Annotated in this window: 192 protein-coding genes and 2 tRNA genes; 65 read left to right on the forward strand and 129 right to left on the reverse strand. The window is 69.8% G+C overall.

Annotated features, from left to right (window positions below; all coding sequences use genetic code 11):
• Positions 1-73: 73 nt before the first annotated feature.
• Positions 74-1,381, reverse strand: a complete 1,308-nt coding sequence (locus AC3RXY_RS11980) for a D-arabinono-1,4-lactone oxidase (RefSeq protein ID WP_491511161.1) — start codon at positions 1,379-1,381, stop codon at positions 74-76.
• Positions 1,378-2,616 (reverse strand): alanine racemase, encoded by a 1,239-nt coding sequence (locus tag AC3RXY_RS11985; RefSeq protein WP_491511162.1) that lies wholly within the window; start codon positions 2,614-2,616, stop codon positions 1,378-1,380. Before AC3RXY_RS11985 ends, AC3RXY_RS11980 begins: the two co-directional genes overlap by 4 nt.
• 75 nt (positions 2,617-2,691) lie before the next feature.
• Here AC3RXY_RS11985 and AC3RXY_RS11990 point away from each other — a divergent pair.
• Positions 2,692-2,767, forward strand: a tRNA-Leu gene (locus AC3RXY_RS11990).
• A gap of 69 nt (positions 2,768-2,836) precedes the next feature.
• Positions 2,837-3,391, forward strand: coding sequence for a GNAT family N-acetyltransferase (locus tag AC3RXY_RS11995; protein WP_491511163.1), 555 nt, complete (start codon positions 2,837-2,839; stop codon positions 3,389-3,391).
• A gap of 22 nt (positions 3,392-3,413) precedes the next feature.
• Here the strand turns inward: AC3RXY_RS11995 and AC3RXY_RS12000 are convergent, their stop codons facing one another.
• Together AC3RXY_RS12000 and AC3RXY_RS12005 are read right to left on the reverse strand one after the other, a co-directional pair.
• Positions 3,414-4,283, reverse strand: coding sequence for a 3-hydroxyacyl-CoA dehydrogenase (locus AC3RXY_RS12000; RefSeq protein ID WP_491511164.1), 870 nt, complete (start codon positions 4,281-4,283; stop codon positions 3,414-3,416).
• On the reverse strand, positions 4,280-5,050 hold the full coding sequence (locus AC3RXY_RS12005; protein WP_491511165.1) for a TetR/AcrR family transcriptional regulator: 771 nt from the start codon (positions 5,048-5,050) through the stop codon (positions 4,280-4,282). Before AC3RXY_RS12005 ends, AC3RXY_RS12000 begins: the two co-directional genes overlap by 4 nt.
• Positions 5,051-5,195: 145 nt before the next feature.
• Here AC3RXY_RS12005 and AC3RXY_RS12010 point away from each other — a divergent pair, with 145 nt between their 5' ends.
• Positions 5,196-6,503, forward strand: coding sequence for a hypothetical protein (locus AC3RXY_RS12010; protein ID WP_491511166.1), 1,308 nt, complete (start codon positions 5,196-5,198; stop codon positions 6,501-6,503).
• Here the strand turns inward: AC3RXY_RS12010 and AC3RXY_RS12015 are convergent.
• The 11 genes from AC3RXY_RS12015 to AC3RXY_RS12065 form a co-directional block, all read right to left on the reverse strand.
• Positions 6,481-7,017: a hypothetical protein gene (locus AC3RXY_RS12015; protein ID WP_491511167.1), complete on the reverse strand. Its 537-nt coding sequence runs from the start codon at positions 7,015-7,017 to the stop codon at positions 6,481-6,483. The genes AC3RXY_RS12010 and AC3RXY_RS12015 overlap by 23 nt on opposite strands.
• On the reverse strand, positions 7,017-7,616 hold the full coding sequence (locus AC3RXY_RS12020) for a hypothetical protein (RefSeq protein ID WP_491511168.1): 600 nt from the start codon (positions 7,614-7,616) through the stop codon (positions 7,017-7,019). The genes AC3RXY_RS12015 and AC3RXY_RS12020 overlap by 1 nt, the downstream gene beginning before the upstream one ends.
• Complete coding sequence (locus AC3RXY_RS12025; protein ID WP_491511169.1) at positions 7,613-8,266, reverse strand: hypothetical protein; 654 nt, start codon at positions 8,264-8,266, stop codon at positions 7,613-7,615. Before AC3RXY_RS12025 ends, AC3RXY_RS12020 begins: the two co-directional genes overlap by 4 nt.
• Positions 8,267-8,502: 236 nt before the next feature.
• Positions 8,503-9,903, reverse strand: coding sequence for an NAD(P)/FAD-dependent oxidoreductase (locus AC3RXY_RS12030; RefSeq protein ID WP_491511170.1), 1,401 nt, complete (start codon positions 9,901-9,903; stop codon positions 8,503-8,505).
• Between the two features lie 13 nt (positions 9,904-9,916).
• Complete coding sequence (locus AC3RXY_RS12035; protein WP_491511171.1) at positions 9,917-11,239, reverse strand: S8 family serine peptidase; 1,323 nt, start codon at positions 11,237-11,239, stop codon at positions 9,917-9,919.
• A gap of 3 nt (positions 11,240-11,242) precedes the next feature.
• Positions 11,243-11,791, reverse strand: a complete 549-nt coding sequence (locus AC3RXY_RS12040; protein ID WP_491511172.1) for a DUF501 domain-containing protein — start codon at positions 11,789-11,791, stop codon at positions 11,243-11,245.
• A 216-nt stretch (positions 11,792-12,007) separates the two neighbouring features.
• Entirely contained in the window at positions 12,008-12,466 is a 459-nt protein-coding gene (locus AC3RXY_RS12045; RefSeq protein ID WP_491511173.1) for an FtsB family cell division protein, read from the reverse strand.
• A gap of 63 nt (positions 12,467-12,529) precedes the next feature.
• Entirely contained in the window at positions 12,530-13,810 is a 1,281-nt protein-coding gene (eno, locus tag AC3RXY_RS12050; protein ID WP_491511174.1) for a phosphopyruvate hydratase, read from the reverse strand.
• A gap of 120 nt (positions 13,811-13,930) precedes the next feature.
• The gene (locus tag AC3RXY_RS12055) at positions 13,931-14,920 is read right to left on the reverse strand and encodes a CPBP family intramembrane glutamic endopeptidase (protein ID WP_491511175.1); all 990 of its coding nucleotides are present in this window, start codon (positions 14,918-14,920) and stop codon (positions 13,931-13,933) included.
• 3 nt (positions 14,921-14,923) lie between these two features.
• On the reverse strand, positions 14,924-15,985 hold the full coding sequence (locus AC3RXY_RS12060; protein WP_491511176.1) for a DUF1648 domain-containing protein: 1,062 nt from the start codon (positions 15,983-15,985) through the stop codon (positions 14,924-14,926).
• Positions 15,982-16,347, reverse strand: a complete 366-nt coding sequence (locus AC3RXY_RS12065) for a GntR family transcriptional regulator (protein ID WP_491511177.1) — start codon at positions 16,345-16,347, stop codon at positions 15,982-15,984. The genes AC3RXY_RS12060 and AC3RXY_RS12065 overlap by 4 nt, the downstream gene beginning before the upstream one ends.
• Before the next feature lie 134 nt (positions 16,348-16,481).
• Between AC3RXY_RS12065 and AC3RXY_RS12070 the strand changes: the two genes are divergently transcribed.
• Entirely contained in the window at positions 16,482-16,955 is a 474-nt protein-coding gene (locus tag AC3RXY_RS12070; RefSeq protein ID WP_491511178.1) for a DUF4442 domain-containing protein, read from the forward strand.
• Positions 16,956-17,102: 147 nt separating this feature from the next.
• On the opposite strand, the gene hisS is transcribed toward AC3RXY_RS12070, so the two are convergent.
• Entirely contained in the window at positions 17,103-18,365 is a 1,263-nt protein-coding gene (hisS, locus tag AC3RXY_RS12075; RefSeq protein WP_491511339.1) for a histidine--tRNA ligase, read from the reverse strand.
• A gap of 106 nt (positions 18,366-18,471) precedes the next feature.
• On the reverse strand, positions 18,472-19,176 hold the full coding sequence (locus AC3RXY_RS12080; protein ID WP_491511179.1) for a nucleoside triphosphate pyrophosphohydrolase: 705 nt from the start codon (positions 19,174-19,176) through the stop codon (positions 18,472-18,474).
• 289 nt (positions 19,177-19,465) lie between these two features.
• Between AC3RXY_RS12080 and gdhA the strand changes: the two genes are divergently transcribed.
• Positions 19,466-20,848: an NADP-specific glutamate dehydrogenase gene (gene gdhA, locus AC3RXY_RS12085; RefSeq protein WP_491511180.1), complete on the forward strand. Its 1,383-nt coding sequence runs from the start codon at positions 19,466-19,468 to the stop codon at positions 20,846-20,848.
• A 63-nt stretch (positions 20,849-20,911) separates the two neighbouring features.
• Here gdhA and AC3RXY_RS12090 read toward each other — a convergent pair whose 3' ends face one another.
• Positions 20,912-22,261 (reverse strand): APC family permease, encoded by a 1,350-nt coding sequence (locus tag AC3RXY_RS12090; RefSeq protein ID WP_491511340.1) that lies wholly within the window; start codon positions 22,259-22,261, stop codon positions 20,912-20,914.
• A gap of 335 nt (positions 22,262-22,596) precedes the next feature.
• Complete coding sequence (locus tag AC3RXY_RS12095) at positions 22,597-23,199, reverse strand: gamma carbonic anhydrase family protein (RefSeq protein ID WP_491511181.1); 603 nt, start codon at positions 23,197-23,199, stop codon at positions 22,597-22,599.
• A 145-nt stretch (positions 23,200-23,344) separates the two neighbouring features.
• Between AC3RXY_RS12095 and AC3RXY_RS12100 the strand changes: the two genes are divergently transcribed.
• The gene (locus AC3RXY_RS12100) at positions 23,345-23,899 is read left to right on the forward strand and encodes a TetR/AcrR family transcriptional regulator (protein WP_491511182.1); all 555 of its coding nucleotides are present in this window, start codon (positions 23,345-23,347) and stop codon (positions 23,897-23,899) included.
• 21 nt (positions 23,900-23,920) lie between these two features.
• On the opposite strand, the gene mfd is transcribed toward AC3RXY_RS12100, so the two are convergent.
• Entirely contained in the window at positions 23,921-27,445 is a 3,525-nt protein-coding gene (gene mfd, locus AC3RXY_RS12105) for a transcription-repair coupling factor (protein WP_491511341.1), read from the reverse strand.
• 146 nt (positions 27,446-27,591) lie between these two features.
• Between mfd and AC3RXY_RS12110 the strand changes: the two genes are divergently transcribed.
• The gene (locus AC3RXY_RS12110; protein WP_491511183.1) at positions 27,592-28,374 is read left to right on the forward strand and encodes a hypothetical protein; all 783 of its coding nucleotides are present in this window, start codon (positions 27,592-27,594) and stop codon (positions 28,372-28,374) included.
• Positions 28,375-28,482: 108 nt separating this feature from the next.
• Here the strand turns inward: AC3RXY_RS12110 and pth are convergent, their stop codons facing one another.
• Entirely contained in the window at positions 28,483-29,064 is a 582-nt protein-coding gene (pth, locus tag AC3RXY_RS12115; protein ID WP_491511184.1) for an aminoacyl-tRNA hydrolase, read from the reverse strand.
• Between the two features lie 8 nt (positions 29,065-29,072).
• Positions 29,073-29,663, reverse strand: coding sequence for a 50S ribosomal protein L25/general stress protein Ctc (locus AC3RXY_RS12120; RefSeq protein ID WP_491511185.1), 591 nt, complete (start codon positions 29,661-29,663; stop codon positions 29,073-29,075).
• Between the two features lie 235 nt (positions 29,664-29,898).
• Between AC3RXY_RS12120 and AC3RXY_RS12125 the strand changes: the two genes are divergently transcribed.
• From AC3RXY_RS12125 to AC3RXY_RS12140, 4 genes are all read left to right on the forward strand, one after another.
• Positions 29,899-30,024: a hypothetical protein gene (locus AC3RXY_RS12125; RefSeq protein WP_491511186.1), complete on the forward strand. Its 126-nt coding sequence runs from the start codon at positions 29,899-29,901 to the stop codon at positions 30,022-30,024.
• A 191-nt stretch (positions 30,025-30,215) separates the two neighbouring features.
• On the forward strand, positions 30,216-31,664 hold the full coding sequence (gnd, locus tag AC3RXY_RS12130) for an NADP-dependent phosphogluconate dehydrogenase (protein WP_491511187.1): 1,449 nt from the start codon (positions 30,216-30,218) through the stop codon (positions 31,662-31,664).
• A 134-nt stretch (positions 31,665-31,798) separates the two neighbouring features.
• A complete protein-coding gene (locus AC3RXY_RS12135) occupies positions 31,799-32,524 on the forward strand; it encodes a response regulator transcription factor (RefSeq protein WP_491511188.1) in 726 nt (241 codons plus the stop codon).
• Between the two features lie 16 nt (positions 32,525-32,540).
• Positions 32,541-34,094 (forward strand): sensor histidine kinase, encoded by a 1,554-nt coding sequence (locus AC3RXY_RS12140; RefSeq protein WP_491511189.1) that lies wholly within the window; start codon positions 32,541-32,543, stop codon positions 34,092-34,094.
• A 59-nt stretch (positions 34,095-34,153) separates the two neighbouring features.
• Here AC3RXY_RS12140 and AC3RXY_RS12145 read toward each other — a convergent pair whose 3' ends face one another.
• The 3 genes from AC3RXY_RS12145 to AC3RXY_RS12155 form a co-directional block, all read right to left on the reverse strand.
• Positions 34,154-35,716 (reverse strand): FAD-dependent oxidoreductase, encoded by a 1,563-nt coding sequence (locus AC3RXY_RS12145; protein ID WP_491511190.1) that lies wholly within the window; start codon positions 35,714-35,716, stop codon positions 34,154-34,156.
• 66 nt (positions 35,717-35,782) lie between these two features.
• The gene (locus tag AC3RXY_RS12150) at positions 35,783-36,667 is read right to left on the reverse strand and encodes an FAD:protein FMN transferase (protein WP_491511191.1); all 885 of its coding nucleotides are present in this window, start codon (positions 36,665-36,667) and stop codon (positions 35,783-35,785) included.
• A gap of 5 nt (positions 36,668-36,672) precedes the next feature.
• Positions 36,673-37,170, reverse strand: coding sequence for an FMN-binding protein (locus AC3RXY_RS12155; protein ID WP_491511192.1), 498 nt, complete (start codon positions 37,168-37,170; stop codon positions 36,673-36,675).
• Between the two features lie 142 nt (positions 37,171-37,312).
• Between AC3RXY_RS12155 and AC3RXY_RS12160 the strand changes: the two genes are divergently transcribed.
• Entirely contained in the window at positions 37,313-37,819 is a 507-nt protein-coding gene (locus AC3RXY_RS12160) for a DUF2087 domain-containing protein (RefSeq protein WP_491511193.1), read from the forward strand.
• Positions 37,820-37,935: 116 nt separating this feature from the next.
• Here the strand turns inward: AC3RXY_RS12160 and AC3RXY_RS12165 are convergent, their stop codons facing one another.
• The 3 genes from AC3RXY_RS12165 to AC3RXY_RS12175 all read right to left on the reverse strand — a co-directional run bounded on the left by AC3RXY_RS12165 (position 37,936) and on the right by AC3RXY_RS12175 (position 40,548).
• Positions 37,936-38,964, reverse strand: coding sequence for a ribose-phosphate diphosphokinase (locus AC3RXY_RS12165; RefSeq protein ID WP_491511194.1), 1,029 nt, complete (start codon positions 38,962-38,964; stop codon positions 37,936-37,938).
• 80 nt (positions 38,965-39,044) lie between these two features.
• Positions 39,045-40,475: a bifunctional UDP-N-acetylglucosamine diphosphorylase/glucosamine-1-phosphate N-acetyltransferase GlmU gene (gene glmU / locus AC3RXY_RS12170; protein WP_491511342.1), complete on the reverse strand. Its 1,431-nt coding sequence runs from the start codon at positions 40,473-40,475 to the stop codon at positions 39,045-39,047.
• Between the two features lies 1 nt (position 40,476).
• Positions 40,477-40,548 (reverse strand) — tRNA-Gln (locus AC3RXY_RS12175).
• 89 nt (positions 40,549-40,637) lie between these two features.
• Between AC3RXY_RS12175 and AC3RXY_RS12180 the strand changes: the two genes are divergently transcribed.
• From AC3RXY_RS12180 to AC3RXY_RS12205, 6 genes are all read left to right on the forward strand, one after another.
• Positions 40,638-41,168 carry a MarR family winged helix-turn-helix transcriptional regulator gene (locus AC3RXY_RS12180; RefSeq protein ID WP_491511195.1) on the forward strand — a complete coding sequence of 177 codons (531 nt, stop codon included), beginning with the start codon at positions 40,638-40,640 and terminating at the stop codon, positions 41,166-41,168.
• A 60-nt stretch (positions 41,169-41,228) separates the two neighbouring features.
• A complete protein-coding gene (locus AC3RXY_RS12185) occupies positions 41,229-42,182 on the forward strand; it encodes a pseudouridine synthase (RefSeq protein WP_491511196.1) in 954 nt (317 codons plus the stop codon).
• A gap of 238 nt (positions 42,183-42,420) precedes the next feature.
• Positions 42,421-42,777 (forward strand): hypothetical protein, encoded by a 357-nt coding sequence (locus AC3RXY_RS12190; protein ID WP_491511197.1) that lies wholly within the window; start codon positions 42,421-42,423, stop codon positions 42,775-42,777.
• A 255-nt stretch (positions 42,778-43,032) separates the two neighbouring features.
• A complete protein-coding gene (locus AC3RXY_RS12195; RefSeq protein WP_491511198.1) occupies positions 43,033-43,545 on the forward strand; it encodes a hypothetical protein in 513 nt (170 codons plus the stop codon).
• On the forward strand, positions 43,539-45,236 hold the full coding sequence (locus AC3RXY_RS12200) for a cholesterol oxidase substrate-binding domain-containing protein (protein WP_491511199.1): 1,698 nt from the start codon (positions 43,539-43,541) through the stop codon (positions 45,234-45,236). The genes AC3RXY_RS12195 and AC3RXY_RS12200 overlap by 7 nt, the downstream gene beginning before the upstream one ends.
• Positions 45,237-45,383: 147 nt before the next feature.
• A complete protein-coding gene (locus AC3RXY_RS12205) occupies positions 45,384-46,187 on the forward strand; it encodes a siderophore-interacting protein (protein ID WP_491511200.1) in 804 nt (267 codons plus the stop codon).
• 118 nt (positions 46,188-46,305) lie between these two features.
• Here AC3RXY_RS12205 and AC3RXY_RS12210 read toward each other — a convergent pair whose 3' ends face one another.
• On the reverse strand, positions 46,306-47,973 hold the full coding sequence (locus AC3RXY_RS12210; protein ID WP_491511201.1) for a formate--tetrahydrofolate ligase: 1,668 nt from the start codon (positions 47,971-47,973) through the stop codon (positions 46,306-46,308).
• 176 nt (positions 47,974-48,149) lie between these two features.
• Here AC3RXY_RS12210 and AC3RXY_RS12215 point away from each other — a divergent pair, with 176 nt between their 5' ends.
• Together AC3RXY_RS12215 and AC3RXY_RS12220 are read left to right on the forward strand one after the other, a co-directional pair.
• Positions 48,150-49,913 (forward strand): MFS transporter, encoded by a 1,764-nt coding sequence (locus tag AC3RXY_RS12215; RefSeq protein ID WP_491511202.1) that lies wholly within the window; start codon positions 48,150-48,152, stop codon positions 49,911-49,913.
• Entirely contained in the window at positions 49,906-50,469 is a 564-nt protein-coding gene (locus AC3RXY_RS12220) for a MarR family winged helix-turn-helix transcriptional regulator (RefSeq protein ID WP_491511203.1), read from the forward strand. The genes AC3RXY_RS12215 and AC3RXY_RS12220 overlap by 8 nt, the downstream gene beginning before the upstream one ends.
• Here the strand turns inward: AC3RXY_RS12220 and ykgO are convergent.
• The gene (gene ykgO, locus AC3RXY_RS12225) at positions 50,450-50,572 is read right to left on the reverse strand and encodes a type B 50S ribosomal protein L36 (protein WP_023951906.1); all 123 of its coding nucleotides are present in this window, start codon (positions 50,570-50,572) and stop codon (positions 50,450-50,452) included. The two genes, AC3RXY_RS12220 and ykgO, sit on opposite strands and share 20 nt — an antisense overlap.
• 269 nt (positions 50,573-50,841) lie before the next feature.
• Here ykgO and AC3RXY_RS12230 point away from each other — a divergent pair, with 269 nt between their 5' ends.
• On the forward strand, positions 50,842-52,506 hold the full coding sequence (locus tag AC3RXY_RS12230) for an ATP-binding cassette domain-containing protein (RefSeq protein WP_491511204.1): 1,665 nt from the start codon (positions 50,842-50,844) through the stop codon (positions 52,504-52,506).
• Positions 52,503-54,245: an amino acid ABC transporter ATP-binding/permease protein gene (locus tag AC3RXY_RS12235; RefSeq protein WP_491511205.1), complete on the forward strand. Its 1,743-nt coding sequence runs from the start codon at positions 52,503-52,505 to the stop codon at positions 54,243-54,245. The genes AC3RXY_RS12230 and AC3RXY_RS12235 overlap by 4 nt, the downstream gene beginning before the upstream one ends.
• Before the next feature lie 27 nt (positions 54,246-54,272).
• Here AC3RXY_RS12235 and AC3RXY_RS12240 read toward each other — a convergent pair whose 3' ends face one another.
• Entirely contained in the window at positions 54,273-55,700 is a 1,428-nt protein-coding gene (locus AC3RXY_RS12240; RefSeq protein ID WP_491511206.1) for a carboxylesterase/lipase family protein, read from the reverse strand.
• A 115-nt stretch (positions 55,701-55,815) separates the two neighbouring features.
• Between AC3RXY_RS12240 and AC3RXY_RS12245 the strand changes: the two genes are divergently transcribed.
• Positions 55,816-56,544 carry a TetR/AcrR family transcriptional regulator gene (locus AC3RXY_RS12245; RefSeq protein WP_491511207.1) on the forward strand — a complete coding sequence of 243 codons (729 nt, stop codon included), beginning with the start codon at positions 55,816-55,818 and terminating at the stop codon, positions 56,542-56,544.
• Here the strand turns inward: AC3RXY_RS12245 and AC3RXY_RS12250 are convergent.
• Positions 56,486-57,241 (reverse strand): AraC family transcriptional regulator, encoded by a 756-nt coding sequence (locus tag AC3RXY_RS12250; RefSeq protein WP_491511208.1) that lies wholly within the window; start codon positions 57,239-57,241, stop codon positions 56,486-56,488. The genes AC3RXY_RS12245 and AC3RXY_RS12250 overlap by 59 nt on opposite strands.
• Positions 57,242-57,388: 147 nt before the next feature.
• On the opposite strand from AC3RXY_RS12250, the gene AC3RXY_RS12255 reads away from it, so the two are divergent.
• From AC3RXY_RS12255 to AC3RXY_RS12280, 6 genes are all read left to right on the forward strand, one after another.
• Positions 57,389-58,711 carry a CynX/NimT family MFS transporter gene (locus AC3RXY_RS12255; RefSeq protein WP_491511209.1) on the forward strand — a complete coding sequence of 441 codons (1,323 nt, stop codon included), beginning with the start codon at positions 57,389-57,391 and terminating at the stop codon, positions 58,709-58,711.
• Between the two features lie 215 nt (positions 58,712-58,926).
• On the forward strand, positions 58,927-60,282 hold the full coding sequence (locus AC3RXY_RS12260) for an MFS transporter (protein WP_491511210.1): 1,356 nt from the start codon (positions 58,927-58,929) through the stop codon (positions 60,280-60,282).
• Between the two features lie 124 nt (positions 60,283-60,406).
• Positions 60,407-61,177 carry an IclR family transcriptional regulator gene (locus AC3RXY_RS12265; protein WP_491511211.1) on the forward strand — a complete coding sequence of 257 codons (771 nt, stop codon included), beginning with the start codon at positions 60,407-60,409 and terminating at the stop codon, positions 61,175-61,177.
• 105 nt (positions 61,178-61,282) lie between these two features.
• The gene (locus AC3RXY_RS12270; RefSeq protein ID WP_491511212.1) at positions 61,283-62,101 is read left to right on the forward strand and encodes a fumarylacetoacetate hydrolase family protein; all 819 of its coding nucleotides are present in this window, start codon (positions 61,283-61,285) and stop codon (positions 62,099-62,101) included.
• 98 nt (positions 62,102-62,199) lie between these two features.
• Positions 62,200-62,634 carry a cupin domain-containing protein gene (locus tag AC3RXY_RS12275; RefSeq protein WP_491511213.1) on the forward strand — a complete coding sequence of 145 codons (435 nt, stop codon included), beginning with the start codon at positions 62,200-62,202 and terminating at the stop codon, positions 62,632-62,634.
• Between the two features lie 77 nt (positions 62,635-62,711).
• Positions 62,712-63,089: an NIPSNAP family protein gene (locus AC3RXY_RS12280; protein ID WP_491511214.1), complete on the forward strand. Its 378-nt coding sequence runs from the start codon at positions 62,712-62,714 to the stop codon at positions 63,087-63,089.
• 29 nt (positions 63,090-63,118) lie between these two features.
• Here the strand turns inward: AC3RXY_RS12280 and AC3RXY_RS12285 are convergent, their stop codons facing one another.
• The 7 genes from AC3RXY_RS12285 to fgd form a co-directional block, all read right to left on the reverse strand.
• Positions 63,119-64,912, reverse strand: coding sequence for an ABC-F family ATP-binding cassette domain-containing protein (locus AC3RXY_RS12285; RefSeq protein WP_491511215.1), 1,794 nt, complete (start codon positions 64,910-64,912; stop codon positions 63,119-63,121).
• A 116-nt stretch (positions 64,913-65,028) separates the two neighbouring features.
• Entirely contained in the window at positions 65,029-66,141 is a 1,113-nt protein-coding gene (locus AC3RXY_RS12290) for a substrate-binding domain-containing protein (RefSeq protein WP_491511216.1), read from the reverse strand.
• A 98-nt stretch (positions 66,142-66,239) separates the two neighbouring features.
• Positions 66,240-67,571 (reverse strand): multiple monosaccharide ABC transporter permease, encoded by a 1,332-nt coding sequence (mmsB, locus tag AC3RXY_RS12295; protein ID WP_491511217.1) that lies wholly within the window; start codon positions 67,569-67,571, stop codon positions 66,240-66,242.
• Positions 67,568-69,088 carry a multiple monosaccharide ABC transporter ATP-binding protein gene (gene mmsA, locus AC3RXY_RS12300; RefSeq protein WP_491511343.1) on the reverse strand — a complete coding sequence of 507 codons (1,521 nt, stop codon included), beginning with the start codon at positions 69,086-69,088 and terminating at the stop codon, positions 67,568-67,570. The genes mmsB and mmsA overlap by 4 nt, the downstream gene beginning before the upstream one ends.
• Before the next feature lie 151 nt (positions 69,089-69,239).
• Positions 69,240-70,256: a LacI family DNA-binding transcriptional regulator gene (locus tag AC3RXY_RS12305; RefSeq protein WP_491511218.1), complete on the reverse strand. Its 1,017-nt coding sequence runs from the start codon at positions 70,254-70,256 to the stop codon at positions 69,240-69,242.
• 164 nt (positions 70,257-70,420) lie between these two features.
• On the reverse strand, positions 70,421-71,785 hold the full coding sequence (locus AC3RXY_RS12310; RefSeq protein WP_491511219.1) for an ABC transporter substrate-binding protein: 1,365 nt from the start codon (positions 71,783-71,785) through the stop codon (positions 70,421-70,423).
• A gap of 208 nt (positions 71,786-71,993) precedes the next feature.
• Positions 71,994-73,010 carry a glucose-6-phosphate dehydrogenase (coenzyme-F420) gene (gene fgd, locus AC3RXY_RS12315; protein WP_491511220.1) on the reverse strand — a complete coding sequence of 339 codons (1,017 nt, stop codon included), beginning with the start codon at positions 73,008-73,010 and terminating at the stop codon, positions 71,994-71,996.
• A gap of 246 nt (positions 73,011-73,256) precedes the next feature.
• On the opposite strand from fgd, the gene AC3RXY_RS12320 reads away from it, so the two are divergent.
• The 3 genes from AC3RXY_RS12320 (at position 73,257) to AC3RXY_RS12330 (ending at position 76,230) form a co-directional block, all read left to right on the forward strand.
• Positions 73,257-74,255 carry a putative F420-0 ABC transporter substrate-binding protein gene (locus AC3RXY_RS12320; RefSeq protein WP_491511221.1) on the forward strand — a complete coding sequence of 333 codons (999 nt, stop codon included), beginning with the start codon at positions 73,257-73,259 and terminating at the stop codon, positions 74,253-74,255.
• Complete coding sequence (locus tag AC3RXY_RS12325) at positions 74,252-75,337, forward strand: putative F420-0 ABC transporter permease subunit (protein ID WP_491511222.1); 1,086 nt, start codon at positions 74,252-74,254, stop codon at positions 75,335-75,337. Before AC3RXY_RS12320 ends, AC3RXY_RS12325 begins: the two co-directional genes overlap by 4 nt.
• Positions 75,338-75,510: 173 nt before the next feature.
• On the forward strand, positions 75,511-76,230 hold the full coding sequence (locus AC3RXY_RS12330) for an ABC transporter ATP-binding protein (RefSeq protein WP_491511223.1): 720 nt from the start codon (positions 75,511-75,513) through the stop codon (positions 76,228-76,230).
• A gap of 30 nt (positions 76,231-76,260) precedes the next feature.
• Here AC3RXY_RS12330 and cofE read toward each other — a convergent pair whose 3' ends face one another.
• From cofE to groES, 4 genes are all read right to left on the reverse strand, one after another.
• Entirely contained in the window at positions 76,261-77,034 is a 774-nt protein-coding gene (gene cofE / locus AC3RXY_RS12335; protein WP_491511224.1) for a coenzyme F420-0:L-glutamate ligase, read from the reverse strand.
• Positions 77,031-78,068, reverse strand: coding sequence for an LLM class flavin-dependent oxidoreductase (locus AC3RXY_RS12340; RefSeq protein WP_491511225.1), 1,038 nt, complete (start codon positions 78,066-78,068; stop codon positions 77,031-77,033). Before AC3RXY_RS12340 ends, cofE begins: the two co-directional genes overlap by 4 nt.
• Positions 78,065-79,009, reverse strand: coding sequence for an EamA family transporter RarD (rarD, locus tag AC3RXY_RS12345; RefSeq protein ID WP_491511226.1), 945 nt, complete (start codon positions 79,007-79,009; stop codon positions 78,065-78,067). The genes AC3RXY_RS12340 and rarD overlap by 4 nt, the downstream gene beginning before the upstream one ends.
• Before the next feature lie 155 nt (positions 79,010-79,164).
• A complete protein-coding gene (gene groES, locus AC3RXY_RS12350) occupies positions 79,165-79,461 on the reverse strand; it encodes a co-chaperone GroES (protein ID WP_491511227.1) in 297 nt (98 codons plus the stop codon).
• Positions 79,462-79,627: 166 nt separating this feature from the next.
• On the opposite strand from groES, the gene AC3RXY_RS12355 reads away from it, so the two are divergent.
• Positions 79,628-80,824 carry a THUMP-like domain-containing protein gene (locus AC3RXY_RS12355; RefSeq protein ID WP_491511228.1) on the forward strand — a complete coding sequence of 399 codons (1,197 nt, stop codon included), beginning with the start codon at positions 79,628-79,630 and terminating at the stop codon, positions 80,822-80,824.
• Between the two features lie 58 nt (positions 80,825-80,882).
• Here the strand turns inward: AC3RXY_RS12355 and AC3RXY_RS12360 are convergent, their stop codons facing one another.
• From AC3RXY_RS12360 to coaA, 10 genes are all read right to left on the reverse strand, one after another.
• On the reverse strand, positions 80,883-81,944 hold the full coding sequence (locus AC3RXY_RS12360) for a hypothetical protein (RefSeq protein WP_491511229.1): 1,062 nt from the start codon (positions 81,942-81,944) through the stop codon (positions 80,883-80,885).
• A gap of 4 nt (positions 81,945-81,948) precedes the next feature.
• On the reverse strand, positions 81,949-82,488 hold the full coding sequence (locus AC3RXY_RS12365) for a hypothetical protein (RefSeq protein ID WP_491511230.1): 540 nt from the start codon (positions 82,486-82,488) through the stop codon (positions 81,949-81,951).
• On the reverse strand, positions 82,478-83,560 hold the full coding sequence (tsaD, locus tag AC3RXY_RS12370; RefSeq protein ID WP_491511231.1) for a tRNA (adenosine(37)-N6)-threonylcarbamoyltransferase complex transferase subunit TsaD: 1,083 nt from the start codon (positions 83,558-83,560) through the stop codon (positions 82,478-82,480). The genes AC3RXY_RS12365 and tsaD overlap by 11 nt, the downstream gene beginning before the upstream one ends.
• Complete coding sequence (rimI, locus tag AC3RXY_RS12375) at positions 83,557-84,051, reverse strand: ribosomal protein S18-alanine N-acetyltransferase (RefSeq protein ID WP_491511232.1); 495 nt, start codon at positions 84,049-84,051, stop codon at positions 83,557-83,559. The genes tsaD and rimI overlap by 4 nt, the downstream gene beginning before the upstream one ends.
• Complete coding sequence (gene tsaB / locus AC3RXY_RS12380; protein ID WP_491511233.1) at positions 84,048-84,662, reverse strand: tRNA (adenosine(37)-N6)-threonylcarbamoyltransferase complex dimerization subunit type 1 TsaB; 615 nt, start codon at positions 84,660-84,662, stop codon at positions 84,048-84,050. Before tsaB ends, rimI begins: the two co-directional genes overlap by 4 nt.
• Before the next feature lie 142 nt (positions 84,663-84,804).
• Positions 84,805-85,296 (reverse strand): tRNA (adenosine(37)-N6)-threonylcarbamoyltransferase complex ATPase subunit type 1 TsaE, encoded by a 492-nt coding sequence (tsaE, locus tag AC3RXY_RS12385; RefSeq protein WP_491511234.1) that lies wholly within the window; start codon positions 85,294-85,296, stop codon positions 84,805-84,807.
• Positions 85,293-86,450: an alanine racemase gene (alr, locus tag AC3RXY_RS12390; protein WP_491511235.1), complete on the reverse strand. Its 1,158-nt coding sequence runs from the start codon at positions 86,448-86,450 to the stop codon at positions 85,293-85,295. Before alr ends, tsaE begins: the two co-directional genes overlap by 4 nt.
• Entirely contained in the window at positions 86,447-86,860 is a 414-nt protein-coding gene (locus tag AC3RXY_RS12395) for a holo-ACP synthase (protein ID WP_491511236.1), read from the reverse strand. The genes alr and AC3RXY_RS12395 overlap by 4 nt, the downstream gene beginning before the upstream one ends.
• Positions 86,861-87,067: 207 nt before the next feature.
• Positions 87,068-88,912: a glutamine--fructose-6-phosphate transaminase (isomerizing) gene (gene glmS, locus AC3RXY_RS12400; RefSeq protein WP_491511237.1), complete on the reverse strand. Its 1,845-nt coding sequence runs from the start codon at positions 88,910-88,912 to the stop codon at positions 87,068-87,070.
• 92 nt (positions 88,913-89,004) lie between these two features.
• The gene (gene coaA, locus AC3RXY_RS12405; RefSeq protein WP_491511238.1) at positions 89,005-89,946 is read right to left on the reverse strand and encodes a type I pantothenate kinase; all 942 of its coding nucleotides are present in this window, start codon (positions 89,944-89,946) and stop codon (positions 89,005-89,007) included.
• Positions 89,947-90,070: 124 nt separating this feature from the next.
• Here coaA and AC3RXY_RS12410 point away from each other — a divergent pair, with 124 nt between their 5' ends.
• The 4 genes from AC3RXY_RS12410 to AC3RXY_RS12425 all read left to right on the forward strand — a co-directional run bounded on the left by AC3RXY_RS12410 (position 90,071) and on the right by AC3RXY_RS12425 (position 92,020).
• Entirely contained in the window at positions 90,071-90,217 is a 147-nt protein-coding gene (locus AC3RXY_RS12410; protein ID WP_491511239.1) for a hypothetical protein, read from the forward strand.
• Positions 90,218-90,354: 137 nt separating this feature from the next.
• Positions 90,355-90,507: a hypothetical protein gene (locus tag AC3RXY_RS12415; protein ID WP_491511240.1), complete on the forward strand. Its 153-nt coding sequence runs from the start codon at positions 90,355-90,357 to the stop codon at positions 90,505-90,507.
• Between the two features lie 72 nt (positions 90,508-90,579).
• Positions 90,580-91,569, forward strand: a complete 990-nt coding sequence (locus AC3RXY_RS12420) for a Ppx/GppA phosphatase family protein (RefSeq protein WP_491511241.1) — start codon at positions 90,580-90,582, stop codon at positions 91,567-91,569.
• 10 nt (positions 91,570-91,579) lie between these two features.
• Entirely contained in the window at positions 91,580-92,020 is a 441-nt protein-coding gene (locus AC3RXY_RS12425; protein ID WP_491511242.1) for a VanZ family protein, read from the forward strand.
• Between the two features lie 446 nt (positions 92,021-92,466).
• On the opposite strand, the gene AC3RXY_RS12430 is transcribed toward AC3RXY_RS12425, so the two are convergent.
• The 16 genes from AC3RXY_RS12430 to AC3RXY_RS12505 all read right to left on the reverse strand — a co-directional run bounded on the left by AC3RXY_RS12430 (position 92,467) and on the right by AC3RXY_RS12505 (position 106,449).
• Positions 92,467-93,018 (reverse strand): hypothetical protein, encoded by a 552-nt coding sequence (locus AC3RXY_RS12430; RefSeq protein ID WP_491511243.1) that lies wholly within the window; start codon positions 93,016-93,018, stop codon positions 92,467-92,469.
• Positions 93,019-93,388: 370 nt separating this feature from the next.
• A complete protein-coding gene (locus AC3RXY_RS12435; protein WP_491511244.1) occupies positions 93,389-93,829 on the reverse strand; it encodes a VanZ family protein in 441 nt (146 codons plus the stop codon).
• The gene (gene glmM / locus AC3RXY_RS12440; RefSeq protein ID WP_491511245.1) at positions 93,819-95,177 is read right to left on the reverse strand and encodes a phosphoglucosamine mutase; all 1,359 of its coding nucleotides are present in this window, start codon (positions 95,175-95,177) and stop codon (positions 93,819-93,821) included. Before glmM ends, AC3RXY_RS12435 begins: the two co-directional genes overlap by 11 nt.
• 6 nt (positions 95,178-95,183) lie before the next feature.
• Positions 95,184-95,660 (reverse strand): 30S ribosomal protein S9, encoded by a 477-nt coding sequence (gene rpsI / locus AC3RXY_RS12445; RefSeq protein ID WP_491511246.1) that lies wholly within the window; start codon positions 95,658-95,660, stop codon positions 95,184-95,186.
• Between the two features lie 26 nt (positions 95,661-95,686).
• Positions 95,687-96,133: a 50S ribosomal protein L13 gene (gene rplM / locus AC3RXY_RS12450; protein WP_491511247.1), complete on the reverse strand. Its 447-nt coding sequence runs from the start codon at positions 96,131-96,133 to the stop codon at positions 95,687-95,689.
• Positions 96,134-96,315: 182 nt separating this feature from the next.
• Positions 96,316-97,980 carry a GspE/PulE family protein gene (locus AC3RXY_RS12455; RefSeq protein ID WP_491511248.1) on the reverse strand — a complete coding sequence of 555 codons (1,665 nt, stop codon included), beginning with the start codon at positions 97,978-97,980 and terminating at the stop codon, positions 96,316-96,318.
• A 55-nt stretch (positions 97,981-98,035) separates the two neighbouring features.
• The gene (locus tag AC3RXY_RS12460; protein ID WP_491511249.1) at positions 98,036-99,271 is read right to left on the reverse strand and encodes a type II secretion system F family protein; all 1,236 of its coding nucleotides are present in this window, start codon (positions 99,269-99,271) and stop codon (positions 98,036-98,038) included.
• A gap of 3 nt (positions 99,272-99,274) precedes the next feature.
• Complete coding sequence (locus AC3RXY_RS12465; protein ID WP_491511250.1) at positions 99,275-100,447, reverse strand: type IV pilus twitching motility protein PilT; 1,173 nt, start codon at positions 100,445-100,447, stop codon at positions 99,275-99,277.
• A complete protein-coding gene (locus tag AC3RXY_RS12470) occupies positions 100,444-101,073 on the reverse strand; it encodes a hypothetical protein (RefSeq protein WP_491511251.1) in 630 nt (209 codons plus the stop codon). The genes AC3RXY_RS12465 and AC3RXY_RS12470 overlap by 4 nt, the downstream gene beginning before the upstream one ends.
• Positions 101,070-101,819, reverse strand: a complete 750-nt coding sequence (locus AC3RXY_RS12475; RefSeq protein WP_491511252.1) for a hypothetical protein — start codon at positions 101,817-101,819, stop codon at positions 101,070-101,072. The genes AC3RXY_RS12470 and AC3RXY_RS12475 overlap by 4 nt, the downstream gene beginning before the upstream one ends.
• The gene (gene pilM / locus AC3RXY_RS12480) at positions 101,816-102,832 is read right to left on the reverse strand and encodes a type IV pilus biogenesis protein PilM (protein ID WP_491511253.1); all 1,017 of its coding nucleotides are present in this window, start codon (positions 102,830-102,832) and stop codon (positions 101,816-101,818) included. The genes AC3RXY_RS12475 and pilM overlap by 4 nt, the downstream gene beginning before the upstream one ends.
• A 34-nt stretch (positions 102,833-102,866) precedes the next feature.
• Complete coding sequence (locus AC3RXY_RS12485; protein ID WP_491511254.1) at positions 102,867-103,685, reverse strand: prepilin peptidase; 819 nt, start codon at positions 103,683-103,685, stop codon at positions 102,867-102,869.
• 3 nt (positions 103,686-103,688) lie between these two features.
• Positions 103,689-105,083 carry a hypothetical protein gene (locus AC3RXY_RS12490; protein WP_491511255.1) on the reverse strand — a complete coding sequence of 465 codons (1,395 nt, stop codon included), beginning with the start codon at positions 105,081-105,083 and terminating at the stop codon, positions 103,689-103,691.
• Positions 105,074-105,619 (reverse strand): PulJ/GspJ family protein, encoded by a 546-nt coding sequence (locus tag AC3RXY_RS12495; protein WP_491511256.1) that lies wholly within the window; start codon positions 105,617-105,619, stop codon positions 105,074-105,076. The genes AC3RXY_RS12490 and AC3RXY_RS12495 overlap by 10 nt, the downstream gene beginning before the upstream one ends.
• A 24-nt stretch (positions 105,620-105,643) precedes the next feature.
• A complete protein-coding gene (locus AC3RXY_RS12500) occupies positions 105,644-106,033 on the reverse strand; it encodes a type IV pilus modification PilV family protein (RefSeq protein WP_491511257.1) in 390 nt (129 codons plus the stop codon).
• Between the two features lie 8 nt (positions 106,034-106,041).
• Entirely contained in the window at positions 106,042-106,449 is a 408-nt protein-coding gene (locus tag AC3RXY_RS12505; RefSeq protein WP_491511258.1) for a prepilin-type N-terminal cleavage/methylation domain-containing protein, read from the reverse strand.
• A gap of 493 nt (positions 106,450-106,942) precedes the next feature.
• Here AC3RXY_RS12505 and AC3RXY_RS12510 point away from each other — a divergent pair, with 493 nt between their 5' ends.
• Entirely contained in the window at positions 106,943-108,343 is a 1,401-nt protein-coding gene (locus AC3RXY_RS12510) for a tyrosine-protein kinase domain-containing protein (protein WP_491511259.1), read from the forward strand.
• Positions 108,344-108,418: 75 nt separating this feature from the next.
• Positions 108,419-109,015: an arsenate reductase/protein-tyrosine-phosphatase family protein gene (locus AC3RXY_RS12515; RefSeq protein WP_491511260.1), complete on the forward strand. Its 597-nt coding sequence runs from the start codon at positions 108,419-108,421 to the stop codon at positions 109,013-109,015.
• A gap of 48 nt (positions 109,016-109,063) precedes the next feature.
• On the opposite strand, the gene AC3RXY_RS12520 is transcribed toward AC3RXY_RS12515, so the two are convergent.
• Positions 109,064-110,584 carry a cellulase family glycosylhydrolase gene (locus AC3RXY_RS12520; RefSeq protein WP_491511261.1) on the reverse strand — a complete coding sequence of 507 codons (1,521 nt, stop codon included), beginning with the start codon at positions 110,582-110,584 and terminating at the stop codon, positions 109,064-109,066.
• A 168-nt stretch (positions 110,585-110,752) separates the two neighbouring features.
• Between AC3RXY_RS12520 and AC3RXY_RS12525 the strand changes: the two genes are divergently transcribed.
• Positions 110,753-111,751, forward strand: coding sequence for a GDP-mannose 4,6-dehydratase (locus tag AC3RXY_RS12525; RefSeq protein WP_491511262.1), 999 nt, complete (start codon positions 110,753-110,755; stop codon positions 111,749-111,751).
• Complete coding sequence (locus tag AC3RXY_RS12530) at positions 111,748-112,686, forward strand: NAD-dependent epimerase/dehydratase family protein (RefSeq protein ID WP_491511263.1); 939 nt, start codon at positions 111,748-111,750, stop codon at positions 112,684-112,686. The genes AC3RXY_RS12525 and AC3RXY_RS12530 overlap by 4 nt, the downstream gene beginning before the upstream one ends.
• Here the strand turns inward: AC3RXY_RS12530 and AC3RXY_RS12535 are convergent.
• Genes AC3RXY_RS12535 through AC3RXY_RS12555 form a run of 5 tightly spaced genes read right to left on the reverse strand, consistent with a single transcriptional unit; the run spans position 112,638 to position 118,857 of the window.
• Positions 112,638-113,981 carry an SGNH/GDSL hydrolase family protein gene (locus tag AC3RXY_RS12535; RefSeq protein ID WP_491511264.1) on the reverse strand — a complete coding sequence of 448 codons (1,344 nt, stop codon included), beginning with the start codon at positions 113,979-113,981 and terminating at the stop codon, positions 112,638-112,640. The genes AC3RXY_RS12530 and AC3RXY_RS12535 overlap by 49 nt on opposite strands.
• Positions 113,978-115,204 carry an acyltransferase family protein gene (locus tag AC3RXY_RS12540; protein WP_491511265.1) on the reverse strand — a complete coding sequence of 409 codons (1,227 nt, stop codon included), beginning with the start codon at positions 115,202-115,204 and terminating at the stop codon, positions 113,978-113,980. The genes AC3RXY_RS12535 and AC3RXY_RS12540 overlap by 4 nt, the downstream gene beginning before the upstream one ends.
• Entirely contained in the window at positions 115,201-116,619 is a 1,419-nt protein-coding gene (locus AC3RXY_RS12545; RefSeq protein ID WP_491511266.1) for an O-antigen ligase family protein, read from the reverse strand. The genes AC3RXY_RS12540 and AC3RXY_RS12545 overlap by 4 nt, the downstream gene beginning before the upstream one ends.
• Positions 116,616-117,707, reverse strand: coding sequence for a glycosyltransferase family 4 protein (locus tag AC3RXY_RS12550; RefSeq protein WP_491511267.1), 1,092 nt, complete (start codon positions 117,705-117,707; stop codon positions 116,616-116,618). The genes AC3RXY_RS12545 and AC3RXY_RS12550 overlap by 4 nt, the downstream gene beginning before the upstream one ends.
• Positions 117,694-118,857, reverse strand: coding sequence for an MATE family efflux transporter (locus AC3RXY_RS12555; protein ID WP_491511268.1), 1,164 nt, complete (start codon positions 118,855-118,857; stop codon positions 117,694-117,696). Before AC3RXY_RS12555 ends, AC3RXY_RS12550 begins: the two co-directional genes overlap by 14 nt.
• Positions 118,858-118,910: 53 nt before the next feature.
• On the opposite strand from AC3RXY_RS12555, the gene AC3RXY_RS12560 reads away from it, so the two are divergent.
• Positions 118,911-120,068, forward strand: a complete 1,158-nt coding sequence (locus AC3RXY_RS12560) for an acyltransferase family protein (protein WP_491511269.1) — start codon at positions 118,911-118,913, stop codon at positions 120,066-120,068.
• Here AC3RXY_RS12560 and AC3RXY_RS12565 read toward each other — a convergent pair.
• Genes AC3RXY_RS12565 through AC3RXY_RS12580 form a run of 4 tightly spaced genes read right to left on the reverse strand, consistent with a single transcriptional unit; the run spans position 120,004 to position 125,540 of the window.
• A complete protein-coding gene (locus AC3RXY_RS12565; protein WP_491511270.1) occupies positions 120,004-121,116 on the reverse strand; it encodes a glycosyltransferase family protein in 1,113 nt (370 codons plus the stop codon). The genes AC3RXY_RS12560 and AC3RXY_RS12565 overlap by 65 nt on opposite strands.
• Positions 121,116-121,652: an acyltransferase gene (locus AC3RXY_RS12570; protein WP_491511271.1), complete on the reverse strand. Its 537-nt coding sequence runs from the start codon at positions 121,650-121,652 to the stop codon at positions 121,116-121,118. The genes AC3RXY_RS12565 and AC3RXY_RS12570 overlap by 1 nt, the downstream gene beginning before the upstream one ends.
• Positions 121,652-123,295, reverse strand: a complete 1,644-nt coding sequence (locus AC3RXY_RS12575) for a tyrosine-protein kinase domain-containing protein (RefSeq protein ID WP_491511272.1) — start codon at positions 123,293-123,295, stop codon at positions 121,652-121,654. Before AC3RXY_RS12575 ends, AC3RXY_RS12570 begins: the two co-directional genes overlap by 1 nt.
• A gap of 49 nt (positions 123,296-123,344) precedes the next feature.
• Entirely contained in the window at positions 123,345-125,540 is a 2,196-nt protein-coding gene (locus AC3RXY_RS12580; protein ID WP_491511273.1) for an acyltransferase family protein, read from the reverse strand.
• Between the two features lie 241 nt (positions 125,541-125,781).
• Here AC3RXY_RS12580 and AC3RXY_RS12585 point away from each other — a divergent pair, with 241 nt between their 5' ends.
• Positions 125,782-126,870, forward strand: a complete 1,089-nt coding sequence (locus AC3RXY_RS12585) for a glycosyltransferase family 4 protein (RefSeq protein WP_491511274.1) — start codon at positions 125,782-125,784, stop codon at positions 126,868-126,870.
• An 8-nt stretch (positions 126,871-126,878) separates the two neighbouring features.
• Here AC3RXY_RS12585 and AC3RXY_RS12590 read toward each other — a convergent pair whose 3' ends face one another.
• From AC3RXY_RS12590 to rfbA, 4 genes are all read right to left on the reverse strand, one after another.
• Complete coding sequence (locus AC3RXY_RS12590; RefSeq protein WP_491511275.1) at positions 126,879-128,285, reverse strand: sugar nucleotide-binding protein; 1,407 nt, start codon at positions 128,283-128,285, stop codon at positions 126,879-126,881.
• A gap of 4 nt (positions 128,286-128,289) precedes the next feature.
• Positions 128,290-129,288, reverse strand: coding sequence for a dTDP-glucose 4,6-dehydratase (rfbB, locus tag AC3RXY_RS12595; protein WP_491511276.1), 999 nt, complete (start codon positions 129,286-129,288; stop codon positions 128,290-128,292).
• 98 nt (positions 129,289-129,386) lie between these two features.
• A complete protein-coding gene (locus tag AC3RXY_RS12600) occupies positions 129,387-130,337 on the reverse strand; it encodes a glycosyltransferase (protein WP_491511277.1) in 951 nt (316 codons plus the stop codon).
• Between the two features lie 7 nt (positions 130,338-130,344).
• Positions 130,345-131,214: a glucose-1-phosphate thymidylyltransferase RfbA gene (gene rfbA, locus AC3RXY_RS12605; RefSeq protein WP_491511278.1), complete on the reverse strand. Its 870-nt coding sequence runs from the start codon at positions 131,212-131,214 to the stop codon at positions 130,345-130,347.
• A 120-nt stretch (positions 131,215-131,334) separates the two neighbouring features.
• Here rfbA and AC3RXY_RS12610 point away from each other — a divergent pair, with 120 nt between their 5' ends.
• From AC3RXY_RS12610 to AC3RXY_RS12645, 8 genes are all read left to right on the forward strand, one after another.
• Positions 131,335-132,645: a UDP-glucose dehydrogenase family protein gene (locus AC3RXY_RS12610; protein ID WP_491511279.1), complete on the forward strand. Its 1,311-nt coding sequence runs from the start codon at positions 131,335-131,337 to the stop codon at positions 132,643-132,645.
• Between the two features lie 153 nt (positions 132,646-132,798).
• Positions 132,799-134,334 (forward strand): sugar transferase, encoded by a 1,536-nt coding sequence (locus tag AC3RXY_RS12615; protein WP_491511280.1) that lies wholly within the window; start codon positions 132,799-132,801, stop codon positions 134,332-134,334.
• A gap of 21 nt (positions 134,335-134,355) precedes the next feature.
• Positions 134,356-135,288 (forward strand): glycosyltransferase family 2 protein, encoded by a 933-nt coding sequence (locus tag AC3RXY_RS12620; protein ID WP_491511281.1) that lies wholly within the window; start codon positions 134,356-134,358, stop codon positions 135,286-135,288.
• Positions 135,285-137,102 (forward strand): WecB/TagA/CpsF family glycosyltransferase, encoded by a 1,818-nt coding sequence (locus AC3RXY_RS12625; protein ID WP_498224728.1) that lies wholly within the window; start codon positions 135,285-135,287, stop codon positions 137,100-137,102. The genes AC3RXY_RS12620 and AC3RXY_RS12625 overlap by 4 nt, the downstream gene beginning before the upstream one ends.
• Positions 137,099-138,391 (forward strand): O-antigen ligase family protein, encoded by a 1,293-nt coding sequence (locus AC3RXY_RS12630; protein WP_491511283.1) that lies wholly within the window; start codon positions 137,099-137,101, stop codon positions 138,389-138,391. The genes AC3RXY_RS12625 and AC3RXY_RS12630 overlap by 4 nt, the downstream gene beginning before the upstream one ends.
• On the forward strand, positions 138,388-139,809 hold the full coding sequence (locus AC3RXY_RS12635) for an oligosaccharide flippase family protein (protein ID WP_491511284.1): 1,422 nt from the start codon (positions 138,388-138,390) through the stop codon (positions 139,807-139,809). Before AC3RXY_RS12630 ends, AC3RXY_RS12635 begins: the two co-directional genes overlap by 4 nt.
• Before the next feature lie 46 nt (positions 139,810-139,855).
• Positions 139,856-140,833, forward strand: coding sequence for a glycosyltransferase (locus AC3RXY_RS12640; protein ID WP_491511285.1), 978 nt, complete (start codon positions 139,856-139,858; stop codon positions 140,831-140,833).
• Position 140,834: 1 nt separating this feature from the next.
• On the forward strand, positions 140,835-142,052 hold the full coding sequence (locus AC3RXY_RS12645) for a glycosyltransferase (protein ID WP_491511286.1): 1,218 nt from the start codon (positions 140,835-140,837) through the stop codon (positions 142,050-142,052).
• 132 nt (positions 142,053-142,184) lie between these two features.
• On the opposite strand, the gene AC3RXY_RS12650 is transcribed toward AC3RXY_RS12645, so the two are convergent.
• The 3 genes from AC3RXY_RS12650 to AC3RXY_RS12660 are packed head-to-tail and all read right to left on the reverse strand — an operon-like array spanning position 142,185 to position 145,982.
• Complete coding sequence (locus AC3RXY_RS12650; protein WP_491511287.1) at positions 142,185-143,363, reverse strand: nucleotidyltransferase family protein; 1,179 nt, start codon at positions 143,361-143,363, stop codon at positions 142,185-142,187.
• 2 nt (positions 143,364-143,365) lie between these two features.
• Entirely contained in the window at positions 143,366-144,454 is a 1,089-nt protein-coding gene (locus tag AC3RXY_RS12655; RefSeq protein ID WP_498224730.1) for a hypothetical protein, read from the reverse strand.
• A 7-nt stretch (positions 144,455-144,461) separates the two neighbouring features.
• Complete coding sequence (locus tag AC3RXY_RS12660; RefSeq protein WP_491511289.1) at positions 144,462-145,982, reverse strand: tyrosine-protein kinase domain-containing protein; 1,521 nt, start codon at positions 145,980-145,982, stop codon at positions 144,462-144,464.
• A 165-nt stretch (positions 145,983-146,147) separates the two neighbouring features.
• Here AC3RXY_RS12660 and AC3RXY_RS12665 point away from each other — a divergent pair, with 165 nt between their 5' ends.
• Positions 146,148-146,852 carry a hypothetical protein gene (locus tag AC3RXY_RS12665; RefSeq protein WP_491511290.1) on the forward strand — a complete coding sequence of 235 codons (705 nt, stop codon included), beginning with the start codon at positions 146,148-146,150 and terminating at the stop codon, positions 146,850-146,852.
• A 151-nt stretch (positions 146,853-147,003) separates the two neighbouring features.
• Here AC3RXY_RS12665 and AC3RXY_RS12670 read toward each other — a convergent pair whose 3' ends face one another.
• The 5 genes from AC3RXY_RS12670 to AC3RXY_RS12690 form a co-directional block, all read right to left on the reverse strand.
• The gene (locus AC3RXY_RS12670; protein WP_491511291.1) at positions 147,004-147,417 is read right to left on the reverse strand and encodes a hypothetical protein; all 414 of its coding nucleotides are present in this window, start codon (positions 147,415-147,417) and stop codon (positions 147,004-147,006) included.
• A 312-nt stretch (positions 147,418-147,729) separates the two neighbouring features.
• Positions 147,730-148,740 carry a MauE/DoxX family redox-associated membrane protein gene (locus AC3RXY_RS12675; RefSeq protein ID WP_491511292.1) on the reverse strand — a complete coding sequence of 337 codons (1,011 nt, stop codon included), beginning with the start codon at positions 148,738-148,740 and terminating at the stop codon, positions 147,730-147,732.
• A gap of 163 nt (positions 148,741-148,903) precedes the next feature.
• Positions 148,904-149,599, reverse strand: coding sequence for a hypothetical protein (locus AC3RXY_RS12680; RefSeq protein WP_491511293.1), 696 nt, complete (start codon positions 149,597-149,599; stop codon positions 148,904-148,906).
• A gap of 169 nt (positions 149,600-149,768) precedes the next feature.
• A complete protein-coding gene (locus AC3RXY_RS12685) occupies positions 149,769-150,713 on the reverse strand; it encodes a helix-turn-helix domain-containing protein (protein WP_491511294.1) in 945 nt (314 codons plus the stop codon).
• Between the two features lie 58 nt (positions 150,714-150,771).
• A complete protein-coding gene (locus tag AC3RXY_RS12690) occupies positions 150,772-151,836 on the reverse strand; it encodes an acyltransferase family protein (RefSeq protein WP_491511295.1) in 1,065 nt (354 codons plus the stop codon).
• Positions 151,837-151,886: 50 nt separating this feature from the next.
• On the opposite strand from AC3RXY_RS12690, the gene lepB reads away from it, so the two are divergent.
• Positions 151,887-152,591, forward strand: a complete 705-nt coding sequence (lepB, locus tag AC3RXY_RS12695; protein ID WP_491511296.1) for a signal peptidase I — start codon at positions 151,887-151,889, stop codon at positions 152,589-152,591.
• Positions 152,592-152,622: 31 nt separating this feature from the next.
• Here lepB and AC3RXY_RS12700 read toward each other — a convergent pair whose 3' ends face one another.
• The 4 genes from AC3RXY_RS12700 to AC3RXY_RS12715 all read right to left on the reverse strand — a co-directional run bounded on the left by AC3RXY_RS12700 (position 152,623) and on the right by AC3RXY_RS12715 (position 155,928).
• Positions 152,623-153,702, reverse strand: a complete 1,080-nt coding sequence (locus tag AC3RXY_RS12700) for an LCP family protein (protein ID WP_491511297.1) — start codon at positions 153,700-153,702, stop codon at positions 152,623-152,625.
• 90 nt (positions 153,703-153,792) lie between these two features.
• Complete coding sequence (locus AC3RXY_RS12705; protein ID WP_491511298.1) at positions 153,793-154,458, reverse strand: endonuclease/exonuclease/phosphatase family protein; 666 nt, start codon at positions 154,456-154,458, stop codon at positions 153,793-153,795.
• A gap of 63 nt (positions 154,459-154,521) precedes the next feature.
• Positions 154,522-155,367: a tRNA pseudouridine(38-40) synthase TruA gene (truA, locus tag AC3RXY_RS12710; protein ID WP_491511344.1), complete on the reverse strand. Its 846-nt coding sequence runs from the start codon at positions 155,365-155,367 to the stop codon at positions 154,522-154,524.
• Positions 155,368-155,493: 126 nt separating this feature from the next.
• Positions 155,494-155,928: a hypothetical protein gene (locus AC3RXY_RS12715; RefSeq protein ID WP_491511299.1), complete on the reverse strand. Its 435-nt coding sequence runs from the start codon at positions 155,926-155,928 to the stop codon at positions 155,494-155,496.
• A gap of 324 nt (positions 155,929-156,252) precedes the next feature.
• Between AC3RXY_RS12715 and AC3RXY_RS12720 the strand changes: the two genes are divergently transcribed.
• Positions 156,253-156,642 carry a hypothetical protein gene (locus AC3RXY_RS12720; RefSeq protein ID WP_491511300.1) on the forward strand — a complete coding sequence of 130 codons (390 nt, stop codon included), beginning with the start codon at positions 156,253-156,255 and terminating at the stop codon, positions 156,640-156,642.
• A gap of 103 nt (positions 156,643-156,745) precedes the next feature.
• Here the strand turns inward: AC3RXY_RS12720 and AC3RXY_RS12725 are convergent, their stop codons facing one another.
• On the reverse strand, positions 156,746-157,594 hold the full coding sequence (locus AC3RXY_RS12725; RefSeq protein WP_491511301.1) for a universal stress protein: 849 nt from the start codon (positions 157,592-157,594) through the stop codon (positions 156,746-156,748).
• Between the two features lie 256 nt (positions 157,595-157,850).
• On the opposite strand from AC3RXY_RS12725, the gene AC3RXY_RS12730 reads away from it, so the two are divergent.
• The 8 genes from AC3RXY_RS12730 to AC3RXY_RS12765 all read left to right on the forward strand — a co-directional run bounded on the left by AC3RXY_RS12730 (position 157,851) and on the right by AC3RXY_RS12765 (position 165,927).
• Positions 157,851-158,834, forward strand: a complete 984-nt coding sequence (locus AC3RXY_RS12730) for an AraC-like ligand-binding domain-containing protein (protein ID WP_491511302.1) — start codon at positions 157,851-157,853, stop codon at positions 158,832-158,834.
• Between the two features lie 155 nt (positions 158,835-158,989).
• Positions 158,990-159,418, forward strand: a complete 429-nt coding sequence (locus AC3RXY_RS12735) for a hypothetical protein (protein ID WP_491511347.1) — start codon at positions 158,990-158,992, stop codon at positions 159,416-159,418.
• A complete protein-coding gene (locus AC3RXY_RS12740; RefSeq protein ID WP_491511345.1) occupies positions 159,348-159,494 on the forward strand; it encodes a hypothetical protein in 147 nt (48 codons plus the stop codon). The genes AC3RXY_RS12735 and AC3RXY_RS12740 overlap by 71 nt, the downstream gene beginning before the upstream one ends.
• A gap of 38 nt (positions 159,495-159,532) precedes the next feature.
• A complete protein-coding gene (locus AC3RXY_RS12745; RefSeq protein WP_491511303.1) occupies positions 159,533-160,702 on the forward strand; it encodes an ABC transporter substrate-binding protein in 1,170 nt (389 codons plus the stop codon).
• 111 nt (positions 160,703-160,813) lie between these two features.
• On the forward strand, positions 160,814-161,689 hold the full coding sequence (locus AC3RXY_RS12750) for a branched-chain amino acid ABC transporter permease (RefSeq protein ID WP_491511304.1): 876 nt from the start codon (positions 160,814-160,816) through the stop codon (positions 161,687-161,689).
• Positions 161,676-163,433 (forward strand): branched-chain amino acid ABC transporter ATP-binding protein/permease, encoded by a 1,758-nt coding sequence (locus tag AC3RXY_RS12755; protein WP_491511305.1) that lies wholly within the window; start codon positions 161,676-161,678, stop codon positions 163,431-163,433. Before AC3RXY_RS12750 ends, AC3RXY_RS12755 begins: the two co-directional genes overlap by 14 nt.
• Entirely contained in the window at positions 163,430-164,125 is a 696-nt protein-coding gene (locus AC3RXY_RS12760) for an ABC transporter ATP-binding protein (RefSeq protein WP_491511306.1), read from the forward strand. The genes AC3RXY_RS12755 and AC3RXY_RS12760 overlap by 4 nt, the downstream gene beginning before the upstream one ends.
• Before the next feature lie 161 nt (positions 164,126-164,286).
• Positions 164,287-165,927 (forward strand): amidohydrolase, encoded by a 1,641-nt coding sequence (locus tag AC3RXY_RS12765; protein WP_491511307.1) that lies wholly within the window; start codon positions 164,287-164,289, stop codon positions 165,925-165,927.
• A 219-nt stretch (positions 165,928-166,146) separates the two neighbouring features.
• On the opposite strand, the gene AC3RXY_RS12770 is transcribed toward AC3RXY_RS12765, so the two are convergent.
• Positions 166,147-167,709, reverse strand: coding sequence for a GMC family oxidoreductase (locus tag AC3RXY_RS12770; protein ID WP_491511308.1), 1,563 nt, complete (start codon positions 167,707-167,709; stop codon positions 166,147-166,149).
• Positions 167,710-168,045: 336 nt separating this feature from the next.
• On the opposite strand from AC3RXY_RS12770, the gene AC3RXY_RS12775 reads away from it, so the two are divergent.
• A complete protein-coding gene (locus AC3RXY_RS12775; RefSeq protein ID WP_491511309.1) occupies positions 168,046-169,461 on the forward strand; it encodes an aldehyde dehydrogenase family protein in 1,416 nt (471 codons plus the stop codon).
• Positions 169,462-169,564: 103 nt separating this feature from the next.
• On the opposite strand, the gene rplQ is transcribed toward AC3RXY_RS12775, so the two are convergent.
• The 7 genes from rplQ to AC3RXY_RS12810 all read right to left on the reverse strand — a co-directional run bounded on the left by rplQ (position 169,565) and on the right by AC3RXY_RS12810 (position 173,527).
• The gene (gene rplQ / locus AC3RXY_RS12780; RefSeq protein ID WP_491511310.1) at positions 169,565-170,122 is read right to left on the reverse strand and encodes a 50S ribosomal protein L17; all 558 of its coding nucleotides are present in this window, start codon (positions 170,120-170,122) and stop codon (positions 169,565-169,567) included.
• Between the two features lie 32 nt (positions 170,123-170,154).
• A complete protein-coding gene (locus AC3RXY_RS12785) occupies positions 170,155-171,144 on the reverse strand; it encodes a DNA-directed RNA polymerase subunit alpha (protein WP_491511311.1) in 990 nt (329 codons plus the stop codon).
• A gap of 136 nt (positions 171,145-171,280) precedes the next feature.
• Positions 171,281-171,679 carry a 30S ribosomal protein S11 gene (gene rpsK / locus AC3RXY_RS12790; protein WP_491511312.1) on the reverse strand — a complete coding sequence of 133 codons (399 nt, stop codon included), beginning with the start codon at positions 171,677-171,679 and terminating at the stop codon, positions 171,281-171,283.
• 27 nt (positions 171,680-171,706) lie between these two features.
• On the reverse strand, positions 171,707-172,081 hold the full coding sequence (gene rpsM / locus AC3RXY_RS12795; protein WP_491511313.1) for a 30S ribosomal protein S13: 375 nt from the start codon (positions 172,079-172,081) through the stop codon (positions 171,707-171,709).
• A 172-nt stretch (positions 172,082-172,253) separates the two neighbouring features.
• Positions 172,254-172,370 carry a 50S ribosomal protein L36 gene (gene rpmJ / locus AC3RXY_RS12800; RefSeq protein ID WP_005050492.1) on the reverse strand — a complete coding sequence of 39 codons (117 nt, stop codon included), beginning with the start codon at positions 172,368-172,370 and terminating at the stop codon, positions 172,254-172,256.
• Positions 172,371-172,453: 83 nt separating this feature from the next.
• Positions 172,454-172,675, reverse strand: coding sequence for a translation initiation factor IF-1 (gene infA, locus AC3RXY_RS12805; protein ID WP_013583992.1), 222 nt, complete (start codon positions 172,673-172,675; stop codon positions 172,454-172,456).
• Between the two features lie 156 nt (positions 172,676-172,831).
• Positions 172,832-173,527: a DsbA family protein gene (locus AC3RXY_RS12810; RefSeq protein WP_491511314.1), complete on the reverse strand. Its 696-nt coding sequence runs from the start codon at positions 173,525-173,527 to the stop codon at positions 172,832-172,834.
• Positions 173,528-173,968: 441 nt separating this feature from the next.
• Here AC3RXY_RS12810 and AC3RXY_RS12815 point away from each other — a divergent pair, with 441 nt between their 5' ends.
• A complete protein-coding gene (locus AC3RXY_RS12815) occupies positions 173,969-174,982 on the forward strand; it encodes a hypothetical protein (protein ID WP_491511315.1) in 1,014 nt (337 codons plus the stop codon).
• 148 nt (positions 174,983-175,130) lie between these two features.
• On the opposite strand, the gene map is transcribed toward AC3RXY_RS12815, so the two are convergent.
• The 24 genes from map to AC3RXY_RS12935 form a co-directional block, all read right to left on the reverse strand.
• The gene (gene map, locus AC3RXY_RS12820) at positions 175,131-175,994 is read right to left on the reverse strand and encodes a type I methionyl aminopeptidase (protein WP_491511316.1); all 864 of its coding nucleotides are present in this window, start codon (positions 175,992-175,994) and stop codon (positions 175,131-175,133) included.
• Entirely contained in the window at positions 175,994-176,587 is a 594-nt protein-coding gene (locus tag AC3RXY_RS12825) for an adenylate kinase (protein ID WP_491511317.1), read from the reverse strand. The genes map and AC3RXY_RS12825 overlap by 1 nt, the downstream gene beginning before the upstream one ends.
• Positions 176,584-177,906: a preprotein translocase subunit SecY gene (gene secY / locus AC3RXY_RS12830; protein ID WP_491511318.1), complete on the reverse strand. Its 1,323-nt coding sequence runs from the start codon at positions 177,904-177,906 to the stop codon at positions 176,584-176,586. The genes AC3RXY_RS12825 and secY overlap by 4 nt, the downstream gene beginning before the upstream one ends.
• A gap of 120 nt (positions 177,907-178,026) precedes the next feature.
• Positions 178,027-178,500, reverse strand: coding sequence for a 50S ribosomal protein L15 (gene rplO, locus AC3RXY_RS12835; protein WP_491511319.1), 474 nt, complete (start codon positions 178,498-178,500; stop codon positions 178,027-178,029).
• Positions 178,500-178,685 (reverse strand): 50S ribosomal protein L30, encoded by a 186-nt coding sequence (gene rpmD, locus AC3RXY_RS12840; RefSeq protein ID WP_491511320.1) that lies wholly within the window; start codon positions 178,683-178,685, stop codon positions 178,500-178,502. The genes rplO and rpmD overlap by 1 nt, the downstream gene beginning before the upstream one ends.
• Positions 178,685-179,362, reverse strand: coding sequence for a 30S ribosomal protein S5 (rpsE, locus tag AC3RXY_RS12845; protein ID WP_491511321.1), 678 nt, complete (start codon positions 179,360-179,362; stop codon positions 178,685-178,687). Before rpsE ends, rpmD begins: the two co-directional genes overlap by 1 nt.
• Positions 179,359-179,718: a 50S ribosomal protein L18 gene (gene rplR, locus AC3RXY_RS12850; RefSeq protein WP_491511322.1), complete on the reverse strand. Its 360-nt coding sequence runs from the start codon at positions 179,716-179,718 to the stop codon at positions 179,359-179,361. The genes rpsE and rplR overlap by 4 nt, the downstream gene beginning before the upstream one ends.
• A gap of 2 nt (positions 179,719-179,720) precedes the next feature.
• A complete protein-coding gene (gene rplF / locus AC3RXY_RS12855) occupies positions 179,721-180,257 on the reverse strand; it encodes a 50S ribosomal protein L6 (protein ID WP_491511323.1) in 537 nt (178 codons plus the stop codon).
• A gap of 6 nt (positions 180,258-180,263) precedes the next feature.
• Positions 180,264-180,662 carry a 30S ribosomal protein S8 gene (gene rpsH / locus AC3RXY_RS12860; RefSeq protein ID WP_491511324.1) on the reverse strand — a complete coding sequence of 133 codons (399 nt, stop codon included), beginning with the start codon at positions 180,660-180,662 and terminating at the stop codon, positions 180,264-180,266.
• 209 nt (positions 180,663-180,871) lie between these two features.
• Positions 180,872-181,462 (reverse strand): 50S ribosomal protein L5, encoded by a 591-nt coding sequence (rplE, locus tag AC3RXY_RS12865; protein WP_491511325.1) that lies wholly within the window; start codon positions 181,460-181,462, stop codon positions 180,872-180,874.
• 2 nt (positions 181,463-181,464) lie between these two features.
• A complete protein-coding gene (gene rplX, locus AC3RXY_RS12870) occupies positions 181,465-181,824 on the reverse strand; it encodes a 50S ribosomal protein L24 (RefSeq protein ID WP_491511326.1) in 360 nt (119 codons plus the stop codon).
• Positions 181,825-181,826: 2 nt separating this feature from the next.
• Positions 181,827-182,195 carry a 50S ribosomal protein L14 gene (gene rplN, locus AC3RXY_RS12875; RefSeq protein WP_491511327.1) on the reverse strand — a complete coding sequence of 123 codons (369 nt, stop codon included), beginning with the start codon at positions 182,193-182,195 and terminating at the stop codon, positions 181,827-181,829.
• 3 nt (positions 182,196-182,198) lie between these two features.
• Positions 182,199-182,501, reverse strand: a complete 303-nt coding sequence (rpsQ, locus tag AC3RXY_RS12880; protein WP_491511328.1) for a 30S ribosomal protein S17 — start codon at positions 182,499-182,501, stop codon at positions 182,199-182,201.
• On the reverse strand, positions 182,501-182,806 hold the full coding sequence (gene rpmC, locus AC3RXY_RS12885) for a 50S ribosomal protein L29 (RefSeq protein WP_491511329.1): 306 nt from the start codon (positions 182,804-182,806) through the stop codon (positions 182,501-182,503). Before rpmC ends, rpsQ begins: the two co-directional genes overlap by 1 nt.
• Positions 182,806-183,225: a 50S ribosomal protein L16 gene (rplP, locus tag AC3RXY_RS12890; RefSeq protein WP_067354305.1), complete on the reverse strand. Its 420-nt coding sequence runs from the start codon at positions 183,223-183,225 to the stop codon at positions 182,806-182,808. The genes rpmC and rplP overlap by 1 nt, the downstream gene beginning before the upstream one ends.
• Entirely contained in the window at positions 183,225-183,971 is a 747-nt protein-coding gene (gene rpsC / locus AC3RXY_RS12895; protein WP_491511330.1) for a 30S ribosomal protein S3, read from the reverse strand. Before rpsC ends, rplP begins: the two co-directional genes overlap by 1 nt.
• On the reverse strand, positions 183,971-184,366 hold the full coding sequence (gene rplV, locus AC3RXY_RS12900; RefSeq protein WP_491511331.1) for a 50S ribosomal protein L22: 396 nt from the start codon (positions 184,364-184,366) through the stop codon (positions 183,971-183,973). The genes rpsC and rplV overlap by 1 nt, the downstream gene beginning before the upstream one ends.
• A 23-nt stretch (positions 184,367-184,389) precedes the next feature.
• Positions 184,390-184,671 (reverse strand): 30S ribosomal protein S19, encoded by a 282-nt coding sequence (gene rpsS, locus AC3RXY_RS12905; protein ID WP_491511332.1) that lies wholly within the window; start codon positions 184,669-184,671, stop codon positions 184,390-184,392.
• Positions 184,672-184,683: 12 nt separating this feature from the next.
• Complete coding sequence (gene rplB, locus AC3RXY_RS12910; protein ID WP_491511333.1) at positions 184,684-185,523, reverse strand: 50S ribosomal protein L2; 840 nt, start codon at positions 185,521-185,523, stop codon at positions 184,684-184,686.
• A gap of 20 nt (positions 185,524-185,543) precedes the next feature.
• The gene (gene rplW / locus AC3RXY_RS12915; protein WP_491511334.1) at positions 185,544-185,867 is read right to left on the reverse strand and encodes a 50S ribosomal protein L23; all 324 of its coding nucleotides are present in this window, start codon (positions 185,865-185,867) and stop codon (positions 185,544-185,546) included.
• Positions 185,864-186,526 carry a 50S ribosomal protein L4 gene (gene rplD, locus AC3RXY_RS12920; protein WP_491511335.1) on the reverse strand — a complete coding sequence of 221 codons (663 nt, stop codon included), beginning with the start codon at positions 186,524-186,526 and terminating at the stop codon, positions 185,864-185,866. The genes rplW and rplD overlap by 4 nt, the downstream gene beginning before the upstream one ends.
• Before the next feature lie 5 nt (positions 186,527-186,531).
• Complete coding sequence (rplC, locus tag AC3RXY_RS12925) at positions 186,532-187,191, reverse strand: 50S ribosomal protein L3 (protein ID WP_491511336.1); 660 nt, start codon at positions 187,189-187,191, stop codon at positions 186,532-186,534.
• A gap of 11 nt (positions 187,192-187,202) precedes the next feature.
• Entirely contained in the window at positions 187,203-187,511 is a 309-nt protein-coding gene (gene rpsJ, locus AC3RXY_RS12930) for a 30S ribosomal protein S10 (RefSeq protein WP_017201594.1), read from the reverse strand.
• 306 nt (positions 187,512-187,817) lie between these two features.
• Entirely contained in the window at positions 187,818-188,459 is a 642-nt protein-coding gene (locus tag AC3RXY_RS12935; protein ID WP_491511346.1) for a TetR/AcrR family transcriptional regulator, read from the reverse strand.
• Positions 188,460-188,544: 85 nt separating this feature from the next.
• Between AC3RXY_RS12935 and AC3RXY_RS12940 the strand changes: the two genes are divergently transcribed.
• The gene (locus tag AC3RXY_RS12940; RefSeq protein ID WP_491511337.1) at positions 188,545-189,333 is read left to right on the forward strand and encodes an alpha/beta fold hydrolase; all 789 of its coding nucleotides are present in this window, start codon (positions 188,545-188,547) and stop codon (positions 189,331-189,333) included.
• Positions 189,334-189,469: 136 nt separating this feature from the next.
• Here the strand turns inward: AC3RXY_RS12940 and AC3RXY_RS12945 are convergent, their stop codons facing one another.
• On the reverse strand, positions 189,470-189,694 hold the full coding sequence (locus AC3RXY_RS12945; protein ID WP_491511338.1) for a hypothetical protein: 225 nt from the start codon (positions 189,692-189,694) through the stop codon (positions 189,470-189,472).
• Between the last annotated feature and the right edge of the window lie 179 nt (positions 189,695-189,873).

Consider the following 189,873-nt stretch of genomic DNA (forward strand, 5'->3'; position numbering starts at 1 on the left):
CGTTCAAGACCCCAAGTCAGTCAGGCGCAGAGTCAGGACGACCGCTGCGGGACTCCCACCACCATCATCACTGTCAGCCGCCGAGCACGCGGCTGAGGTAGGCGTTTCCGAAGCGGCGTTCCGGGTCGAGCCGGTCGCGCGCTGCGACGAAGTCCGCGAACCGGGGATAGCGTTCCGAGAGCGTCCCGGCGGTGAGTCCGTGCAGCTTGCCCCAGTGGGGGCGTCCTCCGTGTTCGAGGCAGATCCGTTCGACGTCGGCGAAGTACTCCTTCGGACTGTGACGCCAATAGCGGTGCACCGCGATGTACCCGGTGGCGCGGCCGTGCGCGGGAGACAGCCAGATGTCATCGGCGGCGGCGAAGCGCACCTCCACGGGGAACTCGATGCGCCAGCCGCGTCGCTCGATCAGCGCGCGCACCGCCCGGAACGCCGGCACGACGTTCTCGACAGGCAGCGCGTACTCCATCTCTCGGAACCGCACGGTGCGGCGCTGCGTGAGCACGCGGTGCGAGACGTCGGTGTACTCGCGGTCCCCGGTGAGCCGCACGGCGAGCCGGTTGAACGGCGGCGTGACGGCGGGCGCAAGCACGCTCGTGGCGCAGACTGCCCGGTAGATCCCGTTCGAGAGCAGGGTCTCGTCGACCCACCGACCCACCGGAGGCAGCGGGTCGCGCCGGGTGGACTCCGGCACCCTGGTCTGCCTCTTCGTGAGGGCGATCTCGGTGTGGGGGAACCAGAAGAACTCGAAGTGGTCCTGCGCTGCGGCGCGCTCGCCGAGCGTCGCGAGCACGTCGCCGAGCGGCGCGGGCTCGTCGACCGCGTGGATCCGGAACGCCGGCACGCACTGGAGGGTGACGTCGACGATGATGCCGAGCGCACCCAGCCCGATCGCCGCGGCTCCCCAGAGCTCGTCGTCGGCGTCGATGGCGCGGAACTCCCCGTCGGCGGTGATGATCGTCATCGCGACCATCTGAGCGGCGAGCCCGCGGAACCGCGCACCGGTGCCGTGCGTGCCGGTCGAGATCGCGCCCGAGATCGACTGGCGGTCGATGTCGCCCAGGTTCTCCATCGCGAGCCCGAAGGGCGCGAGCAGCCCGGGGATGCGGTGCAGACGCGTTCCGGCGAGGAGCGTCACCTGAGCGGTCGTCTCGTCGACGGCCACCAGGCCCTGCAGGTCGTCGAGTTCGAGGAGCACGCCCGGCGCCGCAGCGATGTCGGTGAAGCTGTGCCCTGCTCCGACGGCCTTGATCGTGAGCCCCTGCTGCGCTGCCGCCCGCACGGCGCGCTGGACGGCCTCGGCGCTGCGGGGTCGTTCGACGCGGGCGGGCCGGACCCGCACCGCTCCGGACCAGTTCTGCCAGGTGCCGCCGAGCCGGGTCATAGGAACGCCTTTCCCTCGCCGCGGTAGGTGGGAGCCGCCCCGAGCACCTCATCGCCGGAGACCAGGTGGACCTCGTTCAGGCGCTCGGCGAGCTCGCCGCTCTTGGCGTGGCGGAACCAGACCCGCTCGCCGATGCGCATCTCGCGGGCGGCAGAGCCCCGTAGCGGCGTCTGCACCTCGCCCGCGCCCTCGCGGGTCAGCATGCGCAGGCCCTCTGGCCACACCGCGCGCGGCAGGCGGGAGTCCGAGGCGGGCCCCGATGCGATCCATCCGCCCCCGAGCACCGTGACGGTGTCGTCGGTCGGGCGTCGCACGACGTCGAGCGCGAACGCCGCCGCCGGCGCCGGCTGGAAGCGGCGGTAGCCGTCGAAGAGGTGCCCGGCGAGCAGGCCGCTGCCCGCCGTGACCTCGGTGAGCGCCTCGTCCGCGCCGCTGAACTCGAGCGACCCTGTGCCGCCCCCGGTGATGAACGCGAGCGGCATCCGGTCGAGCACGCCGTCGGCGACCGCACGCCGGCGCGCGAGCAGCTCCTCGGCCGAGCGCTGCTGCACGCCGCGGACCACGATGTCTCCGGCTCCGGCGGCGTCGCCCTGACCGGCGATCTGCGCCTCATACATCTGCACGCCCACGACGCGGAAGCCCGGGCGGGCCGCGATGCGCTCGGCGAGAGCGACCACGTCCCCCGGCTGGAAGAGCGGCGAGCGCCGCACGCCGATGTGGCCGAGACCCGGCGCGCGCCAGGAGGCGTCGACGTCGATCGCGACGCGCAGTTCCGGTCGACGCGCGGGGGCCACGACGTCGTCGATGAGATCGAGCTGGGCCTCGTCGTCGACCATGAGGGTGATGCGGGCGGCGCGGTGCTCGTCTGCGGCGAGCGCCGCAAGGGACCGGCGATCCGTCGTCGGGTACGCGACGACGATGTCGTCATGATCGCCGGCGAGCCAGAGCGCTTCCGCCAGGGTGAACGCGAGGATGCCGCGGTAGCCCGGCAGGCGCAGCACGGCATCGATGACCTCGCGAATACGCACCGATTTGGTCGCCACGCGGATGGGCACGCCCCCGGCGCGGACAAGCATGTCGAGCGCGTTGTAACGGAGGGCGTCGAGATCGACCACCCCCACCGGCGCGGGCAGGTGCGCGGTGGCCGCGCTCAGCCGCGCCCACGGCGCGGGGGCTCTCCCGCCCTCGTCGGAATGGTGCGGCGGGCCACCGGGGTCCGCGGTGAGATCGATCACGGGCCCAGCCTATGCGCTCACTCGCATCGCCTGGCCGCGCGGCCGCGGCCGCTGCCCCGGCTAGGCTGGCGGCACGCTCCCGTAGCCCAAGGGCAGAGGCAGGCGGCTTAAACCCGCTTCAGTCTGGGTTCGAATCCCAGCGGGAGCACCATGATCGCACCGCACGAGCGCAGCCCGGCCCGGGAGCGCGCGGGCGGGCACACGCTGGAAGAATGGCGCCATGACCGAACTTCGCCCCGCACAGCCCACCGATGCCGAGGCGATGGCTGCGGTGCAGAACGCGATCCATCGTGCGGGACTCCGCGCCACCCCCGTCGACGTCGCTCTGAGCCGCGAGCGTTACCTCGACGAGGAGCACACGGTCGCCTGCACCGTCGCGGTGGAGGCGGGTCGCGTCGTCGGCTTCCAGTCCCTCAAGCGCGCGTGGCCGGGCAACCCGTACGACGTGGCCGAGGGGTGGGGGATCATCGGCACGCACATTCACCCGGACGCCGGCCGGAGCGGTCTGGGGCGCCGCCTCTTCGCCGTCTCCCTGGCCGCGGCGACGGAGGCGGGCCTGGAGCACATCGATGCCACCATCGGTGTCGGCAACGCGCCGGCACTGGCCTACTACGCCGCCATCGGCTTCACGCCGTACCGCACCGGCGACGGCGTCGTCCCGCATCGCTACGACCTGGAGAACGCCGCTTCCCTCGCCCCGCGTTCCGCCGATCACCACCGCGCGCCGGCCGGCGGAGTCGATCGCCCGGGCGGACGCCTCGGGGTCACCGGATGACCGGCGGCCCCGAGGCACCAGCTCACTTCTCGTCTGTGTCGTACCGGTAGAAGCCCTCGCCGGTGGCGACACCGAGCTTGCCCTTGTCGATGTACTCCTCCTTGAGCCAGGCAGCGATCTTCTGGTGATGCTCGTCACCGTTGCGGGCGATGTTGTAGGGCGTGGTCAGCCCCACGATGTCGAGGATCTGGAACGGGCCCTTCGGCGCTCCGGTGCCGATGCGCCACACCGCGTCGATGTCCTTCGGCTCCGCATAGCCGCCGAACGCGAGGTTCTCCGCCGCTTCCAGCAGCGGCACGAGCAGCGAGTTCAGCAGCCAGCCGGGCTTCTCCTTGTGGATCGGGATCGGCACCATGCCGATCGCCGAGGCGAACGCGACGAGCGTGTCGAACACCGCAGGGTCGGTGTCGGTGGTGCCCATGACCTCGGCGGTGTTGAACTTCCAGATCTGGTTGGCGAAGTGCAGGCCGATGAACTGTGCGGGGCGGCCGGTGAAGTCCTTCATCGCGCTCAGCGGCAGGGTCGACGAGTTGGACGCGAAGATCGTCTTCTCCGGGGCGACCTCGGCGAGCTTCTCGTAGGTCTCCTGCTTGAGGGCGAGCACCTCCGGGATCGCCTCGATCACCAGGTCGGCGTCCTGCACGGCTTCCGCGAGATCGGAGGAGTACCGGATCCGGCCCAGAGCCGCCGCTGCCCCGCCCTCGTCGGCTCCCGCCACACCGGCCTTGCGGTAGACGGCGGCGAGCTCCTCGAAGCGTGTCTTCGCCTTCGCGAGTGCCTCGTCGTTGATGTCGTAGGCGGTCACATCGAACCCGTGGACCGCGGTCTGGTACGCGATCTGCGACCCGAGCACACCGGTTCCCAGCACCGTCACCTTGGCGATGGCAGTCATAGCTGTTTCTCTCCTTCTCTGCTGTCTTCGGCTCTTCTGTCTCCGGGCCGGTCTCGTCCCGGACGTCCGTGGCTGGCCGCGCGCTGTCTCCGCGCTCGCTCCGGCGTCTGCGCCGCTGTTCCCGGCGCGCGATCGCCGTCCAGCAGCGCGAAGGTGCCCGTGACGATCTGGGCGACCTGGAGGCGCAGGTCGTCGAGCGTGTCAGCCCCCTGGTGGGCGCCGGTCGACAACCGCGCGATCGCGAGGTGCACCGCGGAGAAGATCGACGAGCTGGCGACGCGGATGCTCCCGTCGTCGACGGCCACGGTCTGGGGGTGCGCTGCCGCGGAGATGACCCGCGCGATCGACTCCTCGAGGCGTTCGACCAGCGCGAGGCCTTCGGCACGGTAGCGCTCTCCAGCCGGCCCGAACAACAGCTCGCGCTGGTAGGCCGCGCTGTTCTCACCGTGCGCACGGGCACGGAGCACCGTCGGCTCGATGAGCGCCAACGTCGCCGTCAGGGCTTCACCACCGCCCGCAGCATGCTTTTCCCCGTCGTCGAGCGCGGCACGGAACTCCTCGTTGTAGACCATGAGCAGCAGCTCGCTCTTCGACGCGGCGTAGCGGAACAGTGTTCCGGCGGCGACATCCGCGCGATCAGAGATCTCCTGGGTGGTGACCGCTCCGAAGCCTCGTTCGGCGAACAGCGCGGACGCGGCGCGGAAGATCCGCTCTCGCTTGTCGCGCATGTTGCGCTCGCGTCTGCTCGCTGCGGCGGCCGTGGGCATGACCCCAACCTTTCTGAGTTCGCTCAAAACTGAGTGTAGTCCGTAATACGCTGCAGGAACAGGGCACCACGGCCCCGTCCCCCGGTGCCCGCCGCTCACCGGGAACGACGAGCGCGAGAAGCGGCGCTGACGCTAGCGTGGTGAGGTGCTGTCGCTCCTGTCCTCGACCGGCCGTGTTCTCCTCGGACACTGGCCAGCGCTGGGCGCATGGTTCCTCGGCGGGACGCTCGCGCACTACGTGCTCGTGGAGATCGCGGCCGCCATCGGCGCGCACAACGCGACCGCCGGGGTCCTGATCCTCCCCCTCGCGGTTCTGGCGCGGCTGATCAGCCTGGTGGGGATGCTGCTGGTGATGCGGGACGGCCTGCGCACGCTGCAGGGCATCGCGCCCCTGCCCGCAGACCCGGCCGAGCGGCGCCGCACCTTCACCGCAGCGCTGCTGGCCGGCATCCTCCCCTTCTTCGCCGTCTACTGGGCGCAGGGGCTGCTCAGCGAGGACGTGCGGTCGTACGCCCTGCGCGCACTCGAACATGCGCAGGGCATCAGCGCCGTCGCCCTGCTGGACGGCCTGGACTACTCGGCGGACGGCCGCGTGCTCGATGTCTCCCTCACCCCGCTCACGGCCGGGGTCATCATCGTGGCGTTCACCGCCCGCTGGGCCTGGGGGCGCTGGTCGGCCCGGCTCCCCCGCACCGCCGCGCTCGCGGCGGTGTACGTCGAGGTGGTGTGGGTGTTCTTCTTCCTGCTGGTCGTGCAGAGCGTCACGAGCGACGTCAGCACGTGGATCGATCAGCGTGTCGCCATGACCTGGCTCGACGCCGCCCAGGCCTGGGTCGCAGAGCGTATCGCCGTGGTGAGCGTGCTCGGCGACGTGATCACGTGGACGCTCGGCCAGATCGGGCCGGTGCTGATCGCGCCGCTGGCATGGCTCACCATCGCGGGGGTGGTCTATGGTCAGGCGATCGCTGCCGAGGCGCCGCGAATGCCCGAACGCGTGCAGCAGCACCCGCTGGTGGCACGCCTGCGCACCCGCGCACCCCAGACGCCCCCGGTGTCCGCGCGCGTGCGCAAGCGGCTGCGCGACATCGGCACAGAACCCATCCAGCGGTTCCGGCCGATCGGGCGCGCGATCGCCCTGATGTGGCGTGCCGGCCCGCTGGTCATCGCCTCATACGCGCTGCTGTACGCACTCGTGATCGCCGCGGAGGCCTTTCTGCGCTTCTGGCTCACGCGCCTCGTGGGACCCCACGACTTCAACGACTTCTGGTACGTCTTCGGGCCGGTGATCCTGCTGGTCCCGCCGCTCGTCGTCGAGCCGGTGCGCCTGGCACTCATCGCCGCGGCCTATGACACCACCCTCGGGACACTGCGCGAGAACCCGTCGTCCGAGCAGAGCACCGATGCCGGCGTTCCGACGGCACCGGCCGGGCTCACGGAGCGATCGGGAACCTGAGGAAGCTGTCCCCGACCCCGACCGGCTGAAGGTCGAGCCAGAACGGCCCTGCGGCATCGTCGGGGATGACGAAGGGCAGCACCAGCTGATAGGGGTCCGCCCCCATCCCGGCACAGCTCTCCGGCTCATCGGCGTTGAACAGCACGCCGAGTTCGAGCCGCATCGTGTTCCACTGCCGCCCGGTGGCCTGCTCGATGAGACGGGGCTGGTCGCACGAGGCCTCTGGGCTGCCGGGCTCGACGGGAAGGAGCACCAGCAGCACGCGCGCGCCACGGGGCACATCCATGCCCGCCGTGTCGTCGACAAACCCCGCCGTCACCGGCCCCCAGCGCGCGTCGCCGCGCTCGATGCTCGCCCCCTCAGCGACCTCGACGGGGAACACCGGCCGCAACGATCCGAGGAAGGCCGTGCGCCACTCCCATGCGGCGATCCCTCCGAAGGTCAGCGGCAGCAGCACGGCGAGCGCCACGAGCGCTGTGCGCTGACGCACCCACCAGGAGGTCCGCTGCGCCATCAGTCCGCCCACCCGTTCTGGCGGAGCGCGACCTCTGCGCGCACGGGAAGCGCGTCCAGGTCGATCTCCAGTTCGATGACCCCGTCGGCATCCGGGGAGATCGTGGGCGCCAGGCGCAGCAGCGCCACGCCGTGGCGGCCGCCCTCCGGAAGCTCGAAAGCGAGGCTCCCGGACCGCGCCACCCCGACGTCGAGGGGGTGTCCCGCGAGAGAGGCCGTGCGTTCGGTGGGATGGAAGATCAGGCCGTCCACGGACAGCGTCACCTGATGCAGGGCCGCCCCCTCCTGCTCGACCACGGCCTCCGCCTCGAGGTCGACGACCACCCACGTTCCCGCCGCACGCCAGTCGCGCGCGCCGGAGACCGCGTCCGCGGCGGTCACGCCGAGCACGGTGACCGCGAGATTGCGTGCCTCGGCGCGATGGCCGATCTCCGCGACCGTCACGAAGCTCTCGTAGATCGCGTCGTCGGGCGGCGTGACCTGCTTCACACCCCACGCGCCGGCCACGAGCGCCACGGCGAGAAGCCACGGCAGCCCGGTCCGGAGCGCACCGCGCCGCTGGCCCCGCGCCGCACCGACGCTCCGGTCCACCGGGGTCACGGGATCACCCCGGCGGCTCCGATGTCGTCCACCCGCGCTGAGGCGTACGCACCGACCCGGATGTCGGTCCAGCTCGTGCCGCGCATGACGAAGCTCCCCTCCCGAGCCGTCGCGTCGGGAAGGGCGATGCGCACCTCCGCACCGCCCGCGACCGCTCCGGCCTCGACGGGCCACGCCAGGAGAACCCGCACCGGCACCCGCGGCGGCAAAGAGGGACTCACCGTGCCGTCGTCGACTCTGCTGATGATCGCCCTGCCGTCAACGGGCAGCCCCTCGACCACCACGTTCGCCAGTGCGCCGTCCGTGTCGGCCAGGCGGGCCGCGCTGAACGCATTCTCCACCGTCATGACGATGGCCAGGACCCGCTGCCCGTCGGCGGGAAAGACCGCACTGTCGGGGATGTCGTCGGCGATCACCACGCGTTCGACCGTCATGTCCAGCTGGGCGCCGACGAAGCTCTCGCCCGCCGAGACCTGCGCCGGTTCCGGCTCGGGAACCGGCTCGAGACCGCCGAACGCCGCCGTCGCGGCGAGGAGGACGGCGCCTCCGGCGCTGAGGAGCCAGGCGGTGGGCACGCGATCGACGAACGCCGCCCAGCGGGCAGGCCGCGCCTCCTCCGCGGCGGAGGCGGCATCGTCTTCTGCGGTCATCCCTCCGACGCTATCGTGCTCCCGCGACCCGGAGAAAGACGCCGAGCGCGAGCCGGCAGCGCTCCGGGCCCACCAGGCATGGCGGCAGCCCGCCGCTGGACCCCGGAACGCAGGATGGCTGCCGCCCGCAGCACCCGGCCCGGACACATCCCGGACCAGCACAGCGAGCAGCAGCCATCACCGCCACGATACGGAGCTGCCACGATACGGAGCCGCAGCGGCCCCGCTCGGCAGAGCTACTTCTTCGCGACGGGCGTCGAGCCCGTGACAACAGCGACCGGCTCCGTGACGACGCGCGGCCGTGCCGCGAACTCCTCGAACACATAGCGCGGGTGCTGCACGGTCTGCAGGCTCACCAGGTCGCGGCCCAGCCAGAGGTTGTTCCACCAGCCCCACAGCACACGCCACTTGCGCTCCCACGTCGGCATCGCCAGACCGTGGTAACCGCGGTGCGCGAGCCAGGCGATGAAGCCCTTGAGCGACAGCTTGCCCGACTGGAAGACGCCGTTGTAGAGCCCCAGGCCGGCCACCGCACCCAGGTTCTTGTGCACGTAGTCGCGGGGCTCCTCGCCGCGGAGCACCGCGACCAGGTTCTTCGCAAGAAGCTTGGCCTGGCGCACGGCGTGCTGGGCGTTGGGGACGCAGTAGCCGCCCACGCCGCCGCCGGAGAGGTCAGGAACCGCGGAGATGTCACCGGCCGCCCACGCGCCCTCGACGATCTCGTCCTCCGAGCCCACGCGCAGGTCGGCGCGGGTGAGGATGCGCCCGCGCTCCTCGACGGGCAGATCGCCGCCACGCACGACCGTGGGGTTGGCCATCACCCCGGCGGCCCACACGATCAGGTCGCTGGGGAGCTTCTCTCCGGTGGACAGCTCGACGACGCCGTCGACGGCTCCGACCACCTGCGTGTCGAGATGAACGTTGGCGCCGCGCTTGGCGAGATCCTTGAGCACCCACTCGCTGGTCTGGAGCGAGACCTCGGGCATGATGCGCCCCATCGCCTCGATCAGGTGGAAGTGAGTGTCGTCGAAGCTGATCTGCGGATACTTCGCCACCAGGGCCGACGCGAGCGAGCGCAGCTCCGCGAACACCTCGATGCCGGCGAAGCCGCCGCCGACCACGACGACCGTGAGCAGTCGATCGCGCTCCGGCCCGGGCGGGTAGGTGGCAGCGAGGTCGAAGTTCGACAGCAGCCGGTCGCGGATCGCGACGGCCTCCTCGATCGTCTTCAGGCCGATCGCGTTGTCGGCGATGCCCGGGATCGGGAAGGTACGCGACACCGCACCGGCCGTCACGACGATGTGGTCGTAAGCGAACTCGTAGGGGTCCCCGACCGGCGGCGTGATCGTCGCGACCTTGCGGGCGTGGTCGATGCCGGTCACCTTGCCGGTGATGATGTCGGTGCGCTTGAGGTGACGGCGATGCGAGACCACCGAATGACGCGCTTCGATCGACCCCGCCGCGACTTCCGGCAGGAAGGGCTGGTAGGTCATGTAGGGCAGCGGATCGACGAGGGTGACCTCGGCCTCACCCTTGCGGAGATACTTCTCGAGCTTCCATGCGGTGTAGAAGCCGGCGTATCCGCCACCGACGACAAGAATCCGGGGCGCTGCATTCGCAGGCGTGCGCGTAGGCAAAGGGGGTAACTCCTCAGTCAGCCGTGTGACGCGCGGTGTGTGTGCGCGCCGAGTGAATTCGCCGGGTCGCTGCGGTGACGCCTAGCCCCACAAGGATAGCAGGGAGGGTGACCGCGATCAGCGGAAGCGTGCCGAACAGCAGCGTCTCCTGGTCGGGCAGGAACGGCGAGCTCGCGGCGGTCGGCGGCTCTGCCGGAGGCAGCGGCGGAATGCTGGGCAGCTCCACCTCGGGCTCCGGCTGCGGCTCGCTGGCCGCACGGCGGTTGAGGCGCACCCATTCGGACAGCGCTTCGTAGGGCGTCTCGGTGACCGCTGGGACATCTGCCGTGACCGCAGCGTAGGCGTCGAGCAGGCCATGACCATAGAGCGGATCCGGCGCCGGGCCCGCGCCCGGAGCGGGCGCCGCCGTGCTCGTGATCCGATTGACGACGTTCGCCGCGTCCATGTCGGGGTAGGCGGAGCGGATCAGAGCCGCCACCCCCGCCACGATGGGGGCCGCGCCGCTCGTGCCGTTCCAGAGCATGAGGGTGCCGTCTGCGGAGACGCCCAGGAGTCTCTCGCTAGGCGCGGCGATGTCGATCGTGATGCCCTGCGTGGCTGCCGCCGCGCTGGCCACGCCGTTCTGGTCGACCCCGTTGACGACCAGGACACCGGGAATCGTTGCGGGCGCGCCGACCACGTTCGTTCCGCTGCCGCGGTTGCCCGCCGCGGCGATCACCACGACGTCGTGCTCGAAGGCGTAGAGGAAGGCGTCGTCCCAGAGCGGGTCCCAGTCGAACGTGTTGGTGGTGAAGGAGAGATTGATGATGTCGGCGCCGTGATCGACCGCCCAGACGATCGCGTCGGCGATCTGCTGCGGCAGCGGCACCGCGGCGCCCGCACGGATGTCTGCGGAGATCGCCAGGATCTCCGCCTCGGGTGCGACACCGATCATTCCGCTCCCGTCGGGGTTGCCGCGCGCGGCGACGAGGGACGCCACCCGCGAGCCGTGATCGGGGTCGAGCGTGCCGATCGGGGCGCGTCCGTCCTGCGCCCCGATGCCCGAGACATCTGTCCCGTCGGACACCATCGCGTCGAGGGTCGCATTGCGTCCCACCCCGGTGTCGATCACGGCGACCGTCACACCGGCGCCACGCGAGACCGCCCAGGCATCCTGGATGCGCGACCCCGCCAGCCAGTACTCCGACGCGCGCACCGGATCCACCGTGGGAGACGGGCTCGGCGACGGTGTCGTCGCGCCGACGAGGAGCAGCGATGCGCACCCCGCGAGCGTCAGGGAGGCGAGAGCACGAGACAGCCGGCGGCGGGGGCTCATCGCGCGGGACTCATCCGGCATCGCTCATCCGCGGTCCTGGGTGGTCTCTGCCGTCCCGCGCAGCGCCGCGCCGGGGTCGTCGCAGCGGCACAGCTCCGGCGACCACGCGCCGCGGCGGAGGGCTTCATCGCCGATCGGGTTGACCCCGGCCCCCGCGGCCAGCGCGTGGCCGGCCAGCGCATGCAGGCACTTCACCCGGGTGGGCATGCCGCCGGCCGAGACGCCGGCGATCTCGGGCACGTCGCCGAACAGCGCGCGGTCCTGCTGATAGGCGGCGTGAGCGTCACGGTAGGCCTGCGCGGTCTCCTCGTCGTCGAGGAGGGCGGCCAGCTCCGGCATCACCTGCGTCGCCTCGAGGGCCGACATCGCCGCGGTCGCAGCCGGATGGGTCAGGTAATAGAACGTGGGGAACGGGGTGCCGTCCGGAAGCCGGGGACGCGTGGCCACGACCGTGGGGTTGCCGCACGCGCAGCGCGCCGCGATACCCACCACGCCGCGGGCCGGGCGGCCGAGCTGGGCGGAGACGACGGCGATCTCGGCCGGCGTGGGCGGGTCGAAGGGAGGCGTGGTCACCCCTCCAGGGTATGCGTTCCTGGGCACAGACTCCGAGATTCCCCGTCGACGCACCGCTTCTGAGCGGAAGCCGGCGACGCATGCGGCGGGATCCGGCCCCGTCCCGTACCCGGAGGACCGACCTGCGCACCCGCGATCACGCCGGGCGGATCCGCTCTCCTGACGCATCGCACGCCCCGTCGCGTCGTCGGCGACGCATGCCGCCCGCCACGACGCTCAGCCCGCGACGGCGTTCTGCGCGAGCCCCGCAGCACTGACGGTGCGCAGGAGCTGCGACATCCAGTCCGACGGGCGCTCCTCGAGATCGGCGCTGACCGCCGGGCGCTCCTGGGGCGCCGCGGCGGGGTCGACGTCGTCATCGACGATGAACACCACCTCGCCGGGCTTGACGTAGTACAGCCGCTCCCTGGCCTGGGTGGTGATGTAGGCGGGGTCCGCCCACCGCTCACGCTCCCGCTCGAGCTCGTCGATGCGGTCCTGGGTCACCTGGATCGAGTGCTCGACGGCGGCGATCCGCTGCCGCTGCTCGACATACGTGCCGATCGTGGGGACCAGCACCCAGGCACCCAGGATGACGAGCGAGAGCATGATCACCGAGAAGGCCGACAGCCGGATGCCGCCGACCCACTCGCGCAGGTCCAGGCGCGCGGAAGGGGGAGCCTGACGTCCGGTCATGACTCCCCCTTCCGCGTGCTCCGCGCGCACCGAGCGGCGCGCCTCACGGAGATGTTACGCGGCTCAGCCCTCGAAGCGGCGGAACGCCGAGCGCCCGGCGTAGACCGCGGCCTCGCCGAGCTCCTCCTCGATGCGCAGCAGCTGGTTGTACTTGGCCACGCGCTCGCTGCGTGCCGGGGCACCCGCCTTGATCTGGCCGGCGTTGGTCGCCACGGCGAGATCGGCGATGGTGGTGTCCTCCGTCTCGCCGGAACGGTGCGAGAGCATGGTGGTGTACCCCGCACGGTGAGCGAGATCGATCGCGTCGAGCGTCTCCGACAGCGTGCCGATCTGGTTGACCTTCACCAGGAGCGAGTTGCCGACGCCGCGCTCGATGCCCTGGAGCAGACGGACCGGGTTGGTGACGAACAGGTCGTCACCCACCAGCTGCACCTTCTCGCCGAGGACCTCGGTGAGCGCCTTCCAGGCGTCCCAGTCGTCCTCCGCGAGGGCGTCCTCGATCGTGACGATCGGATAGTCGTTGACCAGGCTCACGTAGTAGTCGGTGAGGGCAGCGGCGTCCCAGTCCTTGTTCTCCAGGCGGTAGACGCCGTCGGAGAAGAACTCGGTCGCTGCGACGTCCAGGCCCAGGGCGATGTCCGTGCCCGGGGTGAAACCGGCCTTCTCGATGGCCTTGACGAGGAAGTCCAACCCCTCGCGGTTGCTGGGCAGGTCGGGGGCAAAGCCGCCCTCGTCGCCGAGGCCGGTGGCGAAGCCCGCGGCCTTCAGCTCGCCCTTGAGCACGTGGTAGGTCTCGGCGCCCCAGCGCAGCGCCTCGGTGAAGGTCGGCGCGCCGATGGGGGCCAGGAAGAACTCCTGCATGTCGATGCCGTTGTCGGCGTGCTCACCGCCGTTGATGACGTTGAAGAGCGGCACAGGCAGCACGCGCGCGTTGGGCCCGCCCAGGTAGCGGAACAGGGGAAGGTCTGCGCTGTCGGCGGCGGCCTTCGCGACCGCGAGGCTGACGCCCAGCGTGGCGTTGGCGCCCACGCGGCTCTTGTTCTCGGTGCCGTCGACCTCGATGAGGATGCCGTCGACGATGCGCTGCTCACTCGCCTCGATGCCCTCGATCGCCGGGCCGAGCTCGTCGACCACGGCCTCGACGGCCTGCAGGACGCCCTTGCCGCCGTAGCGGCTCTTGTCGCCGTCGCGCAGCTCATAGGCCTCGAAAGCCCCGGTGGATGCGCCGGAGGGAACGGCAGCGCGCTGGACGATCCCGTCGTCGAGGAGCACCTCCACCTCGACGGTCGGATTACCGCGGGAATCCAGGATCTCGCGTGCGTTTACGGCCTCGATCAGTGCCACGTCGTACTCCTCGCAGGACAGGGAAGGGTGGGTCGATGCGCGCTCAGTCTAGCTGCGCGGGGTGTCGCGTCCCGGGGTTGTTGCGCTCCTCGTCTGCACGAATGCGCGGTGCCCGCGCGCTCAGCGGCGCGGGGCGAGTCCGGGCTGGCGGCGGAACTGCCCGGTCACGGCCAGCACGACGATGACGATGGCGGCCACGATCCAGGCGGCGACCCCGAGAATGCCCACCAGGGCGGGATCGTAGCCCGTCCCGGCCAGGAACAGCAGTGCCGCGACACCGCCCACCGCGTTGATCGCACCGTGCGCGAAGACCGCCGGCCACACCGAGCCGGAGCGCAGGCGCAGCCAGCCGAGCAGGACGCCCCAGGCCACGCACCCCGCTGTCATCAGCAGCACACCCGTGAGATCTGTGCGACCGAAGTTGTAGCCGAGCAGGATCACCGGGCTGTGCCAGAGACCCCAGATCGCGCCCGAGATCAGCAGCGCCGGCCCGGTGCCGATCCGGCGCAGCGCCGGGACCAGGAAACCACGCCATCCCAGTTCTTCGCCGAACGCGAGCGCGGCGTTGATCGTCGCGGCCGCGATCGGTGCGGAGAGCAGCTGGACCGCGACCAGCACGCCGACGGGCGGCAGCTCGGTCCCCGCCGGAACGCTCGCAGCGAGCACCTCGGCGTACCCGGAGAAGCCGGTCAGATCGAGGGTGATCCACCCCAGCGCCGCGGCGAGCGCGACGATGACGACGGAGAGCACGATCGGGCCGAACAGCCCCAGCACGCTCAGACCGATCACCCGCCGCGCCGGCCGCAGCGGCCAGACCCCCAGGAATCGCAGTCTCTCCCCCGCGCGCACGGGGCGGATCGTGAGCATCACCACGATCGCGGCGATCGCCGGGGTCAGCATCATCATCGGGAGCACCGCCGGCGCAAGCGGAGAGGCGAGTCCGTCGCCCAGCCACAGCGGCAGCGCAACGAGCCAGGCCAGGCCGCACGCCAGCACGACGAAGGTGATGATGGCCGGCCACGCCCGCTCGAAAGCAGGCAGCGGGCTCGAGAACAGGCTGTTCTCACCACCACCTGCCTGTCCTGGTGTCTTTTGCCTGTTGTCGTGCATGGTCTAGACCTCCGGTTGGGTTCGATAAGCCTCCAGAACGGATGCGGCCTCGGCGGCGCCGTCGACCGTGACGACGAACACCCGTCCGTCCCGGCGGGTCACCTGCACCGCATCGCCCCGACGCATCACCACGCCGCGCCGGCCGTCCAGCCCGATCCGCCAGCCCCAGCCGCCGAACTCGGCGAACGGGTCGATGCGCGCCACCTCGACCCGCGCGATGTCGGCCACCGGGATGCGGGTGTTCGGCCAACCGGCCAACGAGCGCACCTGGAGACCGCGCGCGTCGACGCGCACACGGAACACCAGCGTGGTCCCCACGAGCACGATCAGCAGCGCACACGTACCGACCATGATCCAGCGCGCCGTCGGATCGGAGCCGAGGGCGAGCGTCACGACGGTCATCACCACCAGCAGCGCGAGGCTGGCCCCGAGGACGATCCGGCCACCGCGCGCCAGGGTGACCGTGCCGAACCAGGCGGCCCGCTCGCCGGGCGCGAGGGTCACGGCATCCGCGGCAACCGAGCGCGGCGGTGCGGCCTCGACCCCCGGCTGGAGGAACCAGCCCAGCACGCCGACGGCGATCATCAGACCGATCCCGCCGATCGCCCAGAGCCCGATGTCCGGCGCGTCCGCGGCGTCGGCGAGCCCCCGCTGCACACCGGTGGTAACCACGCTCAGCAGAGCCATGAGGACCCCGAGACCCAGGTTCGCGGCTCCCAGGAAACGGGCGGTCGCCGACCAGCGCGCGCCGCCCTCCCCCGCCTCGTACAGGGCGCCGCCGCGGTGGAACTCCGCCGGAACGCGGTGCACGAACAGTGTCATCCCCACCAGCAGCAGGATGAGCCCCGCGCCGATCATCGGCATGACCAGGGCGCTCCAGCGCGGCCCGAACCCGTCCACGCCGTCCGTCCCCCAGTGGATCGCGATCGGATCCGGCAGCTCCGGCAGCCACAGCAGCACCGCCAGCATGGACAGCGCGATGAGGCCCAGCGGCACGATCACTCCCACCCAACGGAACGCGGCTCGCGCCCGGCGGATGTCCTGGGCTGTTGCCTCGACGGTCATGGGCGTCCTCCTCGTGGTTCCGACTCCTGGATGAGCGCGGCGAGCGCGGCGGGCGCGAGCCCGAGCGCGTCCGCGCGGTCGATGAGATCACGGATGTCATCGCGAAGCTCCACGAGGCGCCCGGCAGCTGCACCGACCACTGCTCCGCGTCCGCGCCGCAGATCGACGAGACCTTCATCGCGCAGCTGCTGATAGGCGCGCAGCACGGTGTGCACGTTGATCCCGAGCGCGTCGCCCACCTCGCGTGCGGCGGGCAGCCGGTCGCCCGCGACGACCCGTCCGGAGAGGATGCCGGCGCGCACCGATGCGGCGACCTGCTCGAAGAGCGGCCGCGTGCTCTCGCTGTCGATCCGGACGAGCATGCCCCCCCTCCTTTCGCCGGCGTGCGGCTCCGCGATCGCGTCACACCTTTGCCATAATTCTATCTCAAGTAGAACTATTGTGGCCGTCCTCACATCGGCTCGGCCCTGCGCCCTTCCCCCGGCAGACTGTGCGGATGCGCATCACACCGCGCCGACTCGCGATCGGCATGAGCCTGTGGATCCCCAACCTCTTCTCCGGCGTCCGGGTGCGCCGGATCTCCGACGACTGGACGGTCGCCGAGGTCGATCTGCACGTGAACCTGTTCACGCGGAACTACGTCGGCGTCGCGTTCGGCGGAGCGATGCTGTCGATGACCGATCCGTACTTCTTCATGCTCGTGATGCACCAGCTCGGCAGCGACTATGTGGTGTGGGACACCCGCGCGGAGGCGGAGTTCGTCCGGCCAGGCCGCGGGGTGCTCCGGGCGCGCTTCGAGGTTTCCCCTGAGCGCGTCGCCGAGCTGCGCGAACGCGCGAAGGGCGGCGCCAAGGTGCTCGAGTGGTTCGAGACCGAGATCGTCGACCGCGACGGCGCCGTGGTGGCGCGCGTGCGGCGCGAGGTGTACGTGCGCGAGAAGCGTCGCGTCACCGCGGCGCAGCAGAGCTGATCCGCATCACCGTTCGTCCGATCCGCCCCGCCCCATGCCGCCGCCCCCCGACGCGGGCTGCCGAACTCAGGCACTTTTCCGCCCCAAACCCCGAAAACACCGCTGGCCGGCGCCAACCCGCAGATTTTCCTGAGTTCGGCGCCGAGCTCAGCCCAGGGGACGCACCGCGCTCGGCGCTTCGCCGGCGCGCACGGTCGCGAAACCGGCGTAGCCGTCCGCCTGGGCGCGCTCCAGCAGGGCCTTGAGGTTCTTGGTGCGACGCTCCAGGCGCACCCGGCCGCCCCCGGCGATGATCGCCGCCTTGTGCGCGAGCAGTTCTGCGACCGGCACATCAGCGTCGTGCACCAGCACCACCGCCGCGGCGGCATCCTCGTCGCGGTCCGCGACGAGATCGACGATCCGCTCGAACCCGATCGAGAACCCGACCGCCGGAACCTGCTGGCCCAGGAAACGGCCGATCATGCCGTCGTAGCGGCCGCCGCCCCCGAGGGAGTAGCCGACCGACGGGTGGGCCAGCTCGAAGATGGTGCCGGTGTAGTAGCCCATGCCGCGCACCAGGAACGGGTCGAAGCGGAGCGGCACCGGGTCGATCCCGGCCGCCGGCGGGCGGGCCGCCGCCACGGCCACGCCGATGCCCTCGAGGTGCTCGACGATCTCGGCTGGCGCGCCGTCCGGCAGGCCCCGCAGGATCTGCTGCCGCCCGTATGGCACGTAGTCGGCTGTCTGCGGCCGACGCAGGAACGCCTCGAACGCATCGACAGCGGACGCTGTCACGCCGCGCTCGCGCAGCTCCGCGGCCACGCCGTCCGGCCCGATCTTGTCGAGCTTGTCGATCGTGATGAGCACCCCGGGGCGCTCTTCCGGCGAGAAGCCGAACGAGCCGAGCATCCAGTCGAGGGCGCGACGGTCGTTGATCCGCACCATCCCGCCCTCCAGCCCGAGTGCGTCGATCGTGTCGAGCGACGCGGCGATCAGCTCGGCCTCCGCGCGGGCGGAGTCGTCGCCGATGATGTCGATGTCGCACTGCACGAACTGGCGGTAGCGCCCCTTCTGGGGGCGCTCGGCACGCCAGACCGGGCCGATCTGGATCGCACGGAAGACGGCGGGCAGCTGGCCTCGGTTGCTGGCGTAGAAACGGGCCAGCGGCACCGTGAGGTCGTAGCGCAGACCGAGGTCGGACAGCGCAGCGGGGTCGTCGGCGGCGGCGCGGACGCCGTCGGCGTCCAGGCCGCGGCGCAGGATCGCGAAGGACAGCTTCTCGTTGTCGCCGCCGATGCCGGCGTGCAGCCGGTCGTACTCCTCCAGAACCGGCGTCTCGATCTCGTCGAAGCCGTGCGCGCGGTAGCGCTCCCGGATGACGGAGAGCACGCTCTCGCGACGCGCCTTGTCTGCGGGGAGGAAGTCGCGCATCCCGCGCGGAGGGTTCACCGTTGCCACGCCCCCATCCTTTCAGGTCGTGCGGGTCTTTCCGGTCGCGCCGGGGCCATTGCGCAGCCCACGCGGCCGCGCGTACGGCTCAGGCCGGCGGAGCCTTCTTCGGCGCGCAGAGGCCGTCGCTCGCCGGATCGCCCTCGTGCGCGCGCACCGCGGACTCGAGCGCGCGCAGCCGTTCGCGCAGGGCACGTTCGGCATCCCATCCTTCTGCGCTGGCACGCCGGACGAGCGCGAGGAGCGCGTCACCCAGCTCCTCTTCGCTCGCCACGGCCGCGTCGGACGCCGCCGGGAGCACGCCCGGCACCGGCTCGGCCCGACCGGCGAGCTTCTGCGCGAGCGCGAGCGCCGGCATGCTCCGCGGCACACCGTCGAGCACGCTGCGACGCTCCCGCTTCTCCGCGGCCTTCGCGGCGTTCCAGTGCACGAGCACCTCGGCGGGCGTGGCCGCGACGGCATCTCCGAAGACGTGCGGATGGCGATGCCGCATCTTGGCGGCGAGCGCTCCGGCCACCTCATCGACGTCGAAGGGGTCTTCCGCGTCGTCCGCCGCGACCGCGGCGTGGAAGAGCACCTGCCACAGCACATCGCCGAGTTCCTCTCTCATCTCGGCCCGGTCGCCCCGTTCGATCGCATCGACCAGCTCATGCGATTCCTCGATGAGGTACGGCACGAGCTCGCGGTGCGTCATCTGCTGCGACCAGGGACAGTCCGCGCGCACCGCGCGCATCACGTCCGCGGCGTCTCGAAGCCCCGCTCCGGGGCCGTCCTCTCCGGCATGCACGTTCATCCCATCCCTTCCGCGTTCTGCGTCGCGGGTTCTCCCTCGTGGGTCTGCCTCCATGATCGCGCCATGTCGACCAGAAAGATCATCCCGCGCCCGCCGGACGACCGGAAAAATTCCTGTGAAGGAGCGCGCCGCCCCGCGATGGTCGGGTCGTGATGCGGAGAATCCGCGGTCTCCGCGGGGCCGCACCGGTCAGGGACACGCCGGTCGTGCCGCTAAAGTGAGACCACGCCTGCCGCTGAGTCGCCAGCGGCGCTGTGGGCCCGCCGGACTTTGCCCCCTGCCAGAAAGCATGCGTGTGACCGAATCGACTCCGTTCTCTCCCGAGTTCCACCCCCTCGCGCCCGAGGTCCAGCCCGTCTTCGAGGCGGTGCAGCGCCGGAGCCCCCACGAACCGGAGTTCCACCAGGCCGTCCACGAGGTCCTCGACTCGATCGCCCCGGTGCTCAACCAGCACCCGGAGTTCATCGAGCAGGGCGTGCTGGAGCGCATCGTCGAGCCGGAGCGGCAGGTGATGTTCCGCGTGGCCTGGGTCGATGACGCCGGCCGCCAGCAGGTCAACCGCGGCTATCGCATCCAGTTCTCCTCCGTGCTCGGCCCCTACAAGGGCGGCCTGCGCTTCCACCCCTCGGTGAACCTCTCGATCATCAAGTTCCTCGGGTTCGAGCAGATCTTCAAGAACGCCCTCACCGGCCAGGGCATCGGCGGCGCCAAGGGCGGCAGCGACTTCGACCCGCACGGTCGCAGCGACGCCGAGGTACGGCGTTTCTGCCAGTCGTTCATGACGGAGCTCTACCGGCACATCGGCGAGCAGACCGATGTCCCGGCGGGCGACATCGGCGTGGGCGGGCGCGAGATCGGCTACCTGTTCGGCATGTACCGGCGGATCACCAACCGTTTCGAGGCCGGCATCCTCACCGGCAAGGGCATCGGCTGGGGCGGTGCCCAGGTGCGCACTGAGGCCACCGGCTACGGAGCGGTGTTCTTCGTGCAGGAGATGCTCGCCGTGCACAGCGAGTCGCTCGAAGGTCGCCGTGTTGCGGTGTCCGGGTCCGGCAACGTCGCGATCTACGCGATCGAGAAGGCCGCTCAGCTGGGTGCACGACCGGTGACCGCCTCGGACTCCGGCGGCTACGTCGTCGACGACGCCGGCATCGACCTGGCCCTGCTGCGCCAGATCAAGGAGGTCGAGCGCGGCCGGATCTCCGAGTACGCCGCTCGCCGCCCGAGCGCCCGCTACGTCGCCGGAGGCAACGTGTGGGAGGTTCCGGTCGACATCGCCGTGCCCGCGGCGACGCAGAACGAGCTCAACGAAACCTCTGCCCGCATGCTGATCGCCAACGGCGTGCGTGCCGTCGCCGAGGGCGCCAACATGCCCTGCACCCCCGAGGCCGTCGCCGCTTTCCAGGCCGCCGGCGTGCTGTTCGCCCCCGGCAAGGCGGCCAACGCGGGTGGCGTGGCGACGTCCGCTCTGGAGATGAGCCAGAACGCCGCCCGGCAGCACTGGGGATTCGCCGACAGCGAGCAGCGCCTGCGCGAGATCATGGCCGACGTGCACGACGCGTCGTTCCGCGCCGCGGAGCGTTTCGGCACCCCGGGTGACTATGTGGTCGGCGCGAACTGCGCGGGCTTCGAGCGCGTGGCGACGGCGATGATCGCCCAGGGCGTGTTCTGACCCTCCCGCGCCCACGTATCGCGTCGGCCCCGCCCCGTCACGGGGCGGGGCCGACGCGATTTCTCACTCCACGATCTTGTTGAACCCGGTCACCGGCTGGTTCTCGTCGAACGCGACGACCTTCCGCCGGAATCCGCGGGTCAGCACGAGCAGGTAGATGAAGCCCAGCACGGTCCAGGTGATGCCGCCGATCAGCGCGTCGGAGTGCAGGTTGGCCCACAGTAGCCCGGTGAGCAGCATGCCGATCCCTGGCATCACGATGTAGTTGATGATGTCCTTCGGCGTGTGGCGGCGGTTGTGGCGGATCGCGAACCACGCGATCACCGAGATGTTCACGAACGTGAACGCGATCAGCGCGCCGTAGTTGATCCATGCCGCGATGAGTTCGAGCGAGAAGAACGCCGCCAGCAGGCTCACCGCGCCGACCAGCACGATGTTGAAGGTCGGGGTGTGGGTGCGCGGGTTGATGTACCCGAACACCCGGCGCGGCATGACGTTGTTGCGCCCCATCACCATGAGCATGCGCGACACCGAGGCGTGCGAGGCGAGCCCGGAGGCGAGCGTCGCGCAGAAGCCGGCGGCCGTCAGCACGGCCATCAGCACGTCTCCTCCGACGCCCTGCCCGATGAGCGGCAGCGTGGAGTCCTCGACGAACTGCATGTCGCCTCCGGGGGCGAACTCGTTCCAGTCCGGAAAGCGCAGCTGCGTGAAGTAGCCAGCGACCAGGAAGATCGCTCCACCCAGCACGACCGTCAGCAGGATGGCCTTCGGCATGATGCTGGGGTGCCTGGCCTCCTCGGCGTACATCGTGACCGCGTCGAAGCCGATGAACGAGAAGCACACGATGGTCGCTCCCATGAGCAGGGCCGACATCGTCACGCCATCGTGGATGAACGGCGCGGCCGATGCGAGGGTCGCTGCGCCCTCGCCGCGCGCGAGCTGGGCGATGACCATCACCACGAACACCACCATGACGATGATCGAGAACACCAGCAGGATCATGTTGACGTTCGAGGTGCCCCGCATGGTCATGTAGATGATCGCCGTCACGAGGATGCAGTACAGCACGACCCAGATCCATCCGGGGATGTCGGGGAACAGCGCCTCCAGATAGCTGCGGATGATGAGGCAGTTCACCATCGGCAGCAGGATGTAGTCGATCAGCGAGGTCCAGCCGACCATGAACCCGACGTTGGGGTGGATCGACTCGCGTGCATAGGTGTATGCCGACCCGGCGCTCGGGATGGCGCCGGCGATCTTGCCGTAGCTGATCGCCGTGAAGATCATCACGATCAACGCGACGGCGTATGCCGCCGGCACGACGTTGTCGGTGTCGCGCGCGACCATGCCGAACGTGTCGAAGACCACTGTGGGGGTCATGTACCCGAGGCCGAGACCGACGATGGCCCACAGACCGAGATTGCGTTTCAGGCTGCCGCCGCCCTGGGCGAGCGGCTTGATCTTCGTCGAACTCTTCTCAGCCAAGCGCTCACTCCTTCATGTGCACGCGGAACCGGGTGAGACCCGTCACCACGAAAAACGCGGTAGCTCACTATGCATCACGACGAATCCAATGCACAAGAATAAGTTCTCGACTGATTTCGTGGATGTTACGAAGGTCGGGGAAGGAATCCGCAGCCCGATTCGCACCCGGGGCGCTCTCCGCGGAGGGATTCCGGAGAGCTCACCGCGGATCCGGCACCGGTGCGAGCGGGACACACGCGCCCGCACGTCCCGGCACCGCGCGGTCAGTCCGCGATGAGGCGGTCGGCGGCGTGGCGGGCGAGCGACATGCCGTAGCGCTCCGTGAGCTGCACCATCAGATCGGGGGTCTGCCGGTCGACCCCGAAGACGTAGCCGGGGAAGTCGAGCTCGGGCTGGGCGGCCCCGATCTCCTCGTGGCGATCCGGTGCGTACAGCTGCACCGGGTCGCCCGCGGCGATCCAGCCGATCGGCACCACCGTCGCCTCCGGCAGCACGGCGCGCCGATGCACGATCGCGTTGACACGCACCTCGCAGCGCGGCCCCACGACGGCGCCGTTGAAGACGCGCGCACCCGAGGCCAGAAAGACCTCAGCACCGATGTCCGCTCCGGCCACGCTGGCGAGCGTGCCGACAAGGCTGTGCGCACCGATGCGCACCGCATCCGCCGCGGTCGCGCGGATGAGCGCGTTCTCCATCACGATCACATGCGAACCCAGCGCGATCGGACCGCCCTCCGCGGTGATCACCGCGCCGTGCAGCACCTGACAGCCCGGCCCGATCTCGACGTCGCCGGAGACCACGGCAGACGGCGCGACGACGGCGGTGTCGTGGATGCGGGGGCGAGCCCCGAGGTGCTCGTACAGCATGCGCTCAGCGTAGCGGTTCCGCCGGGCGAACCGGGGTGGAAATGCTCCGGGGCTCAGCCATCCGCTCACGCGGAAACACGCGAGCCCGGCCGAGGACGAGGATGCGACAATGGGGGCATTCGAAGACCCGACGGAGGATCTCCCCATGGCACGACCCAGCGCCAGGAACTCGATGCTCGAGGCCGCGCTGCGCGTGGTCGAGGAGCGCGGGGTTCCCGCCATCACCCTCGACGCCGTCGCGGATGAGGCGGGAGTCACCAAGCGCGGCCTGATCTACCATTTCCCCTCGAAGAAATCGCTGCTCACCGCGATCCATGTCCACCTCGCCGGCCAGTGGGACGCCCAGTTGCGCTCCGCCGCCGGCAAGGCCCCGGAGCACTGCACCGATGCGGAGAAAGCGCGCGCCTGCGTGGCCACCGCGCTGGGGCTGTCATCGCGCGCCCATCTGCGTCTGCTCGCCGAGGCGACCAACGACCCGGAGTGGCGCGGCGCGTGGCGCCATGTCTCCGAGCGGTGGATGCCGATGCCGGCGGTGTCCGAAGACGGCCACTTCGACGAGACCGCGCTGCAGGACTTCATGGTCAGCCTGGCCGCCGACGGGATGTGGTACTACGAGCTCTTCCTCGGCGGACCGCTCCCCGACACCCTGCGCGCGGCGATCGCCGACCGCCTCACCGGCTACGTCAGAGAGGCCGACTGAGCCGCTGACGCCCGCGCGAGCTCAGCCTGTGCTCGCCCGCTCCGGCTCCGCCGGCTGCTCGACGGAGGCCGGGAACAGCGCGGTGAGCAGCTGCCCGGTCCAGGCGAGCAGGTCGACGTCGTCCGGCATCGGCACGACGAGCGCGTCTCCCCCGCCGATGAGCTTCGCTTTCGGGTACAGCCGCTGCACACGGATCTTCATGGAGTCCTCCAGGTGCGCCGGCGCGACCCGGAGGTTCGACCCCATCGCCACGACATCGGTGAGCCCGGCGCGCGCCGCGCGCCGCCGCAGCCGGGCGATCGCGATCAGGCCGGACATCTCCTCCGGCAGCGTGCCGTATCGGTCGGTGAGTTCCTCCACCACGAGGTCGATGGCCTCCGGCGCCGCCGTCGCCGTGGCCGCGCTGGACAGCTTCTGGTAGGCCTCCAGGCGCAGACGCTCGCTGTCGATGTAGTCCTCGGGGATGCGCGCGTCGATCGGCAGTTCGAGCCGCAGTTCCGCCCCGGTCTCGGTGTCCTCGCCGCGGAACGTCGCCACGGCCTCGCCGATCATGCGGAGGTACAGGTCGAAGCCGACGCCCGCGATGTGTCCGGCCTGCTCTGCGCCGAGCAGATTGCCGGCACCGCGCAGCTCCAGATCTTTCATCGCGACCTGCATGCCGGAGCCCAGGTCGTTGTTGACCGCGATCGTCTGCAGCCGGTCGGCCGCGGTCTCGGTCAGCGGCTTGTTCTCGTCGTAGAGGAAGTAGGCGTAGGCGCGCTCACGACCGCGACCCACCCGGCCGCGGAGCTGGTGCAGCTGCGAGAGTCCGTACCGGTCGGCCCGGTCGATGATCATCGTGTTCGCGTTCGAGATGTCCAGCCCTGTCTCGATGATGGTGGTCGACACGAGCACGTCGAATTTGCGCTCCCAGAAGTCGTCGACCACCTGTTCGAGCTGATGCTCGCCCATCTGACCGTGCGCGACGGCCACCCGCGCCTCCGGCACGAGCTCGGCGATCTGTGCGGCCACGCGCTGGATCGACTGCACTCGGTTGTGCACGTAGAAGACCTGACCCTCGCGCAGGATCTCGCGGCGGATCGCGGCGGCGACCTGCTTGTCGGTGCGCGGTCCGACGTACGACAGGATCGGGTGACGATCCTCGGGCGGGGTCTGCAGCGTCGACATCTCCCGGATGCCGGTGACCGCCATCTCGAGCGTGCGCGGGATCGGGGTGGCGCTCATCGCCAGGATGTCCACGTTGGTCTTGAGCTTCTTGAGGGCGTCCTTGTGCTCGACGCCGAAGCGCTGCTCCTCGTCGACGATGAGCAGCCCCAGGTCCTTGAACATCACCTGGTCTGTGAGGATGCGGTGCGTGCCGATGACCATGTCGACCTCGCCGCGGAGCAGCCCGTCGAGGGTGAGCCTGGCCTCCTTGTCGGTTTGGAAGCGCGAGAGGGGGCGCACCTTCACCGGGAACCCGGCGAACCGCTGCGTGAACGTCTCCAGGTGCTGCTTCACCAGCAGCGTGGTCGGCACGAGCATCGCCACCTGCTTGCCGTCCTGAATGGCTTTGAAAGCGGCCCGCACCGCGACCTCGGTCTTGCCGAACCCGACGTCGCCGCTCAGGAGGCGGTCCATCGGGATGGGCCGCTCCATGTCGCGCTTGATCTCCTCGATCGTCTGCAGCTGGTCCGGGGTCTCCGCGAACGGGAAGGCCTCTTCCAGCTCCCGCTGCCAGGGCGTGTCCTGGCCGAAGGCGTGGCCGCGTGCGGCCATCCGCGCCGAGTAGAGCTTGACCAGCTCGACCGCGATGTCGCGCACCGCCCGGCGCGCCCGGCCCTTGGCCGCCGCCCAGTCGCTGCCGCCCATCTTCGACAGCGCCGGCGCCTCGCCCCCGACGTACTTCGAGAGCAGGTCGAGCTGATCGGTGGGGACGTACAGCTTGTCGCCCGGGTATCCGCGCTTGGACGGCGCGTATTCGAGCACGAGGTAGTCGCGCGTGGTCTTCTGCGCGTTGCGCCCGCCGGTGGAGACCTCGCGCTGGGTCATCTCGACGAACTTCGCGATGCCGTGCGTGGCGTGCACCACGAAGTCGCCCGGTTTGAGGGCCATCGGATCGACGACGTTGCGGCGGCGGGATGCGAGCTTCTTCACCACGCGCTGATCGCCGCCGATCGTGCGGCCGTAGAACTCGCTCTCGGTGAGAACCGCGATCTTCGCGTTGGGGTCGCGGAAGCCCGCCTCGATCGTCGCGATCACGAGCGTCGCGACGCCCGGCTCCGGGGCGTCGGCGAGATCGTCGACGAGCCGCGCCGCGACGCCCCGATCGGCGAGCACGTCGCGGGCGCGCTCGACCAGACCGGCGCCGGAGGCGGCCACGACCACCGCCCAGCCATCGGCCACGAGCGTCTCGACGAACGCGATCGCGCCGTCCACATTGCCCTGGAACGACGGGATTCCCGTGACCGGCGCCGCATCGTCTGCCGGCACGTCGGCACCGGCGTCGAATGCGCTGAGGGTCCACCACACCATGCGGCTCTCGTGCGCAGCATCGCGGAAGGCCGGCACCGAGAGGAAGTCGCCGCCGTCGACCCCGGCACCCCGCAGCGCCGAGATGTCGACGGGCGCGGAAGCACCCGCGGTCGCCGCGCTCCACGCCGCCTCGAGGAACTCTCGATCGGTGTCGGCGAGGTTCGTCGCACGCGCGATCGTCCGTTCCGGGTCGACCACGGCCACGGCCCCGCCCGCGGGCAGACACGCGGTGAGCGGGACGAGGGGGCCGGCCACCACCGGCAGAAGCGACTCCATTCCCTCCACGGGGATGCCCTCGGCCATCCGCTCGAGCATCCCGGAGAGACCGGGCAGCGTGCCGAGCAGATCACGGGCGCGGGCACGCACCGCCGGTGTGAGCAGCAGCTCCCGGCTCGGGGGCAGCACGACCTCGGAGATCTCGCCGGGGAGCGAGCGCTGATCCGCCACGGAGAACAACCGGATCTGGTCGATCTCGTCGCCGAAGAACTCCGCGCGGCTGGGGTGCTCTGCCGTCGGCGGGAAGACGTCGAGGATGCCGCCGCGCACGGCGAACTCGCCCCGGCGCGAGACCATGTCGACGCGGGAGTAGGCGTGCTCGACGAGCTGGGCCACCACATCCTCGAGCTCGAGGCCGCGTCCGCCCACGGTCAGCACGAGGGGCTCGGCTGCGCCCAGGCCCGGTGCGAGCGGCTGCAGGGCGGCCCGCACCGATGCCACCACGATGAGCGGATGCTCGCCGGTCCAGCGCGCGATGCGGTGAAGCACCTCGATACGGCGCCCGACGGTGTCGGCGCTGGGGCTCAGCCGCTCGTGCGGCAAGGTCTCCCAGGCCGGGAAGACCAGCACCTCGGCGCCGGGCACATAGGCCTCGAGGGCCTGAGCCAGCGACTCCGCGCGCCGCGACGTGGGTGCCACGGCGAGGAGGCTCGCGGGGGCGCCAGACCGCGCTCGATGTTCGAGGAGGCCGGCGAGCACCGGGGCGTCGAGGCCGTCGACCATCGACAGCTCTGCGTCGGTCCGGGCCCAGCCCATCGTGTCGCGGAAGGAGGGGGCCGCGTCGAGGGCGCGAAGAATGCCGTGCACGTTCACCGGAAGAGTCTACGGGCCCCCTCGGACACCGGCCGCGCCGATGCCGTGCGACCCTGCGCAGCAGACCACCCGCCGCTTAGGATGAGGGCGTGAGCGATCCGCAGCAGCCCTCCCGCCAGCCCGAGTCCGCCCCGGCCTTCCCGGAGGCGCCGCCGGCCGCTCCCCCGCTGCCGACCGGCGCACCCGAGCCGGTGTCGCCCCCGTCGGCGCCGCAGCCGGACTCGACGCCGCAGCCGCCGAGCGCACCGGCGTATCCGGGCAGCGCGCCGCTCCCGGGCGAGCCAGCGGCGCCGGACGTCCCGGCATATGCCGGCGCACCGGCCTTCCCCAGCGTTCCGCCGGCATACCCGGCTGCGCCCGGCGGCCAGAACGCCGTCTACCCCGCTCCGCCCGCGTACCCGAGCATCGCGCCGGAGCAGCCCGGAGTCGGCCTGCCGACTCCGACGGGCGCGTACACGGCCCCGGTCGGCGGCTACGGCACGGCAGCCGCGCCCGCTGCGGCCGCCGGGTCGAAGCGCCTCGGCCTCGTCGCCATCGTCCTCGCCCTCATCGCGCTCGTCACGATGATCCCCGCGGGCGTCGCGGGCAGCGCCATCGGCGCCGCGGTCGGGCCGTTCGACTTCTCCACGGCGACCAACGACCTGGCCTTCCTCGCTCCGGCCCGCGGCTCGGTGCTGGTCGCGGAGATCTCGTTCTGGGTCGGCACCATCAGCGGAATCGCAGCGATCGTGCTCGGCATCATGGGCATCGCCAAGCGTTCCGGGCGGGGCCTGGGCATCGCCGCCGTCATCGTGGCCGTCGTGGCTGCGGTGGTGTGGTGGACCGTGCTCGTGATCGCGATGTCGATCGGGGTCGCCGCCTCGATCGTCTGACACGGCCCGCGCAGCCGTTCCCTCGGAGCGGGGCGGCTGCGGGCGTCGCGGTGAGCCGGCGAAGCCCCCGGCCCGGCGGCGGCCGACGCTCGACCGGCGCCGGGGATGTCAGCGGGTGCCGTGATATCGCTGCTGCGCTGCCAGCAGGCCCTCGTCGACGAGGAGCTCAACGGCATCCGCCGCGTCCGAGACGAGGATCGGCAGGTTCTTCCGCTCCGCGGCGGAGAACGGCGAGAGAACCCAGTCCGCTGGATCCTGGCGGCCGGGCGGCCGCCCGATGCCGACGCGGACGCGCGGGAAATCAGGGGTTCCCATCGCCGCGGCGACATCGCGGATGCCGTTGTGGCCGCCGTGACCGCCGCCGGTCTTGAGCTTGAGCGCGTCGAACGGGATGTCGAGCTCATCGTGCACGAGGATGAGCCGCTCCGGCGCGATCGAGTAGAAACGGGCGAGCGCGGAGACCGGCTTGCCCGAGAGATTCATGAAGGAGTTGGGCTTCGCGAGCACGAGCTTGCTGCCTCCGGGACGCGTCCAGGTCTCGACGACCCGCGCGCCGCCCTTGTGCTCGCGGAACTGCTCGGAACGACGGTCGGCCAGCTCGTCGATGACGAGCTGGCCGACGTTGTGGCGGGTCTGCTCGTAGCGGGGTCCGGGATTGCCGAGCCCCACCACCAGCCAGGTGTCCGCCATGAGCGTTCTTACTCCGCGGCGGGAGCGTCTGCGTCGTCCTCGGCGTCGTCGCCGGAGGGGGCTGCCGGGACGGAGATGCCGATGAGGAGCAGCTCAGGGTCGTCGACCAGCGTCGCGCCCTCGGGCAGCTCGACGTCGCCGGCGGTGATGTGAGCGCCCTCCTGCAGGCCCTCAACGCTGACCTCGACGAACTCGGGGATACGCGTGGCCTCGACCTCGAGCTTGATGGTGGCGACCTCGACGGTCACGATCGTGCCGGAGAAGGACTCGCCCAGAACGTGAACCGGGATCTCGACCTCGATCTTCTCGCCGCGACGGACGACCAGCAGGTCGATGTGCTCGATGATCTGGCGCACCGGGTCGCGCTGGATGTCCTTGACGAGCGCCAGCTGTCCCTTGCCGTCGATGTCGAGGTCGAGCAGCGCGTTGGCGCGACGCACGATCAGGCCGACCTGGTGGCCGGGAAGGGCGACGTGCACCGGGTCGGTGCCGTGGCCGTAGACGACGGCGGGAATCTTCCCGGCGGCGCGCAGGCGGCGCGCGAAGCCCTTGCCGAACTCGGTGCGGAGCTCCGCGACGACCTTGCTGTCTTCAGACATGTTCCTTCTCCTTCAGGGCACGAGCCCTGGCCGGGCTTCGCGGTGGTCATGGTCGCTCTCGGCAGCACGCGCAGAAAGGGGCCGCCGGGCCCACGATCACCGCGTCGATAACGGAGAAGAGCACACCAGGCGCCCGTCTCCCTCGCCGAGGAACCCGACCACTCTACCGGATTTCCCGCGCAGATCCGGCCGGTAGGCTGAGCAGCAGCGTTCCCGGACACAAGGAGACCCCCGCATGCTCGACGCCGCTCTCATCAGCCACGGCATCCTCTGGTTCATCGGCTGCACGACCCTCGTCGCCATCGTGGCCAGTTTCGGGGCGCTCTTCTCGCTCGGCCGCGCCACCAACCGCAAGGACTGAGACGACCGCGGGGGCGCCTCCCGCGACCCCGGAGATCCGGCCAGAGCGAAGAGCGCATCTGTGCAGACGGACCACCGCCGCAGGCCTGGGCGCTGCCGAGACGGAACGATACGATGACTGCGTCACGGCAAAGATCGGCCGCAGCGCGGCACCCGCGACGCTCCCCCTCTTCACCGACCGTCAGGAGAATCGTGCCCGGATCGCAAGCGAACATCGGAGTCGTCGGGCTCGCGGTGATGGGATCTAACCTCGCGCGCAACCTCGCAAGCCGCGAGGGCAACACCGTCGCCGTGCTCAACCGCTCTCGCGCCAAGACCGACGACCTCGTCGCAGCGCACCCCGAGGCCGGCTTCGTTCCGGCTTACTCCTACGAGGAGTTCGCCGCGTCGCTGCAGCGTCCGCGCACGGCGATCATCATGGTCAAGGCGGGGGCGCCGACCGACGCGGTGATCAACGACCTCATGGACGTCTTCGAGCCGGGCGACATCATCGTCGACGGCGGAAACGCACTGTTCACCGACACGATCCGTCGCGAGAAGGCCGTGCGCGAGCGCGGCTTCAACTACGTCGGCATGGGTGTCTCGGGCGGCGAGGAGGGCGCGCTGCTCGGACCGTCGCTCATGCCGGGCGGCCCCGACGAGTCGTGGGAGACCCTGGGGCCGATCCTGCGCTCGATCGCCGCGGTCGCCGAGGGCGAGCCGTGCGTGACCCACGTGGGCCATGACGGCGCCGGCCACTTCGTGAAGATGGTGCACAACGGCATCGAGTACGCCGACATGCAGCTGATCGCCGAGGCCTACGACCTCATCCGGCGCGGAACCGGCAAGACGCCCGCGGAGATCGCGGAGGTCTTCGCGCAGTGGAACGACGGCGAGCTCGAGTCGTACCTCATCGAGATCACCGCCGAGGTGCTGCGCCAGACCGATGCGGCCACGGGACGCCCGCTCGTCGACGTGATCGTCGACGAGGCCGGCGCCAAGGGCACCGGGGCCTGGACCGTGCAGACCGCGCTCGACCTGGGCGTTCCGGTCTCGGGCATCGCCGAGGCGACCTTCGCGCGTTCGCTGTCCAGCCACCGCGAGCAGCGCGACGTCTCCGGCGAGCTGCCCGGCCCCGACGGCGCCCTCACGGTGTCCGACCCCGACGCCTTCATCGAGCAGGTGCGCCTGGCGCTGTACGCCTCGAAGATCGTCGCCTACTCGCAGGGCTTCGATGAGATCCGCGCGGGCGCAGAGACCTACGGGTGGGATATCGACCTCGGAGCGGTGTCGCGCATCTGGCGCGGCGGCTGCATCATCCGCGCGCAGTTCCTCAACCGCATCTCCGAGGCGTACGCCGCCGACCCGGGTCTTCCGGTGCTGCTGACGGCGCCGTACTTCGTCGAGGCCCTGGGGCGCGCTCAGGATGCCTGGCGGGAGATCGTGCAGATCTCGGCGGCGAGCGGCATCCCGGCGCCCGCGTTCTCGTCGTCGCTGGCCTACTACGACGGCCTGCGTGCCGAGCGTCTGCCCGCGGCGCTGATCCAGGGTCAGCGCGACTTCTTCGGCGCACACACGTACCGCCGCGTCGACCGTCCCGGCACCTTCCACACCCTGTGGTCCGGCGACCGTTCCGAGGTCGAAGCGGAAGACACCCACTGACCTCGCGCCGAATCATCAGGATTTTCTGGTGGGCGCGGGGCCATCGGCCTCGCGCCCACCAGAAAATCCTGATGATTCGGCAGAGCGGGCAGCGCTCATAAGGAACTCATAGGTTTCTCGCCGACAATGACGGGATGAGCGACGACAATCACCTGCGACGCCCCGACGGATCGCCGCTGCGCGTGCTGGCCGTCGACGACGAGCCGATGCTGACCGACCTGCTCTCGATGGCGCTGCGCATGGAGGGCTGGGAGGTGCGCACCGCGTCCTCCGGGCTCGAGGCCCTCCAGGCCGTGCAGGAGTTCGAGCCGGACGCCCTCGTGCTCGACGTGATGATGCCAGACCTCGACGGGATGTCCGTGCTCAAGCGCCTGCGCGAAGCGGGCAACCTCGTCCCGGTGGTCTTCCTCACCGCGAAGGACGCCGTCGCCGACCGCATCTCCGGGCTCACCGCCGGCGGCGACGACTACGTCACCAAGCCGTTCAGCCTCGAAGAAGTCGTCGCGCGCCTGCGCGCGGTCATCCGTCGCAGCGGCGTCGCCGCATCCGCGTCCGAGGAGTCCATCCTGCGCGTGGGCGACCTCACCCTCAACGAGGACAGCCACGAGGTGATCCGCTCCGGCGAGGAGATCGAGCTCACGGCCACCGAGTTCGAGCTGCTGCGCTACCTCATGCGCAACGAGCGCCGCGTGCTGTCGAAGGCGCAGATCCTCGACCGGGTGTGGAGCTACGACTTCGGCGGCAAGTCGAGCGTCGTCGAGCTGTACATCTCCTACCTGCGCAAGAAGATCGACGCGGGGCGCGCCCCCCTCATCCACACCGTGCGCGGGGTCGGATACATGATCAAGGCGCCCCAGTGACCTCAGCGGGGATCCGGTGAGCGTGCCAGGGCCGGTGGGCCGTCGCCCGCCGACCCTGCAGTCGCGGCTCATGGCCGCGGTCATCGGCATCGTCTCGCTCATCATCGTCATCGTCGCGATCGCCGTGAGCGCCACCCTGGGGGCCGTGCTCAGCGCGCGGCTGGACGATCAGGTACGGGACAGCGCGCAACGCGTGGCCGCCATGGCTCAGGAGAAGATCGAGGCCGGCCTGCTGATACGCGGCACCGACGCGGTCACCGCCTCGGCCATCCTGGCCGGACGCGAGGTGATACCGGGCACCCTCGTCGCGGTCGCAGCCAATCCCAGCACACCGGGCGGCCCGCTGGACATCACGCCGACCGGCGTGATCGTGATGCCGGTGGCCGGCACGAGCGACGGGCGGATCGTCGAGCTCTCCAGCGAACAGCTCGGCCAGATCGATCAAGCGCTGCGCGAGACGTCGGCGGCGACCACCACCGTCAACTTCGACGGCACCGGTTCGTACCGCGTCACGGTCGTGCAGAACCAGATCGCCACCATCGTGGTCGGGCTGCCCCGCACCGAGATGCAGCAGACCATGACGCGCCTGTTCACCACGCTGCTCACCACGACGCTGGGCGGTCTGATCCTGCTGGCCGTCACCACGGCGATCACCATTCGCGTGAGCCTGCGGCCGCTGCGCGCGGTCGCGGCCACCGCGACCCGTGTCGCCAACCAGCCGCTCGACCGCGGCGACGTGTCGATCCCGGAACGCGTGCCGGACTATGAGGCCGACCCCCTCACCGAGACCGGCGCGGTCGGCGCTGCTGTGAACAAACTCCTGGACCACGTGGAAAGCTCGCTCGGCGTGCGCCAGCGCAACGAAGAGCGCATGCGGCAGTTCGTCGCCGACGCCAGTCATGAGCTGCGCACGCCCCTGTCCTCGATCCGCGGATACTCCGAGCTCTCCCTGCGCGAGCGCGCCCTGCCGGAGACCACGCGGACAGCGCTCGAACGCATCCAGGCCCAGTCCCTGCGGATGACCGGACTGGTCGAGGACCTCCTGCTGCTCGCCCGCCTGGACGAGGGGCGGGAGCTCGTCCACGGCGAGGTCGACCTCACCCGGCTCGCACTGGAAGCCGTGGCCGACGCCCGCCCCACCGCTGCTGGCCACCGCTGGAACGTCGTGGTTCCCGCGGAGCCCGTGCATGTCCTGGGCGATGCTCAGCGCCTGCACCAGGTGTTGGTGAATCTGCTCGCGAACGCGCGAACGCACACGCCGGAGGGCACCACCGTGACGGTGACCGTGGCGCTCGACGGCGAGCGTGCGGTGCTCTCGGTGCACGACGACGGGCCGGGCATCGACCCCGCCCTGCGCGAAGACCTCTTCACGCGCTTCGCCCGGGGCGACCGCTCCCGTGCCCGGCAGACGGGCGGCACCGGGCTCGGCCTCGCGATCACGAAGGCGATCGTGGAGGGTCACGGCGGTGAGCTGGCGGTGTCGAGCGTTCCCGGCGACACCACGTTCGCGGTGCTGCTGCCGTTCGCCTACGCCGACGAGGGCGAGCCGGACCCCGGCGCGACCTCCTGATCTGATTGCCGCCCGCGCCGCGGGGGCGCAGCGCAAGACGGGTGCGACGCCGGCGAGGATCAGTACCCGGCGAACGCGTCGGTGCGCACCGCGCGTGCGCGCCGTAGCGCGGGAGCGAGCGCGGCGATCAGCGCGGGCGGACCGCTGACCAATGCCGTGCGGCGCGCGAGGTCGGGCACGGCGGCGGCCAGGGCCGCGGCATCCGGCCGCCCCGCACCGGCCCACCGCCAGCGCTCCGGCAGGGCACCAGGATCGTCTGGCGTGAAGACGATCACCGGCACCCCTGCCGCGGTGAGCTCGGCGCGGAACGCCACCTCGACAGCGCGGGAGGCCACGATCACCACGACCACGTCGCGCCCCGCCACACCGTCCCGCAGCTGGGAGACGAAGGGCGTGATACCGATGCCGGCCGCCACCAGGAGCACGGGCCCGCGCGCCGGCAGGAGGAAGTCGCCCCAGACGCCGGTCGCGCGCAGCTGCGCCCCGCGCTCGGCAGCGGCGAGCGCGCGCTTGAACGTGGATGCCGGACGCGCCGGATCCGCGCGGTGCGCGATGCGCACCTCAGGGAGGTCGGCGGGCGCGGAGACGATGCTGAACTCCCGGCGCGTGCCGCGGGGGTCGGGATGCGGGTGCGCCACCTCGAGCTCGAGGTACTGCCCGGCACGGAACGCCGGCATGCCGCGCGCGGCGAATGTGAGCTCCTCGACGGTGGGCGTCACCATCCTCCGGCTCTGCAGCGCGAGCCGGATCGCCGCCCGGCGCGCGAAGACGAACGCCACGATGTTGCCGATCAGCAGCGCACGCTCCTGCCCGAGGGTGAACAGACCCCCCACCGCGATCGGCCATCCGGCGAGCACACCGACGACGGCGGCGACCAGGATCTGCTGCCCGCGTCGCGGCGGGAGCGTCTGCGGCTCGGAGAGCATGAACGCCGCGAGGAACAGTGCGGGGCTCTGCGCGAGCACGAGGTAGGCGGCGGCCGCCACGTCGACGCCGAGGCCCGCGTCCTGCGCCTGGACGAGCTGCCGCAGCAGCGAGACGGAGACCACCACCCCGAGGAAGACGAGGCCGATGGCGACCTTCTCGGTGCGCAGCAGCACGAGCGTGCCGAGAATCACCACCGGGATGGCGAGAAGAGGCGTGCCCACCCACCAGGACGACCAGGTGCCCAGCCAGGACAGCGCGGGGAGGGAGCCGGCGATGGTGACGGCAGCGGCGCCGAACGCCGCCGGGTTGAGCAGATGCCGGCCGCGCACCACGATCAGGTGCTTCGAGGCGGCCGCCAGCGCGCCGGCGAGAGCCAGGCCGGCGAGCGCGGGGGCATCGACACCCGGCCGCAGCACGAACAGCAGGATGAGGCCGGTGATCACCGCCGACTCGAACCGTGGGGCGCGGCCTCGCACGCGCTGTCCGACGAGGTCGACGGCGCCGCTGACGACGACGAGGACCACGGCAGACACGACGATCTCGATGGGCCCCGTCGAGCTCAGTGTTCCGGTGGCCGCGAGTGCGACCGCGACCACGGTGAGGGCGACAAGGCACAGCAGGACGAGCCGGTACATCGACAGCGTGCCGAGTCGGGCGAGCAGGCGCTGCCGCAGGCGGAGAAGAGAGGCGATCACGTCGGGGATTCCTTCGGTCGTCTGGTCCTGGCATTCGGGAGGGGCGACGGTGGGGCGCTCAGGGGATCACGACCCGGCACGGGGGCCGCCGGCCGGCGACCCTGTGAACAGCTCGAACGGGCATCCGGGCGAACGCTCGATGCGGCCGTCGGTGCTCATTCTCGCCCACGCGACGCCCCAGCGGGACGCCAGTTCCGCGCCACCGGCGAAGAACAGCGCGGTCGAGACGGCATCAGCGTGCATCGCATCATCGGCGAGCGCCCATGTGGCGGCCCAGGTGCGCACCGGAAGCCCCGTGCGCGCGTCGAGCACATGGTGCAGCCCGTCGCCCCAGGCACGACGGTTGATCGCCGATGCGCACAGCGCCCGGTCCGCGACGTGGGCAACGCCCACCGCGCACGCCGGGTCGTAGGGGTGCTCGAGCGCGACGCGGATGCCCCTCCCCCGCGCCCGCAGATCGCCGCCGGCGTCGACGACGACATCCCCCGGGATCGCGGCGAGCGCCAGCATCACGCGATCGACGAGGCGGCCTTTTCCCAGCGCGCCGACGTCGATGATCGCGGGCTCGGTCAGGCCGAGCACGCCGTCGCCCCAGCGGAGCACAGCACCCCAGTCCTCGGGTGCTGAGCGCGGCGCCCCGGCCGAGAGCGAGTAGGAGGGGTCGTAGCCGAGGGCTTCGAGGCTGCGGCCCACCAGCGGATTCACCGCGCCGGACGTCGCCGCGGAGACCTCCTGGAAGGCGTCGAGCATCGCGGCGGCGTCCTCGGGCTCCGCGACGTCCCCACCGGTTCGCCCCAGGCGGGCGACGACCGTGTCGGCGCGGAATCGCGACCACGTCCGGTCGAAACCGGCGATCACCGCCTCGACCGCGGCGCGAGCGGAAGCCGGAAGCGGCTCTGCGGTCTCGATCTCCCAGCGGGTGCCGATCGCCTCGAAGGCCAGCACGGCCATCGTGGTCAGCCGGCGGCCTGGTCTTTGATCGCCTCGACGGCGGCGTTGAAGCCGCCGCTGGTGAGCGAGGATCCCGCGACGCGGTGCACGTCCAGGTCGTCGATCGGGACGCCGACCACTTCCTCGGCGATGCCGGAGATGAACTGTCCCTGGTACTGGGCGCTCTCGCGGGCGACCGGGTCGCCGACCACCTCGACGTCCGTGACCACGCCGTCGGCGAGGGTGAGGGTCACCTCGACCGTCTCCAGCGTCTCGGGGGTCTGGTAGGTGCCGTCGGCGACATAGGTGCCGTCGACGTAGGGGCTCGTGCTCACGGCGTCTGCGGCCGGGGTCGTGGCGGCCTCCGACGCCTCGGGGGTCGATGAGACGGCGCTGGGCGCGTCGGCCGGCGTCTGCTCCTCGGCCTCTGCGGCTCCGGAGCAGCCGGCGAGCACGAGCACCGAGGCGGCGCCGGCGAGAGCAGCACCCGAGCGGATGCGGGCGGGGACGGTCGTGCGGGTCATGGCGGTCCTCCCGTTTGATTGCGGTGAGCCGAGGCTACGGACCCGACCTATGCGGCCCCTGGCCGGTTCCCGTGGGGATCCTGTGCCCGCATGCCGACGCCGGGGGGCGGAAGCCTCCGGCATCGGGTAGCGTTGGCCGGCTATGGACAAGACAACTGGCTGGCGTCCCCTCATCGCGGCCCTTGCCAACCCCGACGTGCGCCACGCGGCTGCGCGTCTCATGCTGGGGGCGACCCTCGACGACGCTCTCGGCGATCATTCGCCCTCCCGGCGGCGTCGCATCCGTGACACCCTCGTGCACGCCGGCCTCGCCGATGCCGACACCGGGCTGTTCCGCGATGGCGCTTTCCGCGCCGTCCTCGCCCAGGCCCCGGTCCGCAAGAAGACCGGCATCGACCGTTTTCTCGACGGCACGCGCATCGTGCAGTATCCGGCGAACCTCACCGAGCGCGGTGACCTGCTCGCGTGGGTGGCGGAGCGGGCTGTCGCGGTGGGCGAGGAGATCGACGAGCCGACGCTCAACCAGCGGCTGCTGCCCTTCCACGACGACGTGGCTGTCCTGCGCCGATATCTGGTCGACGGCGAACTGCTCGAACGACGCGTCGACGGCACGCAGTATGCCCGGACTGCGGCGCCGCCCCGGCCCTGACACGAGAACAGGCGGATGGCCGGAGAACAGGAGGTTGCTGTTAGCCTCTGCCTGTTCTGCGGCCATCCGCCTGCTCGTGCGGACGGACGGTTCTGACGGACGGGGCGTGGTGCGCCTCAGGCCTCGCCGCCGAACATGCTCGTGACGGAGCCGTCCTCGAAGACCTCCTGGATCGCGCGGGCCAGCAGCGGAGCGATCGGCAGGACGCGCAGGCCGGGGAACTCCTTGGTCAGCGGCACCGTGTCGGTGACGACGACCTCGTCGATCGAGTCGTCCTGCAGGCGCTCGGTGGCCGGGTCGCTGAAGATCGCGTGGGTGGCGGCGACGATCACCTTACGGGCACCGTTGGCCTTGAGAGCCTGCGCCGCCTTGACGATCGTGCCGCCGGTGTCGATCATGTCGTCGACGAGGAGACACGTGCGGCCGTCGACCGTTCCGACGATGTCGTGGACGGTGACCTGGTTGGCCACCTTCGGGTCGCGGCGCTTGTGGATGATCGCCAGGGGCGCACCGAGACTGTCCGACCAGGTGTCCGCGACCCGCACCCGGCCCATGTCGGGGGACACGATCGTGAGCGTCTCACGGTCCTCGCCCGTGAGCGAGGACTCGAAGTACTCCAGCAGCACCGGCTTGGCGAACAGGTGGTCGACGGGGCCGTCGAAGAAGCCCTGGATCTGCGCGGCGTGCAGGTCCACGCTCATCACGCGGTCCGCACCGGCGGTCTTGAGCATGTCGGCCACGAGACGGGCGCTGATCGGCTCGCGGCCACGTCCCTTCTTGTCCTGACGCGAATAGGGGAAGTAGGGCGCGACGACCGTGATGCGCTTCGCCGAGGCGCGCTTGGCTGCGTCGATCATGATGAGCAGCTCGACGAGCCACTCGTTGACCGGGCCGCCGAACGACTGCACCAGGAACAGGTCGCAGCCGCGGATCGAGACCTCGAAGCGCGAGTAGATCTCCCCGGATGCGAACGTCCGGTGCTCGGTGGGGGCGACCACCGTGCCGAGCGCTTCGGCGACGGCGGCGGTCAGCGCGGGATGGGAACGACCGCCCGCGACCACGAGCCGCTTCTTGGTGCGGGCGACGAGGCCCGGAGCGACGCCGTTGTCTCGGTCGAGTGCGACGGTCTTCTTCTTACGCGCCATGTCCGTTTCAGATCCGATCGGGTTCGGTGGAGTCAGAGGAGAGGGACTCCGGTGGGTGCTGCCTCGTCCGTTCGAGCCGATCAGTCGTTCGAGCGGGAGCGCGCCGCGGCCTCCGCCGCCGCCGTCCCCGCACGGTTCTTCTCGACCCAGCCCTCGACGTTGCGCTGGGGTGCCACGCTCAGGGCCAGGGCACCAGCGGGGACGTCCTTGCGGACCACCGCACCGGCACCGGTCTTCGCGCCGTCTCCAATCGTAACGGGCGCGACGAAGACGTTGTGCGACCCCGTGTGCACCTCATCGCCGATCTCGGTACGGTGCTTGGCGATGTCGTCGTAGTTGGCGGTGATGGCGCCGGCACCGATGTTCACGCCGCGACCGATCGTGGTGTCGCCGATGTACGACAGATGCGGAACCTTGCTGCCCGCACCGATCGTGGCGTTCTTGGTCTCGACGAAGGTGCCGATCTTGCCCCCGGCGCCGAGGATGGTTCCCGGCCGCAGATAGGCGAACGGGCCGACGGTCGCACCGGCGCCGATCACGGCGAGCGTGCCGTCGGTGCGGCGCACCGATGCACCCTCCCCCACCTCGCAGTCGACCAGGGTGGTGTCCGGGCCGATGGTGGCGCCCTCTGCGACGACCGTGGCGCGCTCCAGGTGCGTGTTCGGGTGGATGGTGACATCGGGTGCGAGGGTCACGGTCTCATCGATCCAGGTCGTCGCCGGGTCGACCACCGTGACACCCTCGCGCTGCCAGCGCCGGACCACGCGGTCGTTGAGGGCGCGCGCGGCTTCGGCGAGCTGCACGCGGTCGTTGATGCCGAAGGTGGCGGTGACGTCGGTCGCGACCTCGGCCGCGATCGTCTCCTGCGCCGCATGCAGCAGCCCGAAGACCTCGGTCAGGTACATCTCCCCCTGGGCGTTGTGCCGCCCGATCCGCGGCAGCACAGCGCGCAGCTCGGCGGTGCGGAACACATAGACGCCGGCGTTGATCTCGTGAACAGCGGCTTCTTCTTCCGTGGCGTCGCGCTGCTCGACGATGCGGGCGACAGAGCCGTCGCCGTCGCGGATCACACGGCCGTATCCGGTGGGGTCCGTCAGACGCGCGCTCAGCAGCGTGGCGGCGGCGTGGTCCGCACGGTGACGCTCGATGAGAGCCCGGAGGGCATCGACCTCGAGGAGCGGCACGTCGCCCGAGAGCACCAGGACGTCACCCTCGAAGCTGTCCGGGAGGGCCGCGACGGCCACCTGCACGGCCCGACCGGTGCCGGGGATGTCGTCCTGGTCGACGATCGTCACCCCGGGGTACTCCTGCGCGAGCGCTTCCACGACGCGGTCGCGCTCGTGACGCACGACGACCTCGATGTGCGCGGCGTCCAGACGCTGCGCGGTGGTCAGCACATGCCCGACGAGCGAGCGCCCGCCCAGGGGGTGCAGGACCTTCGGCAGGCGCGACTTCATACGGGTGCCCTGGCCCGCGGCCAGGACGATGATAGCGAGGTTGTTCTCCGGCATGCTCCGCCGCCAGGACTCGAACCTAGACCTCACAGCTCCAAAGGCTGTCGTGCTGCCATTACACCACGGCGGACCGCGACCGCCCCGTCGGGCGATGCCGCCCGACCAGTCTGCCACGGGCGGCCCCACAAGACGGTGCGCGCCGAGTGCGATGATGTGATCATGACGGCGCACGACGACCCTCTCGCCCCGGACGACGCGGCGGCGCGCGACGAGGTCGACCGCATCGTCGCGGCGTGGATCGCCCAGCGCCCCGACCTCGACGTCGCCCCCCTGGAAGTGCTCTCGCGCGTCGACAGACTCTCGCGGCAGCTCGATCGTGCGCGCAAGGACGTCTTCCGCCGCAGCGACCTCGAGCCGTGGGAGTGGGATGTCCTCTCGGCGCTGCGCCGTGCTGGTGCCCCCTTCCGTCTCTCCCCCAAGCAGCTGCTGCAGCAGACGCTCGTCTCCAGCGGCACGATGACCAACCGCATCGATCGGCTGGTCGGGCGCCGCCTGGTGCGACGCGAGGCAGATCCCGGCGATGGCCGCAGCGTCCTGGTGCTGCTCACCGACGACGGACGGGTGCGCGTCGACGCCGCGATCACCCGCCTCGTCGACGCTGAGGCTGCGCTGCTCGCCGGGCTGAGCCGCTCCGACCGTGAGCGCCTCGCAGCCCTGCTCCGCAAGCTGAGCCTGACCTTCGAGCGCTGAGCCCGCCGGCCCAGGGTCCCCGTCGCCGGAGCGGCGCCGGGGCGGTGGGAGAATGACACGATGCCCATGCCCTCTCCCCTGCCTGTGCGTGACGGTGTGGGCGCGACCCGGCTGCACGTGCCGCTGACGGGGCCCTGGGCCACGGTCGCCGACTACGTGATCGAGCGCTTCGGGCACCTCGACGCGGAGCAGCTCCGTGCGCGTTTTCGTGGCGGCGAGATGGTGGGAGCGGACGGCGCCCCCCTCACGGAGGAGACCCCGCTGGGCGCGGTGGAGTTCATCTGGTACTACCGCGAGCCCCCGGTCGAGCAGGCCGTGCCGTTCACCGAGGAGATCCTGCACATCGACGATGACCTCGTCGTGATCGACAAGCCGCATTTCCTCCCCACCACCCCCGGCGGGAAGTACCTGCAGAACTCCGCGCTGATCCGGCTGCGCCGCCGCCTGGACAACCCCGACCTCACGCCCATCCACCGTCTGGACCGCGCCACCGCCGGTCTGCTGATGTTCTCCGCCCGGCCGGCGACACGGGGCGCCTACCAGTTGCTGTTCGAGCGACGCGAGGTCGAGAAGACCTACGAAGCCGTCTCCGATCTCCCCGCCGCCTGGGACGCCGCCGCGCCGCGGCTCAGCGGGATGCCTTTCCCGGTGGTGTACCGCAATCGCATCGAGAAGCTGCGGGGCCAGGTCTGCGTGCGCACCGACAGCACGGGGGAGGCGAACGCGGAGACCCGGATCGACCTCATCGCGGCAGACGGACGCAGCCTGCACACTCTGCTGCGCCCCCACACCGGAAAGATGCACCAGCTGCGCGTACACCTCGCAGCGCTCGGGGCCGGCATCCGCAACGACCCGTTCTATCCGGTGCTGCTGCCGGAGGCTCCGGATGACTACACCAGGCCGCTGCAGCTACTCGCCCGGGAGCTGCGCTTCGCCGATCCGCTCACCGGCGATGAGCGCGTCTTCCGTACCGGGCGGACGCTGCAGGACGCCCCCGGGTCCCCGCAGGGCTGACGCATACGGCCGCCGACCTCAGCGGGCCTGGTGGGAATCGCTCGATGCTGACGGGTCGGTCCGCAAGCATCTCTATCGCCGTAAATACAGGGTTGGCACGCACAGCTCCGGCTCACTATGCTCGCCGCAGGTTACCCCCCGACCGAGATCACGGATCCGCGGTCATCGGCCGCGTCTTCGCGATCGATCGTCCCATCCATCGGTGACCGGGTCACCTCTGCAAGAAAGCAGTATCCAGATGCACACTCGAAAGACTCCGCTGTGGCGCGCGGCAGCAACGACAATCGCGCTCAGCGCCGCCCTTGTGGTCGGCGCAGCCGCCCCGTCATACGCGGTCGAGGCCGCCCCGACCGCCGCCGCGGCGGCGGCCAAGTGGAATGACAGCGGGCACAAGCACGACCACTCCTCGCACAAGCACGGGCATTCCTCGCACAAGCACAACTGCAGCGCGATCACGCCGTGCGCCGGTTCGTGCGGGGGCTGGCAGACCGTGACACCCTGCTCCTACAGCAATCCCCTCGCTCAGCTCATCGCGCTGAAGAAGGGGCTGCTGACCGGCTTCCTCGCGCTGAAGTTCTCCCCGTTCGGCTGCTGAGCGCAGCACCCTGACACGGTCCCGTCGCCGCCTCGCTCGGCACGGCGGCGGGACCGTCCCCTGGCCGGCCTGAGAGCTCCGGCCCTGGCCTCTATCCGGCCGAATCGTGAGTTGCCTGGCCGGAGAACGACTCACTATGCTCGCCGCAGGTCTCCCCCCCAGCCGAGATCCGAGCCCGTGTCTGCAGACACACGCGCCCGTGATCGCATTCCTATCCGCTGGTGGGCAGACCACCTCGCACGAAAGTGATCGTCGATGCACTCTCGCAACACGCGCCGGTGGCGCGCCATCTCCACGACCGCGGCGCTGGCCGTGGCCCTCACCCTCGGCATCGCCGCCCCCTCGCACGCGGCCCCGGCCGCGGCGACGCCCGCCGTCGCCCCCGCCACCGCTCCGGGGGCACCGATCGGAGACGGCGAGACCGCGCCGTCCCACACGATCGAGACGCAGATCATCCCGCTCTGCAAGGGGCCGGTCGCCGTGGCCGACTGGCTGTACAAGAACTTCAGCGACCACGGCGCAGACATCGCGAACTTCCTGAGGAAGAACGGCACGCTCCTGGCCATCGCCTCGATCGCGCCGTCCGAGAACCTCGTCCTCAGACTCGCCACGGCGGTGCCGCAGTACGCCCTCGCCGACGCGCTGTTCCATCTGCCGCCCACGGCGATCGATGTCGCCACCGGCTGCGGCATCAGCTGGGGCTGGCTCGACAGGGTCAAGCCCGGCACCAGCAGCTCGATCCTCGCGAAAATGTTCTACGGATGGTGAACGCTGCCGCGACCGGCATCTCCCGCCGCCGCGTCCTCCAGGGCGCGGTGGTGGGGGCCGGTCTGGTCCTCCTCGGCGTGGAGTCGCCGGCGGTCGCCGCCGATGCGTTGCCGGACTTCCCGCCGGTGCGGATCTACCGCGCCCGGTTCGAGAACTGGGACGGCGTGATCGTCACCGATCCGCTCTGGACGGCTCAGCCGACCGGTCCCGATGAGGTGCTCGCGGTGGTCAACTGGGCGTATCGGGCCGGTTACACGGTGCGCCCCCGCGGGTACATGCACACCTGGTCGCCGCTCACCGTCGAGCCAGCCCTCCGCGGCGAGGAGAGGGTCATCCTGGTCGACACCACCGCGCATCTCACCGGCATGGTGATCCCGGCCGCGCACCGGGTCACCGTCGGCGCGGGTGCGCGCATGGACGACCTGCTGGCGTTCCTGCACCGCAACGGATACGCTCTGCCGGCCGCGCCCGCACCGGGAGACGTGACCGTCGGCGGCGTTCTGGCCGTGAACGGCCACGGCACCGGCGTCCTCGCGCGCGATGCTGTCCGGCAGCAGGGCGAGAGCTTCGGCACGCTGAGCAATCTGGTCACAGCGCTCACCGCGGTGGTGTGGGACCACGAGGCCGACGCCTACGTCGCGCGGACGTTCGACCGGTCGGATCCGGACGCCAAGGCGTTCCTCACCGGCATCGGACGCACCTTCCTGCTGGACGTGACACTGCAGACGACAGCGGCCTACCACCTGCGTTGCCGGTGCTCGACGAGCATCTCCGTCCGGGAGCTGTTCGCCGCCCCGGAATACGCCGGTCGACGCAGCCTCGCTCGTCTCCTCGACGCTCACGGCAGGGTCGGGCTGATCTGGTACGCGTTCACCGAGTACCCGTGGGTGCAGACGTGGAGCGTGGCCCCGAGCCGCCCCCTGCTGTCGCGTCGCACCTTCGGCCCGTACAACTTCCCGTTCGCCGACCGGCTCCCCCGGAAGGTCGCCGACCTCATCGCCCGCATCGTGCGCGGTGAGGACTATCTGGCCCCTCTGTCCGGCCCGGCGATCTCCGCTGCGACGGCTGCGGGCCTGACGGCCACAGCGGCCCGCGACATGTGGGGGCCCGCGAAGGACTTCATTCATTTCGTGCAGCCGACGACACTGCGCGTCAGCGCGGGAAGTCACGCCGTGATCGTTCGCCGGGAAGACGTGCAGCGCGTGGTGCACGAGTTCTCAACCTGGGTGACCGAGACCATCCACCGCCATCAGCAGGCCGGCCGCTACCCGCTGAACAGCTGCGTGGAGATCCGCGTCACGGGCGTCGATCGGCCGGACGAGGTCGACGTCGCCGGCGCAGAAGCACCGGCTCTCTCCGCCGCCCGCCCGGTCGACGGCCGACCGGAGCTCGACACCGTGGTGTGGCTGGACGCCCTCACGCTGCCCGGCACGGCGCACGAGTTCACCTTCTTCGCCGAGATGGAGGAGTTCATCCGCACGAACTATGCCGCATGGGCGGTGACCCGGCCGGAGTGGGCGAAGCGCTGGGCCACGACAGAAGCCGGGCCGTGGACAGACGAGCGCGTGATCGCCGAGGACATCCCGGCGGCTTTCCCGGAGTGGGAGTGGACGCGTCGCACCTTCGACGCCTACGACCCTGCTCGGCTCTTCACCAACCCGCTCCTGGACCGGGTAATGCCGCGGAGCTGACGCCTCCGCCAGAACGACCGGCCGTCGAGCAGGATCGCGCCTCCTCTCGACGGTCGGTCCCGCCGTGCCAGCGGGGTCGGCGGCGACACGATCGACGCCGGGCCAGGTTAGCCTTGCCTCAGTACTCCTCTGATCGAAAGGCTCCCCATGGGCTTCCACGATGCACGCAAGGTCGTCGGCCTCTACACCGCGGAGGTGCTGCGCTCCGAGCGCGTCTCCCCCCACATGGTCCGCATCACCTTCGCCGGCGAGGACCTGACGCGGCTGCCGCAGCGCGGGTTCGACCACTGGTTCCGCCTCCTGCTGCCGCAGGACGGCGTCGAGCTCGACGTCAGCCGCATGCCGGAGCAGTTCGGCTTCGCCGCCTATCTCAAGTACCTCACGATGAAGGCCGGGGAGCGTCCGGTCATCCGCAACTACACGGTGCGGGAGCTGCGCCCTGAGGCCGGCGAGCTCGACGTGGACTTCGTCGCGCACGGCGACGCCGGGGTCGCGGGGCCGTGGGCACAGCGCGCGGAACCCGGGGAGCGGATCGCGCTCGTCGATCAGGGCTGCGGCTTCGATCTCCTGCCGGATGCCGGTGAGACGATTCTCGTCGGGGAGGAGTCAGCCCTGCCCGCCGTGCTGGGCATCCTGCGAGACCTGCCCGCCGACGCGCACGGCGTCGCCCTCCTCGAGATCCCCTCGTCCGAAGACACCCAGCCCGTGGTCGCGCCCGCCGGGATGGCGGTGCGGTGGCTGCCGCGCGCCGACCCGCACGACAGGCCGGGCGCACTCGCCCTTGCCGAGCTCCGCGGTGTGGCGCTGGAGAACCCGGCGACCGCCCAGGCCTATGTCGCCGGCGAGCAGGCGCTCGTGGCCGAGGGCCGCCGGCACCTGGTGGCTGCCGGCGTGCCGAAGCCGCGCATCGCCTTCACGGGCTACTGGCGCTTCGGCAAGTCCGCCCAGTAGCCCCCTTCCCCGCCTTCCCCGAATCCGCCCGCGCGGCACCGCTCGACCACACGGTGGTGCTCGCCCGGCGGCGCGGAACCGCAGCGGCGCGGTGGCCGCGGTTCCGCGCCGGGCGGATTCAGCTCAGCCCGGCGATCACACCGTGACCGTCGATCGCCATCCGCGTCGCCGCCGGGCTCCGGGGCAGGCCGGGCATGGTCATGATCTCGCCCGTGAGCACCACGACGAACCCGGCTCCCGCGCGCACCTGCACGTCGCGCACAGTGACGTGGAAGCCCCACGGAGCTCCGAGGCGATGCGCGTCGTCAGAGAACGAGTACTGCGTCTTGGCCATGCAGACCGGCAGCGAGCCCCAGCCACGCTCGGTGTACTCGCGCAGTGCGCGCTGCGCGGCCGCGGTGAACTCGACCCCGTCGCCGCCGTACACCTGCGTGACGAGGGTGGAGATCTTCTCCTCGAGGGAGAGCTCCGGGTCGTAGAAGGAGCGCACGGTGCGCTCCTCTGCGAGCGCCGCGATCACCTCATCGGCGAGCGCCTCGGCGCCCGCCCCGCCGTCGGACCACGCCGTGACGACAGCGGAACGCAGTCCCTGCTCGGCGCACCAGGCCTGGAGCGCGCTGAGCTCGGCCTCCGTGTCTGTGCCGAACCGGTTGATCGCGACGATCGGCTCGGCGCCCACCGAGCGCAGGTTGGCGATGTGACGGTCGAGGTTGGCGAGGCCCGCCGTGAGCGCGGCGACGTCTTCCGCGGCGAGCGCATCCCGCGCGACGCCGCCGTGCATCTTGAGAGCGCGGACCGTGGCGACGATCACGACGGCGTCGGGGTAGGCGTCGGCCTGGGGGGCGGTGATGTCGAGGAACTTCTCGGCTCCCAGGTCGGCGCCGAAACCCGCCTCGGTGACGACCACGTCGACCAGGTGCCGCGCCGTGTCGGTGGCGAGGATCGAGCTGCACCCGTGGGCGATGTTGGCGAAGGGCCCGCCGTGCACGAAGGCCGGATTGCCCTCGAGCGTCTGGACGAGGTTGGGCTTGATCGCGTTCTTGAGCAGGATCGCCATCGCGCCAACCGCGCCCAGGTCTGCCGCCGTCACCGGCTCGCGATCGAAGGTGCGCGCGACCACGATGCGGCCGAGGCGTTCCTGGAGGTCGTCGAGGTCGGTCGCCAGGCACAGGATGGCCATGACCTCGCTCGCCACGGTGATGGTGAAACCGTCTTCGCGGGGCATTCCCTGCGCGGGCCCGCCGAGTCCGGTCACGACGTTGCGCAGTGCGCGGTCGTTGACGTCGAGCACCCGGCGGAAGTCGACACGGCGGGGGTCGATGCCGAGGTCGTTGCCGTGGTGAATGTGATTGTCCAGCATCGCGGAGAGGAGGTTGTTCGCCGCTGTGATCGCGTGGAAGTCTCCGGTGAAGTGCAGGTTGATGTCTTCCATCGGCACGACCTGCGCGTATCCGCCACCTGTCGCCCCGCCCTTCGCGCCGAAGACCGGCCCCAGGGATGGCTCCCGCAACGAGGCCGCCGCGCTCACGCCCCGGCGGTTGAGACCGTCGGTGAGACCGACCGTCGTGAGGGATTTGCCCTCCCCGGCCGGGGTCGGTGTCATGCCGGTGACGAGGACGATCTTCCCCGCCGGACGCCCGACGGGGATGCCGGCGGGGTCGATCTTGGCGATGTGGTGGCCATAGGGGATGACGCTGTCTGGGGCGACCCCGAGGGCATGAGCGATCTCGATGATCGGTCGGAGAGATGCAGCGGCGGAGATCTCGATGTCCGAGGGCTGGGGCATGCCTTCAATCCTAGGGAGAGCAGACCTTAAGTGCGCGGGTCGCGGCCCGGACGGGCGCAGCGCGGTCCGGCCGGGAGGGATCGTCCGGAGAGCACCGCGCGATTAGTTGCGAAATGCGAACTATCTTCATATAGTTGCACTTTCGCAACCAGTGCGATGGAAGGACCCCCATCTCGATGAGCAGCTCTGCCCCCGCTGAATCAACGACCTCCACCGAGCCAGACGTCCTCGTCGGCAGCGCAAAGAACTGGGCCCTCGCCGGGCTGTTCCTGAGCATGTTCGTATCGATGGTCTCGATGAACGTCGTCGGCACCTCGATGCCGATCATCATGGGCGACATCGGCGGCACTCAGGCCGACTTCACCTGGGTCGTCATGGCCACGTCTCTCGCGTCCGCGATCTCGACCCCGATCTGGGGCAAGCTCGCCGACCTCACCAGCAAGAAGGCGCTGATCCAGATCGCGCTGATCGTGTTCGCCGTCGGCTCGATCTTCGCCGGATTCGCCAACGACCCGCAGTGGCTCATCGTCTGCCGCATCTTCCAGGGCCTGGGCGTCGGCGGTCTCGGCGCCCTCGGCCAGATCGTGCTCGCCGAGATCGTGAGCCCGCGCGAGCGCGGCAAGTACATGGGCATCATGGGCGCGATCATGGCGGTGGCCACGGTCGGCGGCCCGCTGCTCGGCGGCACCCTGACCGATACGGTCGGGTGGCGCTGGAACTTCGCCGTCGGCGTGCCGCTCGCGATCGCCGCGATCATCATGCTGCAGTCCACGCTGCACCTGCACACGGTCAAGCAGCGCATCCGCATCGACTACATCGGGGCCGTGCTCATCTCGACCGGCTTCTCGCTCCTCCTGGTGTGGGTGACCCTCGCCGGAAGCGCCACCGCCGTCGCGAGCGGATCGGCGAGTTTCGAGTGGGCCTCCTGGCAGACCGCGGCGATGGCCGGCGGCGGCGCGCTGATGCTGGTGATCGCCGTCTTCGTCGAGCTCAAGGTCGAAGAGCCCCTCATCCCCCTCACGCTCTTCGCGAACCGCACCTTCACCCTCTCCGTCATCGCGTCGATCGTGGTGGGCATCGCCCTGTTCGCCACGGCGGTCTACCTGGGTCAGTACATGCAGCTCGCCCGCGGCCGCTCCGTGATCGAATCGAGCCTGCTGACCCTGCCGATGATGGTCGGCGTGCTCGGCGCCTCGACGGTCGTCGGTCAGATCATCACCCGCACCGGCCGATGGAAGAGGTTCATGGTCGTCGGCTCCGTTCTGCTCCTGGTCGGCATCCTGATGCTCGGCGTGCTGCGCTATGACACGTCCTACTGGTACGTCGGCGTCGCGATGTTCATCCTGGGCTGCGGCCTGGGCATGACGATGCAGAACCTCGTTCTGGTGGTGCAGAACACCGCAGCCCCGGACGAGATCGGCGTCGCCAGCTCCGGCGTGAACTTCTTCCGCACTCTGGCGGGCAGCGCGGGGATGTCCGTGATGGGGACGCTGCTGTCGCACAACATCGCCGACTACATGAAGGAGGGCATCGCCGATCTGCAGCAGAACGACCCCGCTGCCTTCGCCGACCCCGCGGTGGTACAGTCGCTCGAGGCGCTGAAGACCGGCGCCATCCCGAAGATCGCCGAGTTGCCCGACGCACTGCGCGTCCTCGTCGAGTCGGCCTACGGGCACGGCATCGGGGATGTGTTCCTCGCCGTCTCACCGATGGCGGTGATCGCGATCATCGCGATCGCCTTCCTCCCGAACATCCCGCTGAGCAGCAAGACCAATGCGGAGCGGATGGCGGACATGGCGGCCACACGCGTGTCGGAGCAGTTCGAGAAGGACGAGGAGAACGTGATCTCGGTGATGGAGGCGACCACGGGATCGATCCCGATGCCCAGCGCGGCCGATGTCGAGCGGCGCCGCCGCAGCGCGGGATCCGGCGATGCCTGACAGCTCCGGCGACGGCGCCGCCGACTCCGTCATCGATGCGGAGACGGAACGCACCATCGGCGACATCGTCAGCGAGCTCTCCGAGGTCTTCGCCTTCGCCCGCAACCGCTGGCAGCGCTATGCGGAGGAGGCGGAGCCCGGGCTGCGCAGCGCGAATCTCTTCCTGCTGCACACCGTGAAACGGCGCGGGCCGATCACGCCGAGCGAGCTCAGCACGATCCTGGACATGGATCGCCCCTCGGTGAGCCGTCATATCGCCCGCCTGCGTGAACGGGACCTCATCACCGCAGAGGCATCGGCGGACGACGGTCGCGCTGTGCTGCTCACGGTAACACCCAAAGCCGAGGAGCAGCTCGCGGCGATCCGCACCCGCTGGGCCCAGGACTACCAGGACCGTTTCGCGAGCTGGGACCTCGACGACCTGCAGACCTTGCGCGCCGGGCTGCACCGCTTCAACCGCTCGACCGAGCCGGAATGCCCCGCGGCCGGCGGGTGCCCCGCGGAGCCCCCAGCGGGCGCGAACGGGGTGCCGGCGCTCAGCCCTGACGCCCCTTGAAGCGCGGGTTGAGCTTGTTGATGACGTAGACCCTCCCCCGGCGGCGCACCACCTGGGCACCCGGCTGGTTCTTGAGGGACTTGATCGATGCACGGACCTTCATGACGGCTCCTTCTGGACGGCGGAGGATGTCGCGACGGGGATGGCGCCACGGCATCGCGCTCGACGACGCCGACACGGACCGACCACCGTCCTAATGAGAATGGTTATCATTCTTACTATAGTCGCGACCGCGGGGTCCCGCGCTTGCCTAGACTGGGAGCGGACGCTCATGCCGACGCGATCGGGACTCTCCCCGTCACATGGCCCCTGGCCGGGGAACGACTCCCCGCTATCGAGGCGCCATCGGCCGACGGAACGAGGAGCGAGGGGATGACGGGACACCACCCCGGCGCGGACCGTGCGCGCCGCCCGATCCCGGAAGCGGTGCAGAACGCGACCCCCCGCCGCGTACTGTGGATCTCTGCCGCGATCGCCTGGACGGGCGCCATCGCGACGGCCCTGCTGTTCGCCTGGCTGGGCACGACGATCGATCACGGCGCTCCCCCGCCCGCGGCCTGGCTCGCCCCCGCGCTCCTCACGGTGGTCGCCGCCGCCTGCGCGGGCGCCGGACCCTGGTTCTCGCAGGCGGCGCAGTCGGCGACCGAACAGCGGCTGCGCCACGCCGTGGTCTCGCGGATCTTCGACCTCGGCACGGTGAGCACCGCCGGACGATCCGGATCCCTGCTCTCCCTTGCCACGGACGCTGTCGAACGGACCGCCCACTATCGGGCCGGGTTCCTCGGTCCGATCGTCGGCGCCCTGACGACGCCTCTCGTGGTTCTGGCGATCATGGCGCTCACCGCCGATCCGGTCACCGCCGGATGGCTCGCGCTGCTGATCCTGCTCGTCCCGGTACTGGTCGGCGGATTCCGACGACTCGTCCGGCCGATCGGCGCCGCCTACCGCCGCTCCCAGGCGCGACTCACCGCCGGGTTCCTCGAGGCCATCCAGGCGATGGAGACCCTCGTGCACGCCCGCGCCGCCCACCGGGTCGCCGCAGACCTCGCCCGCCGTGGTGAAGAGCACCGGCGCGGCCTGATGCGCATGCTGGCCGGCAATCAGCTGCTGATCCTCGTCGTCGACGCCGCGTTCTCGCTGAGCATCGTCGTCGCGGCCACCGCGATCGGCGTGAGCCGCGTCGCCGCGGGCGCCATCACCCCCGGCGCCGGAGTGGCGATCGTGCTGATGACCGTCCTCGTGATCGGACCGGTCGACGTGATCGGCCAGTTCTTCTACATCGGCATCGCCGGTCGCGCGGCACAAGGTCAGCTGGCCGACCATCTCGCCGCACGGCCAGCGACGACCTCGCCGTCACCCGCGGGTTCGGCTCCCGCACCGAGCGGCGGGATCGTGCTCGATGACGTCACCGCCGCCTGGCCCGGCGGCGATCCGGTGCTCGACGGACTCTCGCTGCGCGTCCACCAGGGCGAACGCGTCGCCCTGGTGGGACCGAGCGGCGTCGGCAAGTCCACCGTCAGCGCCCTCCTCCAGGCTCATCTCGTGCCGGCCGCCGGCCGGGTGATCATCGACGGCATCGACACCCGAGCGGCCGACCCTGCGGCGGTCCGCGCGCGCGCCGCGGTGGTCGAGCAGCGCCCCTACCTCTTCGTCGGCACGATCGCCGAGAACCTCCGGCTGGCAAATCCCGCCTCGACCGACGAACAACTCTGGGCAGCGCTCGACCTCGCCGGGCTGGCCGCCGAGGTTGCGGCGATGCCCGAGCGCCTGGACACCCCGGTCGGCGAGCACGGCATGCTGCTCTCCGGCGGGCAGGCGCAACGCCTGGCGATCGCGCGGGCCGCTCTGCGCGATGCCCCGATCCTCATCCTGGATGAGCCGACCTCCCAGGTCGACCTCGCCGGTGAAGCAGCCATCCTGGCGGCGCTGGATCGCCTCGCCGCCGGGCGCACGGTGCTGATGATCGCGCACCGCCCCAGCGCGATCCTCGCCGCCGACCGGGTCATCTCCCTCGCCCCCACGGGGGCACGGGCATGAGCGTCCTCGGCGCCGAGGGCGCCGGGCCGACGGAGCGAATCGGTCTGACACGGTGGCTGGTCGGTCACACCCGCCGGCTTCTGCCGCCGCTGGCCGCATCCGTCGCCGCGCGCATCGTCAGCCAGCTGCTGGGCGTCGCCCTGCTCGTACTCGCCGTGCGGGCCGTCGCGGCGGCGGCCGACGGAACCCCGGTCGATGTGGCGGCGTTGATCGCCTGGCTCGTCGGGATCGCGCTCGTCAAGGCCCTGCTGCGCTACCTGGAGCACTATGCCGGGCACGGGGTCGCCTTCGCCGCTTTGCAGCGGCTGCGCGAGCTCCTGTTCGACAGGCTCATCCCGCAGGCACCGGCCGCGACCCAGGGGCGCGCCGGGGCGGAGCTGACCCAGCGCGCCACCCGCGACATCGACCGGATCGAGGTGTTCTTCGCCCACACCCTCCCGCCGGCCGTCTCGGCCGTCGCCGTCCCCGTGATCGCGCTCTGCTGGCTCGCCGCGACCGTCGACCCCCTGCTGTCCGGCGTGCTGGCGCCGTTCGTGCTCGTCGCGCTCCTCGTCCCCCTCGCCGCGGGCTCCCTGACGTGGCGGGCCGCTCGCCGGGTCGCGGTGTCACGCGGTGCTCTCGCGGCGCGGCTGGGCGACGATATCCAGGGGACCAGGGAGATCCTCGCCCTCGACGCCACCGGCATCCGGCTCACCGGCCTCGCCGCGGACGATCGTGCCCTGGCCGCCGACCGCGCGACGGCCAGCCGCATCCAGGCCGTCCGGTCGGCCGCGACGGTGCTCACGCAGGGCGGCGCCCTTCTCGCGATCATCGCCGTGGCGTCATCGACCGGCGCCCCGCTGGCCGCGACGGCGACAGCGCTCGCGGTCGCCGTCGGCCTCTGGACACCCGCCCGCGGGGTCGACGACTTCGCCACCGGCCTCGACGCGGCTTTCGCCGCTGCGGAGCGCATCCGCAGGATCGTCGATGCCGCACCGGCCGTGCCGGACACCGGCTCCGCCTCCCCCGGACCGAGCGGCACAGACGTCGAGATCGAAGGGGTCTCGCTCCGCTATCCCGGTGCGACGGCACCGGCTGTCGAGAACCTCACCGCACGATTCGCGGCCGGCGAGTGGAGCTGTGTCGTCGGCGTATCCGGCAGCGGGAAGTCCACTCTCGCCGGCCTGATCCTGCGCGATCGCGACCCCGACGCCGGAGCCGTCCGCCTCGGCGGCACCGATCTGCGCGCGCTACCCCTCGACGTCCTGCGCCGACGGGTCGGCGTGGTCTCACAGCGGCCAACACTGCTCAGCGGAACCATCGCCGACAACCTCCGTCTCGCGGCCCCGGACGCCGACGACCATCGGCTGCGCGCAGCGGCGGCCGCCGCCGCACTCGATGCGTGGATCGCCGGTCTTCCCCGCGGGCTGGAGACCCCGGTCCGAGAGCGCGGGGTCTCGGTCTCCGGCGGTCAGCTGCAGCGCTTGGCGTTGGCCAGGGCGCTGGTGGCCGACCCGGATGTGCTCGTGCTCGACGAAGCGCTCAGTCAACTCGACGGCGACACCGCGGCCCTCGTCCACGAGAGACTGCGCTCCCTCCGCCCCGACCTGACCGTGATCGAGATCACCCACCGCGCCGACCTCATCCCCGATGATGCGTCGGTGGTCGTCCTCGACGGAGCGCACGTCGTCGCCGCCGGCCGGGCCGGCGCGCTGCGCACGTCGCCCGGTCCGTTCACGCGCCTGGAAGCCCGGGTCTGAGTGCCGGCATCCGCCGACCAGGCGACACTACCGTCGCCGCGACGCCGCCAGCACGTCGAGAGGCTCCGGCCGCGGCAGCTCTGCGGGGCCTGACGGCGCGTCGTAGCGCATCACGAGCTCGGACGGCCGAGCGAACGCGGGCCAGCCGGGAGCGCCGGCCGTGGCGAAGGAGACCCAGTCGGCGTGCATCCGGCGCGCGAGATCCTGCGGTGCCGAGCGCCCCGCCAGCAGCTGCGCGGCGGGGGTGTCGAGCGCGTCGAAGACGAACCCGAGCTCCAGGGCATGTGCGGCGCGGAGGTCGCGCACCGGGCTGGGCCACGCGAACTCGTAGACATATGTCGGCGCACTCCGGTGGCGCGCCAGATCGATCGCGGGCTCGCGCAGCATCCGGTCGGTCACCGCCTGCCCGAGCTTCTCTCCCGGCGAGGCACCGGGGAACGCCTCGCCGTAGGCCCGCCACAGCGAGCGCGGCAGACGGAGCGCGAGAGAGACGAGCAGGAGGGCGCTCCGGCCGATCTTCGCCAGCGCCTCCGGCGCGAACCACAGCCGGTACTCATCGGTGGTCGTGCCGATCACGATCGGCACGGTGGTCTCGCGCAGCGCGATCCGCGGGGAGACAGGAAGAGAGTCGGCATCGATGGTCAGCGCATATCCGGGAGCTCCGCGCAGCGGACTGCTGCCGGCCGCGATGCGGCCGCGCTCCGCGATGAGGCGCTCCGGCGGCACCTCCGCGAAGGCGGCGCGCGTGGCGGGGATCTTCAGCGCCTTCGCGAGCGCCCTGGTCGACCGCCCTGCCCGCTCCGGGCCCTCGACGTCGAGCGGGCCGGACTGGATGATCGCTCCGGCGATGAGGTCGCGGGTGTCGGGGCGGGCGAGGAGTCCGGCCACCAGGGAGCCCCCGGCGGACTGGCCGAAGATCGTGATGCGGTCCGGATCGCCTCCGAACGCGGCGATCTCGCGGTGCACCCACTGCAGCGCAGCGGCGGCGTCGGAGAGGCCGAGATTGCGGGGCGCGTCGTCGAGCACCGCGAACCCCTCGGCACCGAGGCGGTAGTTCACCGAGACGAAGACGATCCCGGCGCGCGCGAACGGCGTCCCGTCGTAGATCGGCAGAGCGCTCGTCCCGCGCTCGAAAGCCCCGCCGTGGAACCACACCAGCACCGGGCTGTCCTGGGCGTCCTCCGGAGCCCACACGTTCACGGTCAGGATGTCATCGCCGTCGATCCGGACGGTCTCGAGCAGCGCTCCGAGCGCGCCGGCATAGGGCGATTGCGGCGCCGTCGGCCCGAACGCCGTCGCCGTGCGCACGCCCTGCCACGCCGGGACGGGTTGGGCGAGAGCGTATCGGTGGGGTCCGAACGGGGGCAGAGCGTAGGGAACCCCGAGGAACCGAGCGACCCCGTTCTCCCGGGTACCCTCCAGGCGTCCGGCGCCGATCGTGGCTGTGGCGTGCATTCCGGCCTCCGCTTCATCGGGCGACGATCCGCGGCGCAGCGGCACAGGACCGCTGGTCGACGACGTCGTCTGGGACGAGTGTACGATAAAACCAATCAATCGATTGGTTGGAACTGTGACGACGACGTCTCCCGCCGCGACCGGCCGTGACTCGATGCCCGACGGCGCCACACCCCCGGGCACCGCGGGTCGTATTCTGCGTGCGGCCCTGCGCCGCTTCGCGCGCGACGGATTCGCCGGAACATCCATCCGCGAGATCGCCGCAGACACCGGCGTGAACTCCGCCACGCTCTACGCGCACTTCGCATCGAAAGAGGAGATCCTCCGGGAGCTCGTGACGATCGGACACTCCGAATTGGAGCGACGCATCCGGGCGGCTGCCGCGCACGCCGACCCCGCCGACCCAGTCGCCCAGTTCGCCGCGATGGTGTCCGCGGACGTGCACGCCCATGCCGCGCACCCCCTGCTGGCCGTGCTCGTCAACACCGAGCAGCGATCGCTGTCCGCAGCCGCCGCCGCTGCCGCAGCCACCACCCGGAACGGGCTGCTGGACCTCGCGATCACCACCGTCCGCGCCGGAATCGCGGCAGGACGCTTCCGCACCACGGACCCGGAGCTGGCGATGCGCGCGATCTCCGACATGGTCAAGAGCATCGGCGCGTGGTACTCGCCCGCAGAGCACGACGCCGAGCATCTCGCCGCACGCTATACGGACTTCGCGCTGCGCCTGCTCGACACCGTCGACGCGCCGCTGCACGGATCTCCGGCGGCACCTGGGCGCGCGATCACGCGCCCAGAAGAGCGCGACGATAGCGGCCGGGGGTCTCACCCACCAGCGCCGTGAACGCCTCGATGAAGTCGCTCGGATTCGCCCACCCGCAGGCGACGGCGGTGTCGATCACCGATGTGCCGTCGCTGAGCATCGTCATGGCCCGATGGACCCGCAGCTGCGTGCGCCACTGGCGGAAACTCATCCCGGTCTCCTGCTGGAACAGGCGGCTCAGCGTCCGCTCGCTCGCACCCACCAGCCGCCCGATGTGACGGAGGGTCGCCGGCTCTGCCAGATCGTGCTCAACCAGACGCGTCGCCGCGCGCAATCGCTCATCGTGCGCTTCGGGGAGGTGAAGAGGCTGCTCCGGTGCAGCGGTGAGGTCGTCGATGAGAACCATCCGGAGCCGGTCACGCATCCCCTCCGGCCGGGGCTCAGGCCCGGTGAGCGCGAGGGCCGCCTCCCGCGCCAGAGGCGTCACGACCAGAACGGCGGGCCGGGGAGGAAGAAGCTCCGCGAACGGCGGCGCCATGAACACGATCCGCATGTCGGTGGCGCCGTGGGCCCGATGCCGATGCACATAGCCACCCGGGATCCAGACGGCCCTGTTGGGCGGCGCGATCCAGGATCCGGCGTCGGTGACCATCGAGAGCACACCGCTCGCGGGGTAGACCAGATGCCCGTCGTCGTGCTGATGGGCAGGCGTGCGCTCCTCATGGTCGAGGAGGTGGGCCTGCTCCGGAACCAGCAGCTCGTGGCGTAATTTCAGCATTGCTCGTCAGTTTATCGATTGCTCGCCACAGCCTCGCCCACCGAACATGGAAGAGTACCCGTCGCGCCCTGCCGGAGCCGCCCCACCCCGGGGTTGCGTTCCGGCCCGTTCCGCGCGGGCGTGACACCCCCACCCGCAAGGAGCCCCATGACACCGCACGCGACGGACGCCGCCCCCTGGGAGACGTTCCCCGTTCCCGGAGGAGAGCCGCCGGCGCCATCCGAGGTCCGCGAGCCCGTCGAGGCACCGCACGGACGATGGGCGATGCTGCTGCTCGGGATCGGGCTCATCCTGATCGGGGCCAACCTGCGCATCGGCGTCGCATCGATCGGGCCCGTGCTGGGAGAGATCCGCGCATCGCTCGGCCTGTCCGCGACCGCGGCGAGCCTGCTCACCACGATCCCGGTCTTCGCCTTCGGCGCCTTCGCGTTCCTGACGCCCAGCCTGACCCGCCGCATCGGGATGCACCGCCTTCTCGGCATCACCATGTTCGTCCTCGCCGGCGGGATCCTGCTGCGCCTGCATCCGAGCATGCTGGCCCTGTTCGCGGGCACGGTGCTCGTCGGCGCGGCGATCGCGGTCGGAAACGTGCTCATGCCCGCCGCGATCAAGCAGGACTTCGCGCATCGCGCCGGCCTCATGATGGGCCTGTACTCCACCGCCCTGTTCGCCGGGGCAGCCCTCGCCTCCGGCCTGACCGCTCCGCTCCTGCCGCTGCTGGGCGGGTCCTGGCGTGCGGCTCTCGCGATCTGGGCGATCCCGGCGCTGCTGGCGCTGGTGGTGTGGATCCCGCAGCTGCGCCGCGCCCCGGGGCGCATGAAGACCGGCCATTCGGTCGCCGATGCACCCACCGAACACGGCGAGCCGCCGTTCCGCGCGATCCTGACCGACCCAGTGGCGATCGCCGTGACCACGCTGATGGGCCTGCAGAGCGTCAGCTACTACACCACGCTGACGTGGGTGCCCACGATCCTGCAGGACGCCGGCATGCCCGCCAGCAACGCCGGGTGGCTGCTCGCATACTCCGCCTTCCCCGGCATCCTCGCGTCGCTGGTCACGCCCGCCATTGCGGCCCGCATGAAGCCCACCTGGCTCCCCGTGGCCATCGCCGTCGCGCTCACCGGAGCCGCCTACATCGGCCTCGGCGTCTTCGCCGCGGGCGGGGCGCTCGTGTGGATGACACTGCTCGGGCTGGGGCAGGGCGCCTCGATCAGCCTCTCGCTGACCTACATCGTCCAGCGCTCACCCAGCACGCACTTCACCGGTCACCTCTCCACGATGTCGCAGGGGTTCGGCTATCTGCTGGCGGGCCTGGGCCCGATCGGCATCGGCGCGATCCACGGGGTCACCGGAAACTGGACACTGCCGCTGATCGTGCTCGGTCTCCTCCTGGTCGCTCAGCTCGCGGCGGGGATCGCCGCGAGCCGCCCGGTGCACATCCGCGCGCGCGGACGGCATGCCGCCCCGTGACCGGCGGCCCCGCGTCGGCGGTGCCGCTGAGCGCCGACGCCCCAGCCCGGGACGCCGCCTCCACGGCGCCCGCCCAGCTGGGTAACGCCCCCCGCATATCTCCTCCCGCATAAAGGAAAAAGAGAGGCAGCGGTTCCTTCATCCGACATCCTTGTGTCGTTGCCGCCGCGGACCCGTCGGTTCATGGCCACAGATCGATGACAAGGGAGCCATCAATGACGGATCGACTCGCGCCCCCGAGCGCCCCGGACGACACCACGGAGACCGCACACGCATCGTCGCCGGGGATGCAGCGCCGTGCGGCGCTGAGCGGAACACTGGGCTCCGCGCTGGAGTGGTTCGACTTCGCCGTCTACGGAGCCCTGTCCGCGACGCTCTTCCCCACACTGTTCTTCGCCGACCTCGGAGAGGCCGGCGCCCTGATCGCCTCGTTCGCCACCTTCGGGGTGGGCTTCGTCGCGCGCCCCCTCGGCGCGATCGTCTTCGGATATCTCGGCGACCGGATCGGACGCCGCCCGATCCTGCTGACCACCCTGATCCTGATGGGGATCGCGTCGGTCGCGATCGGGCTCCTGCCGACCGGCCAGGGCATGGTCGTCGCGGTCATCCTGGTCGCCCTCCGATTCGCGCAGGGCTTCTCCCTCGGCGGCGAGGCGACCGGCGCTGGGCTGGTGACGATGGAGCACGCCGCACCAGACCGTCGCGGGCTGATGGGGGCGCTGACCACGGTGGGCTCACCCCTGTCGCAGGTGCTCGCGAACCTCACCCTGCTTCTGCTCAGCTCGAACCTCTCCCCCGAGGCGTGGGCATCGTGGGGGTGGCGGATCCCGTTCTTCCTCGGGATCGTCCTGGTCGCCACCGGCCTGTACATCCGACTCCGCCTGGAGGAGACCCCGGCTTTCGTCGCGGAGCAGCAGGAGACGGGCTCCGAGGCAGCCAGCGGGCTCGCCGTCCTGAAGCACCACCCGGTGCGGGTGCTGCAGCTCACCTTCGGGTGGGCCGGCGTGACGTTGACGTTCTACCTGATCGCCGTGTTCGGTCTGAGCTACCTCAATGGCAGCGCCGGCATGTCGTCGACCGAGACGTTCGCCATCCTGATGATCGCCAACGGCGTGTCCGTCCTGGCCGGCCTCGCCGGCGGCGCTGTCAGCGACCGGATCGGCCGGAAGAAGGTCCTCATCAGCGGCGCGATCGGGTGCATCGTCGGGGTGGCGCTGTTCTTCCCCGTCGCGGACACCGGTCAGTTCGTTCCGGCGCTGCTGGTGGTCGCCCTGGCGCTGAGCTCGGTGCAGTTCGCGTTCGGCGCCCAGCCGGCCTTCTTCGCCGAGCAGTTCCCCACCGCGATGCGCTACTCCGGATCTGCGCTCGCACTGACCTTCGCGAACCTGGTGTTCGCCGCCCCTGCCCCGCTCGTCGCCGCAGCTCTCGTCCAGTCCGGACACACGGAGCTGGTGGCCTGGCTCACGCTCGGCGCACTCGTGCTGGCGGTGTTCTGCCTCGCGACCACGCGTGAGAACAGTTCCGTCGACCTGGCCAACTTCACCGACCCAGCGCCCCTGCGCCGGCGATGACCCGGAGCGCTCCTCGATACCATGAGGTCAGATGGTGCGGCCCGATCATGGCGGCGGAACGCGGCCGGAGATCGGGCCAGCACATCGGGGCGGAGCCGCCCTCGTTACCCGACAGGAGGGGCAGATGAGTTCCACGCTGTCATCGGTGCAGAACGCGCTCACCATCCTCACCCTCCTGCGCCGCAAGGGCCCTCTGCGGCTGTCCGACATCGCCGACGAACTGGGAATCGGCGTCTCCACCGCCCACCGACTGGTGTCGACGCTGCGCCAGGAGCGGTTCGTGCGCCAGGAGGACCACGGCAAGCGCTACGAGCTGGGACCGGCGATGCTCTACACCGCCAGCCCCTCGGCCATCGAGCACTGCATCGCGGTCGCTGGCCCGATCATGAGCGCGCTGCGCGACACGATCGGCGAGACCGTGCATCTCTCGTCGATCCGCGGGACGGACTCGATCTTCCTCACCGCCGCCGAGTCGACACGGCTCGTTCGCGTGACCCGTCGCACCGGCCAGCACCCGAAAGCGCACGCCACCGCAGCGGGCAAGGTCCTGCTCGCGGCCCTTCCGCCGGCCCAGTTCCACGAGCTCTACGACGAGGTGGCCCTCGAACCGATCACATCCCACACGCTCACCTCCCGCGCGGCGCTGTACGAGCAGATCGACCGGGCCCGGGCAGACGGCTATGCGCGCAACATCGGCGAGTCGGAGGAGGACATGTACACCATCGCGGTCCCGCTGCGCCGTCCGGATGGAACGGTCACGTGCAGCATCGCCGTCTCCGCGCCGTCCTCTCGCGTCACCCTCACCGGCGACGGAACCCTCTCCGCGCACGAGCAGGAGTATCTGGCGAGCCTGCGTTCCGCGCGGGCCGCGATCGAGTCGCGACTCGCCTTCTGAGGCCCATTCTTCCGCATAAGAGAATTCCCGCGTCGCGGATTCCGCCCCTCGATAGCGTTGCTGCCGGATGGCGCCGCCGGCGTCGCAGGACAGGATCGGAGCACGATGCGTTTGGGAGTCAGCGAGACCGGCGGGCGGCGTCATGCGGTGGTGCAGCGCCCGGACGGCGCATGGGTGATCGCCGACGGCGAGGATGTCCTCGACCTGATCCAGCACCCGGAGCGGATCGAGGCCGCCCTCGCCGCCGATCGCCGTGTGGCATCCCCCCGCCTCCGACGGCCGCTGCACGCACCCGCCAAGATCGTGTGCTGCGGTCTGAACTATCGCGATCACATCCGCGAGACGGGCCGAGAGACCCCCGCCCACCCGACCCTGTTCGCGAAGTACGCCGATACGCTGACCGACCCGCATGCGCGCATCGCGGTCCGACACTCCTCCCGGGTCGATTGGGAGACCGAGCTGGTGGCTGTGGTCGGGGCGCCGATCGACGATGCCGACCCCGCGGAGGCCGAGCGGGCCATCTTCGGCTACACCATCGCCAACGACGTCTCGATGCGGGACTGGCAGTCGCGCACGCTGCAGTGGTTCCAGGGCAAGGCCTTCGACGCGTCGACGCCGATCGGTCCCGTCGTGGTGACCCGTGATGCGTTCGACCCCCGGGAACCCCACCGGATCACCACCACGATCAATGGTGAGACCGTGCAGGACAGCACCACCGACCAGCTTCTGTTCACCAGCGCTGATCTGGTGTCGTACATCTCGCGGTTCACCCGCCTCTCCCCGGGCGACATCGTGCTGACCGGCACCCCGGGCGGCGTCGGACTCGGCATGTCCCCGCCGCGTTTTCTCCGCGACGCCGATGTGGTCGTGTCCACGATCGATGGCATCGGGACGCTCACGGCGACCCTCTCATTTCCTTCATAAGGAAATTGATGATCGAAATTCCTTCATCCGGTTGAATCACGAGGGAGGGCACGCGTTGCTGCGACGCCGATGCCATCGCCCACCGGAAAGGAACTCTCATGACCGACACCGCACCCCTGAAGAAACTGACCGTCCAGCGACGCGACGAGCTGCCCCTGGCCGTCGGGCAGACGGCGAAAGCGCTGCGCTACTCCGGCGTCTCCGCGGAGAACACCGAGGTGGAGAACCTCTGGTTCGGACGCGTGCACACCGCGGTGGGCGAGGTCTCAGACCCGCACCATCACGGCGAGGCGAACACCGGCGGATACGTCCTGCAGGGGCGCGGTTTCATCCGCCTCGGTGAACGCTACGAGGAGGTCATCTACCTGGAGGAGGGCGACTTCGTCTTCGTCCCCCCGTTCGTGCCGCACATCGAGGGCAACGCCAGCCGCTCGGAGGAGCTGATCTGGCTCACGACACGCACCCCGGACAACATCGTCGTCAACCTGGCCGACCAGGACGTCGCCGACGTCGAGATCGACTACCGCGACTGAACCCCTGGCGCGCACGGGCGGAAGCCCAGCGCCGCCCCGTGCGCGCCGACCCCCGCCGACAAGAACGGAGCACCGGCGTGATCGTCGAACAGCGAACCTACGTCCTCCACACCTGGGCCAGCCTGGACGAGTACCTCGAGACCTATGAGGCGGTCGGGCTGCCCGCCCAGGTCCGTATCCTGCGGGGCTTCCTCGGGTTCTTCCGCGTGGAGATCGGGCGGCTCAACGAGATCCGCCACTTCTGGGCATACCCGTCGCTCGACGAGCGCCAACGTCGTCGGAACACCCTCGCCGAGGACGACCAGTGGCAGCACTGCCTGGCGGTGATCCGCCCGATGATCATGACGATGGAGAACACCATCATGGTGCCCACCCGCTTCTCCCCTCCGCTGGAGCAGGGCCTGCGGGTCATGCACGCGGACGGCATCGACAGCAGCCCCGGCCAGTCCCGCTGATCAGCGTCGTCGCCCGGCCCGCGGCGACGTCACTCCAGGAGGGCGGAGACCTCCAGCCAGCGTTCCTCCAGCTCGGCGGCCTCATCCTCCATCGCCGTGATCTTCGCCATCTCGGACCCGAGGAGCTGATAGTCCGACTGATCGAGATCGGCGAGCTTCGCCCGCGCCTGGGCTGCTTGCTGCTGCAGGCGCTCGACACGGCGCTCCAATGACGCCATCTCCTTCTCCGCTGCGCGCTGCTCCGCGCCCGACAGCGTCAGGACGGGCTTCTGATCGGGCCGGCGCGATCCGGAGTCCGACGACGTGTCTTCTGCTGCACGCAACCGCAGGTACTCATCGACACCGCCAGGAAGATGCCGCAGCCGCCCGCCGAGCACCGCGTACTGCTGGTCGGTGACGCGCTCCAGGAAGTACCGGTCGTGCGACACCACGATCAGCGTTCCCGGCCAGGTATCGAGGAGATCCTCCATCGCCGCGAGCATGTCGGTGTCCATGTCGTTGGTCGGCTCGTCGAGGATCAGCACGTTCGGCTGGTCCAGCAGCACCAAGAGCAGTTGCAGGCGACGCTGCTGGCCGCCGGAGAGGTCTTTGACGGGCGTCGAGAGCTGCGCAGACGAGAATCCGAGCCGCTCCAGCAGCTGCCCGGGGGTGAGGTCCTGCGCCTTCGACCCGGTGCCGACGGTATAGGAGGTACGCAGGCGCCCGACGACCACGCGCACCGGCTCGTCCCAGACCTTCTCCAGCTCATCGAGGCGCTGCGTGAGGGTGCGCACCTTCACCGTCTTGCCGCGCTTGACGCGTCCGGCCGTGGGCAGCACCGTTCCGGCGATCAGTCCGAGCAGGGTCGACTTTCCCGCGCCGTTCACGCCCAGGATTCCGGTGCGCTCCCCCGGCGCGATGCGCCACTCGATGTCACGGAGCACCTCCCGCGCACCATAGGAGACCCCCGCGTCGAGCAGATCGACGACGTCCTTGCCGAGCCTGGCCACCGCCATCGACTGCAGCGAGACGGTGTCGCGCACCGGCGGAACGTCCTCGATCAGCTGGTTCGCCGCATCGATGCGGAACTTCGGCTTCGATGTCCGGGCTGGCGCACCGCGGCGGAGCCAGGCCAGCTCCTTGCGGGCGAGGTTCTGCCGTTTCGCCTCGGTGGCAGCGGCCATCCGGTCCCGCTCGACACGCTGCAGGATGTAGGCCGCGTAACCCCCCTCGAAGGGTTCGACGATACGGTCGTGCACCTCCCAGGTGGCTGTGCAGACCTCGTCGAGCAGCCAACGGTCGTGGGTCACGAGGAGCAGACCGCCGTCGTTCCGTGACCAGCGGCGCTTCAGGTGGTCGGCGAGCCATGTGACAGCCTCGACATCGAGGTGGTTGGTCGGCTCGTCCAGGGCGAGCACGTCGACGTCCGATGCGAGAAGCCTCGCCAGGGCGACACGACGGCGCTGACCGCCGGAGAGGCTGCCGATCCGCGCGTCCCACGCGAACTCGCTCAGCAGACCGGAGATCACGTCGCGGACCCTGGCATCGCCCGCCCACTCGTGCTCCGGCGTCTCGCCCACCACCACGTGCCCCACGGTGTCGTCGTCGTCGAGCACATCGGCCTGATCGAGCACGCCGATGCGCACGCCGCCGCGGACCGTGACCCGGCCGGCATCGGGCTCCATGACACCGGCGAGCATCGCCATGAGGCTCGATTTGCCGTCGCCGTTGCGACCGACGATGCCGATGCGGTCGCCCTCGTTCACCCCGAGGGAGACGGAGTCGAAAACGACTTTGGTCGGGTATTCCAGATGGAGGCCCTCGGCCCCGAGAAGATGCGCCATGTCCTCACCAGGGTAGCCGCCGCGACGCACGAGAGCCGCCCGGACCGTGCGGTCCGGGCGGCTCGGCATCCCGTGCAGAGGTGTCCGTCCTGCGCCGACACCTCATCGTGCGAGCGTTACTTGTACGACTCGACGATCTCCAGCAGGCTCGGCACGTTGGCGTATGCCTCGACCGCGTTGTCCTGCGTGACGATCAGCGGGGGCAGCAGGAACGCCGGAACCACCAGCACCCCGTTGTCGTAGGAGCTGGTGTCGTTGACGTCCACCTCGGCTCCCTGCTGCAGCTGCTTGACCATCGTGATCGCCTGCTCGACCAGCAGGGCGGTGTCCTTGTTGATCGTGGAGTACTGCACGCCCTCCATGATCGACTTCACCGACTCCACCTCGGAGTCCTGGCCGGTGACCACCGGGACGGGCTTGCCCGCCTGCTGCACCGAGGTGATGATGGCGCGAGCCAGGGTGTCATTCGGCGAGAGCACGCCGTCCAGGGTCGCGGAGCTGTACGCGGAGGTGAGGAGGGAGTCCATCCGGCGCTGGGCGTTCTCCGCCTTCCATCCCTCGGTCGCCGTCTGGGCGATCTCGGTCTGGCCGGACACGACCTTCAGCGTGCCGTCGTCGATCTGGGGCTGGAGAACGCTCATCGCACCGTCGAAGAAGACCTTCGAGTTGGCGTCGTCCGGAGAGCCGGAGAACAGCTCGATGTTGTACGGAGCATCATGCCCCGCACGCTCGGCGAGGCCGTCCAGCAGTGCCTGGCCCTGCAGCTCGCCGACCTTGAAATTGTCGAAGGCGACGTAGTAGTCCACCGCCTCGGTGTTCTCGATGAGGCGGTCGTAGGCGATCACGGTCACGCCCGCGGCGCGCGCAGCCTCGACCTGGGTGGAGAGCTGCTTGCCGTCCTTGGCGCCGATGATGATGACCTTCGCACCCCCGGTCACCATCGCCTGGATCTGATTCTGCTGCTCGGCGACGGTGTTGGTGGCCGGCGCGTACTGCACGACGGGGGTGAAACCGGCCTCCTTCAGCCCGCTGGTGAAGAGTTCCCCGGCCAGCACCCAGTTCTCGCTGGTGCGGTCAGGGAGGGCGACGCCGATCGTGGCGTCTGCGGCGAAACCGGCGGTCGGCTCCTGGTCAGGCTCGGCCGTGCCACCGCGCTCGGACGAGCAGCCGGTGAGGGCGAGTGTGGCCGCCGCGACGATCGCTGTCGCGGTGACGAGGATCTTCTTCATGTCATCTCTTTCTCTGCTGTGCGGCGGGCTGGTCCCCCGCGCACGGCACGGGCGGGGTCCGCCGGGTTTCCGCTCGTCTCATCGACGGCGGCGTCTTGCTATCTCTTGCCGGTCTTTGGCTCGGAGTTCGCGGGCAGGAACGCGGCGGCGGGATCCTCCCGACGGCCCAGCCGCCGGGTGACGAAGCCGATCACGGACGGTCGTCCCTGCTGTTTGTTCCACACGTCCACGCCGACCGCGAGGAGGAGTACGAGGCCCTTGATCATCGACACGACGTCCGCTCCGGCGCCGAGCAGCGCCAGCCCGTTGTTGAGGAACGCCATCACGAGACCGCCGATGATCGAGCCGATCACCGTTCCGATGCCGCCCGAGACGGCGGCTCCGCCGATGAACACCGCGGCGATGGCATCCAGCTCCCACCCGTTGCCGTCCTGCGGGCCGGACGCCGTGGCCCGTGCCACGTAGATCATGCCGGCGAGCGATGCCAGCATCGACATGTTCATCATCACGAAGAAGTCGACCCAGCGATCCTTCACGCCCGACAGCCGGGCGGCCTGCCGGTTGCCGCCGACCGCGTAGATGCGTCGGCCGAAGACCGTGCTGTTGGTGATGAAGGTGTAGACGATCACCAGCACCAGAAGAATCACGCCGGAGACCGGGAAGCTCGTTCCCTCCCGGCCGGTGGCGAACTGCCAGCCGGCCACGAGGATCACCGCAGACAGCAGGACGACCTTGGTGACGCTCACCCAGAGCGGCGCATGATCGGAGCCCATCTTCTTCTGCGTCCGACGGGTGCGGATCTCCCAGAAGACGATCCACACCACCCCGGCGAGGGCCAGGATCATCGTCGGCACGTTGAAGGGAAGCGGCAGGGCGATCTCGGGCAGGTAGCCGGCACCGATCACCTGGAACCCCTTCGGGACCGGGACCGTGGTGGACTGCCCGATGAACTGGTTGGCGCCGCGGAAGAGCAGCATGCCGGCGAGGGTCACGATGAACGCGGGAACGCCGACATACGCCACCCAGAAGCCTTGCCAGGCCCCCACCAGCATGCCGACGCCGAGACCGAGGACGATCGCCAGCTGCCAGGGCAGATTCCAGTCGGCCATCGCTTTGGCGACGATGATGCCGGTGAAGGCCGCGACGGAGCCGACGGAGAGATCGATGTGCCCCATGATGATCACCATGACCATGCCGATGGCCAGAATCAGGATGTAGGAGTACTGGTTGACGACGTTGATGAGGTTGCCGGAGGAGAGTGTGAGCCCCTCTCCCTTGACCACCCAGGTGAGCACCTGGAAGACCAGCAGGATGACGACCAGGCTGCCCAGGATGCCGAACTGCCGCAGCGTCGACTGGCCGCCGCCGAACATCTTCTTGATGTCGCCGGCGTGAAAGCCGCGTTTCGCAGCGGAGGTCTCGATGGTCATGCGGATGCTTTCTGGTTCGCGGAGGTCATGCTGCGCATGAGCCCCTCCGGGGTGGCCTGGTCAGAGGGGATGCAGTCGGTGATCCGACCTTCGAACACCGTGTAGATGCGGTCGGAGATGCCGAGGAGCTCGGGAAGCTCACTGGAGATCACGATGACGCCCTTCCCTTGGGCGGCGAGCTCGTTGATGATCGCGTAGATCTCGTACTTCGCACCAACGTCGATGCCGCGCGTCGGCTCGTCGAGGATCAGCAGGTCCGGGTCGGTGAACATCCACTTGGCCAGAACGACCTTCTGCTGGTTGCCACCGGACAGGGTGGCCACGCCCTCCTCGACCGATGGCGCCTTGATGCGCAGCGTCTTGCGGTAGTCCTCGGCGACGGCGAACTCCGCCCGGTCGTCGACCACGCCACGCCGCGCGATCTTGGACAGCTTCGCTGAGACCGTGGAGCGCTTGATCGTGTCGAGCAGGTTGAGCCCGAGCACCTTGCGGTCCTCGCTGACGTAGGCCAGTCCGTGCCGGATCGCCGCGGCGACATCGGGGAGAACGATCTCCTTGCCGTCCTTGATCAGCGTGCCCGAGAGGTAGGTGCCGTACGAGCGCCCGAAGACGCTCATGGCGAACTCGGTGCGCCCCGCGCCCATGAGGCCCGCGATGCCGACGACCTCGCCGCGCCGCACGTCGATGCTCGATCCCTTCACGACCATGCGCTCGGCGACGCTGGGGTGCTGCACCCACCAGTCCTTGACCTCGAAGAACACCTCGCCGATCTCCGGCATGCGGTCGGGGTAACGGCTCTCCAGGGAGCGTCCGACCATCCCCCGGATGATGCGGTCCTCGTTGATCTCGCCCCGCGAGATGTCGAGGGTCTCGACGGTGCGCCCGTCGCGGATGATGGTGATCGCGTCGGCGATCTGCTCGATCTCGTTGAGCTTGTGGCTGATGATGATCGACGCGATCCCCTTGGCCTTGAGCGACAGGATCAGGTCGAGGAGGTGCTGGGAGTCGTTCTCGTTGAGCGCAGCGGTCGGCTCGTCGAGGATGAGCAGCCGGACGTTCTTGTTGAGCGCCTTGGCGATCTCGATCAGCTGCTGCTTGCCGACGCCGAGGGTCTTGATCGGAGCGTCGGGGTCCTCATCGAGACCGACGCGGGCCAGCAGCTCGCGTGCCCGGAGCTTCTGCGCCTGCCAGTCGATGCGCCCGAACCGGCGGATCTCGTTGCCGAGGAAGATGTTCTCCGTGACAGACAGTTCGGGGATGAGAGCAAGCTCCTGGTGGATGATCGCGATGCCCGCTTGCTCGCTCGCGGCGATGTCGCGGAACCGCTGCTCCTGCCCGTGGAGCAGGATGTCCCCGGTGTACGTGCCATAGGGGTAGACGCCGGAGAGCACCTTCATCAGGGTCGACTTGCCCGCGCCGTTCTCTCCGCAGATGGCGTGGATCTCGCCGGGGCCGACGCTGATGGAGACGTCGGAGAGGGCGCGCACCCCGGGGAACTCCTTGGTGATGCGGCGCATCTCCAGAATCGGCCCTGGTGCGGCGTGCGACGTTGCGGTATTACTCACGGATCATTCCTTGCGACGGGCGATCACCTCGATGTGACCGTTCACATTGGAGTACATACAACATCGCCACCGGCACGCTGTCAAGTGCCCGTCGCGAAACGGACTATCCCCGTGGCGCCGCAGACTCGCGCACGAGGAGCGTCGGATCGAGGGGCCCGAACACCGGCTCAGCCTCGCCCCGGATCTGCGCCAGCAGAATGCGCACCGCGCGCCGTCCGAGCTCGGGGAAGTCCTGATGCACGGTCGTGAGCGTGGGCGAGACGTGCGCGGCGACGGGGATGTCGTCGAATCCGATCACGCTGACGTCCTCCGGCACCCGCATGCCCGCATCCCGGAAGCCGTGCATTATCCCGATCGCCATGAGGTCGTTTGCCGCGAAGATCGCCGTGAAGTCGCGCCGGCGTGACAGCTCCTGACCGGCGAAGTAACCGAAATCCGCCGTCCAGTCGCCGCGGATCGGCGGGAAGGTCGGCAGGTCGGCGTCCCGCAGGGCGTCGAGGTAGCCGCGCATCCGCGACTCCGCTTCGATCCAGTCCTGCGGGCCGGCGAGGTGCAGGATGTCGGTGTGCCCCAGGGACACCAGATGCTCTGTCGCAGCACGGGCGCCGGCGACCTGATCCGCCGAGAGGCTGATGCCGTCAGAGCCGGATGCGGTCTGCAGGGTCACGAACGGCAGAGCTGTGTCCGCCCCCCGCAGCACATGGAACACGCGCACCTGCGGGGCGAGGACGACGAGCCCGTCGACCTGTTCCCTGGCGAGCTGGCGCACGGCGTTGCCGATCGCCTCCGGCGTCGTCACGGCGAGGTTCAACGTCGAGACGGAGTAGCCCTCTTCGCGTGCGGCGTCCTCGATGGCGGCGATCGACGACGTCGGCCCGAACTCGCCGATCGTGGCCGACAGGATGCCGAGAGTGTTCGTCCGGCTCGTGACGAGCGCACGGGCCACCAGGTTGGGACGATAGTCCAGCACCGAGATGGCATCGAGCACCTTCGCCTTGGTCTCGGGGCGGATGCTGGGGTGGTCGTTCAGAACGCGGGACACCGTCTGATGGGAGACGCCCGCCAGACGGGCGACATCGCGGATGCTGGGCAGGCGGGCACGCTCCGAGGACGCCGGCATCCCCACCTCCTCCCATGTGCACGATCACATCGCCTCAACACTAAGCGGTCGAGGGGCTGCACCGCACGCATCGACTGACGACGCCGCCGAACACACCCTGCCGACCCAGCGCGAACGGAGGCCCCCGGCGAACCGGGGGCCTCCGTCACGTCGGCGAGGCGGGATCAGCCCGCGCGCAGCCAGCTGTAGTTGTTGTCAGCACCGTACTCGAAGACACCGATGGTGGCCTCGGTCGGGTCGCCGGCGCCGTCGAAGGTGATCGGGCCGGAGACACCGTCGTAATCGATCGCGGTGCCCGCGATGATCAGGTCCGCGCACGCCGCGAACGAGGTGCACTTCGTCCCGCCCTCGACACCGCCGGAGACGGCCTGCAGGTGAGCGGCGACGTCGTTGCCCTCTGTCGAGCCGGCCTGCAGCGCGGCCAGAGCCAGCAGAACGACGCCGTCATAGGCCTCCGGTCCGTAGGTGAACTCCTTGAGCTCGCCGTTGCCCTGGTCGGCATAGAACTTCGACAGCTCAGCGCGGAACGTCTCGATCGATGCCGGATCGACCGCCGGGTAGGTGCCCTTGGCTCCCTCGAGCGTTCCCTCGTCGAAGTCTGCCGAGAAGTTGGCCAGGTTGCCGTCGACGAAGTACAGCGACTCCGCGGGGACACCGGCCGCGATCAGCTCGGGGAGGATCGTCTTGACCTCGGAGAACGTGATGAGCGCGATCGCGTCGGGTGCGGCCGCGAGGACCCCCTCCACCTGCGACGTGAAGTTCGCGTCACCGGTGTTGTACATGCTCGCCGCGACCACCTCGCCGCCAGCGGCCTCATAGGCCTTCTTGGTGAAGCACGCCAGGCCTGTGCCGTAGGAGTCGTTGATGATGATCATGCCGAGGGTCTCGGCCCCGTCTGAGGCGATCAGGTTTCCGAGCACCTCGCCCTGCAGCACGTCCGAGGGAGCGGTGCGCCAGTAGAGGCCGTTGTCCTGATAGCCGGTGAACTCGGCCGAGGTGTTGGCCGGCGAGAGCTGGATGGCGCCCGCGGCGATCACCTGATCGATGAACTGGAGCGAGACGCCGGAGGATGCGGCACCGATGACGGCGGTCGCACCGGCGTTGAGCACCCGGGGAACCTCGGTCTCGTAGGCCTTGTTGTCGGTGTCACCCGAGTCGCCCTGCGTGAGGTCGATCGTGATGCCCTTGGCGGCGGCGTTGATCTCCGCCGCGGCCATCTCGGTCGCCGCGATCTCGGGCGGGCCGAGGAAGGCGAGGTTTCCGGTGACCGGCAGCGCGGTGCCGATCTTGTAGACCAGGTCGGTTCCCGGGCCGGTCGAGGTGGACGTGAACTCGTGCACGTACGGCTCTGTCGCCGCCGTGTCACAGGAGACGGGGAAGGTGAAATCCGACGGCGCAGACGACTCGCCGCCGCCTCCCCCATCGGTCGATTCCGGCGCACTGCTCCCGCAGCCGGCCAGGACGAGCGCGCCTGCACCCACGAGGGCGACGCCCACGAGAGCCTTGCGCGAGCGAGAAATGACGCTCATAGATGCTCCTTTGCTGCATGAACGGGGGATGCCTCAGCGCCTCCCCAGTGGCAACACCGTAGCCAACACGCCCCCGCACCGCAGGAGCCGATACATCAACCGTGACCGAATCGTTCCCGACGCGTGATATGCGACGCAGTTGTCATGTTGCCGAGACCGGGTTTCATGACGTCGCCGCGGCGCGCCGGCCCCGCTGGCACGACCACGGTCAGAGCGCGCGCAGCCGCGGCGCGATCTCCTCCGCGAAGAGCTCCAGGAAACGACGCTGATCCCGACCAGGCCCGTGGAAGACGAGATGGGTGAATCCGAGGTCGATGTACTCCGCGATGCGCGCCACCGCCTCGTCCGCATCGGCGCTCACGATCCAGCGGGACGCGATCTGCTCGATGGGCAGGGCATCGGCAGCGCGCTCCATCTCGACCGGATCCGTGATGTCGTGCTTCTGCTCCTGCGACAGCGAGAGCGGCGACCAGAAGCGGGTGTTCTCGTAGGCCTCGTCGATCGTGCCGGCGAAGGACAGCTTGATCTCGATCATGCGGTCGATGCTCGCCGGGTCGCGGCCCGCTGCGACCGCGCCCTCCGCCACGGCGGGCAGGAGCTCATCGGCGTACAGGGCCATCCCCTTGCCGGAGGTGCAGATGAACCCGTCGCCGACGCGGCCGGCGTACCGCGCGACCATCGGTCCGCCGGCGGCGATGTAGACGGGGATCGGACGCTCGGGACGGTCGTAGATGCTCGCATCGTGGGTCGAGTAGTACTCGCCGTCGAAACTCACCCTGTCCTCCCGCCACAGCGAGCGGATCAGACGCACCGACTCGCGCAGCCGGGCGAACCGCTCGCGAAAAGCCGGCCAGTTCTGCTCCCCCGCGCCCTGGAACCCCGGGGCGATCTCGTTGAGCGCCTCGCCCGAGCCCACCCCGAGGAAGACGCGATCGGGATACAGGCAGCCGAGCGTCGCGAACGCCTGGGCGATGACGGCGGGGTTGTAGCGGAAGGTCGGCGTCATCACCGATGTTCCCAGCGCGATGCGCTCCGTGCGCTCTCCGACGGCCGTCAGCCAGGACAGCGCGAACGGCGCGTGACCACCCTCGTGACGCCACGGCTGGAAGTGATCGCTGACCGTCGCCGAGTCGAACCCGAGCTCCTCGGCACGGACACCGAGCTCGACGAGTTCGCGCGGACCGAACTGCTCGGCGGAGGCCTTGTATCCCAGCTTGAGGGTCATCGTGGTCCTTTCCCGGCTCCGCTCCGCCGCGGCCGGCCTCCCCTCGATCCTGACACGGCGAGGAGCGACCGGCTCCGATCGTCCGCTCCGGCCGCGACCGATACCGCTCGGATAAGATCGACCTGTCGCCCGGATTGGCGGCATCGGCGGTCCGCACCTCGGATCGCGCGCCGGACGCACCCCGGCCGACCACCCGCGCAGCATCCCTCCGGCGCGGGTTCCCGGCACTCCGATCCGAGGACCACCGTGCGACGTCGACCGCTCACCCCGCTCCTGCTCGCCGCCACCATCGGCGCACTCGCCGGCTGCGCTCCCGCCGGCACGGCGATGCCGCCCGCCGCTGCCCCCGCGGCGAGCGCACCGACCGAAGCCACCGGCACTGGCTACCCCCTCACCCTCGAGAACTGCGGGGTGACGGTGACATTCGAGGACGCCCCGGCGCGGGTGCTCGCGATCAAGTCGACCTCGATCGAGATGATGCTCGCTCTCGGACTGCAGGACCGCCTCGTCGGCATCGCCTTCTCCGATGGTCCGGCGTCTTCGCTCTGGGCCGACCGCGCAGCGTCCCTGGCCACGGTGTCCGACAGGGTTCCGGGGCCGGAGGCGGTGCTCGCGCTCGAGCCCGACATGGTCTACGCCGGGTGGGAGTCGAACATCACCGCAGAGGGAGGCGGCGACCGCGCAGCTCTCGCCGACCTCGGTGTGCCGGGGTATGTCTCCCCCGCGGCGTGCACCGATCGTTCCGGCCCGCTGGAGTTCGACGACGTGTTCGGCGAGATCGCCGAGATCGGCGAGATCTTCGATGCGACAGACGCAGCCGCGACGCTCGTCGCAGATCAGCGCGGACGCCTCGCCGCCGTCGCCCCGTCTGAGGCCGGGCTCACCGCCCTCTGGTACAGCTCTGGCACCGACACCCCCTACATCGGTGCCGGGCAGGGCGCACCGCAGATGGTCCTCGACGCGGTGGGGCTGACCAACATCGCCTCCGACGTCGACGGCGGATGGTCGAGCCTCTCCTGGGAGGCGATCGCGGCCGCGGACCCCGATGTGATCGTGCTGGTCGACTCCGCGTGGAACAGCGCAGAGAAGAAGATCGGCGTGCTCGAATCGCACCCGGCGACGGCCGCGCTGCCCGCGGTCCAGCAGCGGCGGTATCTCGTGCTGCCCTTCCCCGCGAGCGAGGCAGGCGTGCGCAGCGTCGAGGCCGTCGAGTCCCTGCGCGCCCAGTTGGACGATCTGCCGTGACCCAGACCGACGCCCGGACCGCTCCGGCCCCGGCGAGGGCCGGAGCGCCCGGCGTCTTCCGCTCGGCCGGGACCGCTCGGCTGCTCCCGATCGGCATCGCCATCGCCCTCGCCGCAGCGCTGGCCGCATCCACGATCACCGCGGTCACCATCGGGCCGAGCGATGTCACCGCCGGAGAGGTCGGTGCGTCGGTGCTGGCACACCTCACCGGCGAGGCCTCGCCCCTCAGCCCCCTGCGTGACGCGATCGTCTGGCAGCTCCGCGTCCCCCGCGTGCTGACCGCCGCCGTGGTGGGCGCCGGTCTGGGGCTGTGCGGTGCGGTGCTGCAGTCGCTCACCCGCAACCCGCTCGCCGACCCCTACCTGCTCGGGCTGTCGTCCGGCGCCTCCCTCGGCGCGGTCGCGGTGATCCTGCTCGGAGCGACGATCGCCCTCCCGGCCGCGGCGTTTCTGGGCGGGCTGCTCGCGCTGGGGCTCACCCTTCTGCTCGCCAGGGACGGCACGGGCCTGCCGCCCACCCGTACCGTGCTCGCGGGGGTCGCCGTGTCCGCAGCGCTCAGCGCGGTGACGAGCCTGGCGATCTTCTGGAGCGCAACCGGAGACAGCTACCGCGAGATCCTGGGGTGGCTGCTCGGATCGATGGCGCGCGCACAGTGGCCGACGCTCGCCGTCGCGGCGGCGGCGCTCATGATCGTCGCGCCCGTCCTGCTCGGCTCCTCCCGCGCCCTCGACGCCTTCGCGCTCGGCGACCGCGGTGCGATGTCGCTCGGCGTCCCAGTCGAACGTGTGCGCTGGATCCTCCTGATCGCGACCACTCTGCTCACCTCCGCAGTGGTCTCGGTGAGCGGCTCGATCGGCTTCGTCGGTCTCGTCGTGCCCCACGCGGTCCGCGTGCTCGGTGGCCGCGCGCACCGGCACGTCCTGCCGTTCGCCGCTCTCGCCGGCGCGGTGCTGCTGATCTGGGCCGACACCGCCGCGCGGACCCTGTTCGACCCGAAGGAGCTGCCGGTCGGCGTGGTGACCGCGATCATCGGCGCCCCGGTCTTCGCGCTTCTGCTGCTGCGTTCACGGAGCATGCGGTGAGCGACCGCGCGACCGCGCCGGCCGCAACTCCGGCAAATCCGACGGCCTCGGGCCCAAACCCCCCGGTTCGGCCCGCGCAGGGCAAGGATTGCCGGAGTTGGGAAACGGATGGCGCGGGCATCCGCGCGGCCGGGGTGGTCGTGCAGGCCGGCCGGCACCGCATTCTCGGGCCGGTGGACCTGGACGCCGCACCGGGAGCGCTCACCGTCGTGGTCGGCCCGAACGGTGCCGGCAAGTCGACACTCCTGCATGTGCTCGGCGGCCTGCGACGACCAAGACGGGGCCTCGCTCTCCTGGGGAACACCGACCTCAGCGCCATCCCCCGCCGCGAGCGGGCCCGGCGCATCGCCCTGGTCGAGCAGGAGCCCGACGGCGCGCTCGCCGATCTGCGCGCCGAGGACGTCGTGCTGCTCGGCCGCATCCCCTACCTCGGCGTGCTCGGATCGCCCGCCGCCGACGACCGCGCGATCGCGATCGTCGCGATGGAGCACACCCGCACCGTCCACCTGGCTGATCGTCCCTTCTCCCGGCTCTCCGGCGGCGAGCGCCAGCGCGTGCTCCTGGCCCGCGCGATCGCCCAACAACCCGCCGTGCTCATCCTCGACGAGCCGACGAACCACCTCGACGTGCGGGCACAGCTCGACGCCCTAGAACTCGCCCGCGAGCTGGCAGACTCCGGCACGACGGTGGTCGCGGCGATCCACGATCTCAGCCTGGCGGCCGCCTACGCCGACCACGCGATCCTGCTGGCCGGGGGCGTCGTGGCCGCCGCGGGCGCGCCGGCGGCGGTGCTCACCGATGAGCGCCTCGCCACCGTCTTCGGCGTCGCGGCGGCGCGCGTGGCCCACCCCATCACCGGGGCTCCGCTCATCGCCTTCGCTCCCCTGCGCTGACGACGCCCGGCCCCGGCCGGCCGCAGCGGTCTACCGTGCGGCCTGGCCCGCCGCGAACCCCATCGCGTAGGCCTCATCCGACCCCAGCCGGAACATGTCGTGCTCGCTCGCCCGCACGATGCTCGATGCCCCGGGCAGCGACAGCTCGCCCACGAGATCGGCGCGTCCGCGCACGACCGCCACCGGCATCCCGCTTGTCTTGCCCGTGATGAGATCGCCCGCCCCGGCGAGCTCATCGGCCACGCACGGGCGCGTGACACGAAGCTCGCGACCGGCAGAATCGGTCGTCCCCTGCAGGTCCTCGAAGACGCGCACGCCGCCCGCGCCGATCGCGATGTCGGTCTGCCCGTCACGCCAGGGCCGCCCGAGCGTATCGCTCACGATCACACCGATCCGCACGCCGCACCGGGCGCGCAGGGTCGCCGCGATGTCTCTCGCCGAGGCGTCTGGATCGACCGGCAGCAGCAGCACGGTGCCCGCCGGGGTGTTCGACGTGTCCACCCCCGCCGCGGCTCCCACGACGCCGATGCGGTTCTGCACGATCCGCAGCACAGACCCGTCCGGGCGTTCCCGGCGGGCGACCACCCGCACGGTCTCTGCCGTGATCGCGTCCTCGCGATCGGCGGCGGCGACGATGCGCCCCTCGGCCTTCGAGAGGATCTTGGAGGTGACCACCAGGATGTCGCCGTCTGCGAGGTCGTCCCCCGACCCAGCGATCGCTGCCGCGATGAGCTCCGCCACGCTGTCGCCCGCCCGCACCTCGCCGATGCCGGGCACGCCCCACACCGTGATCCGCCGCGTCATCGCCCATCTCCTCCCCGGAGGGCCGGGCGCACGTCCCGCCCGAACACCTCAAGCCACCCCTCCTGTTCGCGCACCACGTTCTGCACGTAGAACCGCTCGAACCCGAGAGCCGCGAGCCGTTCCAGTTCCGCACGATGCACCCCAGGGTCGGCCGAGACCGGCATCCGCGCACGGATGTCGTCTGCCGTGACCGAGCGCGCGAGCTGCTCGACATCGAAGGGCGAGCGGATATCGCCGCGGGGAAACCGCATCCCGGCCATCGGCCAGTCCCGCAGCGCCGCCGCCGTGGCCTCGTCATCGGTGTGCGCCCACGCGATCTGCACGTGCACACCGAGCACGGGGGCCGGACGCCCCGCGTCCGCGGCGCCGGCACGCGCGGCCCGCACGATCGTGTCCATGCGCTCGGTCGGTCCTGCCGTCACGACGATCCCGTCGACGGTGCGCCCCGCGCGGCGCGCCGTCACCGGGCCGCCTGCCCACACCAGCACCTCCGGCGCCGCGGCGGCACCCCACAGGCGCGCGGTCTCGAGCCGCACGTGCTCGCCGCCGTGGCGCACGTCGGAGCGGCGACGAACCGTGCCGAGCAGCTTGCGGACGACGTCGGCGGCGTCGAAGAGCCGGGCCATCCGCTCGTGCCCCTCTGGCCAGTAGGTTCCGGTGATGTGCTCGTCGATCGCATCCCCCGATGACAGCACGAGCGTGTGGCGGCCAGGGTGCAGCGCGGCGGCGGTGAGGGCGGCCTGCGCGATCGAGGCCGGGTGCATCCGGTGGCCCGACACAGCCGAGATCGTGAGCGCGCCGCGGGTGCGCTCCCCCAGCGCTCCGAGCACGCTCCAGGCGAAGGGCGCATTGCCGTGCGCGGGAAGCCAGGGCTGGAAGCGGTCGAAGACGATCGTGCCGTCGAACCCGCTGGTGTCGGCGCGTTCTGCGAGGGCGAGCGCCGCGCGCGGAGGCAATTGGAGGAACGGAGCAACGTACTCGAATCGCATCCGCTTCCCCTCCGGCACCGTGCTCATGTCGGGCGCCGTGCTCATGCTCGCGATCGGCGAGCGGCGACGGCCAGGTCGACCATGAACAGCACGATCGCGACCCACACGATGATGAATCCGATCCAGCGTTCCGCCGGCATCGGCTCGTGCAGCACGAAAGCACCCAGGAGGAACTGCGCGATCGGCGCGATGAACTGCGTCACCCCGACTGCGACGAGCGACGTGCGCCGCGTGCCGGCGGCGAAGAGCAGCAGGGGGACGGCCGTCACCACGCCGGTGAGCAGCAGCATCGCGGTGTGCCAGCCGCTCACGTGGCCGAAGGTGATCCCCGTCGTGGCACCCACCAGAACCAGCTGCACGAAAGCGATCGGCAGCAACCAGAACGACTCGAAAGTGAGCCCGCTGACGGCGTCGACCGAGGGGCCGATCCACTTCTTGACCAGGCCGTAGAAGCCGAATGTCAGCGCGAGCGCCACGGAAACCCACGGGAAGTCCCCGTATCCGACGACGATGACGGCCACGGCGACCGCAGCGACCGCGATGGCCGCCCACTGCAGGGGCCGCAGACGCTCGCGGAGCACGAACACCCCGAGCAGCATCGTCAGGATCGGCGTGATGAAGTACCCCAGGCTCGTCTCGATCACATGCCCGCTGAGCGCGGCGAGGATGAAGACCTGCCAGTTGACGTAGATCAGCACCCCGGCCACCAGGGTCAGCAGCAGGGTGCGCGGGGTCCGTGCGATCGCGATGATCCGCGGCAGGCTGCGCGTGACGACGACGAGCGCGACGCACAGGACGAAGGAGAACAGCACCCGCCACGCGACGAGCTCCCAGGCACCGGTGGGCTGGAGCGTGACGAAGTACAGCGGCAGGACGCCCCAGAGGGCGTAGGCCGCGATGACATAGCCGGTGCCGATCGCTTTCTCCCGATCGGCGGAGACGCCGCCACCGGGATCACGAGGGGCGTCAGGAGGACTCGTCGTCACTCCCTCACTCTAAGGGCCGACGACGACACCGGGTCCGGGTACGACACCGGGTCCGCGTCGGCGCGCCGGCACGGAGGGCGACGCGGCTCGAACAGCGCAAACGGCGAAGGGGCCCGGATGCCTGAGCATCCGAACCCCTTCTGCGCGTAGTGATCTCAGCGAACGACGATCGCCAGGACGTCACGGGCCGACAGGACGAGGAACTCGTCCGAGCCGAACTTCACCTCGGTGCCGCCGTACTTGCTGTAGAGCACGCGGTCACCGACGGTGACGTCGAGCGGGATGCGGTTGCCGTTGTCGTCGATGCGGCCGGGGCCAACGGCCACGACCTCGCCCTCCTGGGGCTTCTCCTTGGCAGTGTCGGGGAGGACCAGGCCACTGGCGGTGGTCTGCTCGGCCTCGACCTGCTTGATGACGATGCGGTCCTCGAGCGGCTTGATGGAAACCGACACGGTCTACCTCTTCTTTCTTGACTGAGACATCAGAAGACTCGTTCGCACTCTCACCGGGAGAGTGCTAACTCACAGTGTAGGGGCATATCTGGCACTCACGCAATGCGAGTGCCAACGCGACCGCGCACCCGGATCACGCGACGGGCACACGCGTAGGCTGTCCCGGATGGACATGCCAGAGCTCGCTGCCCTGCTCACCCCCGAGGGCCTGCGCCTGCTCGACGCACTCGGCCGGGTGGAGGGCACCGACGACGTCGCCCGGGCGGTGTCCCGTCTCCGGGCGGACGGCTACGCCCCGGAGCTCGTCTCCGCGGTCGTCGGGCAGGCGCGGCTGCGCACCCGGGCAGAAGCGAAGTTCCCGGGCTTCGCCGAGCGGATGCTGTTCACCCGGGCGGGGCTCGAGCAGGCGACCCGCCTGGCGGTGGCCGCGCACCACGCTGCACGGTTCACCCGCGCGGGGCTGACCTCGGTCGCCGACCTGGGCTGCGGGATCGGCGGCGACTCGCTGGCGTTCGCCGGTCTCGGGCTGCGGGTCGTCTCGGTGGATGCCGACGAGGTGACGGCCGCGATCGCCGCCTACAACCTCGCGCCGTTCCGCGATGCCGTGCAGGTGCGCCAGAGCAGGGCCGAGGACGTCGATCTGGCCGACGTCGATGCCGTCTGGCTCGACCCGGCCCGCCGCACCGCCGGACACGGCGAGACGCGGCGCGTCTCTGCCGATGGCTACTCCCCCGCGCTGGACTGGGTGTTCCGCACCGCGGCGGAACACCCCGCGGGCATCAAGCTCGGGCCGGCCCACGACAGGGATGCCCTCCCGCAGGACGCCGAGACGCAGTGGGTCAGCGTCGACGGGTCGACCCTCGAGCTCATCGTGTGGACCGGAGCGCTCATGCGCCCGGACGTGCGCCGATCGGTCCTCGTGATCCAGGGCGGACGCCCGCACGAGCTCACCGCACCCGCAGACGCCCCCGACGCCGCGGTCCGCCCGCTCGGTGCGTACCTGCACGAGCCGGACGGCGCCGTGATCCGCGCCCGGCTGATCGGAGCGGTCGCGGAGCACCTGGAAGCCGGGATGCTCGATCCTCGCATCGCCTACCTCACCGGAGACGCCGCCACGACCAGCCCGTTCGCCCAGTCGTTCCGGGTGCGCGAGATCCTGCCCTCCGACGTCAAGGCCCTGGCGAAGGCGCTGCGGTCGCGCGGAATCGGACGGCTGGAGATCAAGAAGCGCGGGGTCGACGTCGATCCCGCCGCCCTCCGCCCGCGCCTGCGGCTCACGGGCGACGCCGAGGCGACGCTGATCCTCACGCGGATCGGCGATCGACGCACCGCGATCCTGGCCGACCGCGTGCCCCGAGCCTGACCCTGCCCCGCGCCTGACCCTGCCGGGGCGCCTGACGGGACCGGGGCGCCGGCGGCGTTCAGCCCCGCGTCACGCGCTCCACCGTGAGGAACGGACCCCATCCCTCCGACCAGCCCACCGAAAGCAGCATGCTCACGTACGGCTCGGACGAATCCTCCGAGACGACCGCATAGCCCAGCTCGAGCGGCGCAGTGTTCGATCCGGTCGACGCGACGCACGTGGTCGCCCTGCCGTACTGCGGATGATCGTACGAGAGACAGCTCCCCTCCTCCCCGCGGCGAGATCCGAGCCAGACCGGTCTTCCCTCGGCCTCTCCGATGATCCTGAGGGAGGTGCGATCCATCCCCTCCTGCTGCACGAGCGACTCGACCTCTCGCAGCTGCTCCGCGCTGAAGAGGTCCGTCGAGGACTCGCTCGTCCACCGCATGGCGGCGACCATCGGGGCGCCCGAGGTGGCGCGCATCAACCAGACGTTCAGCTGCTCCGTCCGCATCGGGCTCTCGCCCGGAGCGGACTCGCTCAGCGTGATCGACGCCGCGACCCCCTCCTGGAGCGCTCGCTCGGCCGGGACGCAGGTCTCCTCGTGCGATGCGCCCACGAGGACCAGGCAATGCTCCTCACCGCCGCCCCTGGTCGCCTCGAGCACGAGCACGCCGTCCTCCTCGCCGACCGCCAGCACCGACCCGTCGTCATAGTCACTGCGCTCGGCGACCGCGACGACTCGGTCACGCTGCTCGGCGGTGAGCGCGATCTCACCGGTGGGCGCCGGACGGGGAAGGAACCAGCCGATCACACCACCGGCGACCAGAACCGCCAGAGCGGCCGCTGCCGCCGCGCCGCGCCCGGGGCGTGGCCTCCCCGCCGGAGGCACCGGGTGTTCCTCCGCCGCCGGCACCGACGACTCCGCCGCCACGGCAGGCGGGCGCCCCTCCCCTCGCGCCGCGAAATCAGGCCGGCCGGTTGCCGCGCCCTCTTCCTCCGACGACGGCGGGACGACCCCGCGCCGGGCCGCCTCGAGATCGTGCAGCCGCACGCGATCGGCCGCCGTGGCCTGGCCGGACGGCCCGTAGACGAGCGCCTGCAGACGGCGAAGCTCAGCACCCTCATCCGCCGTCAGCATGCTCTCACGCTCCCCCGATCACCTGCATGATCGCCCACACCAGCCACCCCGCGCTGTAGATCGTCGCGACGATCCCGAGCACAAGCGCCCACCACGCCGCCTGGCGGTTCTCGATCGGCCGGCGGATCGCCATGATCGACGCCATCACGGCGAGGATCGCGACCGGGATCACCCAGCCGACGAAGAACGACGCCACGAGCGACACGATCGAGGCGAACAACGCCCACGGCGCCAGCCGGGTGTTGTCTGCCGGGGGCGCCCACCGCACGTCGATCTCCCCGGACACCGGGGCGCCATCGCCGGCCGCGTCCCCGTCCTCGGTCGCGAGATGCCGGTACCCTGCTCGGTCGACGTACCCGCTCGCCGCATCCTCCGCCCCCGGGACGGGGACAGGTGCGCCAGGCATCTCCTGCGTGAGCCCCGGAGGGAGGTCGATGCTGCCGGTGACGGTGCCATCAGCCGGACGCTTCTCGACGGTCGCTGTCGCAGAGCGCGCAGCCCGACGCGCGGCGCGGCGGGTCAGCGGACGCTGCTCACCCGACATCCGCCACCCCCGCGGCCGCCTCGTCGACCTGGATCTCGGTGACCGGCAGCGTCGAGTCGGCCCCGAAGCTCAGCGTCGATGGCCGGCGTCCCGAGGAGATGAGCTCCGCGGCGAGCGCGGCGATCATCGCGCCGTTGTCTGTGCACAAGGACAACGGCGGGATGCGCACCGCGACCCCCGCCGCTTCGGCCCTGGCCAGAGCGACGTCGCGCAGTCGCCGGTTGGCGACCACTCCGCCGCCCAGGAGCAGGCGCGGCACATCGCGGTCGACGCACGCGGCGAGGGCCTTCGTCACGAGCACGTCGACCACCGCCTCACGGAAGCTGGCGGCGACATCCGCGACCGGCACGTCGCGACCCTCGGCCTCGCAGGCCTCGACCCAGCGCGCCACGGCCGTCTTGAGCCCGGAGAAGGAGAAGTCGTAGCGGTGCTTCGCCAGGTCGGACGCCCGCGAGAGCCCCCGGGGGAAGCGGATGGCCTGCGGATCGCCCTCCGCCGCGGCCCGATCGATCTCGGGACCACCCGGGTAGGGCAGGCCGAGCAGTCGGGCCACCTTGTCGAAGGCCTCGCCCGCCGCGTCATCGACGGTCTCGCCCAGCATCTCCACATCGCTCGTCAGATCGCGCACGTGCAGCAGCGAGGTGTGGCCGCCGCTGACCAGCAGCGCCATGGTCGGGTACTCCAGGGGCGGCGCTGCCGGGTCGAGGATGTCGGCGGCGATGTGCCCGACCAGGTGATTGACGGCATACAGCGGCTTACCGAGCGAGACCGCGAGTCCCTTCGCGGCGCCGATGCCGACCATGAGCGCTCCGGCCAGGCCCGGCCCGCTGGTCACGGCGATCGCGTCGAGGTCGTCCAGCTCGATCTGCGCTTCGGCGAGGGCGCTCTCGATAGCCGGCTGCATCGCCTCCAGATGGGCGCGTGCAGCGACCTCCGGCACCACCCCGCCGTATCGGGCGTGCTCTGCCATGCTCGACGCGATCGTGTTCGACAGCAGCGTCCGACCGCGCACGATGCCGATACCGGTCTCGTCGCAGCTGGTCTCGATGCCCAGCACCAGGGGTCCGCTCATGCGCCGGTCTCCTCACCGGGCGCCACAGACACGGCAGCGGCCCACCCGCGCAGATCGAGCCGCATCACCACCGCGTCGACGTCGTCCGGCTGATAGTAGTGCGGGCGCACGGCGATCTCCGCGAAGCCCTCTGAGGCGTACAGCGCCGTCGCCACCGGATTGTCGGCGCGGACCTCGAGGAACATCTCTCCGGCACCGCGCTCGTGCCCCAGGGCCAGCAGCCGACGCAGCAGCGCGCGACCGAGGCCGGCGCCCCGAGCCCGCTCGTGCAGACCGATGGTCTGGATGTCGGCATCGCCGGAGCCCTGCACCGCGCGCACGCCGCCGTACCCGACGATCTCCCCCTGCGCCTCGACCACCACATAGCGGCCATGAGGCGAGGCCAGCTCGGCGGCCATCGTCTCGGCAGCCCAGGCGTCGGCGGGGAAGATGCGGTGCTCGAGCGCCATGATCGCGTCGAGGTCGGCTGGCCGTGCATCCCGGATGCTCATGCGACCGCCCGGGGTTTCGGCGGTGTCACGTCTGGTTGGCGCAGATACAGCGGCTCCGGGCCGGTCAGCGTGCGGCCGGCGGCAAGCGCGCGGGCTCCGGCCAGGGCGAGCGCTGCGGCATCGATCTGGGTGACGTCGATGCGAGGGGTGCCTGCCAGGACGGCATCCGCATCCACGGCCGTGACGAGCCTGGTGGGGATGTCGATGCGTGGCAGGTCGTCCGCGTCCGTTCCGTCGAACACGGTGATCGCCACCTCCCGGCGACGCGCATCGGTCACCACCGCGTAGCGGCCGGCGCGTGTCTGCGCCGGAAGGGCGAGGGCCGCGGCGATGTGGCTCGGCACGGGGATCACGGGAACGCGACGCCCGACGGCGAAGGCGCGCGCTGCGGCGATGCCGATGCGCAGGCCGGTGAAGGGGCCCGGCCCCATGCCGGAAACGACATGGGTGATGCGTCCCGCCCCGTCCTGCGCGAGGACGGCGGCGAGCAGGTCGCCGATGACCTCGGCATGACCGAGGGGGTTCTGGCTCGCGGCCGTGGCGCTGATCCCGCCGTCGGCGTCGACCAGGGCGATGGCCGTGCCGAGAGAGGTGTCGATACCCAGGATCACTCTCCTAGGCTACCGGCCCCTTTCGCCTCCCCCGCGTCCCGTCAACCCCGTGCGCGCCGGGCCCACCGTCTCTGCGTGCGTGCAGAGGGTGGACTCGCGGACGCGCACCGGGCAGATTCGGGGGCGGAAGAGGGATGGCGGGTCAGGGGTGCCGGCGGACCGTGACCACCCGCGGGGCATCGGGGGCGAGGTCCTCCGGAGCGAGGGATGACGTGCTCGGGGTGAGAGGGGATCCGCGGGGACGCTCGAGTTCGATGTCCCACCAGGCGTCGGCGAGGTCCTCGGCCAGACCGCGCCCCCACTCCACCACGACCACCGAGCCCGGCACGTCCAGATCGAGATCGTCGAGCTCGACCGCAGAGCCCAATCGGTAGGCGTCGACGTGCACGAGCGGCGCACGCCCGACGAGCGACGGGTGCGTCCGTGCGATCACGAACGTCGGAGACTGCACCGGGCCCCGCACCCCCAGCCCCTCCCCGAGACCGCGGGTGAACGTCGTCTTGCCCGCTCCCAGCGGCCCGGTGAGGATGAGGACGTCACCCGCGGCCAGTCCCTCCCCGATGCGACGGCCGAAGTCCTCCATGTCCGCCGCGCTGGCGATATCGCGGCGGCCGAGGAACGCGTCGTCGATCATGACGCCCGATCGGCGGCGCCGCGCTCGGACACGTAGCGCCGCGGCACCCGCGCGCCGATGCGCGTGACGATCTCATAGTTGATCGTCGCCGCGGCGTCGGCCCAGTCGGTCGCCGAGGGTGCGCCGACCGCCGGATCACCGAACAGCACGGCCTCGTCGCCCACCGCGACCGGGTGGTCGCCCACATCGACCACGAACTGGTCCATCGCGATGCGTCCGGCCACGCGGAAACGCTGCCCCCCGATCACCACAGGGCCGGCATCAGACGCCTGCCGCGGCACCCCGTCGGCGTACCCGAGGGGAACGAGGGCGAGCGTGGTCTCGCGCTCGGTGCGGCGCGCGTACCCGTAGGAGATGCCGGTGCCCGCCGGCACCCGGCGCACCGCGGCGACGCCCGCGCGCAGGGTCATCGCCGGACGCAGGCCAAGGTCGGCGGAGCCGCGGTCATCGAAGGGCGACAGGCCGTACATGCCGATGCCGATGCGCACCGCGTCGAGTCGCGCCTCCGGCAGAGCGATCGCGGCACGGGTGGCCGCCAGGTGACGGATACCCGGGTGCACCCCGGCCGTCTCGGCCACGGCGAGTCCGGCGCGGAATGCGTCCAGCGCAGCACGGTCGTCGTCCGGGGTGGTGTTGGAGAGGTGCCCGAAGATCCCCGCGACCCTGATCCGGCCGATCCGCTCCAGGCGCGCGGCCTCGGAGACAACCGCCGGCCAGTCGGCCGGCGCCACTCCGTTGCGGGACAGCCCGGTGTCGAGCTTGAGGTGGACGGCGGCCAGGGTCGGCGCTCCGAGGCCGGAGACGGCATCCGACACCGCCTCGAGCTGCGCGAACGAGGAGACGCCGATCTCGATCCCGGCCGCGACAGCGTCGTCGAAGCGACGCCCCGCCCCGTGCAGCCACGCCAGAAGAGGCACGTGGATACCGGCGCGACGCAGCGCGATGGCCTCGTCGAGATCGGCGGTGGCGATGCGCGAGGCTCCGCCGGCGATCGCCGCCTCCGCAACCGCCGGAGCGCCGTGCCCGTAGCCGTTCGCCTTCACGACCGCGATCACGTCGACCCCGGTCAGCCGGCGGAAATGACGGATGTTGTCGGCGATCGCGTCGAGGTCGACCACCGCCTCCCGAAACAGCCCGGTGCTCTCTGCGCTCATGCGGCTCCTCCTTCGTCTCGGACCGGTGCAGCCAGCCATGCGCCCTGCGCCGGGCCGCCGTCTCCTTCGGCCACCACGAACGCGGCAGCCAGCCCGGCATCATGGGTGAGCGTGAGGTGGAGCGCATCGATCCCGCGTTCCTGCACGACATCCGCGGTCGTGCCGGAGAGCACGAAGACCGGTTTGCCCGAGGCCTCCGACGCGATCTCGATCTCGGTCCAGTGCACACCCTCCGAACCGCCGAGGGTCTTGATCAGTGCCTCCTTGGCGGCGTAGCGCGCGGCCAAGGAGGCCGGGCGCATGCCCCGCTCTGCCGGCGCGAAAAGACGCTCGAGCAGCCGCGGTGTGCGCTCGATCGTGCGCTCGAACCGCGGGATGTCGACGAGGTCGATGCCGGTGCCGATGATCACCGGATCAGCCTATCGGCGCTTCCCCGGCGTGCCTCCGCCAGACGATCCGCCTGGATGGCGCACGGGGCCGCGTCCCCAACTCAGGCATTTTTCGCCGGAACGGCCGGAAACCCCGGTTCCGGGGCACCCGCCGGGCAGAAAGCCTGAGTGGGGAACAGACGCCGAGGGCCCGTCGCGACGCGACGGGCCCTCGGCGGAACGGCCGGACTACTCGACCGTGACGGACTTCGCGAGGTTGCGCGGCTGGTCGACGTCCAGGCCCTTGGCGGTCGCCAGCGCCATCGCGAACACCTGGAGCGGAACCACCTGCAGAAGCGGCTCGAACAGCGCGTCCGCGAGCGGAATGCGGATGACCTCGTCGGCGAACGGCAGCACGGCGGCGTCGCCCTCCTCCGCGATCACGATCACCCTGGCACCCCTGGCGCGGATCTCCTGGATGTTGGAGACCACCTTCGAGTGCAGCAGAGCGGAGTGACGCGGCGATGGCAGCAGGACGAAAACCGGCTGACCGGGCTCGATGAGCGCGATCGGGCCGTGCTTGAGCTCGCCGGCGGCGAAGCCCTCCGCGTGGATGTAGGAGATCTCCTTGAGCTTGAGCGCCCCCTCGAGGGCGATCGGATAGCCCACGTGGCGCCCGAGGAACAGCACGGAGCGGGTGTCGGCCATCCAGTGGGCCAGCTGCGCGACGTGGGCCTCTTCGGCTTCGAGCACGCGGGCGATCTTCGCCGGCAACGCCTCCAGCTCGGCCACCGCGTCGCCCGCGGCGTCCGTGCCGCGCACGCGCCCGATGTGCAGACCGAGCAGCAGCAGTGCGGTGATCTGCGCGACGAAGGCCTTGGTGGAGGCGACAGCGACCTCGGGGCCGGCGTGGGTGTAGACGACCGCGTCGGACTCGCGCGGGATCGTGGCGCCCTGGGTGTTGCAGATGGAGAGGGTGCGGGCGCCGCGCTCATGCGCGTACTTGACCGCCATGAGGGTGTCCATCGTCTCGCCGGACTGGCTGATCGACACGATGAGGGTGTCCTCGCCGATCACCGGGTCACGGTAGCGGAACTCGTGCGCGAGCTCGACGTCGACCGGCACGCGGGCCCACTGCTCGAGCGCGTACTTGCCGACCATGCCCGCATAGGCTGCCGTGCCGCACGCGATGATGATGATGCGGCGGACGCCGTGGAACAGCTCGTCGAGGCCTTCGAGCTCCGGGATGACGACCTCGCCGTCGCGCACGCGCCCGCGAATGGTGTTGGCGACCGCGTCCGGCTCCTCTGCGACCTCCTTGGCCATGAAGCTCGGCCAGCCGCCCTTCTCGGCGGCGTCGGCGTCCCACGAGACCTCGAAGGGCTCCGGCTCGACGGGGTTTCCGGCGAAGTCGGTGACGGTGACGGCGCCCGGGGTGATCGCGACGATCTCGTCCTGACCGATGGCCAGGGCGCGCCGGGTGTGCTCGACGAAGGCCGCGACATCGGAGCCGAGGAAGTTCTCCCCCTCGCCCAGGCCGATCACCAGCGGCGAGTTACGGCGCGCACCGACGACGAGATCGGGGTGGTCCTGGTGCAGCGCGAGCAGGGTGAACGCACCCTCGAGACGGTTGACGACGGCACGGAAGGCGGCCTGGAGGTCGCCGCCGTTGGCGCGGTACTCGCGCCCGAGGAGGACAGCGGCCACCTCGGTGTCCGTCTCGCTGCGGAACGTGAAGCCCTCGGCGCTGAGCTCTTCGCGCAGTTCGGCGAAGTTCTCGATGATGCCGTTGTGGATGAGCGCGAGGCGATCGTCGTCGGCGAGGTGCGGGTGCGCGTTCGCGTCGGTGGGTCCGCCGTGGGTCGCCCACCGGGTGTGCCCGATGCCGGTCGTGCCGGCAGGAAGCGCGGCATCGGCGAGCGAGTCTCTGAGGACGGCGAGCTTGCCGGCCTTCTTACGCATTCCGAGGGAGCCATCGCCGTCGACGACGGCGATGCCCGCGGAGTCGTAGCCACGGTATTCCAGGCGTGCCAGCCCGGCGAGGAGGATGTCCTGGCTGGGGCGGGGGCCCACGTATCCGACGATTCCACACATGGGTTCCAGATTAGGGCCTCGAAACCGTGAGTCAGCCCCATGTGCGCGGAGGCGTCGGGCGGTGCCGCTCTGCCCGGATATCGCCGCCGCGATCAGACCTTGCGCAGCTGCACGGTCTCGACGGCGTGGTCGGCACCCTTGTTGAGCACGAGCGTGGCCCGGTGCCTGGTCGGCAGCACGTTCTCATAGAGGTTCGGCAGGTTGATCTCGTTCCAGTAGCCGAGCGCGGTCGTGCGCGCTTCGTCGTCGGTGAGCTGGGCGAAGATGTTGAAGTAGGACGAGGGGTTGCTGAAGGCGCCTTCACGCAGCTTCAGGAACCGCGAGACGTACCAGTTCTCCAGGTGCTTGACGTCGGCGTCGACGAAGATGGAGAAGTCGAACAGGTCGCTCACCGCGATGTCGTTGGGCGCCGGGGGCGGCTGGAGCACATTGAGGCCCTCGACGATCACCACGTCCGGCCGGCGTACCACCACGTGCGCGTCCGGAACGATGTCGTACCGCATGTGGGAATAGAACGGCGCACGCACCTCGTCTGCTCCGCTCTTGACCTCGGTGAGGAAGGACAGCAGGGCCCGCCGATCGTAGGACTCGGGGAAGCCTTTCCGCTCCATCAGGCCGCGACGTTCGAGCTCGGCGTTGGAGTAGAGGAAGCCGTCTGTGGTGACCAGCTCGACCCGCGGCGTGCCGGGCCAGCGTGACATCAGCTCGCGCAGCAGGCGCGCGATGGTGGATTTGCCCACGGCGACGGAGCCGGCCACGCCCACCACGAACGGTGTCGTGCTGTCGTCCTCCTGGAGGAACGCGCTCGTGGCGGCGCCGAGTCTCCGGGTGTAGCTGGCATACAGGCTGAGCAGACGGCTGAGCGGCAGATAGACCTCGGCGACCTCTGTCACGTTCAACCGGTCGCCGATGCCGCGCAGCTGCACGACCTCGGTCTCGGTGAGCGGCTGTTCGATCCCGGCGGCGAGTTGCGCCCAGTCGGCGCGATCGATCCGACGGTACGGAGACAGCGGCTGCGTCGGGGTTGCGGTCACCGTGCCATCGTATCGGCGAGCTCGCAGCGGCGCCGGGCGACCGGCGGCGTGATGCCGCCCCGATGTAACGCGGCTGTGACACCGCTGACGCATTGCCGACAAACAACGGGGCTACGGTCGTCGCATGGCAGCTCACCCGAACCTCGAGTCCCGTACCGCCGCGCAGGGGGAACGCGCGGTGGGGAACCGCGAGGGCAGCGGTGCGCCCGGCCGATCGGCAGCCGGGCGCACCGTCGTCTCCGAGCCGCACGCCCCCTCCGGGGGCCGCTAGACCCGGCGGCGGCGGCGGATCTCCGGCAACGGCGCCGGCGGTGATCCGCAGCCGCCGCCGGCCGTTGTCCACCGCGGTGTAACACCGTCGTCACCGGCGCGACGCAGCGCCGAAAGATGCCGGGGTTAGCGTCAGGCATGGCCAGACGACGCCCTCACGACCCCTATCGCCGCGACCCGTGGTGGCGGCGGGAATACGGCGGGATGCCCGGATGGGCGATCGCCGTGCTGAGCGGCGCGGTGCTGGCCCTGCTCGGCTCCGGCGTCGCCGTGCAGTTCGGTCTGCTCTGAGTTCCGTGTGCCCTGAGTTCCGTGTGCCCTGAGCCGTCGCCGCTCGCGGCCCCGGGACGGTACCCTGTGTGAGTGCGACTGGGAGTTCTCGACATCGGCTCGAACACCGTGCACCTGCTCGTCGCCGACGCCCATCCCGGAGGCCGGCCGCTGGCCTCGACGAGTCAGCGCACCGTGCTGCGGCTGATGCGCTACCTCCAGCCGGACGGGTCCCTCAGCGAGTTGGGCATCCGTGCTCTGGAGACCGCGGCCCGCGAGGCTCGGGCGATCGCGGAGACCGAGGGCGTCGAAGAGCTCCTCGCCACGGCGACGAGCGCCGTGCGAGAGGCGACCAACGGCGCCGAGGTCATCACGCGGATCGAGGCGGCCCTCGGCCAGCCCCTGCAGGTGCTGCAGGGCGAGGACGAGGCCCGCTACACCTTCCTGGCGGTGCGCCGTTGGCTCGGCTGGTCTGCCGGGCAGATCCTCCTGTTCGACATCGGCGGCGGCTCGCTGGAGATCGCCGCCGGGGACGACGAGCTGCCCGATGCGGCGGCTTCGGTGCCGCTGGGAGCCGGCCGGATGACGATCGAGCTCCTGCCGGAGGACCCGCCGTCTGACGAAGCCCTCGATGCGCTGCGGCGTCACGCGCGCCAGACCATCGCGCCGGTCGCCGAGCGCTTCAGCTCTCTCCCCGATCCGCATCGCGTGGTGGGTTCGTCGAAGGCGATCCGCTCGCTCGCGAAGCTCGCCGGCTACCCGGTGCCGGGCTGGTCCGGTGTCGAGCGCATGATCCTCCCCCGCGCGGCGCTGAAGTCCTGGATCCCCCGCCTGGCCCGCATCCCGGCAGACATGCGTGACACCCTGCCGGGAATCACGGCTGACCGCGCCTTCCAGATCGTGGCCGCCGCCGTCGTGGTTCATCAGGCGATGAAGGCCTTCGACGTGGACGAGCTCGAGGTGAGCCCGTGGGCGCTGCGCGAAGGCGTGCTGCTGCGCTACATCGAGACGCTCGCGTGGAGCGTGCCGGGGCTCGTGCCGGCCTCCGAGGTGGCGGCCGCACCCGGCTCCGACGCCGCGTAGCATCGACAGGATGCCCCGCTCCCGAACCACCCCCGCCGTCTGGGCGGCCAGGGTTCTGCTGGTGCCGTATCTGGTCGGACTGCTGCTGATCACGCTCCTGCCGGGTGAGGATGCCGGGAAAGTCACGGGGATCGTCGCGACGGTGGCGCAGATCGCCGCGGACCTGACAGGACTCGCGTTCACGCACATCTACGCGGTGCTGGAGTTCACCGCGAACATCGCCCTGTTCTGTCCGCTCGGCGTGCTCATCCCGGTGGCGTGGCCGCGGCTGTCCGGCTGGCTCGTCGTCGCCCTGGGCGCCGGATCGAGCATCCTCATCGAGCTCACGCAGCTGCTCGTGCCCGGCCGCGTCTCGACGATCTCCGACGTGATCGCCAACGCCCTCGGCACCGCGGTCGGGGTTGCTCTCGTCGCACTCTGGCGGCGCACGCGCCGAGGACATCGACCCTGACCGCGCCGCCGTCCCGCTCGCGCCGACACCGAGATCGTCGTTGTACCGACCGATCTCGTCGCCTCACCTGCGGCGCCAGCGAGTCCGCGGACACGAGGCGCCGCATAGACAGTGGGCGTGCGTCGTTCTCCCCCTGAGATCGGCAGCACCACCGCAGGAACGGAAACAGCAGCATCGGTGGTCTGCGATTGCGGGCGGGCGCGCATCGTCGCGCTGTTTCCGCTCCGCGCGTCTTCGTGGTCGTGAACAGCCCGTGTCATCTCATCGCGCCTCGCAGGGGTTCCCCTCCGGAGGCGTCCCCTGTCCGGCACCCTCCGAAACGGTCGCCGTCACAGAATCCCATCGGGACGGTTCCGCGGACATCGGGGCCGGTCCCTGGTGCATCAGGAAATGGCCCTGGTGCATCAGGAAATGGCCCTGGTGCGTCAGGAAATGGCCTTCGTGCCTCAGGAAATGGTGAGAGTCGTGACGGCGTCGGCCGGAAGTTCACCCAGGAACCTCACATCGCCGACGATCTCCGGCGAGTAAGCGACGTACTGGATTCTTTGGACGACGCGATATGTGCCCGCGGGCAGAACGGTCGTCGCTGTGCCGCCGAACTGCTGATTCGCGTTCCGGCCCAGGGTGACGTCGGTCGCCGGAACGAGCACCGCGACTTCGACGCCGCCGGCGTCTTCGACGATGACAGACCAGGTGACCACCGCCTGAGCCGGCGTGTCCGGATAGGACACGCCCGCCGCGCGCGCCGCGATATTCGCTTCATACTGGATCTGCGCGGCGTCCAGCGCGATCTTCTTGTCCCAGGACACCCGCGCGTTCGGTGCGTACGCGTGGATGACAGCCGCCGTCCACACCGAACGCGCACTCGCTGCCGCCATGCCCAGCGGAATAGTGACGACGACAACCGGAGCCGCCCAGGCGCCGATTTTCATGAGCTTGCGGCGATCAATGCCGCCGGATGTGGCCGCAGAGCCGACCTGGGGGGTCCGATCGCTCATTCAATCCTCATTCATGAAGCATTCTCGTACGGAATCGTCTACATGTCAGACGATTGGGGAAGGCCACAGGATAACAGAGGAAATCTCGGAATCCCCGGGTCTCGATCACGCCCTTCCGCGCGACGAATACTTTTCGGACCATTTCCGCAGCCAGCGCACGGCCGGCACCACCGAGCCACCGGCGCTCGGTATTCTCACTGGCGCCCCATCCCGAACACTGGTGCCCCATCCCGAAAGGGAGCGTTCGTGCACGCGCAGACAAGCACGGACACGGCATGAATGTCTTGGGATCGTCGACCCCGGAAAGCATCGGCTCAGCCACACCCCGGCGGCGGTCCGCGCCTGGGCCGTCCCGTACGCCGCTATACGTCTATACGTCCGGCGGCGCCGACCGCGTCGCCGCAAGATGCTCGGCGAAGGCCACCGTCAGCATGCCGAGGCAGGTGCCGGCGGTGTTGGCCACCAGATCCATCACCGACGGCGTCCGCCCGTCCAGGGCGATCGCTTGCACCGACTCGATCATGAGCGAGACCAGCATGCCCATCGGCAGCACGAGATAGCGGTTCGGCCGCCCCAGCATCAGGGCCAGGAGAGCACCCAGGGGCACGAAGAGGAGGATGTTGGCGCCGAACTCGACCCGGTCGTACGTGAGCAGCGGAACGTGCGCGATGATCTTCTTCAGCAACGGCGCGATGCCGGCGTCGACGTGCTCCGGCCAGAAGGCCACGAATGTCAGGGCGAGCGCATAGAGGGCAAGCCAGAACCCCGGGCGCTCGTACGGCGAACGGCGCCCGGGAGGATCAGAGGGCAAGGCGCTCCCGCACCACCGCGGCGAGCTGCTCAGCGTACGTCTGAGCCGACGCCGCGTCGGCGGCCTCGACCATCACGCGCACGAGCGGCTCGGTGCCGGACTTGCGCAGCAGCACCCGGCCGCTGTCGCCGAGGGCTGCCTCGATGTCGCGCACCGCCTCCTGGAGGGTTTCGTCGTCGTTCACGCGGTCTTTGTCCACGCCAGGGACGTTCATCAGCACCTGCGGATACACCGTCATGACCGACGCCAGCTCTGCGAGCGTCTTGCGCTGGCGAGCCATCTCCGCCACGAGGTGCATGCCGGTGAGCACGCCGTCGCCCGTCGTGGCGAAGTCGCTCATGATGACGTGACCGGACTGCTCGCCGCCCAGGGAGTACCGACCGGCGTTCATGTCCTCGAGCACGTAGCGGTCACCGACCGCGGTCTGGCGGACGGTGATCCCGTGCTCGCGCATCGCGACGTGCAGGCCGAGGTTGCTCATCACGGTGGCCACGAGCGTGTCGTCGACCAGCCGCCGGCGCTGCTTCATGGCCAGCGCCAGGATGGCCATGATCTGGTCGCCCCCGACGATGTTGCCGTCGGCGTCGACCGCCAGGCACCGGTCAGCGTCGCCGTCGTGCGCGATGCCGACGTCGGCGCCCACGCGCACGACCTCGGCGGCGAGCTTGTCGAGGTGCGTCGAGCCGACGCCGTCGTTGATGTTGATGCCGTCCGGGTCCGCCCCGATCACCGTGACCTTGGCACCGGCGGCGCTGAAAGCCTCTGGTGACGCGCCGGACGCCGCGCCGTGCGCACAGTCGACCACGACGTGCAGTCCGTCGAGCCGATGCGGCAGCGACGCCAGCAGGTGCATGACGTACCGGTCTTCTGCGTCGGCGAAGCGCCGCACGCGACCGACGCCGTCACCGGTCGGCTGCAGCTTCGGTCCGGCCATGGCGGCCTCGATGCGCTGCTCGACCTCGTCGGGCAGCTTGACCCCGCCGCGGGCGAAGATCTTGATGCCGTTGTCCGGTGCGGGATTGTGCGATGCCGAGATCATCACACCGAAGTCGGCGTCGATGTCGGAGATCAGGAAGGCCGCCGCCGGGGTCGGCAGAGTCCCGGCATCGAGCACGTCGACGCCGGACGACGCCAGTCCCGCCTCGACGGCGGCACTGAGGAAGTGGCCGGAGATACGCGGGTCACGCGCGACGACGGCGGTGAGCCGCTTCCCGGCGGTCTGACGAGCCTCCGCGATACGGCCCTGGCCCAGGACGACGGCAGTCGCCTGGGCCAGGGTGAGCGCGAGGTCGGCGGTGAGGAGGCCATTGGCCAGGCCCCGCACACCGTCCGTACCGAACAGCGCCATGAAGCTTTAGCGCTTCGAGTACTGAGGCGCCTTACGGGCCTTCTTGAGACCAGCCTTCTTGCGCTCCTTCACGCGAGCGTCGCGCGAGAGGAAGCCGGCCTTCTTCAGGGTCGGGCGGTTGTTCTCGACGTCGATGCCGTTGAGGGCACGGGCGATGCCGAGGCGCAGCGCACCGGCCTGACCCGAGGGGCCGCCACCGGCGATACGGGCGATCACGTCGTACGAGCCGCTCAGCTCGAGAACCGTGAACGGGTCGTTGATCAGCTGCTGGTGCAGCTTGTTCGGGAAGTAGTCCTCGAGGGTGCGGCCGTTGACGGTGATGACACCGGAGCCGGGGACCAGGCGCACGCGGGCGATGGCCTGCTTGCGACGGCCGACGGCTGCGCCGGGAACGGAGAGGACCGGACGGGCGGTGGCCTCAGCCGCCGGCGCGTCGGGGGTCTCGGTGGAGTAGTTCTGCGGGAATTCTTCGATGGTCGACATCAGTTGTCCTTGGATCTTCTGGGCGCTTACTGGGCGACCTGGTCGAGAGTGTAGGTCTGGGGCTGCTGAGCGGCGTGCGGGTGCTCTGCACCGGCGTAGACCTTCAGCTTGGACAGCTGCTGGCGACCCAGGCTGTTCTTGGGGAGCATGCCGCGGACGGCCTTCTCCACGGCACGCACCGGGTTCTTCTCGAGCAGCTCGGCGTAGCTGACCGACTTGAGGCCACCCGGGTAGCCGGAGTGACGGTAGGCCTTCTTCTGCAGGAGCTTCTGACCGGTCAGCGCCACCTTGTCGGCGTTGATGATGACGACGAAGTCACCCTGATCGATGTGGTTGGCGAAGGTCGGCTTGTGCTTGCCGCGCAGGAGTGCCGCGGTGTGCGAGGCCAGTCGGCCGAGGACGACGTCGGTGGCGTCGATCACGAGCCACTGGCGCTGGGCATCGCCAGCCTTGGGGGTGTAGGTGCGAGTCACGAGAGTGCTGCTTTCTGTTCGAACGGAGAAGTTCGTGAATCCCGCTCCGGGGTGGTTCTGGGACAGGGTCCGAGAACACGCCAGTGGAGGGCTCACGTTCGTGGCGTCCGGCAGGCGGACACCAAGGGTCCAGCTTAGGGCATCGCGGGTCCTGCGCCAAACGCGGTCGCTGCGCGCACTGTTCACACGGTGACGCGGAGGACCTCCTCGATGGTCGTGAGACCCGCCGCGACCTTCTGCCAGCCGTCGGTGCGCAGGGGCACCATGCCCTCGTCGATCGCCACCTGACGCAGCACGGAGCTGGGCACGCCGGTGAGCGCCTCGTGCTCGATGCGCTCTGTGACCGTCATCACCTCGTGCAGGGCGAGCCGCCCGCGGTACCCGGTGTGGGCGCAGGCCGCGCAGCCGACCGGGCGGAACACCGTCGGCGTGGCGCCCTCCTCCCGCGGGAAGCCCACGCTCTCCAGGATCTCCGAGCTGTCGGTGAGGGGCTCTCGGCAGCTGCGGCAGAGCCGCCGTGTCAGCCGCTGGCCGACCACCGCGGTCAGGGCGCTGCCCACCAGATAGGGCTCCGCGCCGATCTCCACCAGACGGGTGACCGCGCTGGGAGCGTCGTTGGTGTGCAGCGTCGAGAAGACCAGGTGGCCGGTGAGCGCCGCCTCGATCGACGTCGTGGCCGTCTCATGGTCGCGGATCTCGCCGACGAGGATGATGTCCGGATCGATGCGGAGGATCGAGCGCAGCGCTGTCGCGAACGTCAGCCCGGCCTTGGGGTTGACCTGCACCTGGTTGATCCCCGGCACCCGGTACTCGACCGGGTCCTCGACCGTGACGACGCTCACCTCCGGGCGGGCGATCTTGTCCAGCGCCGCGTAGAGCGTCGTCGACTTGCCTGAACCGGTTGGCCCCGTCGCGAGCAGCATCCCGTGCGGCCGGCGGATGGCCTCCTCCAGTCGTTCCCGGTTGCGGGCGGAGAGCTCGAGCTGACGAAGCGAGATGCGCTGCTGAGAGTTGTCGAGGATGCGCATGGTGATCTTCTCGCCCCAGACCGTGGGGAGCGTCGCGACGCGCAGATCGACCATGCGCCCCTCGTGGGGGACGCTCAGGCGGCCGTCCTGCGGACGACGACGGTCGGCGATGTCGATCGAGGCCATGATCTTGAGCCGGGAGATGACGCCGTCCTGGATCGCCCGGTCCGCCCGCTGCACTTCATGCAGCACCCCGTCGATCCGGTAGCGGACGGTGAGGTCGTGCTCCCCCGGTTCGACGTGGATGTCGCTGGCGCGGTCGATGATGGCCTGGGTGATGAGCAGGTTGACGAACCGCACCACCGGTGCCGACTCGTCTTCGCTCTCGAACATCCCGGCGAGCGGGTCGACGGCGTCCGCGGCCTCGCCGAGGGTCGATGACAGCTCACTGATCTCGTCGTCGCTGCGCACATGGCGCCCCCAGGCGAATCGCAGCGCGGTGTCCGTCGCGATCTCCGGGACGACGACCAGCCCGGTCAGACTGGCGACGTCGTCTGTCGCACGCAGATCCGCCGGGTCCAGCATCGCCACCACCAGCCGGGTGCCCTCGCGGCGAACCGGGACCAGCCGATGCCGCCGGCACAGCGCGCCGGGGATGAGCGCGACCGCCGTGGGGTCGATCACGGCGCTCATCAGGTCGATCCGCGCATACCCCGTGCGCAGCGACAGCGCGTGCGCGGCCTGATCCTCGGTGATGCGCTGGGCGCGCACCAGATCGGCAAGCACCTGCGCATCGCTGAGGTGCGGTTCCGGCGGGTCACCGGCGGCCGATGGGTCCAGCGCTCCGATCGATACCAGGGCGTCTCCGATGCTCTCCACGGCACTCCTCACTTGTTGCTGCTGCTCACGCTCGTTCGCGACGATGACGACCGGCTCACCCGGCCTGGTTCATCTGGCCATAGAGGCTGAAGATCGGCATGTACAGGGCGATCACCATGCCGCCGATCAGGATTCCGAGTCCCACGATCAGCACCGGCTCGATCACCGATGTGAGCTGCTCGGTGGCGCTCTGGGACTCCGACTCGTAGAAGTCCGCAACGGACCCGAGCATCTCGGCCAGGGTCCCGGACTCCTCCCCGACCGCGACCATCTGCGACACCATCGGCGGGAAGACGCCGGACGCCGCCAGCGGCGCGGCGAACGACTTGCCGGCGCGCACCGAGTCCCGCACCGCTCGCAGGGCGTCGTCGATGGCGACGTTGTCGGCCGCCTTGCTCACCGTCTCGAGCGCCGAGAGCAGCGGCACCCCGGCGGCGACCATCATCGACAGATTGCGGGCGAACCGGGCGACCGCGATCTTGGTGCGCAGGGGGCCGATGATCGGCAGCTTGAGCAGCAGCGGGTCGATCACCCGCCGCACGCGCCGGCTGTTCCGATTGGCGAACCACCACGCGGCGACCGCCGCGATCACCACGATCAGGGCCGGAAGCAGCCACACCATGTTGTTCGACAGCGTCACAAGGATCCGGGTCGGCAGCGGCAGCTCCCCGCCGAGGGCGGAGAACATGTCGTTGAAGATCGGCACGATGAAGGTCACCATCCCGATGGCCGCCAGCAGCGCCACCACCAGCACGACCGCGGGGTATGTCGTGGCGGCGCGGATCTTGTCGCGCAGCTCGGCGTCGGACTGGTACAGCGTCGCGACGGAGGCGAGGGATCTGTCCAGGAACCCGCCGGTCTCCCCCACCCGCACCAGGCTGACCAGCAGGGGCGGGAAGACCTGCTCGTGCCGGCCCAGCGCTGCGGAGAAGGCCGCACCCGACTCGACATCACTGCGCACCGCTTCGAGCGCACGGCGCAGCGTCTTGTCGCCGGTCTGGTCGATCAGGATCCCCAGCACGCGCATCAGCGGGAGCCCGGCGCCGACCAGGCTCGCCGTCTGCCGCGCGAACAGCGCGAGAGCCGCCGGCGGCACCCGCCGCTGCGGCCCCCACCGGATCTCTCGGCGCAGCCCGGTCTTCGGCATCAGCGCCACGTCGAGCGGGACGAGCCCCTGCTGCCGGAGACGGTTGATCACGGCGGCTTCGCTCGCGGCCTCCATCGCGCCCTTGACTGGCGACTTGCGTCCGGGCTGCGCGGCCCGGTAGGTGTAGGTGTCGGTGGTCGCCATGAGTCATGCCCCCCAGCGCGGCTGATGCAGCGCCCCCCAGGGCGCGTCGGTGAGATCGGAGTCCGCGACGCGCACGTCGTCGAGCGAGCGCGGATCGCTGACCATCGTGCGCGCCACGTTGTAGTCGACCTCGCCGGCCGCGATCAGGGTGCGCAGGCTCTGGTCCATGGTGTGCATGCCGTGCTCCGAGCCGGAGTACAGCACGGAGTAGAGCTGCTGCACCTGTCCCTCGCGGATGAGGTTGGCGATCGCGTGCGTCTGCACCATCACCTCGGTCGCGAGTACTCGCCCGCGTCCTGTGACCCGCGGCACGAGCCGCTGGCTGATCACGCCGCGCAGGGTCTCGGCGAGCTGCGCGCGCACCTGCTGCTGCCGATCGGCGGAGAAGACGTCGACGATGCGGTTGATGGTGCTCGCGGCGTTCTGGGTGTGCAGGGTGGCCAGCACCAGCTGCCCGGTCTCGGCGGCCGAGAGCGCCACGGTGATCGACTCGATGTCTCGCAGCTCCCCCAGCAGGATCACGTCGGGATCCTGCCGCAGGACGTATCGCAGCGCGTTCGCGAACGACTCGGTGTCCGCGCCGATCTCGCGCTGGTGGATCAGGGAGTTGCGGCTGGTGTGGAGGTACTCGACCGGGTCTTCGATCGACACGACGTGCACGAAGCGCTCGGTGTTGATGATGTCGACCATCGCCGTCAGCGTCGCCGACTTTCCCGAGCCGGTGGGGCCTGTGACGAGCACCAGGCCGGAGGGCTTCAGGGCGAGTTCGCGGGCGATCAGCGGGATCCGGTACTGCTCCAGCGTCGGTGCGGTGGCGGGGATCAGCCGAAAGGCGGCGGCAAGGCCGCTGCGCTGCTGGAAGACGTTGACGCGGAAGCGCACGCCCCCCGGGATCGCGTGGGAGAAGTCGGCCTCGCTGTTGGCCTGGAACATTCCGCGGTGGCGACGCCCCATGATGCCGTGCATCGCCTCCGCCATCCACTCCGGCGGCAGATCGCGCTCGTGTCCGACCAGGCCGATCAGCGCGCCGTCGAGGCGCACCACGGGGGGCAGCCCCGCGGTGAGGTGGATGTCGGACGCTCGCCGGTCGACCGCGGTGCGCAGCAGTTCCTCCAGTTCCCCGGCAACGCCCCCGGCGGGCGAGGGGGACGCACCGGCCGCGTCGGTCGGCGTCACGGTTGCCCGCCGGTGGTGTCCAGGAAGACCAGGAAGGAGACCGTGAGCCGGAGGGCGCCTTCCTGCCCGGCCTCCTCCGCGTAGACCGCGGTGATCGCGGCCCGGCGCGGTCCGCCCCGCAGGGCGTCGAGGAAGCGCGCGAGCGCGGACGCGTCCGGGCCGCTCACCGTCGCGACAACGTCGATCTGCTGCTGGGCGGAATCGGCCTCCTGCTGCGGACGATCGGCGCCGGCGCCGGCGCCGGCGTGCTGGGCCCCGGCCAGCTCCGGGGTGCGGACCGCGAAGGGAACGGGGTCGCCGATCGCGATCCGCTCGACCGATGCGCCCTGCGCGGCGGCGGCGCGGGCGACGAGCTCCGTGGCCTGGTCGCGGTGCGGGCCGATCGGGATCTGCGCGCGGAGCGCTGTCACCTCCTCGGCGAGCTCCGCCATGCGCTCACTCTCCTGCGTGAGCGCATCGAGCCGGGTCTGCTGCAGCCCCGAGGTCTGCACGATGCGATCGGCCTCTGCGTCTGCGCTCGTCGCGCTGAGGTAGAGCGGAAGCGCCGCGAGGACGCCGATCAGGAGGATTCCGAGTGTGCCGATGACGCCGATGAGCGTGATGCCACGGTGAGTGAGCCGGTTCATTTCGCCTCCTGCGCGTAGGCGCCCGTGTACACGGACTGATCGAACTCGATCGTGAGCACCGTGCGGTAGTAGCCGTCTCCCCTGCTCTCGACGCTCTGCGCGTCGACCGAGCGCACCCCCTCGATACGCCGGACGACGGTGACGAGGTCGATGGGCTGGGGCGCGCGCAGCTCGATCGTCCCGACCTGCCCGCTCGCCGCCGCCGGGTCGTCGCCGGGAGCCGGAGCAGCGCCAGCGACGAGAGACCATCCGCTGATCGTGGTGTCTGCCGGGAGCACCGCCACGATCCGCTGGATGAGCGGTTGCCAGGCGGTGTCGTAGGCCATCGCGTCGGCGCGCATGATCACCAGCGCGTCGCGGATGCGCAGCGCCCCGCTGACGTCCTCGTATCCGCGCAGCTCCTCGGCGAGGCGACCCGTGAGGGCCTGCTCCGCGGCGAGACGCTGCTCCGCGCGCAGCTGCAGCAGCCACGAGCCGGCCACGAGGCCGCCGGCGACGACCGTTGCGACCAGCGCCGCGCTGGTCCACAGCCGGACAGCCGCGGAGCGGCGCCGGCGATCCCGCTCGACACGCGGCACCAGGTTGACGCGGAACGGCCCGGAAGCCCGCCGCGTCGCCGCCGCGGCCTCCCCCGGTTCCGGCCCGGCGACATCGGCCGCCGGGCGGCTGCGAGCGATGGCAGGGTCGGCCGAGGAGGGGGTCCCTATCCCCCGCAGAAGGTCGGTGTCCGCCGCCGGGCCGCTCATGCGTCAGCCCCCACCGTCAGTCCGAGGACCCCGACCAGGTCCTGGCGCTGGGCATTGCCCGCCGCGCGCACCTTGCCGCGCAGGCGGACGATCTGCGTCGGGTCGAACAGCTCGACCGGCGCGTTCATGGCGTCGGAGAGCTGGGTCTGCACCAGCGGCGACATGGCTGCCCGGCCGCTGAGCACCGCGACCTCGGCCGGCGGCGCCGAGCGGGATGAGCCATCGCGGGTGCGGTAGTACTGCAGGGTGCTCCGCAACCGCGCAGCGAGGTCTTCCACCGCTTCCCGCCGTCTGCGCTCCTGATCTGCACGCTCGGTCTCCCGGCGTCGATCACCGCGTCCGGCGAACATCGGCGCGTCGTCGAAGGCGGGGTCGTCGCCGTCGCCCGCGATGCGCATCTCCGCCGGGAGCATGCGCACGAACACGGGCACGCCTCGGTCGACGAGTGCCATCGCGGTGGTGTGGCTGCCGATATGGACCATGAGGACGGTCCGCTCCGGCGCGATCTGCCCGGCGATACGCACCAGGCCGAGCGGCAGCAGGTCGACGGACGTCGCATGCAGCCGCGCCCCGGCGAGCGCCCCCAGCAGCGCATCGACCGACGGGGCGTTCGCCGCCACGAGGAGCCCGGCGGTGCCCTCGTCGGAGACCGCTGTCGCGACGAAGTCGAGCGTCGCCCTGTCGCTCGACACCGGCAGCAGCTCGCCCGCCTCGAACGGCAGCGACTCGGCGATCGCGCGCTGGTCGATGAGCGCGGTGGCGAAGTCCCGCACGAGCACGCGCCAGCTGTTGACACCGAGGACCACCCTGCGCGTGGAGAAGCCACCCGCGGTCCACAGCTGCTTCAGCGCGTCCGAGACGATGCCAGCGTCCAGCACCTCCGAGTCGTGCGCGGCCCCGGCGGGCAGCTCCACCTCGGCGTAGCGCACGATCCTCGGCTGCCCGCTGATGCGCACCTCCGCCGCGCGCACGGCGGTCTGGGTGATCTCGAGACCGATCGAGGTCTTGGTCACAGCGCCTTCTCCTTTCCGAAGCACATGCTCACCATCACGCCCCCCACAGGCGCCGGTAGGCGCCCCAGAGCTGTTCTCCCACCACGACGCCCGTCCAGGCGCCCAGGATCATCCACGGGCCGAATGCGATAGCGCCCCGCCGGCGCAGGGCCAGCCCGAACAGCGCACCCCAGACGAATCCGGCGAGCGCGCCGACGAACAGCGCCCCCCACCCGACATGTCCGAGGTAGAGGCCCAGCAGGGCGGCGAGCTTGACATCGCCGCCCCCCATGCCGTCCGGCCGAATCCAGCGGATCACGAGATAGCCGCCGCCGAGCGCCACAGCGCCCGCGGCCGCGCGCAGCAGCGCTGCGTGGTCCCCCGCCGCGATCCCCGCAGCGGCGAGGGCGGCTCCGCCCATCGCCGTCGCGGGCAGGACGATCGCATCGGGGAGGCGATGGGTGTCGATGTCGACCAGGGCGAGCACGATCGATGCCGATGCCAGCACACCCCACGCCGCTGCGGCCAGCCACCAGGCGGGGCCGGCGGCGATCGCCGCATCCGCGCCGGCCCGGACGGGAGCGCTGAGCAGCAGCCACACCGCGACGAGAGCGAAGCCCAGCGCGCCGAGCACCTCGATCACGACCGTGCGCGCGGGGATGACGGCGGAGCACTGGCCGCAGCGCCCGCGCAGCGCGAGCCAGGAGAGAACCGGGATGTTCTGATGCCATCGCAGGGCGGTATGGCACGCGTCGCACCGGCTCTCCCGCAGCAGCGAGACACCGCTGGCCATGCGCACAGCGGTCGCCTGAGCGAAGGATCCCACGGCCGCGCCGAGCAGCGCGGCCGATCCGATGAAGAGCGCCGGGGGCATGCGTCAGTGCTCCGTCTGCGCGACGAGGGCGCCGGGACCGCTCCGGGAGCCGCCGATGCTCGTGCTCCCGCCGGTGTCGTCCAGCCGGCAGCGCAGGTCGAACAGCCCCTCGACGGCGAAGGCGCGGCACTGGGTGCCGCCCAGGATGAGCGACCAGCTGCTCGACTGCGGTGAGACGACCTGGCCTCGGAAGGTGCTCAGGAACGCGCCGAGCGTCTGGACCTCACACGGGCTGTAGATGAAGATGTCCGGCGAGCCGCCCCCGCCGCTGCCGACGGTGACGGTCACTCCGGGCCGCCCCGCGCAGACCGGGGCCGGCGCGGTCGGGTCAGGACTGGTGTTCGTCTGCACGACGAAGAGGCGGTGCCCCGATCCCGTGAGCATGCCGGCCGTGAGCCGGAAGCCCTGGTCGACGATGAGGGCGACGTCGCGCTGCATCGAGATCGACGTCAGGAAGGAGCTCATATCGATACGGTCGCTGCACGCGCTAGCGTCGATGCGTGCAGGGTCTCCGGGGCTCTCCATGATCGATCGGAGCTGCTCGCGGACCGCCGCCGTGTTGCACGCTCCGGGGGCCAGCACCGCCTCGGTGGCGAAGCCCGGCCACACGCTGTGCTCGTCGAGATCGAACCACCTGGTCGCCTCGCGGATCGCGTCGGGCGGGATCGCCAGGCCGGCCGGTGCCGCCCCGGTATAGATGCTGCCGCGCACGACGAGGCCGGCGAGAAACGGCGGGAAGACGCCGTCGCGGGCGTAGAGGTCCCCTCGGATGGTGCACAGCCCGATGAGGTTCGCGCTCCCCTCGAGCACGTAGACGCTGCCGTCGAAGTCGGCCTGACCGACGCAGGTGAAGTTCCCGCGGCGCAGCACGATGTCCCCGCTGTAGGCATTGAGGAAGCCGGTGGTGGTCATGCCCGCCAGGTCGTCTTTGCCCACCGACCCGCCGATGCGGACGACCTCCTGCTCCACGCGCCATTCGTAGACGGCATCGACCGTGCTGCTCGCGCCGCCCGCCGTCCCCTGCGCGCGGATCACCACGAAGGTCGTGGCGGCATCGGGGCAGCCCGCCGGGAGGGTGTCGGCGTTCGCCGGTGCTGTCGCGGCGGACGACGGATGCACGGTCGCCGTGTACCCAGCGCCGACCGCTGTCGCACAGCTGCCGGCCGCGAGCTGGGCGAGGGCGACGTCACGCCCGGACTCCGCGGCGATGAAGGCCTGCAGCCGGTCGGCGTCACGCACCGATGAGCTCAGCGAGAACATCGCTGCCGATCCCACGACCGAGACCACGAGGAAGCCGACCACCATGACGACGAGCACCGCCACCAGCGCCGCCCCCTCGTCATCGCGACCGCACGGGCGTGAGCCGGCCGCTCCGGGACGTCCGGAGATCACCAGCACGGCGCACCCCCTCCGGCGACCTGGCCCCGCGGCATCACGGTGCCGCGCACCACGAGACTCGCTTCTGACGGTGAGAAGTCCAGGACATAGGCCACCCCGGCACCGCTGCGGGTGAAGGCATCCGCGGCGACGCCGGCGAAGAACACCGCGGCGTCGGACGGCTCCGGCAGCGCCCCGGCGCTCTGCGCCACGCGCAGCTCTCCCCCGTACACCGTGAACTGCTGGCAGGCCGCGGTGCCGCCGAGCGTCGTGCGCACGCGCAGGGTGGCACCGGCGTCCGCGACCTCGATGGCCTCGGCGTTGCGCACGGCCTTGTCGATCATCATCGCGGCCACCTCCCCCCGTGTGGTCGCCTCGGTGATCGCCGTGACCGCCGCCTGGCTGTTCCAGACGTTCATCAGCACTGCGGCCACGCCGGCCCCGACCAGTGCGGTCAGACTGATCGCCACGATCAGCTCGACCAGCGACATGCCGGCGTCGCGCGTGGCGTGCCTGCGCTCGGCGCGGCGGCAGGGCACGGCCGGACGGCGGATCATCGGTGGAATCATGAGGTTTCGGGGTCAGGGCACGTAGACGACGGCATCGAGGGCGGCCAACACGTCGGCGTCACCGTCGACGGACACCGTGACGCGCAGGCCGACCGCGCTTCCGGGGGTGCAGGAGGCGACGGATCCGACCACGCGGAGCGCGTTCCCGCGCCCGTCGTCGACGACGTGCTCGGCCGCGGCGGCCGCGAGACCAGTGCATGACGGGTTCGCCCTGGCTGTCTCGACGACGCTGTTCGCCGCGTGCAGGGCGGTGGCCTTGGTGCTCTGGCCGGTCACGACGTCCATCCCCAGGATGAGAGCGGGCAGGATCGCCACGGCGATCAGCCCGAGCAGCACCATGGCGACCACGACCTCGACGATCGTGAAGCCGTCGTCTCCCCCGCGACCGGCCAGCGCACGCACGGTTCGGACTACGGGGCGCAGCCGGGGCCGGCCGTCTGGGTACCGTCCTTGCCGCCCTTGTAGGTGACCGTCACGCAGACCTGGTCGATCGAGGTCGGCGTGGTTCCGGCGAAGCTGATGCCGGTGATATTGCTCTGGGGATCCACCTTCGGGAGCGTGGGCGTTCCGCTCGGGTTCGCGGCCAGCTGCGACGCCACCTGCGTCGCGGCGTTCGCCGCCGTGGACTTCGCGGCGTTGTCGGCCGCGGCCTTCTGCACCTCACCGAAGACCGGGATCGCGATCGCGATCAGGATGCCGAGGATGGCGACGACGACGATCAGCTCGATCAGCGAGAAGCCGCGGTCGTCGCCTCGCGGGCCGCGCCGCACCCGGTGATCCGACACGTCGACGGCACGACGAAGAGCGCTCTGAGACATGTGTTTCCCCCCACCGTTCATCCGGCATCGCGCTTTCGCGAAATGTATTCAGATGAACAGAAATGTATTCAAGTGAACCGAATTGCTCGATCCAGTCGGAGCGAGCATGCCGCATGCCGCCACGCATTGTCAACTTTCTGCGCGCATCCGCGCTCAGCACCTCGCGCCCCGGACACAGGGGCCGGAGAATCGGCGGAGAGCGCGCCGCATCGCGATCATCGCGGCATCGGCCGCCGTCGCCAGGAGAGGGCAGCGAGCCGCGACAGGCATCGCCGAAACAAAGCAGAGATCGACGGGCGGCCCGCCGCCGCTATGCCACAATGGGAGCGGCCGAAGGAGCCCTCCCCCACCGCCAAAATCTATTCACCTGCACGTAAATGAATGCAGCCGAATAGATATTGATCAGGGATGTGCGTGAACGAGAGCAGGACCGCGCGAACCCCGCGCTTCTTCGCCTGTCCGCGACGGCACACCCCGACGGACAAGGAGCGCCGTGGAAGCTCGTGGCCATCTGACCGCCCGGAAGGCGCCGTGGCTGATCATCGTCCTCACCACCCTGCTGGGGATGTGCGCCGCCCTCGGCTGGTACACCATCGAGCCGCGCCTCTACGTCGCTGACGCGTCGGGGCTCCTCATCGCGGGCACCGGCGACGCCGGGGCACGCCAGGACGGACCGGCGGCCGCTCTCCGCGCCGCGAGCTATGCCGATCTCGCCATGAGCCCGGTCGTCGCCGCCTCCGTGATCGATCAGCTCGGTCTGGACATCGAGCCATCGGCCCTGGCGGATCGCGTCTCCGTGACCAACCCCGCCGGCTCCGTGATCGTCCGGGTCAGCGCCGAGGCCGCCACCGCCGCAGAGGCCCGCGCCCTCGCCGACACGTGGCTGCAGGGCGCCATCGTCCACATCACCGCGATCGAGGGCATCGACACCGCGTCCGCCGGCGCGACGGTTCCGCGCCTGGTCCCCGCCGAACCGGCCGCCGCCCCGACGGGCCAGAGCTTCCCGAGGCTGGGGCCGGCCATCGCCCTGGGCGCTCTGCTGGGGTTCGCGGCGGGCCCGGCAGGGATCGTGTTCCTGCGCGTCGCGAACCGACGCGTCCGCGACCGGGAGAGCATCGAGCGCGAGACGGACACCGCGCTGCTCGGGAGCGTTCCGAGCATGCCGGCCCTGAAGGACGGCGACCGCCTGGGTGCGTCGCCCGCCGCCGTCCTGCGACGGAGCGCCGGAGGGGGCACCGCGGCGGTCACCGCATCGTTCCGCCAGCTGCGCGCGAGCCTCCGATATCTCAACATCGACGACCCGCCGCGGACGATGGTGGTCGCCGCTCCCCTGCCGGGCACGGGTGCGTCGGCCATCGCGGCCAACCTCGCCGTTGCGCTGGCCGCGAGCGGGCAGCGCGTGTTCCTCCTCGATGCGGATCTTCGGCGGCCGACGGTCGCCGCTTCCTTCGACCTGCCCGACGGCGGCGGACTCAGCGATGTGCTCATCGGGACAGCGGCTCTCGCCGACGTGGTGCACACGCTCGGCACGCATCGCAATCTGCACGTGTTGACCGCCGGCACCGCCCCGCCCAATCCGACCGAGCTGCTGGGCTCCCGGCGCATGCGGCAGCTGCTCACGGAGCTGGCGAAGGAGGGCATCGTGCTCATCGACGCCCCGCCGTTGCTGGCGGTCGCCGACGGGGCGATCCTGGCGGCGAGCGCAGACGGCGCGGTGGTCGTCGCCGCGGCGCGGCGCACGACGACCGCGCAGCTGAGGCGATCGCTGGGACGGCTCGAACGGCTCTCGTCCCGGCCGCTCGGCATCGTGCTCACCAGGACATCGTCGCGTCGCGGTACAGCACCGGGCTCTCGTCGCTCCGACCGCGCCGCGCGCACCAGGGCAGCCCCGTGAGCACGGCGCCGAGGACGCGCGCCGCGTCACGCACCCCGTAGCATCGGGGGAGACGATCACGACGAGGGGGATGACATGTTCGAGATCATGACCGTCTGCACGGGCAACATCTGCCGGTCGCCGCTCGCGGAGGTGCTGCTGCGGAGCGGACTCGGCGACCTCGACGTGCGCGTGCACAGCGCGGGCACGCAGGGGCTGGACGCCGCCCCGATGACAGCGGAGGCCCAGCGACTGGCGCGCGAGCTCGGCGCGAGCGCCGCGGATGCGGACCGGCATCGCTCGCGCTATCTCGCAGAGCACGACCTGGCCACGCCCGACCTCGTGCTGGCGATGAGCCGCGAGCACCGCCGGAGAGTGGTGGAGCTCGCACCATCCCGCCTGCGCCGCGCCTTCACAGCGCGTGAGTTCGCGCGGCTCTCGCAGGACCTCTCCGACGACGAGATCCGCGCCGTCGCGGTCGCGGCAGGAACGGACCCGGCCGCGCGCATGCGGGCTGCCGTGAGCGAGGTCGCGATGCGACGCGGCACGGTCCCGCCGCCGGCAGACGGCGCAGACGACGATGTCGTCGACCCCTATCGACGCTCCTGGAACACCTATCAGCGCTCCGCGTCCGAGCTGCTGCCCGGCATCGAGCAGGTCGTGCGCGTGCTCACCGTCGCAGCACGGCCCTGACCCCGGCAGGCCGGGCCCTCGTCTGGCGAGGGCCCGGCCTGCCCCGGATCAGTATCGGGTGACCGTCACCGGCACACCGGGGCTCCAGGCGATCGAGGCCTGTTCGAAGTCCTGCACGACGCCGGAGCCGACCACGACCTGATCGGCGACGGGGTTGCCGATGCCCGCCTCCCACGCGGCCAGGATCGCACCGGAGACCAGGTAGGTGCCCGCCTCGGAGCTGAAGATCCGCGAACCGCTGGCCGCCGGGACTCCGGGGAGGTAGACCGCCTGCCACTGGCCGTTGAACGGACCCGCGGGCTGACGGTTCGCGCGGCGCAGCAGGTCGGCGACCGGGGTCGGCGCACTGAGCCATCCAGCCGGCCCGGCGAAACGCGAACCCTCCTCGAAGTCCTGCGCGTGCCCCTCGGCCAGCGAATAGACCGGGCTGAGCGCAGCGCCCAGCGCAGCGTCCGCCGCCCCGGCGAAGACGACGGCCTCGTACTGCCGATAGGCCTGCTGGATATGGATCTGCTGCACCGCGTACGCGGCAGAGCGCGGCTGAAGCGCTGCGGTGGCCAGGCCATAGCTGTCCCCCGCGTACTGATCGCGGTGGTGGTGCAGGTACATCGGCCCGGTGAAGGAGCACTCCTGCCACTGCTGGACGCCGGTGACGATGAGCTCGGCCTGCCGGTCTTCTCCCAGGTCGGCCGGAGCGCCGTACTCTGTCGCCCAGATCTTCTTGTGCCCCTCCCCCCGCGCGCGCAGCATCGCGTGCATCGTGATGGCCTGACGGATCGCGGTGTTGTCCCAGAAGGCGGCCTGGGCCATCGTGTGGTCGTTGTCGTACGGGTGGAAGGAGTACGCGTCGACATCGCCGACGCCCGCGTCCAGCATCGCGGCGAAGAAGTCGATCGCCGGGATCATCCCGTCGATCTGCGGCGCCGGGCCCAGGACCCCCGCGATGACCACGGCCTGAGGGTCCGCCTGACGGATCGCCGGAACCGAGGCGCGCACCAGGGCTGCGTAGCCGGCCGGGTCGGGATCCGGCGCGTAGTACTCGCGGCCGTTCGGCTCGTTCCAGACCTCGTAGGCATACACCCTGCCGCGGTACCGGGTGACGGCACGACCCACGAACGTCGCCCACTCCCCGAGGTCGGCGGGCGGTGTCTGCGGGTTGGCGGAACGCCCCTGCGCGGCCCAGGACGGCGTCGTGGTCAGCACGCCGAGCACGCTCATGCCGCGGGAGCGTGCCGCGTCGACCACACGATCGACGAGCGTCCAGGTGAAGCTGCCGCGCTTCTGCTCGATCCAGCGCCACGGGATGTCTATCCGGATGCCGGTGACGCCGAGCGCCTGCATGAAGTCGAGGCTCGATGCGAGGGTGGCCGGGGTCTCCCAGAGGATGCCGGAGTTGGCCGAGATGCCCACGGGACCGCGTGTGCCAGCGGTGATCGCCGGGCGGGGCGTCGTGAACTGCGGGAGGGCCGGACCACGGGGGGCGAGGGTCGCGGCGGAGGCGGATACGGACGGGATCACGGCGGCACCCGCTCCGAGCGCCACAGCACTCAGGAGGGTACGCCGAGTCATGCTCAGTCGTTCAGTCATTGGGGGGAAGGCTTTCGACGTAGCGAGGTGGGGGAGGCGACGGTCACGTGACGTGGGCCGTCTCGCCTAAACTAGCCCCGCGCGTGTGTCAGGAACCAGCCCCGCGCGTCGCAATTTTTCGACACGCAGCATGCGTTCTCAGGAGGGCATATGACCGAGGCACGATCCGCTCTGATCACCGGCATCACCGGTCAGGACGGCGGTCACCTCGCCGCGCTTCTCCGGGACAAGGGGTACCGGGTCTTCGGACTGATCCGCGGGCAGAACAACCCGCGCCGCGCCGCTGTCGAAGCGGAGTTCCCGGAGGTCGCCCTCATCGAGGGCGACCTGACCGATCCCACCTCGCTCGTGCGCGCTGTCGAGGCGGCCGACCCGGACGAGCTGTACAACCTCGCTGCGGTCAGCCATGTGGGCTACTCGTTCAAGAACCCCACGCTCACCGCCGAGGTCACCGCGAAGGGCGTGCTCAACGTGCTCGAAGCGGTCCGGCTCACCGGCCGGCAGCACAAGACCCGGGTGTACCAGGCCTCGACGTCGGAGATGTTCGGCGGCCTCGACTACAACCGCCCCGGCTCCGGCTACAACGAGGACTCGCTGTTCCACCCGCGCAGCCCCTATGGCGTGGCGAAGCTCTACGGCCACTGGATCGCGAAGAACTATCGTGAGAGCTACGGCATGTTCGTGTCGTGCGGCATCCTCTTCAACCACGAGGGCGAGCGCCGAGGCGTCGAGTTCGTGACCAGGAAGATCACCCACGCCGTCGCGCGGATCTCGCTCGGCCTGCAGCAGAGCATCGAGCTCGGCGACCTCTGGCCCAAGCGTGACTGGGGCTATGCCGGCGACTATGTCGAGGGCATGTGGCGCATGCTCCAGCACGACGAGCCAGACGACTTCGTCCTGGCCACCGGCGAGACCCACTCGATCGAGGATTTCCTCACCCTCGCCTTCGCCGAGATCGGCATCGCCGACTGGCGCCCCCTCGTCGTGCAGAATCCGGCGTTCCTCCGCCCCGCAGAGGTCGACATCCTCCTGGGCGACCCGTCCAAGGCGGAGCAGGTGCTCGGCTGGCGCCGTCAGGTCGACTTCCCCGGTCTCGTCACGCGGATGGTGGCCCACGACATCGCCGAGCAGCAGAAGCTGCCCGCATGACCCACCCGACCCTGCGAGGCCGGACGATCGCCGTCACCGGCGTCGACGGTTTCGTCGGGCGGCACGTCTCCCGCCTCGCGGCCGCATCGGGAGCGCGCGTCGTCGGCCTCTCCCGCGCGCGCACCGCCGACCCGGAGCTTTCCGGGGTGCTCGCCGACTACCACGGCGGCGATCTCCGCCACACGTGGCCGGATGGGGTCGAGGCGGACGTCGTGATCCACCTCGCCGGACGCGCCGCTGTCGGCCCCTCGTTCCGAGACCCGCAGGCGTACATCGCCGACAACAGCGCCATGGTCACCACGATGTGCGAGACGCTCATGCGCGCCGGACGCCGGACGCGCGTCGTGGGGGTCTCCACCGGCGCGGTGTACGCCCCGCCGCCGGATGCCGACACGGAGACCGGCGAGGAGGCACCGGTCATCCCCTCCTCCCCCTACGCCGTGAGCAAGCTGCTCGTCGAGAACCAGCTGCGGTACTACGGCATGCGCGGTCTGTCGACCGTCATCGCGCGACCCTTCAACCATCTCGGGCCCGGCCAGGGACCGGGTTTCCTGCTGCCCGACCTGATCACGCGCCTGCGCGCACTCCCTGTCGGCGCCCCGCTCACCGTCGGCGACCTGGACACGATGCGCGACTACACCGACGTGCGTGACGTCGCCGCGGCCTACCTGGCACTCGCGGCGGCGTCCGAGACCGCGCACAGCGTGTACAACGTCGCCAGCGGCTCCTCCGTCTCCGGCCGCCGGCTCCTGGAGCTCGTGTGCACGGCGCTCGGAAGAGACGTCCCTGCCCTCACCATCGACCCGGATCTCGTGCGCCCCACCGACCCGCGCCGCATCACCGGATCGGCCCAGCGGCTGCGCACAGAGCTGGGCTGGGCGCCGGCCTACTCGCTGGCGTCCTCGGTATCCGACGCGGTCTCCGCCTCGAGCTGAGCGAGCACCTCGGCGAAAGCCTGAGCGACGCGGGCGTTCCCGGCGGGGCTCATGTGCGAGTCGTCGCCGTTGAACGTCGGCGAGAGCACGGTGGGATCCTGCGGGTCGGCCACCACCTCGTCGACATCGACGAGCGCGTCGATCTGCTCCGGCATCGTGCGCAGGAAGTCGTTCCAGGCCACGCGCAGGGCCTCGCCCTCGCCGCTCGCGCCCCGGGGCGGCTCGGTGAAGGCGACGATGCGCGCGTTCGGCCACGCTCGGCGCACCTGCTCGACGACGGCGATCCAGGCGACACCGACGTCGTCGAGAGACGTCCCGGAGACCAGATCGCTCGAGGAGGCCCAGAGCGTGACGTAGTCCGCGTCGACCGTGCGGGTCAGCTCCCACTTGGGCGAGTCGGCGAGGTAGTTCGACGTCCACGCCCCCGCGGCCGCGAGCGAGGCCGCCACCCCACCGTGTTCGCGCGCCCAGATCTGATGCCAGGCGCTGGTCTCCCCCTCGTGATCGACGTCGGGGTTGGCGTTCGCCCCGGCATTGAGCGAGTGCCCGATGGGCACGACCACCGGGATCGCGTCGTCTGGATCGTCGAAAGCGAACTCGATCGTGACGTCGAGGAACATCCCGGCCCTGTTGAACTCGCCGAGGTTGTCCGCGGCGGCCATCGACGCCTGCGCGAGCCCTGAGCGCATCCATCCGACCGCGGGAGACACCCCCAGCTGCGTGCTGGCCGGCGCGGAGAAGGAGATGCCGAGCAGATACTCGCCGTCGGGGCCCAGCGGCAGGGTGTCCGCGTCGAACCACTCCGTGGTCAGCGCGCCTCCGCTGATGAGTTCACCCCCGTCGGAGAGCCGGACGGTGCCCGCGTCGTCGAACAGACCGTCCCCGGCGTGGCGGCCGAGGTAGACCGCGTTCACCGTCACGGGGTTGCGCACGACCAGATCACCGCGGAAGTCGAGGTTGCGCAGCACCACGCGGTAGGAGCCGGCCGCGACCGTCGGCTGGAACGGCATGCGCTCCTCGATCACGGCGGGAGAGGGCAGCGGGATCGCGGTGGTCTGCGATGTGTGCCCGAACGAGTAGAACGCACGGCGATCGCTCTCTGCCGGAGCAGATCCGCCGGCGGCCACCGGGGTGTCATCGGGTGTTCCCTGCGCGGATTCCTTGGCCATCCCGACGATCACGATCGCCGCGAACACGACGAATCCCAGCAGGAGCGCACCGCCCACCGCGATCAGCGTCACCCAGAGCGCGCGCCGGCCGCGCCGCGGATCGTTCACCGGAGAGATCACGGTCATTGCTGCTTCCTTCCGGATGCCAGACGCATGGCGGGTCGTTCGATGAGAAGGTACGTGGCAGAGGCCACCGCGACACTGACGATCGTGACGATGAGCAGGCTCCATGCCCACCCGCCCCAGTCGTCGCCGCCGGCGAGACCCCAGCGCTCCAGCAGGATGATGACCGGGTAGTGCCAGAGATAGACGCTGAGCGAGGTCGTGCCGATCCAGTGGAACACCCGGTTGTCGACGATCGGGGCGACCCGCCAGATGCGACGCTCGCCGTCGACCGGCACGATCAGGAGCAGGACCAGCGCCGTCGAGAACACCGCGAAGGCCGCGGCGATGAACCGGGGCGCGGCGAAGTAGGCGACGCCGCTCAGCGCGAGGAACAGCAACGCCGTCGGCCACATCCAGCGACGGATCCGCACCGTGACGGCCGGGGCGATATCGCCGCGCTGGATGGCGATGTAGAAGACGACGGCGAGCATGCCCCAGCCGAAGTTGTCCGCCCACGGAAGGATGCTGCGCGACAGCACGGCGATCGGATAGGGTCCCCACTCGGTCATCTCCGGCGACAGGTCTCCGCGCGATGCCGCCAGAGCCAGCACGATCCGGCTGACGGTTCCCACCACGATGAGGAACACACCCGGCAGGGCTGCGACGAGGTATCGCGATGCGCGCGAGAGCACGCGACCGGCGACCGCAGCGACGAGCGCGGCCAGGAGCGGGAGGGTGAGGTAGAAGGCGAGCTCGACGGTGAGCGTCCACGAGGAGTTGATGCCGGTCTGCAGCTCCGCTGGCACATAGTTGTGGAGCAGCGTCAGGTGCAGCAGCAGCGCGCCAGGGTCGGTGATCGTGCCGGTGCCCCCGTCGCTCCCCCGCGACTGCACGACCATCGCGTTCTCGACGTACACCGCACCGAGGAGGTTGGCGATCACGAAGATCGCCAGATACGCCGGGAAGACCCGGAGGATACGCGCACGCACGTAGCGGGCGAGGTTGCGCAGCGGGTCGGTGTTGGTGATGATCGCGCGGGCGAACGGCATGTAGATCAGCAGCCCGGACATCACGAAGAAGACCACGATCGCCTGCCCGAGCAGCTCCACATGGGTGATCGCCAGGATCGAGGGCGCGTAGTGGGCGGTGACGTGCACGACGATCACGCACAGCGCGAGGAAACCGCGCAGCCCATCGAGACCGACCAGACGCAGTCGCGCGTTCGCACCGGCCCCGGCGGTCATCCGCGCACCGCCTCTCGCGCCGGGAGGAGGGGCACCGGGTGGGCGACGACGGGCACGACAGGGTCTGCCGGCTCTGGCGCCCTGTCGAGCGCCTGCACCTCGGCCAGCACGAGAGCGACGCACATGGCCAGGGGCGGCATCGTGACGACGGGGAAATCGAGCTGGAAGGCGATGAAGATCAGACCGAACAGCACCCCGCCCAGCACACCGGCACCGGGGTGCCCGCGACGCATGGCGCGGACGGCGATCGCCAGGGCCACCACCAGGAGGACCACCAGCACGATGCCGACGACCAGTCCGCCCCGGTAGATCGTCACGAGCGGCGTGTTCGCGGCGTAGTTCACGTGGTAGCCGTAGACGGGATCCCAGAACTCCCGCAGATACCAGCCGTGCCCGAACAGCCAGGCCCCGTCCATCTGATGCGGATAGTTCTGGAGCGCGTCGACGCGGGCGGACGCGCCGACGTCGCGACCGCCGAACGAGTCGAGAAGGCGCGACGAGAGCGCGGGCGTGAACAGCACGGCGGCGAGCGCGAGCACCCCCGCCCCGACGAGCAGGAGGCGGCGCCCGGCGTCCAGGCGGCACACCACGACCAGGATGATCATCGCGACGATCACGCTGACGATGGCCGAGCGCGACAGCGTCCCGGCGATCCCGGCCAGGAGCACGGTGATCAGCACGACCCTGGCGGCGCCGGCGAAGACGGTCCCGGCGATGCCGACGGCCATCAGGAACACCAGGCCGGCGCTGTTGGGGTCGACGTAGAGACCCGAGGCACGGAGCACCTCGGAGCCGCCGACGAGGGCCGTCCGGGAGTTCACCGCGGCAGAGCCGCCGTAGCCGAGGAACCCGAACCGCTCGATCCACCCGCCGGACGGGTCGAGCACCAGCATCCCTCTGGTCACGACGGCCCCGGCGGCGGCGCCCACGACGAACGCCTGCAGGAGCACCCGTCGCAACGGGTCGGCGATGCGCAGCACGACGAGGGCGGCACCGGTCGCGATCGCCCATTTGGCGTACTCCCAGATCGCGGCGGTCCCGTTGTAGTTGGCCAGCATCGAGATGCCGCTCACGGCGAGGAAGACGATGATCAGCACACCGATCCCGCCCAGCCGCGGCCGGCCGGCCGACGGGTGCAAGATCACGACCGGAATCAGCATGACCACGAGGAACACCACCAGGGGCGCCCCGGTCCCCGGCACGGCCGCGAAGGGCATGAACCCCAGGGTCAGGCCGGGAAGGACGGCGAACACGCGCGGGGCGCGCACCAGGAGCAGGACGAGCAGCGGCACGGAGCACAGGCCGAGCGCCGCGACCAGCAGCACCGGCGTGCCCTGCACGAGGGCGATCAGCACCGCGCCGAGCGCGATGACCGTGTAGCCGACGACCGCGGCGATCGCACGCCCCGTGTTCATGCCAACCACTCCTCCACGGAGCGCTGCGGTGCCCCGGCCGCCCAGTGCGCACGGTTGCGTTCGGCGATCTCGGCACCGGCGGATCGCGCGTGGTCCTGGTCCAGGAGCAGACGTCGCGCCGCCTCGATGAACAGGTCGTCGGTGTCCGCCGCTGTCACACCGAGGACGCGATCCAGGCTGCCGACGGCGGCGGGTGTTCCCACCACCGGGATGCCGCGGCTCGCGGCCTCGAGGATCTTCACGCGCACGCCACCGCCGGTGCGGATCGGGGCGAGGATGCCGCGGCAGCTGGCGAGGACGGTGTCGAGATCCGGCACGAAGCCCAGGTCGCGCACGCCGTCGGGAAGCGGCGGCTGCGCGCCCTCTGCGGCACGGCCGATGACGACCAGCTCTGCGCCGGGGATGCCCGCCGCGATGCGCGGCCACAGATCGAGCAGCAGACGGAAGCCTTCACCGTTCGGACGCCACTGCCGATCACCCACGAAAGCGACCCGGGGGGCGGCGAGCTCACGCGGCGGAAGCCCCTCGAGCTGCGGAAGGGTGAGGTCGAGCCACCGGACTCTGCCGATGCCGTGATCCCGGTAGAACGCGGCCTCGTCGTCGTCATAGGTGGCGACGGCCGCGGATGCGCGGGCGACGCGCATCTCATCGCGGAGGATCACGGGTCCTTGCAGACGCCCCAGCCTCCCGTACGTGGCGGACCACACCAGGGACTCCGACACGACCGTGCTGGTGTACAGGGGTTCGGTGCGCCCGGTCGCGAGATAGGGTTCCGCCATGTAGGCGTGATCGGCCACGAAGAGATCAGCGCGGCTGTCGGCGATCGCGCGGCGGATCTCCGGCCCGTCGAAGCGCGTGTGCACGAGGCTGCGGCGTGCCAGCGCGGCGCGGGCTGCCAGGACCGGGAGGCGCACCGCCGGTTTGGGCACGATCCGGCCGTCCGGGCGCTGGCCTGCTGCCGCGCCCATCCCGATGTGACGGACGGACAGGCTCTCGCTCGCGAGCGAGAGCACCAGACGGAGCATCGCCATGTCGCCGGTGCTGTCGCGGCCGGGGTCCTTCGCCACGAGGAACTCAGCGGTCCGCATGCGTCTCCTCTTGCTGCCGGGGGGTGCGCATGAGCGGCGCGAAAAGCGACAGCAACAGCCCCTCCCCGATCACGGCCGCGAGAGCCGCGGAGACCGCCCCATCGACGTGCCATGCTACCAGCAGCAGGAGAACGACCAGGCGGACGCCGAGGGCGATCGCGTTGGCCCGGATGCGGGCCACATCCACGCCGCGGACGTACAGCGCGGTGACCCAGGTGTTGGTGATCGAGCGCATCCCGGCGAAGGGTGCGATCACCAGCAGGGTCAGTGCCATCTCGCGATAGTCGGGGATGAGCAGGAGGATGAGCGCGAGTCCGATCGCACCGATCGTGATGACGCCGCCGAGAATCGCCGTCGGTCGCAGCGGCGGCCCGGCGAGGGGGTCGTCCGGGCGCTCCCGCATCGCGGCGGCGAACTGCTGGCCGTACAGCTGACCCACCGTCGATGCGGCGAGCGCGAGCTGCGAGGCGAACGAGTAGACGCCGACCACGTGCTCGTCGGCGAGCAGGCCCAGCAGCAGGATGTCGCCCTGCAGGTAGAGGGAGAGCACGAGCGCGTCGACGATCAGGGTCCCGTGCTCGCGCCATGTTCCCGGCGACAGCGGTCGGTGGCCGATGCACAGTCTGGCGGTGATGACGAACACCACGAGGTAGGGCAGCAGGTAGACCAGGCACGCGAGGTGCAGCGTGGCCGTGTCGCCGGCGAGGAACAGATAGCCCGCCGCCAGCGCGATCGACGAGACCTGGCGGATCGCATCGGCGCGCATGATCGCGTGCGGACGGCCGTCGCGCATCGCCCGGCTCTTGTAGGCGTTGAAGACCATTTCGGCCCCCGCGACCAGGAGCGCGAAGCCGAGGAAGAACGAGGCGGCGTAGATGAGCGCCCCGGCAGCGACCAGGCCAGCACCGATCAGGGTGCGCGTGGTGCGCTCGCCTTCGAAGCGGTCCGTGCTCACCCGGACACAGCGCACGAGGAAGATGTTCTCGATCGGTGCGGACAGGATCGCGGCGAGCGCATAGGCGGACGCGTAGGCGCCGAAATCGCCGAACCCGAGCGTGCCGATGAGCAGGAGCGTCCATGCCATCCCGGTGGCGCGCCCCACGATCATCCAGGCGCTGGCGGCACCGAGTGTCAGAAACGACCGAAGCATCGCGTGCGCCTCCCGCCGGATACCATTGCTCCTGCTCGATCTTATTCGTGTGGATGGGGAGGGTCGGCACGGTGCGATCCCACATCGACCCGCTCACCGGGGTGCGCGGCGTCGCCGCGACCTGGGTGGTGCTGCTGCACACCCAGCTGCTCGCGCCGGAGCTCCTGCCGCGCCTGCCGGTCGTCGGAGCGGTGATCGACGGCGGCAACCTGGGCGTCGACCTGTTCTTCGTGCTCAGCGGGTTCATCATCGCGTACACGTACCTCGACCGCCTCGCCGCACACACGCCAGGCGACGTGTCGCGCTATCTGTGGCTGCGGCTGGCTCGCATCTACCCCACGCACCTGTTCATGCTGCTCGCGGTCGCCGCCCTGGTGGGGGTCATGACGCTCGCCGGGATGCCCCCGGCCGACGAGCGTCGCTTCTCGCCGCTGAGCTTCGTGATGAACGTGTTCCTGCTCCAGGCGGTCCCTCCCGCCCTGGCCTGGAACGACCCCGCCTGGTCGATCTCGACCGAGTTCGCCGCCTACCTGGTCTTCCCCCTCCTGGTACCGCTGCTCACGCGCCTCTCGCCGCGCGCGGCGGCCGTGTCGCTGATCGCGATCCTGCTGACCGGCATGGCAGCGCTGGGAATTGTGGTGGCCACAGCGCACACGTGGCCGTTCTGGTCGGGCTATGTCCTGATGTGGACCAGGATCGCGGTGTGCTTCCCGGTCGGCTGCCTGCTGTACACCGTGTGGCGGTCGCGACCGGTGACGCAGTGGCGCCGGCCGGCCGACGTCCTGCTCCCGCTGTCGGTGCTCGGCGTGCTGGCCGCATGCATGCTCACGCCCCCGGCGGAGGCGCTCACTCTTCCGGTTGCGGCCTACCCGTTCATCGTGCTGATGATCTTCGCGCTCGCGTCATCGCGCGGGCTGCTGTCGCGGCTGCTCGCGTCCCCCGCGATGATGTGGGCCGGTCGCGCGTCGTACTCGGTGTATCTGGTGCACTTCCCGGTGCTCCTGGCGGCCGCCGCCGCCGTGGGCGTGCTGGGGATCGAGGCCGGCACCCCGCTGGCGATGGTCGCGCTCGCGGTGACGCTGCTGGTCGTCCTGGGCGCCGGCGCCTTCGCCCATCATGCGGTGGAGGAACCGGCGCGGCGCGCTCTCAGGCGGTTCGCAGACGCGCGCGCCAGCCGCCGGCAAGCCGTTCGAACGCCGCGGGAACCGTGAGGCGGTCGCGCAGGCCCTCCGTGCGCGCGACCATGCGATCCATCTCGGCGTCGTCTGTCACCAGGCGGTTCACGGCGGCGGCGAGCTCTTCCCGTCCGCCGTCGACGATCTCCGCCTCATCGGAGAGGCCGGGGTAGCGCAGCGCGATCAGCGGTGTTCCATAGGCGAGCGACCGTGCGGCCACGCTCGAAGCCACATGGGTCACCGGTCCGTAGGAGCTCCGCCTGCCGTAGGGCAGCACGATCGCTCGGACGCTCGCGAAGAAGGCGTCCTCCGCGGCGTCCTCGACCCCGCCCAGGATCTCCACGCCGTCCACCGGATCGAGCGCCTCGGTGCCGCGCCCGGCCACGCGCAGCCGGATGCGCGGATCGATCATCGCCCGCAGCTGCGCGAGATCGTCGAACCCCTTGCCCTTGTAGACGTAGCCGAACAGGCCCACCGCGAGCGGTCGCTCGGTCGCCGGGTCCAGCCGGGGACGCGTGGGCGGCGGCAGGAAGCTCACCACGACATCCTCGTGACCCATCTGCTCTGCCACCGCAGCGCCACCGGAGGCGGTCAGCGTCGACAGCATCACCCCGCGCATCACCCGGCGTTCGAGCCGCTGCCAGAGCGGCATGAACGGGTAGTGCAGCGCATGCACGATCAGCCGGTGCTTCTCGATCGCGCGGGTGCGCAGCGGCAGCCACACGCTCAGCGGCGCATCGTGCAGCGTCGCGCTCCGGAGCACGCCGGGCCGCCGGAGCGACCGCTGAGCGATTCCCCAGAACGGCGCGAGCACGCCGCCGCTGTGCTCGGTGTGCACGATCACCGGCCCGTCCGCTGCGTCCACGGCACGGCGGATCTCGCGGCGGACCCGCCGCACGTCGGCGAAGGAGTCCTGCCCCGCTCCGCCGTGGCGCACCTCGATCACCGTCGAAAAGGCCGCGCGCGCCTCACCGAGGATGTCGTCGGCATAGTCGCTCACGCCGCTCGTGCCCGTCCTCGGGGCGACATAGACCAGCGTGGCAGCGCGCAGCGGGTCGCGGCTGCCGTCGGGGGCGGGGAGCATCAGTAGAACTTCCTCCGGTACGCGGCGGTATAGGTCAGGGCGGATCGTCGTGTTCCGAGCGGTCGCGCCGGCACGCCCGCGACGATCTGCTTCTCGTCGACGTCGGTGCGCACGAGGGAGCACGCTCCGACGACCGCGCCCCGCCCGATCGTGACACCGCCGACGATGGTCGAACGCGAAGCGACCCAGGCGTGGTCGCCGATCGCCACCGGAGCGAACGCCGCGTCGAACGTGTCGGAGTCGACCTCGTGCGTGCCGGTGATGATGTGCGTGTCGCTTGCGATCGTCACATCATCGTCGATGCGGATGCCACCGCGCGCGTCGAGCATGCACCGGAAGCCGATCGAGCATCCGGCGCCGATCCGCAGACGGTGGATGTCCAGCACGGTCGTGCCCCGGCCGACCGTGCTGTTCTTGCCGATCCGCGCTCCCCAGGCGCGGAGCGTCGCGAGCCGCACGGTGTGGGAGGGCACGTGCGTGACGACGATGTTGAAGACGGCGAAGCCCACCTGGCGCCACTTCTCGCGCAGATCCATCAGACGTCCGCGGGGTTCACGCGCGTGCCGACGGCGCCGCCCGTGTCTTCGGCGTCTGGCGCTTCCACGCCGCCCGCGGAGGCCTCTGTCCGGGGGCGCGCCGTCCGGCGACGACGTTCCCGCGGCTCAGCGGCCTGGCTCGTCCTCGTGCCCGCCGCGCCCCGGGTCTGTCCCTCTGCCGGCGCATCGGCGGCGGGCGCATCAGCAGCGGACGACTCGTCGGGCTCCGGCGATGCAGGCTCCGGCGCCGCGGCGAAGGAGCGGCGGGCTTCGGCGGTCGCCTGAGCCTCATAGCCGTAGGCGTAGTAGCCATACGCGTCCACGCCGGTGCGCGCGAGCCGGTTGGCGACCACGCCCATCAGCGGAGCGGCTGCCTGATTCAGCGCGAGCATCGACGTCTCCAGCTGCGGACGACGAACGCGCTCGACGCCCACGACCAGCAGCACGCCGTCGACCACCCGGGAGAGCTCGAGCGCGTCGGCGACGGCGAGCAGCGGCGGGCTGTCGATCACGATGTAGTCGGCCCTGGCGTCCAGACGCGTCAGGAGATCGCGGAATCCGGCCGAAGCGAGCAGCTCCGCGGGGTTCGGGGGAACCCGCCCCGATGCGATCGTCTGCAGTCGACCGGACGACCCCGCCGGCTGGATCACGTCATCGAGCTCGGCGCGGCCGATCAGCAGGTCCGTGAGCCCGGCGCCGCCCTCCAGGCCGGTCAGCGCGGCGACGGACGGGTTGCGCAGGTCCGCGTCGATCAGCACGACACGGTTGCCCGCCTCGGCCAGAGACCCCGCCAGGCTCAGCGCCATGGTCGACTTGCCCTCACCGGGGATGGACGAGGTCACCAGCAGCACGCGCCGTTTCGTCCCGCCGGCGTCGATGAACTGGAGATTGGTCCGGATCCCGCGGATCGACTCGGCGAACGTGTTGGAGCCCGCCATCATCTCCAACGGGCGATGACGGTGCAGCCGGCGATCCTTGGAGACCATGCCCAGGAGGGGCGCTGCGACGATCCGCGAGACGTCGTCGAGGTTGCGCACGCGCGTATCCAATGCCGCCAGGAGGAAGGCCAGCCCGACGCCGAGCAGGAGGCCGCCGGCGCCACCGACCGCCAGGAACATCCAGGCGATCGGCCACGACGGCTCCGCCGATGGAGATGCGTACTTCACGACGGTCACGCTCACGAGCGGATCAGCGCCCGCGACGGGTGCCTCGATCTCCTCGGTGATGACGGTCGCGAGCTCGTCGGCGACAGCGTTGGCGATATCCGCCGCTCCGACCGACGTGGCGTCCTCCGCCTGGATCTCGATGATCAGCTGATCCCGCTCGGCGATCGCCGACACGCTCCCGGCGAGCTCCTCCGCGGTGCGGCCGAGGTCGAGGCGCTCGATGACCGGGTCAAGGACGATCGGATCCGAGGCGATCCGGGCATAGGAGAGCATGCGCGCCTGGGTATACGTCGAGCCCTGCAGCAGTTCGTCCGCGGTGCCGAGCGACTGCGTCGAGACGAACAGCCGTGAGACGGAGGTGTAGGTCGTCGGCACGACGAGGAGGGCAACGGACGCGGCGGCGAGACCGGCCGCGAGGAGAATCGCGACGAGCGTCCAGAATTTCTGGAAGACCCGCAGCACATCGACCAAGCTCACAGCTGTTTCCTCTCGGTTCAAGCTCCCCTCGCCCAGGCCGGGCCCCGCTCTATGATCCACTATCCGCACCATCGCCCGCATCGGCGGACGCGAGCGCGCGTTCGATCGCCCTCTGCAGAACCGGTCGGAGGTGCGTGGCGTAGTCGGCGGCGATGTGCTGGCGGTCCGAGCGCACGACCAGGTCGTCCACGAACACCGGGCACCAGCCGTCGGGCGAGCAGTACCACGGACGCGCGTCGATGATCGCGAAGGGCGCCGCGGCGGCCCCGCGAGCCCGCTCCGTGGCGGCCAGCTGCTCGCGCCACTCCGTCGAGATGCGATCGGTGCAGTCCTTCACCGACGCGATGCGGGTGTAGCACTCCGCCACGCTGACCGACGCGGGCGGCGAGGTCAGCACGACGAGGGGGATGCCTCCCAGCGCGTCGGCGGCTGTCACGAGACCGTCCGTCCAGTACTGCACGGCGTCGACGCCGTCGGGCTGGAGGAGGGTGAGCATCTCCGCCTCGCCATCGGCGGCGACGACCAGATCCGGCTGCAGGTCCAGTGTGCGCTCGCGCGCCCAGACACGGTGCTCATTGCACTCCTCCGGGTAGCCGGCACGTCGGGCTCCCGGCTCGAACGCGCCGGAGACGGAGACGTCGACGAACGGGCACTGGGAGTGCGTCAGCACCCGCACCCGGTATCCGAGGTCATTGAGCGCGGCCCCCAGGCCGGGCAGCCACGACACCGCGACGGAGTCCCCCAGGACGACGGCCGTGCGCGGGAGCGACGCATCCCCGATGACGCACTCGTCCTCGATCTCCGGGGTGATGTCGAGGCAGCGATCGGAGAAGATCCCCTCGCCGGCCACCGTTCCAGACTCGATCTGCTCGAGCACCGGCGCCGGCCACGAGTCGGCGTCGAGCGCTGCTAGCACGGCCCGCTCGATGCGCGCCTCCGGGTCGTCGGTGTCCTCCCCCGCCGGCGCGGCGCTCTCCGTCGGCGACGGGTGCGCGACCGGCGGATCCTCCCCGTCACGCGGGAGCTGGGCGACGACGACCGCGAGCACCACGGCGGCCACGAGAGCGGTGACGGCTCCGACGCGCAGCGCGAGCGCACGCCGCACCCGATGGATCTCTGAGCGGTGACGGCTCCGACGGTGCGCGCGCGGCTCCAGCCAGGACGAACGCCGGATCGGGTCCTCGACCAGGTGGAAGGCCAGCGCTGCGAGCACGAGCGCGATCGGCACAGCGCCCCACAGGTAGAGGGCGGAGTCCTTCCCGGCGAGCGCGGCGATATAGACGAACACCGGCCAGTGCCAGAGGTAGGCCGAGTAGGAGATCTGACCGAGATAGCGACCGACGGGATTGGTGACCAGCACCAGACGGGAGTCCTGACCCACACCCGACACGATGATCGCCATCGTCGCGAACGCGGGCAGGAGCGCCCAGAAACTCGGGTAGGCGTCATCGGGGGTCAGCACGAGCGCTGCGCAGACGAGCATCGCGACACCGCCCCACGACAGCACAGGTCGGGCTGCGGCGGGGATGCGCTCCCACCAGTGGTTGCCGAAGAAGAGCAGCGCGCCGAATCCGAGCTCCCACGCGCGCGTGAGCGTGGACAGGTAGGACACCTGCGGGGCGGTCATCGGCTGGATGACACCCCAGACGAACGAGACGACCGTGATCACGGCGATCGTGGCGATGACGACCCCGGAACCCGGCGCGGAGCCCGCGCGGCGGCGCCGGGTCACGAGCGCGCCGATCCCGAACGCCGCGAGGATGATCGCGGGCCAGACGAGGTAGAACTGCTCCTCGACGCTCAGCGACCAGTAGTGCAGCAACGGGCTCTGCGGCTGCCAGGTCGCGAAGTAGTCGGTGCCGTTGACGACGAAGTTCCAGTTCGCCACGAGCAGCGCGGCCCAGATGCCGTCCCAGGCGATCGACTGCGCGCGCGCGAGCGGGAAGATCAGGAAGCCGACGAGGATCGTGATGACGATGACGAGGGTGGCCGCCGGGCCGAGGCGACGGATGCGGCGACGGTAGAAGCGCGGGATGTCGATGCGCCCGGTGCGCTGGTGCTCACGGATCAGCAAGCCGGTGATGAGGTACCCCGACAGCACGAAGAAGAGGTCGAGGGCCACGAACCCGCCGGTGGGCCACTCGACGAGGTGGGTCGACAGGATGATCAGCAGGCACAGGCCTCTGATTCCCTCGAGGTCGGGGCGGAATCCCCGCCCCCCGTTGACGAGCAGCTTCATCCCCATGAAATCCCCACCAGCCGCGCCGCGGCGCTCTTCGTACCGCTCGATCCACCGAGCGCCGGCGCGCCCGACTCACCACTATATTCGTATGTATACATTTGTATGCATACGCATGTTTAGGCCATGAACGCGCTCCCCGATGACGGACGGGCAAGACGTCGTGTCTTTCTCATTCTCGTCCATATACCGGGGCCGAACGGACCGCACGGGACACCATCGATCGCAAGAGAGGGCGGGCTGACTCATGAGCCCTGACCGGGTTCTGCACGTTGTAGAAGCCTTCGGCGGCGGAGTCGCCGACGCGGTCCGCAGCTTCACCATCGCCACCCCCGAGATCGAGCATCATCTGCTGTACGCGGTCCGTGCGGGCATCCACGTCGACGATGAGATGCTGGAGCATTTCGCGTCATCTGAACGCATGCCGTCGGGGCATCTGGCACGGATCTCCGCCGTCCGCCACGCGGTGCGTCGGGTCGCACCCGATGTGGTGCATGCCCATTCCAGCTTCGCCGGCGTCTACACCCGCCTCGCCATCGTCCGCAAGCACAACCCCATCGTCTACTCGCCGCACTGCTTCGCCTTCGAAAGGCGCGACATCGGCCGCCCCAAGCGCACCACCTACCGGCTGATCGAGGCTCTTCTGGCGCCGAACACGACCGCCTACGCGACGTGCTCGCGCCGCGAGACCGAGCTGGCCCTCACACTGACACGGCGCACCCGCCCCGTGCACGAGGTCGTCAATGTCGCGCGCGCGTTCTCCGACGACACGGCCGCCCGGCCCGCGGTCCCCCCGGGTCCAGCGACCTTCGCGATGACCGGCAGGCTCGCGCCGCAGAAGGGCATCATGCGGTTCGCCCGCCTCGCCGCCGACATCCACGCTCATGATGCGGACATGCGCGCGCTCTGGATCGGAGGAGGCGATGAATCACTCGCCGGCCCCCTCCTCGACGCCGGCGTCGATGTCACCGGATGGCTCTCGCCCCCCACCGTCGCCGCCACGCTCCGCGGCGCCGACCTCTATGTGCACACCGCGCAATGGGAGGGATTCCCGGTCGGCCTCCTCGAGGCCGTCGCTCTCGGAGTCCCGTCACTCGTCGTCGAAGAGCCCTACGCGCGCGGCCTGGCTCCGGAGATGCGCGTTCCCGAGGATGCCCTCGGGGAACGCGTGATGCTCCTGATGACCGATGACGCCGCTCGACGCCGACTGCTCACCGCCGGCCAGCAGTCGTTGGCGGGCCATACCCGGGAGCAGCAGAGCCAAGACCTGCGCGCCGTCTACGCCGTCGCGCGCCGGCGGACGCCACGAGGACCGGCCGCCGTCTCGGCGACGTAGGTCCGGCGTCAGCTCAGGTAGTCGGCCAACGCCTCATCGGTGTCGCGGGGTGCGAACCCGGTCGCCTCGATCCGGCCGAGGTCCAGAACGGAGAACCGGGGACGCGGTGCGACCGGCGCGGTCGCCGCGGCGAAATAGTCCGCCGTCGAGACCGGGCGGACGCGCGCGGGATCGTGCCCGGTGAGCTCGAAGACGCGCGCCGCGATCTCGGCCCAGCTGCGAGGCTGCCCCGCTCCGGTCAGGTTGTAGACCCCGTACGGGGCCCCGGCGTCCAGGAGATGACGGACGCCGCGAGCGAGGTCACGCGTGAAGGTCAGGCGCCCGACCTGGTCGCTCACCACCGCCGGGGAGACCTCCCGGTCTGCCAGAGCGGCCATCGTTCGGACGAAGTTCGCCCCGTCGCCGATCACCCACGACGTGCGCAGCACATAGTGCCGCGGAACCGTCGTCACGATCGCGTCGCCGGCGGCCTTCGTCTGGCCATAGACACCGAGCGGACAGACGGGTTCGTCCTCCCCGTACGGTGAGGTTGCGGAGCCGTCGAAGACGTAGTCGCTGGACACGTGGACGAGGACGATGTCGTTCTCGGTCGCGACCTTTGCCAGAGCGGCGACAGCGGTGACGTTCGCAGCCCACGCGTCCCGGCGGCCGTCCGCCGTCTCGGCGAGATCGACCTTCGTATAGGCCGCGGCGTTGACGATCGCCCCGTAGTCGCGCCAGCGCCGCGCACTCCCGAGGTCGACGGCAGCGATGTCGAGGTCTGTCCTGCCCGCGAACTCGATGTGGGACGCAGCACCGCACTCTTCCCGCAGCGCACGGCCGAGCTGACCGTCGGCACCCAGCACGAGGACCTTCTTCGGCGGGACGGGCGTCGCGTCGGCGAGACGCGGATGCGCACGGTCCTTCGCAGACACCTCCGCCTCGGCGAGCGGGATCGGCCACCCGATCGCGACGGTCTCGTCCGCCAGGTTCAGGAAGGAATACGACGCCTCCGGCGACCAGTGGTCGTTCACGAGGTAGGTGTACGCCGTATCGGGCTCGAGCGTCTGGTACGCGTTGCCGACACCCCGGGGCACGAAGATCGCGCGTGACGGATCGATCTCCGTCGTGAACACGGCTCCGAACGTCGGCCCCTCACGCAGATCGACCCAGGCGCCGAAGATGCGGCCCGTCGCGACGGAGACCCATTTGTCCCAGGGCTCGGCGTGAATGCCGCGGGTGGTGCCGACCGCATCATTGAACGAGACGTTGTTCTGCACCGGGCCGAGATCCGGCAGCCCGAGGGCCGTCATCTTCTCGCGCTGCCAGTTTTCCTTGAACCACCCTCGGCTGTCGCCGTGCACCGGGAGCTCCCACACCACGAGGCCGGGAATCGGCGTCTCGACCGGCGCCAGCTGCTTGCCGTACTCGGTCATGCCGTCACTGCCCCTTCGCCGCGTAGAACGCCTCCGTGGCATCCTTCGCAGGAGCCCACCACACCTCGTTGTCGCGATACCAGTCGATGGTCGCCGCCAGGCCGGCCTCGAAATCCTGATACGTCGGGACCCACCCGAGCTCCCGGCGCAGCTTGCTCGAGTCGATCGCATAGCGCAGGTCGTGCCCCGCGCGATCGACGACGTGGTCGTAGGCATCCGCCGGCTGGCCCATGAGCGTCAGGATCAGCTCGACGACATCCTTGTTGTTCTTCTCTCCGTCGGCGCCGATCAGGTACGTCTCGCCCGCCGCGCCGTCGTCCAGGATCCGCAGGACGGCCGAGGAGTGGTCCTCCGCATGGATCCAGTCACGCACGTTCTCCCCCGCACCGTACAGCTTCGGACGAACACCGCGGAGCACGTTCGTGATCTGGCGCGGGATGAACTTCTCCACATGCTGGAAGGGGCCGTAGTTGTTGGAGCAGTTGCTGATGGTGGCCCGGACGCCGAAAGAACGCACCCAGGCGCGCACGAGCAGATCGCTGCCCGCCTTCGTCGACGAGTACGGCGAGGACGGGTTGTACGGCGTCGTCTCGGTGAAGCGTGCGGGGTCATCGAGCTCGAGGTCGCCGTAGACCTCATCCGTCGAGACGTGATGGAACCGGCGGTCGTGCTTGCGGGCCGCCTCGAGCAGCGTGTACGTGCCCAGGATGTTCGTGTCCAGGAACGGGCGCGGGTCATCGAGCGAGTTGTCGTTGTGCGACTCTGCGGCGTAGTGCACGACGGCGTCCGCGTCCGCGAACAGCTCATCCACCAGCCCGGCATCGACGATGTCCCCCCGCACGAACGTGAAGCGATCATCCGGCAGCCCCGCGAGGGAGGCCTGGTTCCCCGCGTAGGTGAGCTTGTCGAGCACCGTCACCGAATGATCGGTGTTCGCGATCACATGGTGGACGAAGTTCGATCCGATGAATCCGGCTCCGCCGGTCACGAGCAGACGCGCCATACGTGGTTCTCCCCCCAGGAAGGCATTCGGTTTCCCCCATCCTCCCAGATCCCCCCGTCGCCGCCGTCCACCGGACGCGACCGCGCGATCCGCCGGCGCTAGGACAGGGACCGGGAGCGGCGCCGCTCCCGCCGCACCTGCAGGGGCTCGATGAGTTTGTCCGCCCACCGCGTCCCCTGCGGAAGCACCCGCGTGCGGGCCAGGCGGAGCTGGACGGCGTACAGGTACTCGTGCAGGAAGATGGGATGACGAATCCAGAGCGCCCAGAGGCGGCCGAGACTGACGGCCCACTCGAGCAGGAAGCGCGTGATGCCGACCTCTCTCGTATAGGGCAGGGACATCGAGAACTCGCGATTGACGACCGCTGGCCACATGCGCGGTCCGCGGATCGAGTTCGCGATGTTCGTGTCATGGATGACCTGCATCCACCGCGGAGGGCCGACGACGTTCAGAATCGGTGCGTGCCTGCGGCTGCTGGGGTGGTTGAAGCTCTGGAACACCGTGCGGGGCTGGCGGCTCTGCTCCCGGCGTTCGATGTAGGAGATGAAAGGCCCGGAGGGCTCGAAGTAACGGAACAGCCGGCCGTTGCGCGCCACCTGCACCCCGCGCAGGAAGTTGACGTACATCGAATCCTGCCGGCGGAAACGGGCATGCAGATCCTCGACGAAGCACCGGGCCACCGCGTCGTCGCTGTCGATCCGCGTGGTGATCAGGTACGGCCGCGACGTCACGTCCTCCACGGCCTGCCGGATCGCGTCGTGGCCCCACGGCCGATCGAGCCAGACCGGCGTGAACAGGCCGGGTGCGAGCTCGGCGACGGCCTCGCGCAGCCAGTCCGGGCTGCTGGCGTCGAAGAAGACCAGCCAGGTGAAGTCCCGCACCGTCTGGGCGGCGAGGGAATCTGCCAGCGCGTCCTGGAAGAACCCCCACCGGAACAGCAGCCAGTCCTCGTCCGGCGGGGGCTGGTCGTGCGTGAACCGTACGCTGAATCGCGTCAGGATGACGTGGTCGAAATCGCCGACGGCGGAGCCGGAGCGCTGTTCTGGCATGCCCGGCTCAGCGGCCGCGCTCGAGCACGGTGAGCAGGTAGGCGCCGTAACCGGACTTCACCAGCTTCTCGGCGCGTTCGCGCAGCTCGGCGTCCGAGAGGAACCCCTGGCGCCACGCGACCTCCTCCGGCACACCGATCGACATGCCCGTGCGGCGCTGAATGGTGCGCACGTACTCCGCGGCGTCGGTCATCTGGTCGAACGTCCCCGTGTCGAGCCACGCGGTCCCCCGGGGCAGGACGTCCACCTGGAGCTTGCCGCGTTCGAGGTAGGCCCGGTTCACGTCGGTGATCTCATACTCCCCGCGGGCTGACGGCTGCAGGTCACGCGCGATGCCGACGACATCGTTGTCATAGAAGTACAGCCCCGGCACCGCGTAGTTGCTCTTGGGGTGGGCCGGCTTCTCCTCGAGGGAGACCGCACGGCCACCGGCATCGAACTCCACCACACCGTACGCCCGCGGCTCCGCGACCCAATAGGCGAAGATGGCGCCGCCATCGACGTCCGAGAACCGGGAGAGCTGCGCGCCGAGACCCGGCCCGTACAGGAGGTTGTCTCCGAGGGCCAGCGCGACCTTGCTGTCACCGATGAAATCCGCCCCGATCGTGAACGCCTGCGCCAGGCCATCGGGAGAGGGCTGCTGGGCGAACGTCAGGGAGATGCCGAACTGCGACCCGTCGCCGAGCAGCCGCTGGAAGTAGGGTTGGTCCTGCGGGGTCGTGATGATCAGGATGTCGTCGATCCCCGCCAGGATCAGGGTGGACAACGGATAGTAGACCATCGGCTTGTCGTAGACCGGCACGAGTTGCTTCGAGACGCCCAATGTGATCGGATGCAAACGAGTGCCCGACCCCCCGGCGAGAATAATCCCTTTCACGGGTCCATCGTTGCATGCCCCCGATGCCGACGACGGACCGAACCGCGTTTGACCTCTCAAGCGCGGCCCACGGCTGCGAAGCCTTCGCAGCCGTCAACACTCTCTAGAAGGAGTCCACTCATGCGCCTGTCTGTCATCGGCTGCGGCTATCTCGGGGCTGTCCACGCAGCGGCAATGGCGTCCATCGGCCATGAGGTCGTCGGCATCGACATCGACGACCGGAAGATCGCGTCGCTCCAGCAGGGGAACGCACCGTTCTTCGAGCCCGGCCTGCAGGACATCCTCAGCGAGGGGATCGCATCGGGGCGCCTGAGCTTCACCACAGACATGTCCGCAGCACGCGGCGCTGCCGTGCACTTCATCGGCGTCGGAACGCCGCAGCAGAAAGACGGCTACGCGGCTGATCTCACCTATGTCAACGCGGCCGTCGATGCGCTGATCCCGCACCTCTCGCCCGGCGATGTCGTGGCGGGCAAGTCGACGGTTCCTGTCGGCACGGCCGCCGATCTCGCCGAGCGCGTGCATCCCACGGGCGCCACCCTGGTCTGGAACCCGGAGTTCCTGCGCGAGGGCTTCGCGGTGCAGGACACCATCGACCCGGACCGCCTCGTCGCGGGGGTGCCGGACGATGAAGCCGGCGCTCGCGCCGCCGACGTCCTGCGGGAGGTCTACCACCCCGCGGTGGCGAAGGGGACTCCGTTCCTCGTCACCGACTACGCCACGGCGGAACTGGTCAAGGTCGCAGCCAACGCCTTCCTCGCCACCAAGATCAGCTTCATCAACGCGATGGCGGAGATCGCCGAGGTCACGGGTGCGGACGTGACCCAGCTCGCCGACGCGATCGGTCACGACGCCCGCATCGGTCGCCGGTTCCTCGGAGCCGGTATCGGCTTCGGCGGCGGCTGCCTTCCCAAGGACATCCGCGCCTTCTCCGCGCGGGCGGAGGAGCTCGGACGCGGGGAATCCGTCGCCTTCCTGCGGGAGGTCGACGCCATCAACCTCCGGCGACGCGAGCGCGCCGTGCAGCTCGTGGTCGATGCGGTCGGCGGTTCCGTCTTCCAGAAGCGCATCGCGGTGCTGGGCGCCGCGTTCAAGCCGCACAGCGATGACATCCGTGACTCCCCCGCCCTCGACGCAGCGGTGCGCCTGCACGGACTGGGCGCCCAGGTGGTCGTCACCGACCCGGAAGCCGTGGAGAACGCCCGTCGCGTACAGCCCCAGCTCACCTATGTCACGGACCGTGATGAAGCGCTCCGCGGCGCGGACGCCGTTCTGGTCGTCACGGAGTGGGACGAGTACCGTCATCAGCTCAGCCCCGAGCACGCCGCGTCTCTTGTCGCTCACCGCATCGTCGTCGACGGTCGCAACTGCCTGGACGCCGGCGCCTGGCGCAGCAGCGGGTGGTCGTACACCGGAATGGGGCGTCCGTAAGGCCGAAATCGGATGGCACGACCAGGCCTCATCCGCTCGCTATAATCAGCGGAGGCCGCCGGGGGACGGACATGTCCAGTAACTGCGTTTTTCTCGTGTCCCGAGGCGAGAACGAAGATTCGCGGCACAGACAATCTAGGGGGCACGTCGCCGATGGCAGCCGAGACGACTGAATCAGCGGGACGGTCGCTTCCGGGGAAGCAACCGCTCCCTCCCCGGGCGTGGACGGGGACCGTCGACGCTTTCAGCGTCCCCTCCGTGCCAGACTGGCGCCGTCGCTACGCACGAAAGCTCTGGGTGAGCGACACGCTCGCGATCACCGTCGTGGTCTACGCCACGCAGCTCGTCTGGCTCGGCAACACGCATGTCGTCACGGACGACTCCCTGATCCCCCCGATCCCCTACTGGATCATCTCGGCGCTGCTCGTGATCGTCTGGAGCCTCGCTCTCGGCTGGGCCGACTCGCGCAACGACAGGATCGCCGGGTTCGGGGCCACCGAGTTCATCCGTGTTTCCGATGCCAGCCTGCGCGTGTTCGGCGCGATGGCCATCATCGCCTTCCTCTTCAAGATCGAGGTCGCCCGAGGGTATCTGCTGATCAGCCTTCCGATCGGGCTGCTCGCGCTGCTGCTGGAACGCTGGCTCTGGCGTCGATGGCTGCTCTCCCAGCGGCGACGGGGCGAGTACTGCTCCCGCGTTCTCCTGGTGGGCTCTCTGGGCTCCGTCGCCGACACGGCAGCCCAGCTCCGGCGGCAGCCGCAGGCCGGATACCGGGTCGTCGGGGCGTGTGTGCCGGACCGCGACGGCACCAAGCACATCCCGGGCAGTCGTATCCCCGTCATCGGCAGCGTGGACGCCATCGAGTCCGCACTCGCCTCGATCACCGCCGACACGGTGATCATCACCAGCACAGACGACCTGCCCTCCAACCGCGTCAAGCAGATCTCCTGGGGGCTCGAGGCGGGCCGCCAGCACCTGGTGATCGCCCCGAGCATCGCAGACATCGCGGGTCCCCGCATCCACACCCGCCCGGTCGCCGGTCTGCCGCTGATCCATGTCGAGACCCCGCGCTTCAGCCGCGGCCAGCTGTTCGCCAAGCGCATGCTCGACCTCGTCGCGAGCACCCTGGCCGTGGCGCTGCTGAGTCCGTTCCTGCTCGTCTTCGCGCTGTCGGTGAAGTTCACCTCACCCGGCCCGATCCTGTTCAAGCAGACCAGGATCGGCCTGCGCGGAACAGAGTTCAAGATGCTCAAGTTCCGCTCCATGGTGGTCAACGCGGAGGATCTTCTCGCCGACCTCGCCGAGGCGGAACGGGATTCCGGGAACACCGTGATGTTCAAGATGAAGGACGACCCCCGCGTGACCGGCATCGGCCGGTTCATGCGCCGCTTCAGCATCGATGAGCTGCCGCAGCTCTTCAACGTCATCGGCGGGTCGATGTCTCTCGTCGGCCCCCGACCGCCGCTCCCCTCCGAGGTCGAGCAGTACGCCGACCATGTGCACCGCCGGTTCCTCGCCAAGCCGGGTATCACCGGGCTCTGGCAGGTCAGCGGCCGTTCGACGCTCTCGTGGGAGGAGACCGTGCGGCTCGACCTCTCCTACGTCGAGAACTGGAGCATGCTCGGCGACCTCGGCATCCTGATCAAGACCGTCAAGGTCGTCGTCGCCCCCGGCGAGACCGCCCACTAAGCAATGACCCACGGAAGCCAGATGCGACACCCGAACACCGAATCAGCACCGACATCGACAGTGACGTGCGTCATCCCGACGCACGACCGCGACGAAAGCGCGCTCGTCGCCGTGCGATCGGTTCTCGCCCAAACTCATCGACCATCGTCGATCGTGCTCTCGGACGACACGGGCCGCGACCCGTCACGACCTCCCCTCGACGATCTCGTCGACGAGGCTCAGGGCCTGCTCGAGGTCAGGGATGCGAGCGGGTCCCCGCGTCCCGGCGCGTCGCACTCACGAAACACGGGCGCCGCTGGGGCGGAGACCGACTATCTCGCGTTTCTCGACGATGACGACAAGTGGGAGCCGGAGTATCTGGAGCAGTTGATCGGCGCGCTCGAGCGGTCCGGCGCCGACCTCGCCGTGGCCTGGGGGGCCATCCAGCGAGGCGATCGCGTGCGCCACTTCAACTGGGCGATGACCGAGGGCCTTTCCGCCCGGGAGGTGGTCGCGAACAATCCCGGGATCACCGGAAGCAACTTCGTCATCCGCCGGGACATCTTCGAGCGTATCGGCGGCTTCGACCCCGAGATGCGGGTGTGGAACGACCTGGACTTCTTCGTCCGTTTTCTTCAGGCGGGCGGCCGGTACGTCGCCGTCGAGAAGGAACTCGTCATACAGGTTGTGACAGAAGACGAGCATCTCTCGTCGAGAAGCGAACGCCGCGCGCTCGGCCTGCAGGCATACGCCGCCAAGCACGCCCAGCTCCTCGACCGCACGGGCCGCAGAAGGCTCAGGCGCGAAACGCACCTCGCTCGCATGTTCGTCGGCCAAAAGCCTCGGCTCCTCTTCGCGCACTGGTTCGGCGTGCTCGCCAACGCGAACCCGTCCTACGTCATCGGCGTGTTTCTGCGTCGCACGCGCCGAGACCCCGGACACAACACGACGAAGATCGGGAGACCGTCATCATGAGCGGGAGGCCAGTGAGCACCGACCAGACCCCCGTGGCGTCGCGCCACGCCCGCAAGGTCGCCGAATACATCCTCCGACGTTCCGAAGAGGACGGTCTCGCCGTCACCTGGCTGAACCACTGGTCCGCGATGCATGCGGATTGGCCGGCGGTATCGAAGTCTGATCTCATCGGGGTCGACGGAACCCTCCTGCAGCTCATCCTCGCGCGCGGAGGAATGAAGGTCGGGCGCTCGTCAGCCGATCTCGTGATTCCCCAGTACCTGCAACTGGCCGGGGACGCGAGAATAGCTCTCATCGGTGGCGCCCCCGGAGTCGCCAGACAAGCAGCAGAGCGACTCGACGGCGTGGTGTTCACGGCGGACGGTTTCGGCGAGCTGGAGGTCCTCCGGCAGAGTTCGCAGCGCCTCTGCGATGCTGCACCGGATATCGTCGTGCTCGGGCTGGGCGCGGCACTCCAGGATCAGGTGAGCGCACAGGTCCGGAACGTTCTGCCTGACGCTGTCGTCTTCACCGCCGGGGGGTGGCTTGACCAGCTCGCCAAGAGCGAGCAGTACTTCCCCCCGATCGTTCATGCTCTCCGGCTGGGGTGGCTCTGGCGCATCCTCCACGAGCCCAGACGCCTCCTGCACCGCTACACGGTGAGCGCTGTCCAGGCCGTCCTCGGCGCAAAGAAGCTTCGCGCCGACATCCGTGCCGCAAGCGAGCAGATCACGGACATCGGCTTCGCGGGACGCGGATCCGGATCGGCACGATCCCGATCGGACGAACCGACACCCGGACGCCGCGTCATGCAGCTGGTCACCCAGCTCGAACCCGCTGGCGCTCAGTCGATGGCGCGTTGGCTCGAGGACAATCTGCAGGACCAGGAGTCGCTCTCCACCGTTTTCCTCTACGACAAATCCGGCAGCGACCTGTTTCCCGAGCCACGGCTCCTGGCAGCGCGCCGGCCGAGCTCCCCGGCGGACATGATCGGCTTCGCCCGCAGGACGTGGCGGTTGCGTCGCGAGGACGTCGATGTGGTCCTGGCACACACCCACTTCTCGATCGCTCTCGCCACACTCCTCTGGTGGCGATCCCGCCGCACCACCGTCGTACCGGTGCACCATTGGCCCCTCGAGAAGTATCCGCGTCCCGTGAGGTCGGTGATCTCCGCGGCGCGCAGACGCAACAAGTACGTCGATGAGGTGTTCGTCAGCCCATCGGCGGTCGACATCTCGCCCGCGAACGTCATCCCCAACCCGGTGCCGCACGCCGGGCCGTACTCCTCCTCGACCGAGCTCCCGGCCGACATCATCATCGTCGCGCGCCATGCCGAAGAGAAATCGATCGAGACGGCGATCCGTGCCCTGCAAGAGCTTCCCGACCGGCATCTCACGCTCGTGGGCGGTGGACCGCTGACCGACGAGCTCACCCTCCTGGTCGAACGACTCGAGCTCCGCGATCGCGTGACCTTCGCGGGGCGTCTGTCGAACCCGCAGGTGCGGGATCTGATGCAGCGCTGCCGGATCTTCCTCCTGCCCTCTCTCTGGGAGGCGATGCCCGTGTCGCTTCTGGAGGCCGTCGCGGAGGACTGCACGATCGTCGTGAGCGATATCGCCGCCCATCAGTTCCTCCTCGAACGCGCGGCGGCCGCGAGTTTCCCCCCGGGTGATGTTCCCGCTCTCACGCACGCGATCGCGCGCAGCGACGACCCTGACCTCCAGAGCAGCATGGCGTCGGGACGAGCTCTCGTGCGCCGCGACTACAGCCAGGAGTCGATCCGTGACAGCTGGAGCAGGCTGATCCACGCGGTCTCGGAGAGAACAGCTCCATGACCACGGCACCCGACCACGCAGGCGTCGACGCGAAGCCCCGGAACCGATGGCAACGCAAACTGGTCGTCGCCCTCTGGATACTGGCCGTCTCCCCGGCATTCGCGCAATCTCTGACAATGGACAGGGACAGCTTCGTCGAAGGCGCGGCGAACGTCTATTCACCCGCCGTCGTCGCAGCCTCGGCGCTTTCGCTGTGGGGGCCCATCGCCATTTCCGCAGTGCTGGCGATCATCAAGCTGCCCGTCCTGTTACGAACGTCGGCGCTGCGTTTCTTTGCCCTTCTCTTCCCTCTTGCCTGGGTGACCATCGTGGCTTTCGTCCAGGATCGAACACTGACGCTTTCCATCAGCGTCCTGTTGTCCTATCTCCTGATTATCGTATCCGCGCGCATCAGTCCGTCCGACCTCGCGCCGCTCGGCCTGCTCGGCGGTCTGACCGCCGCTTTCTCTCTGATCATGCTAGGCCTGTCGCCCGATACGGTCGTCATGCCAGACAGCCTGGGAACGTTCGCCGACAAGAGCATCACCGGCCTGCCGCTGCTGGCGGGCCCGTTCTCACACGTGAACCTCTTCGGCCTGTTCCTCATGTTCTCCTTCCCTTTCGTGTTCCTCCTGAAGAGCCGGGCCAGCCGAATCATCTTCGCCAGCCTGATCATCATCGCCCTGATCGCCGCGTCGTCTCGGTCCTCCTTGCTGAGTGTGGCGATCTCCGGCGTTATTGCGCTCATCCTTCTCGGAAAACGACCGTGGCGCATCACTGTCGTCGGCACGATGTTGCTCGTCGGACTGCTGGCGCAGCCCTTCCTCGCATTCACGGCGCGTGACCCGGAGGCGTTCACGGGTCGCACGCGGATCTGGCAGTTCAACCTGGACCAGGTCAACGGCTCAGAGTGGCTCACCGGGAAAGGCGTGCTCTGGTACCAGGACAATTTTGCGTTCATCCGCCAACAGTTGTTTGCGGCTGCTGGCCACGGTCACAACGACTTCGTTTCTTCCACGGTCACGGGAGGTGTGGTGCTCTACGCCGCGATCATCCTGATCGGCATCCTCGCGTGGCGAGGCGTGTCGTCGCTGCCGCGACGGGAGATGGTCGTCAGCGGGATGTTCCTCACGGCGGCCATCATCGCCGGCAGCACGGAGACGCTGTTCTCGCTGGTCCCCGGCCCGCTGTCCGTCGTCACCTGGGTCCCGCTGTACGCGATCGCTTTCGCGAGCTCCGCCATCCGCCAGGACGATGCGCCGGCCACCGGCCTCCCGGCGCCCCGCACGAGCGAAGCAGCTCAGCTGTGAGGGTACGCGCAGCCGCAATCATGCTGTCGGCGCAGTGGGGCAGGTATGCGCTCCAGCTCATCGGCATCGTGGTGATCGCGCGGCTCGTCTCGCCCGCGGAGTTCGGCATCGTCGCCCTCGGTATCGCCCTCTCCGGGTTCGCCCTGGTCTTGGGCGACTTCGGCCTGAGCCTGGCGGCCCTGCAGTCTCGGGAGCTGTCACAAGGCCAGAAGAGCAATCTCTTCTGGATCAACTGCATGCTCGGCCTGGTGATGGCCGGCGTCGTCGCTGGCGTCGCCGTTCCCGTCTCTCTCGCGTACGACAACCCCCTCCTGGCCACGGTCCTCTTCATCCTGGCGCCGTCGTTCCTCTTCCGCGGGGTCGCCGTGCAGCCGATGGTCGAGATCAATCGCGCCGAGAACTTCCGCCGGCTCGCGCTGGTGCAGTTCACGGGCGACCTCGCCGGCCTCGTCGTGACCGTGGTTCTCGCCGTCCTCGGCATGGGCTTCGTCGCTGTGGCCGTGCAGTCAACGGTCGCCGCAGCGGTCACCATGATCTTGGCGCTCGCGGCAGCGCGCTGGATCCCCTCCTGGCCACGGCGCGGCGTTCCGATGCGCCAACAGCTGACGTTCGGTGGGTTCACGATGCTCACCCACCTGGCCAACTATTTCACGTCCAACATCGACACCCTGGTGCTCGGTTGGACCTCCAGCTCGAACGTCGTGGGCCTGTACAGCCGCGCCAGTCAGCTCAGCGGCCTCGCCCTGCAGCAGGTCGGCGCTCCCCTCACCCGGGTCGTCCTCCCTCGAACGTCGACAGCGGAGACATCGCAGGAGCTCGAGTCGCTGCTTCTGCGAGCGCAGCGCCTGCTCTCGTACCCGATGCTCGCCTTCCTCGCCGTCCTGGTGACGCAGGCAGATCCGCTCGTCTCCTGGATCCTCGGTGCCCCCTGGTCCGGCGCCGTGCCCTTCATCTGGGCGCTTGCCGCCGGCGTCGCCTTCCAGACCATCGGCTATGTCTTCTATTGGTGCTACACCGCAACAGGCAAGGCCGGCCTGATGCTCCTGGCCGAGTCCCTGGGGCGTGTGGTCCTCATCGTCCTCGTCATCCTGTGCGCCGCGGTCGGGCCGCTGTGGGTCGCACTCGCTGTATCGGTCGGAAAGATCGCGATCTGGCTTTCCAGCGCGCTGTTCATGCGCAGCACAGGAGTGTCCGCGCGGCAGCTCACGATCGCCGCTGTGCGTCCGGTCCTCGCCGCGACGATCGCGGGCGCCGCCTCCGCGGGCACCTCAGCGCTGCTGAGCGCACAGGGGTCGGTCGTGCAGTTCGTGGTCTCGCTCGCTGTCGGAGTGGTCACGTACGCCCTCTTCGTCGCGTTCTTTGCGCGCTCCGACGTGCGCGACATTCTTTCAGAACTACGGCGCCTGAAGAAGAGTTGAGAGAGGCACAGTGACCTTGTCATCCCCACGCGTGTTCGGCGCGACCGTGACTTACGGAGACCGCGGCCATCTCTGCGTCGCGGCCGCGGCCAGCATGTTCGCCGCGGGCGCATCTCAGGTCTTGATCATCGAGAACGGCGCGTCCCCGGAATCCACCCGCGTGATCGAGCAGTACGCACGTTCGGCACCCGGACCGCTGACGCGCATCACCCTCCCCACCAACCTGGGTTCCGCGCCCGCGTTCTCCCGTGCCATAGAGGAAGCGCACCGCGCAGGCGCTGAGTACATTTGGCTGCTGGATGATGACAATTGCGCGGATCCCGACGCACTCTCCGAGCTCCTCGCGCGACTCGAGGATCTGGAAGTCCAGTACCCCCTGGCGGCGGTCGCCCCTCTCCGCGGGACGGTCGATGACCCCCGCGGCTCCCGAGAACTCGCCGCACGCCTGACCAAGAAGTATCCGCCCGAGCAGCGCTCCTTCTGCGGAGCCGACATCTGGATGTACGCCCAGAAGCTCCGGCAACGCGTGAAGCGAACGTCCCGCCCGGCCCCGAAGGCTCCCGCTCCGCTCGTGATCCCCTTCGCTCCGTGGGGCGGACTCCTGTTTCCCCGAGACGTGGTGACGGCGTGCGGGCTCCCGATCGCCGATCTGATCCTGTACGGGGAAGACACGGAGTACACCGGACGAATAACGCGCGCCGGTGGTGTCATCGAAGTGGTGACCAGCGCGCACGTCGTCGACACGTCCGAGAAGTGGGTCCCGGCCGGGTTGGAGATACCGGCTTTCCTGCGCGCCGAGAACACGACGAGTCTCTATTACACGGTCAGGAACCGGGTCTACCGCGAGTTCCATCGCACCGGGGACGGCTGGAACGTCCTTCGCCTCGCGAACGCCGCCTTCTTCTGGAGCATGTGCCTCGTCTGGTTCCTGCGCTACCGGTCCGTCACGAACCTCGCCACACTCGCAAAAGCCTGCCGGCACGGCATCTCGGGAAGAATCGGACGTATAGAGGACCTGTCTTAGCGTGAAGATCACATCAGTAACCCGTGTCGTGCCGTTCGACGGAATCCCGCATGCCGGCGGCGTATACGTACTGGCCCATGTCAAGGCCCTCAGAGAACTGGGCCATGAGCTGACGATCGTCGCCCCCGATGGCGAGGAGAACCGCCGGGGCGCCGAGTATCTCGCGGCCTCCGGCGTCGAGACCATCCTCATCGACCACGAGACGACACCCGGATGGTGGAGTCGGCAGCGCGCTCGTTTGGTGCCGTCGCGGCTCTCCCACCGCACCCGTCGGAGTTTCCGGTCCCGTGACGACGTGCGGAAAGCGCTGTCTGACGCCGATCTGCTGGAGTTCCAATGGACGGAGGCGGCGACGCTTCTTCGCCAGCTGGGCCGACGAGACCGTCGCAAGCGCACCGTCGCCGTCATCCATGACGTCATGACACAGTCCTTTGCTCGTCAGGTCGCGACCTGGCCTGCCGCCAGCGTCCGCGGGGTCGTGTCGAGAGTCCGGCGCTTCACCGCACGACGCGATGAGAAATGGGTCTGCCGGAACTTCTCCGAGCTGATGACGTTCAGCGAGAAGGACGCCGCCCTTCTTCGCACGCTGGGCGCTCGCAACGTCAACGTCGTTCGCCCCCCTCTCGCCGGCGTGGACGCCACGGCACCCGCAGGGCCGGATCGCGCGCACGTCCGCTCGACACGCCAACTGCTCTTCGTCGGGGCGTTCGGCCGGTCGGTCAATGCTGATGCGGCCTTATGGTTCGCCGATGAAGTCCTCCCCCGCGTGCAGGAGTCCCTTCCTGACGCGCATGTCGTCTTCGCAGGAGCCAACCCTTCCGAGGCGATGCTCGACCGCTCCCGGACGCGTTTCGGTATCACGGTGACGGGCCGTGTTGACTCTCTGACGCCCTGCTACGAGAGCTCATCGGTCGCCGTTGTCCCGCTTCTCGCCGGCGCAGGAGTCAAGTTCAAGGTCGTGGAGGCGATGCTCGCCGGGCTTCCCGTCGTCACCACTCCCATCGGTGCGGAAGGAATAGCGGAGGAAGAGACCGCAGACGAGGGATACTCCCCCTTCTACGCGGTGTGCAGCACTCCCGTCGAGTTTGCGGACGCCGTCGTGCAGGCGCTGCAGGATGATGCCGCATCCGCCCGCGGGAGCGAAGCCCAGAGGTGGGCGCGTCTGGTCTTCTCCGAAGCGACGTTCGTGACCCGCCTGGACGATCTGTACGGGCGTTGACGCCGCCTGCGGCGGCTTCTCCTCGGCGTCGATGTGCGGACGGCTGGATCGCCGACTCCGTGTGATTCGCGGCGGTTCGTTCCCGAGGGGACCCGGTTCGACGCACCGGATGGCGCGACGGAAATCCCGCCGTCAGGGCTCGCGTCGTTCCGGAGAGAAGAGGCCCCGCACGCCGCGCACGACCCTCGCCATCCGGGCTCGGAGTCGACCTGTCGGCGGCAGACCTGCCCACACCTGGTAGCTCTCGATATACTCATCGCTCGGCCAGATGATGAGGCGCAGCGCCGTCCACCGCTGTCTCCAGGGAAGCATCCGGAGACCGCGAACATAAAGGCCGACTTTGCTGGAGCGGCCGTAGAGCACCCAGTCCTCGGAAACTGCCGACCCAGCGGCATCGAACTCTCGCTCGGGAAACGCCAGGGAGATCGACCTCCCCGCCGCCCCGACGGCGGCCAAGGCCACGGCCGCCTCGAAAGCCTCCTCGCCGCCGTGCGTCAGAAAAGCGCTCGCGGTCTCGTAGGCGCTCTCCGCCGTCGCGCGCCCCGGAGCGGGCCGCAGAACGTGCAGGGCCGCGAGGACTGCTGCGGCGCCGACCGTGGGAGCCCTGCCGGTGACGTGGGCGAACTCGAACGGCGTGGTGTAGCGCTTGATCGCCGCGAAGGCGTCCTCATCCTCGAGCGCGACACCGGGGAATCGTCGATGCAGGTCGATCTCGCATCCCCAGCCCAGCGACGGAGCGAGGGACGTGGAATGGAAGTTCGGAAGGAGGTTCCAATGGTCGAGGTGTGCATGCCAGCCCCACAACCGCAGTTCGGCTATCAGGCTGTCCAGACGGCCTGGTTCGATCCAGACGTCGATGTCGCCGGAATGCTCACGCTCCCGCAGCCCCTGCTGGTGCAGCATCGGCCCCTTGAGAAAGACCACATCGATGCCTTTGTCCCGCGCGATACTCGCGACCAGCGCGTAGACGAGCTCGTGAAACGGCGAGCTCATCCAGGGCGCTGCAACACGGCGCACCCGCGCCGGATGCTCGAGATCGGATGCGACGAGGCCGGCGTCCGCCATCTCCCGAACGACCTCCCGTTCGGCGTCTTCGAGGTCGGCGTCGTTCACCGGCGCTTCGACCAGGCGCCTCCAGAGGTCGGCACCGGCGCCGAAAAGCGCCATCGGTGTGGTCGGGATCGTCGGGATGACGATCAGCTCGGTGCCCTCGGCGAAGTGAGCGGAACCCGTGACGTCGAGGGCTCCGTAGGCGATCGCGATCCAGCTGACGTTCTCCGCCGCGGACGCAGCGTCGCGCGGCGCCGTCATCCTCACTGGCTCAACCCGTTGTCACCGACCTTGAGCGTGGTGAGCAGCTCCGCTTGCACCAGCTCGTCGATCGCCTGATTCACCAGGACGGAGGCGTCGCCGCCCGGGGGGTTGCCGTGCACGGCCACCACCGACGATGTGATCTCTTCGATGTCGAGCCCCGCCGCCACGCCCCGCCAGATGAGGGGGGCGATTCCTCCGAGTACCCGCACCGTCCGGTCGGAGAGAAGCAGCAGCGCACCGTCGAGTTCGATCCCGTCCCTCACGGCGACGCTGATCCGCACGGGCCCTGCCGCGTCCTCCACCGGTGCGGCGACAGAGACGGCCTCCTCACGGACCGGCGTGATCTCACCGCCGAGCACCTGATCGACGAGCGATCGCAACGACGCCGCTTCGGAGTACGTCACACGCAGGAGCCCCCCGGTCGCATTCGCAAGCTCGATGAGGCGCTGCAGGGGCCTGTCCACCTCCGGGAGATAGCTCATCTGGGCGACCACGTTCTCCAGCGCATCAATCATGCTGACACGCTCGATACGCGGTTCGACGACACCCTGAGATCGTTCCAGGAGGACAAGTCCTGCAAGCCGGAGCGGGGTGTCCGGCAGCTCGAGCAAGCCGATCGACGAACCCGCGACCTGCTCCTTGGGACGACCCTCACGGACCAGGGAGAGCGGCTTGCGGTACGGCAGGACGCGCAGCTGCTCGTCCACGCCGATGGTCTCGTCCGAAACGTAGCCGTAGTGGCACGCGACGGTGCGGGACAGCGTCGTCTTTCCCCGCCCAGATGGACCGACGAAGGCCACCACCCGGCCGTCCGGTGCTGCGACACCCGCAGCATGGAACATCAGCAGCGAGCCGGAGCGCCGACCCAGTGCGGCCAGCGTCACGTCAACCGAGAGGCGTTCGAGGCGGGCGTCATCGCCGCCGGTCGACGGGATCACGACCTCCGCGTCCGGAGGGGAGCCGTCCCCGGGCAGCGCGGCGTCCGCCCACGCAGCACGGACGCGCTGCATGAAGTCCGGCGCTGCGTCCGCACCGAAGGAAACCCTGATCCGCAGCCCGAGCGCACTCACATCGAAAGCGCGAGTCACGATCACGTCACCTCCGCGCCGCACGCCGTGATTCGGCTCGGCTCGATCCTCCAGAGGGGGCGGTCGGTTCTGCCTCATAGGAGGCTCGTCGCTGCACGGCGGGTTCGACGGGCTCGGCGTCGCCGGCATCGGAGCGATAGTAGTCACCGTGGTACTGATAGCCGTAGTAGGCCGCACCAGACCCCTTGCGCGGAACACGGTTGAGCACGATGCCCAGGGCTCGCGCTCCGGCCCGCTCCAGATTGCCGAGCGCCTTCGCCAGCACCTCGTACGTCGTCTTGCCGACCGTGGAGACCACGATGGCGCCATCGGCCCGGTTCGCCAGCACGGCGGCATCGGTCACCGGGATGAGCGGCGGCGCGTCGATGATGACCACGACCTGCTCAGCCAGCGTCTCGAGAAGCTTGCGCATGCGCTCGGATCCGAGCACCTCGCTCGGGTTCGGCGGGATCTTGCCGGCACCGACCACGACCAGGTTCTTCGTCCCGCGAACCGGCTGCGCGACATCGGCGATCTCCGCACGGCCGGCCAGCACGTCGGAGAGCCCCGCGCCCTCGACCAGGTTGAAGACGGTGCTGATCATCGGGCGACGCAGGTCGCCGTCGATGAGGATGACACGCTGCCCGTTGGCGGCGAGCGTGATCGCCAGGTTCGACGCGGTCGTCGACTTCCCGTCGCCCGGCAGCGGGCTTGTGACGACCAGCACGCGCGGAGGGTTGTCGACATCCATGAACTGGATGTTGGTACGCAGCTCACGCATCGCCTCTGCCACGCCGAACAGGTGGGCGTTGCTGCTGTTGACCGAGTTGCCTCCGTCGATGGGGATCAGACGGTTCTCCGCGGTGAACGACTTCTCTTCGGGAATCGTTCCGACCACCGCGACGCCGGTGGCCTTCTCCACGCCCTCGACGGTGCGGATGCGGCGATCGAGCGTGTAGCGCAGAATGCCGTACGCCGCACCGGCGATCAATCCCAGAAGACCACCGATCGCCAGGGCGAGGCGCACGTTCGGCGACGACGGGGAGGACGGGAGCGCGGCCGAGTCGACCGGACGGAGGTAGACCGCCCCGGTCGTGGCGGGGTCCCCGGTCTCGGTGTCGTTGACGGCTGCGGCCATCGCACGAACCCAGGCCTCAGCCAGGTCACGGGCGGCTTCGGGAGACTCGGCGCGCGCGCTGACGCGGAGCGCCACGGTGTCGATGGGGCGGGAGATCGAGATCTGGCTGACGAGCCCCTCGGGGGTGCTGTCGAGTCCGAGCTCCTCGATGGCCCGCTCTGCCACCGCGCGGGACGTGCCGAGCTCGACGTAGGTGGCGACACGCCCCTGGGCCGCCGCGTTGCCGGTCATCACCGACGTCGCATCGTCAGACCCCTGTGTGACCGCCTGGACGAGCGCAGAGGCGTTCGCGGTGTACACACGAGGCTGGAGCTGCGACCATCCGAAGGCGAGAGCCACGCCGAGCAGGGTCAGCAGTACCACGCCGAGCCAGTGCGCTCTGAAGATCAGCAGGTACTGACGAATATCCATGTGACAGGTGTCTCCCCCGGGGTGTGCAGAGCCCGCGCATGAGCGCAGACCCCAGTAAACTTACTATAGAGCCCTCGGTTCTTCCCCGATGGCCGGCCCGGCGACGCGGAGTGACACCCACGTCGTTGCAGATCGAGAGCACGCACCACGGAGGCAGCGACCGGCATGACGCACGAGGCCAGACGGACCCTGATCGCGCTCACGGTGGTGGCTGTCCTCGTGGCCGGCCTCTGCACGTGGATCCTCTGGGCGACGCAGTCCGCTCCAGCGACGTCAGACCGGCTCGATGCCCTCCGCACGGCGGAGCGCGAGTACCGGCTGACCGTCTCGGAGCACGACGCCGCCGCGAAGAGCCTGCGGCAGACGCAGGAGGATGCTCTCCAGTTCGCCGACGCACTGGAGGCGGCCTCTCTCGAGCCCGGCGACGACGCGCTCGCTGCGCAGGTCGGCGCGCTGCGGACAGCTGCCGGGCCCACGGATGCGGACAACGCGGCGGAGACGATGTACACCCGCACGGTGTCTGCCGACGCGCAGCCCGATGCCATTGCAGCCGCGGTCGCCGAGCTGGAGGCCTCCCGCTCCGCCATGAGCGGGCGCACCGAGGAGCTCACGGCGAAAGCCCATGCCATCGAGTCCGTCGTCCAGTCGGCCGAGACCGTGTTGCGGACCGCTGTGGACGCCCGGGCGTCCCAGGTGTCCGCGTTGCGCGCGTACCCGGCAGAGCCCGATGTCGAGGCGGCGATGGACGATTTCGTCCAGGTGGCCTCGCTCACCGATCTGGACCGTCAAGGTCTGCTCGCCGCGCTCTCGTACTACGCGGCGCTCGTTCCTTCTCTGCCGGCCGGGGAGGAAGACACTCTCGAGGAGTGAGGCCTGCGCGGGAGGGCGCGGGCGTTCCGCGCCGTCAGGATACTGACGTCGCGCGACACCGCTGCGGAGAGCGGCAGAAGCCCCGTTCATGACGATCGGCGGGCCGCAGCTTTCGCTGCGGCCCGCCGATCGTGGTGAGCGCTGATCGAGATCAGGGGCGCTGCGTGGTGCCCGTGTACGTCGTCGCGCCAGCACCCAGGGCCAGGAGACCGACCGGCAGGTGGTCGCTGAGGTCGTAGTTCAGGGTGACCGGGCAGAGCAGGTCGACGCCGAGGCCCCACTTGAAGGTGACGTTGACCTGAACGGACAGCTGCTGCGGGCGGGTACGCGGCAGACCGGTGCGGAGGTTGCTCGGGTCGATGCGAACATCGTTGAACGCGAAGACCGAGGCCATGACGCCTACGGCGCCCAGCACGCCGGCACCCGGTGCGAGGCCGATGGTGGACGAGTAGGTCTCGCCATCGCTCATGGTCAGAACCGCGCTGGTCACGATGTACGTGAAAGCCGGCTTGAAGTCGAAGATGTTGCCGATCAGGCTGCCGCAACCGGTCGCATCGAGAATCACCGGCGAGGCGAAAGCGAGGAGCGCGCGGCTGCTGGCGGCGACGCCAGCGATCTGATGGTTCGGTCACCCCTGCGGGCGACGTGTCCCATACTGGCCTCGACGCCCGGAGCCGCGGTCGACCGAGGTCGCATATTGCGTGAAACCTGTCGCAAAGCGACGCAGCCGCGGAGAACGGCTCGACGGGCGCACGCATCCACGGCGCCGCGAGACGACACGCCCCACGGCATCGCCGTGCTGCGAGGACCCGCATCCGCGTGATCTGTCGCGAAACGGGGAGCGCCGGCGGTCACCGGCCGGAGAGGGCGCGGATCGTCAGCCGTGCAGGCTCTCGTCGATGTCCGCCACGAACGCCGCGATGGCCGGATAGCCGCTCACCGGCCCGCCGGCGAGCATGCCGTCTCCCCCCAGCAGCACAGCGGTGGGTGTGACCCAGTCGGCGATCGAGTCGCGCACGAAGGAGTAGGGGTCGTACAGCGTCTCCGGGTCATCGCCCCCGGTGAGGGAGGCGGGAGGGCTGGCGACGAGGAGCGGACGCACCGCTACCTCCGGCAGCAGTGCGCGCCACTCGGGGATGCGAGCGATCACCTGCACGCACGAGGAACAGCCGGGATTGACGGCGAGCAGCAGGATCGGCCGCTGCATGCTGAGCGCGCGCAGACTGTACTCGGTGCCGTCGGCCGCGCGGACCGGCACAGAAGGCGTGCGCACCGGCAGGTAGTCGGCGAGCTCCTCATCGGCCACAGCAGCCGGATGGGCAGCAACCGGATGGGCCGTCGCCGCGCCGCCCGCCGCGGACGGCTGCACCGGAGCCCACACCGTCAGGGCGGTGGTGACGGCGGCGACGATCAGTCCCGCGGCCCCCACCCAGCCGGCGAGGCCGAGATCGGCGATGGTCGCGATCGCACCTCCCCACAACGGATTGGTCCAGCTGGCGGCGGCCGCCCCCAGCGCCACGAGCAGGTACCACCCGTTACGCACCAGCGTGACCCTGCTCACCGGCTTCGCATCACCGAAGCAGGCACAGGAGACGTCCTCCCCCGCACGCAGGGTGCGCCAGACCAGCACCACGTACGCCGCCATCAAGAGCGCGGCGACCACACCGGCGGCGGCCCCGAGGAGACCTCCCAGCGCGCTCACCGCGATGCCGAGCGCGATCTCGCCCCACGGGTGGAAGCGCAGCAGCCACGAGCGGCGCAGCGGACCCGGCACCCCCATCGCCACCCAGCCGTCCAGGCTGTCTGGCTTTCGGAGTTTGGCGACCCCGCTCACGATGAGGACGGCCGAGACGACGAGCGGGAAGACGACGGCAATCAGGTACAGCACGGCACGAGTCTAGGGGCGCACGGACCACACGGGCGGCGCGGCCCTGCCGTGACCCAGACGAGAAAGAGAAGGGCACCCCGGGGTGTGCCCTTCTCTTCGTCCTGCTCGTGCGTCTTCGCCGGTCGGCGCCGCTGATCGCGGTCGCTCGACGCGACAGCGCGGATCAGCGGACCGGCGTCGCCGTTCCGGCGAACTTGACGATGCCGCCCTTGAGCGACTTCACCAGGCCGATCGAGGTGACCTTGCCGAACTCCCACTCCAGCAATGGCTGGCACTCGACGGACACGGAGACCGGCGGGACGCCGACCTTCGCCCGCAGCGTGATGAGCGGCCGGATGCCGATCTTCACCGGGTGCGGCGCGTAGAGCTTGCCCCCTCCGGCCAGGGAGAGCGAGCTCCCCGACGGCATACGCACCCCGCGGAACGTGGCGACGCTCAGGAGAGCACTGATCGATCCCAGCGTTCCCTTCGCCACGGACGGGGCACAGACGGACTCATAGGTGCAGCCGTCGCTCATGGTCAGGGTCGCTTGCAGGCCCACCAGCTTGTAGAGCGGATCGAACACGCCGACGCACCCTGTCGCATCGATCGAGGCGAGCAGTTTGACCACCACGGTTCCGCTGTCGACGCCGCAGAACGGCAGGCGAACCGCCTCTGCGGCGAACGCCCCGGGCAGCACGCCCAGGGCCAGCGCGGGCTTGAAGCAGTCGGGACAGCTCGGCGGCTGCGCGATGCTCGTCGCCGACAGCGGTGCAGCGACCGCGGCGGTGACGACCGGCAGCGACCATGCCGCCCCGCGCAGCACCGTGCGGCGGCCGAGCTCATGCGGCGCGTCGCCGGTTGTCTGAATATCCGTCATGTGTGTTTCCCCCCGGAAATGTCTGCGGGAGGACAGCACCATTGATCCGTCCCCCCGGTCGGATTGTGATTCTCATCCTGCTGCGCGGACACCGGCCACCGACGTCGTGTGCGGTCGCTGCGTCGCTGAACAGCCGCGAATCTGTCGCGGAACAGACGACTATTCAGCCCTATTCATCGCGGCCGTCCGGTCGGTCTTTCGGAGCCTCCTCGACGACCGAGCGCACGGCACGGGACCGCGAACGTGGCGCAGGACGCCAGCGCGCGGGAGAGGGGAGGCCGTGAGCGGCGAACGCCCGGCGCAGGACAGCAGAGGTGCCGAACCCGGCGTGCTGCGCGATCTCCTCGATGGTCAGCAGTTCGTATGTCGTGTCGGCGAGCAGCGACTGGGCGAGCTCGACTCTGCGCCGGCGCAGCTCCTCCGTGGGAGAGCTTCCTGCCGCGGCGAAGACCCGCTGGAGCTGACGCACCGACATGTGCAGCTCCCGCGCGAGCTGGTCGACGCCGAAGGCGGGATCGGTGCGGCGGATCAGCATCAGGGTCCGCGCTCGTTCGAGCGGGCGCGGGTCCCGGGCGGCGACGGAGGGCAGCGTCCCTCCTCCGCCGCCCGCTTCGATGACGGCGCCGAACACCATCTCGACCAGCAACCGGTCCACGAGATAGTCGGTGTATCGCGTCGAGGGCACCGGTCTGCCGACCATGCTGTTCGCGAACGCGCGCAGGCCGAACACGAGAGGGGTCGCGGCAAGCGCTGGTCCGCGATCGAGACCGACATCGTCGATCTCCTCGATCGCGCGCCACGGCACCCAGATGCAGAGCACCGAGACGGGCTCGTCAGCGGAGATCTCACACGCGTGGTGGGGATGCGCGTAGAACGCCGGCTCCGCGCGGATCCGGCCGCCATCGTGCGGCGACAGCTGGACGGGTGCTGAGACGAGCCCCAGCAAGGCCGTCTCCGCGCCGACCCGGTCCTGCGGGCGCCACTGCCACGGCGCCGTGCGGTCGAGCACATGCACGGTGACGGCCGTGCTTCCGAAGCGGCGCGCGCTCAACGGCACGGCACGCGGATCCCCCAAGAGGGCGTCGAAGACGCCCTGACCTGCCCCCCAAGTCATGCCCCCCACTGTACGGTGCGCGGCGACGCGGTGTCCTCCCGGGCCGCCCGGGTACGGGTCATCCGGAGCGGTGCGGCCGCTCCGCTCGCTGCTGCGCGGACAGCCACAGGGGCTTGGGGCGTCCGGTGACGGCGCCCAGGAGCCACTCGACCGGCCCCGTTCCGATAAAACGCCACCACAGCCAGCCCGCCAGAAGCGTTCCCGGGACGACGGCGAGCACGAGCACGGGCTCATCGGGACTCCGGATCCACCCCATCGTCCGCCACAGCCACAGCAGCGCGACGTGGAAGAGATACAGGCTCAACGCCATCTGCCCCACGGCGACGAGGACCCCGGTGACGCCGTCGACGACCCTCCGCCACGGCACGGCCACCACGGTGACCAGAAGCACAACGGCCACGTAGGCCGCGAAGACGAGTCCGACATCGCGCAGCGTGTCCGCATAGCTGCCGGACACCCTCGTCGGCCAACCGAGCAGCCGCGTGCCGACGATATCGACGGCATAGGCGAGCGGCGCGATCGCGAGCATCGTCCAGAGCACGCGATCGCGACGGAAGCCATGCCGGGCCAGCAGCACGCCCAGCAGGAAGAAGGGCAGCAGGTTCACGACCCGGTAGTGCGGGTTCGTGATCAGCCAGTCCATCACGTAGTTGACCGGGAAGGAGGCCCGTGGAGCCGCCATCACCCCGGCGACGAGCGGATCGCTGACGATGACCAGGACGATCGCGATCACCGCGATCCACCGTCCGGTCAGCAGCACCAGGAGCGCCCCCACGATCAGCAGCATGCCGAGCACCGACAGCACGATCGCCACCCAGGTGCCCCAGGACGACATCCAGATCCCGAGAGCGATGAGGACGACACCACGCAGCGCTTGCTGGAGCATCATGACGCCGCGCCGCTGCGGCGGCGTGCGCACGAGAAGGAAATGGGCGGACATGCCCATCACGAGCCCGAAGAGCGGGGAGGCGAGGTCGCTGAGGTTGCCGATGACGAAGGACGCCGCTCGCGGCCGGCTGCCCCACGCGGGCGCCGCGTGGGCCACGACCATCGCAACGATCGCGACGCCGCGGAGGACGTCGGGAACGAGAACGCGCCCGGCGCGCGGGCCTACGGATGCCATGCCGCCCACCGTAGCGGTTCGCGGTGTCGCCAGCCGGTACCGTGGAGCGCATGAACGACTCTGAGAGCCGCCGACCCCTCTGGCGCCGGATCACGGGCTCGGTGTGGTTCCACCTCTTCGCCGCCTTCGCTGTGGTGGCGCTGCTGAGCAGCTTCGTGGTGAAGCTCGGCTACATCACCTCCGGATCGATGGAGAACGAGCTGCAGGTGCGAGATCGCGTGCTGATCGATCGGATATCGCTGGCGTTCTCCGACCCGCAGCCCGGCGACGTGATCGTCTTCGACGTCGATGACCCGTGGGACGGCCCGCGCGCCCCGGAGAGCAATCCGCTCAAGATCGCCTGGCAGTGGCTGGGCAGCACAACGGGGATCGGCCCCACCGGGCCGAACACGCTCATCAAACGCGTCATCGCCGGGCCGGGGCAGACGGCAGAGTGCTGCACCGCCGATGGCGCTGTGCTCGTCGACGGCACAGCGCTCGACGAGCCGTACATCTTCGAGGACTTCCCCTTCGAGCCCGGAGACCTGGACTGCACCACCACGCCGCGCTCGGCGCGCTGCTTCGATGCCGTCACCGTTCCCGCTGGTTCCTATCTGATGCTCGGCGATCACCGGTCGCGCTCCCTCGACTCCGCGGCGCAGTGCCGCATCGAGGGCGCACCGATGGACTGCTGGCGCTGGGCGGAACGGGACGACGTCGTCGGGCGCGCAGCCGTCGTGGTCTGGCCTGTCCCGCACTGGGGCGTCGTCGGCTGAGGACGAGCCGGATCGGCCCGCCCGCTGACGATCAGCGGGCGGCGAGCCAGTCGTCGAGCGTGTCCTTCTGCAGAGCCTCACCGATCTCCGCCCAGGCCGCCCAATCCGGCAGCACGATCGACTGCCCGTCGGCCGACGCTCCGGTGCCGAGCGTCGGTGCGGTGAAGAAGGTCACGTCGCCCCCGCGCACATTGCGCAGCTGGATGCCGAGCGGAAGGATGTACCCCGGTGTCAGGCCGGCGTCGACGGTCAGGTACGGCGAGAGCGCCGAGACGACGTCGGAGATCCGGGTCGGGTTGGTCAGCGTCTCTGCGCTCAAGAGCTTGTCGAGCACGCCCTTGATGAAGGCCTGCTGGTTTCGCACCCGCTGATAGTCGCCGTCGGCGAAGGAGTAACGCTCGCGCACGAATCGCAGCGCCTGCTTCCCGTCGAGGGTGATCGGCCCCTCCGCGTAGAAGAAGCCGTCGGCCTCGAAGGAGACCGTGTTCTGGAGCGTCACACCACCGAGCGCGTCCGTGAGCCCCTGGAAGCCCTCGAAGTCGATGATCGCGACGTGATCGACGCGCACGCCGAAGATGTCCTCCAGGGTCTCCACCATGAGCGGGACCCCGCCGAAGGCCTGCGCGGCATTGATCTTGTGCGTGCCCTGGCCGGGGATGTCGACCCAGTTGTCCCGCATGATCGACATGACCTGAATGCCGGACCGGTCGCCGGGGATGTGCATGAGCATGATCGTGTCGGCCCGGTCACCGGCGGTGTCGCTGATGTCGCCGCCGATGCTGCTGCGGGTGTCGGAGCCGAGCAGCAGGATGTTGACGGCGTCGGTCGTCGACAGGGCCGGGCGGGTCTCGACGTCGGGGAACACCTCGGCGTCGGGCAGCTGGGTCGCCTTCTCCTCGAACGTGTTGGAGAGGTTCATCACATAGATACCGGCCACCGCGACAGCCACGACGAGCACGCCGACGATCGAGAAGGCGACGATCCACGGCCAGCGCCGCTTGCGCTTGCCGTCATCCGGCTCGCCGGAGCCGCCGCTCTCGCGCATCTCGCGTCGGCTGCGGGGCGCCGGCTCCTCCGATGCATCGCCGAGCAGGTCATCGAGAGTGGTCATCACCCCTCCATTCTCGGCGTGGCCTTCGTGCCACGACAAACCGAGGCGAGCAGTCTGGGCCGGTTCCCGGTCCGGCCGTCGGCCGGTCCGTCAGTCGTCCACGCTCACCAGGATGGGGCGATGATCACTCGTCCCCTGCGGCAGCGTGCGAATGCGATCGATGCGCAGGCCGACCGAGGTCGCGAAGTCATAGTGCCCCCGGAAGACACGGTAGCGCGTGTAGGTGCGGTCATCGCTGAGAGTGAGCGCATAGCCGTGATCGCGCACCGTCTTGCCGAGGTTCTCCTTGAAGACGGGATAGTTGTAGTCGCCCACCATCAGGACGGGGAGTCCGTCGCCCATCGCCTGCAACTCCGAGAGCGCCGCGCGGATCTGCGCGCGGCGCAACGAGTTCAGCGCCGTCAGCGGCGCGGCGTGGAACGACGCCACGACGAGCTCACGGCCGCTGTCGATCTCCCTCAGGCGCACCCCGAGCACCCGCTCGGACGCCGGTTTGAGCATCCGGTCATGCAGCGACTTCTTCAGCTCGATCGTTCGCGTGCCGCTCACCGCGAAGAAGTCACGCCGAGCGTAGACCGCCAGCCCGAGCCGGTTGCGCTGCGTCGCATCGACGAGCTCGAGTCCGCCGAGCCGCCGCTGCAGACCGGAGACGTCGGCCTCCTGCAGGCACAGCAGATCGGGATCGTGCTCGTCCACGAGCGCGCTGAGCTCGTGCGCCGCGGCGTGCTTGCGAAGGTTGTAGGAGATCACGTCCATCGGTTCACACGGTACTCCCGCTGCCCATGAGCGGACATCGTCCGCCCCCAGGCGGAAACGCGATCATTCCCGTTCGCGACGCGCGCGGGTCTGCTCCGCACGAGCGGCCAGCAGGTCATCGGCGGGGTAGCCGACCTCGGCGAGGGTCAGTCCTCGCGCGGCGAGGACCGGGAACGCGCTCGTGCGCACCGCGTCGTCGCGCAGACGTGCGAGCTCGGGAACCCCCAGGCGCCCCTCCCCCACCGCCACGCACGCGCCGACGAGGGCGCGCACCATGCTGTGACAGAAGGCGTCCGCTTTCACCTCCGCACGGAGGATCCCGCGCTGGTCCCGCTGCCAGCGGTACGCCAGGAGCGTGCGGATGGTCGTCGCCTCCTCCCGCGGCTTGCAGTACGCAGCGAAGTCATGGAGGCCGAGCAGGGTGCCGGCCGCGGCGTCCATGGCGGCGACGTCGAGCTCGGCGCGCACGACCGTCGTGCGGTGCCGCTCCATCGGGTCGTAGCCGCTGACACGATCCGCGATGCGGTACTCGTAGCGCCGCCACACCGGGGAGAAGCGGGCATCGAACCCCGCGGGGGCGATGCTCGCGCGCCGCACCCAGACGTCCGAATACGCGCCGAGGACGCCGTTGACGCGGGCGGCGAGGGCGGCGACGTCGTCGCGTCCGTCCGCGCTCTCCCGGCGGCGACTCAACCGCGCCGTCTGCGCGTCGTCGAGGTCGAGGTGCGCGACCTGGCCGGAGGCGTGCACCCCGGCGTCCGTCCGACCGGCGACGATCAGCCGCGGGCTCCCCGCCAGGACACGGGTCAGAGCGTCCTCGAGCACCCCCTGGACGGTGCGCAGCTGCGGCTGGCGCGCCCAGCCGTGGAAGCGGGTGCCGTCATAGGCGATGTCGAGGCGGATGCGCACAGAGTCCACCCTAGGAGGCTGATCGGGTGCGCCGCCGCACGCGACCGCTGATGGCGTCTTCCCGGAGGGGGACGATCAGAGCCCCCGCCGCGGCAGGCGCCGACGGGACAGGACGGCGGTGAACGCTCATCCGCCGCCGCGCTCTCCGGCGGTGCTCCCGCTGCCCCCGCCGTGTTCGGCACGCCAGAGCGAACGCAGCCAGCACCGCTGCTCCTCGGTCGGACGCACGCCGATGAAGGGGCGGACAGAACCGACCCCCGCCACGGTCGGCAGCAGGTACGCCCCATCCCGCCGGAGATACCCCAGCGCACGGAGCCGCTCGACCCTGCGATCGATGCGCACCCGTCGGAACGGTCCGCGCGGCCGTGTCACGCCTGCCGTCAGCTCCGCCATCCGAACACCCCTGTCGACCACGACGCGATCGAGCACGACCCAGAATCGCGGGGCGAGAGCCGGACCCTGCGCGCCGCGCCAGAGCTCGCGGACGACGTCGCCGGGGAGATCCTCCGGGGCGGCTGCCGCGCTGCGCGAACCCGCGCGCCCTGTTCTCGTCGAGGTCATGTACGACCCCTACCAGGGAACCCGCCGGAGAGCACCGCCGGAGCAATGTTCTGGCGCAGATCGTTCGTTCTTCCGACGTGTTCGATCGCTGCGGAGCACATCCGCCGATGCACGCGCGCGCGGCGGGGCGGGCTGCCGTGCCACGGCGCTTCCGGGGAACCGGTACCCGGCAGAGCTGGCACGCATCATCGCCGCCCGGTTCAGCCCGGGGCCGGGGCCGGGGGATGGAGCGCAGCACAGCGCGCCGCCCGCACCACGGGAGGCAAGAAAATCTCCGATTCCGCGTAAGGAAAGGCCTCGGTGTGCATCTCTTCACATATGAGCGTGATGGAAACGGTGGAGCCGATGGCGATGATGGAGTTCGACGCGGAAGACGATGCGCTCGATGTGAGCATCGAGCGCGAGATGCACCGCGGCAGGACCTTCAGCGTGAGCCTGCCGGACGGATCGCGCCGGATCCTCTCGCTCGTGGTCGAGCGCGGCGTCGTCTCCGAGCAGGAGGCGATCGCGGCAGAGCGACGACCGCGCCTGTGGTCGCGCCGGCGCATCGACCAGCTCGAGAGCATGCGGTTCGTCCGGCGCGAGGGCGACACCCTGCGTCCGACCGTGCGCGGGGTCGCCGCGGCACGCCCCTTCGCCTCCGCACACGGCGCACAGCGCCCGTCGCAGGATGCCCTGCGTGAGCTCCGGCGCGCGGAGATCGCTCAGGGCTGAGCACACCGCGAGCGCCTCGTCACGAAAGCGTGATGGCGCGCGCCCCGTGGGGCGCGCGCCATCACGCTTTCGTCGTGCCTCCGCAGGGAGGGGCGGCAGCGGGTCAGCTGCTGCGGGCGACGGCCGTCACCGTCGCCAGGCGCTGCAGCACCTCGTGGCTGATCGAGCCCAGCAGGAAACGGGCGATCGCACCGCGGCCGTGGGATCCCACGACGGTCATGCGGGCGCGCGCGGCGAACTCGTTGAGCGCCGATGACGGATATCCCTGGTGGACCTCATGAACGATCTCCAGGTCCGGATACTGCGATCCGAGCCCGGCGAGCGCAACGGAGAGCATCTCATCGGTGAGGTTCTGCATGCTCTCCAGATACTGCTCCGGGTAGATCACGGGGCTGTTGCGCGGTGCGATAAGCGGTGTCCATACGCTCACGGCGATCAGCGGCTCCCGCAGGCGGTCCGCCTCGGCAGCGGCGAACCGGATCGCCGCCTCCGACACCGGCGACCCGTCGACACCGACCACGACGCCGCGGCGTTCCCCCAGATCGAAGTCGGGAACCACCACCACCGGGCACGCGGCGCCGGCGACGATGCGGATACCGTGCGCACCACGCTCCGGCCCCGTCCCCGGCCCCCGGTAGTCGGAGCCGATCACCAGCAGATCGGCGGTCTTGCTCAGTTCGATGAGACGCGCGACGGGGTTTCCTCGCTCGATGCGTGCCGCGGCCGAGACACCGCTGGCCGCCAGCGTCGCCACCGCGCTGGCGAGCAGCTCCTCGGCGTGCGCGACGGCGCTGTCGACCACGGCGCCCTCCCCGACAGCGCCGACGGCGCCGCCGACGACGGAGATCACCTCGATGGTCGCCCGGCGATCGAGGGCCCGCTGTGCGGCCCACGCGATGACGCGCTGCGTCACGGGCGCATCGGTGATGGCAACGAGGAACTTCTCTGTCATGGCAGCCTCCGCGGGTCCGCGCTTGTAGGTAGCCCCAGGCTACGGGACGGCGGCGCGGCGCGACGGGGTTCCTGGCCGTGATTACCGCGCCGCGGCGGCGAGCGCGGGCGCGACACGGCGCCGTCCGCGCCGCTCACCGCCGCGTGACGCGCTTGCGCCAGCAGAGACGCGTTTGTATATTCTGGAAAAACGTGTTATCCCCGATCAGCGATCGAGAAGCTCACGACATGATCATCGTCGATCAGAAGGCAGAGATGTGATCGAGCAACGGATTTCTCAGGCCCCGCCGCCGGCGGAGCGGATCACCGGCCTCGGCGCGTTCCGTGATGCCGTGTCGAACTCCTTCGTGCCGCTCGAGGTGTCTGCGAACAGCCCGCACGGATTCGGTGCGCGTATCGGCTCCGCGGATGCCGCGGACGTGGTGTTCACCGAGATCGCCGCCGCACCGCACCTCGTCGAGCGCACCCCGGCGAACATCGGTCGCGGCGGAAGCGGCTACTACAAGGTGAGCCTGCTGCTGGGCGGCAGCTGCATCCTGGTCCAGGACGGTCGTGAGCTCGTGATGCACCCCGGGGACCTGACCATGTACGACACCTCCCGGCCATACTCGCTGCTGTTCGACAAGGACTTCCGGAACCTCATCATGATGTTCCCGAAGGATCGGCTGGATGTGCCGGTCACCCTCACCGAACAGCTCACGGCCGTGTCGCTGACCCACGCCCCGGGGAGCATCGCTCCGCTGCTCTCCTCGTTCCTGTCCCATTTCCCGGCGCAGCTGACACCGCTCAGCGAACCGTTCCGCGACAAACTCGGGCGCACCAGCCTCGGACTGATGGGCACGCTGCTGGCGGGGATCCTGGACGCCGAATCCGGCGAGCGCGATCTGCACCAGGTGCTGCTGCAGAAGATCTACGGCTACATCAACCGGAATCTCGCGTCTGCCGACCTCAGCCCCGGTTCCATCGCCGCAGCCCACTTCATCTCGACCCGCCATCTGCACGCGCTCTTCCGGCAGGCGGGGATGACCGTCTCGACCTGGATCCGGCAGCGGCGTCTGGAGCTGTGCCGGGCCGACCTGACCGATCCCGTCCTCACCCACCTCGCGGTCGCCGCGATCGCCTCCCGGTGGGGTTTCCACGATGCCGCCCACTTCAGCAGGGTGTTCAAAGCGGAGTACGGAGTCACCCCCGGCGAGCTGCGGCGCAGCACGACCGATGGCATCGCCCGCGCGGACGCATGACCCGCTGAGGCCGGTGACGCATCACCCGCTGCCGCCACCCATCGCGCCTTCTTGACTCCCCGTGCATGGCGATTGTCGGCAAGGGTCGACTTCGGCGGCGACGCCTGCCGCCGCACATACAGTGATGGCACTTCTCCCTCACAAGGTGGTGCGTCATGGCGGACACAGGCACGGGCAACCCCGCGGCCGGAGCGCTCCGGCACGGTCGCCGCGGCATCGGTGAGTGGGCCACATACGACGAGTTCGCCGCGGGAATCGACACCTCCCGGTTGCCGAGCGTGCCTCTCGACGGTCGTCGCGTCGAGCTGATCACCGACGACGACGACGGGATCCTGCTGGAGTTCGGGCCGGCGGAGGGGATGTGGAGCGCTTCCGGCGGAATCAGCCAGGCCGGAGCGGTCGACCCTGACGACGCCGTGCAGGTGCGCGGTGACGACGACCCGGCAGCGGTATGGCAGCTCGACACCGGGCTCTCTCTTCTGCTTCCGCGAGTTCCGCATCCCCGTGACCAGCGTGTGGCTGCACGACCTCGGCGCGAACCTCATGACCACCGGCATCTTCCTCGGCCGTGCCGGCGCCGGTGACGCCACGCACGCGACAGCGGGCGGACGGATCCACCCGCTCGGCGCCGTGACCTACCCGGATACGCAGCCGGTCTGACGCACCACCCTCCTGCCCGTCCATCTGAGAGGAACCCCATGAACAAGCGAAATGCCGGCGTCGCGCTGGCGGCCGCCGGAGCACTGCTGCTCACCGGCTGCACCGCCGGGGGCGAAGACGCCCCCATCCAGCTCGGTTCGGTCAACTCGTTGAGCGGCCCCGCCTCGTTCCCCGAGGCATCGGAAGCGGCGATGGCCGTGTTCGAACGGCTCAACGACGAGGGCGGCATCAACGGCCGCCTGATCGAGTACACGGTGCTCGACGACAAGGGCGACCCGGCGGCGGCGACGGCCGCGGCGCGTGAGCTCGTCGGATCGAAGGAGGTCGTCGGCCTCGTCGGCGGCGCCTCCCTCATCGAGTGCGAGATCAACCAGGCGTACTACGGCCAGGAGGATGTGCTGTCGATGCCGGGGATCGGTGTGGACACCGGATGCTTCAACACCCCGCAGATCGCGCCCGTGAACCTCGGCCCGTTCAACGACCTGACGCTGACGCTGCTGAACGGCTCGGAGAACCTGGGGCTCGAGGACATCTGCGTCTTCATCGAGGTGGCCGGCTCGACCGAGGCGCCGTACATGGAGGGCGTCGCGCGCTGGACGGAGGCGACCGGCCAGGAGCCGATGCTCGTCGACAACACCGTCCCCTACGGCGGCTCCGACTACACCCCCTACATCGTGAAGGCGAAGGAGGCCGGCTGCCAGGCCATCGCCGTCAACGCCATCGAGCCGGATGCGATCGGGCAGGTCAAGGCCGCCCAGCAGCAGGGCTGGGAGGATGTGACGTTCCTGTTCCTCACCAGCGTGTACAGCGACAACTTCGCGGCAGCACTCGAATGGACCGGTCAGGGCGTGCACGTGCCCGCGGAGTTCTACCCCTTCACCGATGAGAACGACATCAACGCGGACTGGCGGTCGCTGATGGAGGCCAACGGGATCCCTCTGACGTCCTTCAGCCAGGGCGGGTACCTCGCGGCGATGTTCTACATCGAGGTGCTCCAGGGCATCGACGGCGATGTCACCCGGGCGTCGGTGAACGAGGCCCTGCGCACGATGGACCCGATCGAGAACCCGATGATCGCCCACCCGTATCAGTTCGCGACGATCGCGGCCCAGGACTACGAGCCGGGCGGCTGGCCCGTCACGCTCACCTCCGGCACCGGCGCGTGGGAGACGTCGGCGGACGACTGGCTGATGATGCCGCGGAACTAGGCCAGGCTCGCATCCCCCCGGGGGCGGCGCCGTCCCCGGGGGCTCACCCCCGTTCGCAAGGATTCTCATGACGCACCCCAGAACCCGCTCGCTCCCGCTCCGGAGACGACCATGACCGGCGGCGCCGTGCTCCAGGGCGCGCTGGCCGGCCTCGCCTCCGGCGGGCTCTACGCGGTCCTCGCGGTCACGCTGACCCTGATGTCGAAGCTGGTCAGGGTCGTGAACTTCGCCCAGGCCGCGACCGGCATGTTCGCGGCGTTCACGGCGGTGTGGCTCGCAAGCCAGCTCGGCATGCCGACCGGGCTTGCGACGATCGCCGGTGTGATCATCGGCGCCCTGCTGAGCGCAGCGATCGGCTGGATCGCCGCGCAGTGGCTCTCCGAGGCGTCGGTGACCGTCCGATCGGCGATGACGGCCGCACCCCTGCTCATGCTGATCTCGCTGTCGTTCATCCTCTTCGGAAACAAGCCCCAGCCCTTCTCCCCGCTTCTGCCCGGTGCGGCGTTCTCGGTCACCGGCGTGGTGGTCAGCTGGGTGACGGTGGTGATGGTCGCGCTCGCCGTCGTCGTGGCCGCCGGATGCTCCGTGGTGCTGCGCAAGACCACCATCGGCACCCGGCTCCGCGCCCTCTCCGAACGCCCCACCACCGCTGAGCTCATCGGGATCGCGGCCAAACCGCTGTCGATCGGTGTCTGGGCGGTCACCGGGGCCATCTCCGCGGCGACCATCATGGTGATCGCACCATCGCAGTCCAACGATGCGATCAGCCTCTCGATGCTGATCATCCCGGCGGCGGCCGCTGCCCTGCTCGGCGGATTCCGCCGCCTCGACCTCGCCGTGGCCGGCGGGCTCGCCCTCGGGGTCGTGAGCGGCGTCGTCGCGCAGATCCCGGCGGTGTCGCTGGTGCGCAGCTTCATCCCGTTCCTGTTCATCGTCGTCCTGCTGCTCTGGTCGCAGCGCAAGGAGGTGTGGGATGTCGCCCGCTAAGCACCGGATCCGTCTTCTCCTCCCGGTGGCGATCGCGGTCGCCTCGCTCCCGCTCGGATGGGCCATGAGCGCCGGGCTGTCCGGGTACTACGTCTTCCTGGGCATCAGCGTGATCACGGCCGCGATCGCCGTGATCGGCCTGGGGGTCGTCACCGGATCCGCGGGGATCATCGCGCTCTCCCAGCTCACCTTCGCCGCCATCGGAGCCTGGGTGGTGGCCTGGATGAGCTACCACGATGTGCCGGGCGGCTTCGCTGTCTGGCTGCTCGCCGGGGGGCTGGCCGGGGGGCTGGCCGGCGTGGTGATCGGGCTGCCGGCACTGCGCCTGCGCGGGGTCAATCTCGCGGTGGTCACACTGGGCTTCGCCGCGGCCTTCGACGTGATGCTCGTGCAGATCCAGTTCCCGGGGTCCGTGGAGGGCCGCGCTGTGCTCCGCCCGGTCGGCTTCACGAGCGATCGGGAGTACTTCTTCTTCGCCTTCGTCGTGCTCGTCATCTGCGCCCTCGTCATCTCGCTCGTGCAGCGCAGCCGACTCGGCAGCAGCTGGAAAGCGGTGGCCTTCTCCGAGCGCGGCACGGCCGCGGTCGGGCAGAGCGTCAGCATGGCGAAGCTCTCGGCATTCGCGGTCAGCGCTGCGCTCGGGGGCATCTCCGGCGGGCTCCTGGCCGGTCAGGTCCAGCTCCCCTTCGCCTCCAGCTTCACCCCGCTGCAGTCGCTCGCGCTCTACATCCTCGCTGTCATGAGCGGCGCCTATCTGATCGACATGGCCATCTTCGGCGGGATCATGTGGGTGCTCGTCCCGGAGCTGCTCAAGCGCATGGGGATCCCGCAGGACTGGGGGTTCGTGGTCTTCGGGCTGCTCGGCATCCAGGCGATCACGAGTGGATCGAACCTCGGCGAGGGCATCCGTGCGCTGGCGCGCAGACTCGCCCCGCGCCGGCGCATCCCCCCGGAGGAGCCCGTCGGGGTCGACACGGGTGTGCTCGACGTCTTCGCGGTCCCGGAGGCGCAGATCCCCCTCCCCGACAACGCCCCGCCCGTGCTGGCCGTGCACGGGCTGGGCGTGCGCTTCGGGTCGCTCACCGCCAACGACGACGTGTCCCTCGCCGTCCGACAGCGGTCCATCATGGGGCTGATCGGCCCGAACGGGGCCGGGAAGTCGACCTTCGTCGACGCCGTGAGCGGCTTCCTGCCCCAGCACACCGGACAGGTGCTGCTCGACGGGGCCGACATCAGCCGCCTGTCCCCCGCGGCCCGCGCCCGTCGCGGCATGCGCCGCACCTTCCAGCAGGATCGCGTCCCCCCGCAGCTCACCGTCGAGGCGTATGTGCGTTTCGTCTCGCGGCGCCGCCTCGACCACGAGGAGCTCGCCGATGTCCTGAGCTTCCTGGGGTGCCCGGCGCCGGAGAAGCAACTGAGCACGGTCGACGTCGGCACGCGACGGCTGACGGAGGTGGCGGCCGCTGTGCTGTCGAACCCGCGGGTGCTCATCCTCGACGAGCCCGCCGCCGGGCTCTCCCACGACGAGCACATCGCCTTCGGCGAACGCCTCGCACGCATCCCGTCCCGCTTCGACACCGCGATCGTGATCGTCGAGCACGACCTGGATCTGGTGCGCGCGGTCTGCACGGACCTGACCGTGCTCGACTTCGGCCGGGTGATCGCGCAGGGACAGACCAGCGAGGTTCTCGACGACCCCGCCGTGATCACGGCCTACATGGGAGATGCGGAGATGACGCAATGACCGAGCTGCAGGTGCGGGGTGTGACCGTGAGCCGGGGCGCCGGGCCGGTGGTCTCCGATGTCGACCTCGTGCTCCGGGCGGGAGAGGTGCTCGCGCTCGTCGGGCCGAACGGTGCGGGCAAGACCAGTCTGCTCGAAGCCGTCTCCGGGGTCCTGCCGCCCTCCGCCGGTGAGATCACGCTCGCCGGCGAGCCGATCCGCACGTGGAGCAGGGTCAAGCGGGCCCGGCGGGGCATCGCCCACATCGAGCAGGGCCGGGCGATCTTCCCGTCGCTGACGGTGCGGGAGAACATCTCCCTCACGGCGCGGTCGGCGGCGGTCTTCGCCGACGTCCTCTCGTCGTTCCCCGAACTCGAGAAGCGGATCGACTCTCCCGCGGTGCTGCTCTCGGGCGGGGAGCAGCAGATGGTGGTGCTCGCGCGCGCGTTCGCTTCCCGGCCCCGGGTGCTGCTCATCGATGAGATGTCGCTCGGCCTGGCGCCGGTCGTGTTCCTGCGGCTCCTGCCCCTGATCCGCGGCATCGCGGACGCCGGCACGGGTGTGCTGCTGGTCGAGCAGTTCACCCACCTCGCGCTCGGCGTCGCCGATCAGGCGATGGTGATCTCCAGCGGGAGGGTCAGCCATCCGCAGGGCGCTGCCCGGGAGCTCGCGGGCGATCCGGGCCTCCTCCGCTCCGCCTACCTGGGCGGCTGAGCCGGCGCCGCCCCGCGCTGACGTCATCCCGTGCCGACGCCGGCACGGGATGACCGCGCGCGCTGGTCACACAAGCAGTCGCACACAGTCAACCCGCGCGGGCCGTTCTGTTGCGACACTGACGGGGGACGCACGCGCGATCAGCAGAAGGAGCAGAGTCGATGGCGACGAAGAACCCCGATCTCATCCTCACCGGCGGGGTGGTGTATACGGTGAATCCGGCCCAGCCGTTCGCGGAGGCGGTGGCCGTCACGGACGGACGCCTCAGCTTCGTGGGTTCGAGCGAGGACGCCGTCGCCCTCGCCGGTCCCGCCACCGCCGTGCGGGACCTCGACGGGGCCTTCCTCATGCCCGGCCTCGCGGACGTGCACAACCATTTCTTCCTCGCGGGCAAGGAGGAGCTCTTCGAGCTGCGCGTACCGATCGGGGCGACGCTGGACGGCATCATCGATGCCGTCCGCACCCACGCCGCAGGGCTCGACCCTGACGCCTGGGTGGTGGGCGGCCCCTGGGCGAGCGATCGGATGAACGACCTCAACACCGCTGACGCGCTCGCCCGGCTCGACGCCGCCGCCGGCGGCCGTCCGGTCATGCTGTCAGACGACTCGCACCACAACCGCTGGGTGAGCACGGCGGCCCTCCAGCTCGCCGGGGTCACGGCCGGTCAGCCCGGCGTGCTGCTCGGCGACGACGGGAGGCCGACCGGGCTGCTGCTCGAAGCGGCGGGAATCCCCGTCGCCCGCGCGCAGCAGGCGGCGGCGGGTCTCTCGCCGGAGCAGGAGCGCGCGGCCGCACGGCGGGGGGTGGAGATCCTGAACTCCTACGGCGTGACGGCCTTTCAGGACGCCGGTGTCTCCACGCACATCATGGCGGCACTGCGCTCCTTGGACGACGCCGACGAGCTCGATGCCTGGGTGGTCTCGTCGATGCTCATCAACGACGACATCTTCGGCTTCGCCGCCATCGGAGCGGACCTCGTCTTCGACGGCGAGCAGTACCGGACGCCGCACCACCGGCCAGACTTCGTGAAGATCTTCCTGGACGGTGTTCCGCCGACCCGCACCGGAGCCTTCCTCGAACCGTATCTGCCCGACGACCTGCACGGGCACGACCACCGGGGCGAGACGCTGCTGGACCCGGCGACCCTGGTCGACTGGCTGCGGCGGGTTGCCCGTGTCGGGCTCTCCGCCAAGATCCACTGCACCGGCGACGCCTCCGTGCACGCGGTCTTGAACGCCGTCGAACAGATCCGCGCGGAGGGCTTCACCGAGCCGCGATATCACATCGCCCACGGTCAGTTCGTGCACCCGGACGACATCGGGCGTTTCGCCCCGCTCGGGGTCGCGGCAGACATCTGCCCGTTCATCTGGTGGCCGGGCCCGATCGTGGAGGCCATCCGCGAGGTCCTCCCCCGCGACCGCGCCGACAAGATGCAGCCGAACCGTGCGCTGCTCGACGCCGGGGCGATCGTGGCCGGCGGCTCCGACTGGCCGGTCGCGGCCTCTCCCAACGCGTGGGAGGCGATCCACGGTCTGGTGACACGCGCCGACCCCCGCGGCGTGTATCCGGGGACGCTGTGGCCGGAGCAGGCGATCAGCCTCGAGGAGTCCATTGCCGCTTTCACGATCGGCGCCGTGCGCGCGATGGGCCTGGCGGACGAGACCGGAACCATCGAGGTCGGCAAGTCCGCCGACCTCGTGCTTCTCGATCGCAATCCGTTCCGGCAGCCCGCGGACCGCCTGGTCCAGACCCGGGTGGACGAGACCTGGTTCGCCGGGCGGAGGGTGTTCGCACGCGGCTGACCATCGAGTCCTGATACCCCGGCGGAGACCGGAGGAGAACGTGTCCCTGCTCACCGTGCCCTCCCCTGAGCCGCTCGAGGCGGATGTTCAGAACGACGCCACCGGCGGCGCTGTCGTCATCCCGCACGCTGCGGACGAATTCCCCCTCGACCACTCCCCACGCCCTGACGGAGCCGGCTGCCGCGCCGACGCAACGACAGCCGGCTCGTCCCGGGCGCCTCAGCGCTCGGCGGCGAGCACGAACCGCGCGCCCAGCTCACCGATCAGCACGGCGGGTGCGTTGGTGTTGCCCGTGGTCACCCGCGGCATGATCGAGGCATCGATCACGCGCAGGCCGTCGACGCCGTGCACAGCAAGACGGGGCGAGACCACGGCGAGGTCGTCGACGCCCATCCGGCAGGTGCCCACCTGATGGTGATAGGTCGCCAGAGTCTCCCGCACGTACTCCCCGAGGTCATCGCCATCGCCGACGCCTGGTCCGGGGTAGACCTCTGTCGCTCCCCATCCGCCGTCCTCCGGGGCGGCGGCGAGCGCCGGCTGGCGACCGATGCTGCGGCACTGCCGGACCGAGGCCACCAGGGACGCGAGGTCGTGCGGTGCGCTGAGGGCCTGCGGGTCGAGCAGCAGCCGGTCATCGGGGTCCGGCCCGGAGAGGCGGATCTCGCCCCGCGATTCCGGCGTGACCAGCCCCGCCATGAGCGAGAAGCCGTTCTCCCCGCGCGGTTCGAGGAAGTCGCCGTACATCGGCACCGAGAACAGGATCGGCTGAGTGTCGGGGCGGTCCAGCTCCGCCCTGCTCTTCCAGAACAGGTGGGTCTGGGTCACCGAGATGCCCGCCTGCGGAGGGTCGACCGGGCGCGCGGTGGTGAAGATCACCGGTGCGAGGTAATGGTCGTGCAGGTTCTTGCCGACACCGGGAAGATCGACGCGCGGCTCGATTCCGGCCTCGCGCAGCTCGTCCGCCGGGCCGATCCCGCTGCGCAGGAGCACCCGCGGTGAGTCGATCGCCCCGGCCGCGAGGATCACCTCGTCGGCGAACAGCTCGCGGACCTCGCCGTCCTGCTCACAGCGCACTCCGATCACGCGCGGGCGATCGGCCCCCTCCGCGAAGATGAGCTCGTGCACCCGGCAGCGGGCCTCGACGCGAACCCGGTCGATGACCGGACGCACATACGCCATGTACGTGGTCAGGCGGGTCCCGTCGCGCACGGTGACCTGCTGCTGGGAGACACCTTCGACGGAGGCGCCGTTGTAGTCCCGGTTCTGCGTGAGCCCCTGCTGCACCGCGGCGTCGACGATCGACCGCTGAATGGGCGTCAGCGCATAGTCGTCCGTCACATCGAGCGGTCCGTCGTGCCCGCGCCACTCCGGATCGCCTGCACCGGTGTAGTTCTCGATCTCGCGGTAGACGGGAAGCACGTCTTCCCAGGACCAGCCGTCATTGCCGAGAGCCGCCCAGTGGTCGAAGTCCTGCGGTACGCCGCGCACCCAGATCATGGCGTTCAACGCGTGCGAGCCGCCGAGCACCTTGCCGCGCGGCCAATGCAGGCGGTGGCCGTGGGCGCCGGCTTGCGGCTCCGTGACGTAGTCCCAGTCCTCTGCGGCGTGCCACAGCTCCGCCATCCGGCTCGGATCGTGGATCGCCGGGTTCGTGTCCGCTCCGCCCGCTTCCAGCAGGGTGACGCGCACGCCGGCGTCGGCGAGCCGGCGGGCAACGACAGAACCGGCGGATCCTGCTCCGACGACGATGGCGCTCTCGGGTGCGGTGGGCTGATCCGGCATCAGGACTCCTCTCGGCGTGCGGCCTGCGTCACCGCACGTCCCGCTCAGCATCGCAGTCCGCCTTCCGCCGAGCCAGCATGGCCGCCGACCCGTTCCCTGGGCGTCAAGTCACGTGCAGGGAGCATCAAGCGCCGCCCCTGCGCAGCCGGTTCCCGGCAGCGCCTCCGACGGGCGCGGTGTGCGACGTCGTCGCCCGGCAGCGAGCCCGCGGGCAGCGTCGGTGCCGCCGCACAGAGCGTTCGCGCTCAGACAATCACGGTGCCGCCGGAGGCAACGCCGCCCGCCGCCCCGCGGCATATGCTCAGGTCACCCCGCCGACCGACGATGGAGTTCCTCGTGGACACATATGACAGCCTGCTCGCCGCGATCACGGTCGGAGAGGGCGCCGGCCGCGATGTCTACGACCCCGCCACCGGGGAGCTCATCGGCCGCGTCCCGGTGCAGAGCACGGCGGAGGTCGACGCCGCCATCGCCCGCGCGAAAGCCGCGCAACCCGCGTGGGCCGCCCTCAGCGATGCCGAGCGCGTGGACTATCTGGGCCGGGTGGCCGACGCCATCGAGGCCAACGCCGAGCCGCTGGCCGAGCTGCTCTCGCGCGAGCAGGGCAAGCCGCTCAACGGCCCCAACGCGCGGTTCGAAGTCGGCGGCTGCGTCGCCTGGACGCGCGTGCCCGCCACCACCCCGCTCCCCGTCGACATCGTGCTCGACGACGATGACGCGTACGTCGAGATGCACTACCGGCCGCTCGGGGTCGTGGGCGCGATCACCCCGTGGAACTGGCCGATGATGATCGCGATCTGGCAGATCATCCCCGCACTGCGCATGGGCAACACCGTCGTGCAGAAGCCATCCGAATACACCACGCTCTCCGGTCTCGCCCTGCATCACATCATCAGCACCGTGCTGCCAGACGGCGTGCTGAACACCGTGGTGGGCGACGGTGACCTGGGCGCGCACCTGGTGGCGAGCGACGACATCGCCAAGATCATGTTCACCGGATCCACCCGCACCGGGAAGAGGATCATCGCGTCCAGCGCCGGCAACATCAAGCGCCTCACGCTCGAGCTGGGCGGGAACGACGCCGGGATCGTGCTCGACGACGCAGACCCGCGATCGATCGCCGAGGATCTGTTCTGGGGGGCCTTCATCAACACCGGTCAGACCTGTGCCGCCCTGAAACGCCTGTACGTGCCGGACGCGATCTACGACGACCTCATCGAGGCGTTGAGCGAGGTCGCCCGGAACACGCCGATGGGCATCGGCCGGGACGAGAGGAACCTGCTCGGCCCGCTGCAGAACGAGATGCAGTTCCGCATCGTCGACGGCCTCGTCGAGGCCGCGAAGGCATCCGGAGCACGGATCGTGCTGGGCGGCGATCCGGACTACGACGCACCGGGGAACTTCTATCCGACCACCCTCGTCGCCGACATCGATCCGGCGCACCCGCTGGTGGTCGAGGAGCAGTTCGGACCTGCCCTGCCGATCATCCGCTACACCGACCTCGACGAGGCCATCGAGCTCGCCAACGGACTCGCCGTGGGTCTCGGCGGCTCGGTGTGGTCGAGCGACCGCGATCGAGCCAGGGCCGTCGCGGCGCGCATCCAGGCCGGCACCGTCTGGATCAACGCCCACGGCACCATCAACCCCTTCGTCCCCTTCGGCGGGGCAAAGCAGTCCGGATACGGGCAGGAGTTCGGCGTCGAGGGGCTGAAGGCCGTCTCCCAGCCGCAGGTCATCCACGAGACCAGATGACGCCGCCCGGCGCTCCGCACGGAGAAGGCCGGTGTGTTCTCCGGAGATACGCACAGGGCCCGCCGTCGTGAGACGGCGGGCCCTGTGACGGGATGCAGCGAGATTACTCCGCCTTCTCCTCGGCGGCCTCCTCGGCCGGAGCCTCGACGGTCTCCTCTGCCGAAGCCTCGACGGTCTCCTCGGCGGGGGTCTCGACGACCTCCTCCGCAGCCGTCTCCTCGACGACCTCGGCGGGCTCCGCGACCGGAGCCTCGTCGACGACCGGAGCCGCAGCGGGCTTGGCGGCCTTGACCTTCGGCGACACGGGCTCGAGGACGAGCTCGATCACAGCCATCGGGGCGTTGTCGCCCTTGCGGTTGCCGACCTTGGTGATGCGGGTGTAGCCGCCAGGACGGTCGGCCACCAGCGGCGCGATCTCGGCGAACAGGATGTGCGTCGCCTCCTTGTTGCGCAGGATCGCCAGGACACGGCGGCGCGCGTGCAGGTCGCCCCGCTTGGCGAACGTGATCAGACGCTCGGCCAGCGGACGCAGGCGCTTGGCCTTGGTCTCGGTGGTCTTGATCGACTTGTGCTCGAAGAGCGCCGCGGCGAGGTTCGCGAGAAGAAGGCGCTCGTGAGCGGGGCCGCCTCCGAGGCGGGGACCCTTAGTGGGCTTAGGCATTGTTGTCTAACTCCTGTGGAGAGAATCGGGGATCAGAAAGACTCGTCTTCGGAAGAGCCGTAGAAGTGGGCGCCGTCGAAACCGGGCACCGAGTCCTTCAGCGACAGGCCGAGGGACACGAGCTTGTCGCGCACCTCGTCCACCGACTTCTGACCGAAATTGCGGATGTTCATGAGCTGCGTCTCGGAGAGCGCCACCAGCTCGGAGACCGAGTTGATGCCCTCGCGCTTGAGGCAGTTGTACGAGCGCACCGAGAGGTCGAGGTCCTCGATGGGCATGGAGAGCTCGTTCGAGAGCACGGCCTCGACCGGCGCGGGGCCGATCTCGATGCCCTCGGCCTCGACGTTGAGCTCACGGGCGAGGCCGAACAGCTCGGTGAGGGTGCGGCCGGCGGAGGCCACCGCATCCCGCGGGAGGATGGAGGGCTTCGTCTCGACGTCCAGGACGAGCTTGTCGAAGTCGGTGCGCTCCCCGGCACGGGTCGCGTCGACGCGGTAGCTGACCTTCAGAACCGGCGAGTAGATCGAGTCGACCGGGATCTGACCGGCCTCGGCGTACTCGTTGCGGTTCTGGGCGGCCGAGACATAGCCACGGCCACGCTCGATGGTGAGCTCGAGCTCGAACTTCGCCGAGTCGTTCAGGGTCGCGATCACGAGGTCGGGGTTGTGCACCTCGACACCGGCCGGCGCAGAGATGTCAGCGGCGGTGACCTCACCGGCACCCGTCTTGCGCAGGTAGGCGGTGATCGGCTCGTCACGCTCGCTGGAGACCACGAGCTGCTTGATGTTCAGGATGATCTCGGTGACGTCTTCCTTGACACCGGGGATCGTGCTGAACTCGTGCAAAACGCCGTCGATGCGGATGCTGGTGACGGCAGCCCCCGGGATCGAGGAGAGAAGGCTACGACGAAGCGCGTTACCGATGGTGTACCCGAAACCGGGCTCCAGCGGCTCGATGACGAACCGGCTGCGATTCTCGGCGATCTTCTCCTCGGAGAGGGTGGGACGCTGTGCGATGAGCACTGGTTGTTCCTTTCGATCACGTGCCCGCTATATGACACGTGGGGGATGAGAGGTCATGTGGAGGTCGGCGGCGCCTGGGGCCAGAAGCGCAGGGGCGCCGAAGAGCGGGGATGCCGAGGCATCCCCGCTCCGGTGCTCAGACGCGGCGGCGCTTGGGCGGACGGCAGCCGTTGTGGGCCTGCGGCGTCACGTCCTGGATGGAGCCGACCTCGAGGCCGGCCGCCTGCAGCGAGCGGATCGCGGTCTCGCGACCCGAGCCAGGGCCCTTCACGAAGACATCGACCTTCTTGACACCGTGCTCCTGCGCCTGACGGGCGGCCGACTCGGCGGCGAGGCCAGCGGCGAACGGGGTCGACTTGCGCGAGCCCTTGAAGCCCACGCCACCCGACGACGCCCAGCTGATGACAGCGCCGGACGGGTCGGTGATCGAGACGATGGTGTTGTTGAACGTCGACTTGATGTGGGCCTGGCCCAGCGCGATGTTCTTCTTTTCCTTGCGACGCGGCTTGCGCGCGGCGGACTTGGGTGCAGCCATGAAAGTTCTCTCCTAATCCCTGGCCGCTTAGCGGGCCTTCTTCTTGCCGGCGACGGTGCGCTTCGGGCCCTTGCGGGTGCGGGCGTTGGTCTTGGTGCGCTGACCGCGGACCGGCAGGCCACGGCGGTGACGGAGACCCTCGTAGGAGCCGATCTCGACCTTGCGGCGGATGTCGGCGGCGACCTCACGGCGGAGGTCACCCTCCACCTTGTAGGTTCCCTCGATGTGGTCGCGGAGAGCGACGAGCTGGTCGTCGGTGAGGTCCTTCACGCGGATCGACTCGTCGATACCGGTGGCAGCGAGAATCTCGTGCGAACGGGTACGACCGATGCCGTAGATGTAGGTGAGTGCGATCACCACGCGCTTGTCGCGCGGGATGTCGACGCCGGCAAGACGTGCCATGCGGTGCTCCTGTGGTGTTGTGGAGGTGTGGAGCAGGATCGGTGCCCGGGCCTCCGCCCCGAGGTGTCAGCCGCGCCGGTCCCGAAAGTGCTCGGGCGGCCGCGGCGTCTGATCCTGCCGTTCTATGTGTTGAGTTTTCTCGGTTGCCCGCCTCGGGGACGGGCCTGCAGGATCAGCCCTGGCGCTGCTTGTGGCGCGGGTTGCTCTTGCAGATCACCATGACGCGGCCGTGGCGGCGGATCACCTTGCAGTGGTCGCAGATCGGCTTGACGCTCGGGTTGACCTTCATCGCGGACTCCTGTTCGCTGTCTTCGTGCATCCCCGCAGCCCCGAACGTGCCGGGGCAGGGGCTGCCGTTACTTCTCGACCGGTCTAGCGGTAGCGATAGACGATGCGGCCGCGGGTGAGGTCGTAGGGGCTGAGCTCCACGACCACGCGGTCCTCCGGAATGATGCGGATGTAGTTCTGTCGCATCTTCCCGGAGATCGTTGCGAGCACCTTGTGTCCGTTGGTGAGCTCGACGCGGAACATCGCGTTCGGCAGCGCCTCGGACACTGTGCCCTCGATCTCGATGACACCGTCTTTCTTAGCCATAGCCTCGCTGACGCTTGAGCAGACCCGGTCGGTCTGCGGTGGATGGGGTGGTGGTGCGGCGACACGCCAGCAAAGGCGCAAGGCACCAAAGATTCAGTGTACGTGATATCCGCGGTCTCACGCAAACGGGGTTGCCCGCGCCCGCGGGCCCCGTCCTCAGCCCTGGCTGGTCGCCAGCGCCTGGGTGAAGTCGGTCAGACGACCCTCGAAGTCGGCCAGCTGCACGTAGTCCTCGTCCCACACGACCGTCGGGGTGCCCCGGCTGCCGGTCTGCGGGTTCTCCGGGAGGTTCTGCGTGGTGAACTGCACGAGCTGCTCGTAGGTGCGATCGGTGATGCAGTCCGCTGCACCCTCGGCGCCGTTGTTCGCGGCGATCTCGATGATCTGCTCGTCGCTGAGGCCGCCGCTGCGCTGGTTCTGGAACATCTCCAGCATGAACGGAATCGTGGCCTCGCTGTTCTCCTCCGCAACGCAGTAGAGGGAGTTCGCCGCGCGGGTCGAGAACTGGGTCTCCGTGGCCCTGTCCATGATGGACACCGGGAGGACCTCGTAGCGCAGGTCGCCGTCCGCGGCGAGACCGGCGAGGTCCTTGCCGAAGGCGCCCTCGAACTCCGCGCAGTGCGGGCACATGAAGTCGAGGTAGACCTGCATGGTCGAATCGGCGTCGGGGTCGCCCATCACGATCGCACCGGTCTCCTGCTCGACGGTGATGCTGTCGGGGATCGCGCCGGGTGCGGTCGCCTGCCGGTTCATCGTGACGACGAGGACGGCGACGCCCACCAGGACGACGACGACGATGGCCGAGATCCAGATGGCGAACCAGTTGGTCGAGCTCTTCGCCTGTGCAGCCATGGCGTGTTCGTTCCCTTGCATCCGGCGCGTTTCTGCGCGTGCTGTGCCCCGCGGGTTGCAGGGCGTCCGTCCAGGACGGACGACTCCCCCATTCTCCCCGCCCAAGTCTGTGACCCGGATGGGAACCCCGCCGTCCCCCGCGCGCTCCGCACCCGCCCTCTCGCTCCCCGCCCGCCCTCTCGCTCCGCAACGCGCCCGCCCTCTCGCTCCGCAACGCGCCCGCACTCTCGCTCCGCACCCGCCCTCTTCTCCGCAATGCGCACATACGCGTGCGCGCCCCGGGCCGCTGCGCGGCCTGCCGAGTCACCAGGATATTCAGGCCGCTGGCCTGAATATCCTGGTGACTCGGCAGGCGCGGCCACAGCGTCGTAGACCGGCGCGTTCTCCCCGGTTCGCAGGTTTCGGGTCCGAAACCGCGAACGCTCCGATCACGCTCGGATCATGGATGCCCGCACCGCCCGCTCCCGAGTCCGCACGCGCACGGAGCTCATCGCTCGCGGCGCGACGACATGGAGCATCGAACGGGACGTGCGGGCGGGCACCTTGCGCCGCATCACGCACGGGTTCTACGTGTCCGCCGCGGAATGGGACCAGCTGCACGTCGCCGACCGGCATCTCCTGCATGTCGTCACGGCGTTCGCTCGGCTGCGAAGCGGGAACGCTGTCGCCTCGCACGTGTCGGCCGCCGTCCTGCACGGACTCCCGCTGGTGCGGACGCGCCCCGATCGCGTCCATGTGCGTGGCACGCCGATGAACGGTCAGGTCAGACGTTCTCAGCCCGAGATCGCACGGCACCGCATCCCCGTGCCGACGCACGAGATCATCGAGATCGACGGCATCCGAGCGACGTCCTTGGCGGTCACCGTCGCAGACGTGCTGCGCGCCACGCCCCGCGAAACCGCCTTCGTCGTCCTCTGCTCGGCGCTTCGCACGCTCGCGTACGACTCCGCAACGCGCCGGTACGACGAGGCGACGGCGCGGTCCTTCTGCACCGAGATCCGGCGGCGGATGCCCGCCGGCAGCCGCGGCGTCCGTCAGGCGCGCGCGCTGCTCGCGCTGGCCGACGGCCGGAGCGAGTCGCCCGGGGAGTCGATCAGTCTGCTGTACTTCCGTGATCTCGGCTACGACGACGTGCGGATACAGGTCCCCGTTCCGGCGCAGAACGGCGGAACCTACGTCGCGGACTTCCTGCTGCCGGGCGCGCAGGCCTGGGGAGAGTTCGACGGAGAGCTCAAGTACACGGATCCGACGATCCTCCGAGGCCGCACGGCAGGCCAGGTCCTCGCGGATCAACGCGACCGGGAGGACTGGATCGTACGCACGACGCTGCTGCGCATCATCCGGTGGACCTGGGCGGATCTGGCAGATCTGGAGAGCTTCCGTCTGATGCTCCGACGCAACGGCATCGGACCGGCTTCCGTCCGCCGCGACGCTGTGGCGCACCGGGCTCGCTGAATCCCGGCGTGCGCGATCCGCGCGCGCCGTATCCGACATCGCACCGCACGGAGCGCTGCGTGCTCTGCCGAGTCACCAGGGTTTTCGGGTGCGCGGTCGCAGCCGGCCACCCGAAAACGCTGGTGACTCGGCACGCCGAAGGCGCGGGCTACGGGATGGGGACGGGGGTGACGCCGAAGGGGGCCAGGCCAGCAGCACCGCCGTCGGGGGCCGTCAGCACCCAGATACCGTCCGCGTGACGTGCCACGCTGTGCTCCCAGTGGCAGCCGTCGCTGCCGTCGGTCGTCGCCACCGTCCAGTCGTCGTCGAGCACCCGGGTCTCCTCGGTGCCCGCGGTCACCATCGGCTCGATCGCGAGCACCAGCCCCGGCCGCACTTCGGGACCCAGGTCGGACGTGCGGTAGTTGAACACCGACGGGTCCTCGTGCATCTTGCGTCCGATGCCGTGCCCGATGTACTCGCGAAGAATGCCGTACGGCTTGCCGGATACCGCTGAGACGCCCTGGTCCAGCACATACTCCTCGATCGCAGCACCGATATCACCGACGCGCGATGCGTTCGCCATCGCGGCGATACCCGCCCACAGCGAACCCTGCGTCACCCGCGAGAGCTCCTCCCGGCGAGCGACGAGATCCGGCCGCGCGGGGTCGGGAACGACGACGGTGAACGCGCTGTCGCCGTTCCAGCCCTCGAACTGTGCGCCACCGTCGATCGACACGATGTCCCCCGGCTCCAGCACCCGGCCCCCGGGGATACCGTGCACGACCTCGTCGTTGACGGAGATGCACAGCGAGTGCCGGTAGCCGCGCACCATCTGGAAGTTCGACTCCGCGCCGCGCTCGCGGATCACACGATCGGCCGCGGCATCCAGCTGGAGGGTGGTCACCCCTGGTGCGATGAGCGCCCGCGCGGCGCCGAGCGCTGCGGCCGTGATGAGCCCGGGTTCCTGCATGAGACGCAACTGCGCCGGGGTCTTGTAGATCGAGCGGCGAAGCGGAAGACGGCGCGACATCAGGCGCGTGCGATGCCGCGCGCCTCGAGGGCGGCGAAGATGCGCTCGGTGATCTCATCGAGAGAGCCGACGCCGTCGATGCGGTCGACGATGCCGCGCGAGCCGTAGACGTCGAGGATCGGGGCGGTCTCGTTCTCGTAGATCGCGAGACGCTTCTCGATCACCTCTTCGGTGTCGTCCGAGCGGCCCTGCTCCTGTGCCCGCAGCAGCAACCGGGAGATGCTCTCCTCACGGGGCACGTCCAGCAGGATGACGGCGTCCAGGCCGCCGTCGCCGAGGAAGCCGTCGAGGTGCTCCACCTGGGCGGCGTTGCGCGGGTAGCCGTCGAGCAGGAACCCCTCGGCGGCGTCGTCCTGGGCCAGGCGGTCGCGCACGATCTCGCTGGTCAGCTCGTCTGGCACCAGGTTGCCGGCGTCGAGGATGGCCGTGACCTGCTGGCCGAGTTCGGTGCCCTCTTTGATGTTGGCCCGGAAGATGTCGCCGGTGGAGACGACGGGAATGCCGTATGCCTCGCCGATACGCACCCCCTGGGTACCCTTGCCCGACCCCTGGGGGCCGACGATCAACAGGCGGGCGGAACGGGTACCGGTCATCGGAGGAGCCCTTCGTAGTGGCGCTGCTGCAGCTGCGCGTCGATCTGCTTGACGGTCTCCAGACCCACACCGACGATGATGAGGATCGAAGCGCCGCCGAACGGGAAGTTCTGGTTGGCGCCGATGGTCGCCAGCGCCACGAGCGGGATCAGTGCGATCAGACCCAGGTAGATCGACCCGGGGAACGTGATGCGGGTGAGCACGTACTCGAGGTACTCGGCCGTGGGGCGACCGGCACGGATGCCGGGGATGAACCCGCCGTACTTCTTCATGTTGTCGGCGACCTCGACCGGGTTGAACGTGATCGAGACGTAGAAGTAGGTGAACCCGATGATCAGCAGGAAGTAGATCAGCATGTACAGCGGGTGGTCGCCGCTGGTGAGGTACTGCGAGATCCACTGCACCCAGGCGGGCGGCACGGAGCCGTCCTGCGGCGTGCTGAACTGCGCGACCAGCATCGGGATGTACAGCAGCGACGAGGCGAAGATCACCGGGATCACACCCGCCATGTTCACCTTGATCGGGATGTAGGTGTTCGTGCCGCCGAAGGTGCGACGGCCCACCATCCGCTTGGCGTACTGCACGGGGATCCGGCGTTGCGACTGCTCGACGAATACGACGAGGCCCATCACCACGATGCCGACCACCAGCACCAGGAGGAACACCTCGAAGCCGTTGGTGAGGAAGATCGCGCCCATTGCGGCCGGGAAGCCTGCGGCGATGGAGGTGAAGATCAGCAGCGACATGCCGTTGCCGATGCCGCGCTCGGTGACGAGCTCGGCGAACCACATGATGAGGCCGGTGCCGGCGGTCATCGTGATGATCATGAGCAGCTGCGCCCACCACACGTCGTTGGTGAGGAGCTGGTTGCACGCGGGCACACCGCTGGTGCCGAAGAGCTGTCCGGTGCGGGCGACGGTGACGACCGTCGTGGACTGCAGCAGGGCGAGCGCGATGGTGAGGTACCGGGTGTACTGGGTGAGCCTCGCCTGCCCCGCCTGGCCCTCCTTGTGAAGCGCCTCGAAGTGCGGGATCACCACACGCAGCAGCTGGGTGATGATGGTCGCGGTGATGTACGGCATCACGCCCAGGGCGAAGATCGACAGCTGCAGGAGCGCACCGCCGGAGAACAGGTTGACCAGGCCCAGCAGACCGTCGGTCGTGCTGCTGCCCTCAATGCAGACCATCACGTTCGGGAAGTTCACGAACGGGGCCGGCACATGCGCACCGAGGCGATACAGGGCGATGATCGCCAGAGTGAAGCCGATCTTGCGTCGCAGGTCCGGCGTGCGCACGATTCGCGCAATGGCGCTAAACAAAGGCTGTCCTCCCGGGAGAAACGGCACGCCTCAGAGGGGGCGGCCAAAGTACAGCGTAACGCAGAAGGGGCCGGAGACTCGCTCCGACCCCTGCTGCAACGGACGACTGTGGTCCGTCGGTTACTTGATCGACCCGCCGGCCGCCACGATCTTCTGCTCGGCGGACGCCGAGACCTTGTCGACCGTGACGTCGAGCTTGACCGAGATCTCCCCGTTGCCGAGGACCTTGACCTTCTCGTTCTTGCGGACCGCACCCTTGGCGACCAGGTCGCCCACGGTGACCTCGCCACCGGCCGGGTACAGCTCCGCGAGCTTGTCCAGGTTCACGACCTGGTACTCCACGCGGAACGGGTTCTTGAATCCGCGCAGCTTGGGGGTGCGCATGTGCAGCGGCATCTGCCCACCCTCGAAGCCGACGCGCACGGTGTTGCGGGCCTTGGTGCCCTTCGTGCCACGCCCAGCGGTCTTACCCTTCGAGCCTTCACCACGGCCCTTGCGGGTCTTCGCGGTGTTGGCGCCGGGGACCGGACGCAGGTGGTGCACCTTCAGCACGCCGGGGCGCGCCTCGGCCTTCTTCTCGTTCTTCTCAGCCATTAGTCGATCTCCTCAACCGTGACGAGGTGAGCGACGGCGCGGACATAACCGCGGGTCTGAGCGTCGTCGGGGCGGACGACGGAGTCGCCGATCCGCTTGAGACCGAGGCTGCGCAGCGTGTCACGCTGGTTCTGCTTCTCGCTCACCTTGGACTTGATCTGCGTGACCTTGAGGCTAGCGGCCATCAGGCACCTACCTTCTGCGCAGCGGCGGCTTCCGCCTCCGCGCGGACCAGACGCGCCGGAGCGACCTGATCGAAGTCGAGACCGCGACGCGCGGCGACCGCACGGGGCTCCTCGAGCTGCTTCAGGGCCGCGACGGTCGCGTGCACGATGTTGATCGTGTTCGACGAGCCGAGCGACTTCGACAGGACGTCGTGGATGCCGGCGCACTCGAGCACGGCGCGCACCGGGCCACCGGCGATAACACCGGTACCGGCGGCAGCCGGACGAAGCAGCACGACACCGGCCGCGGCCTCACCCTGCACGGGGTGCGGGATGGAGTTCGCGACGCGGGGCACGCGGAAGAAGTTCCGCTTGGCCTCTTCGACACCCTTCGAGATCGCCAGCGGCACCTCGCGGGCCTTGCCGTAGCCGACGCCCACCAGGCCGTTGCCGTCACCGACGACGACGAGCGCGGTGAAGCTGAACCGGCGACCGCCCTTGACGACCTTCGAAACGCGGTTGATGGTCACCACGCGCTCGAGGAACTGGCTGTCGTTGCGGTCGCGCGAGTTGCGGTCGCGGCCCTGGCCGCGGTCGCGGCCCCCACGACGGCCACCGCGCTCCTCGCGCGGAGCCTCGGCCTCGGCCGGAGCCGCGGTCGCTTCGGTGGTCACTTCGTTCTCCTTGTTGTCACTCACAGTGCGAGTCCCCCTTCGCGGGCGCCCTCGGCGATGGCCGCGACGCGACCGGCGTAGCGGTTCCCACCGCGGTCGAACACGGCCTCGTCGACGCCGGCGGCCTTGGCGCGCTCAGCGAGGAGCTCGCCGACACGACGCGCCTTGGCGGTCTTGTCGCCGTCGAACGAGCGGAGATCGGTCTCGAGGGTGGAGGCAGAGGCCACGGTGTGACCCTTGCTGTCGTCGACGAGCTGGACGAACACGTGGCGGGACGAGCGGTTCACGACCAGGCGCGGACGCAGCTCGGTGCCGACGATCTTCTTGCGAAGACGTGCGTGGCGACGCGAACGGGCGTCGGACTTTGACTTCACAGCCATGGTTACTTACCAGCCTTTCCGGCCTTGCGACGCACGACCTCGCCGGCGTAGCGCACGCCCTTGCCCTTGTACGGCTCAGGCTTGCGGATCTTGCGGATGTTCGCGGCCGCTTCGCCGACGGCCTGCTTGTCGATGCCGCTGACGGTGACCTTGTTGTTGCCCTCGACGGTCAGCGTGATGCCGGCCGGCGGGTCAACGAGGACCGGGTGCGAGAAGCCGACGGCGAACTCGATCGACGAGCCCTTCTGCTGCACGCGGTAGCCGGTGCCGACGACCTCGAGGCCCTTGGTGTAGCCCTCGGTGACGCCGATGATGTTGTTGTTGATCAGGGTCCGGGTCAGGCCGTGGAGCGAACGCGATGCGCGCTCGTCATCCGGGCGGCTGACGACCACCTGGTTCTCCTCGACGGAGACCTCGATGGGGTTCGCGACCTCGAGGGTGAGCTCACCCTTGGGGCCCTTCACCGCGACGTTGCGACCGTCGATGGCGACGGTCACGCCCGCGGGGATGTCGATGGGGAGACGTCCGATACGCGACATGTCAGATCACCACACGTAGGCGAGGACTTCCCCACCCACGCCCTTCTGCTCGGCCTGGCGGTCGGTGAGAAGACCGGAGGAGGTGGACAGGATCGCGATGCCGAGGCCGCCGAGGACCGTGGGCAGCTCGGCCGAACGTGCGTACACGCGCAGACCGGGCTTGGAGACGCGCTTGATGCCGGCGATGGCGCGCTCGCGGTTGGCGCCGTACTTCAGCGTCAGCGTGAGGTTCTTCCCGACGCGGGCGTCAGAGACCTCCCAGCCGGCGATGTACCCCTCCTGCTGGAGGATCTCGGCGATGTTCGTCTTCAGCTTGCTCGACGGCAGGGTCACGGAGTCGTGGTGCGCCGAGTTCGCGTTGCGCAGACGGGTCAGCATGTCTGCGACCGGGTCTGTCATTGTCATGGACTTCTTCTTTCGATCATGAGGTTTCGACGCCCGTTACACGAACGCCGACCTACGATGAACACACAATCTTCAATTATGCCTTAAGCGGATCGCCTCGCGAACCACCCGACGGCCGCCGAGCGGCGAAACGCGGTGTGCTTCCGCATCACGTGATGCCGAAGCACACCGCGTCGTCGTCATGCCTCGCGCTCAACGACCGATCTGGGTCACGCCTGCGCGTCCGCCGCCGTGAAGGGGAAGCCGAGGTGGCGCAGCAGGGCGCGGCCCTCGTCATCCGTCTTCGCCGTGGTGACGACGGTGATGTCGAAGCCACGCACGCGATCGATCTTGTCCTGGTCGATCTCGTGGAACACGCTCTGCTCCTGGAGACCGAAGGTGTAGTTCCCGTTGCCGTCGAACTGCTGGGGGTTCAGGCCCCGGAAGTCGCGGATACGCGGAAGCGCCAGGTTGACCAGGCGGTCCAGGAACTCCCACGCACGGTCGCCCCGCAGGGTGACGTGCGCGCCGATGGCCTGGCCCTCGCGGAGCTTGAACTGCGCGATGGACTTGCGGGCCTTCGTCACGATCGGCTTCTGGCCGGTGATCTTGGTGAGGTCGTCGACCGCGCCATCGATCACCTTGCTGTCACGCGCCGCCTCACCGACACCGGTGTTGACGACGACCTTGACGATGCCGGGGATCTGCATGACGTTCGGGTACCCGAACTCGTCCTGCAGCGCCTTCTTGATCTCGCCCTGGTACTTCTGCTTCAGGCGGGGCTGGTTGGTGCCAGCCTCCGCGGCAGTGGCGTTGCTCATGCTCAGAGGTCCTTGCCGCTCTTCTTGGCGTAGCGCACGCGGACCGTGCGCTTGACGCCGTCCTTGGTCTGCTCCTCGACACGGTGGCCGACACGGGTCGGCTTCTTGGTCTCGGGGTCGACCAGGGCGACGTTGGAGATGTGGATCGGGGCCTCCATCGTCTCGATGCCGCCGGTGCGGGTGCCGCGCTGCGACTGGCCCACACGGGTGTGCTTCGTGACGTAGTTGACGCCCTCGACGATCACGCGGTTCTGCTCGACGAGGACCTCGAGGACCTTGCCCTGCTTGCCGCGGTCGCCGCCGCGCTCGGGCTTGGCGCCCGAGATGACCTGAACGAGGTCACCCTTCTTGATCTTCGCCATGATCAGATGACCTCCGGTGCCAGCGAGACGATCTTCATGAACCGCTTGTCGCGCAGCTCACGACCGACCGGCCCGAAGATGCGGGTGCCGCGGGGCTCCCCGTCGTTCTTCAGGATCACGGCCGCGTTCTCGTCGAACTTGATGTACGAGCCGTCAGCACGACGCGTGTTCTTCTTCGAGCGGACGACGACGGCCTTGACCACGTCGCCCTTCTTCACGTTGCCGCCCGGGATGGCATCCTTCACCGTGGCGACGATGACATCGCCCAGACCCGCGTAGCGGCGGCTGGAGCCGCCGAGCACGCGGATGGTGAGCAGTTCCTTCGCACCGGTGTTGTCGGCGACCTTGAGGCGGGATTCGTTCTGAATCATTGCTTACTTCGCCTTCTCGAGGATCTCCACCAGACGCCACCGCTTGGTGGCGCTCAGCGGACGGGTCTCGTTGATGAGGACGAGGTCGCCGATGCCGGCGGTGTTGCCCTCGTCGTGCGCCTTCACCTTGGAGGTGCGGCGGATGACCTTGCCGTAGAGGGGGTGCTTCACGCGGTCCTCGACCTCGACGACGATGGTCTTGTCCATCTTGTCGCTGACGACGTAGCCACGGCGCGCCTTGCGGTAGCCGCGGGCGCCCTCGTCACGCACATCGCGCTCCGCGTGCTCGACGTTCTTCTCAGCCATCACTCGGCTTCCTCCTTCGGCGCCTCGGCCTCAGCGGCCTTCTTCGCCTTCGACTTCTTCGCGGGCGCCTCGACCGGGGCCGGGGTCGCACGGATCCCGAGCTCGCGCTCGCGGATCACGGTGTACAGCCGCGCGATGTCGCGCTTGACCGCGCGGATCCGGCCGTGGCTCTCCAGCTGGCCGGTGGCCGACTGGAAGCGGAGGTTGAACAGCTCCTCCTTGGCCTTGCGCAGCTCGTCGACGAGGCGCTGGTCCTCGAACGTGTCCAGCTCGCTGGTGGCGAGCTCCTTGGTGCCGATCGCCATTACGCGTCGCCCTCCTCGCGCTTGATGATGCGTGCCTTGAGCGGCAGCTTGTGGATTGCACGGGTCAGTGCCTCACGAGCGAGCTGCTCGTTGACACCGGCGACCTCGAAGAGGACGCGACCCGGCTTGACGTTCGCGACCCACCACTCGGGCGAGCCCTTACCGGAACCCATGCGGGTCTCGGCGGGCTTCTTGGTCAGCGGACGGTCGGGGTAGATGTTGATCCACACCTTGCCACCACGCTTGATGTGACGGGTCATCGCGATACGAGCGGACTCGATCTGACGGTTGGTCACATACGCGGGGGTGAGGGCCTGGATGCCGAACTCGCCGAAGCTGACCTTCGTGCCGCCGGTGGCCTGGCCATCACGCTTGGGGTGATGCTGCTTGCGGTACTTGACCTTGCGGGGAATAAGCATCAGGCAGACGCTCCTTCTGCGACGGGGGCCTCGTTGCGGGGGCCACGACGACGGTCGCCACGGTCACGCGCCGGCTTCTGCGAAGCCTGCTCGCGCGCGAGCTCCTTGTTGGTGAGGTCACCGTTGTAGATCCAGACCTTCACGCCGATCCGGCCGAAGGTGGTCTTTGCCTCGTAGAAGCCGTAGTCGATGTTCGCGCGCAGCGTGTGCAGCGGCACACGACCCTCGCGGTAGAACTCCGAGCGGCTCATCTCGGCGCCGCCGAGGCGGCCGGAGACCTGGATGCGAACGCCCTTGGCACCGGCGCGCTGCGCGCCCTGCAGGCCCTTGCGCATCGCGCGGCGGAAGGCCACGCGGGCGGAGAGCTGCTCGGCGACGCCCTGCGCCACCAGCTGAGCGTCGGCCTCGGGGTTGCGCACCTCGAGGATGTTCAGCTGGATCTGCTTGCCGGTGAGCTTCTCGAGATCGGCGCGGATGCGCTCGGCCTCGGCACCGCGGCGACCGATCACGATGCCCGGGCGGGCGGTGTGGATGTCGACGCGGACGCGGTCACGGGTGCGCTCGATCTCGATGCGGCTCACGCCGGCGCGGTCGAGCTGCGTCTGCAGGAGCCGACGGATCTTGATGTCCTCGGCCACGTAGTCGGCGTAACGCTGACCCGGCTTCGTCGAGTCCGAGAACCAGCGCGACACGTGGTCCGTGGTGATGCCGAGGCGGAAGCCGTAGGGGCTGACTTTCTGTCCCATTACTTGCTCGCCTTCTTCTTGCTGTCGCCCGCGGTCTCGGCGACCTCAGGCGTGGAGAGCACGACCGTGATGTGGCTCGTGCGCTTCTTGATCTGGAATGCGCGACCCTGGGCGCGGGGCTGGAAACGCTTCAGCGTCGTCCCCTCGTCCACGAAGGCGTTCTTGACGAACAGCTCGCTCTCGTTGAGCGGCTCACCGTCGCGGTCGGCCTTCACCTGAGCGTTCGCGATCGCGGATGCGACGAGCTTGTAGATCGGCTCGCTCGCGCCCTGCGGGGCGAACTTCAGGATGGCGAGGGCCTCTTCTGCCTGCTTGCCCTTGATGAGCGCGACGACACGACGAGCCTTCTGAGGGGTCACGCGGATGTGTCGCACGCGTGCGATGGACTCCACCATTTCTTCTCCTCTTGCGTCGCCGCTTAGCGGCGACGGCCCTTCTTGTCGTCCTTCTCGTGGCCGCGGAAGGTGCGGGTGGGCGCGAACTCGCCCAGCTTGTGGCCGACCATGGTCTCCGACACGAACACGGGGATGTGCTTGCGTCCGTCGTGGACCGCGATGGTGTGACCCAGCATCGCCGGGATGATCATCGATCGGCGCGACCAGGTCTTGATGACGTTCTTGGTACCGGCCTCGTTCTGACCCTGCACCTTGCGAAGCAGGTGCTCGTCGACGAAGGGGCCCTTCTTAAGACTGCGTGGCATCTTCCTCTACTCCTACTTGCGCTTCTTGCCGGCGGTGCGACGACGCACGATGTACTTGTCGCTTTCCTTGTTCGGACGGCGGGTGCGGCCCTCGGCCTGACCCCACGGGCTGACCGGGTGGCGACCACCGGAGGTCTTGCCCTCACCACCACCGTGCGGGTGGTCGACCGGGTTCATCGCGACACCACGGACGGTCGGGCGCACGCCCTTCCAGCGCTTGCGGCCGGCCTTGCCCCAGTTGATGTTCGACTGCTCGGCGTTGCCGACCTCGCCGATCGTCGCACGGCAGCGCGCGTCGACGTTGCGGATCTCGCCGGAGGGCAGACGAAGCTGCGCGTAGGGGCCGTCCTTCGCGACCAGACGCACGGATGCGCCGGCCGAACGGGCCATCTTCGCACCGCCGCCGGGACGGAGCTCGATCGCGTGGATCACCGTACCGGTGGGGATGTTCTTCAGCGGGAGGTTGTTGCCCGGCTTGATGTCAGCGCCGGCACCCGACTCGACGATGTCGCCCTGCTTCAGCTTGTTCGGGGCGAGGATGTAGCGCTTCTCGCCGTCGACGTAGTGCAGCAGCGCGATGCGCGCGGTGCGGTTGGGGTCGTACTCGATGTGAGCGACCTTGGCGTTGATGCCGTCCTTGTCGTTACGACGGAAGTCGATCACGCGGTACTGGCGCTTGTGGCCACCGCCGATGTGGCGAGTGGTGATCCGACCCTGGTTGTTCCGGCCGCCGGTCTTGGCGAGCGGACGCAGCAGGGACTTCTCCGGCGTCGAACGGGTGATCTCGGCGAAGTCCGCGACCGACGAGCCGCGGCGGCCCGGAGTCGTGGGCTTGTACTTGCGAATAGCCATGTTCTGTCCTTATCCCCCGGTCAGCCGACTGCCGTGAAGATGTCGATGGTGCCGGACTTCAGCGTGACGATGGCGCGCTTGGTGTCCTTGCGCTTGCCGATGCCGAAGCGGGTACGACGGGCCTTGCCCGTGCGGTTGGCGGTGTTGACCGATGCGACCTTGACGTCGAAGATCTTCTCGATGGCGAGCTTGATCTCGGTCTTGTTCGCGCGCGGGTCCACCAGGAAGGTGTACTTGCCCTCGTCGATCAGCGCGTAGCTCTTCTCCGACACGACCGGCTGCAGAATGATGTCGCGCGGGTCCTTGTTCGCCGCAGCGGCGAGGACGTTGTCGTTGGCGGTCATGCCGAGGCCTCCTCGGTGGAGCCGGTCTTCGCAGCGACGAACGCGTCGAAGGCGGCCTTGGTGAAGACGATGTCGTCGGAGACGATCACGTCGTAGGCGTTGAGCTGGTCGACGTACAGCACGTGCACGTAGGCGAGGTTGCGAACGCTCAGAACGGTCAGCTCGTCGTCACGGGTGATGACGACGACGACCTTCTTCGAGGGCGCGACATCGGCCAGGAAGGCGGCAGCGGCCTTGGTCGAGGGCTGCCCCTCGATGCCGAAGGACTCCACGATGTGCAGACGCTGGCCCCGAGCACGGTCGCTCAGCGCGCCGGCGAGGGCGGCAGCGATCATCTTCTTGGGGGTGCGCTGCGAGTAGTCGCGCGGCTTCGGGCCGTGCACGGTGCCACCGCCGCGGTGCTCGGGCGCGCGGACCGAACCCTGACGGGCGTTACCGGTGCCCTTCTGCTTGAACGGCTTGCGGCCGGAACCGGAGACCTCACCGCGACGCTTGGTCGAGTGAGTGCCCTGGCGGGCGGCGGCGAGCTGCGCGACGACGACCTGGTGGATCAGCGGGATGTTCGTCTTGACGTCGAAGACCGAGGCGGGCAGCTCGACAGAGCCGGCCTTCTTGCCTGCGGCGGTACGGACGTCGAGCGCGAGAGTCGAGTCAGCCATGATGATCAGGCACCCTTCACTGCGTTGCGGACGTAGACGACGCGGCCACGCGCACCGGGGACCGCGCCCTTGACGAGCATGAGTCCCTTCTCGGCGTCGATGGCGTGCACCGTGAGGTTCTGGACGGTGACGCGCTCGCCACCCATGCGACCGGCCATGCGCATGCCCTTGAAGACGCGGCTCGGGGTTGCCGAGGCGCCGATCGAACCGGGCTTGCGGTGGTTGCGGTGCGCACCGTGCGAAGCGGAGACACCCTTGAAGTTGTGGCGCTTCATGACACCTGCGGTGCCCTTGCCCTTGCTGGTGCCGACGACGTCGACCAGCTGACCGGCCTCGAACAGGCCGTCCACCGTGAGCTCCTGACCGAGTGAGTAGTCAGCAGCGTCCGCGGTGCGGATCTCGGTGACGTGGCGGCGCGGCGTGACGCCGGCAGCCTCGAAGTGGGCGGTGAGGGGCTGGTTGACCTTGCGGGGGTCGATCTGGCCCGCGGCGATCTGAACGGCGTTGTAGCCGTCCTTCTCGGGGGTGCGGACCTGGGTGACCACGTTGGGCGCCAGCTCGATGACGGTGACGGGGATGAGCTTGCCGGACTCGTTCCAAACCTGGGTCATACCCAGCTTGGTGCCGATCATCCCCTTGGAGATCTTCTCGTTGATGTGTGCCATGTCGATCGCGCTCAGAGCTTGATCTCGATGTTGACGTCGGCAGGCAGGTCGAGACGCATCAGCGAGTCGACGGCCTTGGGCGTCGGGTCGACGATGTCGATGAGGCGCTTGTGGGTGCGCATCTCGAAGTGCTCGCGGCTGTCCTTGTACTTGTGGGGCGACCGGATGACGCACACGACGTTCTTCTCGGTCGGAAGCGGCACCGGGCCGACGACGGTCGCGCCCGCACGGGTCACGGTGTCGACGATCTTGCGGGCCGAGGTGTCGATGACCTCGTGGTCATACGACTTCAGGCGAATGCGGATCTTCTGTCCCGCCATTGTCTGCTCACTCTCATTCAAGCGTCTTACCTCTCCGGGCCGGATGACCCAGGGGCATTGGACGCACGACGGCGCTGTTTGCGCCTTGGCACTCGATCGGATCGGGTGATCCGCTCTGCGCACCGCTGTTCTGCTATCAGCCACCCCGCGCGCACATGGCTATGCCCGGTGCGATGTGGGGGTGTCGGTTGCGTGTTCTGCTGCAGGCGGCTGGGAGGATTGCGCGTGATCGCGCGTCCCGGCACCGACCCTGTAGTGATCCGATGCGCGCACACGTCACCCACCGGAATGTGGAACCTGAACAGTCTACGTGTCGCCCGGGCGTGTCGCAAACCCGGGCGTGTCGCGCGCCGCGGGCGCGGGCTCCGGCCACCCGCGCATGGCCTGCGTGACGATGCCCTGGAGGCGGGATCGCCCGACCCCCGCGTTGGACTGGTTGGAGAGTCCCTCCCAGATCGTCCTGATCCACGCGGCCAGCGCCGCGGCGTCGATCTCGGCATCGAGCACCCCGGCATGCTTGTCCTGCTCGATGCGCTCCACCAGGATCGCCTCGAGCCCGCGCTGGTGGTCCTCGAGCGTGGTCCGCACGTCGATCGTCTCGGCGCCCCCGTGGATCGCCGCGCTGACGACCAGGCAGCTCATCGGACGATGCACATCGGTGAACTCGTCGACGGAGTCGCGCAGGATGCGCTCACACGCCTCCCGCGCGGTCGTGCACCGGATCGCGGTGACGTAGATGGCCGTGTAGCGCTGCATGTACCCCTGCACAGCCTCGGCGAACAGCGTCCTCTTGTCGCCGAAAGCCGCATAGAAGCTGGACGGCGAGATTCCCATGGCAGAGGTGAGCTCCGACACCGACGTGCCGTCATAGCCCCGCGCCCAGAACAGCCTTGTCGCCGTCAGCACCGCCGCATCCCGATCGAAGCCGCGCGGGCGTCCTCGTGTCATCACACCCGGATTCTAGTTGCTGCGCTCCAGAAGTAGACGTACGCTGATTTCAGTAATAGTCACTACAGAAACGAGGGCCGTCCGGATGGAGACACGATCGATCCGTCGCGATGCAACAGAGCTGCACGCCCTGTGGCGCCCGGGCCGCGGTCGCCCGATCATCATCGTGCCGGGCGTCATGGCGGATGCCGCGTCGTTCGCCCCGGTGGTCGACGCCATCGCGGGCGAGGAGCCCGTCCTCACCCTCGACCGGCGCGGGCGATCCTCCAGCGGGCCATTGGGCACGGGGTACACCGTCGCAACAGAGGTCGCAGACCTTCGCGCATGGATCGACAGCCTCGGCGGCCCTGTCACCCTGGTGGGGTGGTCGTATGGCGGGACGATCGCCCTCGAACTCGCGGCGCACGATGACCGCGTCACGCAGGTGATCGCCTACGAACCCGTGCTCGGGCCGTTCGGGAGCGACGCGCTCCCCGCGCTGCGCGCGGCCGATCCTGACGGACGCGTGGAGATCATCAACCGCGACGTGTCCCTGCTCCCCCGCGAACACGTCGACGCTCTCCGCGGCACATCGACATGGACGGACCTGTGCCGCCTCTCCGCTCCGGTGCCGGACGAGCTCGCCGCACTGAACGCGTTCGACCCGGGCGCCGGGTGGTCTGGGATCCCGGCCGCATTGCTCCTGGGCGCGTCCAACATCGGCGCAGAGCCCTACGGCGCCGCCTTCGACCGTGTGCGCAGCCGCCTCCCGCTCGCGCACACCACGGTCCTGCCGGGACAGGGCCACCTGGCGCATGCCGAGGATCCTGCCGCCCTCGGCCGGATGATCAGCGATCTGATCGACCGGGACAGCGTGGACGTCCCGCACGCCTGATCGCGGCCGGACAGCGCTCGCGGGGGCCGACCTGGCACCGCGCCGCCGGTGCGTCCGCTCGCGCCCCTCGCGGCGAAGACGCAGAACGGCGGCGCACCCACCGGGTGCGCCGCCGTTCAACAGCCGTGGGACGGCGTCAGTCGTTGCCGATGGACTTGTCGACGTTGTTGCGAACCTCGTCGATCTTGTCGGCGGCACCCGGAGCGACCTTCTTGGCGAAACCGGCGACACCGTCGAGGATCTTGTCGCTGATCTCCTCAGCCTTGTCGCTCTTGAGAGCGCCCTCGACCTTGTCCTTGTTCTGCTCGAACAACTCCTTGCCCTTGTTCACGGCATCGTTGACCGAATCTTCGATTCCCATCTCGCCCCTCTCAGCTGGATACCGCCGGCGGATGCCGACAGCCCCATCTAACACCAACAGGACGGGGCGCGACAGATGGCGCGAACGAATGTGTCGCCGCGAGGGTTATAGGCAAGAAAGAGTGGATGGGATCTGGCTCTGGCCGCGGAATGACGCGGTGATTCGGGGATCGGTATGGT

This window comes from Microbacterium longlingense, assembly GCF_058349825.2.

Bases quoted from the DNA above. Each gene is read 5' to 3' on its own strand.
- AC3RXY_RS12070 (WP_491511178.1), top strand. From the start codon at position 16,482: ATGCGCATCACACCGCGCCGACTCGCGATCGGCATGAGCCTGTGGATC.
- mmsB (WP_491511217.1), bottom strand. From the start codon at position 67,571: ATGACCATCGAGACCTCCGCTGCGAAACGCGGCTTTCACGCCGGCGAC.
- AC3RXY_RS12025 (WP_491511169.1), bottom strand. From the start codon at position 8,266: ATGACCGCAGAAGACGATGCCGCCTCCGCCGCGGAGGAGGCGCGGCCT.
- AC3RXY_RS12055 (WP_491511175.1), bottom strand. From the start codon at position 14,920: ATGCACGACAACAGGCAAAAGACACCAGGACAGGCAGGTGGTGGTGAG.
- map (WP_491511316.1), bottom strand. From the start codon at position 175,994: ATGTCGCGCCGTCTTCCGCTTCGCCGCTCGATCTACAAGACCCCGGCG.
- AC3RXY_RS12410 (WP_491511239.1), top strand. From the start codon at position 90,071: ATGGCAGCTCACCCGAACCTCGAGTCCCGTACCGCCGCGCAGGGGGAA.
- AC3RXY_RS12580 (WP_491511273.1), bottom strand. From the start codon at position 125,540: ATGGGGATGAAGCTGCTCGTCAACGGGGGGCGGGGATTCCGCCCCGAC.
- AC3RXY_RS12625 (WP_498224728.1), top strand. From the start codon at position 135,285: ATGAGCGGGAGGCCAGTGAGCACCGACCAGACCCCCGTGGCGTCGCGC.
- AC3RXY_RS12570 (WP_491511271.1), bottom strand. From the start codon at position 121,652: ATGGATCTGCGCGAGAAGTGGCGCCAGGTGGGCTTCGCCGTCTTCAAC.
- AC3RXY_RS11980 (WP_491511161.1), bottom strand. From the start codon at position 1,381: ATGACCCGGCTCGGCGGCACCTGGCAGAACTGGTCCGGAGCGGTGCGG.
- rpsJ (WP_017201594.1), bottom strand. From the start codon at position 187,511: ATGGCGGGACAGAAGATCCGCATTCGCCTGAAGTCGTATGACCACGAG.
- AC3RXY_RS12705 (WP_491511298.1), bottom strand. From the start codon at position 154,458: ATGGACGTGATCTCCTACAACCTTCGCAAGCACGCCGCGGCGCACGAG.
- mfd (WP_491511341.1), bottom strand. From the start codon at position 27,445: ATGGGCTGGGCCCGGACCGACGCAGAGCTGTCGATGGTCGACGGCCTC.
- AC3RXY_RS12515 (WP_491511260.1), top strand. From the start codon at position 108,419: ATGTTCGAGATCATGACCGTCTGCACGGGCAACATCTGCCGGTCGCCG.
- AC3RXY_RS12360 (WP_491511229.1), bottom strand. From the start codon at position 81,944: ATGCTGACGGCGGATGAGGGTGCTGAGCTTCGCCGTCTGCAGGCGCTC.
- AC3RXY_RS12310 (WP_491511219.1), bottom strand. From the start codon at position 71,785: ATGAGCGTCATTTCTCGCTCGCGCAAGGCTCTCGTGGGCGTCGCCCTC.
- AC3RXY_RS12290 (WP_491511216.1), bottom strand. From the start codon at position 66,141: ATGAAGAAGATCCTCGTCACCGCGACAGCGATCGTCGCGGCGGCCACA.
- AC3RXY_RS12190 (WP_491511197.1), top strand. From the start codon at position 42,421: ATGCACACTCGAAAGACTCCGCTGTGGCGCGCGGCAGCAACGACAATC.
- rplO (WP_491511319.1), bottom strand. From the start codon at position 178,500: ATGGCTGAGAAGAACGAGAAGAAGGCCGAGGCGCGCCCCGGCGTGCTG.
- AC3RXY_RS12415 (WP_491511240.1), top strand. From the start codon at position 90,355: ATGGCCAGACGACGCCCTCACGACCCCTATCGCCGCGACCCGTGGTGG.
- pth (WP_491511184.1), bottom strand. From the start codon at position 29,064: ATGGCGGACACCTGGCTGGTGGTGGGGCTCGGCAATCCCGGACCCCGC.
- AC3RXY_RS12585 (WP_491511274.1), top strand. From the start codon at position 125,782: ATGAGCCCTGACCGGGTTCTGCACGTTGTAGAAGCCTTCGGCGGCGGA.
- rpsH (WP_491511324.1), bottom strand. From the start codon at position 180,662: ATGACAATGACAGACCCGGTCGCAGACATGCTGACCCGTCTGCGCAAC.
- AC3RXY_RS12255 (WP_491511209.1), top strand. From the start codon at position 57,389: ATGACACCGCACGCGACGGACGCCGCCCCCTGGGAGACGTTCCCCGTT.
- AC3RXY_RS12180 (WP_491511195.1), top strand. From the start codon at position 40,638: ATGACGGCGCACGACGACCCTCTCGCCCCGGACGACGCGGCGGCGCGC.
- gdhA (WP_491511180.1), top strand. From the start codon at position 19,466: ATGCGTGTGACCGAATCGACTCCGTTCTCTCCCGAGTTCCACCCCCTC.
- AC3RXY_RS12560 (WP_491511269.1), top strand. From the start codon at position 118,911: ATGGGGAGGGTCGGCACGGTGCGATCCCACATCGACCCGCTCACCGGG.
- AC3RXY_RS12460 (WP_491511249.1), bottom strand. From the start codon at position 99,271: ATGGCGACCACCGACACCTACACCTACCGGGCCGCGCAGCCCGGACGC.
- glmU (WP_491511342.1), bottom strand. From the start codon at position 40,475: ATGCCGGAGAACAACCTCGCTATCATCGTCCTGGCCGCGGGCCAGGGC.
- AC3RXY_RS12535 (WP_491511264.1), bottom strand. From the start codon at position 113,981: ATGACCGTGATCTCTCCGGTGAACGATCCGCGGCGCGGCCGGCGCGCG.
- rpmC (WP_491511329.1), bottom strand. From the start codon at position 182,806: ATGGCGATCGGCACCAAGGAGCTCGCCACCAGCGAGCTGGACACGTTC.
- AC3RXY_RS12940 (WP_491511337.1), top strand. From the start codon at position 188,545: ATGGAGACACGATCGATCCGTCGCGATGCAACAGAGCTGCACGCCCTG.
- tsaD (WP_491511231.1), bottom strand. From the start codon at position 83,560: ATGAGCGGACCCCTGGTGCTGGGCATCGAGACCAGCTGCGACGAGACC.
- AC3RXY_RS12035 (WP_491511171.1), bottom strand. From the start codon at position 11,239: ATGCCGGATGAGTCCCGCGCGATGAGCCCCCGCCGCCGGCTGTCTCGT.
- rpsQ (WP_491511328.1), bottom strand. From the start codon at position 182,501: ATGGCTGAGAAGAACGTCGAGCACGCGGAGCGCGATGTGCGTGACGAG.
- AC3RXY_RS12210 (WP_491511201.1), bottom strand. From the start codon at position 47,973: ATGCCCCAGCCCTCGGACATCGAGATCTCCGCCGCTGCATCTCTCCGA.
- AC3RXY_RS12240 (WP_491511206.1), bottom strand. From the start codon at position 55,700: ATGCACGCCACAGCCACGATCGGCGCCGGACGCCTGGAGGGTACCCGG.
- glmS (WP_491511237.1), bottom strand. From the start codon at position 88,912: ATGTGTGGAATCGTCGGATACGTGGGCCCCCGCCCCAGCCAGGACATC.
- AC3RXY_RS12545 (WP_491511266.1), bottom strand. From the start codon at position 116,619: ATGAACACGGGGCGTGCGATCGCCGCGGTCGTCGGCTACACGGTCATC.
- AC3RXY_RS12045 (WP_491511173.1), bottom strand. From the start codon at position 12,466: ATGACCGGACGTCAGGCTCCCCCTTCCGCGCGCCTGGACCTGCGCGAG.
- AC3RXY_RS12470 (WP_491511251.1), bottom strand. From the start codon at position 101,073: ATGAACCGGCTCACTCACCGTGGCATCACGCTCATCGGCGTCATCGGC.
- AC3RXY_RS12690 (WP_491511295.1), bottom strand. From the start codon at position 151,836: ATGGCATCCGTAGGCCCGCGCGCCGGGCGCGTTCTCGTTCCCGACGTC.
- AC3RXY_RS12100 (WP_491511182.1), top strand. From the start codon at position 23,345: ATGGCACGACCCAGCGCCAGGAACTCGATGCTCGAGGCCGCGCTGCGC.
- AC3RXY_RS12275 (WP_491511213.1), top strand. From the start codon at position 62,200: ATGACCGACACCGCACCCCTGAAGAAACTGACCGTCCAGCGACGCGAC.
- AC3RXY_RS12700 (WP_491511297.1), bottom strand. From the start codon at position 153,702: ATGACCACTCTCGATGACCTGCTCGGCGATGCATCGGAGGAGCCGGCG.
- AC3RXY_RS12725 (WP_491511301.1), bottom strand. From the start codon at position 157,594: ATGACAGAGAAGTTCCTCGTTGCCATCACCGATGCGCCCGTGACGCAG.
- AC3RXY_RS12530 (WP_491511263.1), top strand. From the start codon at position 111,748: ATGACCCACCCGACCCTGCGAGGCCGGACGATCGCCGTCACCGGCGTC.
- AC3RXY_RS12160 (WP_491511193.1), top strand. From the start codon at position 37,313: ATGGACAAGACAACTGGCTGGCGTCCCCTCATCGCGGCCCTTGCCAAC.
- AC3RXY_RS12765 (WP_491511307.1), top strand. From the start codon at position 164,287: ATGGCGACGAAGAACCCCGATCTCATCCTCACCGGCGGGGTGGTGTAT.
- AC3RXY_RS12000 (WP_491511164.1), bottom strand. From the start codon at position 4,283: ATGACTGCCATCGCCAAGGTGACGGTGCTGGGAACCGGTGTGCTCGGG.
- AC3RXY_RS12550 (WP_491511267.1), bottom strand. From the start codon at position 117,707: ATGCGGACCGCTGAGTTCCTCGTGGCGAAGGACCCCGGCCGCGACAGC.
- AC3RXY_RS12505 (WP_491511258.1), bottom strand. From the start codon at position 106,449: ATGTCTCAGAGCGCTCTTCGTCGTGCCGTCGACGTGTCGGATCACCGG.
- AC3RXY_RS12215 (WP_491511202.1), top strand. From the start codon at position 48,150: ATGAGCAGCTCTGCCCCCGCTGAATCAACGACCTCCACCGAGCCAGAC.
- AC3RXY_RS12755 (WP_491511305.1), top strand. From the start codon at position 161,676: ATGTCGCCCGCTAAGCACCGGATCCGTCTTCTCCTCCCGGTGGCGATC.
- rplC (WP_491511336.1), bottom strand. From the start codon at position 187,191: ATGGCACACATCAACGAGAAGATCTCCAAGGGGATGATCGGCACCAAG.
- rplE (WP_491511325.1), bottom strand. From the start codon at position 181,462: ATGAGCAACGCCACTGCCGCGGAGGCTGGCACCAACCAGCCCCGCCTG.
- rpmD (WP_491511320.1), bottom strand. From the start codon at position 178,685: ATGGCCGCTAGCCTCAAGGTCACGCAGATCAAGTCCAAGGTGAGCGAG.
- AC3RXY_RS12165 (WP_491511194.1), bottom strand. From the start codon at position 38,964: ATGGCGCGTAAGAAGAAGACCGTCGCACTCGACCGAGACAACGGCGTC.
- AC3RXY_RS12735 (WP_491511347.1), top strand. From the start codon at position 158,990: ATGGCGGACACAGGCACGGGCAACCCCGCGGCCGGAGCGCTCCGGCAC.
- AC3RXY_RS12095 (WP_491511181.1), bottom strand. From the start codon at position 23,199: ATGCTGTACGAGCACCTCGGGGCTCGCCCCCGCATCCACGACACCGCC.
- AC3RXY_RS12495 (WP_491511256.1), bottom strand. From the start codon at position 105,619: ATGATCCGCCGTCCGGCCGTGCCCTGCCGCCGCGCCGAGCGCAGGCAC.
- AC3RXY_RS12610 (WP_491511279.1), top strand. From the start codon at position 131,335: ATGCGCCTGTCTGTCATCGGCTGCGGCTATCTCGGGGCTGTCCACGCA.
- rfbB (WP_491511276.1), bottom strand. From the start codon at position 129,288: ATGGCGCGTCTGCTCGTGACCGGCGGAGCCGGATTCATCGGATCGAAC.
- AC3RXY_RS12340 (WP_491511225.1), bottom strand. From the start codon at position 78,068: ATGAGCACGGCGCCCGACATGAGCACGGTGCCGGAGGGGAAGCGGATG.
- rpsS (WP_491511332.1), bottom strand. From the start codon at position 184,671: ATGCCACGCAGTCTTAAGAAGGGCCCCTTCGTCGACGAGCACCTGCTT.
- tsaE (WP_491511234.1), bottom strand. From the start codon at position 85,296: ATGATCGACGACGCGTTCCTCGGCCGCCGCGATATCGCCAGCGCGGCG.
- AC3RXY_RS12200 (WP_491511199.1), top strand. From the start codon at position 43,539: ATGGTGAACGCTGCCGCGACCGGCATCTCCCGCCGCCGCGTCCTCCAG.
- rplN (WP_491511327.1), bottom strand. From the start codon at position 182,195: ATGATTCAGAACGAATCCCGCCTCAAGGTCGCCGACAACACCGGTGCG.
- AC3RXY_RS12155 (WP_491511192.1), bottom strand. From the start codon at position 37,170: ATGACCCGCACGACCGTCCCCGCCCGCATCCGCTCGGGTGCTGCTCTC.
- AC3RXY_RS12745 (WP_491511303.1), top strand. From the start codon at position 159,533: ATGAACAAGCGAAATGCCGGCGTCGCGCTGGCGGCCGCCGGAGCACTG.
- rplP (WP_067354305.1), bottom strand. From the start codon at position 183,225: ATGCTTATTCCCCGCAAGGTCAAGTACCGCAAGCAGCATCACCCCAAG.
- lepB (WP_491511296.1), top strand. From the start codon at position 151,887: ATGAACGACTCTGAGAGCCGCCGACCCCTCTGGCGCCGGATCACGGGC.
- AC3RXY_RS12810 (WP_491511314.1), bottom strand. From the start codon at position 173,527: ATGGCTGCACAGGCGAAGAGCTCGACCAACTGGTTCGCCATCTGGATC.
- AC3RXY_RS12680 (WP_491511293.1), bottom strand. From the start codon at position 149,599: ATGACGGATATTCAGACAACCGGCGACGCGCCGCATGAGCTCGGCCGC.
- AC3RXY_RS12760 (WP_491511306.1), top strand. From the start codon at position 163,430: ATGACCGAGCTGCAGGTGCGGGGTGTGACCGTGAGCCGGGGCGCCGGG.
- fgd (WP_491511220.1), bottom strand. From the start codon at position 73,010: ATGACCCTCAAGCTGGGATACAAGGCCTCCGCCGAGCAGTTCGGTCCG.
- AC3RXY_RS12220 (WP_491511203.1), top strand. From the start codon at position 49,906: ATGCCTGACAGCTCCGGCGACGGCGCCGCCGACTCCGTCATCGATGCG.
- glmM (WP_491511245.1), bottom strand. From the start codon at position 95,177: ATGGCGCTGTTCGGTACGGACGGTGTGCGGGGCCTGGCCAATGGCCTC.
- AC3RXY_RS12685 (WP_491511294.1), bottom strand. From the start codon at position 150,713: ATGACTTGGGGGGCAGGTCAGGGCGTCTTCGACGCCCTCTTGGGGGAT.
- AC3RXY_RS12600 (WP_491511277.1), bottom strand. From the start codon at position 130,337: ATGCCAGAACAGCGCTCCGGCTCCGCCGTCGGCGATTTCGACCACGTC.
- AC3RXY_RS12260 (WP_491511210.1), top strand. From the start codon at position 58,927: ATGACGGATCGACTCGCGCCCCCGAGCGCCCCGGACGACACCACGGAG.
- cofE (WP_491511224.1), bottom strand. From the start codon at position 77,034: ATGACGCGGCGGATCACGGTGTGGGGCGTGCCCGGCATCGGCGAGGTG.
- AC3RXY_RS12430 (WP_491511243.1), bottom strand. From the start codon at position 93,018: ATGAGCGATCGGACCCCCCAGGTCGGCTCTGCGGCCACATCCGGCGGC.
- alr (WP_491511235.1), bottom strand. From the start codon at position 86,450: ATGAGCGCAGAGAGCACCGGGCTGTTTCGGGAGGCGGTGGTCGACCTC.
- AC3RXY_RS12185 (WP_491511196.1), top strand. From the start codon at position 41,229: ATGCCCATGCCCTCTCCCCTGCCTGTGCGTGACGGTGTGGGCGCGACC.
- AC3RXY_RS12250 (WP_491511208.1), bottom strand. From the start codon at position 57,241: ATGCTGAAATTACGCCACGAGCTGCTGGTTCCGGAGCAGGCCCACCTC.
- AC3RXY_RS12715 (WP_491511299.1), bottom strand. From the start codon at position 155,928: ATGACCTCGACGAGAACAGGGCGCGCGGGTTCGCGCAGCGCGGCAGCC.
- rpsC (WP_491511330.1), bottom strand. From the start codon at position 183,971: ATGGGACAGAAAGTCAGCCCCTACGGCTTCCGCCTCGGCATCACCACG.
- AC3RXY_RS12660 (WP_491511289.1), bottom strand. From the start codon at position 145,982: ATGGATATTCGTCAGTACCTGCTGATCTTCAGAGCGCACTGGCTCGGC.
- rplB (WP_491511333.1), bottom strand. From the start codon at position 185,523: ATGGCTATTCGCAAGTACAAGCCCACGACTCCGGGCCGCCGCGGCTCG.
- AC3RXY_RS12425 (WP_491511242.1), top strand. From the start codon at position 91,580: ATGCCCCGCTCCCGAACCACCCCCGCCGTCTGGGCGGCCAGGGTTCTG.
- AC3RXY_RS12065 (WP_491511177.1), bottom strand. From the start codon at position 16,347: ATGCTCGTCCGGATCGACAGCGAGAGCACGCGGCCGCTCTTCGAGCAG.
- rplX (WP_491511326.1), bottom strand. From the start codon at position 181,824: ATGGCGAAGATCAAGAAGGGTGACCTCGTTCAGGTCATCTCGGGCGCC.
- AC3RXY_RS12620 (WP_491511281.1), top strand. From the start codon at position 134,356: ATGCGACACCCGAACACCGAATCAGCACCGACATCGACAGTGACGTGC.
- AC3RXY_RS12235 (WP_491511205.1), top strand. From the start codon at position 52,503: ATGAGCGTCCTCGGCGCCGAGGGCGCCGGGCCGACGGAGCGAATCGGT.
- AC3RXY_RS12590 (WP_491511275.1), bottom strand. From the start codon at position 128,285: ATGACCGAGTACGGCAAGCAGCTGGCGCCGGTCGAGACGCCGATTCCC.
- AC3RXY_RS12630 (WP_491511283.1), top strand. From the start codon at position 137,099: ATGACCACGGCACCCGACCACGCAGGCGTCGACGCGAAGCCCCGGAAC.
- ykgO (WP_023951906.1), bottom strand. From the start codon at position 50,572: ATGAAGGTCCGTGCATCGATCAAGTCCCTCAAGAACCAGCCGGGTGCC.
- AC3RXY_RS11995 (WP_491511163.1), top strand. From the start codon at position 2,837: ATGACCGAACTTCGCCCCGCACAGCCCACCGATGCCGAGGCGATGGCT.
- AC3RXY_RS12305 (WP_491511218.1), bottom strand. From the start codon at position 70,256: ATGCCGGCGTCCTCGGAGCGTGCCCGCCTGCCCAGCATCCGCGATGTC.
- rplF (WP_491511323.1), bottom strand. From the start codon at position 180,257: ATGTCGCGTATCGGACGTCTCCCCATCGACATCCCCGCGGGCGTGACC.
- rplV (WP_491511331.1), bottom strand. From the start codon at position 184,366: ATGGTGGAGTCCATCGCACGCGTGCGACACATCCGCGTGACCCCTCAG.
- hisS (WP_491511339.1), bottom strand. From the start codon at position 18,365: ATGCGCGACTTCCTCCCCGCAGACAAGGCGCGTCGCGAGAGCGTGCTC.
- AC3RXY_RS12285 (WP_491511215.1), bottom strand. From the start codon at position 64,912: ATGGCGCATCTTCTCGGGGCCGAGGGCCTCCATCTGGAATACCCGACC.
- AC3RXY_RS12540 (WP_491511265.1), bottom strand. From the start codon at position 115,204: ATGACCGCCGGGGCCGGTGCGAACGCGCGACTGCGTCTGGTCGGTCTC.
- AC3RXY_RS12485 (WP_491511254.1), bottom strand. From the start codon at position 103,685: ATGCCCCCGGCGCTCTTCATCGGATCGGCCGCGCTGCTCGGCGCGGCC.
- AC3RXY_RS12080 (WP_491511179.1), bottom strand. From the start codon at position 19,176: ATGAACGTGCATGCCGGAGAGGACGGCCCCGGAGCGGGGCTTCGAGAC.
- AC3RXY_RS12555 (WP_491511268.1), bottom strand. From the start codon at position 118,857: ATGCTTCGGTCGTTTCTGACACTCGGTGCCGCCAGCGCCTGGATGATC.
- AC3RXY_RS12060 (WP_491511176.1), bottom strand. From the start codon at position 15,985: ATGACCGTCGAGGCAACAGCCCAGGACATCCGCCGGGCGCGAGCCGCG.
- rplQ (WP_491511310.1), bottom strand. From the start codon at position 170,122: ATGCCTAAGCCCACTAAGGGTCCCCGCCTCGGAGGCGGCCCCGCTCAC.
- rimI (WP_491511232.1), bottom strand. From the start codon at position 84,051: ATGAGCATCCGGGATGCACGGCCAGCCGACCTCGACGCGATCATGGCG.
- AC3RXY_RS12195 (WP_491511198.1), top strand. From the start codon at position 43,033: ATGCACTCTCGCAACACGCGCCGGTGGCGCGCCATCTCCACGACCGCG.
- AC3RXY_RS12665 (WP_491511290.1), top strand. From the start codon at position 146,148: ATGACGCACGAGGCCAGACGGACCCTGATCGCGCTCACGGTGGTGGCT.
- AC3RXY_RS12270 (WP_491511212.1), top strand. From the start codon at position 61,283: ATGCGTTTGGGAGTCAGCGAGACCGGCGGGCGGCGTCATGCGGTGGTG.
- AC3RXY_RS12265 (WP_491511211.1), top strand. From the start codon at position 60,407: ATGAGTTCCACGCTGTCATCGGTGCAGAACGCGCTCACCATCCTCACC.
- AC3RXY_RS12005 (WP_491511165.1), bottom strand. From the start codon at position 5,050: ATGCCCACGGCCGCCGCAGCGAGCAGACGCGAGCGCAACATGCGCGAC.
- AC3RXY_RS12520 (WP_491511261.1), bottom strand. From the start codon at position 110,584: ATGACTCGGCGTACCCTCCTGAGTGCTGTGGCGCTCGGAGCGGGTGCC.
- AC3RXY_RS12770 (WP_491511308.1), bottom strand. From the start codon at position 167,709: ATGCCGGATCAGCCCACCGCACCCGAGAGCGCCATCGTCGTCGGAGCA.
- AC3RXY_RS12615 (WP_491511280.1), top strand. From the start codon at position 132,799: ATGGCAGCCGAGACGACTGAATCAGCGGGACGGTCGCTTCCGGGGAAG.
- AC3RXY_RS12365 (WP_491511230.1), bottom strand. From the start codon at position 82,488: ATGTCGGGTGAGCAGCGTCCGCTGACCCGCCGCGCCGCGCGTCGGGCT.
- AC3RXY_RS12120 (WP_491511185.1), bottom strand. From the start codon at position 29,663: ATGTCTGAAGACAGCAAGGTCGTCGCGGAGCTCCGCACCGAGTTCGGC.
- AC3RXY_RS12125 (WP_491511186.1), top strand. From the start codon at position 29,899: ATGCTCGACGCCGCTCTCATCAGCCACGGCATCCTCTGGTTCATCGGC.
- AC3RXY_RS12815 (WP_491511315.1), top strand. From the start codon at position 173,969: ATGGATGCCCGCACCGCCCGCTCCCGAGTCCGCACGCGCACGGAGCTC.
- AC3RXY_RS12355 (WP_491511228.1), top strand. From the start codon at position 79,628: ATGGACATGCCAGAGCTCGCTGCCCTGCTCACCCCCGAGGGCCTGCGC.
- AC3RXY_RS12565 (WP_491511270.1), bottom strand. From the start codon at position 121,116: ATGCTCCCCGCCCCCGACGGCAGCCGCGACCCGCTGCGCGCTGCCACG.
- rpsK (WP_491511312.1), bottom strand. From the start codon at position 171,679: ATGGCTGCACCCAAGTCCGCCGCGCGCAAGCCGCGTCGCAAGGAAAAG.
- rplD (WP_491511335.1), bottom strand. From the start codon at position 186,526: ATGGCTGACTCGACTCTCGCGCTCGACGTCCGTACCGCCGCAGGCAAG.
- AC3RXY_RS12150 (WP_491511191.1), bottom strand. From the start codon at position 36,667: ATGGCCGTGCTGGCCTTCGAGGCGATCGGCACCCGCTGGGAGATCGAG.
- rpmJ (WP_005050492.1), bottom strand. From the start codon at position 172,370: ATGAAGGTCAACCCGAGCGTCAAGCCGATCTGCGACCACTGCAAGGTG.
- rplW (WP_491511334.1), bottom strand. From the start codon at position 185,867: ATGACCGCCAACGACAACGTCCTCGCCGCTGCGGCGAACAAGGACCCG.
- AC3RXY_RS12205 (WP_491511200.1), top strand. From the start codon at position 45,384: ATGGGCTTCCACGATGCACGCAAGGTCGTCGGCCTCTACACCGCGGAG.
- AC3RXY_RS12525 (WP_491511262.1), top strand. From the start codon at position 110,753: ATGACCGAGGCACGATCCGCTCTGATCACCGGCATCACCGGTCAGGAC.
- AC3RXY_RS12015 (WP_491511167.1), bottom strand. From the start codon at position 7,017: ATGGCGCAGCGGACCTCCTGGTGGGTGCGTCAGCGCACAGCGCTCGTG.
- AC3RXY_RS12230 (WP_491511204.1), top strand. From the start codon at position 50,842: ATGACGGGACACCACCCCGGCGCGGACCGTGCGCGCCGCCCGATCCCG.
- AC3RXY_RS12825 (WP_491511317.1), bottom strand. From the start codon at position 176,587: ATGACCGGTACCCGTTCCGCCCGCCTGTTGATCGTCGGCCCCCAGGGG.
- infA (WP_013583992.1), bottom strand. From the start codon at position 172,675: ATGGCTAAGAAAGACGGTGTCATCGAGATCGAGGGCACAGTGTCCGAG.
- mmsA (WP_491511343.1), bottom strand. From the start codon at position 69,088: ATGCGCCGCATCACCAAGGAGTTCCCCGGGGTGCGCGCCCTCTCCGAC.
- AC3RXY_RS12475 (WP_491511252.1), bottom strand. From the start codon at position 101,819: ATGAGCGGCCCGGCGGCGGACACCGACCTTCTGCGGGGGATAGGGACC.
- AC3RXY_RS12750 (WP_491511304.1), top strand. From the start codon at position 160,814: ATGACCGGCGGCGCCGTGCTCCAGGGCGCGCTGGCCGGCCTCGCCTCC.
- rpsI (WP_491511246.1), bottom strand. From the start codon at position 95,660: ATGTCGACCATCGAAGAATTCCCGCAGAACTACTCCACCGAGACCCCC.
- rplR (WP_491511322.1), bottom strand. From the start codon at position 179,718: ATGGCTGTGAAGTCAAAGTCCGACGCCCGTTCGCGTCGCCACGCACGT.
- AC3RXY_RS12935 (WP_491511346.1), bottom strand. From the start codon at position 188,459: ATGACACGAGGACGCCCGCGCGGCTTCGATCGGGATGCGGCGGTGCTG.
- AC3RXY_RS12650 (WP_491511287.1), bottom strand. From the start codon at position 143,363: ATGACGGCGCCGCGCGACGCTGCGTCCGCGGCGGAGAACGTCAGCTGG.
- AC3RXY_RS12945 (WP_491511338.1), bottom strand. From the start codon at position 189,694: ATGGGAATCGAAGATTCGGTCAACGATGCCGTGAACAAGGGCAAGGAG.
- AC3RXY_RS12135 (WP_491511188.1), top strand. From the start codon at position 31,799: ATGAGCGACGACAATCACCTGCGACGCCCCGACGGATCGCCGCTGCGC.
- rpsM (WP_491511313.1), bottom strand. From the start codon at position 172,081: ATGGCACGTCTTGCCGGCGTCGACATCCCGCGCGACAAGCGCGTGGTG.